Source organism: Bacillus sp. AY3-1 (genome assembly GCF_008368785.1).
Lineage (GTDB): Bacteria > Bacillota > Bacilli > Bacillales > Bacillaceae_G > Bacillus_A > Bacillus_A wiedmannii.
This window is the reverse complement of the sequence record NZ_QORZ01000017.1, coordinates 171,697-402,382: the sequence shown is the minus strand read 5'-3', so window position 1 is coordinate 402,382 and position 230,686 is coordinate 171,697. Positions and strand designations below refer to the sequence as shown.

Annotated in this window: 250 protein-coding genes, 1 tRNA gene, 3 pseudogenes, 2 riboswitches and 4 other annotated features (2 of these 260 running past the window's edge); of the genes and pseudogenes, 195 read left to right on the top strand and 59 right to left on the bottom strand. The window is 36.3% G+C overall.

Translation table 11 applies throughout. The features are described from left to right. The 7 genes from obgE to pheA form a co-directional block, all read left to right on the top strand. Positions 1 to 1,109, top strand: partial view of a GTPase ObgE gene (obgE, locus tag DN389_RS17625; RefSeq protein ID WP_046958810.1) — the 3' portion only. Its footprint begins 175 nt before the window's first position; the window shows 1,109 of its 1,284 coding nt (coding positions 176–1,284); the start codon falls outside the window, past its left edge; its stop codon occupies positions 1,107 to 1,109. A 137-nt stretch (positions 1,110 to 1,246) separates the two neighbouring features. Continuing rightward, positions 1,247 to 1,954, top strand: coding sequence for a response regulator transcription factor (locus tag DN389_RS17620; RefSeq protein WP_000276710.1), 708 nt, complete (start codon positions 1,247 to 1,249; stop codon positions 1,952 to 1,954). Beyond that, entirely contained in the window at positions 1,944 to 3,026 is a 1,083-nt protein-coding gene (locus DN389_RS17615) for a HAMP domain-containing histidine kinase (protein ID WP_060488214.1), read from the top strand. The genes DN389_RS17620 and DN389_RS17615 overlap by 11 nt, the downstream gene beginning before the upstream one ends. 93 nt (positions 3,027 to 3,119) lie before the next feature. Next, positions 3,120 to 3,896, top strand: a complete 777-nt coding sequence (locus tag DN389_RS17610) for an ABC transporter ATP-binding protein (RefSeq protein WP_000114530.1) — start codon at positions 3,120 to 3,122, stop codon at positions 3,894 to 3,896. After that, a complete protein-coding gene (locus DN389_RS17605; protein WP_149237416.1) occupies positions 3,871 to 5,793 on the top strand; it encodes an ABC transporter permease in 1,923 nt (640 codons plus the stop codon). The genes DN389_RS17610 and DN389_RS17605 overlap by 26 nt, the downstream gene beginning before the upstream one ends. A 49-nt stretch (positions 5,794 to 5,842) precedes the next feature. Beyond that, complete coding sequence (locus DN389_RS17600; RefSeq protein WP_149237415.1) at positions 5,843 to 7,756, top strand: ABC transporter permease; 1,914 nt, start codon at positions 5,843 to 5,845, stop codon at positions 7,754 to 7,756. Positions 7,757 to 7,852: 96 nt separating this feature from the next. Next, a complete protein-coding gene (gene pheA / locus DN389_RS17595) occupies positions 7,853 to 8,704 on the top strand; it encodes a prephenate dehydratase (RefSeq protein WP_149237414.1) in 852 nt (283 codons plus the stop codon). Positions 8,705 to 8,814: 110 nt separating this feature from the next. On the opposite strand, the gene DN389_RS17590 is transcribed toward pheA, so the two are convergent. The 3 genes from DN389_RS17590 to DN389_RS17580 all read right to left on the bottom strand — a co-directional run bounded on the left by DN389_RS17590 (position 8,815) and on the right by DN389_RS17580 (position 11,230). Next, positions 8,815 to 9,462, bottom strand: a complete 648-nt coding sequence (locus tag DN389_RS17590; RefSeq protein WP_149237413.1) for an MOSC domain-containing protein — start codon at positions 9,460 to 9,462, stop codon at positions 8,815 to 8,817. An 83-nt stretch (positions 9,463 to 9,545) separates the two neighbouring features. Beyond that, complete coding sequence (locus DN389_RS17585) at positions 9,546 to 10,088, bottom strand: transcription repressor NadR (protein ID WP_149237412.1); 543 nt, start codon at positions 10,086 to 10,088, stop codon at positions 9,546 to 9,548. Then, entirely contained in the window at positions 10,088 to 11,230 is a 1,143-nt protein-coding gene (locus tag DN389_RS17580) for an IscS subfamily cysteine desulfurase (protein ID WP_000973754.1), read from the bottom strand. The genes DN389_RS17585 and DN389_RS17580 overlap by 1 nt, the downstream gene beginning before the upstream one ends. A 152-nt stretch (positions 11,231 to 11,382) precedes the next feature. On the opposite strand from DN389_RS17580, the gene nadB reads away from it, so the two are divergent. From nadB to DN389_RS17555, 5 genes and pseudogenes are all read left to right on the top strand, one after another. Continuing rightward, on the top strand, positions 11,383 to 12,912 hold the full coding sequence (nadB, locus tag DN389_RS17575; protein WP_149237411.1) for an L-aspartate oxidase: 1,530 nt from the start codon (positions 11,383 to 11,385) through the stop codon (positions 12,910 to 12,912). A gap of 19 nt (positions 12,913 to 12,931) precedes the next feature. After that, complete coding sequence (nadC, locus tag DN389_RS17570; protein WP_060488221.1) at positions 12,932 to 13,765, top strand: carboxylating nicotinate-nucleotide diphosphorylase; 834 nt, start codon at positions 12,932 to 12,934, stop codon at positions 13,763 to 13,765. Positions 13,766 to 13,795: 30 nt separating this feature from the next. Then, on the top strand, positions 13,796 to 14,902 hold the full coding sequence (gene nadA, locus DN389_RS17565) for a quinolinate synthase NadA (protein ID WP_149237410.1): 1,107 nt from the start codon (positions 13,796 to 13,798) through the stop codon (positions 14,900 to 14,902). Positions 14,903 to 15,128: 226 nt separating this feature from the next. Beyond that, positions 15,129 to 16,974 (top strand): annotated as a pseudogene (exsA, locus tag DN389_RS17560) (spore coat assembly protein ExsA). A 179-nt stretch (positions 16,975 to 17,153) separates the two neighbouring features. Further along, positions 17,154 to 17,801, top strand: a complete 648-nt coding sequence (locus DN389_RS17555) for a YhcN/YlaJ family sporulation lipoprotein (protein WP_001093539.1) — start codon at positions 17,154 to 17,156, stop codon at positions 17,799 to 17,801. A gap of 34 nt (positions 17,802 to 17,835) precedes the next feature. Here the strand turns inward: DN389_RS17555 and DN389_RS17550 are convergent, their stop codons facing one another. After that, positions 17,836 to 18,279 carry a branched-chain amino acid ABC transporter substrate-binding protein gene (locus DN389_RS17550; RefSeq protein WP_080377683.1) on the bottom strand — a complete coding sequence of 148 codons (444 nt, stop codon included), beginning with the start codon at positions 18,277 to 18,279 and terminating at the stop codon, positions 17,836 to 17,838. Between the two features lie 433 nt (positions 18,280 to 18,712). On the opposite strand from DN389_RS17550, the gene DN389_RS17545 reads away from it, so the two are divergent. Further along, complete coding sequence (locus DN389_RS17545; RefSeq protein ID WP_088123447.1) at positions 18,713 to 19,243, top strand: BofC C-terminal domain-containing protein; 531 nt, start codon at positions 18,713 to 18,715, stop codon at positions 19,241 to 19,243. A 13-nt stretch (positions 19,244 to 19,256) separates the two neighbouring features. On the opposite strand, the gene DN389_RS17540 is transcribed toward DN389_RS17545, so the two are convergent. After that, positions 19,257 to 20,201 carry an iron-hydroxamate ABC transporter substrate-binding protein gene (locus tag DN389_RS17540; protein WP_149237408.1) on the bottom strand — a complete coding sequence of 315 codons (945 nt, stop codon included), beginning with the start codon at positions 20,199 to 20,201 and terminating at the stop codon, positions 19,257 to 19,259. Between the two features lie 188 nt (positions 20,202 to 20,389). Here DN389_RS17540 and ruvA point away from each other — a divergent pair, with 188 nt between their 5' ends. Genes ruvA through yajC form a run of 6 tightly spaced genes read left to right on the top strand, consistent with a single transcriptional unit; the run spans position 20,390 to position 24,723 of the window. Continuing rightward, positions 20,390 to 21,007, top strand: coding sequence for a Holliday junction DNA helicase RuvA (ruvA, locus tag DN389_RS17535; protein WP_000464511.1), 618 nt, complete (start codon positions 20,390 to 20,392; stop codon positions 21,005 to 21,007). Positions 21,008 to 21,012: 5 nt separating this feature from the next. Then, positions 21,013 to 22,014, top strand: coding sequence for a Holliday junction branch migration DNA helicase RuvB (gene ruvB, locus DN389_RS17530; RefSeq protein WP_000344465.1), 1,002 nt, complete (start codon positions 21,013 to 21,015; stop codon positions 22,012 to 22,014). Next, positions 22,011 to 22,211 carry a DUF2905 domain-containing protein gene (locus DN389_RS17525; RefSeq protein ID WP_149237406.1) on the top strand — a complete coding sequence of 67 codons (201 nt, stop codon included), beginning with the start codon at positions 22,011 to 22,013 and terminating at the stop codon, positions 22,209 to 22,211. Before ruvB ends, DN389_RS17525 begins: the two co-directional genes overlap by 4 nt. 19 nt (positions 22,212 to 22,230) lie before the next feature. Further along, the gene (gene queA / locus DN389_RS17520) at positions 22,231 to 23,283 is read left to right on the top strand and encodes a tRNA preQ1(34) S-adenosylmethionine ribosyltransferase-isomerase QueA (RefSeq protein WP_000354010.1); all 1,053 of its coding nucleotides are present in this window, start codon (positions 22,231 to 22,233) and stop codon (positions 23,281 to 23,283) included. A 12-nt stretch (positions 23,284 to 23,295) separates the two neighbouring features. Then, positions 23,296 to 24,435, top strand: coding sequence for a tRNA guanosine(34) transglycosylase Tgt (tgt, locus tag DN389_RS17515; protein WP_000125371.1), 1,140 nt, complete (start codon positions 23,296 to 23,298; stop codon positions 24,433 to 24,435). Between the two features lie 27 nt (positions 24,436 to 24,462). Then, positions 24,463 to 24,723, top strand: coding sequence for a preprotein translocase subunit YajC (gene yajC / locus DN389_RS17510; RefSeq protein ID WP_001068064.1), 261 nt, complete (start codon positions 24,463 to 24,465; stop codon positions 24,721 to 24,723). 36 nt (positions 24,724 to 24,759) lie between these two features. On the opposite strand, the gene DN389_RS17505 is transcribed toward yajC, so the two are convergent. Next, positions 24,760 to 25,143, bottom strand: a complete 384-nt coding sequence (locus tag DN389_RS17505; RefSeq protein ID WP_000349129.1) for a TIGR04086 family membrane protein — start codon at positions 25,141 to 25,143, stop codon at positions 24,760 to 24,762. Between the two features lie 103 nt (positions 25,144 to 25,246). On the opposite strand from DN389_RS17505, the gene DN389_RS17500 reads away from it, so the two are divergent. Beyond that, entirely contained in the window at positions 25,247 to 25,894 is a 648-nt protein-coding gene (locus tag DN389_RS17500) for a DUF421 domain-containing protein (protein ID WP_061672387.1), read from the top strand. A gap of 29 nt (positions 25,895 to 25,923) precedes the next feature. Here DN389_RS17500 and spoVB read toward each other — a convergent pair whose 3' ends face one another. After that, positions 25,924 to 27,483 carry a stage V sporulation protein B gene (gene spoVB, locus DN389_RS17495; RefSeq protein WP_000198304.1) on the bottom strand — a complete coding sequence of 520 codons (1,560 nt, stop codon included), beginning with the start codon at positions 27,481 to 27,483 and terminating at the stop codon, positions 25,924 to 25,926. 185 nt (positions 27,484 to 27,668) lie between these two features. Between spoVB and DN389_RS17490 the strand changes: the two genes are divergently transcribed. From DN389_RS17490 to DN389_RS17445, 11 genes are all read left to right on the top strand, one after another. Next, the gene (locus DN389_RS17490) at positions 27,669 to 27,953 is read left to right on the top strand and encodes a post-transcriptional regulator (protein WP_000890214.1); all 285 of its coding nucleotides are present in this window, start codon (positions 27,669 to 27,671) and stop codon (positions 27,951 to 27,953) included. Between the two features lie 270 nt (positions 27,954 to 28,223). Next, the gene (gene secDF, locus DN389_RS17485; RefSeq protein ID WP_001119085.1) at positions 28,224 to 30,488 is read left to right on the top strand and encodes a protein translocase subunit SecDF; all 2,265 of its coding nucleotides are present in this window, start codon (positions 28,224 to 28,226) and stop codon (positions 30,486 to 30,488) included. 156 nt (positions 30,489 to 30,644) lie between these two features. Further along, positions 30,645 to 31,538 carry a cation diffusion facilitator family transporter gene (locus DN389_RS17480; protein WP_149237404.1) on the top strand — a complete coding sequence of 298 codons (894 nt, stop codon included), beginning with the start codon at positions 30,645 to 30,647 and terminating at the stop codon, positions 31,536 to 31,538. 101 nt (positions 31,539 to 31,639) lie between these two features. After that, complete coding sequence (gene recJ / locus DN389_RS17475) at positions 31,640 to 33,979, top strand: single-stranded-DNA-specific exonuclease RecJ (RefSeq protein ID WP_149237403.1); 2,340 nt, start codon at positions 31,640 to 31,642, stop codon at positions 33,977 to 33,979. Between the two features lie 47 nt (positions 33,980 to 34,026). Next, entirely contained in the window at positions 34,027 to 34,539 is a 513-nt protein-coding gene (locus tag DN389_RS17470) for an adenine phosphoribosyltransferase (protein WP_000346221.1), read from the top strand. Positions 34,540 to 34,749: 210 nt separating this feature from the next. Next, complete coding sequence (gene relA, locus DN389_RS17465; protein ID WP_149237401.1) at positions 34,750 to 36,933, top strand: GTP diphosphokinase; 2,184 nt, start codon at positions 34,750 to 34,752, stop codon at positions 36,931 to 36,933. A 17-nt stretch (positions 36,934 to 36,950) separates the two neighbouring features. Beyond that, positions 36,951 to 37,391, top strand: coding sequence for a D-tyrosyl-tRNA(Tyr) deacylase (locus DN389_RS17460; protein WP_001266955.1), 441 nt, complete (start codon positions 36,951 to 36,953; stop codon positions 37,389 to 37,391). A 269-nt stretch (positions 37,392 to 37,660) separates the two neighbouring features. Beyond that, positions 37,661 to 37,837, top strand: coding sequence for a hypothetical protein (locus DN389_RS28465; RefSeq protein ID WP_001242605.1), 177 nt, complete (start codon positions 37,661 to 37,663; stop codon positions 37,835 to 37,837). Between the two features lie 54 nt (positions 37,838 to 37,891). Then, positions 37,892 to 38,122: a binding site (T-box leader), on the top strand. 69 nt (positions 38,123 to 38,191) lie between these two features. After that, positions 38,192 to 39,463 carry a histidine--tRNA ligase gene (gene hisS / locus DN389_RS17455; RefSeq protein ID WP_000027073.1) on the top strand — a complete coding sequence of 424 codons (1,272 nt, stop codon included), beginning with the start codon at positions 38,192 to 38,194 and terminating at the stop codon, positions 39,461 to 39,463. Positions 39,464 to 39,475: 12 nt separating this feature from the next. Further along, on the top strand, positions 39,476 to 41,251 hold the full coding sequence (gene aspS, locus DN389_RS17450; protein ID WP_088123443.1) for an aspartate--tRNA ligase: 1,776 nt from the start codon (positions 39,476 to 39,478) through the stop codon (positions 41,249 to 41,251). Between the two features lie 502 nt (positions 41,252 to 41,753). Next, on the top strand, positions 41,754 to 42,521 hold the full coding sequence (locus DN389_RS17445) for a tRNA threonylcarbamoyladenosine dehydratase (RefSeq protein ID WP_000903181.1): 768 nt from the start codon (positions 41,754 to 41,756) through the stop codon (positions 42,519 to 42,521). A 524-nt stretch (positions 42,522 to 43,045) separates the two neighbouring features. Here DN389_RS17445 and DN389_RS17435 read toward each other — a convergent pair. Continuing rightward, on the bottom strand, positions 43,046 to 43,687 hold the full coding sequence (locus tag DN389_RS17435; RefSeq protein WP_000857718.1) for an RsfA family transcriptional regulator: 642 nt from the start codon (positions 43,685 to 43,687) through the stop codon (positions 43,046 to 43,048). Positions 43,688 to 43,724: 37 nt separating this feature from the next. After that, positions 43,725 to 45,011, bottom strand: a complete 1,287-nt coding sequence (locus DN389_RS17430; protein WP_149237399.1) for a replication-associated recombination protein A — start codon at positions 45,009 to 45,011, stop codon at positions 43,725 to 43,727. A 292-nt stretch (positions 45,012 to 45,303) separates the two neighbouring features. On the opposite strand from DN389_RS17430, the gene cymR reads away from it, so the two are divergent. The 7 genes from cymR (at position 45,304) to DN389_RS17395 (ending at position 51,699) form a co-directional block, all read left to right on the top strand. Next, on the top strand, positions 45,304 to 45,720 hold the full coding sequence (cymR, locus tag DN389_RS17425) for a cysteine metabolism transcriptional regulator CymR (protein ID WP_000704116.1): 417 nt from the start codon (positions 45,304 to 45,306) through the stop codon (positions 45,718 to 45,720). A 35-nt stretch (positions 45,721 to 45,755) separates the two neighbouring features. Continuing rightward, positions 45,756 to 46,901: a cysteine desulfurase family protein gene (locus DN389_RS17420; RefSeq protein ID WP_098189875.1), complete on the top strand. Its 1,146-nt coding sequence runs from the start codon at positions 45,756 to 45,758 to the stop codon at positions 46,899 to 46,901. 16 nt (positions 46,902 to 46,917) lie between these two features. After that, complete coding sequence (mnmA, locus tag DN389_RS17415; RefSeq protein WP_001038022.1) at positions 46,918 to 48,033, top strand: tRNA 2-thiouridine(34) synthase MnmA; 1,116 nt, start codon at positions 46,918 to 46,920, stop codon at positions 48,031 to 48,033. A gap of 110 nt (positions 48,034 to 48,143) precedes the next feature. Next, the gene (locus DN389_RS17410) at positions 48,144 to 48,803 is read left to right on the top strand and encodes a tetratricopeptide repeat protein (RefSeq protein ID WP_088123441.1); all 660 of its coding nucleotides are present in this window, start codon (positions 48,144 to 48,146) and stop codon (positions 48,801 to 48,803) included. A 96-nt stretch (positions 48,804 to 48,899) separates the two neighbouring features. After that, positions 48,900 to 51,236 carry an SF1B family DNA helicase RecD2 gene (gene recD2, locus DN389_RS17405; protein WP_046958828.1) on the top strand — a complete coding sequence of 779 codons (2,337 nt, stop codon included), beginning with the start codon at positions 48,900 to 48,902 and terminating at the stop codon, positions 51,234 to 51,236. Between the two features lie 127 nt (positions 51,237 to 51,363). Further along, positions 51,364 to 51,552, top strand: a complete 189-nt coding sequence (locus DN389_RS17400) for a hypothetical protein (RefSeq protein WP_000469281.1) — start codon at positions 51,364 to 51,366, stop codon at positions 51,550 to 51,552. A gap of 18 nt (positions 51,553 to 51,570) precedes the next feature. Further along, a complete protein-coding gene (locus tag DN389_RS17395; protein WP_001053553.1) occupies positions 51,571 to 51,699 on the top strand; it encodes a YrzQ family protein in 129 nt (42 codons plus the stop codon). Positions 51,700 to 51,734: 35 nt separating this feature from the next. On the opposite strand, the gene DN389_RS17390 is transcribed toward DN389_RS17395, so the two are convergent. Beyond that, complete coding sequence (locus DN389_RS17390; protein ID WP_000242555.1) at positions 51,735 to 51,947, bottom strand: hypothetical protein; 213 nt, start codon at positions 51,945 to 51,947, stop codon at positions 51,735 to 51,737. 176 nt (positions 51,948 to 52,123) lie between these two features. On the opposite strand from DN389_RS17390, the gene DN389_RS17385 reads away from it, so the two are divergent. Then, positions 52,124 to 53,191, top strand: coding sequence for an AI-2E family transporter (locus DN389_RS17385; RefSeq protein ID WP_088093513.1), 1,068 nt, complete (start codon positions 52,124 to 52,126; stop codon positions 53,189 to 53,191). A 38-nt stretch (positions 53,192 to 53,229) separates the two neighbouring features. Here DN389_RS17385 and DN389_RS17380 read toward each other — a convergent pair whose 3' ends face one another. Next, positions 53,230 to 53,574 (bottom strand): PH domain-containing protein, encoded by a 345-nt coding sequence (locus tag DN389_RS17380; RefSeq protein ID WP_149237398.1) that lies wholly within the window; start codon positions 53,572 to 53,574, stop codon positions 53,230 to 53,232. Positions 53,575 to 53,785: 211 nt separating this feature from the next. Continuing rightward, positions 53,786 to 54,005 (top strand) — a binding site (T-box leader). 40 nt (positions 54,006 to 54,045) lie between these two features. Between DN389_RS17380 and alaS the strand changes: the two genes are divergently transcribed. The 12 genes from alaS (at position 54,046) to DN389_RS17320 (ending at position 66,134) form a co-directional block, all read left to right on the top strand. Further along, positions 54,046 to 56,688, top strand: a complete 2,643-nt coding sequence (gene alaS / locus DN389_RS17375; RefSeq protein ID WP_048541432.1) for an alanine--tRNA ligase — start codon at positions 54,046 to 54,048, stop codon at positions 56,686 to 56,688. Between the two features lie 76 nt (positions 56,689 to 56,764). Continuing rightward, positions 56,765 to 57,031, top strand: coding sequence for an IreB family regulatory phosphoprotein (locus tag DN389_RS17370; RefSeq protein ID WP_000348590.1), 267 nt, complete (start codon positions 56,765 to 56,767; stop codon positions 57,029 to 57,031). Between the two features lie 3 nt (positions 57,032 to 57,034). Next, complete coding sequence (ruvX, locus tag DN389_RS17365; protein ID WP_001221204.1) at positions 57,035 to 57,448, top strand: Holliday junction resolvase RuvX; 414 nt, start codon at positions 57,035 to 57,037, stop codon at positions 57,446 to 57,448. Positions 57,449 to 57,460: 12 nt separating this feature from the next. Next, the gene (locus tag DN389_RS17360; protein ID WP_000392245.1) at positions 57,461 to 57,739 is read left to right on the top strand and encodes a DUF1292 domain-containing protein; all 279 of its coding nucleotides are present in this window, start codon (positions 57,461 to 57,463) and stop codon (positions 57,737 to 57,739) included. Positions 57,740 to 57,959: 220 nt separating this feature from the next. Further along, the gene (gene mltG / locus DN389_RS17355) at positions 57,960 to 59,030 is read left to right on the top strand and encodes an endolytic transglycosylase MltG (RefSeq protein ID WP_000572148.1); all 1,071 of its coding nucleotides are present in this window, start codon (positions 57,960 to 57,962) and stop codon (positions 59,028 to 59,030) included. 202 nt (positions 59,031 to 59,232) lie between these two features. Next, on the top strand, positions 59,233 to 59,874 hold the full coding sequence (locus DN389_RS17350; protein ID WP_149237396.1) for an O-methyltransferase: 642 nt from the start codon (positions 59,233 to 59,235) through the stop codon (positions 59,872 to 59,874). 7 nt (positions 59,875 to 59,881) lie between these two features. Then, positions 59,882 to 60,811 (top strand): peptidase U32 family protein, encoded by a 930-nt coding sequence (locus DN389_RS17345; RefSeq protein ID WP_046957595.1) that lies wholly within the window; start codon positions 59,882 to 59,884, stop codon positions 60,809 to 60,811. Positions 60,812 to 60,829: 18 nt separating this feature from the next. After that, a complete protein-coding gene (locus tag DN389_RS17340; RefSeq protein ID WP_000217969.1) occupies positions 60,830 to 62,110 on the top strand; it encodes a peptidase U32 family protein in 1,281 nt (426 codons plus the stop codon). 18 nt (positions 62,111 to 62,128) lie between these two features. Continuing rightward, on the top strand, positions 62,129 to 62,767 hold the full coding sequence (gene udk, locus DN389_RS17335) for a uridine kinase (RefSeq protein WP_000537082.1): 639 nt from the start codon (positions 62,129 to 62,131) through the stop codon (positions 62,765 to 62,767). Between the two features lie 279 nt (positions 62,768 to 63,046). Next, positions 63,047 to 63,523 (top strand): transcription elongation factor GreA, encoded by a 477-nt coding sequence (gene greA / locus DN389_RS17330; RefSeq protein ID WP_000179964.1) that lies wholly within the window; start codon positions 63,047 to 63,049, stop codon positions 63,521 to 63,523. A 92-nt stretch (positions 63,524 to 63,615) separates the two neighbouring features. Continuing rightward, positions 63,616 to 65,370: a peptidoglycan D,D-transpeptidase FtsI family protein gene (locus DN389_RS17325; RefSeq protein WP_149237394.1), complete on the top strand. Its 1,755-nt coding sequence runs from the start codon at positions 63,616 to 63,618 to the stop codon at positions 65,368 to 65,370. A gap of 116 nt (positions 65,371 to 65,486) precedes the next feature. Continuing rightward, positions 65,487 to 66,134, top strand: a complete 648-nt coding sequence (locus DN389_RS17320) for a YrrS family protein (protein WP_088123436.1) — start codon at positions 65,487 to 65,489, stop codon at positions 66,132 to 66,134. Positions 66,135 to 66,259: 125 nt separating this feature from the next. Here DN389_RS17320 and DN389_RS17315 read toward each other — a convergent pair whose 3' ends face one another. Then, positions 66,260 to 66,475 (bottom strand): YrzA family protein, encoded by a 216-nt coding sequence (locus DN389_RS17315; protein ID WP_000010984.1) that lies wholly within the window; start codon positions 66,473 to 66,475, stop codon positions 66,260 to 66,262. A 136-nt stretch (positions 66,476 to 66,611) separates the two neighbouring features. Between DN389_RS17315 and DN389_RS17310 the strand changes: the two genes are divergently transcribed. From DN389_RS17310 to DN389_RS17245, 13 genes are all read left to right on the top strand, one after another. Continuing rightward, positions 66,612 to 67,250 (top strand): class I SAM-dependent DNA methyltransferase, encoded by a 639-nt coding sequence (locus DN389_RS17310; protein ID WP_149237393.1) that lies wholly within the window; start codon positions 66,612 to 66,614, stop codon positions 67,248 to 67,250. 14 nt (positions 67,251 to 67,264) lie between these two features. Then, positions 67,265 to 67,960, top strand: a complete 696-nt coding sequence (gene mtnN, locus DN389_RS17305; protein WP_001217038.1) for a 5'-methylthioadenosine/S-adenosylhomocysteine nucleosidase — start codon at positions 67,265 to 67,267, stop codon at positions 67,958 to 67,960. 82 nt (positions 67,961 to 68,042) lie between these two features. Then, positions 68,043 to 68,966 (top strand): O-acetylserine dependent cystathionine beta-synthase, encoded by a 924-nt coding sequence (locus DN389_RS17300; RefSeq protein WP_046956310.1) that lies wholly within the window; start codon positions 68,043 to 68,045, stop codon positions 68,964 to 68,966. Positions 68,967 to 68,969: 3 nt separating this feature from the next. After that, positions 68,970 to 70,103 carry a bifunctional cystathionine gamma-lyase/homocysteine desulfhydrase gene (locus DN389_RS17295; RefSeq protein WP_046956311.1) on the top strand — a complete coding sequence of 378 codons (1,134 nt, stop codon included), beginning with the start codon at positions 68,970 to 68,972 and terminating at the stop codon, positions 70,101 to 70,103. A 260-nt stretch (positions 70,104 to 70,363) separates the two neighbouring features. Beyond that, positions 70,364 to 72,967, top strand: coding sequence for a bifunctional acetaldehyde-CoA/alcohol dehydrogenase (adhE, locus tag DN389_RS17290; protein ID WP_098189880.1), 2,604 nt, complete (start codon positions 70,364 to 70,366; stop codon positions 72,965 to 72,967). 126 nt (positions 72,968 to 73,093) lie between these two features. After that, on the top strand, positions 73,094 to 73,321 hold the full coding sequence (locus tag DN389_RS17285; protein WP_000661457.1) for a YrhC family protein: 228 nt from the start codon (positions 73,094 to 73,096) through the stop codon (positions 73,319 to 73,321). 155 nt (positions 73,322 to 73,476) lie between these two features. Further along, positions 73,477 to 74,424, top strand: a complete 948-nt coding sequence (locus tag DN389_RS17275; RefSeq protein ID WP_098189881.1) for an ABC transporter substrate-binding protein — start codon at positions 73,477 to 73,479, stop codon at positions 74,422 to 74,424. Between the two features lie 5 nt (positions 74,425 to 74,429). Beyond that, positions 74,430 to 75,458: a FecCD family ABC transporter permease gene (locus tag DN389_RS17270; RefSeq protein ID WP_060488239.1), complete on the top strand. Its 1,029-nt coding sequence runs from the start codon at positions 74,430 to 74,432 to the stop codon at positions 75,456 to 75,458. Beyond that, positions 75,445 to 76,263 (top strand): ABC transporter ATP-binding protein, encoded by an 819-nt coding sequence (locus DN389_RS17265; RefSeq protein ID WP_098189882.1) that lies wholly within the window; start codon positions 75,445 to 75,447, stop codon positions 76,261 to 76,263. Before DN389_RS17270 ends, DN389_RS17265 begins: the two co-directional genes overlap by 14 nt. After that, positions 76,230 to 76,625, top strand: coding sequence for an ankyrin repeat domain-containing protein (locus tag DN389_RS17260; RefSeq protein ID WP_033662762.1), 396 nt, complete (start codon positions 76,230 to 76,232; stop codon positions 76,623 to 76,625). Before DN389_RS17265 ends, DN389_RS17260 begins: the two co-directional genes overlap by 34 nt. Positions 76,626 to 76,935: 310 nt before the next feature. Then, entirely contained in the window at positions 76,936 to 77,442 is a 507-nt protein-coding gene (locus DN389_RS17255; RefSeq protein ID WP_000469127.1) for a GNAT family N-acetyltransferase, read from the top strand. A 56-nt stretch (positions 77,443 to 77,498) separates the two neighbouring features. Then, positions 77,499 to 77,957, top strand: a complete 459-nt coding sequence (locus DN389_RS17250) for a GNAT family N-acetyltransferase (RefSeq protein WP_097857936.1) — start codon at positions 77,499 to 77,501, stop codon at positions 77,955 to 77,957. Positions 77,958 to 78,066: 109 nt separating this feature from the next. Continuing rightward, positions 78,067 to 78,444, top strand: a complete 378-nt coding sequence (locus DN389_RS17245) for a hotdog family protein (RefSeq protein ID WP_001101451.1) — start codon at positions 78,067 to 78,069, stop codon at positions 78,442 to 78,444. A gap of 33 nt (positions 78,445 to 78,477) precedes the next feature. Here DN389_RS17245 and DN389_RS17240 read toward each other — a convergent pair whose 3' ends face one another. Beyond that, on the bottom strand, positions 78,478 to 79,023 hold the full coding sequence (locus DN389_RS17240; protein WP_001020697.1) for a helix-turn-helix domain-containing protein: 546 nt from the start codon (positions 79,021 to 79,023) through the stop codon (positions 78,478 to 78,480). A gap of 156 nt (positions 79,024 to 79,179) precedes the next feature. Here DN389_RS17240 and DN389_RS17235 point away from each other — a divergent pair, with 156 nt between their 5' ends. Together DN389_RS17235 and DN389_RS17230 are read left to right on the top strand one after the other, a co-directional pair. Beyond that, positions 79,180 to 79,584: a DoxX family protein gene (locus tag DN389_RS17235; RefSeq protein WP_001071550.1), complete on the top strand. Its 405-nt coding sequence runs from the start codon at positions 79,180 to 79,182 to the stop codon at positions 79,582 to 79,584. 21 nt (positions 79,585 to 79,605) lie between these two features. Beyond that, positions 79,606 to 80,463, top strand: coding sequence for a VOC family protein (locus tag DN389_RS17230; protein WP_098189883.1), 858 nt, complete (start codon positions 79,606 to 79,608; stop codon positions 80,461 to 80,463). A gap of 17 nt (positions 80,464 to 80,480) precedes the next feature. Here DN389_RS17230 and DN389_RS17225 read toward each other — a convergent pair whose 3' ends face one another. The 3 genes from DN389_RS17225 to DN389_RS17215 all read right to left on the bottom strand — a co-directional run bounded on the left by DN389_RS17225 (position 80,481) and on the right by DN389_RS17215 (position 86,142). Then, complete coding sequence (locus DN389_RS17225; RefSeq protein WP_046957588.1) at positions 80,481 to 80,795, bottom strand: 4a-hydroxytetrahydrobiopterin dehydratase; 315 nt, start codon at positions 80,793 to 80,795, stop codon at positions 80,481 to 80,483. Next, a complete protein-coding gene (locus DN389_RS17220) occupies positions 80,776 to 82,530 on the bottom strand; it encodes an aromatic amino acid hydroxylase (RefSeq protein ID WP_149237391.1) in 1,755 nt (584 codons plus the stop codon). Before DN389_RS17220 ends, DN389_RS17225 begins: the two co-directional genes overlap by 20 nt. A 162-nt stretch (positions 82,531 to 82,692) precedes the next feature. Then, positions 82,693 to 82,920 (bottom strand) — a binding site (T-box leader). Positions 82,921 to 82,970: 50 nt separating this feature from the next. After that, positions 82,971 to 83,200 (bottom strand) — a binding site (T-box leader). A gap of 188 nt (positions 83,201 to 83,388) precedes the next feature. After that, entirely contained in the window at positions 83,389 to 86,142 is a 2,754-nt protein-coding gene (locus DN389_RS17215; protein WP_098189885.1) for a S8 family serine peptidase, read from the bottom strand. A gap of 306 nt (positions 86,143 to 86,448) precedes the next feature. On the opposite strand from DN389_RS17215, the gene DN389_RS17210 reads away from it, so the two are divergent. After that, entirely contained in the window at positions 86,449 to 87,687 is a 1,239-nt protein-coding gene (locus tag DN389_RS17210) for a TolB family protein (protein ID WP_098189886.1), read from the top strand. Positions 87,688 to 87,728: 41 nt separating this feature from the next. Here DN389_RS17210 and DN389_RS17205 read toward each other — a convergent pair whose 3' ends face one another. Both DN389_RS17205 and DN389_RS17200 read right to left on the bottom strand, forming a co-directional pair. Continuing rightward, positions 87,729 to 87,851 (bottom strand): DUF4023 domain-containing protein, encoded by a 123-nt coding sequence (locus tag DN389_RS17205; protein ID WP_098189887.1) that lies wholly within the window; start codon positions 87,849 to 87,851, stop codon positions 87,729 to 87,731. A gap of 69 nt (positions 87,852 to 87,920) precedes the next feature. Then, on the bottom strand, positions 87,921 to 88,259 hold the full coding sequence (locus DN389_RS17200) for a hypothetical protein (protein WP_000871130.1): 339 nt from the start codon (positions 88,257 to 88,259) through the stop codon (positions 87,921 to 87,923). A 171-nt stretch (positions 88,260 to 88,430) separates the two neighbouring features. Between DN389_RS17200 and DN389_RS17195 the strand changes: the two genes are divergently transcribed. From DN389_RS17195 to DN389_RS17185, 3 genes and pseudogenes are all read left to right on the top strand, one after another. Continuing rightward, positions 88,431 to 89,033, top strand: a complete 603-nt coding sequence (locus DN389_RS17195) for a histidine phosphatase family protein (protein ID WP_254979757.1) — start codon at positions 88,431 to 88,433, stop codon at positions 89,031 to 89,033. A gap of 14 nt (positions 89,034 to 89,047) precedes the next feature. Then, a pseudogene (locus tag DN389_RS17190) lies at positions 89,048 to 89,580 on the top strand (delta-aminolevulinic acid dehydratase). 259 nt (positions 89,581 to 89,839) lie between these two features. After that, positions 89,840 to 90,340, top strand: coding sequence for a DoxX family protein (locus DN389_RS17185; RefSeq protein ID WP_060488247.1), 501 nt, complete (start codon positions 89,840 to 89,842; stop codon positions 90,338 to 90,340). Positions 90,341 to 90,377: 37 nt separating this feature from the next. Here the strand turns inward: DN389_RS17185 and DN389_RS17180 are convergent, their stop codons facing one another. Next, a complete protein-coding gene (locus DN389_RS17180) occupies positions 90,378 to 91,262 on the bottom strand; it encodes an alpha/beta fold hydrolase (protein ID WP_098189889.1) in 885 nt (294 codons plus the stop codon). Positions 91,263 to 91,277: 15 nt separating this feature from the next. Further along, positions 91,278 to 92,111, bottom strand: coding sequence for a GNAT family N-acetyltransferase (locus DN389_RS17175; protein WP_098189890.1), 834 nt, complete (start codon positions 92,109 to 92,111; stop codon positions 91,278 to 91,280). A 261-nt stretch (positions 92,112 to 92,372) separates the two neighbouring features. Here DN389_RS17175 and DN389_RS17170 point away from each other — a divergent pair, with 261 nt between their 5' ends. Together DN389_RS17170 and DN389_RS17165 are read left to right on the top strand one after the other, a co-directional pair. Continuing rightward, positions 92,373 to 93,758 carry an alkaline phosphatase gene (locus tag DN389_RS17170; protein WP_000714921.1) on the top strand — a complete coding sequence of 462 codons (1,386 nt, stop codon included), beginning with the start codon at positions 92,373 to 92,375 and terminating at the stop codon, positions 93,756 to 93,758. A 55-nt stretch (positions 93,759 to 93,813) separates the two neighbouring features. Beyond that, positions 93,814 to 94,281: a hypothetical protein gene (locus DN389_RS17165; RefSeq protein ID WP_001201021.1), complete on the top strand. Its 468-nt coding sequence runs from the start codon at positions 93,814 to 93,816 to the stop codon at positions 94,279 to 94,281. 77 nt (positions 94,282 to 94,358) lie between these two features. On the opposite strand, the gene DN389_RS17160 is transcribed toward DN389_RS17165, so the two are convergent. Beyond that, positions 94,359 to 95,009 carry a GTP pyrophosphokinase gene (locus tag DN389_RS17160; RefSeq protein WP_000456212.1) on the bottom strand — a complete coding sequence of 217 codons (651 nt, stop codon included), beginning with the start codon at positions 95,007 to 95,009 and terminating at the stop codon, positions 94,359 to 94,361. 338 nt (positions 95,010 to 95,347) lie between these two features. On the opposite strand from DN389_RS17160, the gene rpmG (DN389_RS17155) reads away from it, so the two are divergent. Together rpmG (DN389_RS17155) and DN389_RS17150 are read left to right on the top strand one after the other, a co-directional pair. After that, positions 95,348 to 95,497 carry a 50S ribosomal protein L33 gene (rpmG, locus tag DN389_RS17155; protein WP_001265617.1) on the top strand — a complete coding sequence of 50 codons (150 nt, stop codon included), beginning with the start codon at positions 95,348 to 95,350 and terminating at the stop codon, positions 95,495 to 95,497. An 87-nt stretch (positions 95,498 to 95,584) separates the two neighbouring features. Next, positions 95,585 to 97,081: a YcdB/YcdC domain-containing protein gene (locus DN389_RS17150; RefSeq protein WP_149237389.1), complete on the top strand. Its 1,497-nt coding sequence runs from the start codon at positions 95,585 to 95,587 to the stop codon at positions 97,079 to 97,081. Between the two features lie 55 nt (positions 97,082 to 97,136). Here the strand turns inward: DN389_RS17150 and DN389_RS29340 are convergent, their stop codons facing one another. Both DN389_RS29340 and DN389_RS29335 read right to left on the bottom strand, forming a co-directional pair. Then, positions 97,137 to 97,346, bottom strand: a complete 210-nt coding sequence (locus DN389_RS29340) for a hypothetical protein (RefSeq protein WP_255450693.1) — start codon at positions 97,344 to 97,346, stop codon at positions 97,137 to 97,139. Positions 97,347 to 97,552: 206 nt separating this feature from the next. Beyond that, complete coding sequence (locus DN389_RS29335) at positions 97,553 to 98,002, bottom strand: hypothetical protein (RefSeq protein ID WP_255450692.1); 450 nt, start codon at positions 98,000 to 98,002, stop codon at positions 97,553 to 97,555. Positions 98,003 to 98,189: 187 nt separating this feature from the next. Here DN389_RS29335 and sigK point away from each other — a divergent pair, with 187 nt between their 5' ends. Both sigK and DN389_RS17135 read left to right on the top strand, forming a co-directional pair. After that, complete coding sequence (sigK, locus tag DN389_RS17140; protein WP_000051382.1) at positions 98,190 to 98,903, top strand: RNA polymerase sporulation sigma factor SigK; 714 nt, start codon at positions 98,190 to 98,192, stop codon at positions 98,901 to 98,903. Positions 98,904 to 99,193: 290 nt separating this feature from the next. Then, positions 99,194 to 99,982: a phosphatidylserine decarboxylase gene (locus tag DN389_RS17135; RefSeq protein WP_088123419.1), complete on the top strand. Its 789-nt coding sequence runs from the start codon at positions 99,194 to 99,196 to the stop codon at positions 99,980 to 99,982. A 148-nt stretch (positions 99,983 to 100,130) separates the two neighbouring features. On the opposite strand, the gene sda is transcribed toward DN389_RS17135, so the two are convergent. Continuing rightward, on the bottom strand, positions 100,131 to 100,286 hold the full coding sequence (gene sda / locus DN389_RS17130) for a sporulation histidine kinase inhibitor Sda (protein ID WP_000853283.1): 156 nt from the start codon (positions 100,284 to 100,286) through the stop codon (positions 100,131 to 100,133). Between the two features lie 247 nt (positions 100,287 to 100,533). Here sda and DN389_RS17125 point away from each other — a divergent pair, with 247 nt between their 5' ends. From DN389_RS17125 to DN389_RS17090, 8 genes are all read left to right on the top strand, one after another. Further along, positions 100,534 to 101,046 (top strand): YqeG family HAD IIIA-type phosphatase, encoded by a 513-nt coding sequence (locus tag DN389_RS17125; RefSeq protein WP_000765308.1) that lies wholly within the window; start codon positions 100,534 to 100,536, stop codon positions 101,044 to 101,046. Between the two features lie 3 nt (positions 101,047 to 101,049). After that, positions 101,050 to 102,156 (top strand): ribosome biogenesis GTPase YqeH, encoded by a 1,107-nt coding sequence (yqeH, locus tag DN389_RS17120; protein WP_000140797.1) that lies wholly within the window; start codon positions 101,050 to 101,052, stop codon positions 102,154 to 102,156. A gap of 15 nt (positions 102,157 to 102,171) precedes the next feature. Continuing rightward, complete coding sequence (aroE, locus tag DN389_RS17115) at positions 102,172 to 103,005, top strand: shikimate dehydrogenase (protein ID WP_000812092.1); 834 nt, start codon at positions 102,172 to 102,174, stop codon at positions 103,003 to 103,005. A gap of 5 nt (positions 103,006 to 103,010) precedes the next feature. Continuing rightward, a complete protein-coding gene (gene yhbY, locus DN389_RS17110; RefSeq protein WP_000955225.1) occupies positions 103,011 to 103,313 on the top strand; it encodes a ribosome assembly RNA-binding protein YhbY in 303 nt (100 codons plus the stop codon). A 130-nt stretch (positions 103,314 to 103,443) separates the two neighbouring features. Beyond that, positions 103,444 to 104,013 carry a nicotinate-nucleotide adenylyltransferase gene (gene nadD / locus DN389_RS17105; RefSeq protein WP_001226041.1) on the top strand — a complete coding sequence of 190 codons (570 nt, stop codon included), beginning with the start codon at positions 103,444 to 103,446 and terminating at the stop codon, positions 104,011 to 104,013. Further along, positions 104,003 to 104,572: a bis(5'-nucleosyl)-tetraphosphatase (symmetrical) YqeK gene (gene yqeK / locus DN389_RS17100; RefSeq protein ID WP_001078361.1), complete on the top strand. Its 570-nt coding sequence runs from the start codon at positions 104,003 to 104,005 to the stop codon at positions 104,570 to 104,572. The genes nadD and yqeK overlap by 11 nt, the downstream gene beginning before the upstream one ends. Continuing rightward, on the top strand, positions 104,569 to 104,925 hold the full coding sequence (gene rsfS / locus DN389_RS17095) for a ribosome silencing factor (RefSeq protein ID WP_000653202.1): 357 nt from the start codon (positions 104,569 to 104,571) through the stop codon (positions 104,923 to 104,925). Before yqeK ends, rsfS begins: the two co-directional genes overlap by 4 nt. Then, positions 104,922 to 105,671, top strand: a complete 750-nt coding sequence (locus DN389_RS17090; RefSeq protein ID WP_098189894.1) for a class I SAM-dependent methyltransferase — start codon at positions 104,922 to 104,924, stop codon at positions 105,669 to 105,671. Before rsfS ends, DN389_RS17090 begins: the two co-directional genes overlap by 4 nt. A gap of 171 nt (positions 105,672 to 105,842) precedes the next feature. Here the strand turns inward: DN389_RS17090 and comER are convergent, their stop codons facing one another. Further along, on the bottom strand, positions 105,843 to 106,670 hold the full coding sequence (comER, locus tag DN389_RS17085; RefSeq protein ID WP_001020561.1) for a late competence protein ComER: 828 nt from the start codon (positions 106,668 to 106,670) through the stop codon (positions 105,843 to 105,845). A gap of 77 nt (positions 106,671 to 106,747) precedes the next feature. On the opposite strand from comER, the gene DN389_RS17080 reads away from it, so the two are divergent. The 3 genes from DN389_RS17080 (at position 106,748) to DN389_RS17070 (ending at position 110,303) form a co-directional block, all read left to right on the top strand. Continuing rightward, complete coding sequence (locus DN389_RS17080; RefSeq protein ID WP_000989940.1) at positions 106,748 to 107,347, top strand: helix-hairpin-helix domain-containing protein; 600 nt, start codon at positions 106,748 to 106,750, stop codon at positions 107,345 to 107,347. Positions 107,348 to 107,410: 63 nt separating this feature from the next. Beyond that, positions 107,411 to 107,968 carry a ComE operon protein 2 gene (locus tag DN389_RS17075; RefSeq protein ID WP_000439780.1) on the top strand — a complete coding sequence of 186 codons (558 nt, stop codon included), beginning with the start codon at positions 107,411 to 107,413 and terminating at the stop codon, positions 107,966 to 107,968. A 13-nt stretch (positions 107,969 to 107,981) separates the two neighbouring features. Then, a complete protein-coding gene (locus tag DN389_RS17070) occupies positions 107,982 to 110,303 on the top strand; it encodes a DNA internalization-related competence protein ComEC/Rec2 (RefSeq protein ID WP_098189895.1) in 2,322 nt (773 codons plus the stop codon). 29 nt (positions 110,304 to 110,332) lie between these two features. On the opposite strand, the gene DN389_RS17065 is transcribed toward DN389_RS17070, so the two are convergent. Next, positions 110,333 to 110,467, bottom strand: a complete 135-nt coding sequence (locus DN389_RS17065; protein ID WP_000997609.1) for a YqzM family protein — start codon at positions 110,465 to 110,467, stop codon at positions 110,333 to 110,335. A gap of 345 nt (positions 110,468 to 110,812) precedes the next feature. On the opposite strand from DN389_RS17065, the gene holA reads away from it, so the two are divergent. Next, positions 110,813 to 111,823 carry a DNA polymerase III subunit delta gene (gene holA / locus DN389_RS17060; RefSeq protein WP_001279932.1) on the top strand — a complete coding sequence of 337 codons (1,011 nt, stop codon included), beginning with the start codon at positions 110,813 to 110,815 and terminating at the stop codon, positions 111,821 to 111,823. An 81-nt stretch (positions 111,824 to 111,904) separates the two neighbouring features. Here holA and rpsT read toward each other — a convergent pair whose 3' ends face one another. Continuing rightward, the gene (rpsT, locus tag DN389_RS17055) at positions 111,905 to 112,162 is read right to left on the bottom strand and encodes a 30S ribosomal protein S20 (RefSeq protein ID WP_001274014.1); all 258 of its coding nucleotides are present in this window, start codon (positions 112,160 to 112,162) and stop codon (positions 111,905 to 111,907) included. 181 nt (positions 112,163 to 112,343) lie between these two features. On the opposite strand from rpsT, the gene gpr reads away from it, so the two are divergent. The 31 genes from gpr to DN389_RS16900 all read left to right on the top strand — a co-directional run bounded on the left by gpr (position 112,344) and on the right by DN389_RS16900 (position 143,433). Then, positions 112,344 to 113,447, top strand: a complete 1,104-nt coding sequence (gene gpr / locus DN389_RS17050) for a GPR endopeptidase (RefSeq protein ID WP_000662625.1) — start codon at positions 112,344 to 112,346, stop codon at positions 113,445 to 113,447. Next, positions 113,444 to 113,809 (top strand): YqxA family protein, encoded by a 366-nt coding sequence (locus tag DN389_RS17045; RefSeq protein WP_002107663.1) that lies wholly within the window; start codon positions 113,444 to 113,446, stop codon positions 113,807 to 113,809. Before gpr ends, DN389_RS17045 begins: the two co-directional genes overlap by 4 nt. A 210-nt stretch (positions 113,810 to 114,019) precedes the next feature. After that, complete coding sequence (gene lepA / locus DN389_RS17040; protein WP_001030960.1) at positions 114,020 to 115,843, top strand: elongation factor 4; 1,824 nt, start codon at positions 114,020 to 114,022, stop codon at positions 115,841 to 115,843. A gap of 160 nt (positions 115,844 to 116,003) precedes the next feature. Further along, entirely contained in the window at positions 116,004 to 116,378 is a 375-nt protein-coding gene (locus tag DN389_RS17035) for a winged helix-turn-helix transcriptional regulator (RefSeq protein WP_001293536.1), read from the top strand. A gap of 51 nt (positions 116,379 to 116,429) precedes the next feature. Then, positions 116,430 to 117,569, top strand: coding sequence for a radical SAM family heme chaperone HemW (hemW, locus tag DN389_RS17030; RefSeq protein ID WP_000249446.1), 1,140 nt, complete (start codon positions 116,430 to 116,432; stop codon positions 117,567 to 117,569). A gap of 133 nt (positions 117,570 to 117,702) precedes the next feature. After that, entirely contained in the window at positions 117,703 to 118,719 is a 1,017-nt protein-coding gene (gene hrcA / locus DN389_RS17025; RefSeq protein ID WP_000954947.1) for a heat-inducible transcriptional repressor HrcA, read from the top strand. 114 nt (positions 118,720 to 118,833) lie between these two features. After that, complete coding sequence (grpE, locus tag DN389_RS17020) at positions 118,834 to 119,400, top strand: nucleotide exchange factor GrpE (RefSeq protein ID WP_149237387.1); 567 nt, start codon at positions 118,834 to 118,836, stop codon at positions 119,398 to 119,400. 26 nt (positions 119,401 to 119,426) lie between these two features. Beyond that, positions 119,427 to 121,262 carry a chaperone protein DnaK gene (gene dnaK, locus DN389_RS17015; RefSeq protein WP_000034697.1) on the top strand — a complete coding sequence of 612 codons (1,836 nt, stop codon included), beginning with the start codon at positions 119,427 to 119,429 and terminating at the stop codon, positions 121,260 to 121,262. Between the two features lie 193 nt (positions 121,263 to 121,455). Further along, the gene (gene dnaJ, locus DN389_RS17010; protein ID WP_000043954.1) at positions 121,456 to 122,571 is read left to right on the top strand and encodes a chaperone protein DnaJ; all 1,116 of its coding nucleotides are present in this window, start codon (positions 121,456 to 121,458) and stop codon (positions 122,569 to 122,571) included. A 28-nt stretch (positions 122,572 to 122,599) separates the two neighbouring features. After that, complete coding sequence (gene prmA, locus DN389_RS17005) at positions 122,600 to 123,538, top strand: 50S ribosomal protein L11 methyltransferase (protein WP_000872122.1); 939 nt, start codon at positions 122,600 to 122,602, stop codon at positions 123,536 to 123,538. 145 nt (positions 123,539 to 123,683) lie between these two features. Continuing rightward, positions 123,684 to 124,433 carry a 16S rRNA (uracil(1498)-N(3))-methyltransferase gene (locus tag DN389_RS17000; RefSeq protein ID WP_001190150.1) on the top strand — a complete coding sequence of 250 codons (750 nt, stop codon included), beginning with the start codon at positions 123,684 to 123,686 and terminating at the stop codon, positions 124,431 to 124,433. Positions 124,434 to 124,439: 6 nt separating this feature from the next. Continuing rightward, positions 124,440 to 125,792 carry a tRNA (N(6)-L-threonylcarbamoyladenosine(37)-C(2))-methylthiotransferase MtaB gene (mtaB, locus tag DN389_RS16995; RefSeq protein ID WP_000108688.1) on the top strand — a complete coding sequence of 451 codons (1,353 nt, stop codon included), beginning with the start codon at positions 124,440 to 124,442 and terminating at the stop codon, positions 125,790 to 125,792. A 464-nt stretch (positions 125,793 to 126,256) separates the two neighbouring features. Further along, positions 126,257 to 126,430, top strand: coding sequence for a 30S ribosomal protein S21 (gene rpsU / locus DN389_RS16990; RefSeq protein ID WP_000048061.1), 174 nt, complete (start codon positions 126,257 to 126,259; stop codon positions 126,428 to 126,430). A 15-nt stretch (positions 126,431 to 126,445) separates the two neighbouring features. Then, complete coding sequence (locus DN389_RS16985; protein ID WP_000054579.1) at positions 126,446 to 126,889, top strand: GatB/YqeY domain-containing protein; 444 nt, start codon at positions 126,446 to 126,448, stop codon at positions 126,887 to 126,889. 108 nt (positions 126,890 to 126,997) lie between these two features. After that, positions 126,998 to 127,291 carry a sporulation protein YqfC gene (yqfC, locus tag DN389_RS16980; RefSeq protein ID WP_000732264.1) on the top strand — a complete coding sequence of 98 codons (294 nt, stop codon included), beginning with the start codon at positions 126,998 to 127,000 and terminating at the stop codon, positions 127,289 to 127,291. Positions 127,292 to 127,469: 178 nt separating this feature from the next. Further along, positions 127,470 to 128,669, top strand: a complete 1,200-nt coding sequence (gene yqfD, locus DN389_RS16975; protein ID WP_149237386.1) for a sporulation protein YqfD — start codon at positions 127,470 to 127,472, stop codon at positions 128,667 to 128,669. A 3-nt stretch (positions 128,670 to 128,672) separates the two neighbouring features. Beyond that, positions 128,673 to 129,632, top strand: coding sequence for a PhoH family protein (locus tag DN389_RS16970; RefSeq protein ID WP_000840500.1), 960 nt, complete (start codon positions 128,673 to 128,675; stop codon positions 129,630 to 129,632). A 193-nt stretch (positions 129,633 to 129,825) separates the two neighbouring features. Next, positions 129,826 to 131,970, top strand: coding sequence for an HD family phosphohydrolase (locus DN389_RS16965; RefSeq protein ID WP_046956328.1), 2,145 nt, complete (start codon positions 129,826 to 129,828; stop codon positions 131,968 to 131,970). Next, a complete protein-coding gene (gene ybeY / locus DN389_RS16960; RefSeq protein ID WP_000054689.1) occupies positions 131,967 to 132,437 on the top strand; it encodes an rRNA maturation RNase YbeY in 471 nt (156 codons plus the stop codon). The genes DN389_RS16965 and ybeY overlap by 4 nt, the downstream gene beginning before the upstream one ends. Continuing rightward, complete coding sequence (locus DN389_RS16955; protein WP_000715485.1) at positions 132,434 to 132,787, top strand: diacylglycerol kinase family protein; 354 nt, start codon at positions 132,434 to 132,436, stop codon at positions 132,785 to 132,787. The genes ybeY and DN389_RS16955 overlap by 4 nt, the downstream gene beginning before the upstream one ends. A gap of 100 nt (positions 132,788 to 132,887) precedes the next feature. After that, on the top strand, positions 132,888 to 133,286 hold the full coding sequence (locus DN389_RS16950; protein WP_001086293.1) for a cytidine deaminase: 399 nt from the start codon (positions 132,888 to 132,890) through the stop codon (positions 133,284 to 133,286). Further along, the gene (gene era, locus DN389_RS16945) at positions 133,279 to 134,184 is read left to right on the top strand and encodes a GTPase Era (RefSeq protein ID WP_001080239.1); all 906 of its coding nucleotides are present in this window, start codon (positions 133,279 to 133,281) and stop codon (positions 134,182 to 134,184) included. The genes DN389_RS16950 and era overlap by 8 nt, the downstream gene beginning before the upstream one ends. 176 nt (positions 134,185 to 134,360) lie before the next feature. Then, the gene (locus DN389_RS16940) at positions 134,361 to 134,504 is read left to right on the top strand and encodes a YqzL family protein (RefSeq protein WP_000883924.1); all 144 of its coding nucleotides are present in this window, start codon (positions 134,361 to 134,363) and stop codon (positions 134,502 to 134,504) included. A 33-nt stretch (positions 134,505 to 134,537) separates the two neighbouring features. After that, positions 134,538 to 135,284: a DNA repair protein RecO gene (gene recO / locus DN389_RS16935; protein WP_000487012.1), complete on the top strand. Its 747-nt coding sequence runs from the start codon at positions 134,538 to 134,540 to the stop codon at positions 135,282 to 135,284. A 107-nt stretch (positions 135,285 to 135,391) separates the two neighbouring features. Next, positions 135,392 to 136,024: a transcriptional regulator CcpN gene (locus DN389_RS16930; RefSeq protein WP_000583754.1), complete on the top strand. Its 633-nt coding sequence runs from the start codon at positions 135,392 to 135,394 to the stop codon at positions 136,022 to 136,024. A 29-nt stretch (positions 136,025 to 136,053) separates the two neighbouring features. Continuing rightward, complete coding sequence (locus DN389_RS16925) at positions 136,054 to 136,866, top strand: pyruvate, water dikinase regulatory protein (RefSeq protein WP_000368941.1); 813 nt, start codon at positions 136,054 to 136,056, stop codon at positions 136,864 to 136,866. 850 nt (positions 136,867 to 137,716) lie between these two features. Beyond that, complete coding sequence (gene dnaG / locus DN389_RS16920) at positions 137,717 to 139,513, top strand: DNA primase (RefSeq protein WP_000528234.1); 1,797 nt, start codon at positions 137,717 to 137,719, stop codon at positions 139,511 to 139,513. A gap of 59 nt (positions 139,514 to 139,572) precedes the next feature. After that, complete coding sequence (rpoD, locus tag DN389_RS16915; RefSeq protein ID WP_000764061.1) at positions 139,573 to 140,700, top strand: RNA polymerase sigma factor RpoD; 1,128 nt, start codon at positions 139,573 to 139,575, stop codon at positions 140,698 to 140,700. Between the two features lie 385 nt (positions 140,701 to 141,085). Beyond that, a complete protein-coding gene (cccA, locus tag DN389_RS16910) occupies positions 141,086 to 141,442 on the top strand; it encodes a cytochrome c550 (protein WP_000828145.1) in 357 nt (118 codons plus the stop codon). A 165-nt stretch (positions 141,443 to 141,607) separates the two neighbouring features. After that, positions 141,608 to 142,315 carry a tRNA (adenine(22)-N(1))-methyltransferase gene (locus tag DN389_RS16905; protein ID WP_001006534.1) on the top strand — a complete coding sequence of 236 codons (708 nt, stop codon included), beginning with the start codon at positions 141,608 to 141,610 and terminating at the stop codon, positions 142,313 to 142,315. Continuing rightward, complete coding sequence (locus DN389_RS16900) at positions 142,312 to 143,433, top strand: Nif3-like dinuclear metal center hexameric protein (protein ID WP_149237384.1); 1,122 nt, start codon at positions 142,312 to 142,314, stop codon at positions 143,431 to 143,433. The genes DN389_RS16905 and DN389_RS16900 overlap by 4 nt, the downstream gene beginning before the upstream one ends. A 40-nt stretch (positions 143,434 to 143,473) precedes the next feature. On the opposite strand, the gene DN389_RS16895 is transcribed toward DN389_RS16900, so the two are convergent. Further along, the gene (locus DN389_RS16895; RefSeq protein WP_000706674.1) at positions 143,474 to 144,424 is read right to left on the bottom strand and encodes a 4-hydroxy-3-methylbut-2-enyl diphosphate reductase; all 951 of its coding nucleotides are present in this window, start codon (positions 144,422 to 144,424) and stop codon (positions 143,474 to 143,476) included. A gap of 89 nt (positions 144,425 to 144,513) precedes the next feature. After that, positions 144,514 to 145,248, bottom strand: a complete 735-nt coding sequence (vrrA, locus tag DN389_RS16890; RefSeq protein ID WP_149237383.1) for a VrrA/YqfQ family protein — start codon at positions 145,246 to 145,248, stop codon at positions 144,514 to 144,516. Positions 145,249 to 145,428: 180 nt separating this feature from the next. Here vrrA and DN389_RS16885 point away from each other — a divergent pair, with 180 nt between their 5' ends. Together DN389_RS16885 and DN389_RS16880 are read left to right on the top strand one after the other, a co-directional pair. Beyond that, positions 145,429 to 146,739 carry a DEAD/DEAH box helicase gene (locus DN389_RS16885; RefSeq protein WP_000194012.1) on the top strand — a complete coding sequence of 437 codons (1,311 nt, stop codon included), beginning with the start codon at positions 145,429 to 145,431 and terminating at the stop codon, positions 146,737 to 146,739. Between the two features lie 190 nt (positions 146,740 to 146,929). Then, positions 146,930 to 147,826 carry a deoxyribonuclease IV gene (locus DN389_RS16880; protein ID WP_000912444.1) on the top strand — a complete coding sequence of 299 codons (897 nt, stop codon included), beginning with the start codon at positions 146,930 to 146,932 and terminating at the stop codon, positions 147,824 to 147,826. A 26-nt stretch (positions 147,827 to 147,852) separates the two neighbouring features. On the opposite strand, the gene DN389_RS16875 is transcribed toward DN389_RS16880, so the two are convergent. Then, the gene (locus DN389_RS16875; protein ID WP_001048965.1) at positions 147,853 to 148,107 is read right to left on the bottom strand and encodes a DUF2624 domain-containing protein; all 255 of its coding nucleotides are present in this window, start codon (positions 148,105 to 148,107) and stop codon (positions 147,853 to 147,855) included. Positions 148,108 to 148,256: 149 nt separating this feature from the next. On the opposite strand from DN389_RS16875, the gene DN389_RS16870 reads away from it, so the two are divergent. The 4 genes from DN389_RS16870 (at position 148,257) to DN389_RS16855 (ending at position 151,407) form a co-directional block, all read left to right on the top strand. Beyond that, positions 148,257 to 149,135 carry a YitT family protein gene (locus tag DN389_RS16870; protein WP_000435955.1) on the top strand — a complete coding sequence of 293 codons (879 nt, stop codon included), beginning with the start codon at positions 148,257 to 148,259 and terminating at the stop codon, positions 149,133 to 149,135. Between the two features lie 241 nt (positions 149,136 to 149,376). After that, the gene (locus DN389_RS16865) at positions 149,377 to 150,147 is read left to right on the top strand and encodes a metal ABC transporter ATP-binding protein (RefSeq protein WP_001059648.1); all 771 of its coding nucleotides are present in this window, start codon (positions 149,377 to 149,379) and stop codon (positions 150,145 to 150,147) included. Then, the gene (locus DN389_RS16860; RefSeq protein WP_000613823.1) at positions 150,147 to 150,980 is read left to right on the top strand and encodes a metal ABC transporter permease; all 834 of its coding nucleotides are present in this window, start codon (positions 150,147 to 150,149) and stop codon (positions 150,978 to 150,980) included. Before DN389_RS16865 ends, DN389_RS16860 begins: the two co-directional genes overlap by 1 nt. Before the next feature lie 13 nt (positions 150,981 to 150,993). Further along, complete coding sequence (locus tag DN389_RS16855) at positions 150,994 to 151,407, top strand: Fur family transcriptional regulator (RefSeq protein WP_001054512.1); 414 nt, start codon at positions 150,994 to 150,996, stop codon at positions 151,405 to 151,407. Positions 151,408 to 151,486: 79 nt separating this feature from the next. Here DN389_RS16855 and ispG read toward each other — a convergent pair whose 3' ends face one another. From ispG to DN389_RS16840, 3 genes are all read right to left on the bottom strand, one after another. Then, positions 151,487 to 152,602: a flavodoxin-dependent (E)-4-hydroxy-3-methylbut-2-enyl-diphosphate synthase gene (gene ispG, locus DN389_RS16850; protein ID WP_131934101.1), complete on the bottom strand. Its 1,116-nt coding sequence runs from the start codon at positions 152,600 to 152,602 to the stop codon at positions 151,487 to 151,489. 164 nt (positions 152,603 to 152,766) lie between these two features. Further along, the gene (gene yqfZ / locus DN389_RS16845; protein WP_000825418.1) at positions 152,767 to 153,132 is read right to left on the bottom strand and encodes a protein YqfZ; all 366 of its coding nucleotides are present in this window, start codon (positions 153,130 to 153,132) and stop codon (positions 152,767 to 152,769) included. Positions 153,133 to 153,203: 71 nt separating this feature from the next. Further along, positions 153,204 to 153,962 carry a DUF1189 domain-containing protein gene (locus DN389_RS16840; RefSeq protein ID WP_088123410.1) on the bottom strand — a complete coding sequence of 253 codons (759 nt, stop codon included), beginning with the start codon at positions 153,960 to 153,962 and terminating at the stop codon, positions 153,204 to 153,206. Positions 153,963 to 154,204: 242 nt separating this feature from the next. On the opposite strand from DN389_RS16840, the gene DN389_RS16835 reads away from it, so the two are divergent. The 14 genes from DN389_RS16835 (at position 154,205) to glcK (ending at position 168,442) form a co-directional block, all read left to right on the top strand. Then, positions 154,205 to 154,278, top strand: a tRNA-Ile gene (locus DN389_RS16835). A 221-nt stretch (positions 154,279 to 154,499) separates the two neighbouring features. After that, positions 154,500 to 155,111 (top strand): superoxide dismutase [Mn], encoded by a 612-nt coding sequence (sodA, locus tag DN389_RS16830; RefSeq protein ID WP_001052034.1) that lies wholly within the window; start codon positions 154,500 to 154,502, stop codon positions 155,109 to 155,111. A gap of 116 nt (positions 155,112 to 155,227) precedes the next feature. Then, positions 155,228 to 156,505 (top strand): MFS transporter, encoded by a 1,278-nt coding sequence (locus DN389_RS16825; RefSeq protein WP_000871369.1) that lies wholly within the window; start codon positions 155,228 to 155,230, stop codon positions 156,503 to 156,505. A 109-nt stretch (positions 156,506 to 156,614) separates the two neighbouring features. After that, on the top strand, positions 156,615 to 158,741 hold the full coding sequence (locus DN389_RS16820) for a peptidoglycan D,D-transpeptidase FtsI family protein (RefSeq protein WP_149237381.1): 2,127 nt from the start codon (positions 156,615 to 156,617) through the stop codon (positions 158,739 to 158,741). Between the two features lie 330 nt (positions 158,742 to 159,071). Continuing rightward, entirely contained in the window at positions 159,072 to 159,989 is a 918-nt protein-coding gene (phoX, locus tag DN389_RS16815) for a phosphate ABC transporter substrate-binding protein PhoX (protein WP_000871256.1), read from the top strand. Between the two features lie 27 nt (positions 159,990 to 160,016). Further along, complete coding sequence (gene pstC, locus DN389_RS16810) at positions 160,017 to 160,967, top strand: phosphate ABC transporter permease subunit PstC (RefSeq protein ID WP_098189906.1); 951 nt, start codon at positions 160,017 to 160,019, stop codon at positions 160,965 to 160,967. A 1-nt stretch (position 160,968) separates the two neighbouring features. After that, entirely contained in the window at positions 160,969 to 161,835 is an 867-nt protein-coding gene (pstA, locus tag DN389_RS16805; protein WP_060488268.1) for a phosphate ABC transporter permease PstA, read from the top strand. 28 nt (positions 161,836 to 161,863) lie between these two features. Beyond that, positions 161,864 to 162,679 carry a phosphate ABC transporter ATP-binding protein gene (pstB, locus tag DN389_RS16800; RefSeq protein ID WP_088123406.1) on the top strand — a complete coding sequence of 272 codons (816 nt, stop codon included), beginning with the start codon at positions 161,864 to 161,866 and terminating at the stop codon, positions 162,677 to 162,679. 165 nt (positions 162,680 to 162,844) lie between these two features. After that, a complete protein-coding gene (gene phoU / locus DN389_RS16795) occupies positions 162,845 to 163,501 on the top strand; it encodes a phosphate signaling complex protein PhoU (RefSeq protein WP_088082409.1) in 657 nt (218 codons plus the stop codon). Positions 163,502 to 163,879: 378 nt separating this feature from the next. After that, the gene (locus DN389_RS16790; RefSeq protein ID WP_088608151.1) at positions 163,880 to 166,234 is read left to right on the top strand and encodes a sugar phosphate nucleotidyltransferase; all 2,355 of its coding nucleotides are present in this window, start codon (positions 163,880 to 163,882) and stop codon (positions 166,232 to 166,234) included. Between the two features lie 68 nt (positions 166,235 to 166,302). Further along, positions 166,303 to 166,452, top strand: a complete 150-nt coding sequence (rpmG, locus tag DN389_RS16785; protein WP_001265616.1) for a 50S ribosomal protein L33 — start codon at positions 166,303 to 166,305, stop codon at positions 166,450 to 166,452. 104 nt (positions 166,453 to 166,556) lie between these two features. Continuing rightward, on the top strand, positions 166,557 to 167,135 hold the full coding sequence (locus DN389_RS16780; RefSeq protein ID WP_088123404.1) for a 5-formyltetrahydrofolate cyclo-ligase: 579 nt from the start codon (positions 166,557 to 166,559) through the stop codon (positions 167,133 to 167,135). Positions 167,136 to 167,238: 103 nt separating this feature from the next. After that, positions 167,239 to 167,439 (top strand): YqgQ family protein, encoded by a 201-nt coding sequence (locus DN389_RS16775; RefSeq protein ID WP_149237379.1) that lies wholly within the window; start codon positions 167,239 to 167,241, stop codon positions 167,437 to 167,439. 19 nt (positions 167,440 to 167,458) lie between these two features. Beyond that, positions 167,459 to 168,442, top strand: a complete 984-nt coding sequence (gene glcK, locus DN389_RS16770) for a glucokinase (RefSeq protein ID WP_149237377.1) — start codon at positions 167,459 to 167,461, stop codon at positions 168,440 to 168,442. A gap of 80 nt (positions 168,443 to 168,522) precedes the next feature. Here the strand turns inward: glcK and DN389_RS16765 are convergent, their stop codons facing one another. After that, positions 168,523 to 168,696 carry a DUF2759 domain-containing protein gene (locus tag DN389_RS16765; protein WP_000524847.1) on the bottom strand — a complete coding sequence of 58 codons (174 nt, stop codon included), beginning with the start codon at positions 168,694 to 168,696 and terminating at the stop codon, positions 168,523 to 168,525. 170 nt (positions 168,697 to 168,866) lie between these two features. Between DN389_RS16765 and DN389_RS16760 the strand changes: the two genes are divergently transcribed. Together DN389_RS16760 and DN389_RS16755 are read left to right on the top strand one after the other, a co-directional pair. Continuing rightward, entirely contained in the window at positions 168,867 to 169,496 is a 630-nt protein-coding gene (locus DN389_RS16760; RefSeq protein ID WP_000871245.1) for an MBL fold metallo-hydrolase, read from the top strand. 9 nt (positions 169,497 to 169,505) lie between these two features. After that, positions 169,506 to 170,618: a class I SAM-dependent methyltransferase gene (locus tag DN389_RS16755; RefSeq protein WP_088123403.1), complete on the top strand. Its 1,113-nt coding sequence runs from the start codon at positions 169,506 to 169,508 to the stop codon at positions 170,616 to 170,618. Between the two features lie 152 nt (positions 170,619 to 170,770). Here DN389_RS16755 and DN389_RS16750 read toward each other — a convergent pair whose 3' ends face one another. The 4 genes from DN389_RS16750 to metI form a co-directional block, all read right to left on the bottom strand. After that, the gene (locus DN389_RS16750; RefSeq protein WP_000894375.1) at positions 170,771 to 171,061 is read right to left on the bottom strand and encodes an ArsR/SmtB family transcription factor; all 291 of its coding nucleotides are present in this window, start codon (positions 171,059 to 171,061) and stop codon (positions 170,771 to 170,773) included. Positions 171,062 to 171,494: 433 nt separating this feature from the next. After that, on the bottom strand, positions 171,495 to 172,007 hold the full coding sequence (locus DN389_RS16745) for a cysteine hydrolase family protein (RefSeq protein ID WP_000379163.1): 513 nt from the start codon (positions 172,005 to 172,007) through the stop codon (positions 171,495 to 171,497). A gap of 161 nt (positions 172,008 to 172,168) precedes the next feature. Beyond that, positions 172,169 to 173,332 carry a cystathionine beta-lyase gene (gene metC, locus DN389_RS16740; protein ID WP_098189909.1) on the bottom strand — a complete coding sequence of 388 codons (1,164 nt, stop codon included), beginning with the start codon at positions 173,330 to 173,332 and terminating at the stop codon, positions 172,169 to 172,171. Beyond that, positions 173,329 to 174,441 (bottom strand): cystathionine gamma-synthase/O-acetylhomoserine thiolyase, encoded by a 1,113-nt coding sequence (gene metI / locus DN389_RS16735; RefSeq protein WP_000103901.1) that lies wholly within the window; start codon positions 174,439 to 174,441, stop codon positions 173,329 to 173,331. The genes metC and metI overlap by 4 nt, the downstream gene beginning before the upstream one ends. Positions 174,442 to 174,684: 243 nt before the next feature. Continuing rightward, positions 174,685 to 174,794, bottom strand: a riboswitch (SAM riboswitch). Positions 174,795 to 174,998: 204 nt separating this feature from the next. After that, positions 174,999 to 175,108, top strand: a riboswitch (SAM riboswitch). Positions 175,109 to 175,178: 70 nt separating this feature from the next. Here metI and DN389_RS16730 point away from each other — a divergent pair. From DN389_RS16730 to DN389_RS16705, 6 genes are all read left to right on the top strand, one after another. Then, positions 175,179 to 177,011 carry a bifunctional homocysteine S-methyltransferase/methylenetetrahydrofolate reductase gene (locus tag DN389_RS16730; RefSeq protein ID WP_098189910.1) on the top strand — a complete coding sequence of 611 codons (1,833 nt, stop codon included), beginning with the start codon at positions 175,179 to 175,181 and terminating at the stop codon, positions 177,009 to 177,011. Next, positions 177,011 to 180,409, top strand: coding sequence for a methionine synthase (metH, locus tag DN389_RS16725; protein ID WP_088123400.1), 3,399 nt, complete (start codon positions 177,011 to 177,013; stop codon positions 180,407 to 180,409). Before DN389_RS16730 ends, metH begins: the two co-directional genes overlap by 1 nt. 18 nt (positions 180,410 to 180,427) lie before the next feature. Beyond that, positions 180,428 to 181,486 (top strand): undecaprenyldiphospho-muramoylpentapeptide beta-N-acetylglucosaminyltransferase, encoded by a 1,059-nt coding sequence (gene murG, locus DN389_RS16720; RefSeq protein WP_046956340.1) that lies wholly within the window; start codon positions 180,428 to 180,430, stop codon positions 181,484 to 181,486. A gap of 96 nt (positions 181,487 to 181,582) precedes the next feature. Further along, a complete protein-coding gene (locus DN389_RS16715) occupies positions 181,583 to 181,843 on the top strand; it encodes a DUF3966 domain-containing protein (RefSeq protein ID WP_000817963.1) in 261 nt (86 codons plus the stop codon). 102 nt (positions 181,844 to 181,945) lie between these two features. Next, positions 181,946 to 182,320, top strand: a complete 375-nt coding sequence (locus DN389_RS16710) for a nucleoside 2-deoxyribosyltransferase (protein WP_088123399.1) — start codon at positions 181,946 to 181,948, stop codon at positions 182,318 to 182,320. 79 nt (positions 182,321 to 182,399) lie between these two features. After that, on the top strand, positions 182,400 to 182,888 hold the full coding sequence (locus tag DN389_RS16705) for a hypothetical protein (RefSeq protein WP_000764277.1): 489 nt from the start codon (positions 182,400 to 182,402) through the stop codon (positions 182,886 to 182,888). A gap of 125 nt (positions 182,889 to 183,013) precedes the next feature. Here DN389_RS16705 and DN389_RS16700 read toward each other — a convergent pair whose 3' ends face one another. Next, entirely contained in the window at positions 183,014 to 183,325 is a 312-nt protein-coding gene (locus DN389_RS16700) for a hypothetical protein (protein WP_001093232.1), read from the bottom strand. Positions 183,326 to 183,579: 254 nt separating this feature from the next. Here DN389_RS16700 and DN389_RS16695 point away from each other — a divergent pair, with 254 nt between their 5' ends. Beyond that, positions 183,580 to 183,795: a DUF3912 family protein gene (locus DN389_RS16695; protein WP_001008334.1), complete on the top strand. Its 216-nt coding sequence runs from the start codon at positions 183,580 to 183,582 to the stop codon at positions 183,793 to 183,795. A gap of 215 nt (positions 183,796 to 184,010) precedes the next feature. On the opposite strand, the gene DN389_RS16690 is transcribed toward DN389_RS16695, so the two are convergent. From DN389_RS16690 to DN389_RS16680, 3 genes are all read right to left on the bottom strand, one after another. Next, positions 184,011 to 185,405, bottom strand: a complete 1,395-nt coding sequence (locus tag DN389_RS16690; protein ID WP_088123398.1) for an L-cystine transporter — start codon at positions 185,403 to 185,405, stop codon at positions 184,011 to 184,013. A gap of 106 nt (positions 185,406 to 185,511) precedes the next feature. Then, positions 185,512 to 185,754: a DUF2626 domain-containing protein gene (locus DN389_RS16685; RefSeq protein WP_000440719.1), complete on the bottom strand. Its 243-nt coding sequence runs from the start codon at positions 185,752 to 185,754 to the stop codon at positions 185,512 to 185,514. Between the two features lie 125 nt (positions 185,755 to 185,879). After that, a complete protein-coding gene (locus tag DN389_RS16680; protein WP_088123397.1) occupies positions 185,880 to 186,575 on the bottom strand; it encodes a helix-turn-helix transcriptional regulator in 696 nt (231 codons plus the stop codon). Positions 186,576 to 186,780: 205 nt separating this feature from the next. Between DN389_RS16680 and comGA the strand changes: the two are divergent. The 10 genes and pseudogenes from comGA (at position 186,781) to DN389_RS16630 (ending at position 192,394) form a co-directional block, all read left to right on the top strand. After that, positions 186,781 to 187,823, top strand: a pseudogene (comGA, locus tag DN389_RS16675) (competence protein ComGA). Continuing rightward, entirely contained in the window at positions 187,816 to 188,847 is a 1,032-nt protein-coding gene (comGB, locus tag DN389_RS16670; RefSeq protein ID WP_149237376.1) for a competence type IV pilus assembly protein ComGB, read from the top strand. Before comGA ends, comGB begins: the two are co-directional and overlap by 8 nt. A gap of 11 nt (positions 188,848 to 188,858) precedes the next feature. Continuing rightward, positions 188,859 to 189,158, top strand: coding sequence for a competence type IV pilus major pilin ComGC (gene comGC / locus DN389_RS16665; RefSeq protein ID WP_088064405.1), 300 nt, complete (start codon positions 188,859 to 188,861; stop codon positions 189,156 to 189,158). After that, the gene (comGD, locus tag DN389_RS16660) at positions 189,155 to 189,610 is read left to right on the top strand and encodes a comG operon protein ComGD (RefSeq protein WP_000810391.1); all 456 of its coding nucleotides are present in this window, start codon (positions 189,155 to 189,157) and stop codon (positions 189,608 to 189,610) included. The genes comGC and comGD overlap by 4 nt, the downstream gene beginning before the upstream one ends. After that, positions 189,603 to 189,905, top strand: coding sequence for a competence protein ComG (locus tag DN389_RS16655; RefSeq protein WP_097915827.1), 303 nt, complete (start codon positions 189,603 to 189,605; stop codon positions 189,903 to 189,905). Before comGD ends, DN389_RS16655 begins: the two co-directional genes overlap by 8 nt. Then, entirely contained in the window at positions 189,875 to 190,345 is a 471-nt protein-coding gene (gene comGF, locus DN389_RS16650) for a competence type IV pilus minor pilin ComGF (protein WP_149237374.1), read from the top strand. Before DN389_RS16655 ends, comGF begins: the two co-directional genes overlap by 31 nt. After that, complete coding sequence (comGG, locus tag DN389_RS16645) at positions 190,342 to 190,713, top strand: competence type IV pilus minor pilin ComGG (protein WP_088123395.1); 372 nt, start codon at positions 190,342 to 190,344, stop codon at positions 190,711 to 190,713. The genes comGF and comGG overlap by 4 nt, the downstream gene beginning before the upstream one ends. Before the next feature lie 175 nt (positions 190,714 to 190,888). Then, the gene (locus DN389_RS16640) at positions 190,889 to 191,539 is read left to right on the top strand and encodes a 2OG-Fe(II) oxygenase (protein ID WP_097915829.1); all 651 of its coding nucleotides are present in this window, start codon (positions 190,889 to 190,891) and stop codon (positions 191,537 to 191,539) included. A 118-nt stretch (positions 191,540 to 191,657) separates the two neighbouring features. After that, entirely contained in the window at positions 191,658 to 192,155 is a 498-nt protein-coding gene (locus DN389_RS16635) for a shikimate kinase (RefSeq protein ID WP_088123393.1), read from the top strand. Positions 192,156 to 192,193: 38 nt separating this feature from the next. After that, positions 192,194 to 192,394: a YqzE family protein gene (locus tag DN389_RS16630; RefSeq protein WP_000106081.1), complete on the top strand. Its 201-nt coding sequence runs from the start codon at positions 192,194 to 192,196 to the stop codon at positions 192,392 to 192,394. Positions 192,395 to 192,543: 149 nt separating this feature from the next. Here the strand turns inward: DN389_RS16630 and DN389_RS16625 are convergent, their stop codons facing one another. Both DN389_RS16625 and DN389_RS16620 read right to left on the bottom strand, forming a co-directional pair. Next, complete coding sequence (locus DN389_RS16625; protein WP_001073110.1) at positions 192,544 to 193,176, bottom strand: VC0807 family protein; 633 nt, start codon at positions 193,174 to 193,176, stop codon at positions 192,544 to 192,546. Between the two features lie 140 nt (positions 193,177 to 193,316). Continuing rightward, positions 193,317 to 193,433 (bottom strand): hypothetical protein, encoded by a 117-nt coding sequence (locus tag DN389_RS16620; RefSeq protein WP_003279814.1) that lies wholly within the window; start codon positions 193,431 to 193,433, stop codon positions 193,317 to 193,319. Between the two features lie 73 nt (positions 193,434 to 193,506). Between DN389_RS16620 and DN389_RS16615 the strand changes: the two genes are divergently transcribed. Together DN389_RS16615 and DN389_RS28840 are read left to right on the top strand one after the other, a co-directional pair. Continuing rightward, positions 193,507 to 193,734, top strand: a complete 228-nt coding sequence (locus tag DN389_RS16615) for a hypothetical protein (protein ID WP_000032702.1) — start codon at positions 193,507 to 193,509, stop codon at positions 193,732 to 193,734. Positions 193,735 to 193,831: 97 nt separating this feature from the next. Next, a complete protein-coding gene (locus DN389_RS28840) occupies positions 193,832 to 193,963 on the top strand; it encodes a hypothetical protein (protein WP_000064661.1) in 132 nt (43 codons plus the stop codon). A gap of 36 nt (positions 193,964 to 193,999) precedes the next feature. Here DN389_RS28840 and DN389_RS16610 read toward each other — a convergent pair whose 3' ends face one another. Next, positions 194,000 to 194,794 (bottom strand): YqhG family protein, encoded by a 795-nt coding sequence (locus DN389_RS16610; RefSeq protein ID WP_001183978.1) that lies wholly within the window; start codon positions 194,792 to 194,794, stop codon positions 194,000 to 194,002. After that, a complete protein-coding gene (locus DN389_RS16605) occupies positions 194,781 to 196,463 on the bottom strand; it encodes a DEAD/DEAH box helicase (protein ID WP_046956347.1) in 1,683 nt (560 codons plus the stop codon). Before DN389_RS16605 ends, DN389_RS16610 begins: the two co-directional genes overlap by 14 nt. 392 nt (positions 196,464 to 196,855) lie before the next feature. Here DN389_RS16605 and gcvT point away from each other — a divergent pair, with 392 nt between their 5' ends. From gcvT to DN389_RS16545, 12 genes are all read left to right on the top strand, one after another. Next, positions 196,856 to 197,956: a glycine cleavage system aminomethyltransferase GcvT gene (gene gcvT / locus DN389_RS16600; RefSeq protein ID WP_000631766.1), complete on the top strand. Its 1,101-nt coding sequence runs from the start codon at positions 196,856 to 196,858 to the stop codon at positions 197,954 to 197,956. Positions 197,957 to 197,976: 20 nt separating this feature from the next. After that, positions 197,977 to 199,320, top strand: a complete 1,344-nt coding sequence (gene gcvPA / locus DN389_RS16595; RefSeq protein WP_097857902.1) for an aminomethyl-transferring glycine dehydrogenase subunit 1 — start codon at positions 197,977 to 197,979, stop codon at positions 199,318 to 199,320. Beyond that, positions 199,317 to 200,792, top strand: coding sequence for an aminomethyl-transferring glycine dehydrogenase subunit 2 (gcvPB, locus tag DN389_RS16590; RefSeq protein WP_000795689.1), 1,476 nt, complete (start codon positions 199,317 to 199,319; stop codon positions 200,790 to 200,792). The genes gcvPA and gcvPB overlap by 4 nt, the downstream gene beginning before the upstream one ends. A gap of 362 nt (positions 200,793 to 201,154) precedes the next feature. Beyond that, positions 201,155 to 201,358: a DUF3929 family protein gene (locus DN389_RS16585; protein ID WP_000639158.1), complete on the top strand. Its 204-nt coding sequence runs from the start codon at positions 201,155 to 201,157 to the stop codon at positions 201,356 to 201,358. Positions 201,359 to 201,428: 70 nt separating this feature from the next. Continuing rightward, a complete protein-coding gene (locus DN389_RS16580; RefSeq protein WP_000535935.1) occupies positions 201,429 to 201,620 on the top strand; it encodes a hypothetical protein in 192 nt (63 codons plus the stop codon). A 116-nt stretch (positions 201,621 to 201,736) separates the two neighbouring features. Further along, positions 201,737 to 202,111 (top strand): GntR family transcriptional regulator, encoded by a 375-nt coding sequence (locus tag DN389_RS16575; protein ID WP_001021351.1) that lies wholly within the window; start codon positions 201,737 to 201,739, stop codon positions 202,109 to 202,111. A 3-nt stretch (positions 202,112 to 202,114) separates the two neighbouring features. Further along, on the top strand, positions 202,115 to 202,987 hold the full coding sequence (locus DN389_RS16570) for an ABC transporter ATP-binding protein (protein ID WP_088123391.1): 873 nt from the start codon (positions 202,115 to 202,117) through the stop codon (positions 202,985 to 202,987). Then, entirely contained in the window at positions 202,968 to 203,636 is a 669-nt protein-coding gene (locus tag DN389_RS16565; protein ID WP_001249437.1) for an ABC-2 transporter permease, read from the top strand. Before DN389_RS16570 ends, DN389_RS16565 begins: the two co-directional genes overlap by 20 nt. Positions 203,637 to 203,650: 14 nt before the next feature. Continuing rightward, the gene (locus tag DN389_RS16560) at positions 203,651 to 204,283 is read left to right on the top strand and encodes an ABC-2 transporter permease (protein ID WP_088123390.1); all 633 of its coding nucleotides are present in this window, start codon (positions 203,651 to 203,653) and stop codon (positions 204,281 to 204,283) included. Positions 204,284 to 204,315: 32 nt separating this feature from the next. Then, positions 204,316 to 204,939 (top strand): ABC-2 transporter permease, encoded by a 624-nt coding sequence (locus DN389_RS16555; RefSeq protein ID WP_149237372.1) that lies wholly within the window; start codon positions 204,316 to 204,318, stop codon positions 204,937 to 204,939. Between the two features lie 13 nt (positions 204,940 to 204,952). Then, positions 204,953 to 205,546: an ABC-2 transporter permease gene (locus tag DN389_RS16550; protein WP_088123388.1), complete on the top strand. Its 594-nt coding sequence runs from the start codon at positions 204,953 to 204,955 to the stop codon at positions 205,544 to 205,546. A 250-nt stretch (positions 205,547 to 205,796) separates the two neighbouring features. Next, complete coding sequence (locus DN389_RS16545) at positions 205,797 to 205,982, top strand: hypothetical protein (RefSeq protein WP_048531110.1); 186 nt, start codon at positions 205,797 to 205,799, stop codon at positions 205,980 to 205,982. Positions 205,983 to 205,998: 16 nt separating this feature from the next. Here the strand turns inward: DN389_RS16545 and DN389_RS16540 are convergent, their stop codons facing one another. From DN389_RS16540 to DN389_RS16515, 6 genes are all read right to left on the bottom strand, one after another. Beyond that, positions 205,999 to 206,256 (bottom strand): DUF3975 family protein, encoded by a 258-nt coding sequence (locus tag DN389_RS16540; protein WP_087985176.1) that lies wholly within the window; start codon positions 206,254 to 206,256, stop codon positions 205,999 to 206,001. 15 nt (positions 206,257 to 206,271) lie between these two features. Beyond that, positions 206,272 to 206,586 (bottom strand): DMT family transporter, encoded by a 315-nt coding sequence (locus tag DN389_RS16535; RefSeq protein WP_000312623.1) that lies wholly within the window; start codon positions 206,584 to 206,586, stop codon positions 206,272 to 206,274. A gap of 1 nt (position 206,587) precedes the next feature. Next, the gene (locus DN389_RS16530) at positions 206,588 to 206,920 is read right to left on the bottom strand and encodes a DMT family transporter (protein WP_000312344.1); all 333 of its coding nucleotides are present in this window, start codon (positions 206,918 to 206,920) and stop codon (positions 206,588 to 206,590) included. A 71-nt stretch (positions 206,921 to 206,991) separates the two neighbouring features. Next, entirely contained in the window at positions 206,992 to 207,573 is a 582-nt protein-coding gene (locus DN389_RS16525; protein WP_142343562.1) for a TetR/AcrR family transcriptional regulator, read from the bottom strand. Positions 207,574 to 207,671: 98 nt separating this feature from the next. After that, the gene (locus tag DN389_RS16520) at positions 207,672 to 208,649 is read right to left on the bottom strand and encodes a LacI family DNA-binding transcriptional regulator (RefSeq protein WP_098189923.1); all 978 of its coding nucleotides are present in this window, start codon (positions 208,647 to 208,649) and stop codon (positions 207,672 to 207,674) included. A gap of 248 nt (positions 208,650 to 208,897) precedes the next feature. Then, positions 208,898 to 209,281, bottom strand: a complete 384-nt coding sequence (locus DN389_RS16515; protein WP_000108656.1) for a rhodanese-like domain-containing protein — start codon at positions 209,279 to 209,281, stop codon at positions 208,898 to 208,900. Positions 209,282 to 209,451: 170 nt separating this feature from the next. Here DN389_RS16515 and DN389_RS16510 point away from each other — a divergent pair, with 170 nt between their 5' ends. Next, positions 209,452 to 210,288 carry a lipoate--protein ligase family protein gene (locus tag DN389_RS16510; RefSeq protein ID WP_000514072.1) on the top strand — a complete coding sequence of 279 codons (837 nt, stop codon included), beginning with the start codon at positions 209,452 to 209,454 and terminating at the stop codon, positions 210,286 to 210,288. Between the two features lie 28 nt (positions 210,289 to 210,316). On the opposite strand, the gene DN389_RS16505 is transcribed toward DN389_RS16510, so the two are convergent. The 3 genes from DN389_RS16505 to DN389_RS16495 all read right to left on the bottom strand — a co-directional run bounded on the left by DN389_RS16505 (position 210,317) and on the right by DN389_RS16495 (position 212,351). Next, positions 210,317 to 211,156, bottom strand: coding sequence for a hypothetical protein (locus tag DN389_RS16505; RefSeq protein ID WP_000111929.1), 840 nt, complete (start codon positions 211,154 to 211,156; stop codon positions 210,317 to 210,319). A gap of 200 nt (positions 211,157 to 211,356) precedes the next feature. Beyond that, the gene (locus DN389_RS16500) at positions 211,357 to 212,028 is read right to left on the bottom strand and encodes a DUF1129 domain-containing protein (protein ID WP_149237371.1); all 672 of its coding nucleotides are present in this window, start codon (positions 212,026 to 212,028) and stop codon (positions 211,357 to 211,359) included. A gap of 5 nt (positions 212,029 to 212,033) precedes the next feature. Then, positions 212,034 to 212,351 carry a PadR family transcriptional regulator gene (locus tag DN389_RS16495; protein ID WP_076540145.1) on the bottom strand — a complete coding sequence of 106 codons (318 nt, stop codon included), beginning with the start codon at positions 212,349 to 212,351 and terminating at the stop codon, positions 212,034 to 212,036. A 156-nt stretch (positions 212,352 to 212,507) separates the two neighbouring features. Here DN389_RS16495 and splB point away from each other — a divergent pair, with 156 nt between their 5' ends. From splB to DN389_RS16480, 3 genes are all read left to right on the top strand, one after another. Next, a complete protein-coding gene (gene splB, locus DN389_RS16490; protein ID WP_000802111.1) occupies positions 212,508 to 213,533 on the top strand; it encodes a spore photoproduct lyase in 1,026 nt (341 codons plus the stop codon). Between the two features lie 144 nt (positions 213,534 to 213,677). Continuing rightward, positions 213,678 to 214,106: a transcriptional regulator MntR gene (gene mntR / locus DN389_RS16485; protein ID WP_001143070.1), complete on the top strand. Its 429-nt coding sequence runs from the start codon at positions 213,678 to 213,680 to the stop codon at positions 214,104 to 214,106. Between the two features lie 54 nt (positions 214,107 to 214,160). Continuing rightward, entirely contained in the window at positions 214,161 to 214,823 is a 663-nt protein-coding gene (locus DN389_RS16480) for an HAD family hydrolase (protein ID WP_142343563.1), read from the top strand. Here DN389_RS16480 and DN389_RS16475 read toward each other — a convergent pair. Further along, a complete protein-coding gene (locus tag DN389_RS16475) occupies positions 214,820 to 215,221 on the bottom strand; it encodes an SA1362 family protein (RefSeq protein ID WP_001014467.1) in 402 nt (133 codons plus the stop codon). The genes DN389_RS16480 and DN389_RS16475 overlap by 4 nt on opposite strands. 79 nt (positions 215,222 to 215,300) lie before the next feature. Beyond that, a complete protein-coding gene (locus DN389_RS16470) occupies positions 215,301 to 216,221 on the bottom strand; it encodes a DUF1385 domain-containing protein (RefSeq protein WP_088123381.1) in 921 nt (306 codons plus the stop codon). 244 nt (positions 216,222 to 216,465) lie between these two features. Here DN389_RS16470 and DN389_RS16465 point away from each other — a divergent pair, with 244 nt between their 5' ends. Genes DN389_RS16465 through efp form a run of 4 tightly spaced genes read left to right on the top strand, consistent with a single transcriptional unit; the run spans position 216,466 to position 219,092 of the window. Next, the gene (locus DN389_RS16465; RefSeq protein ID WP_116892318.1) at positions 216,466 to 216,954 is read left to right on the top strand and encodes a YqhR family membrane protein; all 489 of its coding nucleotides are present in this window, start codon (positions 216,466 to 216,468) and stop codon (positions 216,952 to 216,954) included. Between the two features lie 52 nt (positions 216,955 to 217,006). Beyond that, on the top strand, positions 217,007 to 217,447 hold the full coding sequence (aroQ, locus tag DN389_RS16460) for a type II 3-dehydroquinate dehydratase (protein WP_000757087.1): 441 nt from the start codon (positions 217,007 to 217,009) through the stop codon (positions 217,445 to 217,447). Between the two features lie 4 nt (positions 217,448 to 217,451). Beyond that, entirely contained in the window at positions 217,452 to 218,513 is a 1,062-nt protein-coding gene (gene pepQ, locus DN389_RS16455; protein WP_098189932.1) for a Xaa-Pro dipeptidase, read from the top strand. A gap of 21 nt (positions 218,514 to 218,534) precedes the next feature. Further along, positions 218,535 to 219,092, top strand: coding sequence for an elongation factor P (efp, locus tag DN389_RS16450; protein ID WP_000626521.1), 558 nt, complete (start codon positions 218,535 to 218,537; stop codon positions 219,090 to 219,092). A 37-nt stretch (positions 219,093 to 219,129) separates the two neighbouring features. Here efp and DN389_RS16445 read toward each other — a convergent pair whose 3' ends face one another. Beyond that, on the bottom strand, positions 219,130 to 219,450 hold the full coding sequence (locus DN389_RS16445; RefSeq protein WP_060488302.1) for a hypothetical protein: 321 nt from the start codon (positions 219,448 to 219,450) through the stop codon (positions 219,130 to 219,132). Positions 219,451 to 219,743: 293 nt separating this feature from the next. Here DN389_RS16445 and DN389_RS16440 point away from each other — a divergent pair, with 293 nt between their 5' ends. From DN389_RS16440 to DN389_RS16400, 9 genes are read left to right on the top strand one after another with little or no spacing between them, the layout of a single operon-like run. Continuing rightward, on the top strand, positions 219,744 to 220,025 hold the full coding sequence (locus DN389_RS16440) for a YqhV family protein (RefSeq protein ID WP_000816054.1): 282 nt from the start codon (positions 219,744 to 219,746) through the stop codon (positions 220,023 to 220,025). A gap of 27 nt (positions 220,026 to 220,052) precedes the next feature. Continuing rightward, positions 220,053 to 220,979, top strand: a complete 927-nt coding sequence (gene spoIIIAA / locus DN389_RS16435) for a stage III sporulation protein AA (protein WP_060488303.1) — start codon at positions 220,053 to 220,055, stop codon at positions 220,977 to 220,979. Further along, complete coding sequence (gene spoIIIAB / locus DN389_RS16430; protein ID WP_000238693.1) at positions 220,973 to 221,488, top strand: stage III sporulation protein SpoIIIAB; 516 nt, start codon at positions 220,973 to 220,975, stop codon at positions 221,486 to 221,488. The genes spoIIIAA and spoIIIAB overlap by 7 nt, the downstream gene beginning before the upstream one ends. Before the next feature lie 14 nt (positions 221,489 to 221,502). Continuing rightward, on the top strand, positions 221,503 to 221,706 hold the full coding sequence (gene spoIIIAC / locus DN389_RS16425; RefSeq protein WP_000020914.1) for a stage III sporulation protein AC: 204 nt from the start codon (positions 221,503 to 221,505) through the stop codon (positions 221,704 to 221,706). Positions 221,707 to 221,729: 23 nt separating this feature from the next. Continuing rightward, positions 221,730 to 222,113 (top strand): stage III sporulation protein AD, encoded by a 384-nt coding sequence (spoIIIAD, locus tag DN389_RS16420; protein WP_079998460.1) that lies wholly within the window; start codon positions 221,730 to 221,732, stop codon positions 222,111 to 222,113. Between the two features lie 10 nt (positions 222,114 to 222,123). Beyond that, a complete protein-coding gene (gene spoIIIAE, locus DN389_RS16415; protein WP_000943696.1) occupies positions 222,124 to 223,296 on the top strand; it encodes a stage III sporulation protein AE in 1,173 nt (390 codons plus the stop codon). A 12-nt stretch (positions 223,297 to 223,308) separates the two neighbouring features. Next, positions 223,309 to 223,941, top strand: coding sequence for a stage III sporulation protein AF (gene spoIIIAF / locus DN389_RS16410; RefSeq protein WP_001161039.1), 633 nt, complete (start codon positions 223,309 to 223,311; stop codon positions 223,939 to 223,941). Continuing rightward, positions 223,931 to 224,593: a stage III sporulation protein AG gene (spoIIIAG, locus tag DN389_RS16405; protein WP_087985167.1), complete on the top strand. Its 663-nt coding sequence runs from the start codon at positions 223,931 to 223,933 to the stop codon at positions 224,591 to 224,593. The genes spoIIIAF and spoIIIAG overlap by 11 nt, the downstream gene beginning before the upstream one ends. A 15-nt stretch (positions 224,594 to 224,608) precedes the next feature. After that, a complete protein-coding gene (locus tag DN389_RS16400) occupies positions 224,609 to 225,265 on the top strand; it encodes a SpoIIIAH-like family protein (RefSeq protein WP_087985166.1) in 657 nt (218 codons plus the stop codon). A gap of 86 nt (positions 225,266 to 225,351) precedes the next feature. On the opposite strand, the gene DN389_RS16395 is transcribed toward DN389_RS16400, so the two are convergent. After that, complete coding sequence (locus DN389_RS16395) at positions 225,352 to 225,546, bottom strand: hypothetical protein (protein WP_002107729.1); 195 nt, start codon at positions 225,544 to 225,546, stop codon at positions 225,352 to 225,354. Between the two features lie 470 nt (positions 225,547 to 226,016). Between DN389_RS16395 and accB the strand changes: the two genes are divergently transcribed. The 6 genes from accB to xseA all read left to right on the top strand — a co-directional run. After that, positions 226,017 to 226,505 (top strand): acetyl-CoA carboxylase biotin carboxyl carrier protein, encoded by a 489-nt coding sequence (gene accB / locus DN389_RS16390; protein ID WP_000472875.1) that lies wholly within the window; start codon positions 226,017 to 226,019, stop codon positions 226,503 to 226,505. Between the two features lie 16 nt (positions 226,506 to 226,521). Next, positions 226,522 to 227,874, top strand: coding sequence for an acetyl-CoA carboxylase biotin carboxylase subunit (gene accC, locus DN389_RS16385; protein ID WP_000592872.1), 1,353 nt, complete (start codon positions 226,522 to 226,524; stop codon positions 227,872 to 227,874). 23 nt (positions 227,875 to 227,897) lie between these two features. Further along, positions 227,898 to 228,290, top strand: coding sequence for an Asp23/Gls24 family envelope stress response protein (locus tag DN389_RS16380; protein ID WP_000807630.1), 393 nt, complete (start codon positions 227,898 to 227,900; stop codon positions 228,288 to 228,290). A gap of 347 nt (positions 228,291 to 228,637) precedes the next feature. After that, a complete protein-coding gene (gene nusB / locus DN389_RS16375) occupies positions 228,638 to 229,030 on the top strand; it encodes a N utilization substance protein NusB (protein WP_000830244.1) in 393 nt (130 codons plus the stop codon). A 23-nt stretch (positions 229,031 to 229,053) separates the two neighbouring features. Next, on the top strand, positions 229,054 to 229,914 hold the full coding sequence (gene folD / locus DN389_RS16370) for a bifunctional methylenetetrahydrofolate dehydrogenase/methenyltetrahydrofolate cyclohydrolase FolD (RefSeq protein ID WP_088064388.1): 861 nt from the start codon (positions 229,054 to 229,056) through the stop codon (positions 229,912 to 229,914). A gap of 26 nt (positions 229,915 to 229,940) precedes the next feature. Further along, positions 229,941 to 230,686 carry the 5' portion of an exodeoxyribonuclease VII large subunit gene (gene xseA, locus DN389_RS16365; protein WP_000415269.1) on the top strand. It continues 613 nt past the right edge of the window, so only the first 746 of its 1,359 coding nucleotides appear in the window; it begins with the start codon at positions 229,941 to 229,943; its stop codon lies off the right edge, out of view.

Below are 230,686 nucleotides of genomic sequence, written 5' to 3'. Positions count from 1 at the left end.
GCTACCAACGTCATTTCAAAGCTGATCGTGGTCAGCACGGAATGAGTAAAGGTCAGCACGGTCGTAAATCTGAAGATTTAATCGTAAAGGTTCCACCGGGAACAATAGTAAAAGATGAAAAAACAGGTGAAATTCTTGCCGATTTAGTAACGCATGAACAAACAGCTGTAATCGCAAAAGGTGGCCGCGGTGGCCGTGGTAACTCACGTTTCGCAACACCGACGAACCCAGCGCCAGAAATCGCTGAGAACGGGGAACCAGGTCAAGAACGTGATGTCACGCTAGAACTTAAAGTGCTAGCAGATGTTGGACTTGTTGGATTCCCAAGTGTAGGTAAATCTACATTATTATCTGTTGTATCATCAGCGCGTCCGAAAATTGCAGAGTATCACTTTACAACAATCGTTCCAAATCTTGGTGTTGTTGAAACTGGTGATAGCCGCAGCTTCGTTATGGCTGACCTTCCTGGACTAATTGAAGGCGCACATGCCGGCGTCGGACTTGGACACCAATTCTTACGTCATATTGAGCGTACACGTGTAATCGTGCACGTTATCGATATGTCTGGTTTAGAAGGCCGTGAGCCATATGAAGATTATGTAACAATCAATAGTGAACTAAAAGAATACAATATGCGTTTAACTGAGCGTCCACAAGTTGTTGTTGCAAACAAAATGGATATGCCAGGTGCAGAAGAAAACTTACAAGCATTTAAAGAAAAATTGGGAGACGAAGTGAAAATTTTCCCAATCTCAGCTGTAACGAAGCAAGGTGTTCGTGACTTACTATTTGAAGTAGCGAACTTATTAGAAACAACACCAGAATTCCCAATGTATGATGATGTGGAAGAATCTGAAGCAAGTGTAATGTACAAATTTGAATCTGAATCTAATTTTGAAATTACACGCGAAAGTGATGGCACATTTGTTATTTCTGGTTACGATATTGAGAAAACATTCAAAATGACAGACTTCTCACGTGATGAATCTGTACGCCGATTTGCTCGTCAAATGCGTGGAATGGGTATTGATGAAGCCCTTCGTGCACGTGGTGCAGTAGACGGGGATATTGTAAAAATTCTTGAATATCAATTTGAATTTATCGATTAAGACTGCCGAAATATGGCAGTCTTTTTTTATTGTAAATGTCTGATTCATATAGGAAAAAATACCCACTAATTAAATTTTCAATTTATAATAGAACAAGGAGTGGCTTTGGAAGAATTTTTTATGGGGAGAAAACGAACATGTATAAAATATTAATTGTAGAAGACGATGAAAAAATAGCGGGAATATTAGAGGAGCATTTAGAAAGGTATGGCTATCAATCATTTAGAGCAAGTGATTTACGTCATATAAAAGATGAGTTCGTGAAAATAAATCCTCATCTCGTATTACTGGATATTAATTTACCATATTTTGATGGTTTTTATTGGTGTCGTCAAATTCGTACTGTATCGAATGCGCCAATTATTTTTGTTTCTGCAAGAACAGGGGAAATGGATCAAGTAATGGCGATCGAGAATGGCGGAGATGATTACATTACGAAGCCATTCCATTTAGATATTGTAATGGCTAAGGTGAAAAGTGCACTTCGCCGTGGCTATGGTGAGTATGCCTCTGTTGCTGAGAGTGATTGTTTAGGTGTAAATGGACTGTTGTTATTTCCGTCCCAGCACATTGTTGAGTGGCAGGGGCAACAAACGGAGCTGACAAAAAATGAATTTTACTTATTAGAATGTTTAATGAAACAAGCAAATCAATATGTAACGCGTGAAGAACTGTTAGAAGCCCTGTGGGACGAGGTAGCTTTTGTTGATGATAATACATTAACCGTAAATGTAAAACGCGTAAGGAAGAAACTAGAGGAGCTAGGCATTCAAAATGCAATTGTAACGAAACGCGGATATGGTTATGCGCTTCTTACAGAGTGGGGCGAAGGGCATGAAGGTTAAAAATTACCTCATGGACCGTTTTTCTTTACTTCTTTCTTATATTATTAGCCTTTGTTTATTTGGGCTCGTTTTGCAGTTGCAAAGTCTTTTAGAAAAAAGATCCATTGATTGGAGTACGTGGTTATATGGGCTTTTATTAGGGACAGTTGTATTTACTGTATACCTCATTTACGATTATCGAAAACGAAGTGTATTTTTAAAAAGAATCGAAAAATATGTTGCTAGCGGAAATACATTACACGACTCTTTACTTATTGATACTTCTTATACTTCAGAGCAAGAGATGGTTGTTGAATCGTTTACGCTATTAAGACAGCAATATATGAATGAAGTTCATAAACAACATGCGAAAGAACAACAGCAAATGATATTTATGAACCAATGGATTCATCAAATGAAAACACCAGTATCGGTTATAGAATTGCTATTACAAAAGTTTGGTAAAGAGCATCGTGAAGCAAGAGCAACAGTTGAAAGTATTCGTGAAGAAAATAATCGTATACTAAATGGTTTAGATTTAGCGTTACATATGGCAAGGTTAGATCAATTTGCGAAAGATTATAAAGTAGAAGTAGTAAATGTGATAGATATTATTAGAGGTATCATTAATGAAAATCGAAAATCCTTCATTCAATCGTCTGTATTTCCGAAAGTAATGTTTGAAGAAGATACTTGTATGGTTGCATCTGATAGAAAATGGCTAAGTATTGCTATTGGGCAAATTGTTGTAAATGCAATTAAGTATACGAAAATTTCAGAAGCAGAGAAAAAGGAAATTCAATTTCAAATTGAAGAGAAAGATCAAAAGGTGTTACTACATATTAAGGACAATGGAATTGGTATTCCAAAGCAAGATGTAAAGCGTATATTTGATCCATTCTTTACGGGAATAAATGGCCGTAAAACGAGAGAAGCGACTGGAATGGGTTTATATATTACGAAGGAAATTTGCGATAATTTACATCATGGAATGTATGTGCAATCGGCTGAAGGGGAAGGGACAACATTCACGTTCCAATTTGCAAAAGATGAAGAATATCATACATTAATGAGAAAAATGACAAAACTGTAAGATAACAAAACGTTTTGTAAGGGAAATCACTCGTTTCTTTTTCTTATTTTTCTTATAGTAAGTGTAAGAAGAAAACACATAGGGGGATTAGAAATGAGTGTTCTTGAAGTAAAAGGATTAACAAAAGTGTACCAATCAAAAGGTTCAGTAGCGACGACTGCTTTAAACGATATAAATTTTAAAATAGAAGAAGGCGAATTTGTAGGAATTATGGGGCCTTCAGGGAGCGGGAAAACAACGCTTTTAAATTTATTAGCAACAATTGATAAGCAAACTTCAGGTCATGTGCTTGTAAATGGTGAAGAAATTAATCAAATGCGTGCTGCAAAATTAGCGGAGTTTCGCCGTACACATTTAGGATTCATTTTCCAGGATTTTAACTTACTTGATACGTTATCGATTAAAGAAAATATCATTTTACCACTTGTAATGGCGAAGAAATCTGTAAATGAAATTGATGCGAAAGTGCTTGAGATTGCAAAATTTTTAAATATTGAAGAAATTTTAAATAAAAAAGTATATGAAGTGTCAGGCGGACAACAACAACGTGCAGCAGCAGCGAGAGCAATCATTCATGAACCTACGCTAATTTTAGCGGATGAGCCAACTGGAAACTTAGATTCGAAGTCAGCAAAATCATTAATGAGTGCATTGCAAGATTTACATGAACAAAAGAAAGTGACAATTGCAATGGTAACGCATGATCCAGTAGCGGCGAGTTATTGCGAACGTATTCTTTTCATTCGCGACGGAGAAATTTTCTCAGAAATACATAAAGGAAGAACGAAACAAGCCTTTTTCCAAGAAATTCTGGACGTACTTGCGATGCTAGGAGGAGAATATCATGAACTTTCGCCAGCTCGCGCTTAATAACGTAAAAGGAAATTGGCGTAATTATAAAGCTTTTCTTATTAGTAGCTGTTTATCGATTGTCGTATTTTTCATGTATGCTTCCTTTATTTATCATCCAGATGTCGTAAGTGGTAATATTAGTATGAGAGAGATGATCTCAAAAGGGCTAGAATCGATGAATTATATTGTAGTCATCTTCTCAGCACTCTTTATTTTATATGCAAATTCAACATTTTTACGAGCAAGAAAAAAAGAGTTTGGTCTATTAACATTAATAGGCGGAACAAAATCTCAACTTGGCCGAATGATTATATTAGAACAGCTTATGTTAGGTAGTATTGCAATTGTAGTAGGTATTGGGCTTGGCATGCTTTGTTCAAAATTATTTTTCCAAGCATTAAGCGTAATATTGAAAATAGATAAAACACTTCCACTCGTATGGAATAGTAAAGCAATTCTTATTACAGCAGGTGTATACTTTATTCTATTTTTAATCCTATCATTGTTTAGTGTTTGGACAGTAGGCCGCTTGCAAATTATTGATTTATTAAGAGAAGCAAGAAAACAAAAAGTAGAACCTTTTGCATTTACATCGTTATGTCTAGTTGGTATAGGATGTATTATTGTTGCATATGTACTTAGCTTCCAAGTAACATTTATGAATTTTATCATTCTGTTTTTACCAATTGTAGGGCTGACGATAGGCGGAACTTATTTGCTGTTTACACAAGGTAGTACAGTCGTATTAAAGGCGTTACAAAAACGAAAAAAATCTTTTTATACATATCCAAATATGTTCGTACTTAGCAATCTTATTTATAAAATGAAAGATAATGCTCGTTTTCTATTTGTAATTTCTATCATTACGGCGGTTGTATCTTCAGCAGTTGGTACGCTGTACGTATTTTTTGAGGATATGAGTTATAAGGCAGCAACTAGTACCCCGCATGCTATATCGTATGAGGAAAAGGGAATACATACGCATAATGTCATAAAAGAAGGAAAAACAAAAGAATTAATAAAAAAACACGGATTTGAAGAAGCGCGAGAAGTAACGTACGTAAAACTTCCTGGAACTCAAAAAATCACGATGTTTAACAGTGAACATGAGATGCCAATGGCGATTGTTTCAGAAAAAGAATATAACGCTGAAGTACGTAAACAAAAGAGAGAGCAAGTTAGAGAAGTTCATAATGCACCAGGTAGTGCAACGATGGTCATAATGGATATGGCGAACGATATGATGAAGATAGATCGTACGAAACCGTATGAAATTAAAATTAACGGACAAAAGCAATCTGTTCAATTAAATGAGCCAACTTCATTTTCTGTTTTTAATGATAGTGAATATCTCATTGTGAATGATCAAGATTTTGAGAAATACGCAAAACTTGTACCAGATGAAGAAAAGACGAAATATTACGGTTATTATATAGAAGACTGGAAAAGTACGGAAGACCTTGTGTTAGATTTGAAAAATGAAATTGCACCAGATAAGCAAATGGAACTAAACAACTCAGTGCTCGCTTATAAAAATATAAGGGAATCAGGAGCAATTACGATGTTTATCGGTTTCTTCGTAGCTGTGCTGTTCTTTTTCTTCGCTTGTAGTATGACATACTTTAAATGGTTTAACGATAAAGAACAAGATCGTATTCAATTTAAATCGTTAAAGAGAATCGGTATGACAGATAAAGAAATTCGCAAAATTGCAATTCGACAAATGGGCGTTATCTTCTTTATCCCAATTTTAATTGGTGCCATTCATAGTGGATTTGCTCTTCATACGTTAGGAAAAATGCTTTATCTCGATTTATGGAAATCAGGTGCGATTGTAATTGGGACGTACGTTGTAGCTTCTGCGATTTACTTTATGATTGCACAAAGAGGATATTTGAAACACGTGCAAAGCTAGAGAAACCTCTAGCTTTTTGCCTATGTAGTAAGTTATAGGGGGACGATAGATGAACATTCGGCAACTAGCGCTACAAAATATAAAAGGAAATTGGCGTAATTATAAAGTGTTTTTCTTAAGTAGTTGCTTTGCAATATTCGCGTCTTTTGCATACATGTCTGTCATTGTACATCCGTATATGCAAGAGACGATGTGGTATCAAAACGTACGCTGGGGACTTATCATATGTAATGTTATAATTATTTCTTTTTTTGTCATATTTATTTTGTACTCTACTTCTATTTTCATAGAGGCACGTAAGAAAGAATTAGGATTATACATGTTAATGGGAGCAACGAAATCTAACGTAATAGGAGTAATTATGACCGAGCAAATATTGATCGGGGTATTTGCTAATATTTTCGGTATTGGGCTTGGTATGATCTTTTTAAAGCTCTTCTTCATGGTGTTTAGTATGTTACTGGGGCTTCCGAAAGAACTCCCTGTCATATTTGACGTGAGAGCAATCGGGGGAACGTTTATTGTATATATGGTCGTATTTGTTGTCTTATCTTTTATAAGTGCTTTGCGTATATGGAATATAAAAATTATTCGGTTATTAAAAGAATTTCGCAAGGATAGAAAAGAGAAGAAAACATCAATGCGGCTTTGTATATTCGGATTTATTTGCTTAGGTATAGGATATGCGTTAGCGTTACAAGCGACTATACCAACGATAGCATTCTATTTTTTTCCTGTGTCTATACTTGTCTTTTTCGGAACGTATTTTTCTTTTACACACGGCACTGCTCAAATATTAGAAATAATAAAACGAAATAAAAAGATTATGTATACATATCCGTATTTATTTATAGTGAATCAATTGTCACATCGAATGAAGGAAAATGGTCGTTTTTTCTTTCTAATGTCAATGGCAACGACGTTTGTAGTTACGGCAACAGGTACGGTGTTCTTATATTTTTCTGGTATGCAAGATATGTGGCGGAGCGGGGGCGTACACTCATTTTCTTACATAGAAAAGGGTACTTCTTCTCATGAAGTCTTTGCGGAAGGCACGGTTGAACAATTATTGCACCAATATGGATATAATGACTTTCAATCTATGAGTTTTATTGGAGTGTATGCATCTTTTCAGTCTAATAAGGGAGAAATAGAAGTAGCGCCGCTCATTAAAGAAAGTGAATACAATCAAGAGGCAAGAAAACAAAAACAGAAAACGTATCATCCTAAAAAAGGAACAGTTACACTCGTTTATTATAATAAATACAATAATTCGAATGTATATAATCAAAAAGAGATTCAATTGCAAGTAACGAATCAACCATATCAATTCGTATTTAACGGTCAGAAAGAAGGGGTTCAATTTAACCATCATCCTTCGCACATTAATGGTCTGTTCTTCGTCATGCATGATGAAGACTTTGACAGTATAGCAAATAAGGTTCCTGATTCTGAAAAAATGATATATAGAGGCTATACATTACCAAATATCGAAAATACGAAAGAATTAAATGAAGATTTACGGAAACATATGAAACAAGATAAAGATAATACATTTCGAAGTAATATGGAGTTATATGTGAATATGAAATCGTTCGGTGATATTACTCTATTTATAGGATCATTCATTAGTATATTATTCTTTCTTACTTCATGTAGTATCGTATATTTTAAATGGTTTCATAATATTGCATCTGATCGAAAGCAGTACGGGGCACTTGCTAAGCTTGGAATGACGAAGGAAGAAGTGTGGAAAATTTCTCGTTGGCAATTATGTATGTTATTTTTTGCGCCAATTCTAGTTGGGAGTATGCATAGTGCAGTTGCGTTATATACGTTTCATAATACGCTTTTTATGGATGGTTCATTAAGAAAAGTAGGTTTGTTTATTCTGTATTATATCGCTGCATGCATCATGTATTTCTTTTTCGCTCAAAGAGAATATAGGAAACATTTAGACTAGCGAATGCTAGTCTTTTTTTAATATTCGAAATTTACATAGAAGAATATAAAAAAGTATGGTATAACAGTAAGAAAACGAAAAAGAGGGGAAAAGACGATGATTCGAGTAGGATATTTAGGACCAGAAGCAACATTTACAAATATGGCGGTGAGTCGTTTTTTTCCGGAAGCAGAGCATGTACCGTATCGAACGATTCCAGATTGTATGGATGCAGCTGCAAATGGAAATGTAGATTATGCAGTGGTACCACTAGAAAATGCGATAGAAGGTTCAGTGAATATAACAGTTGATTACCTCGTACATGAGCAACCACTTTCTATTGTAGGAGAAATTACAGTACCAATTCAGCAGCATTTACTTGTACATCCGCAGTATGCAGAAGTTTGGGAAGAAGTATATGCAGTGCACTCTCATCCACACGCTATTGCACAATGTCATAAGTTTTTAAATGAAGAGTTAAAAGGGATAACCGTCCGAGATATGACATCAACAAGTGCAGCTGCGCAATATGTGAAAGAACATCCTGAAGAAAAAATCGCTGCCATTGCAAATGAAGCGGCCGCAGAAAAATACGGTTTAACAATTGTAAGACGTGATATTCATACGCACAAAAACAATCATACACGCTTCCTAGTGCTCCATAAGAAAAAGAAAGCCGTACTCCCAAATAACGGAGAAAACCGCGGAGAGAAAACGACGCTTATGATAACGTTACCTGCTGATTATGCAGGGGCACTATATCAAGTGTTATCAGCTTTCGCATGGAGAAAATTAAATCTATCAAAAATCGAATCTCGTCCGATGAAAACAGGACTAGGAAATTACTTTTTCTTAATTGATGTCGATAAAGCATACGATGATGTATTATTGCCAGGCGTAACGATGGAACTTGAAGCGCTCGGTTTTTCTGTTACTGTGCTGGGGAGTTATTGTTCTTATTGGTTGTAAGAGAGGTGGATGAACTGTCGACATTTCCCTTCTAATTGCTGGTATAATTTCATCGGATAATACATTTTGTGATAGATAAATAAAATCCCACCTATAAATGGTGGGATTCTTTATTTTAATTTCGCAAGACGATCCTCTAACTGACCACGCCAAATATCGGCTAGTTCTGGAACAGCAAGAATCTTTTCAATGCCATCTTTACCTTTTCTATTATGAAAATAAATTTCGTTAGAGAACAAAACAGAAACGTTGCCCGGTTGACGTTCTAGTAATGTAATTTTAGAATCTTTACGTACAGTACCTTCCTGAAGAACGCGACATAGATAACCAGTAAATCCAGTTGCTACAATGCGCGGCAGTATGCCAGGAATACCGAGACGTTTTGAAATAGTGCTACAAGGTACTCTCGCTTGTGTGACCTGAATGATTGCTTCACCTAGTTGATATGTATCTCCAATGCAAACATCACGCTCTAACATATTTGTTACGGTAATGTTTTCGCCAAATGTGGAAGCTGGAAGCGTAGTTTGAAATTCTTCTTCCCATAGTGCGTAATGCTCATGTGGATACACACAAACTGCGCGATCAGGTCCCCCGTGGTGTTTTAAATCTGCTACGTCATCACCACGAAATCCATCTTTTGAGAGGAAAGCTTCTTCTGTAAGTTCTTTACATATACCAGTAATCATTTCTTTATCTTCGCTATATTTCATTTGTTTCGGTTTGCCAATGCTAAAGTGAACGAGTTCGATTCCCATGTTTGATCCCCTTTACAATTGATTACAATATTATAGCATTAAAAAAGCACAGAGAATGATAAAAACTCTGTGCTTTACATGAATTAATAAACGAGAAATCCTGCTTTATCTAGTGCCTCGCAAGCAGCGGCTAATTTCTCTTTTGAATCTGCCTCAATTGTATGTAAGTGAATACCATCTGTTAGCTGCGAAAGATAGGAAGCATTTGTGTTTTCGATTTTTTGTAAATATTGCTCTACATCAAATCGATTACTTACCATGATGGACGCTGTTAAGTCACCGTATACAGGATGCTCAACTTTTACATCTTTAATCGTAACGCCGTGATCAACAAGCATTGTAAGTTCCTGACGTACTTCCGCTGGTTTATGTTGGCATACAATTACGCGTTCGAAAGCTTGTTGTTTCTCTTGTGGTTTTAAATATAAATACCCTTGAGCAGTCGCGATAATCGGTTCGTTTCGTGCTTTAAGCAAGGAAATATCTTGCACGATCACTTGTCGACTTACATTTGTCTTTTTCGACAGTTCATTCCCAGATAACGGTTCATTTGCAGCGAGAAGCCACTGAAGGATAAGTTGTCGTCTTTCTTCACCTAAAATCTTTTTTTGGTCATTTTGTTTCATTATGATTTAACACCTCTATAAAATTGATTTCCAATTGTGTGTAGTGCATGAATAGTAGTATCAATTTGATCTTTCGTTGTTTGTTGTCCGAAAGAGAAGCGAACATATTGTTTTGCCTCTTCATACGTTTTTCCAATTGCAAGCATTGTTTTCGAAGGTTCTTGTTTACCGACTTGGCAAGCACTTCCAGTGGAAATGGCAATACCGTGGCGATTACATTCTAGCATTGTATATTGACCTTCTATTCCTTTTATTGTAACCCCAACAATATGTGGTAAACAAGAAGTAGAATGACCTTCTACTTGAATTTCTAGAGGAAGCGCTTGTAAATGTCTTAAAAAGTAGGATCGTAACTCTTTAAAACGTAAGCTCTCTTCTTGTTGATTTTTTAATATATTCTCAGCAGCTGTTAAAAAAGATGCGATGCCAGGAACGTTTACTGTACCTGGGCGAAATCCTTTTTCGTGAGAAGTTCCTGGAAATATTTGTGCCCAGCGAACTTGGGGATTTATATAGCAAGCGCCAACACCCTTTGGTCCATATATTTTATGTGCTGAAACAGAGAGACTATCAATTCCCATCTCAAAAACATTAATAGGAAGTTTACCAAATGTTTGCACACAATCTGAATGAAATAAAACGTTATATTTTTTTAAAAGTGCCCCGATCTCTGTGATGTTTTGAACGGTTCCGATTTCAGAGTTTCCGTGCTGTATGCTTGCTAGAACAGTATTTTCTGTAATAGCTGTTTCTAAATCTTCTAAATGAATTAGCCCGTCTTCATCAACAGGTATTTCAGTAATGGTATACCCTTCTGATTGTAAGGATTGAAAATAACTTCGAATGGATGCGTGTTCCATAGGTGTCGTAATAATGTGCTTCTTATTTCGAGCATTGAGAAGGGATTGAATCGCAAGGTAGTTGGATTCCGAGCCACCGCTTGTGAAGAATGCCCCTTGTTCCTTTCCACCAATCATTTCAGCAAATGTTTTTCGGCAAACTTGTAATAAAGAAGAGGCTGTTCCTCCAATATCATGTAAACTTTGTTCATTTCCGAAGTATTGCGATGCTGCTTTCATATATGTGTGTAATGCTTCTTCACTCATAGGTGTAGTAGCTGCATAGTCAAGATATATCATCATGTAAGTTCCTCTCCCTAGTAAGAGTTACATTTCTTGTATTTTTTAAATGGTAGTGAAAATAAGAATTATAAAAAAACTCTTGTCATTATTTTAAAACTATGTAAATATAGGTGTCAAGACAGTTGAAAAGTGTAAAGTAGGAGGCAACAATTATGCCAAGTGCAGATGTCTTAATTATTGGAAGTGGCGTTGCGGCACTTCGTGTTGCGAAAGAGATTTGTCACGAAAAGAATGTGATTATTGTCACAAAGGAAACAAATCGTAATAATAATACATATTTAGCGCAAGGTGGAATTGCCGCAGCGGTTGCAACATATGACAATCCAAATGATCATTTTGAAGATACGTTAGTAGCAGGATGTCATTATAACAATGAAGATGTGGTCCGTTATTTAGTCGAGGAAGGACCGAAAGAAATGAATAATCTCATTGAAAATGGAATGAAATTTGATGGAGATGAAACGGGTCCTCATCTTGGAAAAGAAGGCGCACATCGAAAGCGTCGTATTTTACATGCAGGTGGCGATGCAACAGGAAAGAATTTATTAGAGCATTTCATTCAAGAAGTAGCTCCGCACGTTACGGTAGTGGAACAGGAAATGGTGCTTGATTTTATTATAGAAAATGATAAATGTATTGGAGTTTTAACAAGAACTAGTGAAGGGAAGTTGAAGCGTTACGTTGCAGAGTATACGGTGTTAGCAACAGGCGGGATTGGCGGTTTATACGCCTTTACTTCTAACGATAAGACAATTACGGGTGATGGACTTGCGATGGTGTACCGCGCAGGCGGGGAGCTCGTAGATTTAGAGTTTGTACAATTTCATCCAACAATGTTATACACGAGCGGACGATGCTGCGGCCTCGTCTCTGAAGCTGTCCGTGGGGAAGGAGCTGTCCTTATGAATGGAAAAGGGCAGCGTTTTATGATGAATATACACCCTGATCACGATCTCGCACCACGTGATGTAGTAGCAAGAGCGATTCATGAGCAGCTTTTGGCGGGTGAACAAGTGTATGTAAATATCGAGTCTATTCAAAATTTCGAAGAACGTTTTCCGACGGTATCATCATTGTGTAAAAAGAATGGTGTCGATATAAATAAAAAACGCATTCCAGTCGTACCCGGTGCTCATTTTCATATGGGCGGCGTGAAAACGAACTGTGATGGGGAGACGTCCATTCCAAATTTATATGCGGTCGGTGAAGTAGCTTGTAATGGTGTTCATGGAGCAAATAGATTAGCAAGTAATTCATTATTAGAAGGTCTTGTGTTTGGAAAAAGAATAGGAAAACATATTTTAACTAAAGCGACAAAAGAAAGCTGGAACAACGTGGCTGAGAAGGAAAAGAAGTTTATCGTTCTGAATCATTTGCCGGCGAAAGAAGAAATACAAGAATGCATGATGAAATATGTTGGGATTGTGCGAACAGAGCAAAGTTTATCTTATGCAAAGAGATGGCTTAGTAAGTATGGTGTTCGAAATATGATATTACAACATGATGCTCTTACAAATGAAGAGATAACGCTTATTAATATGTTAACAGCCTGTGAGCTTATAGTCGTATCAGCTTTGCAAAGAGAAGAAAGTATTGGTGGCCATTATCGAAGTGATTATCCAGATAGAAATAGCGTAAAAAAAGAGATTGTTCGAGTGAAAAGAAAACTACAACTTGTGTGATGAAGGGAAGAGGGGCTCTATGAACACGATAAAAGTGAAAGAAGCATTAAATCGATTTTTTCTAGAAGATATAGGAGAAAGAGATGTAACATCTCAGCTTATTTTTCCAGACAATTTACTTTCAAAAGGAACGTTTCTTGCGAAGGATACAGGTATCTTTGCGGGGCGTTTAGTAATTGAAGAAGGATTTAAATTAATTGATGAAAGAATTGAAGTGGAGCTTCATAAAAAAGATGGAGATCTTGTAGAAAAGGGCGAAATAATAGCAACTGCGCAAGGTCCAATCGCATCGTTATTAACGGCAGAGCGCGTTATATTAAACGTTATCCAGCGTATGAGCGGGATAGCGACAATGACACATAAAGCTGTTCTTGCTTTAGATAGCAGCCATACACGCATTTGTGATACGCGAAAAACGATGCCAGGGCTACGTATGTTTGATAAGTATGCAGTCGTATGCGGAGGCGGATTTAATCACCGTTTCGGTTTATATGATGGTGTCATGATTAAAGACAATCATATTGCTTTTGCTGGTTCTATTACGAAAGCTGTTACATCGGTGAAAGAAAAATTAGGGCATATGGTGAAAGTAGAAGTGGAAACAGAAACGGAAGAACAAGTGAGAGAGGCTGTAGCTGCTGGTGCGGATATTATTATGTTTGATAACCGTACGCCAGATGAGATTCGAGAGTTTTCAAAGATTGTACCAAGTGCCATCGTTACAGAAGCTTCAGGAGGCATTACAATTGAAGATTTATCGAAATACGGAAAAACAGGGGTAGATTATATTTCACTTGGAGCGTTAACACATTCAGTGAAAGCACTTGATATTAGTTTCAATATTGAGGCGTAAGGAAAGTGGCTTAGAGGGGGAGAAAGAAATATGAGTATTTTAGAAAAAGTGCAACCGATTGAAACGATGTTACCGGAGCGTTATTACACGATGTCAACAGAAGATATGGAAAAGCGGGTTCGTGAAATTAAAGAAAAAATGGGGAAAACATTATTTATTCCAGGACATCATTACCAAAAGGATGAAGTGGTACAATTTTCTGATGCGGCAGGAGATTCACTTCAGCTTGCACAAGTTGCAGCGAGCAATAAAGAAGCGAAATATATTGTATTTTGCGGTGTACACTTTATGGCAGAAACAGCAGATATGTTAACGACAGATGATCAAATCGTTATTTTGCCAGATATGCGTGCAGGTTGTTCGATGGCAGATATGGCAGATATTGAACAAACAGAAAGGGCATGGAAAGAGCTCGCAAAATTATTTGGAGATACGATGATTCCGTTAACATATGTTAACTCTACAGCTGCAATTAAAGCGTTTTGTGGTCGTAATGGCGGAGCAACAGTAACTTCTTCTAATGCAAAACAAATGGTGTCTTGGGCGTTTACACAAAAAGAGCGTCTTGTCTTTTTACCGGATCAACATTTAGGAAGAAATACAGCTTACGATTTAGGTATCCCATTAGATAAAATGGCAGTATGGGACCCGCATACAGATTCATTAGAGTACGATGGAGATATAGAAGAAATTCAAGTGATTTTATGGAAAGGGCATTGTTCGGTTCATCAAAACTTTACAGTGAAAAACATTGAGAACGTACGGAAAAATCATCCGGATATGAATATTATTGTACATCCAGAATGTTGCTATGAGGTCGTTGATGCTTCGGATTACGCAGGATCAACGAAATATATTATTGATATGATTGAAGCAGCGCCACCTGGAAGTAAATGGGCAATTGGTACAGAGATGAATTTAGTGAACCGAATTATTCAGCAACATCCAGATAAAGAGATTGTTTCACTTAATCCATTTATGTGTCCGTGTTTAACGATGAATCGAATTGATCTGCCGCACTTATTATGGGTGCTTGAAACGGTAGAAAGAGGAGAAGAAATTAACGTTATTAGCGTAGATAAACAAGTGACTGAAGAAGCGGTTCTCGCATTAAATCGTATGTTAGAGCGTGTGTAAAGCAACGGTATTTCTGTTGCTTTTTTTCATGCATATAATCATAACGAGAACGAAATGGGCATACATTGTTTTGAAGAAATCATTGTGATTTTCTTATGCTTATTCCACTTCTAATCATATTGAAAATCGAAGAAGTGATACAAGTGAAAAGAAGTTAGCGTTATTTAGAAAGGGTTACTTCATGAGATTTGTTACTTATAGATAAGTTATACAGGAGGGGGAAAATTTGAAAATTCATATCGTGCAAAAAGGGGATACCCTTTGGAAAATTGCGAAAAAGTACGGAGTAGATTTTGATACGTTGAAAAATACAAATACACAACTTAGTAATCCAGATTTAATCATGCCAGGTATGAAAATTAAAGTACCATCAAACAGCGTTCACGTGAAACAACATGCTGGAGCAGGTTCATCACCTCCAAAACAATACGTAAAAGAAGTACAACAAAAAGAATTTGCAGCAACGCCAACTCCGCTTGGAATAGAGGATGAGGAAGAAGTTACGTATCAATCAGCGCCGATTACACAGCAACCTGCTATGCAACAAACACAAAAAGAAGTGCAAGTAAAACCACAGAAGGAAATGCAAGTGAAACCACAAAAAGAAGTACAGGTAAAACCGCAGAAGGAAATGCAAGTGAAACCACAAAAAGAAGTACAGGTAAAACCACAGAAGGAAATGCAAGTGAAACCGCAAAAAGAAGTACAAAAAGAAAAGCCAATTCAAATGGAAAAACCAGTTGAAAAACCGTCTGTTATTCAAAAACCACCTGTTATAGAAAAACAAAAACCAGCAGAAAAAGAAAATACGAAGTTTTCGATAAATGTATTACCACAGCCGCCGCAACCACCAATAAAAGCGAAAAAAGAATATAAAATTTCAGATGTCATTAAAAAAGGAAGCGAGTTAATTGCTCCTCAAATTACTAAAATGAAACCTAATAACATCATTTCTCCGCAAACGAAAAAAGATAATATCGTGTCACCGCAAGTAAAGAAAGAAAACGTAGGAAATATCGTGTCACCACAAGTAAAGAAAGAAAACGTAGGAAATATCGTGTCACCACAAGTAAAGAAAGAAAACGTAGGAAATATCGTGTCACCACAAGTAAAGAAAGAAAACGTAGGAAATATCGTATCACCGCAAGTGAAGAAAGAAAATGTAGGGAATATCGTGTCACCAAATGTATCGAAAGAGAATGTAGTCATTCCGCAAGTAATACCGCCAAATGTTCAAGTGCCAAACATCATGCCAATGTTGGATAACAATCAACCACCAAACATCATGCCAATAATGGATAACAATCAACCGCCAAATATAATGCCGATAATGGATAATAGCCCAATACCAAACATTATGCCAATGATGGATAATAACCCAATACCAAACATTATGCCGATGATGGATAACAACCAAATGCCAAATATGATGCCAATGATGGATAACAACCAAATGCCAAATATGATGCCAATGATGGATAACAACCAAATGACAAACATGATGCCAATAATGTATAATAACCATAATGGATAACAATCAAATGCCAAACATGATGCCAATAATGGATAACAATCAAATGCCAAATATGATGCCGATAATGGATAACAATCAAATGCCAAATATGATGCCAATAATGGATAACAATCAAATGCCGAATATGATGCTGATAATGGATAATAATCAACCACCGAATATGATGCCATATCAAATACCATACCAACAGCCTATGATGCCGCCAAATCCGTATTATCAACAACAAAATCCATATCAAATGCCATATCAGCAAGGGGCACCGTTTGGACCGCAATATACGTCTATGCCAAATCCAAATATGATGCCAATGGATAATAATATGCCACCGCTCGTGCAAGGAGAGGAAGATTGTGGATGCGGAGGAGAGAGTAGGCTATATAGTCCGCAACCTGGAGGACCACAATACGCGAATCCTTTATATTATCAACCAACTCAATCGGCATATGCGCCACAGCCAGGAACGATGTATTATCAACCAGATCCACCAAATGTATTTGGGGAGCCGGTTTCAGAAGAAGAGGACGAAGAGGAAGTTTAAAAAAGGCGGGATTATTCCCGCCTTTTTTGTATGTAGAGTCGTTCTGAAAATGGAAGATTTACATCAAATGTTAGAAAATCCCCAGTGAAATATTAACAGTGTAAAAACCTTCTCTGTTACTCATCATAAGAGGGAGCTTTTCAGAAGAGAAGTTCATTCTAACAGAGGGGGTTTTTGTATTGAATACGAAAGTAAAAGTGATTGCTGCTTCTTTGTTAGTTACCAGTGCATTAGCTGCATGTGGTACACCAAAAGATAACAATGCAATGGATGGACGTAACTACAACTATAAGCATACATCTTATAATGATACACACCAGTATCGTGATAATGTAGCGCGTAATGATCGCTATACAGATTATGTAACATATAGAAATGGTCGTAACGATACAGGATATAACAATTATTACCGCGATGTAAATTACAATGGACAAATTGCTAATCCGCATCCAACTCGTAATATTACAATGAATAATTCATACATTAACAATGATGGTAAAACAGCTGAAAGAATAACGAATCGTGTGAAACGTATGAATAACGTAGACCGCGTGTCTACAGTTGTATATGGAAACGATGTAGCGATTGCAGTAAAACCACGTAATACAGTGACAAATGAAACGGCGATGGCGAACGAAATTCGTCAAGCGGTTTCAAATGAAGTTGGAAACAGAAACGTATATGTTTCTGTAAGAAATGATATGTTTACTCGTGTCGATGCAATGAGCACACGTCTACGTAATGGTACTGTTACAAACGATTTTAATCGTGATATAGGAAATATGTTCCGAGACATTCGTTACGGTTTAACTGGTACTATGCGATAGCAAAACGAAAGAGGAAGGGATAGCCCTTCCTCTTTTATTCATCGTCATCTTTTAAACGACGTTTTTTAATAAAATAACTAACGGAATAAGAAACTAAAAAGCATATGAAGAAAATACTACCTGTTAAAATAGCTTCGAAAAAAGGTCTCTCTGGACTGAAAATGATATAAATAATAGCTATAATAATTCCAACAATAAGAGAGCGTAAGACAAGCTTGTAATAAGGAGTTAATTTTATTTCCTTTTCACCTTCTTCTACATCGATTGAAACACTTAACTGTAAATAAGCAAGTAAAATACTTGTAAGCATAAATAATAGCCACAATGGAGATTTCGTAATTTGATCCATTCCTTCAGTGAATCCGATATAGCCTAAAATACCAATTATACCAAGCGATTGAAAAAGAAAGGCAATACGTATGTTTTTTAATGTTTTCAGAATGAGACGTTCATCCTTTATTTTTTTCACAATATCCATCTCCTGTTTATTATGATTTCGCTATTATATTAATTGTAACATATATATTACAATTATCAATTTATAATTTACACAAAGTCCGTTTGGATAAAAGAGTAAATAAAATATTTTTATAAACATGTTGCACTTATACTTTATTAATGTTATATTAGCAAAGCGATGAGCTAATTTACGTAAGACGAGAGATATGCTTAAGTGCTAAACACGCGAATGTGGTCGCCTGGTCTCTCGCCGTAAACGCATCAAGACGCCTGCTTTGCAGGCGTCTTTCATTTTATATAAAAACAAATGCTAATGCAGATAAAGATAAAACTTTATCTGCATTTTTTTATTTTCGAGAGAAATGTAATATGGTTATTTATATGGATAAAACCTCCATTTCCGGAAAAACTACTAATGAAAGTTTGATCTTGCCTAAAAGAGGTGAACGGAAATGAAATGGATACTGATTGCGATGCAAGCTTTCGTTATGATGTTTTGTTTCGTTTATGAAACAAATGTGAAGGCGGAAGGGCCAGTACCAGAAGTAACAGAAAAAGAGCCTGAAGTTACAATTTTATTAGAGCGAATGTATGTTGATGGAGAAGTAAGTGAGGAAATCTTTACAGAAAAAGTAGCGGACTTAGAAAAGTTTTTACAGCGGTATAAAGAATGGCAGCTCGTTGATCGTGATGATGTACAAATTGTATTACAAAAGAAAGTTGATGATATTTCTCCGTTATTAAAGACGAGCGGTTATTTCGGTGTGTCAGAGGAAGGGATATTACAAATTTTCAAAGGTGTACCGAAAAGTGATAATGCGATTCATTCCTTCTTTCAAATTGATATGAAAAAGCTTGAGAGTTATGAGCGTGCGAAATTGAAGCGTGGTATTCGCATTAAATCAAAAGAAGGTTTTGTGAAGACGATTGAAAAAATGAAGCAATACGCAGTGCAAAGTAAGAAAAAAAGCAGCTCGTGGTGAGCTGCTTTTTTTCTTACTTGTTTTTATCTAAAATTTGTTTTGCGATTTCATCGATTAGCATATCTTTTCCGATTGGATTGAAAGCTTTTGTATTGAAGATTTCATTCGATACTTCATATACGCGATTGTTTTTAACTGCTTTATTGTCCTTCCAAACGGCACTATTTTTATAGTCTTCGTAAACTTTATCAGCTTCGCCGCCGAAGTTTACAATAAACATTTGGTCAGGCTGGAATGCAACAAGACCTTCTAACGATACTTGTGCCATCGTTTGTTTTAAATCTGTACCTTTTGTTGCTGGAAGTTTTAAGTCATTAAAGATGATGTCACCGTATCCGAAGCTACCGTATACACGGAAGTTTTGTGGTGTAACTGCGACGAACATAAAGTTCTCATCTTTTGTTTTTTCTTTAATTTTTTTAGATAAAGAGTCTGCTTTTTTATCGTAGTCTGCAATCCATTTGTCTGCTTTCTTTTCTTCGTCAAATAGTTTACCTACTTCTTTAAACTTACCGCGCCAGTCTTCTAAGTTTGTTTCTAAAACAACTGTTGGTGCAACCTTTTCTAATTGATCATAGATCTTCAATTGACGATTATTTAAAATAATTAAGTCTGGTTTTAATGCAGTAACAGCTTCTAAATCAACTTTAGGTGCCCAGTACCAACCTACTGCCTTTACTCCGTCTAATTTTTCTGTTAAATGATTTTGGATTTTATCTTTATATGTGTTTGCTGTACCAACAGGTTTGTGTCCAAGAAGTAATAATTCTTCTGTTGATCCAGATAGGTCAACAATTCTCTTTGGATTTACTGGAATTGTAGCTTCCCCCTTAGCGTGTTTTACAACTTTTGTTTTCGGTTGTTCTTTCGCTTTCGATTCTTCTTTTTGAGAAGAACAGCCAACGATAGAAAGAACAACTAGCATAATAGTAAATAAAATAAATAGCTTCTGTTTCATCCTGATGTAACCCCTTTAATTAGTATTGATAATCATTATCGACTTCTGTATATTAAGGTGCTTCATACTTTCTGTCAATGGAAAATAACAGAAGTTTCAAATGGAGAACATTTGTTGGGGTAGTCTCGCTTTTCTATCATTAAATATGTTAAAATGGAATACATGATTTAAGAGGGAGAGATCGTATTTTGTTTGAATATGTTACAGGTTACGTGGAGTATGTAGGACCGGAATATGTCGTAATTGACCATAATGGAATTGGTTATCAAATTTTCACGCCAAATCCGTATGTATTTCAAAGAAGTAAGCAAGAAATCCGTGTCTATACATATCATTATGTGAGAGAAGATATTATGGCACTTTACGGGTTTAAAACACGTGAAGAGCGTTTATTATTTACAAAATTGTTAGGTGTGTCTGGCATTGGACCAAAAGGTGCACTTGCAATTTTAGCTTCTGGTCAAACAGGACAGGTCGTTCAAGCGATTGAACATGAAGATGAGAAGTTTTTAGTGAAGTTCCCGGGCGTTGGAAAGAAAACAGCGCGCCAAATGATTTTAGATTTAAAAGGAAAACTAGCTGATGTCGTGCCAGATGCATTTGTTGATTTATTCTCAGACACAGAACGTTTTGATGAGAAGAAAGGTTCATCAGCTGAGCTTGATGAGGCGCTGGAAGCTCTGCGCGCACTTGGATACGCAGAACGAGAAGTTTCTCGCGTTGTACCAGAGTTATTAAAAGAATCATTAACGACGGATCAGTATATTAAAAAGGCACTTAGTCTTTTACTAAATGGTAAGAGGTGAGTATAATGGACGAACGTCTCCTTTCAGGGGAATCTGCATATGAAGATTCGGATTTAGAATATTCATTACGGCCACAGACGCTCCGTCAGTATATTGGCCAAGATAAAGCGAAACATAATTTAGAGGTATTTATTGAAGCGGCGAAAATGCGTGAAGAAACGTTAGATCATGTGCTTCTATATGGACCACCAGGACTTGGTAAAACGACGCTTGCCAATATTATTGCTAATGAAATGGGCGTAAATGTTAGAACAACTTCAGGTCCAGCAATTGAAAGGCCGGGAGATTTAGCAGCTGTATTAACAGCACTTCAGCCGGGTGATGTATTATTTATTGATGAAATTCATCGTTTGCATAGGTCAATTGAAGAAGTGTTATATCCTGCGATGGAAGATTTTTGCCTTGATATCGTAATTGGAAAAGGGCCATCAGCACGGTCTGTACGTTTAGATTTACCGCCATTTACATTAGTTGGAGCAACGACCCGTGCGGGGGCATTATCAGCGCCGCTTCGTGACCGTTTCGGTGTACTTTCAAGATTAGAGTATTACACAGTAGATCAGCTTTCTGAGATTGTTGAACGTACAGCAGAAGTATTCGAAGTTGAAATTGATTCGTTAGCCGCACTAGAAATTGCAAGACGTGCTCGTGGTACACCTCGTATTGCGAATCGTTTATTACGACGTGTACGAGATTTCGCACAAGTTCGTGGTAACGGAACGGTTACAATGGAAATTACACAAATGGCGTTAGAACTACTGCAAGTAGATAAATTAGGTCTAGATCATATTGATCATAAATTATTGCTTGGTATTATTGAGAAATTCCGTGGTGGTCCAGTTGGATTAGAAACAGTTTCGGCAACGATTGGAGAAGAATCCCATACGATTGAAGATGTATATGAGCCATATTTACTACAAATTGGCTTTTTACAACGAACGCCAAGGGGTCGAATTGTAACACCACTTGCTTATGAGCATTTCGGAATGGAGATACCAAAAGTATGACGGAGATGCAAAAATTGCTTATTACAGCAGGTATCTTACTTATCGTTGTTGGATTAGCTTGGAAGTTCATAGGAAGACTTCCAGGCGATATTTTTGTGAAAAAAGGAAACGTTACCTTTTATTTTCCTATCATCACATGTATTGTGTTAAGTATTGTATTATCTTTTATTATGTATATAATAAATCGATTTAAATAAGAAATAGGTGGATATAGTTATGGATATAAATCTGTTTGATTTTCATTTACCAGAAGAACTTATTGCACAAGTCCCATTAGAAGATCGTGAAACATCAAGATTAATGGTGTTAGACCGTGAAACAGGTGATATTGAGCATAAACATTTTACGGACATTCTTTCTTACTTACATGAGGGAGATTGCTTAGTTTTAAATGAAACAAAAGTAATGCCTGCTCGTTTGCACGGTGTGAAAGAAGATACAGGCGCACACATTGAAGTACTTCTTCTAAAGCAAGAAGAAGGCGATAAGTGGGAAACACTTGTTAAGCCAGCGAAACGTGTAAAAGAAGGAACTGTTATCTCTTTTGGCGAAGGGAAATTAAAAGCAACTTGCACAGGAACTGCAGATCAAGGTGGACGTCATCTTGAATTTTCATATGACGGCATCTTCTATGAAATTTTAGATGAACTTGGGGAAATGCCACTTCCTCCATATATTAAAGAGACGCTAGAAGATCGCGATCGCTATCAAACGGTATATGCGAAAGAAATTGGCTCAGCAGCAGCACCGACTGCAGGACTTCACTTTACAGAAGAGTTACTTGAGAAGTTAAAACAAAAAGGTGTTGGGTTAGCTTTCATTACCCTACATGTAGGACTTGGAACATTTAGACCAGTTTCTGCCGATACGATTGAAGAACACCATATGCACGCAGAATATTACCATATGTCTGAAGAGACAGCGGCATTATTAAACCGTGTAAAAGAGAATGGTGGACGTATTATTACTGTAGGTACGACATCAACTCGTACGTTAGAAACAATTGCGACAGATCATGACGGCAAGCTTTGTGCTGCTTCTGGCTGGACAGATATTTTTATGTACCCAGGTTATGAATTTAAAGCAATTGATGGTTTAATTACAAACTTCCATTTACCGAAATCAACATTAATTATGCTTGTAAGTGCATTTGCAAATAGGGATAATGTACTTCATGCTTATAATGAAGCAGTAAAAGAAAAATATCGTTTCTTTAGCTTCGGTGATGCAATGTTCGTTGCATCTCACGCTAAAATGGGAAACAAATAAAAGGAGTAAATTATGACAGCAATTCGTTATGAATTTATTAAAACTTGTAAACAAACGGGTGCCCGTTTAGGACGTGTACATACGCCGCACGGTTCATTTGATACACCAACATTTATGCCAGTTGGTACACTTGCAACAGTTAAGACAATGTCACCAGAAGAATTAAAAGCAATGGATTCTGGTATTATTTTAAGTAATACGTATCATTTATGGCTACGTCCAGGTCACGAAATTGTTCGTGAAGCAGGTGGTTTGCATAAATTTATGAACTGGGACCGTGCGATTTTAACTGATTCTGGTGGTTTCCAAGTATTTAGTTTAAGTGACTTCCGTCGCATTGAAGAGGAAGGCGTTCACTTCCGTAATCACTTAAATGGAGATAAATTATTCTTATCACCAGAAAAAGCGATGGAAATTCAAAATGCATTAGGTTCAGATATTATGATGGCATTTGATGAGTGTCCACCATTCCCAGCTACTTTTGAATATATGAAGAAATCTGTAGAACGTACAAGCCGCTGGGCAGAACGTTGCTTAAAAGCACATGAACGTCCACAAGATCAAGGTTTATTCGGTATCGTACAGGGTGGAGAGTTCGAAGAGCTTCGTCGTCAAAGTGCGAAAGACCTTGTTTCAATGGACTTCCCTGGTTATGCTATAGGTGGTTTATCTGTTGGGGAACCAAAAGATATTATGAACCGTGTACTTGAGTTTACAACACCACTTCTTCCAGATAATAAGCCACGTTACTTAATGGGAGTGGGTTCCCCTGACTCATTAATTGATGGTGCAATTCGCGGAGTTGATATGTTTGACTGCGTACTTCCAACTCGTATCGCTCGAAATGGTACATGTATGACAAGTGAAGGTCGTCTAGTTGTAAAAAATGCAAAATTCGCAAGAGACTTCGGTCCACTTGATCCAAACTGTGATTGCTATACATGTAAAAATTACTCTCGTGCGTACATTCGTCACTTAATGAAATGTGATGAAACGTTTGGAATTCGTTTAACGTCTTATCACAACCTTCATTTTCTGTTAAACTTAATGGAGCAGGTGAGACAAGCTATTCGTGAAGACCGTCTTGGCGATTTCCGCGAAGAATTCTTTGAACAGTATGGCTTTAATAAACCGAATGCTAAAAACTTCTAATACATAATTTAAAAGGAGGAACAAAAGATGAATCCAGGTATGATGAATATCGTTATGATCGTTGCGATGTTTGCGATTTTCTATTTCTTATTAATTCGCCCGCAACAAAAGCGTCAAAAAGCAGTTGCTCAAATGCAAAATGAGTTAGCAAAAGGTGATGCTATCGTAACAATCGGTGGTTTACACGGTACAATCGAATCAGTAGATGAGACGAAAATCGTTATTAAATCTGGTGGTTCACACTTAACTTTCGATCGTAATGCGATTCGTGAAGTTGTGAAAAACTAATGAGAAAGGCCCTGCATGAAATGTGCAGGGCCTTTTTTAGTTATTTTGTTTTGACATATTTACCCCGAAAATACCACCGAGTGTACTCGCGCCCATTAATGCTAATTGATAAAGTAACTGGGAGTTCGATAAAGTTTGAGAGAAGCCTAAATAGTTAACTAGAAAAACAAGTATAGCGAATGTAAGACCTGTTGTGAAACCTACTAGCCAACCTTTCCCTTGTGCTTTTTTGCCGGCAGTAAATCCGGATATAAGCATAGATAAAAGAGCTAGTATAAAAATAGTAACGGCTAATGTCTCTTCAGTCATATCTGTAAACTTTAATAAAAGAGCCATAACCATGCTAATAATTGATGCAAAAATTAATAAGGTAATGATACCAAAGCCGATTGCGGTTGATAATTTTTTCGTTCCATCCATTTATACATTCCCCCTTTTTAATACAAGCATATTTTCTTTTTGCCCAAGTTAGACTAGTTTATTTTTTATAGGGGAGTCTATACGTAAAAAAGGAGATGTAGAAATGGAATGGGTATCAATCATTGGCCGGACGATACTTTTGTATATCATCATATTAATTATTTTTCGTCTTATGGGTAAACGTGAAATTGGAGAGTTAAGTGTATTAGATTTAGTTGTATTCATTATGCTTGGGGAAATGGCTGTAGTCGCAATTGAAAATACCGATAAATCACTTTGGCACCAATTAGTTCCGATGACTTTTCTTATGTGTATACAGATTATTTTGTCAGTCATTTCATTAAAGTTTCAACGATTTCGGCATTTAATAGAAGGTGAGCCGGCTATTCTTGTAAATGCGGGGAAAATTGATGAAAAGAAGATGAGAAATCAGCGTTATAATATAGATGATTTATTGATGCAATTAAGGGAGCAAGGAGTTGGAGATATCCGAGATGTAGAATACGCTATTTTAGAACCATCTGGGAAGTTATCTGTCTTTCAAAAACAAAAAGGTAAACAGGATACATTGCAGTTTACTCTTCCTCTTATTATTGATGGAGAAATTCAATTGAATCATTTACAAATGATTGAACATACAGACGAATGGCTTATTGGCAAATTAAAAAACTTAGGTTATAACGATATCGCACAAATTTTATACTGCAGCTTTCAAAACGGACAATTTTTTGTTGATTTGAAAGAAAACTAGAGGCTTACTATATGAAATAGTAAGCCCGTTTACTTCAAAAATGAAAGTTTTCGAATGATTGGAAGTCGACTTAACTCTTCTTTTCGAATGAGTTTGAAAGTGAAGAGGAGGGTAATATAAACGATTGTTGTTAAAGTGATTTCCCATAATGTTTGTACGCCAAGTGAATGAGAGAAAATCATATATTTATGAAGGTAAAAACCGAAAGCACCTGCAATACCGATGGCAAGTCCGCCGAAAATGTAGTCTTTTGCATAAATGGTAAATGTAATTTTCTTTAAAACAGTAGCGTAATGAAGGAATGTTACCGTCACTATATTTGCAGCGATAGCGAGTGCAACCCCCATCATTTGAAAATCTGGCCTTGAAGCTAGTACAAAAATAACGATTAATTTCACGATGGCGCCAATAAATGTATTCATCATTGCAGCTCTTGCTAAGTTTAAAGCTTGTAAAACAGAGGTAAGTGGACTTTGAAAGTAATGAAATAAAAAGCAAGGTGCAAGAAGCTGGATAAATGCTGTTGCACTATCCGATCCATACATAAGAGTTAAAATAGGAGAAGCGAATACGTATAATATAACGACTGACCACCCACCAGTAATTAATGAGATTCGAAGAGCTTGTTGTAGGCGGTGTTCCACTAATTTATGCTGTCTTTTAGCCATCGCTTCACTAATAGATGGAACGAGTGCTGTAGAAAGAGCGTATGTAATAAAGGCTGGCAGTGATAGAAGTGGGAATGCATAACCGTTTAATATACCGTATTGCTGGGTTGCGACAGAGGCAGCAACTCCGGCAATCGCTAAGCTTTGCATAACAACGATAGGTTCAAAAAAATATGAAACGGAACCGATTAAACGACTTCCTGTAGTTGGAAGGGCAATATCCATAAGAGAATAAAATGTACCTTTGCTCTCCTTTACAGTAGTGAAAAATCCAGAGCGTATAGATAAATGTTTTTCGCGCTGGAATAAAGTGAGTAAAAATAATAACGATGCAACTTCACCGAGAACGGCTGATAACATAGCGCCAGCTGCAGCATATTCTACGCCGTAAGGTAAAAATAACTGAATGCATATAGCGATAATTGTAATGCGGACAACTTGTTCTATAACTTGAGCATAAGCGCTAGGTTTCATATTTTGTTTCCCTTGGAAATAACCGCGTAAAACAGAAGAAACAGCAATAACAGGAACGACAGGTAAAATGGCCATTAATGGATAGTACGTTCGTTCATCAGTTAATAATGTTTTTGCTAAAATAGGTGTGAGAAGCATAATTCCGATTGTTAAAATGATACTAATAACGGATGTAACAGCTAATGACACTGTTAATATTTTTTTAACCCTTTGTTTATCGTTCACAGCTTCTGCTTCTGCTACAAATTTTGCGATTGCGACAGGAAGGCCGATTTGTGTTAATGTAATTGCTAGAATGAATGTAGGAACGGCCATCATATAAAGGCCAACACCTTCTTCCCCTAAAATACGTGCCATTACAATCCGGTTAATAAATCCAAGGATTTTGGTAATAAAGCCGGCTATCATTAAAATAAATGCGCCTTTTAAAAAGCTTTGTCTCGTCATGGTCTTCTCCTACCTTCTCAAAATCAGTGGAATGATTTACAATAATTTATATGCACGTATGAGACAAGAATGACAAGCATTTAAGAGAGTGAAGTATGAGAGGCTCTTGAAAGTAGTTATTGCTGTCCATTAGAGCGGGATTAAAAGCGACTTTTCGTGCTGAAATAAGAAGGAGATGTTTATGTATGTTAGAAAAAGAGGCTTTGGTAGAATCATACCGCGGACAGTTACAAGTCGTTTTAGAAAGCAAAGTAGAAGAGTTTCACATGTTCGGTTATGACCGAGTAACAGATGATGATATTTGGAAGTTTCTCAAAGTGAAGAAGTGGAAAAAAATAAACGGTGATGTTAGATTATATGAATTAGTAAATGATGTATTAAGAGTAAGTACTAATGAATATATGAATTATTTAACTGTGGAAGCATATCAAGCACCACTTTGGTCATTTGATGAATATGAAAATAAATAACCGACTGCAATTGGTTTGTTCTTCCTTTTGCAGTATAATGATAGGTATTGATAATGAGGAAATAATTATGTCTAAGATTATATATAAAGGGGGTAGTGAAGAGAAAAAATAAATAATGAAAGTGTAGGTATTGTGAAAAACTTACCGACACAGCTAGTGATGAACTAGCAAAATTATAGAAAGGAAGTCTACTAACTAGGCGTATGCACACGTGTAAAAGTAAATCGTAAGAGATTTATTTAAAGTGTTAGTAGCAGAAAGAGGGTACATATGGCAAAGCGTGGTACGAGAATTGCCGCCTTTTTCCTCATCGTTTTATTAATCGGTGGAGTAATTGGTGCGGCAGGAAAAGACATAGCAAAAGGAATTAGTCTAGGACTAGACCTTCGCGGTGGTTTTGAAATTCTGTATGAAGTAAAACCAGCCAAAAAAGGTGATAAAATCGACCGAGAGGCACTTGTAAGTACAGTAGGTGCTCTTGAAAATCGTGTCAATGTTCTCGGTGTAAGTGAGCCGAACATTCAAATTGAAGGACAAGATCGAATTCGCGTACAGCTTGCTGGTGTACAAGATCAGCAAAAAGCACGTGAAATGTTATCAACACAAGCGAAATTAACATTCCGTGATGTAGATGACAACCTTCTTATGGACGGAACGGATTTAAAAGGCGGCGGAGCGAAACAAACATTTGATGAGCAAGGCCGTGCGAGCGTAGGTCTTACACTAAAAAGCGCTGATAGATTCCGTGAAGTAACTGAAAAAATTTCAAAAATGCCACCACCAACGAATTTAATGGTAATTTGGCTTGACTTTGAAGAAGGAAAAGATTCGTATAAAGCAGAGTCTGCAAAACCGAATCCGAAGTTCTTATCAGCAGCAACAGTAAGCCAAGTGTTTAATCAAGCTGAAGTATCTATCGTAGGTGGAAACTTCACAGTTGAAAGTGCGAAACAACTGTCATCTTTATTAAATGCAGGTGCACTTCCTGTTGATTTAAAAGAAATGTATTCAACATCAGTTGGAGCGAAATTTGGTCAACAAGCGTTAGAGCAAACGATTTTCGCTAGTGCGATTGGTATCGCTCTTATTTTCTTATTTATGCTTGTATACTACCGTTTACCAGGAATTGTAGCGGTTATTATGTTAGGTCTATACATTTTTGTTACGCTACTCGTATTTAACTGGATGCATGCGGTTCTGACATTACCAGGTATTGCGGCATTAGTGCTCGGGGTAGGTATCGCAGTTGATGCGAATATTATTACGTACGAGAGACTGAAAGAAGAGCTGAAAATTGGTAAGTCAATGATGTCAGCATTCCGTGCTGGTAATCATCGTTCATTAGCAACAATTTTAGATGCAAACGTTACGACTCTTGCAGCGGCTGGTGTATTATTCGTTTATGGTAATAGCTCTGTAAAAGGATTCGCAACAAGTTTAATCGTAAGTATTTTAGTTGGTTTCGTTACGAACGTATTCGGTACTCGTTTCTTACTAGGTTTACTTGTAAAGAGCCGTTACTTCGATAAAAAGCCAGGATACTTTGGTGTGAAACAAAAGGATATTATTCCATTAACAAAAGGTGTAGTACATCCACCGACAAGATTTGATCGTATTAACTTCGTAAATATCGGTCATAAATTCCTTGTTTTCTCGATTGTAGTTGTAATTGCAGGTGCAATTATACTACCGATTTTCAAATTGAATCTTGGTATTGATTTTGCGAGTGGTACACGTATCGACTTGCAATCAAAACAAGCACTTACTGTGTCTGATGTTCATAAAGATTTTAAAGAATTGAAAATTGATGTGAAGGAAGAAAATATTGTACCGACTGGAGATGACAATAAAGGATTCGCAGTTCGTACTTTAGGTGTTCTATCAAAAGATGAAATTGCGAAAACAAAAACATTCTTCCACGATAAATACGGTACAGATCCAAACGTAAGTACAGTTTCACCGACAATTGGTAAAGAAATTGCACGAAATGCATTTATCGCAGTATTAATTGCTTCTGCGGTTATCATTTTATACGTAAGTATTCGATTCAGATTTACGTACGCATTATCTGCAGTACTTGCATTATTACATGACGCATTCGTTATGGTTGTTATATTTAGTATTTTCCAATTAGAGGTAGATTTAACGTTTATCGCTGCGGTATTAACAATCATCGGTTATTCTATTAATGACTCGATTGTTACATTTGATAGAAACCGTGAATTATACAAACAGAAAAAACGAGTTCGCGATATAAAAGACTTAGAAGAAATCGTAAATGCAAGTATTCGCCAAACGCTTGGTCGTTCAATTAACACCGTATTAACAGTGTTATTCCCAGTAATTGCGTTACTTATCTTCGGTAGTGAGTCATTACGTAACTTCTCGTTTGCGTTACTTGTTGGATTAGTTGTAGGTACGTACTCTTCTGTTTTCGTTGCTTCTCAAATTTGGTTAATGCTTGAAAACCGTCGTTTGAAAAAGGGCAAAAACAAGAAAAAGGTTGAGAAAGTAGAATCTGAACCGCAAGTATAAAAAAGATGATGTCTCTTTATGAGGCATCTCTTTTTTCGTTTGTGGATACAATAAGATAGCAACTTTTTAACAGAAGTAAGATGGAAGAAGGTGGTGATGTTATCGCTGTTTTTGCTACAATAAAAAGATAGGTTAAGAAAAGAAGGGATTTTAATTATGGAAAAAGATGAACGTTTTAAACAGGCCGAGTTTGGTGCTATTGTCGGGATCGTTGGTAATATTATATTAGCGATTGTAAAGGCGGTAATTGGTTATATTGGGAACAGTAAAGCACTATTAGCGGATGCCGTACATTCTGCATCAGATGTAATTGGTTCGCTCGCTGTACTTTTTGGATTGCGAGCAGCAAAGCAACCGCCCGATGAAGATCACCCGTACGGTCATGGTAAAGCGGAATCGATTTCAGCGATTATTGTTGCAGTATTATTATTTATTGTGGGAATCGAGATAGCGATTTCGTCTATAAAAGCTTTTTCGCAGGAACTAGAACCACCGAAGGGAATTACGATTTTTGCTGTTGTTCTTTCAATTATCGTGAAAGAAGGAATGTTTCAATATAAATTCCGATTAGGGAAGAGGATAAATAGTGATGCAATTATTGCAAATGCATATGAACATCGTTCGGATGTATTTTCTTCAATTGCAGCTTTAATCGGTATTTGTGCAGCAATTATGGGTGGTAAGTTCGGGTTAGATTGGCTTGTATATGCCGATCCAATTGCAGGATTATTTGTTTCACTTCTTGTTGCAAAAATGGCATGGAGTATTGGAGCAGAAGCAATTCATGCAACGCTTGATCATGTTCTTCATGAGGAAGATGTTGTTCCGCTTAGAGAAGCAGTACTTCAAATAGACGGTGTGAAAAAAATCGGTTCTTTATATGCAAGGGAGCATGGTCATTACGTTATTGTCGATATTAAAGTTTCTGTAGATCCATACATTACTGTAGAAGAAGGGCACCGCATTGGAAAGCATGTGAAAGAAACGCTTATGGAACAAGATAACGTACAAAATGTGTTTGTACATATAAATCCGTATTCTCCAAATTAAACATTATTAACATTTTAGTATATAGATATTGCATCGTAGTTTGCATTATATTGTCACCCCTTAATCTGTCTTGTATAATGAACAGGTTAAGGGGTGATTTCGTGTTACAACCGAAGACGCGTTGGAAAGAAAAAGAATATAATGACGAGCGAGTGAGTGAATTAGCAAGTAAATTAAAATTATCACCACTTGTCGTTTCGTTATTCCTCGGTAGAGGACTAGATACAGAAGATAAGATTTTAGATTTTTTAAATACAGAAAATCAAGAATTTCATGATCCATTTTTATTAGAAGGAATGGATAGAACGGTAGAACGTGTAAATAAGGCGATTCAAAATGGAGAGCAAATATTAATATTTGGTGACTACGATGCGGACGGAGTAAGTAGTACGACTGTGTTATATCTTGCTTTGCAAGAATTAGGTGCAAATGTAGAATTTTATATCCCAAACCGTTTCACAGAAGGTTATGGACCAAACGAAGAAGCATTTCGTTGGGCGCATAGCGCGGGGTTCTCCCTAATTATTACTGTCGATACTGGTATCGCAGCAGTACATGAAGCGAAGGTAGCGAAGGAGCTTGGAATAGATCTTATTATTACAGATCACCATGAGCCACCACCAGAATTGCCAGAAGCACTTGCGATTATTCATCCGAAATTAGATGGCGGTGTATATCCGTTTCACTATTTAGCTGGTGTAGGTGTTGCATTTAAAGTTGCACATGCACTACTAGGCCGTGTACCAGAAAATTTATTAGAAATTGCAGTAATTGGTACAGTAGCCGATTTAGTGTCACTTCATGGTGAGAATAGATTACTAGTGAAGCGCGGTTTAAAGCATATGCGCATGACGAAAAATATCGGGCTAAAGGCGCTATTTAAAGTTGCTAACGTTTCGCAAAGTGAAATTACAGAAGAGAGCATTGGATTCTCACTCGCGCCGCGTATTAATGCAGTTGGCCGTTTAGAAGATGCTACGCCGGCTGTACATCTTTTATTATCAGATGATCCAGAAGAAGCGAAAGAGCTAGCTGAAGAAATTGATGAGCTGAACAAACTGCGAAAAGATATTGTAAAGCAAATTACAGAAGAAGCTATCGCTGAAGTGGAAAATAATTTCCCGCCAGAAGACAATAAAGTACTAGTACTGGCAAAAGAAGGCTGGAATCCAGGTGTAATTGGAATTGTCGCATCTAAATTAGTTGAACGTTTTTATCGTCCAACGATTGTATTATGCATTGATCCTGTAAAAGAAACAGCAAAAGGTTCAGCACGTAGTATTGCAGGATTTGATTTGTTTGCAAACTTGTCAGATTGTAGAGAGTTATTGCCACACTTCGGAGGGCATCCGATGGCAGCGGGAATGACGCTACATATGAATGATGTAGATGAATTGCGCTGCCGCTTAAATGAACAAGCAGAGGTAATTTTAACAGAAGAAGATTTTATTCCAATTACAGCTGTTGATGTCTTTTGTAAAGTGGAGGATGTAACACTGGCAGCAATTGAAGACATGCAAAAGTTAGCGCCATTTGGTGTTGGAAATCCAAAACCGCGTATTGCAGTGAAGGATGCAGAGTTAGAAAGTATTCGTGCAATCGGATCAGATGGCTCTCATTTGAAAATGGCTCTTCGCGATGGACAAGCGACACTGGATACAATCGGATTTGGATTTGGTGCGTATGCGAAAGAAATTTCTCCAGTTGCAAAGGTATCTGTAATAGGAGAAGCATCTATCAATGAATGGAATAATTTTAAGAAGCCGCAATTAATGGTACAAGATATTGCTGTAGAGGCGTGGCAATTATTTGATTGGCGTAGTATGCGTAACGTAGAAGCGAATGTAGCAGAACTTCCGAAAGAAAAAATAACGATGGTGTATTTTTCTGAAGAGGTATTGAATAAGTTTTCTTTAGAAGACTTTAAAGAGCATCTGATGCATGCATCAGAAGTAACTCATTTAGACGATCAATACATCGTGTTACTTGATTTGCCAAAAGGAACAGATGAATTACGAGATTTATTTAAAGTGGGGTTCCCGTCGCGAATTTATACGCTATTTTATCAAGAGAATAATCATTTATTTAGTACTGTTCCAACGAGGGAACATTTTAAATGGTACTATTCTTTCTTGAGCCAAAAAGCGCCATTTTCTTTAAGACAATATGGAGAACAACTATGTCGACATAAAGGTTGGTCAAAAGATACAGTAAATTTCATGACACAGGTGTTTTTTGAGTTAGAATTTGTTACAATAAAAGATGGCGTCATTTTTATGGCAGACAAAAAACAAAAGCGTGATTTAATTGAATCGAACACATATCGTGAGAAAATGAACCACTTACAATTAGAAAAAGAATTGGTTTATAGCACATATCAGCAACTATATACATGGTTTGAAACGATTCGTAATCATAAAGAAGTAGAACAGTTAGGGTAAAGGATTTGTATTTACAAACCTTTTAGATCTGAGGAGGATTCAGAAATATGGATTTCAAGCAACATATCGCAATTGTACCGGATTATCCAAAAGAAGGTATTGTATTTAAAGACATTACACCGTTAATGAACGACGGTAAAGCATACAAAGCAGCAACAGATGCAATCGTTGAGTATGCAAAGAAAAGAGACATTGACGTTGTAGTAGGGCCAGAAGCACGTGGCTTTATTATCGGTTGCCCAGTTTCTTATGCGTTAGAAGTAGGTTTTGCACCAGTTCGTAAATTAGGGAAATTACCACGTGAAGTAATTACAGTTGACTACGGTAAAGAATATGGTAAAGATGTTTTAACAATCCATAAAGATGCAATTAAGCCAGGTCAACGCGTATTGATTACAGATGATCTATTAGCTACAGGTGGAACAATTGAAGCGACAATTAAGCTAGTTGAAGAACTTGGCGGAGTTGTAGCAGGAATTGCATTCTTAGTAGAGCTTACTTACTTAGATGGTCGTAAAATGTTAGATGGTTACGATGTATTAGTATTAGAAAAATACTAATCACTATATAGGTAAAACTACGGTGATAAGAAGTACCCGTGAATCTCTTGGAGAGGAGCGGGTACTTTTGTATAATTGCACAAAAAAATAAGGTGAAATGTCAGTAAAATCTTTTCCTTTTCACAATTCACAATCATTAGGTTATAATGATAGAATATAATTTATTCTACTTAATTAAGATAAAGTCAATTTTCAATAAAAGGTGATTCGATGGCAAATGAGCAGGTACTAACAGCTGAACAGGTACTCGAGAAAGCAAGTCAATATTTAGCAGATGAAGATATTGAGCTAGTGGCACGTGCCTATGAATATGCACGTGATGCGCATAGCGAACAATACAGAAAATCGGGTGAACCGTACATTATTCATCCAATTCAAGTTGCAGGTATTTTAGTTGATTTACACATGGATCCAGCTACAGTATCAGCAGGTTTCTTACATGATGTAGTGGAAGATACTGAAATTACATTAGAAGATATTGAACGGGAATTTAATAAAGAAATTGCTATGCTTGTCGATGGTGTAACAAAGCTCGGAAAGATTAAATATAAATCTCATGAGCAACAACAAGCAGAAAATCATCGCAAAATGTTTATCGCAATGGCTCAAGATATTCGAGTTATTTTAATTAAACTAGCTGATCGTCTTCATAACATGCGTACATTGAAACATTTGCCTCAAGAGAAGCAGCGTCGCATTGCAAATGAAACGTTAGAAATCTTTGCACCTTTAGCACATAGACTCGGAATTAGTACTATTAAATGGGAGCTAGAGGATACGTCACTTCGCTATTTAAATCCACAGCAGTACTATCGTATTGTAAATTTAATGAAGCGTAAACGTGCAGAGCGTGAAGAATATTTAGACGAAGTAATGACTGGTATTCGTGAGAAATTAAAAGAAGTTGCAATTCAACCTGAGATTTCTGGAAGACCAAAGCATATTTACAGTATTTATCGTAAAATGGCACTGCAAAATAAACAGTTCAATGAAATTTACGATTTATTAGCTGTACGTGTCGTTGTAAATAGTATTAAAGATTGTTATGCAGTACTTGGAATTATTCATACGTGCTGGAAGCCGATGCCAGGTCGTTTTAAAGATTATATTGCAATGCCGAAAGCAAATCTATATCAATCTCTTCATACGACTGTAATTGGGCCGAAAGGTGATCCGCTTGAAGTGCAAATTCGTACGAAAGAAATGCATGAGATTGCAGAATTCGGGATCGCGGCGCACTGGGCGTATAAAGAAGGAAAAACAGCAGAAACAACAGGTACATTAGAGAAGAAACTTACATGGTTCCGTCAAATATTAGAATGGCAAAATGAAGCTTCTAATGCAGAAGAGTTTATGGAGTCATTAAAAATTGATTTATTCTCTGACATGGTATTCGTCTTTACACCGAAAGGCGACGTAATGGAATTGCCACTTGGATCTGTTCCGATTGACTTTTCGTATCGTGTCCATTCGGAGATTGGAAATAAAACAATTGGTGCAAAAGTAAACGGCAAAATGGTGACGATTGATTATAAATTAAAAACTGGTGACATCATTGAAATTTTAACATCGAAACATTCGTATGGGCCAAGTCAAGACTGGGTGAAACTTGCTCAAACATCTCATGCGAAAAACAAAATACGTCAATTCTTTAAGAAGCAACGTAGAGATGAAAATATTGAAAAAGGCCGTGAACTTGTTGAAAAAGAAGTGCGTAGCCTAGAGTATGAGATGAAAGAAGTGTTAGCTCCTGACAATTTAAAACGTGTTGCCGAGAAGTTCAATTTTGCAAATGAAGAAGATATGTTTGCAGCAGTTGGATATAGCGGGATTACAGCGTCGCAAATTGTTACGCGACTAACGGACAAATTCCGTAAGCAACGTGAAGAAGAAGAAATCGTTGAAGTTAAAGAAGTTCGTAAACCGATGAAAATTCGAAAATGGGATTCTGGCGTTAAAGTAAGTGGTGCAGATAATTTATTAATTCGTTTATCAAAATGCTGTAACCCAGTACCAGGTGATGATATCGTTGGGTATATTACGAAAGGCCGAGGTGTATCGATTCACCGCCGTGATTGTGTAAATGTTCATACAGAAGAAGCTATAGAACGTTTATTGGAAGTAGAGTGGGAAGGTAGTCCTGAAAAAGAAATTGAGTATAACGTTGATATTGAAATTTCAGGTTACGATCGCCGTGGCTTATTAAATGAAGTATTACAAGCTGTTACAGAGACGAAAACGTATATTTCGGCAGTTTCTGGTAGAAGTGACCGTAATAAGATGGCGACAATTAATATGTCAATCTCTATTCGTAACTTACAGCACTTGAAAAAAGTAGTAGAACGCATTAAACGTGTTCCAGAAATTTATGCAGTACGACGCATGATGCATTAATAGGGAGTGTAGAAAAGATGAGAGTTGTTTTACAACGATCAAAAGAAGCGTCTGTCACAGTAGACGGTGAGATCGTAGGACAAATTCCGTTCGGTTTAACATTACTAGTTGGCATTACGCATGAAGATACAGAAAAAGATGCAACTTACATTGCAGAAAAAATTGCGAACTTACGTATTTTTGAAGATGAGAGTGGAAAGATGAACCATTCTGTACTTGATGTAGAAGGACAAGTTCTATCAATTTCGCAATTCACATTATACGGAGATTGTCGCAAGGGAAGACGTCCAAACTTTATGGATGCTGCCAAACCTGATTATGCAGAGCGTTTATATGATTTCTTTAATGAGGAAGTTCGTAAGCAAGGATTGCATGTAGAAACAGGGAAGTTCGGAGCAATGATGGATGTTTCTTTAATCAATGATGGTCCGGTGACCTTAATTGTGGATAGTAAATAGTGTTGCTTAAAAAAGAGGGGATTATATAATCCCTTCTTTTTTATACATTGTTGTATGTTTTGTTCATTTATCTCGCTATTTGTGGGAGATCCACTGCCCGTCGAAGCTTGATTAGTGAGGGCTAATAATGAGTGGCGATGGACAAAACCCTTATTCATTAAAGTTTTACTTTATTTGGAATTAATAGCTGTTTCAGTTATGTATAACTCTTTCATCAATATGGAACAATAAAAAGTAAAACATCTATATTGAATGTGAGGGATATACGTATGCGTATGAACGAAAAAGGGCATTCTGTTACAAATGGTGCAAATCAACTGTTTAACGTAAATTTTCATGATTTTATTTCAAAAGAGCAAAACAATACTTCAATGGAACTTGCTTCTGAGTTTGGGATTTCTCTTCAAGATGTAAAGCGTCTAAAGAAGCAGATTGAACGCTCTTAGAGTACTTGACAATCCTACTCAACAAACGTATAGTAATTTTATATTTACATATGAATATAACCGTTGATAGAGAAGAGTAAATGAGACACACATGGAAAGAGAAGAAATGTCTTAGGCTGAAAACATTTCTGCATGATGACTGATTGAATGACACTCTAGAGGTTTCAACTTGCACGGCATATATGCTTAGTAGGGATGAACGCACATTTAAGCGTTATTAAAAAAGTGGAAGCATACGTGCTTCAATTAGGGTGGCACCACGGGTATAATACTCTCGTCCCTACTGTTCAAACAGTAGAGGCGGGAGTTTTTTTATTTTTATTAAGATTAAAACAATTTGAGGAGGAACTGAATATGTCTATTCAAATCCCACGCGGAACGCAAGATATTCTTCCAGGTAGCGTTGAGTTATGGCAGTATATCGAAGGGCAAGCACGCGAAATTTGCCGTCGTTACAACTATAAAGAAATTCGTACACCAATTTTTGAACACACTGAGCTATTTTTACGTGGTGTTGGTGATACGACAGATATCGTACAAAAAGAAATGTACTCATTCCAAGATCGTGGAGAGCGCAGTTTAACATTACGTCCAGAAGGTACAGCACCTGTTGTACGTTCTTACGTTGAAAACAAAATGTTCGGTGATGCAACACAGCCAACGAAATTATACTATATTGGTCAAATGTTCCGTTACGAAAGACCACAAGCAGGTCGCTATCGTCAATTCGTACAATTCGGTATTGAAGCAATCGGTAGTAACGATCCTGCGATTGATGCAGAAGTAATTGCACTTGCTGTAGAGTTTTACCGCGGCATGGGCTTAAAAAATATTAAAGTTGTATTAAACAGCTTAGGTGATGCGGCGAGCCGTCAAGCGCACCGTGATGCGTTAATCGCACACTTCGAGCCACGTATCGGTGAGTTCTGTTCTGACTGCCAATCTCGTTTAGAAAAGAATCCTCTTCGTATTTTAGATTGTAAGAAGGACCGTAACCATGAATTAATGGGAACAGCACCATCTATTACAGAATACTTAAACGAAGATTCAGCAGTATACTACGACAAAGTTCAAGAACTATTAACGATGATGGATGTTCCATTTGAAAAAGATCCGAACTTAGTACGTGGTTTAGACTACTACCAACACACTGTTTTTGAAATTATGAGTGAGGCAGAAGGTTTCGGTGCTATCACTACATTAAGCGGTGGTGGACGTTATAACGGGCTTGTACAAGAAATCGGTGGACCAGAAATGCCAGGTATCGGTTTTGCGATGAGTATCGAACGTTTAATTATGGCGCTAAAAGCTGAAAACATCGAATTACCAATTGAACATAGTATTGATTGCTACGTTGTAGCGCTTGGTGAAAAAGCGAAAGACCATGCTGCGAAAGTTGCGTTTGATCTTCGTAAAGCTGGATTATCAGTTGAAAAAGATTATTTAGACCGTAAAATGAAAGCACAATTTAAATCAGCAGATCGTCTAAAGGCGAAATTTGTAGCTGTATTAGGGGAAGATGAGCTAGATAAAGGCATCATTAACTTAAAAGATATGGCAACAGGGGAACAAGAAGAAGTAGCATTAGATGTATTTGCTTCATACGTAGCAGAGAAATTAATATAGGGGGAACTTACAGTGGCTGAAAGAACACATGCATGTGGAAAAGTAACAGTAGAAGCAGTTGGACAAACAGTTCAATTAAAAGGTTGGGTACAAAAACGCCGTGATTTAGGTGGATTAATCTTTATCGACTTACGTGACCGTACAGGTATCGTGCAAGTTGTATTTAACCCAGAAACATCAAAAGAAGCGTTAGAAATAGCAGAAACTATTCGTAGTGAATACGTATTGCACGTAGAAGGTACAGTTGTTGAGCGTGGTGAAGGCGCAATTAATGACAATATGGCAACGGGTCGTATTGAAGTGCAAGCAACGAAAGTAAACGTATTAAATGCAGCAAAAACAACGCCAATCATTATTGCTGATGATACAGATGCATCAGAAGATGTGCGTTTAAAATATCGTTATTTAGACTTACGTCGTCCTGCAATGTTTAACACATTCAAAATGCGTCACGACGTAACGAAAACAATTCGTAACTTCTTAGACACAGAAGAGTTCTTAGAAGTGGAAACACCAATTTTAACGAAGAGTACACCAGAAGGAGCTCGTGACTATTTAGTACCAAGTCGTGTACATGATGGTGAATTCTATGCGTTACCACAGTCTCCACAATTATTTAAACAGCTGCTTATGGTCGGCGGATTTGAGCGTTACTATCAAGTAGCACGTTGTTTCCGTGACGAAGATTTACGTGCAGACCGTCAACCAGAATTCACGCAAATCGATATCGAAGCTTCATTCTTAACACAAGATGAAATTTTAGATATGATGGAGCGCATGATGACGAAGGTTATGAAGGATGCAAAAGGTGTAGAAGTGAGTGCACCATTCCCTCGTATGAAATATGCTGATGCAATGGCTCGTTACGGTTCTGATAAGCCGGATACACGCTTTGAAATGGAACTAACAGACCTATCTGAATTTGCAGCGGATTGTGGTTTTAAAGTATTTACAAGTGCTGTAGAAAGCGGCGGACAAGTAAAAGCAATTAATGCAAAAGGTGCTGCGAGCAAATATTCTCGTAAAGATATCGATGCATTAACTGAATTCGTGAAAGTATACGGTGCAAAAGGTCTAGCTTGGCTTAAAGTGGAAGAGGACGGCTTAAAAGGACCGATTGCGAAATTCTTCGGTGAAGAAGAAGCAAACGCGTTAATGACTACATTAGAAGCTACTGCTGGCGACTTATTACTATTCGTAGCAGATAAGAAGAGCGTTGTTGCAGATAGCTTAGGTGCACTTCGTTTACGTCTAGGTAAAGAGCTTGAGTTAATTGACGAAAGTAAATTTAACTTCCTATGGGTAACGGATTGGCCACTTCTTGAGTACGATGAAGATGCAGATCGTTACTTCGCAGCTCACCACCCATTCACAATGCCATTCCGTGAAGACGTTGAGCTATTAGAAACGGCACCAGAAAAAGCACGTGCACAAGCATATGACCTTGTATTAAATGGTTATGAGCTTGGTGGTGGATCACTTCGTATTTACGAGCGTGACGTACAAGAAAAAATGTTCAAAGCACTTGGATTCTCACAAGAAGAAGCACAAGAGCAATTCGGATTCTTACTAGAAGCATTCGAATACGGTACTCCACCACACGGCGGTATCGCATTAGGTTTAGACCGTCTTGTTATGTTACTTGCAGGCCGTACGAACCTTCGTGATACAATTGCATTCCCGAAAACAGCAAGCGCAAGCTGCTTATTAACAGAAGCTCCAAGCCCAGTTGCAGAAGCACAGCTTGAAGAGTTAAACTTACAATTAAGCTTAAAAGAAGAGAAGTAAGAATAAAGTCTAGATGGTTATACTATAGCCGTCTAGACTTTTTTTGAGAGGAAGTTTAAAAAATCCGGTTCAGAGGGCAGTCGCATCTCGTCGTTGCTTCGCCAGTCCGGTGCTCGAGTAGTAAAGCTACACTGCGCTCCTCCTGGCTTCAGCGCCTCGATCTGCTCGGCCCTCTGAATCCTCCTTTTTAAACGTATATTGAAAGGGTTGTTTAAAAAGTCCGGTTTAGATAACTGTCGCATTTCATTGTTACGTATGCTAGTCCGGTGCTCGAGTAGTACTCCTACACTGCGCTCCTCCTAGCATACGTGCCTCGATTTGCTCGGTTCTCTAAATCCTCCTTTTTAAACGTATATTTAGGGGGGAATAAAAGCCGGTTTACACTATGTTTTTATTCTCGAAATATGTATTTTTAGGAATTCTATAACTTTTTCTATACAAATAGTCGGAAAAACGCTAGAATACATGATAGACCATTTTTGTAATAGGAGTGTAGAGCTGAATGTTACATCAATTTTCACGTAATGAATTAGCCTTCGGTAAAGAAGGACTTGAAATATTAAAAAATAGTACAGTCGGTATTTTAGGAATTGGCGGCGTAGGGTCATTTTCGGCAGAGGCGTTAGCACGTTCTGGTGTAGGACGTCTCGTATTAGTCGATAAAGACGTTGTAGATATTACAAACGTAAACCGTCAAATTCACGCGTTAGTATCTACTGTAGGACGTTCAAAAGTAGAATTAATGAAAGAGCGTATCGCAGACATTAATCCAGAGTGTGAAGTAATTGGACTAGAAATGTTTTATACTGATGAAACATATGAAGAGTTCTTCAAACATGGATTGGATTTCGTAGTAGATGCATCTGATACGATTACGTTCAAAATTCATTTAATTAAACAGTGCTTACGTCGAAAAATTAAAATTATCTCATGCATGGGTGCAGCAAATAAAATGGACCCAACTCGTTTCCGTATTGCGGACATCTCTAAAACACATACAGATCCAATTGCGAAAGTAATTCGTACGAAGCTTCGTAAAGATGGTATTAAAAAAGGTGTAAAAGTTGTCTTCTCTGACGAAAACCCAATCGTAATTCGTGAAGAAGTACGTAAAGAAATCGTACCAGACGAAAATGCAAAAATCCGTAAAGCGAAATTACCACCTTCATCAAATGCATTCGTACCATCTGTGGCAGGCCTAATTATGGCAAGTCACGTTGTACGTGAACGTATTAAAAATGTTGAAGTGAAGCGTGTAGGGCAAGAATAAGAAGAAAGCATATATCGTCTAGGATATATGCTTTTTCTATTATGTTTTAAAGAATTGCAGATATTTGCAATACTAATAATTCGAATGTAAGTAATCCTAATAAAGAATAATCGTATTTATCCGACTTATAGGCGGAAGTCTTTTTTAAACTTTGAATGGTAAAAAATCCTAATGTTAGGACGAGAACACCGAGTGTTATTTTGAAGACTATTAATGAAATAGTAACCATCTCCCTTCAAACGTATATGTTTATAGTAATATTTAAGTAAAAAATATCCAATTCGTTTCAGAAGTTTCCTTGTATGAAAGAGAGGGATATTTCGTCAATTTTTGTCGGTAAATCGATATTCCTTGTCGAATCGTCGATATATTAAAAAAATCGTTGATATATTTTGAGTTTCGATAGATATATTTGAAAAATCGTCGATATAATTTCATTTACCGGCACATATACGCACATATATACTCTCCGCCAAAGAAACAAAAAGGGATGTCACTTAGTCAAAAAAGTGACGTCCCTGTTTTTAATTCTCTGCAGAATAAATAATATCTAAATTTCCATTTTGATCTGTTTTGAAAATTGGAGCGATCTGTTCCTCTTGTTCTTCAACCGAAACGAGTTTTCGAGCACGGTCCATAATTCTAACAAGCATGGCGTAATCTTCTTCGATTGCTTGTTGTTTTTTTGAGAGGACCGCTAATTTTGCTTCAAGTTCATGATTTGTTTTTTGCAGGGAAGTGAGCTGAGCTTGTAATACGTCATTTTCAGTTTGTAATTTTGCGAGTGAAGGATTATTGTGCTCCAAGTTTTGTAAAAATGAAATGACACTTTGCATGGTAAGATCCTGTTTACTTGGCGTAATATCTTCTGAAAACTCGGCATCGATTACGAGTTGTTTCGTTTTCGTGAAATGCTCTTTTTCTATTTTAGCTTCAGAGCGTTTTAATTCTTTCCGTTGTTTTTTTGCAAGTTGCACCGCATCTTCGTAATTCGGTCTTACTTCAGCATTCCATCTAAATCCGCAAGCTGCGGAAGTGCGGTTCAATGTATCGCCGACTTCATCGAATGCTTTTATTTGTGTGCTACCGCTGCGAATATGTCGTAAAACAGTTTCTGCTAAAAGGAGATCGTCTTCTTTTGTCCATGCATCTTGACGTGTTTTCATAAGCGAAGCCTCCATAATGGTGACGTTTTCGCTTAGGTTACCCTTTATTTTTCGTTTTATTCGAACTTTGTAATCTTTCATATACAGTAGAAAGTACTTGCTCAAATTTCCCTGTCGTTTTCGGTTTATAATATTGTTTGTTTTTTATTTTATCAGGTAAGTATTGTTGTTGTACCCAGCCATTTGGATGGTCGTGTGGATATAAGTATCCAATGCCTCTTCCAAGTGATTCTGCGCCTTTGTAATGACTATCTTTTAAATGACTTGGAATGTCGCCTGTTTGACCGTTGCGTAAATCGTGTAATGCAGTATCAAGTGCTTTATAAGCTGAGTTTGATTTTGGTGATAAGCAAAGCTCGATAACAGCATTTGCAAGTGGTATGCGTGCCTCCGGGAATCCAACTCGTTCAGCGGATTCTATAGCTGCTAGTGTACGCGGTCCGGCTTGCGGGCTAGCAAGTCCGATATCTTCATATGCCATAATAAGAAGACGTCTACCAATGCTTTGTAAATCACCAGCTTCAATAAGACGTGCTAAATAGTGAAGTGCTGCATTTACATCACTTCCGCGTACCGATTTTTGAAATGCCGATAATACGTCATAATGAGCATCACCGCCTTTGTCGTGAACGAAGCTCTTTTTTTGCAAGCATTCTTCTGCAATTTCTAGCGTAATTACCGCAGCTTTTTCGTCCGTTGTAAAGCTAGATAAAACAGCTAGTTCAAGTGCATTATAAGCAGAACGCATGTCTCCACCAGATGCATTTGCAAAGTGATGTAATGCTTCCGGCGTAACCGTTACATCATATTCCCCAAGACCTTTTTCTTTATCTTCAAGTGCTCGTTTTAAGCCAATTAAAAGATCATCTTCTGTTAATGCGTGTAATTCGAAGATTTGACAACGACTTCGAATAGCAGAATTAATAGCATGGAACGGATTACTCGTTGTTGCACCGATTAAGGTAAGGAGTCCGCTTTCTAAATGAGGTAATAGAAAATCCTGTTTTGCTTTATCTAGACGGTGTACTTCATCTAAAATTAAAACGAGGTGTCGATGCATCTTTGCTTCTTGTACAACAACTTCCATATCTTTTTTATTATGAGTAACAGCGTTTAATAGGCGAAAAGGGGTTCCAGTACTTCCTGCAATTGCGCTCGCAATGGATGTTTTTCCTGTGCCTGGAGGGCCGTATAAAATCATAGATTGAAAATGATTTGCTTGGACCATTCGCCATAAAATTTTTCCTTCACCAACTAAATGTTGTTGTCCGATAATTTCTTGAATATTTGTAGGGCGCATTCGATGTGCGAGTGGCTGTTTCATTTTTACCGTCTCCCTTAATGTATAATCTCTTTCTATCGTATCATTTTTTTTAGTGGAATTTGAAATAGGATGCTGTTTTGTGGAAAAAATGAATATAAATATTTTCATTTTTCTTTCAATTGTAATAATTTCCGAGTTTTTCAATGTGATTTTATGTTATCATTTTGATACACAAGTTGAAATTTCTTATAATACTATATTATGCTATAATTTCATAGGATTTTAAATTGTGTTCTTTTATAAATAAGATATAACCAATAGAAGTGAAAATTTGAAAAGAGGTGCAAAATAGATGAAGATTTCAACGAAAGGCCGCTACGGCTTAACAATTATGATCGATCTTGCAAAAAAGTTTGGTGAAGGTCCAATTTCCTTAAAATCAATTGCGCAGGCACATGATTTATCGGAACATTACTTAGAGCAATTAATTTCACCACTTCGTAACGCTCGTCTAGTAAAGAGTACGCGCGGGGCATATGGCGGATATGTATTGTCTGATCAGCCAGCTAACATTACAGCTGGGGATGTAATCCGTGTATTAGAGGGTCCGATTAGTGTTGTAGAAATGATAGAAGAAGAGGAACCGGCACAACGCCAATTATGGATGCGTGTTCGTGATGCGGTGCAAGAAGTGTTAGATAGTACAACGTTAGAAGATTTAGTACGTTATGAGGAAGAAAATCACGGGGGCTATATGTTTTACATTTAATTCCTTGTGAAACGATTTGGAAAGAAGGAGATTTAATGGAACGCATTTACTTAGATCATGCTGCGACATCTCCGACTCACCCAGAAGTGGTCGAAAAGATGATTCCATATATGATAGAAACATTCGGGAACCCGTCTAGTATTCACTTTTATGGACGTCAAACGCGCCATGCAGTAGATGAGGCGAGACGCGCTGGAGCACGTAGCATTCATGCGAATCCGAATGAAATTATATTTACGAGCGGTGGTACAGAAGCTGATAATTTAGCGCTTATAGGTGTAGCACGTGCGAATCGTCATAAAGGTAACCATATTATAACGACGCGAATTGAACATCATGCAATTTTGCATACGTGTGAATTGTTAGAGCGCGAAGGGTTTGAAGTGACATATTTACCTGTTGATGAAACAGGACGCGTTCAAGTTTCTGACATACAAAATGCATTAACAGAAGAGACGATTCTCGTATCCGTTATGTTTGGGAATAATGAAGTCGGGACGATGCAACCAATCGCGGAAATAGGGAAGTTGCTAAAAGAGCATCAAGCTTATTTTCATACAGATGCGGTACAAGCTTACGGATTAGTAGAAATAGATGTGAAAGAGTTCGGCATTGATTTATTATCGATTTCAGCTCATAAAATTAATGGACCAAAAGGTGTAGGGTTCCTATACGCTGGTGCAAATGTGAAATTTGAACCGTTATTAATAGGCGGGGAGCAAGAAAGAAAACGCCGTGCTGGTACTGAAAATGTACCGAGTATCGTTGGTTTGCAACATGCAATTTTGCTAGCTGAAAAAACTCGTGAGCAAAAAAATGCCCAATATGAAGAGTTTAAAGATATAATGGTATCTGTCTTCAAAAATGAAGACATTACTTTCGAGGTAAACGGAAACTTAGAATATCGCTTACCACATGTGCTTAATATCAGTTTTACAGGAATGAACATTGAACCGTTCCTTGTGAACTTAGACTTAGCTGGCATTGCAGTGTCGAGTGGTTCGGCGTGTACAGCTGGTTCGATTGATCCATCACATGTATTAGTAGCGATGTTCGGAAAAGACTCCGATCAAATACGTTCATCCGTACGCTTTAGTTTCGGACTTGGAAATACGAAAGAGCAAATTGAGAAAGCGGCGTACGAAACAGTGAAAATCGTGAAGCGATTAACACAAAATTAGCATGGGAGGTGACATGATGAACAAACTACCTCAAGAAACACGCGTTGTCATCGGGATGTCCGGTGGCGTCGATTCATCTGTAGCAGCTCTTTTATTAAAAGAGCAAGGTTATGATGTAATCGGGATTTTTATGAAAAACTGGGATGATACAGATGAGAATGGTGTCTGCACAGCAACAGAAGATTACAATGATGTAATTGAAGTGTGTAACCAAATTGGCATTCCGTATTATGCAGTAAACTTTGAAAAACAATACTGGGATAAAGTATTTACGTACTTCTTAGATGAGTACCGAGCTGGTCGTACACCAAACCCAGATGTAATGTGTAATAAAGAAATTAAATTTAAAGCATTTTTAGAGCATGCAATTGCGCTTGGTGCTGATTATGTAGCGACAGGTCATTATGCACGCGTTGCTTATATGGACGGCGAATATAAAATGCTTCGCGGCGTTGATGATAATAAAGACCAAACGTATTTCTTGAATCAATTAAGCCAAGAGCAATTATCAAAAACAATGTTCCCATTAGGTGAATTAAAGAAACCGCAAATTCGTGAAATGGCGACAGAAGCTGGTTTAGCGACAGCGGCGAAGAAAGATAGTACTGGTATTTGCTTTATCGGTGAGCGTAACTTTAAAGATTTCTTAAGCAACTATTTACCAGCGCAACCAGGTGTGATGCAAACATTATCTGGTGAAGTGAAAGGAAAACATGACGGTTTAATGTACTATACAATTGGACAACGTCATGGTCTTGGTATTGGTGGTAACGGTGATCCGTGGTTTGCTGTTGGGAAAAACTTGAAAGAAAACATTTTATATGTTGATCAAGGATTCCATAACGAACTTCTATATGGTGATGAAGTTATTGCTACGAATATCGGCTGGGTAAGTAATGAAGCGAAAGAAAAAGAATTTAAGTGCACAGCGAAATTCCGTTATCGTCAAGAAGACAATAAAGTAACGGTTCAAATCGTTGATGAAAATACAGTTCGTATTCTTTGTGATGAGCCAATTCGTGCAATTACACCAGGACAAGCAGTTGTTTTCTATGATGGAGATGAGTGCTTAGGCGGTGCTACAATTGATGAAGTATATCGTAGTGGTAAGAAATTGGATTATTTAGGATAAAATGAGAAGCCTCTGCCGATTAGCGGTTAGAGGTTTCTTTTACATAAAGCGAATTTTCGTTCGCTTGGAAAATACATTCTTTGTTATAATTTGTTGTAGAGGTGAAGGACATGTCAAACAAACTTGAAACAGGTATTCAATATATGCAAGAAGGAAACTGGGAAGAAGCTGCTAAAAATTTCACAGAAGCAATCGAAGAAAATCCGAAAGATGCGCTTGGATACATTAATTTTGCGAACTTATTAGATGTACTAGGTGATAGTGAAAGAGCAATTTTATTTTATAAACGTGCATTAGAATTAGATGATAAATCTGCGGCTGCTTATTATGGATTAGGAAATATATATTACGGTCAAGAGCAATTTGCAGAGGCAAAGGCTGTATTTGAACAAGCGATGCAAGCGGGATTACAATCAGCTGATGTAACATTTATGTTAGGTATTACACATGTGCAACTTGGAAATGATCGTCTTGCACTGCCGTTTTTACAAAGAGCAACAGAATTAGATGAAAACGATGTAGAAGCTGTGTTCCAGTGCGGACTTTGCTTTGCACGTTTAGAACATATTCAAGAGGCGAAACCTTATTTTGAAAAGGTATTAGAAATGGATGAAGAGCATGCAGATGCGTATTATAATTTAGGTGTTGCGTACGTATTTGAAGAAAATAACGAGAAGGCTCTTACTTTATTTAAGAAAGCAACTGAAATTCAGCCAGATCACTTTTTAGCTGGTAATGGTGTTCGTTTATTGGAGCAAGAAGCTGAATAAGATGAAAAGATAGTTTAATGGGTAGTTATCCCTCATCTAAATAGGTGGGGGATGTACTGCTCATTAAAGTGAAATGAACCGGAAAGGAGAGGAAAGATGGGAAATCAACATGCAATGGATTTGTTTGAGGAAGATAAAAAGTTTATAAAAGCGCAAGTTCTTCATACCATTTTCCACAACGAAGAAAACCTCTATTCCGTTGTCAGTATGAAAGTCATTGAGACGAATGAAACGTACGACGAAAAAAAAGTGATGATAAACGGTCATTTTCCCCGCATGCATGAAGATGAAGTGTTTACATTGACAGGGCATTTTAAAGACCATCCGAAGTATGGGAAACAATATTTAGTTGAAACATTTAAGAAAGAATTGCCGCAAACAAAAGCTGGTATGGTGCAATATTTAGCGAGTGATTTATTTAAAGGGATAGGAAAGCGTACAGCTGAAAAAATTGTGGATCATCTTGGGGAACATGCCATCTCTAAAATTATGGATGATCCGGATGCGTTAAATGGTGTTGTCAATAAGCAAAAAGCTCAAGAAATATATGAGACAATTGTTGAACATCAAGGACTAGAGAAAGTAATGAGTTTTTTAAATGGTTACGGTTTTGGAACGAAGCTTTCTATTAAGATTTACCAGCAATATAAAGAGATGACATTAGAAGTGATTCGTAATAATCCGTATAAGCTTATTGAAGAAGTGGACGGGATTGGATTTGGAAGAGCGGATGATATAGGACGTGCGTTAGGTATATCGGGTAATCATGATGACCGTGTACGTGCGGGTTGTTTTTATACGTTAGAGAATGTTTCATTGCAACTTGGTCACGTTTATATGGGGAAAAATCAACTCGTAAGAGAAACGATGTCACTTTTAAATAATCAAGAAGGAAGAGTGACCGAGGAAGACATTGTAGCTTGCGTTGAAATGATGCAAAGTGAAGGGAAAGTTATCATAGAAGAAGAACGAGTGTATTTAGCATCGTTATTTTACTCAGAAAAAGGTGTTGTAAAGTCTATTCGCCGACTTATGAATCAAGAAGAAACACCCTCATTTCCTGAAGCAGAAGTGTTAAAGACGTTAGGTCAAATTGAAGAACAACTGAACGTACAGTATGCACCGTTTCAACAAGAAGCGATTCAAACGGCACTTCATAAACCGATGATGTTATTGACAGGTGGACCAGGAACAGGGAAAACAACAGTTATTAAAGGAATTGTTGAAATGTATGCGTCACTTCACGGCCTATCGTTAAATCCGAATGAATACAGTGACGATAATCCATTTCCGATATTATTAACGGCCCCAACAGGAAGAGCAGCGAAGCGAATGAGTGAATCAACAGGGCTTCCAGCTTGTACAATTCACCGTTTACTTGGCTGGACCCCAGAAGGGTCTTTCCAGCGTAATGAAACGGATCCGGTACAAGGGAAATTGCTTATTATTGATGAATTTTCAATGGTTGATATTTGGCTTGCAAATCAGCTGTTTAAATCATTGCCGACTAACATTCAAGTTATCGTTGTAGGTGATGAAGATCAATTACCATCTGTAGGACCTGGACAAGTGTTGAAAGATTTATTGAATGCAGGTGCAGTTCCAACAGTGAAGCTTACTGAAATTTATCGTCAAGCGGAAGGCTCATCTGTTATTCAACTCGCCCATGCGATAAAAAATGGAACGCTCCCACCAGATTTAGCGCAAAATCAAAAAGATCGTTCATTTATCGGCTGTACAGGAGCTCAAATTGTTGAGGTTGTTAAGAAGGTTTGTGAAAATGCTAAGACAAAAGGGTTTAGCGCAAGAGATGTACAAGTACTGGCCCCGATGTATCGTGGCCCTGCCGGTATTAATGTACTAAACGAAGCGTTGCAAGAAGTGTTTAATCCGAAAAGGGAAAAGAGTAAAGAAATTGCTTACGGTGATGTTGTATACCGAAGAGGCGATAAAGTACTGCAACTCGTTAATCAACCGGAGAGCCAAGTGTTTAATGGTGATATCGGAGAAATTGTTTCGGTGTTTTATGCGAAAGAGAACGTTGAACAACAAGATATGATTATCGTTTCATTTGATGGAATTGAGGTAACGTATACAAAGCCAGACTTAAATCAAATTACACATGCCTATTGCTGTTCGATTCATAAATCGCAAGGTAGTGAGTTTCCGATTGTGATTATGCCGATAGTGAAAAGTTACAATCGTATGTTACGTCGTAATTTAATTTACACTGGTATTACAAGAAGTAAAAAGTTCCTCATTATTTGCGGGGAGGAAGCAGCTTTCCAATCTGGTGTAAATCGCCTTGATGATGCAATGCGTCAAACGACTTTAGCGAATCGTTTGCAAGAATCACAAGGAGAAGTACAGATGGTAACAGTTAATGGCGAAGAAATGGACGTGGAAAACATTTCACCGTATGATTTCATGTAACAAGGTGAAATTATATAGTGAAACTTTCAAACGTATAACGTTGAAAGGCTCCAGCAATGTATAAATGAATGCGGTTTGGACATAATGGCGAATAGAATCTGGGAGACTGTAAGGAGATGAAAGCCATATGTTCATTTGTCCAAATTGCAAAGGGAAAGACATTGGAAAAATAGGTGTCAACCAATTTTATTGCTGGAATTGTTATATCGAATTATCGGTTTCAAAAGGGAAAATCCATACGCATCAAGTAGAGGAAGATGGTTCATTAAGCTCTCTTGATGATTTATTTGATGAGAACGAAAGAACGATCGGATGACGAAAAGGGGGATTTACTTTGAATCTACGCAATTCATTAATCGCATTAGGTGTTGGAGCGGCAGCATATCAATATGCTCGCAAGCAAGATGTATTTTCAAAACGCAATATGAAAAAAGCACGTAAGATGATTAAATCTTATTTATAAGCGCAAAAAACTCCCTTCATCATAAGGGAGTTTTTTTATGCACTTGTATGTAAATATAAAAGTCCAATTTCAGAGAAGAGATACGATAGGCCATAACATCCAACGCCAAGCATTCCGTAATGAAATAATTGCTTCGCCCTTTCTTTTCGCGAGGAACGAATAAAGAAACCTTTCCAAATCCCAAACCCGATACAAACCCATTCAAGAATCATAAAAAGTGCTGATAATACGAGCATAAATAAAACCATTATGAGCCCTCCTGATTATATTGTTTCATGCTGCATTCTCAGGGGTGGTTGTCCTTATTATGTTATGTATATGTACGTCTTTACAAAACAGTATGGTCTGTATAAAAAGATTTTAAAACTTTCGCACATAACCTACCCTATTTATTTTCAAAATAAAGGTGGAGGAGGTTTTTCGTGTGAAGAATCTTAAAATCATTTGGATATATCGTTTAGGGTTATTGTTACTTGTATTTCTTTGTTTGCTCGTCTTTTTAAAAATTAAGCCGCTATGGGCACCGATTATTTTTGTATTTAAAGTGGCAATTACACCGTTTCTTATTGCGTGTTTTATTGCGTATTTATTGCATCCTTTAATTGAAAAAATTCATAAAGAAGGGATGCCACGTACACTTGCTATTTTGCTTATTTACATCCTTTTCTTTGGCGGGATTGGTTATGGAATTTATAAAGGAACGCCAGTTGTTATTAAACAGTTACAAGAGATTAATGAACAATTTCCGCAGTTTACAAAAATGTATGATTCTTGGATGGATGGCGTCACAGAACAAACAGCAAATTTCCCATCATTTATTCATGAAAAGGTGAAACAAATTTTTGTTGGTGTAGAAACGAAGATACAATCACTTTTAAATAAAGTGATGAGTACGGCTCGTGGCGTACTGGATTCGTTGCTTATTATTTTCTTAATACCGTTCATTGTATTTTACATATTAAAAGATTACGGTGAATTTTATCACATCTTTTGGAAATTAGTCCCAAGTAAGTGGCGTAGTACAGGGCAAATGCTGGCGAAAGAAATTGATAAGTCACTCGGAAGTTATATTCGAGGACAGTTATTTGTTTGCTTAGTATTAGGGGGAGTATCTGTTCTTTCTTTTTGGTTTATCGGTATGAAATATCCATTATTACTCGGCATTATTATTGGGGTAACGGATATAATCCCGTACTTCGGTCCTATTTTAGGGGCGATTCCGACATTGATGATTGCGGCAACGGTATCAACAAGTTTACTCATTAAGGCGGGAATTACGATTGCTATTTTGCAATTTTTGGAAAGTAACATTTTATCACCTTACATCGTTGGTAAGTCACTTCGTATGCATCCTGTTATTATTATGCTTGCATTACTAGTTGGAGGAGAAGTGGCAGGGATTGTAGGGCTATTAATATCAGTTCCTGTTTTAGCGGTCATTCGTACGGTGATCGTTCATGTAAGACCTCTTTGGAAAAAAGAAGATGTGTAATATGAAAGCCCTCTACTTATAAAAGTAGAGGGCTTTCATTATTTAGAGAGTTGCTCGTGTATTTGTTGAACGAGAGAGCTTACATCATTTGTTTGAATATGCTTTATTTTTTTCCATTCATTATCGTACATAAATATAATTTGATTGCTGAAAAGCCGCTTTTGCTCTTTTAGATTAGAAATGTTTGCAAAAGAGTACTCTTCAAATATTGGGTTCTTACTTACATCTGGTCCATAAAAGAAGAGCCGTTTGTTCGTTAAAATTAACAGTCCTGGTCTTGCAACGGAACGATAAATAAGTATATCTAATGAACATGCAGTGTAAAATAATATCATTTCGTCAGTCGTTAATATGTTTTTAGCCTTGTTCAATAAAGTTGTCATTTTGCTCGCTCCTTTATTATTAATAATTTAATTATAACAAAAAAATAATATTCTGAAAAAAATATAGAGGTAGTACAATTTATTAATAAATGCATAATATATTGAAAGGCTGTTAAGAATGAATAGTAGAATAACTATGGTTAATGCAATATAAATGATTATCTACATTGACAAACTTAAGAGAATTCTATTATATTTAGTCATATAATACATTAAATCAATGACGGAAAAAGTACGTTACAGTCCATTTATAGAGAGAAGCTTCCATATGGCTGAAAGAAGCTTTAAATGAAGGGTAACAGAAAGCTAATCCTGAGAGCAGCTAATCACTGCCGTCTTGCCACGTTACGGCACCATGAGGTGATGAATTGATTGTTATAATAATCAATTCATAATTAGGGTGGTATCGCGAGTTAACTCTCGTCCCTTTTATAGGGGCGGGAGTTTTTTATATTTAAGGAGGAAAATACAATGAAACAACTAACAGGCGCACAAATTCGTCAAATGTTTTTAGACTTTTTCCAAGAAAAAGGACATGCAGTAGAACCTAGTGCATCACTAGTTCCGCATGAAGATCCATCTCTGTTATGGATTAACAGTGGTGTAGCGACATTAAAAAAATATTTTGATGGACGTGTAATCCCGCAAAATCCACGCATTACAAATGCCCAAAAATCAATTCGTACAAACGATATTGAAAACGTAGGGAAAACAGCTCGTCACCATACATTCTTTGAAATGTTAGGAAACTTCTCAATCGGTGATTACTTTAAAGAAGAAGCAATTACTTGGGCTTGGGAATTCTTAACGAGCGACAAATGGATCGGATTCGATAAAGAATTACTATCAGTTACAATCCATCCAGAAGATGAAGAAGCATTCACAATTTGGAATGAAAAAATGGGTGTTCCAAAAGAGCGCATCATCCGTTTAGAAGAAAACTTCTGGGATATCGGTGAAGGCCCAAGCGGACCGAATACAGAGATTTTCTATGACCGCGGAGAAGCTTATGGTAATGACTTTAGTGACCCAGAATTATATCCAGGCGGAGAAAACGAGCGTTACTTAGAAGTATGGAACCTTGTATTCTCTCAATTTAACCATAATCCAGACGGTTCATATACACCGCTTCCTAAGAAAAACATCGATACAGGGATGGGTCTAGAGCGTATGACATCTATCGTTCAAGATGTACCTACAAACTTTGATACAGACTTATTCATGCCGATGATTGGCGCAACAGAATCAATTTCTGGTGAGAAGTATCGTAATGGTGACTTAGAAAAAGATATGGCGTTTAAAGTAATTGCTGACCATATCCGTACAGTAACATTTGCTGTAGGTGATGGTGCTCTTCCATCTAACGAAGGCCGTGGTTATGTATTACGTCGTTTATTACGCCGCGCGGTTCGTTATTCGAAGAAATTAAACATCAACCGTCCATTCATGTTTGAATTAGTGCCGGTTGTTGGAGAAGTAATGAAAGACTTCTACCCAGAAGTACTTGAAAAGAAAGATTTCATAGCAAAAGTTGTGAAAAACGAAGAAGAGCGTTTCCATGAAACACTTCATGATGGGGAAGCAATTTTAGCTGAAGTTATCACAAAAGCAAAAGAAGAAAAAACAACTGTTATTTCTGGAGTAGATGCGTTCCGTCTATATGACACATATGGTTTCCCGATTGAATTAACAGAAGAATATGCAGAAGAAGCTGGTATGACAGTTGATCAGGAAGGCTTTGAAAGTGAAATGGAAAAACAACGTGAGCGCGCACGTGCTGCTCGTCAAGACGTTGATTCTATGCAAGTTCAAGGCGGAGTCCTTGGAGAAGTGAAAGTAGCGAGCGAGTTCGTTGGTTACGGTACAGTTGCAACAGAAAGTAACGTTGTTGCACTTGTGAAAAACGGCGAATACACAGATAGCTTACAAGCTGGTGAAGAAGGGCAATTAATGCTTGATGTAACACCATTCTATGCTGAGAGCGGTGGACAAATTGCAGACCGTGGTTACCTTCTTGCTGACGGCGTGAAAGTACTTGTAAAAGACGTACAAAAAGCACCAAATGGTCAAAACTTACACAAAGTTGTTGTTGAAGAAGGTACATTAACGAAAGATGCGGCTGTGAAAGCTATTATCGACACAAAAAACCGTAGTAGCGTTGTGAAAAATCATACAGCAACTCACTTACTACACCAAGCATTAAAAGACGTACTTGGAACGCATGTTAACCAAGCAGGTTCTCTTGTAACTTCTGAACGTTTACGTTTTGATTTCTCTCACTTCGGTCAAGTACAAGCTGACGAATTAGAAAAAATTGAGCGTATCGTAAACGAGAAAATTTGGGAAAGTATTGATGTTGAGATTTCTCAAAAAGCAATTGAAGAAGCGAAAGAAATGGGTGCAATGGCATTATTCGGTGAAAAATACGGTGATGTTGTACGCGTTGTACAAGTAGGCGATTATAGCTTAGAGCTTTGCGGTGGTTGTCACGTTGATAACACAGCTTCAATTGGTATTTTCAAAATCGTTGCTGAGTCTGGTATCGGTGCAGGAACGCGTCGTATTGAAGCAGTAACTGGTAAATCTGCATACGAATTAATGAACGATCAAGTAGGTTTATTAAAAGAAGCAGCAGGAAAAATGAAAACAAACCCGAAAGATATTTTAACAAGAGTGGATGGTTTATTTGCTGAAGTAAAACAACTTCAAAAAGAAAACGAATCTCTTGCTGCAAAATTAAGCAATATTGAAGCTGGAAACTTAACTGATTCAGTAATGACAGTTGATGGAGTAAACGTATTAGCAGCGAAAGTAAACGTTGCAGATATGAACAACTTACGTACGATGATGGATGACCTGAAAAATAAATTAGAGTCTGCAGTTGTCGTATTAGCGTCTGTAAATGATGATAAAGTAAACATCTTAGCTGGCGTAACGAAAGATTTAATTAGCCAAGGTTACCATGCTGGTAAACTTGTGAAAGAAGTAGCTTCTCGTTGTGGCGGCGGTGGTGGTGGCCGTCCTGACATGGCTCAAGCAGGCGGTAAAAACCCAGCGCAAGTTGAGGAAGCTTTAGCATTTGTACAAGAGTACGTTAAATCTGTTTCAAAATAAAGAGATAGTAGTGTACAATGGTAGGGAGAGGAGAAGTTCTTCTCCCTATACTTACTATATAAGTGAGGTGCTTGAAATGGACGGTTTTGATAAAACAATGAAGTTTAGCATTCAAGATGAAAAACAGAGTGTCCATGTAAATGATGTACTTTTAACTGTGTATGATGCACTTCAAGAAAAAGGCTATAATCCGATTAACCAAATCGTCGGTTATTTATTAAGTGGAGACCCAGCATACATACCTCGCCATAAAGATGCACGAAGCATCATTCGCAAGCTTGAACGTGATGAGTTAATTGAAGAGCTTGTGAAGTCGTACTTGAAACATCATCGTGAGGAGTAGTTTATGCGGATATTAGGTTTAGATGTAGGTACAAAAACAGTCGGAGTTGCAATGAGCGACGAAATGGGCTGGACAGCGCAAGGGCTGGAAACAATCAGGATTAACGAAGAACGAGGCCACTTTGGTTTTGATCGTATTTCTGAGTTAGTAAAGCAGTACAATGTGGACAAAATAGTAGTAGGTTTACCTAAAAATATGAATGGTACAATTGGCCCACGTGGTGAAGCGTGCCAGCAATTTGCAGAAAACCTGCGAAATCTGTTACAATTAGAAGTTGTAATGTGGGACGAGCGTTTGTCAACGATGGCAGCGGAACGTCTGCTCATTTCAGCTGATGTGAGTCGTAAGAAGCGAAAACAGGTAATCGATAAGATGGCTGCAGTCGTAATCTTACAAGGATTTTTAGATAGTAAATAAGAGGTGACCAAAATGGAAGAAAATCAAATTACAATTGTAGACGAAAAAGGTAACGAACATTTATGTGAAATTATTTTCACTTTTGATGCTGAAAAATTTGGCAAAAAATCATACGTAGTCTTCTCTCCAATCGGTGAAGTAGACGAAGATGGAGACCCAATTTATGATGCAATGGCTTATGAGCAAAATGAAGAAGAGGGCGGAAGTTTACTTCCAATCGAATCTGAAGAAGAGTGGGAAATGGTACAAGAAATGTTCAACACTCTAGCTGATGAGCAAGAAGCTGAATAATAAGTACTGAAAAGGTGGACGACATATAGTCCACCTTTTTTTATATGTAAAATGAAAGATTTTTTGTCGAAACCGTGTAATCCTTTGTAGTATAATGAGACGGATTGTAGAAAAATAAAATGTCTATCTAAAAAAAGATAAATAAATTTATTGTGTTTTTATATCGTGTTGTATAGAAAGATATACATACGGTCTACAATTTAATTAAGGAGGAAGAGTGTTGATAGAGAATCAAGTGAAAAAAAAGCGTAGACGTCTTTTTTTATTTTCGATTATTGCACTGCTTTTAGTTTGTGGTTCAGTCTATGCGTATATTTCATCCGCATTAGGACCAGTTGATAGCGGGAATAAAAAAGAGATTGAAGTAGAAATTCCAAAAGGATCATCTACTAGTAAAATTGGTGAGATTTTAGAAGAAAAAGGTGCTGTGAAAAACGGTACAGTTTTTAGTTTTTATACAAAGGCTAAATCTAAAAATTTACAAGCGGGTACATATTTATTAAATCCTTCAATGAGTGCCTCAGATGTTATTGAACAAATGTCATCTGGTAATGTACATCGTCCAGCTCTTTATAAAGTGACGATAAAAGAAGGTGCACAAGTAACTGAAATTGCAGAAACGGTTGCAAACGAATTAAAGTGGAATAAAGATGATGTCGTACGTCAATTAAACGATAAAGCATTTATTCAAAAAATGCAGCAAAAGTATCCGAAGTTGTTAACGGATAAAATCTTTGATAGCAATATTAAATATCCATTAGAAGGTTATTTATATCCTGCGACGTACTCTTTCTATAAAAAAGATACGACGTTAGAAGAAATTGTAATTCCAATGCTTGAGAAAACGAATGCAATCATTGTTCAAAACGAGGCAAAAATGAAAGCGAAAAACTGGGATGTTCATCAGCTTTTAACATTGTCTTCACTTATTGAAGAAGAGGCAACAGGCTTTACAGATCGTCAAAAAATCTCTAGTGTCTTTTATAATCGTTTGGAAAAAGGTATGCCCCTGCAAACTGATCCAACGGTATTATATGCACTTGGAAAGCATAAACAACGTGTATTATACGAAGATTTAAAGATAAACTCACCGTACAATACGTATGTTGTGAAAGGATTGCCGGTTGGTCCGATTGCAAACTCTGGTAAACATTCAGTGGAAGCGGCGTTAGAGCCTGCACAAACAGATTATTATTATTTCTTAGCTGCACCAACTGGTGAAGTGTACTATGCGAAAACATTGGAAGAGCATAATACATTAAAGCAAAAATATATTACGAAAAAACAGTGAAATGGGGAGGGATAGCGAAAAATGTCGCACATCCCTCTTTTTTGTGGTAAAATATATCGGGTTAAAAACTGGCAGAAGAATCGTTTTTAATATCAAAACGGGACGTACAAGCTAAGGATGAAGCTGGCTTGTATTTTTATTGCATTCTATGTGTGAAAAGACGTCATAGAGGCACTTCTCCATGTAAATAAGGAGGACCATTATGGAGGATGCAGTTAACGAGTACCTATTATCATTTATTGATCCGAAAGATAAATTAATTCTTGAAATGGAAGATTATGCGAAAGAAAATCATGTGCCGATTATGGATCGACTTGGAATGGAATTTATGTTGCAATTTTTACGTTTAATTGGACCAAAAAGCATTTTAGAGCTTGGTACAGCAATTGGTTATTCTAGTATTCGTATGATGCAAGCTATTCCAAATTCTCGCATTGTGACAGTTGAACGCAATCGTGAGCGATATGAAAAAGCACTTGAATATATAGAACGTTCATCAGTTAAAGAGCGTATTTCTGTTATTTACGGTGATGCGTTAGAAACAGGTGAGCAAGTAGAAGAACATGGAACGTTTGACGTTATTTTTATTGATGCAGCAAAAGGACAATATCGTCGCTTTTTTGACTTATATGAACCGTTATTAAACTCTGGTGGCGTAATTATTTCAGATAATGTTATGTACCATGGCCTTGTAACGACAAAAGAGAAAATTGAAAACAGACGTACACGTGGTTTAATCCGTCGTATTAAGACGTACAATGAATGGCTTATGAACCATGAAGGATATGATACAACGATTTTCCCAATTGGTGATGGAGTAGCTGTTAGTAAAAAGAGAGGGTGACCAAGGTATGAAGAAACCTGAATTGTTAGTAACGCCAAAAGCAGTAGTGGATATCGAACCTCTTGCGAAAGCAGGAGCAGATGCGGTAATGATCGGTGAGCAAAAGTTCGGTTTACGTTTAGCAGGGGAATTTTCACGTGAAGATGTGAAACAAGCTGTGAAGATTGCGCATGAAAATGGTGTAAAAGTATACGTAGCAATGAACGCTATGTTCCACAATGATAAAGTAGACGAATTAACAGATTATGTTGCATTTTTAAACGAAGTAAGTGTAGATGCAATTGTTTTCGGAGACCCAGCAGTATTAATGGCGGTCCGAGAAGTAGCGCCAAATATGCAATTGCACTGGAATACAGAAACAACAGCAACAAACTGGTTTACTTGTAACTACTGGGGAGAAAGAGGAGCAAAACGCGCTGTATTAGCTCGTGAGCTTAGCTTAGATGAAATTGTTGAATTAAAAGAAAATGCTGAAGTGGAACTTGAAGTACAAATTCACGGTATGACTTGTATGTTCCAATCGAAGCGTTCCTTAGTAGGGAACTACTTTGAGTATCAAGGACGTAATCTTGACATTGAAAAGAAAAAATATGAAGAGAATATGTTCTTATATGACCCAGAGCGTAACAATAAATATCCAATTTATGAAGATGAAAATGGTACTCACATTATGAGTCCAAACGATATTTGTTTCATCGATGAGTTAGAAGAACTAATTGACGCTGAAGTCGCTAGCTTAAAAGTTGATGGTGTACTAAAAAGCTCTGCATACATTATTGAGGTAACGAAGAAATATCGTAAAGCAATTGATTTATGTGTAGAAGATCGTGATGCGTATTATGACGTGAAAGACGATTTATATAAAGAGATAGAAGAAATGCAACCAGTAAATCGTCCGTTAGATACAGGATTCTTCTTTAAAGAGACGGTTTACTAAAAGAGGAGGGTGTAGGAAATGACTGTACAAGAAATTTCACGAGTAATCGATGGCAAACGCGTTATTGTGAAGAAACCTGAACTGTTAATCCCTGCGGGTAACTTAGAAAAATTAAAAGTAGCTATCCATTATGGGGCAGATGCTGTATATTTAGGTGGACAAGAATTTGGTCTTCGTTCGAATGCAGGTAACTTTACACTGGAAGAAATGGCAGAAGGTGTTGAATTTGCAAAGAAATATGGAGCGAAAATATATGTAACAACAAATATCTTTGCACATAATGAAAATATGGACGGGCTAGAGGAATATTTAAAAGGGATTGAAAAAGCTGGCGTAACGGGAATTATCGTTGCTGATCCGCTTATTATTGAGACTTGTAAACGTGTAGCGCCTTCTGTTGAAGTGCATTTAAGTACACAACAATCACTATCCAACTGGAAAGCAGCACAGTATTGGAAAGAAGAAGGTTTACATCGTCTTGTATTAGCTCGTGAAGCAAGCTATGAAGAAATGAAAGAAATTAAAGAAAAAGTGGATATTGAAATTGAAGCATTCGTCCATGGTGCAATGTGTATCGCATATTCAGGCAGATGTACGTTAAGTAACCATATGACAGCACGTGACTCTAACCGTGGTGGTTGTTGTCAATCTTGCCGTTGGGACTATGATTTAGTTCAAACAGTATCACAACATAAAGATGCAAAAGAGCTTCCTCTATTCCAAGAAGAAGATGCTCACTTTGCAATGAGTCCAAAAGACTTAAATTTAATTTTATCAATTCCGAAAATGATTGAAATTGGAATTGATAGCTTAAAAGTTGAAGGACGTATGAAATCAATCCATTACGTAGCAACTGTAGCAACGGTATACCGTAAAGTAATTGATGCGTATTGTGCGGATCCGGATAATTTTGAGTTTAAACAAGAATGGTTAGATGAGCTTGATAAATGTGCAAATCGTGATACAGCTCCCGCATTCTTTGAAGGGGTTCCAGGACATCAAGAGCAAATGTTTGGAAATCATAGTAAGAAAACAACGTATGATTTCGCTGGTTTAGTGTTAGATTATAATGAAGAAACAGGCATCGTAACGATTGAGCAACGTAATCATTTCAAACCAGGACATGAAGTGGAGTTCTTTGGGCCAGAAATAGAAAACTTTACGCAGACGGTGGAGAAAATTTGGGATGAGGATGGAAACGAATTAGATGCAGCGAGACATCCGCTGCAAATCGTGAAATTCAAAGTGGATCAACCAGTGTATGTGAATAATATGATGCGCAAAAGCATACTTCAATAAGAAAGAGTTGATAGTCGAATGGGGACGAATAAGCCTGTTGTAATTGGAATTGCTGGTGGTTCGGGATCAGGTAAAACGAGTGTAACGAAAGCGATTTTTGACCATTTTAAAGGTCATTCTATTTTAATCTTAGAGCAAGATTATTATTACAAAGATCAAAGCCATTTACCAATGGAAGAGCGTTTAAAAACAAATTATGATCATCCGCTTGCGTTTGATAATGATCTGTTAATTGAACATTTGCAGCAGCTACTTGCATATGAGCAAATTGATAAGCCTGTATATGACTATACATTGCATACGCGTTCAGAAGAAGTTATTCCAGTTGAGCCGAAAGATGTAATCATTTTAGAAGGAATTCTTATTTTAGAAGACCCACGTCTTTGTGAGTTAATGGACATTAAGCTATTCGTTGATACAGATGCAGATCTTCGTATTTTACGCCGCATGCAGCGTGATATTAAGGAACGCGGCCGTACGATGGATTCAGTTATTGATCAATACGTAAGTGTTGTACGTCCAATGCACAATCAATTTATTGAGCCTTCTAAGAAATTTGCGGATATTATTATCCCTGAAGGTGGACAAAACCATGTTGCAATTGATATTATGGTGACAAAAATTGCAACAATTCTTGAACAAAAAGTAAATTTGTAATAGCATAGTAAAAGATATACGATAGGAAGGGATTTTTTCCCTTCCTATCGAATACAATGAAACATGCAACCTCATCTATATATAGGTGAGGGCATATTTATATCAACTTTCCATACATATCTTCTTTATATAAAGAGGAATTGGGAATACGGGGTTGTATGTGACAACTCCGCTAGTACAGGCGTGCTAGAAACCTCCGCTATACATATAAGTGGGGGAGTTTTCATATGGAACTCCTCTTTTTTTTCGGGGGATTGGTATATAAAAGGAGTGGAAAATATGGCAACAGAAAAAACATACCCTATGACGCAAGAGGGTAAGCAAAAGCTAGAGAACGAACTTGAAGATTTAAAAACGGTAAAACGTAAAGAGGTTGTAGAGCGAATTAAGATTGCACGTAGCTTCGGAGATCTTTCCGAGAACTCTGAGTACGATGCAGCGAAAGATGAGCAAGCGTTCGTAGAAGGACGTATTACACAATTAGAAAACATGATTCGTAACGCAGTTATCATCACAGATAACGGCGAAGAGTCTACAGTTGTTACATTAGGTAAAACAGTAACATTTAAAGAGTTACCAGGTGGAGATGAAGAATCTTACACAATCGTAGGTAGCGCAGAAGCAGATCCATTTGAAGGAAGAATTTCTAACGATTCTCCAATTGCAAAAAGCTTATTAGGTAAGCAAATTGGTGAGAAGGTAGCAATCCAAACTCCAGGTGGAGAAATGCAAGTAGAGATTATCTCTGTAAAATAATAAAAAATCACTCGTGTAAAAGCGAGTGATTTTTTTATTTGTATAAAAGATGAAACACTCGGTCCAAACTATAATAGACGAGGTGTTTTTTTATGAAAATAAAACGGAGAATTACAATTGTTTTAATTTGTTTTATATGTATCATGTTTATTTTACTTTGTCGTTTAATTCAAATACAAATTATAGATACAGAATCATTTACAGATCGTAAGATAAATTTAATTGAAAAAAGTGTTACACAACGGACGCAGTCCATTACGGTAGATGATGGACGAGGCCATTTTATAGATCGGAACGGTAAGGAAATAGGTGAGAAAAAGTATCCTGTTTTAATTGTTTTTCCATTTCTACAAATAAAAAATGACATGTTAGAGAGAATTGCGCATATCATTGGTGTGTCGAGACAAGAGATTGAAAGTCAAATGAAAGACAAGAAAAGTGCATTTATCATGCAAAGGGGAAATGGTCCATTTCGCTTGGCACGAGAGCAGATGGAGAAGGTAAATCAATTAAATGTATTAGGTATTGTAGCAGCTGAAGTTCGTTTACGGCAAACTGGCAGGGTGAATCATTTAATTGGCGATGTGGGGGAGAATGAACGAGAATTTCAAAAACGATACGGAGAAGTAAGAAAAATTTCAAGACAAACGCCAATTGGTATTTCAGGATTGCAGCAATCATTTGATGAATTTCTTTTGACCGATGGAGAGGCAAAAGTATTGTATCAAGTGGACCGACAAGGGGAACCGATTTTTGGAAAACAAGCGAAATATACTGCGCCTGGAAATCCGTTTTATCCAGTGACGATTCAAACAACTTTACATAACAGGTTACAGCAAAAAGCAGAAGAAGTGGTTGAAGCAAGCGAAATAAAGAAGGGGGGATTAGTATTACTTGATGTAAAGACAAATGAAATTTTAGCGATGGTCAGTAAACCATCTGTGCAGGTGAAGGATGAGCGTTTATATAAAACTACACTTGAAAATCAAATGTTGACACCACATTTTCCCGGTTCTGTTTTTAAAACAATAGTTGCAGCGGCAGTGATTGATCAAAATGAAAATGTGTTTAATCGTACATTTAATTGTAATCAAGATTTATATGGTGAAGACCACCCACAAGTTATGATGGGTACACTTAGTTTTAAAGAGAGCTTTGCTAGAAGCTGTAACAGGACATTTTCAGAGTTAGGTAATGAGCTAATACAAAAGGATAAGATGGTGTTAGAAACTTACGTAGCAGCGTTAGGAGCCGCTGGTAAGGTTGGATGGAAAGGTTCTGTATTTCATACAACTCATTTTGAGCAAATGCCAGAGGAGAAGAGGGTTACGATTTGGGGTAGTGAAGGAAATAAGAATAGTAAAAAGGCGGTAGCGCAAACAGCAATTGGACAGAAAGATGTACGTATGTCACCTCTAGCGATTGCAAATATGATGGCGACGATTGCTAGAGGTGGAGAAAAGATGGAAGTGAAAGCTGTGGAAAAAATAATGTATAAAAATGGAACGGACTTCTATACATTTGAAGACCATACATTAGGTGGAAAACAGCTTTCCTATGAAACGGTGAAAACATTACAAGAGTTATTAAGGGGCGTTGTAACAACGGAGAAAGGAACAGGAGCAGCATTCAGGTCGTTACCACTAAGTGTTGCCGGAAAATCTGGGACAGCGCAAACAGGAAAAGGGATGAAAGAGAATCGTTGGTTTGCAGGTTATTTTCCATATGAAAATCCAAGATATGCTTTAGTTGTCGTGGATATAGAAACGAATAGTAATGTAAATAGAGTTACACCTATTTTCAAAGCTATCGTAGAATCAATCTATCGATTAGAGAATGAAAAGTAATCTTGCAATTCATAGTGAAATGTTTTCATTTCGTGAAAATATTATTGTAAATGTTCAACCTTTCTAGATTTAATGTTACAATAGCAAGTATGAAAAACTGCATGGAGGTTTGAAGAATGGCAGGAGGATCTAGATTCCAACAGAAACAACAAAAACGTCGTCAAAACGGTGTTTTAAATATTGCAATTGCAATTGTATTAATATTAGTAGCTATTGTATCATATCAATTGTTTGTTCCTGAAAGAAAAGAACAAGCGTCTTCTAGTGATAAAAAAGTAGCTCAGCAAACAACGAAAGAGAATAAGTCTGAGAAAGCTAAAGGCAAAGAAGAGACGAAGAAGAACGAGCAAGATAAGGCAGAGGCTAAGAAGAAGGAAGAAGAGAAGCAAAAGGCTGAAGAAGAACAGAAAAAAGCTGAAGAAGAAGCGAAAGCTAACGAGAAAGTACCAGCTGAAAAAACACAGCCAAAGGCAACTGACGCTTATACGAAGTCTTCTTGGAAGCCAGTAGGTACAGAGCAAGGTGCGACACCTGCGATGACGTTTAAAAAAGGTACAGCAGATTGGAATGAGATGAATCAAGCTATTTCAGCTGCAATTGACGTTCCAGTAGAGCAATTAGTTATTCATCGAATCGGAAATAACGGTAAAAATAAAGCTTACGGTAACGTACAAGATAAACAATCAGGCAAAAAATATTATGTGAATATTGATTGGGTAGACAACGAGGGCTGGAAACCAGTACTTGTTCAAGACCTAAACTAAAAAAGAGAAGCTCCTTAGGAGCTTCTCTTTTTTAGTTTAGCGTAATTTCTTTAATTTAAAATGAACAACCGCGCTATAATATAAACTAAAAAAGAGAAGCTCCTTAGGAGCTTCTCTTTTTTAGTTTAGCGTAATTTCTTTAATTTAAAATGAACAACCGCGCTATAATATGGCCTTTTGCTTTCGGGATCCATAACCATTTGATGCGAGATGTGATGAACTTCAAGCATAAGTGCTTTATTATTATCGATTTGTTCACTAATTTTTCGTTCCAAAGAAGCTAAGTCTCCTGCTTCGAAAAACTCTACTTTATCTTCTAACATTTCAAAGGTAAATGACACGAAGACGACCCCTCTCCTATGTAATCAACTATAGTGTAACAAAGAAAAGAAGGAAATACCATGTACATTTCAATTGACATTTTTAGAAAGAGGGCATATTATACTGATAAAACCGATGAGAAAAAGGGGGATTTTTATGGGTACAGAATTTAATGGTTTATTTGATGAGTGGGCTCATACGTACGACTCATTTGTACAAGGCGAAGATATACAATATAAAGAAGTTTTCGCCCATTATGAGGACATTCTAGAGGATGTAGTTAACAAGTCATTTGGTAATGTATTAGAATTTGGTGTTGGTACTGGCAATTTAACAAATAAATTATTGTTTGCTGGACGCACAGTTTACGGTATAGAACCGTCACGTGAAATGCGCATGATTGCAAAAGAGAAATTGCCAAAAGAATTTTCCATTACAGAAGGTGATTTTCTTTCGTTTGAAGTCCCAAATTCAATTGATACCATAGTAAGCACCTACGCATTTCATCATTTAACAGATGATGAAAAAAATGTAGCGATTGCGAAGTATAGTCAATTGCTAAACAAAAGTGGTAAAATAGTGTTTGCTGATACGATATTTGCAGATCAAGATGCATATGATAAAACTGTTGAAACAGCAAAACAAAGAGGTTTCCATCAGTTAGCAAACGATTTGCAAACGGAATACTATACACGTATTCCAGTCATGCAGTCTATTTTTGAAAACAATGGCTTCCATGTAACGTTTACGAGATTAAATCATTTCGTTTGGGTAATGGAGGCAACTAAGCAATAGAAAGAGGGATTAGATTGAGAATTGCTGTAATTGGAGCAATGGAAGAAGAAGTACGTATTTTACGTGACAAATTAGAACAAGCAGAAACAGAAACGGTTGCGGGTTGTGAATTTACGAAAGGACAATTAGCAGGACATGAAGTGATCTTGTTAAAGTCTGGTATTGGTAAAGTAAATGCAGCGATGTCAACGACAATTTTATTAGAAAGATATAAGCCTGAAAAAGTAATTAATACTGGTTCAGCTGGTGGCTTTCATCATTCTCTAAATGTTGGAGATGTAGTTATTTCAACAGAAGTTCGTCATCATGACGTAGATGTAACAGCATTTAACTATGAGTATGGTCAAGTACCAGGAATGCCGCCTGGATTCAAGGCTGATGAAGCATTAGTTGCATTAGCTGAGAAATGTATGCAGGCAGAAGAAAATATTCAAGTTGTAAAAGGTATGATTGCAACAGGTGATTCATTTATGAGTGATCCGAACCGCGTTGCAGCAATTCGTGATAAATTTGAAGACCTTTATGCAGTAGAAATGGAAGCAGCAGCTGTTGCACAAGTATGCCACCAATATGAAGTTCCGTTTGTTATTATTCGTGCACTTTCTGATATTGCTGGTAAAGAATCAAATGTTTCATTTGATCAATTTTTAGATCAAGCAGCTCTTCATTCTACAAACTTTATCGTAAAAGTACTAGAAGAGTTAAAGTAATGTAACAAAAAGGCAACTGTCTCATATAAAGAAAATACATACAGTTGCCTTTTCTTTATTGGCAAATAAGGGGGAGAACACGATGAATGTATATCGTGGAGTTCATGAGTTGATTGGTCATACGCCAGTTGTAGAAATTACTCGTTTTTCACTTCCGGAAGGGGTCCGTTTATTTGCAAAGCTTGAATTTTATAACCCAGGTGGAAGCGTTAAGGACCGTTTAGGAAGAGAATTAATTGAAGATGCGCTAGAAAAAGGGCTTGTTACCCAGGGTGGAACAATTATTGAACCGACTGCTGGAAATACTGGTATTGGACTGGCACTTGCAGCGTTACAACATGATTTACACGTTATCGTTTGTGTACCAGAGAAATTTAGTATTGAAAAGCAAGAACTAATGAAAGCACTGGGTGCAACGGTTGTGCATACACCAACTGAGCAAGGAATGACCGGCGCAATTGCAAAAGCAAAAGAATTAGTAAATGAAATACCGAATTCATACTCTCCAAGTCAGTTTGCGAATGAAGCAAACCCGCGTGCTTATTTCAAAACATTAGGACCTGAACTTTGGGATGCACTGAACGGAGAGATTAACATATTTGTTGCAGGAGCAGGAACTGGTGGTACATTCATGGGGACTGCATCTTATTTGAAAGAAAAAAATATAGATATAAAAACGGTTATTGTCGAACCAGAAGGATCTATTTTAAATGGTGGTAAAGCTGGTTCGCATGAAACAGAAGGGATTGGCCTTGAATTTATCCCGCCATTTTTGAAAACATCTTATTTTGATGAAATTCATACAATTTCTGATCGAAATGCATTTTTACGAGTGAAGGAATTAGCGCAAAAAGAAGGACTGCTCGTTGGGAGTTCTTCCGGAGCAGCATTTCATGCAAGTTTACTTGAAGCAGAGAAAGCGGCGCCAGGTACAAATATTGTAACGATTTTTCCTGATAGTAGTGAGCGCTATTTAAGTAAAGACATATACAAAGGATGGGAATAAAAAATGAGAGCAAAGACAAAGTTAATTCATGGTATTCGCATAGGAGAACCTTCAACTGGATCTGTAAATGTACCGATTTATCAAACAAGTACGTACAAACAAGAAGCAGTTGGTAAGCATCAAGGATATGAATATTCACGTACAGGCAACCCAACACGTGCAGCTTTAGAAGAAATGATTGCAGTATTAGAAAACGGTCATGCTGGTTTTGCATTTGGTTCAGGAATGGCTGCTATTACAGCTACAATTATGTTGTTCTCAAAAGGTGACCACGTTATTTTAACAGATGATGTGTATGGTGGAACGTACCGCGTTATCACGAAAGTATTAAATCGCTTCGGTATTGAGCATACATTTGTAGATACAACAAACCTAGAGGAAGTTGTAGAAGCGATTCGTCCAAATACGAAAGCGATTTATGTGGAAACACCAACGAACCCATTACTGAAAATTACTGATATTAAGAAAATATCTACTCTTGCTAAAGAGAAAGATTTATTAACAATTATCGATAACACATTCATGACGCCATATTGGCAGTCGCCGATTACTTTAGGAGCAGACATTGTACTTCATAGTGCAACGAAATATTTAGGAGGTCATAGTGACGTAGTTGCAGGCCTAGTAGTTGTAAATAGCCCGCAATTAGCAGAAGACCTTCACTTTGTACAAAACTCAACAGGAGGCATTCTTGGCCCACAAGATAGCTTCTTACTACTTCGTGGTTTAAAAACATTAGGAATTCGAATGGAAGAGCATGAAACGAATTCACGTGCAATTGCTGAGTTTTTAAATAACCATCCAAAAGTAAATAAAGTATATTACCCAGGTCTTGCATCACATCAAAACCATGAACTAGCGACAGAACAAGCAAATGGATTTGGTGCTATTATCTCATTTGATGTAGATAGTGAAGAAACATTAAATAAAGTACTAGAGAACTTACAATATTTTACACTTGCTGAAAGTTTAGGGGCAGTAGAAAGTTTAATTTCTATCCCATCTCAAATGACACATGCATCAATCCCAGCAGATCGTCGTAAAGAGCTAGGAATTACAGATACATTAATTCGTATTTCTGTCGGTATTGAAGACGGTGAAGATTTAATTGAAGATCTAGCACAAGCGTTAGCATAATAAAAATGCACTGCTCATATAGGCAGTGCATTTTTATTACATCTATTTTGTGAAAAACTTCACAAAATAGACATACACAAATGAAATCATTTCATGTATATTAAGTTCATGAAGTGTTACTCACGAACAAACTTGTGAAATATTTCACAAACAATTAGGTTCATGTAGGAAAGCAACTCTATTTTTTTTGCGCTAATCGGGACTCATTATGACCTATAGGGTCTTATTTAGTCCATGATAGCAGAATAGGAGGAATTTACATGGTAGTCAAAGAGAAAGTTGTAAATGAAATGCAGGAAGTAAAAGAGATGATTGATACGTTAGTGAATAACGGTCGAAAGGCTTTACAAGCATTAGAAAGTTTTACACAAGAGCAAATTGACAACATTGTTCATGAAATGGCATTAGCAGGTGTGGATCAACATATGCCACTTGCAAAGTTGGCTGTTGAAGAAACAGGTCGTGGTGTATATGAAGATAAATGCATTAAAAATATTTTTGCTACTGAATATATTTGGCATAGCATAAAGAAAGATAAAACAGTAGGGATTATTCACGAAGATCCTCATGAAGAAATAATAGAAATTGCGGAACCTGTCGGAGTAGTAGCTGGGGTAACGCCAGTAACGAATCCAACGTCGACAACAATGTTTAAAGCATTAATCGCGATGAAAACGAGAAATCCAATTATTTTCGCATTTCATCCTTCAGCACAAAACTGTTCCATTGCAGCGGCGAAAACAGTATATGATGCAGCGGTGAAGGCCGGGGCACCAAAACATTGTATTCAGTGGATTGAAAGACCTTCTGTCGAAGCAACGAAACAATTAATGAACCATGAAGGTGTTGCGCTTGTTTTGGCAACTGGAGGAGCAGGTATGGTGAAATCAGCTTATTCTACTGGAAAACCAGCGCTAGGTGTAGGTCCTGGTAATGTACCATGCTATATAGAGAAATCAGCGCATATAAAACGAGCTGTTAATGATTTAATTTTATCAAAAACATTTGATAACGGTATGATTTGTGCATCAGAACAAGCAATCATTGTAGACAAGGAAATTTATGATGATGTGAAAACAGAAATGATTGCAAACAATTGTTACTTTGTAACAGAAGAAGAGAGAAGAAAATTAGAAAAGCTTGTTATTAATGAAAATACATGTGCAGTAAATAGTGATATTGTAGGGAAATCAGCACAGTACATCGCCGCATTAGTTGGAATTACTGTGCCTGAAAATACAAAAATGCTTGTAGCTGAAATACAAGGTATCGGAGGAGCATATCCACTATCTCGTGAGAAACTGAGTCCAGTATTAGCTTGTGTAAAAGCAAATTCACTAGAAGAGGGACTTACATATTGCGAAGACATGTTAGACCTTGGTGGTTTAGGACATTCAGCAGTCATTCATTCTACAAATAAAGAAGTACAAAAACAATTTGGATTACGTATGAAAGCTTGCCGTCTTATTGTAAACGCCCCTTCATCACAAGGTGGAATCGGTGACATATATAATGGATTTATTCCATCACTTACGCTCGGTTGCGGCTCGTATGGGAAAAACTCAGTTTCTCAAAACGTAACAGCGACGCATTTATTAAATATAAAAAGGTTGGCAAATAGAAAAAAGAATATGCAGTGGTTCAAATTACCACCAAAAATTTATTTTGAAAAACATGCGACAGCATATTTAGCGAATATGCCTAACATTTCACGTGCATTTATTGTAACGGATCCAGGAATGGTTGAGCACGGATATGTAGATACGGTTACGCATTATTTACGTAAACATGCAAATGATGTAAAAGTCGAAGTTTTCTTTGAGGTCGAGCCAGATCCATCAGATGAAACTGTGTTTAAAGGTGCGGAAATGATGAGAAGTTTTAAGCCAGATGTAATTATCGCACTTGGTGGTGGTTCAGCTATGGATGCAGCGAAAGGGATGTGGCTTTTCTATGAGCACCCAGAAACAACATTCTATGGAATTAAACAGAAGTTTTTAGATATAAGAAAACGTACATGTGAATATCCGGAATTAGGAAGTAAGGCGCAGTTTGTTGCCATTCCAACAACATCAGGAACAGGATCAGAAGTGACACCATTTGCGGTTATTACAGATAAGAAAAATAATATAAAGTATCCGCTCGCGGATTATGAATTAACACCAGATGTAGCAATTGTTGATCCACAGTTTGTAATGACAGTACCACCACATGTAACAGCAGACACTGGTATGGACGTATTAACGCATGCAATCGAGGCGTATGTGTCTGTTCTAGCAAATGACTATACAGATGGATTAGCATTAAAGGCCATTGATCTCGTATTTAAATATTTACCAAGAGCATTTAAAGATGGAAATGACGAAGAAGCACGAGAAAAAATGCATAATGCTTCTGCAATTGCAGGGATGGCATTTGCAAATGCTTTCTTAGGTATTAATCACAGCTTAGCACATAAAATTGGACCGGAATTTCATATTCCGCATGGGCGTGCGAATGCAATTCTTATGCCGCACGTAGTTCGCTATAATGCTATTAAGCCAAGAAAACACGCATTGTTCCCAAAATATGAGCACTTTGTGGCTGATGAACGTTATGCACATATTGCGAGAATGCTCGGGCTTCCAGCAGGCTCGACAGCAGAAGGTGTGGAATCCCTCGTCCAAGCAATTATTGAGCTTGGAAAAAGCTTAAATATAAATATGAGTATTGCAGGACAAGGAGTTGCTAAAGACCAATTTGAAGAGGTTGTTGGATTATTAGCAGAAAGAGCTTTTGAAGATCAATGTACAACAGCTAATCCGAAATTACCTCTCATTTCAGAGTTGAAAGAAATTTATATGGAAGCATATAAAGGGGAGTAATGGGTATGAAAGAGTCGCAATAAAGCGGCTCTTTTTCATTTGGAAAACATCTCCCAGAATGGCTGTATTTACTGGTCTTTAAGTTTAATAGAATATGATACAGTGAAATAGAGGAGTGAGAATATAATGAAAGAATTACAAGGAAAAATAGAAGATTATACTCGGTTCGGACAAATCCTTCTCGCTGTAAGTACATTGTTAATGGTTGGCTTATTGATTCCGAATGGAGCAAAAGAAGCAATACAATCTTTTGTTATGATGGGGAGTACCGTTATATTTTTAAGTTTATCATTCTTTTTCTTTCAGCGTGTGAAAATGATGCGAGAACAGTTAGAGGGAAACGAATGTGAGTAATATTATGAAATAGAGCACTACGAAAAGAACGAATCTTTTTGTAGTGCTTTTTGTTTTTGTAAAAAATGTATGCGGTTTATATTGACAATGATAATCCTTATCAATTAAAGTAGAATAGTAGTTAATGATTATCATTATCAGTTAGAGGTGGAAGAATGAAAAAATCTATTACGCTATTCACAGCGTTTTTATCTATTTTTTTCTTGTTAATAGGTTGCAATGCAAAGGGAGACGAAAAAGCATCTGCAACAAAAACAGAAAAAGGAAAAGAGAAAATCGAAGTTACCGACCTATCAGGAAGAAAGGTAACATTCGATAAAGTGCCAGAGAGTTTTGCAACATTAAGTATGGGGGACATGAATATTATTCATGCTTTAGGCGGAAAAATAGTAGGTCGTCCGGATGCAAAAATAACTCTTCCAGAGGATTTAAAGAAAGTACAAGTAATCGGGAATGCACATCAACCGAATTTTGAGCAAATCGCTAGTTTAAAACCGGATGTACTTATTGCTAACAATGGGTTTCAAAAGAATGTTCCAACGGTTGAAGGACAAGGAACGAAAGTAATGATTTCTTCTGCGAATTCTGTACAAGATATTCAAAAGAATATTGAACTATATGGAACGATAATGAAGAAAGAAGATAAAGCAAAAGAACTTAATCAAAAAATTAATGATCAAATGAAGACATATGAGAAACAGAGTGATGTGAAAGCACTGTTAGTATACGGAGCACCAGGTACTTATTTAGCAGCATTACCAACATCTTTATCAGGTAATATTTTAGAAAAAACAGGCGGAAAAAATATTGCAGCTGATTTTCCGGAAATGAAGGAATATCCGCAATATGCGCAGCTAAGTGTAGAACGTATTATTGAGGTAAATCCAGATGTGATTTATTTAATTACACATGGAGATCCAAATAGCGTTAAAAAAGCATTTGAAGGCGAAATGATGAAAAATGAAGCGTGGAAAAATTTAGATGCAGTAAAACAAAATCGTGTAGTTATTTTGCCACCAGACTTATTTGGATCAAATCCTGGAACAAAAGTTACAGAAGCAATGGACTTTATGTATAAAAGTATACAAGATGTAAGGAAATGATACGTATGGAAAGTAGTGAAGTAGTAAGGGAAAAGGAACATCCTTTTGCGAAAAAAAGATGGATAATAGCAGTTACTTTAGTTGTATTAACGATTCTAGGTCTTTTTTACGGTCTTTTCGCAGGAAGCCTATCCTTTTCTTTACGAGAAATTCTAACAGGGATAGAAGATGAAGGTTCGACGGTTCATCGAATTGTATGGGACCTTCGTATACCGAGAGTGCTCGTTGGATTTATAGTAGGAACATGTTTAGCAGCATCTGGTGCACTGCTGCAAGGGGTTATGAGAAATCCTCTTGCAGACCCTGGTATTATCGGGGTTTCATCTGGAGCAGGCCTTGTAGCAATTGTAATTATGATTTTATTCCCTCAGCATATGGCATTTTTACCGCTCGGGGCGTTTATAGGAGCTTTCATAACGGCGATGGTCATTTATGCTTTATCATGGCAAAAAGGGGCGCCGCCTTCAAGGATTGTCTTAGTAGGTGTATCAATCAATGCATTAATTGGTGCAGCGACGTCAGCGTTAATGTTATTACATAGTGACAAAGTACAATCGGTGTTACCCTGGTTAGCAGGTGGCATTGGTGGTGTAAGTTGGGCACATTTAAACATGATTATTTATTATGCACTATTCGCTATTATATTAGCCTTCTTTGGTATAAAGCATATTCGAGTATTAATGCTTGGAGATGAAATGGCGAAATTATTAGGTCATAACGTGGAGAGAAGCCGGTTTTATTTAATAGTAGTAAGTACACTATTAGCTGGAATTGCAGTTAGTGTTTCTGGTCTTATTGGATTTGTCGGTCTTGTTGTACCACATATGTTACGTTTATTAGTTGGAAATGACTATAAATATTTACTGCCATTATCATGCCTTGGTGGAGGGATATTACTTGTTTTCGCGGATGCGATAGCTCGAAGTTGGTTCGATCCAATTGAATTGCCTGTCGGTATTTTATTATCCTTCTTAGGCGGTCCGTTCTTCTTATATTTAATTCATAGAGGGGGGAAACAGCGTGATTTCCGTTAATAAAGTGTTTTACGCACATTCTGAAAGATTTCAAATGCAAAATATGAATGTACATATTAAAGCTGGAGAGGTCGTTAGTTTAATTGGACCGAATGGGTCGGGGAAATCTACTTTGCTTCGTTTAATGGCAAGACTACTTAAACAAAGCGAAGGGGATATCATTTTAGATGGAAAAAGTATTCATACGATGAAAAGTGCCGATGTAGCGAAGCAATTAGCGATGTTACCACAAATGCATGATCATCAATTAGATTTAACAGTGAAAGAATTAATCGAATTTGGAAGGGGACCTCATAAATCATGGAGAGGTCGCTTAAATAAAGACGATGAAGAAATTGTTGATTGGGCATTGTCTGTTACAAATCTTGAAGGGTATGAATATCGTCTTTTACAATCTTTATCAGGAGGAGAAAGACAACGTGCCTGGATTGCAATGACGCTAGCACAACGTACAAATGTCTTATTATTAGATGAGCCAACAACCTTTTTAGATATCGTTCATCAGTTGGAAGTAATGGAACTTGTGAAACGGTTAAACGAGGAGTTTGGCATGACAATTGTAATGGTTTTACATGATATTAACCAAGCGGCTCAATATAGTGATCGTTTACTCGTATTAAAGCGAGGGCAGCTTCAGTATGACGGTATACCAGAAGAAGTGTTATGTTATGAAATGTTTCAACGTGTGTTCGGCATAGAGGTAGATATTTTTCAAGGAAGTGACAAGCCATTTTTCACACCAAAACGAATTTCTAAAAAAGGAGGAGCAAGATGCGAACAGAAGAATGTATTACCACTGAGTTAGTAAGAGAATTTGTTATGGCAGCTCACGGAGATTTAGAAAAAGTACAAGAACTGTTGGCTGAATCGCCAAGCTTACTTCATGCCTCTTACAATTGGGGCGGATCAGATTGGGAAAGTGCGTTAGGAGCGGCGGCACATGTAGGTCGTAAAGATATTGCTCTCTATTTATTAGAAAAGGGTGCTCGAATGGACATTTTCGCGGCCGCGATGCTTGGAGAATTAGAAGTTGTACAAGCTATTTTAGTAGCACAACCAGAGGCATTGTGTGCATCGGGTCCACATGGTATTTCTCTTCTTCAACATGCACGAATGGGTGGAGAAAAAGCACAGCGTGTATTGGAGTACTTAACGGCGCTCTCTTAATGACCGCAAAGGTTCTTATGTGCGGTAAACTTTTCACTTTCATATAATTGAAAAGTTTACCGCCCGTTAGAACGGGATAAGTATCTAGTATATTTGAAAATCCTACACCCCCCTCAATTGTAGTTTTCTTTATGCTAGTTATGATATGGATGCAGTAGACAATATTTGTCTACTGCCTTTTTTAGATTATTGAGGGATTGAATATTCTGTATTTTATTCTTGGTTCATTTATAATAGATAGTAACATTTTAGTATACATACAAAACATGATCGTGTAGTTAAGTACAAATTCGTGGGAAGGAGTGCAGAGATGTTTCATACAGATCGTTTACAAATTCGCAAATATACAATGGATGATTTGCAGTTCTATGCTTCGCTATGGGGAAATGAGAAGGTAATGCGCTATATTGGAAATGGGACGTTAAAAACATATATGCAATGTAAAAAAAGTTTGGAGGAGTGGGTGATTCCTAGCTATAAAAACGGTCTTGGTTTATTTGTATTGATTGAAAAGGAAACGGGAATACGAATTGGTCATGCAGGGTTAGTAAAGCAGCAGATAGATGGAAAAGAAGAAATTGAAATTGGTTATTGGTTATTACCTCAGTATTGGGGAAAAGGGTATGCGAAAGAAGCAGCGGCAGCATTTCGAGACTATGGTTTCCAAGCGTTACGAATGAATAAATTAATTTCTCTTATTAATCCGGATCACCCCGCCTCAATCTTTGTTGCTAGAAAAACAGGGCTTAGTTATGAGAAAACAACTTCATTTCATGGGATGGACGTTCTTGTTTATTCCATTAAACGCGTTGGATGAAAAAAGGTAAATTGCATCTTTTGAAGAATGGTATATAAAAATAAAGGGGGGATTACATGTATATTTATCATAATGGCCTTATTATTCGTGAGGGAACGAATGGTGTGCCAGCATATGCAATTAAAACTTTATTCGAAGATGCTGGTTGGAGTAATGATGATATCCCTTCTTGGCAAATTGAAAAATTCACGATAGCATTTGAAAATTCAACATGGGCATTCACAATTTGGGATGAAGAAGAGATGATTGCGATGGTTAGAGTCATTTCTGATGGAATCATGATCGCGAACATAGTAAATTTAGTTGTGAAATGTGAATATAGAGGGAAGGGATTAGGTAAGAAACTTGTCGCTCTTTGTTTGCAAAAGTTGCCACATGGAGACTGGTTTGCACATACATCTGCGAATAATTTTGATTTTTATAGAAGTTGTGGTTTTGAGGTGAGAGAGTTATCGAGAAATGGAACATGTGCGTACTACGGGTATCAAGTAGCAAAAAAAGATGGGCACCGATAAAAGTAAGATAGTGTAGAAAAAGGATCGCTATTTTAATAATATAAACTGAACTGAGACTCATTTTATGATAAAATAAAAGAAAATTCTGTTTATTAAACGGGGGATAAAAATGAATGTAAAAGTTGGGGATGTATTTAAATACGAAAGAAGATTTACTGAGGAAGAGGTTTTTGAATTTGCAAATATTACAGGAGATAAAGGTAGGCATCATATGGAATATGATGAAAAAGGACGTTTAATGGTTCATGGTTTATTAACTGCTAGTATTGGAACGAAAGTAGGAGAAGAATTACATTACATAGCAAGAGAATTAGTAAGTGAGTTTATTAGACCGGTTTTTACAGGAGATACGATCACTTGTGAATTAACTTTAACAAATATTGAACAGATGGAAGGATATAAAAAGGTTTCAATCGAGTCAGTTTATCGCAATCAACATGAAAAGACTGTACTAGTTGGGACAAGTTATGGCGTTATAAGGGGATAAAAAAGAAGCCTGATTTACAGGCTTCTTTTTTATTTAATAAACACGTTTTCGATTTTCTGCATGACTAGAGATGAGTAATAATGCAGTTTCTTCCCCTATATTACGAACGATATGAGGAACACATGCATTCCAGGAGAAAGAATCACCTTCTTCTACTATTGCAATATCTTCTCCATGTTGAACTTCTAGTTTTCCGCGTAATACAAGGTGACATTCTTCCCCTTCATGGGCATTTGGTATATTTTCTTTCGGAAACCCAGCAGGAATTTCCACGAGGTTTAGGCGGAGGCCACCTTGCTCTGCAACATGTTCAATTCTTTGTTCATCTTTTCCGTATACACTGTATTTACGCTCTACCTTTTTGACAACTTTCAACCGATCTTTTTGTTCTAATAATAAATAGGGAAGGGGAACGTTTAAAAAATTGGAGATTGTTTCTAAAGTTGAGATAGATGGTGATGTTTTATTATTTTCAACCTGACTCATAAATCCTTTAGAAAGACCTGTTCCCTCACAAATTTGTGCGATTGTTATGCCTCTACGTTGACGAATTTCACGTATTGCAGAACCAATATTCATAAAATCAAGCTCCTTTTTGTAAACAACTATTTGTATCATAGCAAAAAAAATATATTTTTTCCCAGTGAAAATGAATTGACGAATAAAAAAAATTAGTGTATGTTTTGTAATGTAAATAAAAGTTTTGTATAAGAAAACTATAAAGGAGAGAATGAAATGAATCAACATATCGGTAACTTAATTATTCGTATCGTGTTAGGGGTAACATTCTTTATGCACGGTTTAACAAAATTCCAATCGGGGATTGACAATATTGCAGGGTGGTTTACAAGCATTGGTTTACCAGGAGGTCTTGCATACGGTGTAGCAACAGCGGAAGTAGTTGGTGGTATATTGTTAATTCTAGGTTTAGGTGTTAGATATATTGGATTATTATTTGCACTTGTAATGGTTGGAGCAATTGTAAAAGTAAAATGGTCAGCTGGTTTATTAGGAGATGGAAAAAATCCTGGCTTCGAATTAGAACTTGCATTGTTAGCAATGGGTGCGTACTTATTTGTTGCGAAAGCAGACGGTTTTGTAGATAATTTCTTAAAAGAGAAAATGTCAAAGAAGAACTAAATTAAATGGGGGGCTAACAAGATGAGTTTTCAACTTCATCCCGATACAACACTTGATGTTGTTCATTTATATGTATCAAATATAAAGAAATCACTAGAGTTTTATACAGAAGTACTAAGTATGAAAGTACTAAAAGAAGATGAAATGGTCGTTACATTTGGGAATGAAAATAACGAACCACTCCTTATCATTGAAGAAAAGAAAGAAGCTTTACCAAAGCAAAGAGGGAGAACGGGGTTATATCATTACGCAATTTTACTACCAAGTAGACAGGATTTAGCGAGTATTCTTCGTCATCTTGTAGAAATGGTATATCCACTGCACGGCGGAGCCGACCATTACTTTAGTGAGGCCCTTTATTTAGCTGATCCAGATGGAAACGGGATTGAAATTTATCATGATCGCCAAAAAGAAGTTTGGCGTGATGAGAATGGAGAACTACCATTTGTTAGTAACCCGTTAGCTGGTGAAGAATTATTGCAGCAAGGAATTGCGTGGAATGGTTTTCCAGCTGGTACTGTGATGGGGCATATTCATTTCCATGTAGCTGACTTGGAAGAAGCGAAACGTTTCTATGTGGATGGTCTTGGTTTTGAAGTAACAATCCCAGCTCGTAATGGCGCGTTGTTCGTATCGGCAGGTGGCTATCATCACCATATCGGTTTAAATACGTGGCAAGGTGAAGGAATACCGCCGCAAATGCCAAATTCTGTTGGCTTGAAATATTTCACAATTGTACTAGCAGATGAAAAACAAAAAGAGCAAGTATGTGAAAGCTTAAAAAATATTGGCAAGATTGCTACGTACAAAGATGGAATATTACAAGCCCAGGATCCATTTGGACATTGTATCCATTTCAAAATTAAAGGAGAAGCCTAAAAAAGGCTTCTCTTTTTTTACTTTCTTATAATTGCTTTTTCGTTTTGTAAAAATAGTTCATCAAACTGCTTTGCAAGCTCAAAATCTAGTTTCGTTAAACCTTTTGCATTCCAAGATGACAAAGTAATAATGACTGCTTTATACTGGATAAGGATAAATGGGTGGTGATTACGTTCTTCTGATAGTTTGGCGGCTTCAGAGACAAATTCGACTCCTTTTAAGTAGTCGGAAAACATATATTTTCGTTCAATCCATTTTTCATCTTTTATCATCCATTTATCCACCTTTAATAATTCCCCTTGAACTTCTTCTTCAGTTAATCGTAGCATCATTTTTCACATCCTTTACATGCAGTAGTGCAAGACCATTGTTAATAAGGCGTGTTACAGCTTCGTCAGTTGTGAAAATAGAAAGTTGTTGTAATAATGCTGCTGATATTTCGTGTCCTTTGTTATGCTCTAAAAGTAATTCTAATATTTCAAGGCGAAGCAGCCATTCTTTCGGATAAAATTTATTTAATACCTCTTGAATTGCTACTAATTGATCGACATGTGCGTCGTGTAAAATACCTCCACCTCGAATATCACGAACTGTTTGATACATACGATCCAGCTCAGTTAATGTAAGAGGTGCTGGAGTTTCCTCTGTTTCTTCATCAATTGGGAAAAATGATGCTGCATCTGCTGCTCCTGGGAATACTGAAATGATTTGTGAGCCAACAGCCATATCAAATGCGCCCCATGAAGCATCAAATAATACGCGGGCGTTATAAGTAACTGTGCAATCGATAAAGGAAATAAGAGCAATTTTCTTATCATTTTTTATAATATCTGTTACTTTTCCTTTTACATGAATACCACTTGCAAAAGTAAACTCAGCAATATTTCCAATTGTAATTCCTAATGATTGTAGTTGTTCATCTGTACAATTTTCTAATGCAATATTTTCAGTGAGTAATCCAATTGGTGTTCCAAAGCCGTCACTGTGTATAGATGTAGAATGATTCGCTAGTTGTTTATTATGAATTGCTAATGCAGTTGGTGAATTTGTTCGCATGTAAATCACTTTACCTGCATCGTTTTCAATTGTCTCGCTGAATGTACCTGTAATCTGTAATCCACTAGTTAGTTCAGCAGTTGCATAGTTTTCAGAGCGAATCGCTTTTTCTAAACCTTCTTTTCCACCTGTTTTAAAGGCCATCGTTTCAGCAAATGTCTCAAGTGCTTCAGTCAGCTCTTCAAATGATTCACAAACAAATAGTTGTGGTTGCATTTTTGTTACGTCATAAGTTGTACCTGTACATGCCTCGATAGAGAATGGAACCTTTTCTACAGCGTCTGTTAAGCAATGTTTGCTTTCGCCAACAGAAGAAAGGAGACCAGCACCATATATTTTTGGAGCATCTATATTTCCGATTAACCCATATTCTACTGTCCACCAGAAAAGACGTGAAATTTGTTCAGCTTCTGATAAACCAGAAACTAATTTTTGTTTTTCAATTACAGTATTTTCAGCAGCGGCAACTTCGTCAGGAGTAGAAGTAGGGCTTTCTTTTACGATTGTTAATGTACGAACAGCTTCAAAAGCATCATGTTCTTCTTTTGTAGAGAAAGCTTTCGCACCAATTTGTCCAAAGCGTTTCACATACTTAGCATATGTAGGATCCAGTAAAATAGGTGCGTGTCCTGCTGCTTCGTGTACGATATCTGGAGCTGGTGTATACTCGATATTTTCTACTTTGCGAATATCTGTTGCGATTGGTAGTAATCCGTGTCCTTGGAAATCAAAGAATGCTACGCCGGGAATAAGTCCATCAATTGTTACAGCTCCCCATCCGCTTGGTGCTAAACAGTCATTCATTTCTTCTACCTTTGGAATTGCATCTATATTTATACCAGATGATTGTAGTCCGTTCACATAGGCTGGATGAGCAACGTCTTTTAAGAAACTATGATTTTGTCTCATAATGTAACGCCAAACAGCGTGATTCACCGGTGTATATTGATCATAATGCTGCGTGGATACGAATGGTTTTAAATGCGATGGAATTTCTGTTTTCTTTGTCATTTAGACATCCTCCTTGTTTTCTATAAAGTTGAATATTGGTTGGGTATAGCTGGAACCACCACCTTTCAAAATTGTAAGCGCTTATAAAATTTTATCATAAGATTCGGAATTATTTAACATTTGTTTCTGTGAGAAATAGAAAAAGCCCCTATCGGAAAATCCGATAGGGGCGAAAGAATCGCGGTACCACCCTATTTGTAAGTGAAAACATACTTACATCTCAATTAATGATAACGGAAAAACTCCGTCTTTTCCTTCATGCGTACAAGCACTACGAAAAAGAAGCTCCAGAATTGTAATTCATACTTATATATGTGCTAATTTCCACCGACCATTAGCTCTCTGTAACAGGGATATAAGATATTACTGCGATTCTTTCAACGCGTATATATGAAATTGTGCAAAGGGACGGACGCAAAAAAGCCCCTATCGGAAAATCCGATAGGGACGATAAAAATCGCGGTACCACCCTAATTGTAAACAGAAAAATTGTTTACCACTCACTTTAAGATAACGGAAAGATCCGTCTTTCTCTTCATGCATTATGTGCACTACGGGAAAGAAGCTCCAGAATTGTAATTCACGCTTGTATATGTACTGATTCGCACCAACCATCAGTTCTCTGAGACAGGGATATAAGTCGCTACTAGTATTCCTTCAAAGCCGATATATAATTTGTTCAACTAAACTATGTTTCGTATTATAAAACTATTTTTAAAAGATTGTCAACAATAATTTTATCCCGCTATTTGTGGGCAGTAAAACTTCTACCTCAAAATTCGGCCGGAGCAAAGAAGTTAGATGGAAGCTTTACTGTCCGTAAACGTCCGATTGGTGAGGGCTGATTAACGTTTTACTTTATTTCACTTCTAAGTCAACATTTAAATTAGATGTATTTCCAGCTGCATCAGTTGCTACAATATGAATAGTATTTTTTCCTTGTTGTAATTGGTTACGATCGAAATAAATATCATAACTTTTCTCCCAAGGATTCAGGAACGCACTTTCCCACATACCATTTCCATTAATTTCATATTGCATTCTCACTGGAATACCAGGTGCAACCCAACCAGATTCTGTCATCCAATCTAGTAGGATATCGTCAACTTTTCCTCTAATTACGAGATTTTCTTGATCAACTTCATGTGTTAATTTCGGTGCAGTTCGGTCAATAAATACAGCCGCTGTTTGTTTCGTTTCTCCGCCTGAATTAGAAGCAACAGCTTCAATTTGATATAGACCATCCGCTAGTGGTGATCCATCTGTTTTTGTACCATTCCATTTGAAAGGTTTATAACCTGCTGTTTCATTTTTTCCTTGATAAATCATTCCTTGGTATGTCACACGTTCTTTTGTAACTAAGTTAGCGTGTAACGTTACATCTTCGACTGGAGCAACTAAATAGTAGTTGATGAGATTATCATCTAATATGTTATCGCCGTTTGGACTAAAAGTAGAGTTAATAATTTCGAGACCGTCGATACGTTTATAATCTTTAGGGTCGATACTAAATGTAAATGGAATACGCATTTCTTCAGTTTTCCCTTGCTCTTTTACATACAGATTCCCAGTATACACACCTTGTGGTAATGAGCTATCGACAGTGATAGTCAATGGTTTTTCAGTATTACTATTCGGCTGTACGCTAATCGATGAAGGAACAGAAGTTTTTACTTTTGTTTTTGTGTTTGCATCTATTAATTCTACACGAGTTGAAAAGCTTTTCTTTTTACTAGAAAGATTTTGTAACGTAATATTTTGTGTTAGTTTCACTTTGCCGCTATTCGGTTTAATAAGACCGAAACTTACATTGTTCGGTTTCACTAACGCATCCGTTTGAGCTGCTTTCGGAATGTTAATTAAACCTGATCCTTGTGCTATAACAGGATATGTATTTTCATTAACATCTTTTAAGGTTTTTGCTGTATTGGCAAGGGATGCTTTTACTTGTTCCGTCGTCCAATCAGGATGCATCTGACGTAATAGAGCAACCGCTCCAGCTACTTGAGGCGCAGCCATACTTGTTCCATTATGAGATTCATAGCCGCCTCGTGGTACTGTACTAGTAATTTGTACTCCAGGTGCGACGATATCTGGTTTTATGAGCCAACTTCCTTGTGATGGTCCTCTGGAACTAAAGTTACCAATAAGTTCTGTTTTGTTCGGTTGTCCAATTTTTATATTTTTCTTTCTTTTTGTAATTAAATTTTTCAACTCTTCACCATTTGTATTTGATAGTTGCATAACTGGAAGAGCTATCTCTTCACGGCCAAAATATTCAGGCATAATATTAATTTCTTTTTCATTAGAAATTAGTAGCACCCCGATAGCTCCAGCTTGTTTCGCTTGTTCTGCCTTTACTAACGTGCTTGAAGTTCCTTGTAAAACAAGGGCGAACTTCCCTTTCACATCTTGTTTAGCGTAATCACTTGAATTACCGTAGCCAACATAGACAAGCTGAGCATCGTTTCCTACTTGGAAATCTGCTTTTGATAACGGTAATCCTTGGTAAGATTTATTAGAACCAGCTACTTGGAATGTTGGGAATGGAATAGAAACAGTCGATGCGCCAACAGAGATGACACTACTTGCGTTACCAGGAGCATCAACAGACCAAGGTTTTGGTCCATCATTTCCATTTGAAACAACTGCAGTAACACCAAGTTTTGCTGCGCGTTCTAACGTCATTGTTACAGGTTGATCAGGGACATTCAAATCTTGACCGAGAGATAAATTTAAAACGTCAGCACCATCTTGAATAGCGCGCTCAATACCTTGGATAATATCATCGGTCGTACCAGTTCCACCATCGTTCATGACACGGTAAGCGAGTATAGAAGCATTCGGAGCAACGCCTTTAATTTTTCCGTTACCAGCAATAATACCAGCTACATGAGTACCGTGTACGTTACCATCCATCGGATCGTTATCCTCATCGACTGTATCGTATCCACCGATATAGTTTGCTTGTAAGTCGGGGTGTGTATAGTCTACGCCAGAATCAATAATAGCGATTTTCATACCTTTTCCATCAAGCGGTTTGCCAGATGGATCTTTTAAATTCCATGCTTCAGGTGCACCGATTGTCGGTCCGCCAATATTTGGTGCTTCTTCTTTAGTAGCGCTTTTTGCTGTTTCATGCAATTTATATGTTAAGTTCGGATAAACAGCTCTTACTTCGGGTAAAGAAGCTAAAGCAGCAACTTGATCTCCTGGGATAGAAATAGAGAATCCAGAAAATAACGTGCTATACGTTTCTTTTATCTTTGCTTTTGGTGCTTTTTCTTTAATTTTCTTTGTTGTATCCTCTTGCGCCTTTTTTAGTTGTGCATGGTATGATTGCACATTTCCATTTTTTAAATCTGGAGCATGCTGAATGTTACTTTGTGAAGCGAGCGGAGCATGATGCAATTCTACAATGACTGAAATTTCTTTTGATGTTTTTATTTCAACATTTTGCGCGATTTTGTTTTCTCCCCATTGCTCAATATTCGCTTTTAACTGTGGACTAAATTGCTTCTCCTTTTGCAGCGATTCAGCATGCGCGCTTAAAGCTCCAAAACTAGAAAAGACAAGCGCCATACTTAATAGTGCAGATGTAGTTTTTTTCATTGAAACTCCCCCTAATAAAAAAGTGCCAATATTCCGAAAAGTTATCTTACATTTTTGTTCTGAAATATAAAATCGAATGTTGGCTAAACTATACTTTCGACATAATTCATACCAATCCTCTTTGAATTAAAAAAATTATGGGAAATTTTTGGGATTATGTCGAATGGCTCATACACAGTGGGGGAAGCCCATCCTCCACTGTGCATAAATCCACAACAATTGTGCAGTAACTGCCAATCAATGCGGAGTGAAATTCGCATATAGTAAGTGGAATATGAGGAATGCTATAAGAAAATGGAGGGACGTATGAAAAAAATTATCGTGAGTAGTAGTGTGGTTTTGTTTATTTTTTTATCTTCAATGTTTAGTACTCGTGCGGAACATAATGGGGTGAAGGTTGCTTTTATTCGTCATCATGATCTTTGGGTTAAAATTGATGGAAAAGAAAAACAAATAACAAAAGGCGAGTACATAACAGGGCCGAAATGGTCTCATGATGGAGAATGGATTTCTTATGCTAAAGGAAAGAAGCAAAACACCTTGGAGTTGTACCGACTGGAAGATGGAAAAAAAGTTAGGCCATTGCAATCTGAGGTATCGAATTATCAATGGTCACCGAAAGAGAATATAATTGCATTTGTATTTGCAAATACATTAAATACGTTTGATGTCAAAAATAAGAATACAGATTTTGAAAATGTGTCAGCTGGTGTAGGTGATTATGCATGGTACCCTGATGGAAAGAAGTTTCTTGTATCTTCTGAAGCACACTTACTTCCAACAGGATGGACAGGAGCTCAGCTATATGAAGTGCAAATAGATGCACATATGAATCCTCACAAAATGAAGCATTTGTATGCATTACCAAATGAACATGATGATTTTCTAGCGCTAGTTGCAAGTGGGTTTGAGTGGTCACCGGATCAAAGGTGGATTTCATTTTTAGCGGTACCGACAGCTTCGTGGTCAGCTGATAGTAATACGCTTTGCTTAGTTCGAGCAGATGGCAGTCGCTTTGAAAAGGTAGATCAAATGTTATTAAACACACAATGGTTCAAATGGGCGCCATCCAAGAATGTTTTAGCTTATATTGAAGGAAGCGGAAGAGTTGCGTTAGAGAATAAACATTTAAAAGTAAAAGAGCTGCCGGCACTTCAGCAGAACACCTTTACGCCGAAAGGATATGTCGATTGGGATTTTGTATGGAAGAACGATAAAGTAATGATCGTTTCACGAGCAAAAGAGGCAGGGATAGAAACTCCGCCAGAAAAAAGGCCACTGCCATCCTTATATGAGATCGATAGTACAAGCGACGAACAACATCAAATCACAAAGCCACCCCATAAGCAAGGTGACTATCATCCCATCTTTATGAAGAAGAACAATCAATTAATATGGATACGTTCAGACCGTAAGAAAGCCAATGTATGGATTTCCAGTAGTGATGGAAAACAGGAAAAGAAGTGGATTGAAAATATAGATGTACCAGAATGGTATTATGAGAAATGGAACTGGGAAAATGTCATCTCGGTAAAAGAAGAATAAAAAACCTGCCTAAAAGATAATTTTAGGCAGGTTTTTTATTGTTATTTATGTGTTTTATTTGGCTTTTTTTTCGCGGGGTTTCCGTTTCCCTGACGCTTTCTATTTTGTTCATCTTTTGCTTGTTTTTCATGTAGTATATCTAAAAAGTCATTCGAGTTACTCATTTTTATATCGCTCCTTTCATTTCGTCCTAATTACTATAACCATTTAGGAGGATAATCATGAGATAAAAGTTAAGCGCTTAATTTTCTTCGATAGTATACGTAAAATATGCCATACGTAATAAATAGCATAAGTAAAACTTGTAACTCTACATTTTCTTTTAAAATAGTTGCGACAGAAGATGGTAAGTAAGGTGATGTATTACTCGTTCCTAAACCTAACCATTTGTTTAAGAGGTTAATGATACAAAACATGAAAACACCAGACCAGCTTGCAATAATTGCTTTCTGTTTAATTTTTGTTTCACGTTCATCATCTGTAATCCAAGGATTAGCGGTTTTATCACTATTAAAAAATCCATTTATGTATCCCCATATGATCATTCCGATAAAGGCGATAATCCATTTCATATTTGTGATTCCCCTCTCTCTTGTAAAAAGTATTTTACATATTATAATTGTAATGTTTTTCAATTAATTGTGTCAAATGTTTTTTACATACCAGTTTTTCATATAGCAGGAATAAAGAATGAGGTAGGGAAGAAATATGTAAGAGGATTTCATAGAGAGAGGAGGCTGGATATGAAGCTTATCTTTGTTCGGCACGGAGAAGGTGAACATACAAAGGATTTGCCGTCAAGTTTACAAGTGCTTCATCCGCCATTAACGGATGAGGGAAAGAATCAGGCTAAATTACTTCAATGCAATGTGCCATTACAAGAAACGGATATATTAATTGTTAGTCCTACACGTAGAACTTTACAAACAGCGGCAATATGGAGTGCGAAAGTAGCTTGTCAAAAAATCGTCCACCCATATGTATCCCCACGTATTTTTCCTTATCGAGAAGGAGCGAAAACATTACCATGTGATGACATAGTAGATCAGGAAATGATAGCAAATTTATTTCCACATTTTTCGATAGAGAAAAGTACAAATAAGCAGTTATGGACGGAAGGTATAAATACTATTTCAGAGAATCGTTTTCAGCAAATAGTAGATGAATTTTTTCTTTGGTGCTATGAGCTAGGCGCTGAAAAAATTTGCATTGTATCTCACGACGGGACAATTACAGCGTATAGGCAATATGTACAGAAAGTCGTTTTAACTAGATCTGATTTTTTGCAAGAAACGGGTATATATGAAATGGATGTATCCCTTGAAAGTCTGATTGATGAGATCTAATTACAGGATGGAGGGTGTATGCTGAATTAGTAGTTGGCTTTAATTCTGTTTTAGAGGTGCAATCAATCCGAGCATCGCTTGAATATTTTAGGGCAAAAGTTGTAACATACTGGATCCGTAGACCGAGAGAGTTCATTAATATTCTTTCTGGAAAGGGTTTATATAATGATATCAATTATGTTATTTTTTGCTTTCATGGTGAGGAAGGAAAGTTTGTTATGGAAGAGTTAAGTGAAGATATATATGAACAAGATGACCGAGGGGATACTTTGGTGCAGCAGAAATTTATAAATATGCAAAATTGCATAATACACATATTGTAAATAGTGGGTGTACGTTAGGGGATCGAAAACTAGTAGAATCTTTTTTACGTAGTGGAGCGAAATCGTATATTGGATCGATAGATTATGTAGATGGGAATGCAGCACTTATGTTTACAATACGCTTATTTTATGGGCTTATTAGCCATGAAAAAACGTTAGAAGATGCTTTTCAAGAGGCAAAATTAATCGATGAGGAGACACGTACATTTCAATTCTATAAATAGTGAAAACACATTTATTCTATATTCGAATAAATGTGTTTCACACTTAACTCACATTTTTTTTACATTTTCTTCAATGAAAATGATTATCACCTATGGTATGATATGTTCAAGTTTTTACAGTTAATAGAAGTTACTATATATTAGTATTTAATGTTTTTTATGTATGTCACAAATTATTCATGATTAACATTTTAAAAATAAGTAACTAATGATATTATATTATCTGTAACTAACTTAATTACAACTTTAGGAGGAAGATATGGTTATTCAATTTTTAAGAGAAAACAAAGCAGTTTCTTTTTTGTTGGCAGTAATTCGAGTGTATCTTGGTTATACATGGTTAATGGCTGGAATCGGTAAACTACAAGGAAAAGGGTTCGATGCAACTGGTTATTTACAAGGTGCAATTGAAAAATCTAAAGGAGCACAACCGGCTGTTCAATCTTGGTGGGCATCATTTTTACAAGATTTCGCAATTCCAAACGTTGATCTATTTAATACACTTGTAACGTGGGGAGAAATTTTAGTCGGAATTGGTTTAATTGTAGGCTGTTTAACAAAAACAGCGGTCTTTTTCGGTCTTGTAATGAACTTTTCCTATATGTTTAGTGGGTCAATTGGTGTGAATCCTGAAATGGTTATTCTATCAATGTTCGTTCTAATTTCTGGTATGAATGCTGGTAAATTTGGAATAGATGGTTTCGTTATTCCAAAAGTATTAGGTTCAAAAACTCAAAAACGCCAAAAGCAAGCTGCTTAACATAAGCGGGTATCTCAAAATGAGATACCCGCTTATGTTATTTTTCAACTTTTATTGGATTGTTCTTAAAGAATTCTTTTACATAACCTACAAATTCTTGTGGTTCTTGACGAAATGGTGCATGATAACCTTTTTCGATAATATGGAAAGTACTATTTTTTAAGAATTGATGATACGTTTCTCCTTCTTTCCAAGAAACGCTACTATCATTTCTTCCCCATATAATTAAGGTTGGTTGTTTAATTTCATTTGCATTGATTTGAAGACGTCTAGGCCATAATTTCATTTTATTGTAATGCTCTTCATCATTACGCTTGGATTTAACTTTGTTTTCATCATAATCTGCAATAGTAGAAACAGTATTTAAATCAGTCGACAACTGTGGTTTTGGTGAACCTTGTTTATTAACGAATGTATGATGACCGCCTGTAGCATCAGTTAAAATAAGGTGGGTAACGGCTTCAGGATATAAATAGGTTAAATTAAGAGAAATTTCTCCGCCCATTGAGTGTCCTAGTATTGCAAACGAATCATAACCTAGTTTTTTCATTAATTTATAATACAAATTTGCATGGGTGGGGAAAGAATAATAAAAATCCATCGGCTTAGATGAGCGCCCGAATCCTAAAGCATCTACAGAAATAATTGTATGATCTTTTGCTAAGTCTGAGTAAATCTTTTGAAAACCATCTGACGATCCTCCAAATCCATGGATCATAAGTAAAGGTGGTTTTTCATTACCAATCTTTTTAAAGTAAATGGTTTGACCATCTATTTCTACCATTTTTTCCTCGGTAGCTAGTTTCGCTGTAAGTGTATTTTTCACTTGTTTTACTTGCTCTACTGGTTTTTCTGCTGCACTACATCCTACTAATAGTGTAAGAGTAAGACAACCTACCATAAAATAGCTAAATCGCTTCAATTAGGTGTCCCCTTTCTAACATAACGCTGTGTCTATCATAGCAAATAGCATATTACGATTTCCAGGAATTTGGCTACCATTTTTCATCATAAGAGGTGAAAGAAGCGTTTCTTGGAAATTTTCTGTTTGAAGAAATTTACGAAATGAAAATTGTGAATGTGGGACATCAATCCTTACTGTGCCACTCCAACACTCGCAGATTTTCTTGAATAATTGAATAGCATCCTTCTCTTGCTTTGCGATAAGTGGATTGACGCATAATATATTTCCTTTTTGTATACATAAGGAAAAAGCTTCTATACAGTTATTTCTCTCAATTTTAAAAGAGTGGCTAGTTCTTGGTAATAGCGATGAGTAAAGTAAGGAACGATTAGCACCAGTTGTAATTTGATCGAGAGAAATAAGTGAGGCAAGATCTTGTTCTTTCACTTGTTGCGTATGAGCAATATGTGTTTTAGTAGTTTGTTTTTCAAAACGATGAATCGTCGTTACTGTTTGAAATTCGCATGATGTATAAAGAGGCTCGCCAGCTTTTGTTGCAAGAAGTGCAATTGGTTGTTTTGGGAGAGTGTGTTCTAAGCAACGATTTAGCAAAATACGCCCGATGCCTCGGCCTTGAAAATTAGGATGAACGATTAACATGCCAATAGTAGAAAAACTATCTTTAAAAGGAAATACTCCTCCAGCTGCAATCAGTTTATTTTCATGCATATAACCAATAAGTGTGCCGAGAGAAAGATACATTTCGAATTGCTTTTTCATAAATGCTTTATCTTGTAACCATCCAATAGCTTTGCAAAGGTCGAGTAAATCAAAAATAAAAGATTCATCTAGCTTTATTGTTTTCATAAATACTCCCCACATTTCTATTAATTTTCATAAAAGTAGATTGAAAATGTTAAATAAGAGATTTACGTTAAATGAAATCCAACTTGTTTATATTTGGATTGTAAAGGCGAAGAATGTTGATACGAACAGACAAACTTATACAAATTATAACTGATATTTACATAAGTTAACAAAAAATTTACATATAACTAATTTTCTCTTAATAGTCTTCTATTAAATTTGATAGTGGGAAATGAATAACCTAATTAGGGGGACAATATAGTGAAAAAGTTTGTAAAAAAAGCATGGCCATTTGCAGTTGTGGCGTCGTTAGCTGTTACTTCGGTAGCAACATGGAATTTTACTCGTTCTAGTGAGGTTAATGCAGATGAGAGCGGAAGCAATGCAAAGATTAAAAATGTCATCGTATTAATTGGGGATGGTATGGGACCTTCATATATGACGGCTCACCGTTATATGAAAGATAATCCAAAAACTTTTGAGATGGAATCTACAGAATTTGATAAGCATCTTGTAGGAACGCAAAAGACATATCCGGAAGATGAGCATGAAAATATTACAGACTCTGCATCTGCAGCAACAGCTATGTCAGCAGGAATTAAAACATATAATGCAGCAATTGCAGTTGATAATGATAAAGCAGAAGTGAAAACTGTTCTTGAACAAGCGAAAGAAAAAGGGAAATCAACAGGATTAGTTGCTACTTCTGAAATTACACATGCAACACCAGCTGCTTTCGGTGCGCATGACATTAGTCGTAAAAATATGGATGCAATTGCAAATGATTATTTTGATGAAAAAATTAAAGGGAAGCATAAAGTAGACGTTATGCTTGGCGGCGGCGTAAAAAACTTTGTTCGAAAAGATCGTAATCTTACAGAAGAGTTTAAGAAATCTGGTTATAGCTACGTAACAGATCGAGATCAATTGTTAAATGATAAAAACGATCAAATTTTAGGTTTATTTGCACCAGGCGGTTTAGATAAAATGATTGACCGTAATGAGAAGACACCTTCATTAGAAGAAATGACAAATGCAGCAATTGAGCGTTTGAACAAAAATAAAAATGGTTTCTTCTTAATGGTTGAAGGAAGTCAAATCGACTGGGCTGGACACGATAATGATATCGTAGGTGCAATGAGTGAAATGGAAGACTTTGAAAAAGCATTTAAAGCAGCGATTGAGTTTGCGAAAAAAGATAAAAATACGTTAGTCGTTGCAACGGCAGACCACGCTACTGGCGGATTATCTTTAGGTGCGAATGGTGAGTATAACTTTAAAGTAGATCCAATTAAAGCTGCAAAACGCACACCAGACTTCATGGCAAATGAGATTGCAAAAGGTGCAAATGTAGAAGAGACATTGAAAAAATATATTGATTTACAATTAACACCAGAAGAAATTAAAGCGGTAAATGATATTGCTCCTTCAAAAGATGTAACAAAGATTGATAATGCGATTGAGGATATTTTCAATAAGCGTTCGGTTACAGGATGGACGACAGGTGGACATACGGGGGAAGATGTAAACGTATATGCATTTGGCCCTGGTAAATACTTGTTCTCTGGCGTTCAAGAGAATACAAATATCGCTAAACGTGTCTTTGATATTGTTGGCGGTGGCGATCCGAATAAAGGAAGACGCTAATTATCAAGAAAAGTGAGGCGAAATGCCTCACTTTTCTTTTTAGGAGATGGGAAAGATGAGGGCTTTTTTCAGAGGGATAGGATCCCTTCTAATAGGTGTAGTATTGCTAGTTGGATGTCAATCCAAGGAGAATCATATAGAACAAAAATCTACTACTAAAAAAATTGAGGAGAAGGTACAAATAACGAAAGAAGAAGAGAAATCGATTCAAGATGTTATGGAGAAATTTGTACGGACGACAAATGAAAAAAATCTTGCTGAACATATGGAGTTATTTTCAAAGAAGATGCCTAGTGCTGAAGATTTAAAAACACAAAAAGAAGCCGCTTTTCAAAAGGGAAATAAGAAAATTGAATTGGAACATATAGACATGAACGCTAGTAAAGCAGGGTATGTTGTAGTTGAAACAAAGGAAAAGGAAATAGAGGGAGAGGTCACTCTTCAGAAGAAAGTACAGTATGCACTTGGAAAAGAAGAGGATGGCTGGAAAATTGAAGAAGTTCGCACGATAGGGAAAAAATAACGTGAACCTTTAATCGGAGAGCCTTACTGCCCGTAAATAGCGAAATAAAAAAGGTTCTCATTGGAGAGAACCTTTTTTTATAGTGGTAACAGAATTTGATTCGAACATGCTTCGATATCATCAATATCTTGGCGAATTGTTGCCATTTTATTATCAAGATCTTCAGCTTTCATTGCTGCATCATGTAGTTCATCTTTTAAATACTCAGGTATTTTCCCCTCATATTTATAATAAAGTTTATGTTCTAAACTTGCCCAAAAGTCCATAGCAAGTGTGCGTAACTGGATTTCTGCAAATACATCTTTTGTACCAGAATTCAGTGATAAAGGATACTTAATGATCATGTGTAAACTTTTATATCCGTTTCCCTTTGGATTAGCGATATAATCTTTTACTTCTATGATTTCCATATCCTCACGCTTTTGAATGACTTCTTTTAAATGATAAATATCTTCTACGAAGCAACATGTAATACGAATGCCGATGATATCTTGTAAATGTGTTTGCGCATTCTCAACTGTCGGTAATAAATTTTTACGTTCAAGCTTTTTAATAATACTTTCAGGTTGTTTTAATCTTGTTTTTATATGTTCAAACGGGTTGTAATCCTCTAAAAATTGAGCTTCCCGGTTCATAATTTCAAATTTAGTTTTTAACTCTTCTAAAGCAAATGTATACGGTAGTACAAAAGCTTTCCAGTAGTTAACTGTTGATTGATTATATTCCATTTATATACACACCTTTTCCTATTTACAAGTGAGGTTGTTATTATACTAAATACCAAAGCATATAAGCGCAAGCAGCAAATGAGGAGATCATAAAACGATATTTAGTTTTCATACTTTCAACTCCTTTCGAGTAAGATTCTATATGAATAAACGTGATTGTTAATAAATTCACTATGTACAATTCTTATAGTAATAGATTCGTGTGAATTTCGTATGAACTAATTGTTTCAGATTTTTGTCTTTTTTTTGTAATTGACAAATAGAATAAACTTATATAACATATAAATCGTAATCATTACGTTTTAGTTTGCAATCTTTGAAAGAAAGGAGAATTACATATGCGTGTAAATATTACATTGGCTTGTACAGAGTGCGGTGATCGTAATTATATTTCTAAAAAAAATAAACGAAACAATCCAGAGCGCATCGAACTAAAAAAATATTGTCCACGATTAAAGCGAGTAACGCTACATCGTGAGACGAAGTAGAAGACTAGAGATATCTCTAGTCTTTTTTGTTTATAGTCATTTAGTTTTATTTGTTATAATTACCTTAAATTGTAATTAAGGAGAGGTATGATGAATCAAAAAGATAAAGAAAGAAAAGAGCAAGTGGCTCATATGATTGATATTCCAGATGATTATAGGCTTGTCGTAGATGATCAAGAAGGTGTGGATGACCCATATCATCTATTATGGTGGGAACATAAAGAGGATGAGGAGAGAACGATACAAATTACGCTGAATAGACATACTGGTAATGTAATCGAATTTAGTATAGATGATAAAAAATATTTTTCGAGTGGTAAGGAAGCGATAGGAGAGAATAAAGCAAGAGAGATTGCAAATGCATTCTTAAAAAAATATACAAAAGAAGGATATGAATTTTATACATATGTAACGGTTAAGGACGACAGGCGTGGTCGGAAAGAAGTAATTTATATGCAAGAAGTGAATGGTCATCCATTGCCGAATACAGGCTGTATTGTGCACGTTCATTCCTCAGGGGAAGTTGTCCACTTTTATTATAATGGACAAAAAGCTATACAAGAAAAACCACTATGGCCAAATGAAATTGTTGAGAAGAACATCGTTTTAGAGAATTTAAAAGCTAGACAAGATATGAGACTTGTATTTGTAGATTTGACATTCTCTTCATGTAAATATGAAAGTGGAGAAGAAGGAACCGGGTACCATCTTGTATATGAACCAGAACCTAGCCATGCGTTTATTGATGCCAGTACGGGAGAAGATTTATTTGAACCAGAACACTATAAATTAGCTCCTACAGTACCTGTTGAAAAAACGGTAAAAAGTAGGCAGAAAAAAGATGTTTTCGATTTATTAGATTGGGACGTAGAAAAGTTTATAAAAGTAGATGAAAAAGAAGATGAGTATGAAGTCCGAATGAAATTTGTATTGAAAGAAGCAGTGCAAAAAGAAATAGAAGTGAAGGATCCATATTCAATGAATGAGTTCTATAAAAAGAATTTTCCTATGTTGCAGTATGATAAATTCGTTGTAATTACTGTAGATAAAAAAACAAATCAATTGATCTCCTGTTTAATGTGGACGGACGAGAAGGACAGGAAATCAATATTATCAAGAGAGCAATGTTTAGAAAAAGCACTTCAATTTTTAGAGGTAATTATTCCAAATGTAACAAAGTATGTTCAGCTTTGGGATGATTATGAATCGGAAGAGGGGATAGAGAGATTTTCCTTTTCGATATATGTAAATGGCTTTTGTGTAGCGGGAAAGTATATCATGCTCAACATCAATACAGAAAATGGTGCTGTGATGCACTACTCTGGAGAGTCTAGCAACTTTATAAAAGAATTGCTTACATATGAAACAACACCAAAAGTAACAAAAGAAAAAGCATTACAAATATACAAAGAGGCCATCCGAGTTAATTTAGAATGGGACATAGATAATGATGCAGAAGAAACAGTATATAAATTATTGTATAAACAAACAACAGATGAAAATCATAAAGAACCCTCTGGCTGTAGTCGAGAAATTCGTTATATTGATGCGCATACCGGGGAGAAAATTTGGAGTGAGTATTAGTAAAAGCCAATCGATACGTATCGATTGGCTTTTACTATGTTCTTAGAATCATTTATTAATTGCCGTTAAGTGGCTGAAGAATACCATCTTGAGCTTTTGACCAATCATATAGGTTTCCATCAGATCCCACTGCAAAATTTAGCGCACGAGAGTTTTCAGGAGATTCGCGTCCGTATAATACGTCGTATAGCTTAATACCATTTATTGTGCCAATTAGTTTGTCTTCACTGGAGCTGTAACGAATTTCATTTGAGCGAGCTCCCATTCTTTTTTCTAGAACTTTTATAGCATCTTCACTTGTGAATGTATTAGTATTAGTTTGTTTATTTGGTTGCTTAGCTGGTTGTTGCTCTTTTTGTGTGTTTTTAGATTCTGCTTCAGGTTTCGTATTATTTTCAGTTGTTGTGTTGTTCTCAGTTTTTGCATTGTTTTTAGTTGTTGTGCTGTTCTCAGCTTTTGCGTTGTTTTTAGTTATTGTGTTGTTCTCAGCTTTTGTGTTGTTCTCAGCTTTTGTGTTGTTCTCAGCTTTTGTGTTGTTTTCAGTTTTTGCTTTTTTTTAGTTTTTGTGTTGTTCTCAGCTTTTGTGTTGTTCTCAGCTTTTGTGTTGTTCTCAGCTTTTGTGTTGTTCTCAGCTTTTGCGTTGTTTTCAGTTTTTGCATTGTTTTTAGTTGTTGTGCTGTTCTCAGCTTTTGCGTTGTTTTTAGTTGTTGTGTTGTTCTCAGCTTTTGCACTGTCTTCAGTTTTTTTGCTATCTTCCGTTTTTTTGCTATCTTCCGTTTTTGTACTGTCTTTTGATACGGCAGTATCTTGTTTAGTAGCCTCAGTTTTTGTAGGAGACGTTTGTTGTCCACAAGCTGAAAGTAAGAAAAATGATGATGTGAGTATTACAAGGTTTCTAATTTGTGATGTAGCGTATCGCATGAAAACACCTCTTTCAAAATTTTGGAATCTTACATATTGTAATACATTGGAAAAAATATTCAAGGTATGAAAGACTTATTTCGTTCGACAAAAAGCTAAGGATTCCATATTTATATCGTACAGACACAAATAACCTCACGCCCACATACACATAGTAAAGACCACTATTTTGGCGGAGGTGAAAGGTTTGAGTCTATTCGCCGCAATTGGATATATGGTTCGAGAAGTGTTTGTCTTTGTTTCTTATGTGAAGAATAATGCGTTTCCGCAGCCGTTATCATCAGACGATGAGAGAAAGTACTTAGAGTTAATGGAGCAAGGTGATGCTCAAGCGAGAAATCTGTTAATTGAACATAATTTACGGCTTGTAGCTCATATCGTTAAAAAATTTGAAAACACAGGGGAAGATGCAGAAGATTTAATTTCAATTGGTACAATTGGGCTCATTAAAGCGATCGAGAGCTATTCGGCAGGAAAAGGCACAAAACTTGCGACGTATGCAGCACGATGTATTGAAAATGAAATTTTAATGCATTTACGTGTACTGAAAAAAACGAAAAAAGACGTTTCACTTCATGATCCAATCGGGCAAGATAAAGAGGGGAATGAAATATCGCTTATCGATATATTAAAATCAGAGTCTGAAGATGTAATTGATATGATTCAGCTTAGTATGGAGTTAGAAAAGATTAAAGAGTATATCGATATTTTAGACGAACGAGAGAAAGAAGTAATCGTGAAGCGTTTTGGACTGGGGCTTGATAAGGAGAAAACGCAACGAGAGATTGCGAAGGCACTTGGTATTTCCAGAAGCTACGTATCAAGAATTGAAAAGCGCGCTTTAATGAAAATGTTCCATGAATTTGTAAGAGCTGAGAAAGAGAAAAAAGCGAAAGAATAATGTACATTGCAAGCAGCCATATTTTAAAATGGGCTGCTTTTCTTTTTGTAAATAAGGAAAGAAAAAGAGTTGTGTTCAGAAGAAATCTATGTTCACTGTTGAAAATGACGGATTCTATCTGTAATATTAGAGGGTGCTAAACAATTTAAGAATAATACCATACTTAGTTTTCCGCATGTATAATGAAACAGTTCTATATGATATGTGGGAATAAGAACCAATTTTACATATGATATAGAAGGAAAAGAAGGGGAAGCTAAAGTTATAGACTGATTAGGAGGTTTCGCAATTTGCGACGTACATTATATCGACTTATGATCGAACTTACAAATGGTCGTTTTACTTCTTATATATTACGTAAATTTGCACAATCTCGTTTGAGCTCTATCATTATTCCATCGTATGCGAAAGTTTTTCAAATTAACCAAGATGAGATGGAAAAGGGTTTGAAGGAATATAGAACATTGCATGAATTATTTACGCGTAAGCTAAAAGAAGGAAAGCGTAGTGTTGATACAGATGCATCGAGTATCGTTAGTCCTGTTGATGGTGTTTTTGCTGATCACGGTCCTATTGAGGACACAAAAACATTTGATATTAAAGGTAAGCGTTATTCAATCGTGGATATGCTAGGTAATGAAGAACGTGCAAAGCGATATGCAGGTGGTACATACATGGTTATTTATTTAAGCCCAAGTCATTATCATCGTATTCATAGTCCGCTTTCTGGTTCTGTGACTGAAAGGTTTGTACTTGGTAGAAAGTCATATCCGGTAAATGCAGCTGGTATGGAATATGGGAAAGAGCCATTGTCAAAAAATTATCGCTCTGTTACAGAAGTAAATAGTGACGGTGAACATATGGCACTTGTAAAAGTAGGGGCTATGTTTGTTAATAGTATTGAGCTGTTGCATGAAAGAGACACTGTTCAAAAAGGTGAAGAAATGGCATACTTTACATTTGGCTCAACAGTTGTGTTATTGTTTGAAAAAGATATGATAGAAGTAGTGCAGGAATTGAAGAGTGGACAAGAGCTTCGTCTTGGTAAAAAAATTGCTACTCGTTCGGCTCATAAGTAAAGAAAACATTTTATAACTGTAAGCAAGAGTTATGGACAAAGATGCTTAATGATGAAATTCCCTAGATGGGAGTACTTGTTTATTCGAGAGCCATCGCAGGATGGCTCTTTTTACAAGTTAGCTCATTAAAATTTCACTTTATATGTAATCAAGACGATTTGACAAGCTTGTCCTCTAATGAGCGTCTAATCATTTCTTGTTTTATAAGTAAAATGAAGTCGGGATTTAATTTTAGTTCTTTTGCTTTATAATAAGACTCAGTGAGTAACTCAGTAGACAACTGTTCCATATATTTTGTTTTCAAGGTGAGTCACCTCCTAATAATTTAAGGATTGATTCGTTGTTGCATTTAATGTACCAAAAAAATATGACAGTCACAAACGAGTGGTTATCCACATACCTAGGTGGATAAAATGTGTATAGATTGTTAGTAAATTCCAAATTAGCTGAAAAATTAATGTGGAAAATGTGTACAATTTTATCCACAGGTCATATATCGAAATATGTTGTCGAAAAATTTTTATGAAAACTCCTCAAAGAGGTGAAAGAAATTGAAGCTATTTTTACCAAATGAATATGTGAAAAATGTATATCATGTTCAACCAGAAGATTTGAAAAAACGTGGAATTAAAGGTGTCATTACTGATTTAGATAACACGTTAATTGAATGGGATCGTCCAAATGCAACGCCACAACTTGAAGAATGGTTTTTGAAAATGAAAGAGCAAGGTATTCAAGTAACGGTCGTTTCAAATAATAATGAGCAACGTGTGAAAGACTTTGCTGATCCATTAGGTATTCCATTTATTCATAGTGCGCGTAAACCATTTGTTCGCGCGTTTAAGCGTGCGATACAAGAGATGCACCTGCAACCAGATGAAGTTGTAGTAATTGGAGATCAGTTACTAACGGATGTTTTAGGTGGAAACCGAGTGGGACTTCATACAATTTTAGTTGTACCGGTAGCACAAACGGACGGATTAGTAACGCGCTTTAATCGAAAAATTGAACGAAGAATTATGAGAAATATGAAGAAAAAAGGTTTAATTAACTGGGAGGAATAAAGTTTGACTGAAACAATTAAATGTATTGGTTGCGGTGTAGAAATTCAAACAGAAGATAAAAACGAAGTGGGATATGCTCCTACCTCATCTTTAGAGAAAGAACAAGTAATTTGTCAACGCTGTTTTCGCTTAAAACATTATAACGAAATTCAAGATGTATCATTAACAGATGATGACTTCCTACGTATTCTAAATGGAATTGGAAAATCGGATGCGCTAGTAGTTAAAATTGTAGATATTTTTGATTTTAATGGTAGCTGGTTACCTGGCCTACATCGTTTCGTGGGAAATAATAAAGTATTACTTGTTGGAAATAAAGCTGATTTAATTCCTAAGTCAGTAAAACATGATAAAGTAAAGCATTGGATGCGCTATAGTGCAAAGCAGCTAGGATTAAAGCCAGAAGATGTCTTTTTAATTAGTGCAGCAAAGGGACAAGGGATTGCTGAGTTGGCAGATGCTATTGAGTATTACCGCGGCGGAAAAGATGTTTACGTTGTTGGATGTACGAATGTAGGAAAATCAACATTTATTAATCGTATGATTAAAGAATTTAGTGATGAGACTGAAAATGTAATTACAACATCTCATTTCCCAGGAACAACACTTGATTTAATTGATATTCCGTTAGACGAAGAATCTTCTTTATATGATACGCCAGGTATTATTAACCACCATCAAATGGCTCATTATGTTGGAAAAGAAAGCTTAAAGCTTATTACACCAACAAAAGAAATTAAGCCAATGGTGTTCCAATTAAATGAAGAACAAACACTATTCTTCAGTGGATTGGCACGTTTTGATTATGTAAGTGGTGGTCGTCGTGCATTTACTTGTCACTTCTCGAATCGTTTAACAATCCATCGTACAAAGCTTGAGAAAGCAGATGAATTGTATAAAAATCATGCTGGGGATTTACTAAGCCCGCCAACACCAGAAGAATTAGAAAATATGCCAGAGTTAGTGAAATACGAATTTAATATTCGTGAACCAAAAACGGATGTTGTATTCTCTGGATTAGGATGGGTTACGGTAAACGAATCGGGAGCAAAAATTGTTGCACACGTACCAAAAGGAGTAAGTGTTTCGCTACGTAAATCTTTAATTTAATATGGAGAGGGATTTATGAAACAATTATATGGTGTAATCGGAAATCCAATTGGACATTCATTATCGCCAGTTATGCATAACGATGCATTTGAACACTTGAATATGGATGCCCATTATCATGCATTTCTTGTTAAAGAGGAAGTGCTAGGGGAAGCAGTAAGAGGTTTAAAAGCATTAGGTATTTCAGGATTTAATGTAACAACGCCGCACAAAGTTGCTATTATGGATTATTTGGATGAGATTGACCCGCTAGCAAAACAAATTGGTGCAGTAAATACAGTGGTTCATAAGGATGGAAAATTGATTGGCTACAATACAGATGGAATTGGTTTTGTCCGAGCGCTGCAGTCAATTAGTAGTGAACCACTTCAGGAGAAACGTATTTTATTGCTTGGCGCAGGTGGTGCTAGTCGAGCTATTTATTTTTCTCTTGCTGATGTAGGTGTGAAAGAGATTGATGTAGCTAATCGTACAGCAGATAAGGCGAAAGAACTTATTGCTGCATGTACGGCTACTGTTAATTCTGTTGCTTTATCGCTAGAAAAAGCAACAGAAGAACAAGGAAATTATGATATTATCATTCAGACGACAACGATAGGTATGCATCCACGCGTCGAATATACGCCATTACAAATTTCTTCGTTAAAAAAAGGGACGATTGTATCAGATATAATTTATAATCCATTTGAAACGAAAATTTTATGTGAGGCAAAAGAGCAAGGTGCAATGATTCAAAATGGTATTGATATGTTTGTCTATCAAGGTGCACTTGCATTTGAAATGTGGACAGGGCGTGTACCGAATATCGATAGAATGAAACAATTAGTTATAAGAAAGCTTGGAGGCTAACATATATGTTAACAGGAAAACAAAAAAGATTTTTACGTGCACAAGCACATCATTTAACACCAATTTTTCAAGTAGGAAAAGGCGGAGTAAATGAAAATATGATTAAACAAATCGCAGATACTTTAGAAGTTCGTGAACTATTTAAAGTAAGTGTGCTACAAAACTGTGAATTCGATCGTCGTGAAGTTGCAGAAGAACTTGCAAAAGGCGCACGTGCTGAAATCGTTCAAGTAATTGGAAGTACAATCGTTTTATACAAAGAATCTAGAGAAAATAAACAAATTAAACTTCCGCGATCAAAAGAATAGCATATGCTATTTTTTATCGTTAGTGCGTAATGATGTAGAGAGCGAAACCAATTGAACTTTTATTAACAGTGAACTCTCTTCGGATAGGAATGAAGAGAGTTACTGTAGGTAAAAGGAAGGGGCGTTTCTTTTGAGAAAAATTGGCATCATTGGCGGTACATTTGATCCGCCACATTATGGGCATTTGCTAATTGCAAATGAAGTATATCACGCTTTGAATTTAGAAGAAGTATGGTTCTTACCGAACCAAATTCCACCACATAAACAAGGACGGAATATTACAAGTGTAGAAAATCGCTTACAAATGTTAGAGCTTGCGACTGAGGCGGAGGAACATTTTTCTATTTGTTTAGAAGAGCTAAGCAGAAAGGGCCCATCTTATACGTATGACACTATGTTACAATTGACGAAGAAGTATCCGGATGTGCAGTTTCACTTTATTATTGGTGGAGATATGGTTGAGTATTTACCGAAGTGGTATAACATTGAAGCGTTACTCGATCTTGTGACGTTTGTTGGGGTTGCAAGACCTGGTTATACATTGCGTACGCCTTATCCTATCACCACTGTGGAAATTCCGGAGTTTGCAGTTTCTTCATCTTTATTGCGTGAGAGATATAAAGAGAAGAGAACATGTAAATATTTACTTCCCGAAAAAGTACAGGTGTATATCGAGAGGAATGGGTTGTATGAATCGTGAGAAAGCACTTCATATTGTCAAACAACAAATGCATGAAAAACGTTATATACACACAATAGGTGTAATGGAGACAGCAATTGAACTTGCTAAGTTATACGGTGTGGATGAAAAAAAGGCTGAAGTTGCAGCTATATTCCATGATTATGCGAAGTGTAGAGCGATTTCTGAGATGGAAGAGATTATTAAAAGTGAAGATTTGCCGAAAGATTTACTTTGTTATAACAAAGAGTTATGGCATGCACCTGTTGGGGCATACTTAGTAGAAAAAGAAGTAGGCATTACGGATCCTGAAATCCTGCAAGCTATTACATATCATACAAGTGGTCATGAGAAAATGACGATGTTAGATAAAGTAATTTATGTAGCTGATTACATTGAGCCTGGGCGAAAGTTTCCAGGGGTGGAGGAAGCTCGTAAACTCGCATATAAGGATATAAATCAAGCTTTATTATTTGCGTTAAAGCGAACAATTCAATTTTTAATGGAAAAAAATCAAACGATTTATCCATTAACATTCCAAACATACAATGCAGTTATCAAGGAGGAAATTAGTAAATGAAAGATAAAGATTTATTAGTATTAGCAGCAAAAGCGGCTGATGATAAGAGAGCAGAAGATATGGTTGTCCTAAATATGCAAGGTATTTCACCAATTGCAGATTATTTCATTATTTGTCACGGTAACTCAGATAAGCAAGTGCAAGCAATTGCGCGTGAAATTAAATCAAAAGCACATGAGTTTGAAATCGACGTACAACGTATGGAAGGTTTTGACGAAGCACGCTGGGTACTAGTTGACCTTGGAGATGTAGTTGCTCATGTATTCCATAAAGATGAGCGTAATCACTATAATTTAGAGCGTCTTTGGGGCGATGTGCCACGTGAGGATATTACAGACGAGCTAGACCAATGAAATACGAACAATTTGCATTGTTGTACGACGAACTAATGAATGATGTTCCTTATGATAAATGGGTGGAATTCACAGAGGAAAGTTTACAGCAAGCGGATATGAAAGAGGCGAAGATTCTTGATGTAGCATGCGGTACTGGTAATGTAACACTTCCGCTTGTACAAAAGGGTTACGATTTAATCGGTGTCGATCTTTCAGAAGAGATGTTAACGGTCGCTCAGCAAAAACTAGGCGGAGAAGGATACTTTATTCCTTTTTACCAACAAGACATGCGAGAGCTTGATGTTCCAGGTGAGTTTGACTGTGTAACGATCTTTTGTGATTCATTAAACTATGTATTGCAAGAAGATGGAGTGCAAGAAACATTTCGAAGAGTGTTTCACCATTTACGTCAAGATGGTTTGTTTTTATTTGATGTACATTCTTTATATAAAATACATCATGTATTTCAAAATGAAACATACACAGTGAATGGAGAAGAAATATCTCTTATTTGGAATTGCTTCCCTGGTGAAGGATCAAATAGTGTAGAACATGATTTAACATTCTTTGTTCAAGACCCAGAAGAAGATGTGTACCATCGTTTTGACGAATGTCACGTGCAACGTGCATATCAGGTCGAAGAGTTAACGACATGGCTTGAAGAAGCTGGTTTTACCGTGCTTCGCGTCACTGGTGATTTTGAGCGACTTGAAGTTACAGAACAAACAGAGCGTATTTTCTTCATGGCGAAGAAAAACGGATAAAACAAAAGCAACCGAGAAGGTTGCTTTTGTTTTGTAAAGAAGTTGTAATTTTAGTTCTAGCATAATAAGAAGATGATATACGTGAAGTGTGAAAATACTAGTTTAGGTGAAAATGTAATGTAAAAAAGTAAGTATTTATAAAAAGGATTTGGAATGACGATGACGTATTTATTATGTGTGTTTATTGAATTGCTGATCGACGCATTTTAAATCTTCATCAAATTTCTCGTGTGTCCGCTCAATTAATTTATGAAACATATCCCCAACATGTTCTTCTAAAACACGAATGCCTTCTCCTGTAACGCCGCCTTTAACACATACTTTTTCTTGTAAAGTAGGCAATGTGAAAATCTCTTTTTCAAGTAGTTTCCCCATTCCAACGACCATTTCACTTACTAAAGTAGTGGCTTCTTCATGTGTAATATTTGTTTTATCTACAGCAGCGTTAATGAAACATTGTAATAAATAACTAAAGAATGCAGGGCCGCAGCTTGCTATATCAGATGAAACGCGCGTTATATCTTCTTCTATCATAAGAGGAGTAGAAATGTTTTTGAATAGGCGAAATAGCTTTTGTTGCCACTCTTCAGAGCATTTACTTCCAAATGTAAATAGTGATGCGCCAGACAGGGCGCGGTTTGTAATGCTCGGAATGATACGTGCAATGTGGCAAGGTACAAGCGTCTCTAATTGTGACGGAGATATTGGACTTGTGATAGAAACTAAGCACTTTTCATCAGAAAAATGTTCAGCGTATTTTTGTAGGATCGGGTATATATCTATCGGCTTTACGCAAATAAAAATAAGATGTGATCGTTCGATTACCTCATCGATAGTTTTGGCGATATGAACAGAAGGGTGTTTTTCCTTTATATGATATGCTTTGGCGGGCGTTCGATTAATCATTGTAAGGCACGAAGGTTTGACAGCACGGGTTTCTAAAAATGCGTCGATTAGTATATTCCCCATGTTCCCTGTCCCTATAATTCCTATGTTCAATGTTTCATCCCTCCTTCGTAACAGCTTTCTCCTAAACAATATGAATGATGTTATAAATTTATGATTAGAGGTGTAAAATGATGTGGGATTTTCCAAAGAAATGGTTAGGATTAGTAGCTATTATTGGAACTGTACTTTTTCTTCTTTTTTGGAAAACGAACCAGCATACAGAGCGAACGGTCATTGCAACGGATGTTCAAGCGAAAGAGCTAGAGAAGAAAAGTAAACCGAAAATATCGGATACAAAGCAGCAGAAAAAAATAATTGTAATTGATATGAAAGGGGCTGTTGTTAAAGAGGGGGTGTATGAAATGAAAGAAGGGGACCGGGTCAAGGATGCTATTGAAAAGGCAGGTGGTTTTTTACCTGAGGCAGATAGGAAGAAGGTAAATTTAGCACAAATGGTACAAGACCAAATGATCCTTTATGTACCGAATGAAAACGAACAAGTGCAAGAGGTAGCTGCTATTGCAAAGGGGGAGGGGAAAGTTCAAATAAATGCAGCTTCTAAAGAACAACTTGAAAAAATTACAGGCATTGGTTCTCGGAAAGCAGAAAGTATTTTGAAATATCGAGAAGAACATGGTCCTTTTCAGAAAATAGAAGATTTGTTGGAGATTGATGGGATCGGTGTGAAGTCATTGGAAAGAATAAAAGATCAAATTATTATTCCGTAAAAGATTGACGAAGTTTTTCTTCATTCGCTACACTACAAGTAGACAAAAAAGTAGGTGAAAAATATGGAACGAATTTCATGGGATCAATATTTTATGACGCAAAGCCATCTGCTATCTTTACGTAGTACATGTACAAGGCTTGCAGTAGGAGCGACAATCGTTCGTGATAAACGAATTATTGCTGGTGGATATAATGGTTCAATTAAAGGTGGCGTACATTGTATAGATGATGGATGTTACGTTATTGATAATCATTGTGTTCGTACAATTCACGCAGAAATGAATGCTTTATTACAGTGTGCAAAATTCGGTGTGAAAACGGAGGAAGCGGAAATTTATGTTACGCATTTCCCTTGTTTACAATGCTGTAAGGCGATTATTCAAAGTGGTATTACAGCAGTTTATTATGCGCAGGATTATAAAAATCATCCATATGCCGTAGAGTTATTTGAAAAAGCGGATGTAACAGTGAAACACGTTCCGCTAGAATATAATATTGCAGCATTAGAGGATCAAAAGCGTCATATGGAGTTAAAAGAACTATTTGCATCTTTAGAAAAAGAAAACTTATCAATGGAAGAATTACAGCATGTATTCACGAAAGCAAAAATGATGCTATAAGGAGTGAGTATAGTTGTATGGACAATGGGGTTATGTTGCAATCTCATTTATCATAGGGATTGCAATTGCCTTTTCCACTTCAGTTTTATTGCTGACTTGTTGTCTCGTTTTGTATGTTTTCTATTGTTTATACCGTACTTCGCGTAAAACCTTCTTTTTTTGTATGTTAGCGTGTTTTAGTGGCGCTATGTACACTACGTATATTCAAGGGCAAAACAAGCCTCTAGGAGAGTCTTACGAAGTTACAAGGGGGCTAATACAAAATACACCTCTTATTAACGGGGATCGCCTAACATTTCAAGTTGAAGATCAGAATAAAAATATAGTGCAGTTAAGTTACAAAATTAAATCGGCCTTGGAAAAGAAACAACTGCGACAATTACATGCAGGAGTATCATGTGTATTCGAAGGTGAGAGGAAAGAACCACCAATAGCTCGGAACTTTCATGGTTTTAATTATCGTGATTATTTGTATAGGCAAAATATTCATTTCATATTGGAGGCTATACATATTTCTGAATGCCAAAAAACATCGTTGTCACTCGTGCAATGGATTCTTCTTTTGAGACAGCAAGCAATCTCGGGCGTTACAGAAATGTTTCCGGAGCAATCAGGTGCTTTTATGAATGCATTAGTATTTGGTGATAGACAACAAATGACATTTGAAGTTGAAGAGCAATATCAGCAATTTGGTCTTGTACATTTGTTGGCGATTTCAGGATCGCATATCGTATTGTTAATGGTAATTGTGTATTTTATTTTGCTAAGAAGTGGTGTGACGAGGGAGATAGCGACAGTATGTCTTATCTTTTGCATTCCTCTATATATGATTTTAGCAGGAGCATCACCGTCTGTTATAAGAGCTTCTATAACAGGAGTTTTGATGTTGATTGCTTTCATATGTTCTATTCGTTTATCTAGCTTAGATGCTTTAAGCGTTACAGCTATATGTATGCTTATATTTGATCCGTATCTTGTTTTTAATATTGGCTTTCAGTTTTCGTTCGTTGGTAGTTTCGCCTTGCTTTTGTCAGCCCCGCTTTTACTAGATAGTAGCAATGGAGTAATCCGAAATTCCATTTATATTTCTTTTATCTCACAACTCGTTAGTACTCCGATTTTGTTATATCACTTCGGTTATTTTTCTCCATATAGTATTTTTCTTAATATCCTATACGTTCCGTTTTTATCTCTTATTGTATTGCCGTGTAGTATTATCGTTTTGGTATGTATACCGATCGTCCCGTTTCTTGCAAAAGGACTTGCGAATGTACTATCAATAGGTTTGAATCTTTCTAATGATTTTCTAAGTTATTGTGAAAATTTACCGTTTATCCGCCTTGTTTTCGGGCAAACACCTATACTTCTTGTAGCTCTATATTACGCGAGTATTGTTAGTATATTGATGGTTTGGGAAAGGCGGGTGTCGAAGAAAATTATGTTCGTAGCTTCGGGTATATTTTTTTTCGTTTGTACATGTCATTATGTATATCCGTATTTTCGAGAAAGTGGGAGTGTTACATTTCTTGATGTTGGACAGGGAGACGCAATTTTAATTCGCCTCCCGTACGATAAAGAGATTTACCTCATTGATACTGGTGGCACAATGCGTGCAAATAAGGAAGAATGGCAACGGAAAAAGCATGAATTTTCTGTTGGAAATGATATTTTAATCCCTTATTTACAAAAGGAAGGGATTAAAACAATTGATAAATTAATCGTAACGCATGGAGATGCGGATCATATAGGTGCTGCGCAAGAGTTATTATCAAATATAACCGTAAAAGAAGTTGTATTTGGCCGAAAAGAACAAGATGCGGTATTAGAAAAAGTATTAAAGAAACAGGCATTAGAAAAGGAAGTGAAAATAAGTGAAGTGGGGGAAGGAGCGAGTTGGAGCGTAAATGAAGCGGAATTTTTTGTGTTAGCTCCAACAGGAAAAGCAAGAAGTGAAAATAATGCTTCAATTGTAATATGGGCAAAATTAGGAGGGGCAACGTGGCTGTTTACAGGTGATTTAGAAGAAGAAGGAGAGAAATTTTTAATAGCTACGTATCTAGATTTACGGGCGGATGTTTTAAAGGTTGCTCATCATGGGAGTAATACGTCATCTATAGTGCCTTTTTTGAGCGCTGTACAGCCTGATGTAGCAATTATTTCTGTCGGTGAGCGTAATAGGTATGGGCATCCTCATAAGGAAGTGATAGAGCGTTTGGAGAAGATGGGGATTGAAATATGGCGTACGGATAAGCAAGGCGCTATTTCCTATGTTTTTAAAGTGGAACACGGAACCTTTCGTAGCAAAATCACATATGATGAAACACATAATAGATAAAAAAGAAGACTGCCAGTAAGCAGCAGTCTTTAAGAACCGATAAATTTAATAACAGTTGCAATGATGAAAAGTGTTGCGAAAAAACCAAATGAGACGATAAATCCTACCCCTGAATCAATAGCGTCATTGCGTTTACTTTGAACGTTCTGTTCAAAATCATTCATTTAGAATCCCTCCCCAACATTCCACTTTAGTATAAAATATTGTCAGAAAAAAATCTACAATTTCCATATGAAGAGAAATCGAGCGTTTTTACTACTTTAGATCGTTAAGGAACGTGAGTGTTTTGTTTCCAAGCATGTTAACAGTTGGCACTTATACTCGAATTTTTATTGTGAATAATAAAGGGAAGGTGATTACCGCACACCAATAAGAAACCCGGGGCTTATTGCGTGGCGTTTAATATAAATAAAGGAACGGGTCATAAAGCCTGTTCCTTTGTACTTGTAAAACGAAAGCTAGGGCAGTAGTATAAATATATATTGCCAAGTTAGGGAGTAGGAAAAAGTATGAGTGATATACATAAAAAGATTAAAAAGAAGCAGTTTGCTCCAGTGTATTTACTGTATGGAACGGAAGCGTTTTTTATAAATGAAACGATAAAGCTTATTACAACAGAAGCGCTTGAAGAGGAAGATCGCGAGTTTAATGTTGTGACATATGATTTAGAAGAAGCGTATTTAGAAGATGTGGTTGAGGATGCACGTACACTTCCTTTTTTCGGGGAACGTAAAGTGATATTAATAAAATCACCACTATTTTTAACTTCACAAAAAGAAAAATTAGAGCAAAATATAAAAATTTTAGAAGAATATATTGGAGAGCCTTCTCCATTTTCTATTCTTGTTTTTGTTGCGCCTTACGAAAAACTTGATGAACGAAAAAAAATTACAAAACTATTAAAGAAAACAGCGGACGTAGTAGAAGCGAATGCGATGCAAGTGCAGGATGTTCAGAAGTGGATTGTTGCTCGTGCAGATGAAGTGCATGTGCATATAGATAATGCAGCTGTTAGTTTGTTGTTAGAGCTTGTGGGAAGTAATGTAACGATGTTGGCGAAGGAAATGGACAAGTTAACGTTATACGTCGGTATGGGCGGAGAGATTACACCGAAACTTGTTGGGGAGCTTGTGCCAAAATCGGTTGAACAAAATGTGTTTGCTTTGACAGAAAAAGTGGTAAAAAAAGATATCGCGGGTGCGATGCAAATTTTGGATGGATTATTTACGCAGCAAGAGGAACCAATTAAACTGCTTGCGTTATTAGTAAGTCAATTCCGCTTGCTCTATCAAGTGAAAGAGTTACAGCAGCGTGGTTATGGACAAAATCAAATTGCGTCTCATATTGGTGTGCATCCATATCGTGTAAAGTTAGCGATGAATCAAACGAAGTTTTTCTCTTTTGAAGAATTAAAAAAAGTGATTATAGAATTAGCGGAAGCTGATTATAGTATGAAGACTGGAAAAATGGATAAGAAACTTGTGCTTGAGTTTTTCTTAATGCGGTTAAATCATATGTGATGAAACAAAAAGTTCACGTGCTTAGCACGTGAACTTTTTGTATATAAAAAAACGATCCAAATGGATCGTTTTTTAAACGCCTTACGCGTTTACTTGTTTCGCTAAGCGAGATTTTTGACGAGCTGCAGCGTTTTGGTGGATAAGACCTTTACGAGCTGCTTTGTCAAGTTTTTTAGAAGCAGTTTTGAAAGCTTCTTTAGCATTTTCAAGATCGTTATTAGTAACTAAAGCTTCTACAGTTTTAACAGCAGAACGCATGTCAGACTTGATAGAAGCGTTATGTGAACGACGCTCTTCGCTAAGTTTAGCGCGTTTGATAGCAGATTTGATGTTTGCCATACTTTTCACCTCCCTGGTGCAATCGAATGACTCGATTCTTAACATAGAACAAGTGATATTCTATCAAACGGTGAAGAGAATTGCAATAGTATATCAATGAAATTTCACGTAAAGGAAAGAATGACCTTATATAACTTTGGGAAATCTAACGATATTTACTATGAATTACGGAGGAGATACGATGAAAGAACCATTAGATTTAAGTAAATATAGTGTTAGAACGGACCTTGCTGTAGAGGCACATGAAATGCTGCAAGAGAGTCAAGAAGAGCAAAAAGGGATACAAGGAGTTATTGTCAAAGAGAGGGAAGAAGAAGGTATTACCATTACAAAAGTAACGATTGATGAAATTGCCTCTGAATCGATGGGTAAAAAACCTGGGAGTTATTTAACGCTTGAAGTACAAGGTATACGTCAACAAGATACGGAACTGCAACAAAAAGTAGAGCGCATTTTTGCAAAAGAATTTTCTTATTTCTTAGAAGAGGTTGGCGTTACGAAAGAAGCGAGTTGTTTAATTGTTGGCCTTGGGAATTGGAATGTAACGCCAGATGCGCTTGGACCAATCGTTGTAGAAAATGTATTGGTAACGAGACATTTGTTTCAATTGCAGCCTGAAAGTGTAGAAGAAGGGTTTAGGCCTGTTAGTGCAATTCGGCCGGGGGTAATGGGAATTACAGGAATCGAAACGAGCGATGTCATTTATGGAATCATTGAGAAGACGAAGCCAGACTTTGTCATTGCAATTGATGCATTAGCTGCCCGCTCTATTGAACGAGTAAATAGTACGATACAAATTTCTGATACGGGAATTCATCCTGGATCGGGTGTTGGGAATAAGCGTAAGGAACTTAGTAAAGAAACATTGGGTATTCCTGTTATCGCGATTGGTGTTCCGACTGTGGTTGATGCAGTTTCGATTACAAGCGATACAATTGATTTTATTTTGAAACATTTTGGACGGGAGATGAAAGAAGGAAACAAACCTTCCCGTTCTTTGTTGCCAGCCGGTTTTACATTTGGAGAAAAGAAAAAATTAACAGAAGAAGATATGCCGGATGAAAAGAGTCGGAATATGTTTTTAGGTGCTGTAGGTACACTGGAAGATGAAGAGAAGAGAAAATTAATTTATGAAGTGTTATCTCCTCTTGGTCATAATTTAATGGTGACTCCGAAAGAAGTGGATGCTTTCATAGAGGATATGGCGAATGTAATAGCGAGTGGTTTAAATGCAGCCTTGCATCATCAAATTGACCAAGATAATACAGGAGCATATACACATTGATGGGAAGAGACGATAATCGTTTAAGCCGTTTTTCGCTTTTATGTATATGTAGTGCGGCCTTATGTTTACTTATGATAATAGCAGGGGTGGCACTTGCTAATCATGGTTTGAAAAGTATGAAAGGTTATCAGCAAATGTCGTATGAACAAATCGCTCATATGACAGGAACAGAGGGTGCGGGTGCTGAATCAGAAATTTTGGGAAGTTCGTTTTCCGTTGCTGAAAAACAAAAACAATTAGAAAGCTTGAAAAGCTTTAATGTTGTAGAAGGAATTGGTATGGCAATAGCAAGTGCTACTTATGAAGTAACAAAGTTCGGAACGGATATAGTTGTTGGGAAAGTGAGAGAGATTTTTAGTTAAGGGTAGCAGGAAGAACGGTTGTCTTACCATTTTGTACGACAGCCGTTTTTAAATTTGAAAAAGGTTTGTCTCTTATGGTTTGTTCGCATAAGATATAAATAGAATGATTTGTATTGTAAGCAGCACGAGTTTTCATTGAATCTTTGCTGCTCTATTGATATAATCAGTGCTAGTGTATATTGGCGAGACTATTAGGAGTTGAGAACATAGATGAACAAAGAAGAAAGAGCAAAAAGACAGTCCAAAATCCGTAATTTCTCTATCATTGCTCATATTGACCACGGAAAATCAACGTTAGCAGACCGTATTTTAGAGAAAACAAACGCGTTAACACAACGTGAAATGAAAGCTCAATTGCTTGACTCTATGGATTTAGAGCGTGAGCGCGGTATTACAATTAAATTAAATGCAGTACAACTAACGTATAAAGCGAAAGACGGTGAAGAGTATATTCTTCACTTAATCGATACTCCAGGACACGTCGACTTTACGTACGAAGTATCTCGTAGTTTAGCGGCTTGTGAAGGTGCGATTCTTGTTGTGGATGCAGCACAAGGGATTGAGGCGCAAACATTAGCGAACGTATATTTAGCGCTTGATAATAACTTAGAAATATTACCAGTTATTAATAAGATTGACTTACCAAGTGCGGACCCAGAACGTGTACGTCAAGAGGTAGAAGATGTAATTGGTTTAGATGCATCGGAAGCTGTACTTGCTTCAGCGAAAGCTGGTATTGGTATTGAAGATATTTTAGAACAAATCGTTGAAAAGGTACCAGCTCCAACAGGGGATTCAGAAGAGCCTTTACAATGTATGATTTTCGATTCTTTATATGACCCGTACCGCGGTGTAATTGCATATATCCGTGTTGTAAATGGAACGGTAAAAGTTGGCGATAAAGTACGTATGATGGCAACTGGAAAAGAATTTGAAGTAACAGAAGTAGGTGTGTTTACACCGAAAACAACGCAACGTGACGAGTTAACAGTAGGTGATGTAGGTTTCTTAGCAGCATCTATTAAAAACGTAGGTGATACACGCGTAGGTGATACGATCACACATGCAAAACGTCCGGCTGCAGAGGCGTTAGCAGGTTATCGTAAATTAAACCCGATGGTATTCTGTGGTTTATATCCAATCGATTCTGCACGTTACAACGACTTACGTGATGCGTTAGAAAAATTAGAGTTAAACGATTCTGCTCTTGAGTTTGAACCAGAAACATCTCAAGCGCTAGGATTTGGTTTCCGTTGTGGTTTCTTAGGACTTCTTCACATGGAAATCATTCAAGAACGTATTGAACGTGAATTTAAAATCGATTTAATTACAACAGCACCAAGCGTTATTTATAAAGTTTATTTAACGAACGGTGAAGATGTTATTGTTGATAATCCATCTAATATGCCAGATCCACAGTCTATTGATCGTGTAGAAGAGCCGTTTGTGAAGGCTTCAATTATGGTTCCGAATGACTATGTTGGAGCTGTAATGGAAATTTGCCAAGGTAAACGTGGAACGTTTATTGATATGCAATATTTAGATGAAACACGTGTTACACTAACATACGAAATCCCGTTATCAGAAATCGTATATGACTTCTTCGATCAGTTGAAATCAAATACGAAAGGATATGCATCGTTTGACTACGAGTTAATTGGTTACAAACCATCGAAACTTGTGAAAATGGATATTCTTTTAAATAACGAACAAGTCGATGCTCTATCATTTATCGTACACCGTGATTCAGCGTATGATCGTGGTAAAGTAATCGTAGAGAAATTAAAAGAATTAATTCCAAGACAACAGTTCGAAGTACCAATTCAGGCGACTATCGGAAACAAGGTTGTAGCACGTTCTACAATTAAGGCAATGCGTAAAAACGTACTTGCGAAATGTTACGGTGGTGACATTTCTCGTAAACGTAAACTTCTTGATAAGCAAAAAGAAGGTAAAAAACGTATGAAGTCTGTTGGTTCTGTAGAAGTACCGCAAGAAGCATTCATGGCTGTACTGAAAATGGATGACAACTAATAATTGATTGTTATTTCATGCGGATTGAGATAAAAAAAGAAGTCGTTTATACGGCTTCTTTTTTATGTATAATTACTTTTTAGACAACGTAGCTTCTCTCATTTACAATAGTGAGGTGGCTATATTTATGAATGATTGATATAGAGTTAGGAGACTATTAATGTCCGAAAATATTCGAAAAGATATTCACGAAAAAATACAAAATGGCAATTTTAATTGTGAAAAGGAATTGACGCTTTCTATTATTAGCGGGAAGTGGAAAGTTGTGATACTGTGGCATCTTGGTGTGGAAGGGCCTCATCGTTTTAGTGAATTACAACGATTATTCCCAAGCATTTCTCATAAAGTTTTGTCGAACCAATTAAAAGAGTTAATGGAAGATGGGATTGTTGACCGAACAGTATACCCAGAAATTCCTCCGCGAGTAGAGTATTATATGACGGAATTAGGCATGTCGCTTTTACCGATCGTTGAAATGATGTATGATTGGGGAAAAATGCGAATGGAACAAATTCGTAATACGTTAGAGAAGTGAAGATTCCTCCGGAGTGCGGAGGTTTTCTTTTTAGAAAGGTAGGAGTTATATTTGGTTCAAGCTGCATATATTCATATTCCATTTTGTCAGCATATTTGTCACTATTGTGATTTTAATAAAGTGTTTATTGAACGCCAACCGGTCGATCAATATTTAGAGTATTTAGAGAAAGAAATAATAAATACAGTTCAAAAAGTACCGTTTGATAGTATGAAAACGATTTTTGTTGGTGGAGGAACTCCGACAGCGTTAAATATGGAACAGACAAAAAAGTTACTAGATATTATAAACCGTCGCTTACGTCCATTTGCTCCAAATTGTGAATTAACATTTGAAGCGAATCCAGGTGATTTACCGAAAGAGAAGTTAAATGTATTGCTAGAAGGTGGAGTGAACCGAATTAGTTTTGGTGTGCAAACATTTCGGGATGAGTTGCTTGAGAAAATTGGGCGTAAGCATACGAGGGAAGATGCATTTGTAGCAATTAGAGAAGCGCAGGAAGTGGGCTTTAAAAATATAAATGTAGATATTATTTATGCTCTGCCAGGGCAGACGATAGAAGATGTAAAAGAAACATTAGACATTGCTTTTACGCTTGGTGTACAACATTTCTCAGCATATTCATTAATTGTGGAACCGAAAACTGTGTTTTATAACTTAATGAATAAAGGGAAATTAAGACTTCCAGGTGAAGATCATGAAGCGAAAATGTATGAAATGGTAATGGATGAAATGGAGAAACACGGCTATAGCCAGTATGAAATTAGCAATTTCTCAAAAGGTGATAATGAAAGTAGACACAATCTCACATACTGGAATAATGAGGAGTATTATGGATTTGGAGCTGGAGCGCATAGTTATGTAAATGGAGAACGTATCCAAAATGTAGGGCCGCTCAAGCAATATTTCAATAAAATCGATGAAACTGGATTTCCATATTTAGATGTTCACGCGGTGACGGAGAAAGAAAGAATGGAAGAAGAGTTGTTCTTAGGACTTCGAAAAACACAAGGTGTATCTAAAATATTGTTTCAAAAGAAATTTAATATGGAGATGAATCAAGTTTTCGCGAAGCAGTTGCAAAAAAATCAAGAACAAGGATTGCTTGAAGAGAAAGATGGATATGTTCGTTTAACGCGAAAAGGAAAATTATTAGGGAATGAAGTATTCCAATCATTTTTGATTGACTAATTAAATGTTCCATAAACGTGAAAAAGTTTCATTATTTCGTGACGTTTCCGTTGACAATTGAATGTCAATTTTGGTAAGTTATTAATAGATTTAGCACTCGAAGACAAAGAGTGCTAACAGAGGTGATGATGAGATGCTTACGGAACGTCAGCTCTTAATTTTACAAACAATTATTGATGACTTTATTGGATCAGCGCAACCTGTTGGGTCGAGGACGTTGGCTAAGAAAGATGAAATTACGTTTAGTTCAGCTACTATTCGAAATGAAATGGCTGATTTAGAGGAACTAGGATTTATTGAGAAAACGCATAGTTCTTCAGGACGTGTTCCTTCTGAAAAAGGATATCGTTTTTATGTAGACCATCTTTTAGCGCCGCAAAACTTACCGAACGATGAAATTGTACAAATTAAAGATTTATTTGCTGAAAGAATTTTTGAAGCGGAAAAGATTGCACAGCAATCTGCTCAAATTTTATCAGAGCTTACGAATTATACGGCCATTGTTCTTGGACCGAAGTTAAGCACAAATAAACTTAAAAACGTACAAATTGTACCGCTTGATCGTCAAACTGCAGTCGCTATTATTGTAACTGATACAGGGCATGTACAAAGCAAAACGATTACCGTTCCGGAATCTGTTGATTTATCAGATTTAGAAAAAATGGTTAATATTTTAAATGAAAAGCTGTCGGGTGTACCAATGGCAGAACTGCATAACAAAATCTTTAAAGAGATTGTTACAGTTTTACGTGGATATGTTCATAATTACGATAGTGCAATAAAAATGTTAGATGGTACATTTCAAGTTCCTTTATCGGAAAAGATATACTTTGGAGGCAAAGCAAATATGCTTTCGCAACCAGAGTTCCATGACATTCACAAAGTAAGATCCTTGCTGACGATGATTGATAATGAAGCCGAGTTTTATGACATTTTGCGTCATAAACAAGTAGGTATTCAAGTGAACATTGGTAGGGAAAACTCTGCGACGGCCATGGAAGATTGCAGTTTAATTTCTGCAACATATTCGATTGGAGAAGAACAGCTTGGAACAATTGCTATTTTAGGTCCGACAAGAATGCAATACTCTCGGGTAATTAGTTTGTTACAGTTATTTACGAGACAATTTACTGATGGACTTAAAAAGTAAATGAGAGTAATACATTCACTCAAGTAATGAAATTTTCATTGCTGTGTGTAATATATAATGCTTAAGGAATTGTGTTCAGCATAATACCTAATACCTTTTAAGGAGGTGAATATTGTGGAAGAGCGTAACGAACAAGTGGTAGAAGAAGTAAAAGAAGCGCAAGTTGAAGAAGCTGTCACGACAGAAAACAGTGAAAAAACTGTAGAAGAAAAAAGTGAGGCTGCTCTTTTACAAGAAAAAGTAGATGAGTTACAAGCGAAGCTAATGGAAACGGAAAGTCGCACATTACGTCTACAAGCTGATTTTGAAAATTATAAGCGTCGTGTCCAAATGGATAAACAGGCTGCTGAAAAATATAGAGCACAAAGTCTAGTTTCAGATATTTTGCCAGCTCTTGATAATTTTGAAAGAGCGATGCAAGTGGAAGCAACTGATGAGCAAACGAAATCCTTGTTACAAGGTATGGAAATGGTGCATCGTCAATTGCTAGAAGCGTTGACTAAAGAAGGCGTTGAAGCGATTGAAGCTGTTGGTAAACAGTTTGATCCTAATGAACACCAAGCTATTATGCAAGTGGAAGATAGTGAATTTGAATCAAACGCGGTAGTTGAAGAATTCCAAAAAGGTTATAAACTAAAAGACCGTGTGATTCGCCCATCAATGGTAAAAGTAAATCAATAATTTACATAAAAGTAGGAGGATTCGCCATGAGTAAAATTATCGGTATTGACTTAGGTACAACAAACTCTTGTGTAGCTGTTATGGAAGGTGGAGAACCAAAGGTTATCCCAAATCCAGAAGGAAACCGTACAACACCTTCTGTTGTAGCTTTCAAAAATGAAGAGCGTCAAGTTGGGGAAGTTGCAAAGCGTCAAGCAATTACAAACCCAAATACAATCATGTCTGTTAAACGTCATATGGGTACAGACTACAAAGTAGAAGTTGAAGGTAAAGATTATACACCTCAAGAAATTTCTGCAATCATTTTACAAAACTTAAAAGCTTCTGCTGAAGCATACTTAGGTGAAACAGTAACGAAAGCTGTTATTACAGTACCTGCATACTTCAACGATGCAGAACGTCAAGCAACAAAAGATGCTGGTCGTATCGCTGGTTTAGAAGTTGAGCGTATCATTAACGAACCAACAGCAGCAGCGCTTGCTTACGGTTTAGAAAAACAAGATGAAGAGCAAAAAATCTTAGTATATGACTTAGGTGGCGGTACATTTGACGTATCTATCCTTGAGTTAGCAGATGGAACATTCGAAGTTATTTCAACTGCTGGTGACAACCGTCTTGGTGGAGATGACTTTGACCAAGTTATTATTGACCACTTAGTAGCTGAGTTCAAAAAAGAAAATAACATTGATTTAAGCCAAGATAAAATGGCACTTCAACGTTTGAAAGATGCAGCTGAAAAAGCGAAAAAAGATCTTTCTGGCGTAACACAAACACAAATCTCATTACCATTCATTAGTGCTGGAGCTGCTGGTCCATTACACTTAGAATTAACGTTAACAAGAGCGAAATTTGAAGAGATTTCAGCAGGTCTTGTTGAAAGAACGTTAGAGCCAACTCGTCGTGCATTAAAAGACGCTGGTTTTGCTCCAAGTGAATTAGATAAAGTTATCCTTGTTGGTGGATCTACTCGTATCCCAGCTGTACAAGAAGCTATTAAACGTGAAACTGGTAAAGAACCATATAAAGGTGTAAACCCTGATGAAGTTGTAGCATTAGGTGCTGCAGTTCAAGGTGGCGTACTTACTGGTGATGTAGAAGGCGTACTATTATTAGACGTAACTCCACTTTCTTTAGGTATTGAAACTATGGGTGGTGTGTTCACGAAATTAATCGAGCGTAACACTACAATTCCAACAAGTAAGTCACAAGTATTCTCAACAGCTGCTGATAACCAACCGGCAGTAGATATTCACGTATTACAAGGTGAGCGTCCAATGTCAGCTGACAACAAAACATTAGGTCGTTTCCAATTAACAGACCTTCCACCAGCACCACGTGGTATTCCACAAATCGAAGTAACATTCGATATTGATGCGAACGGTATCGTTAACGTACGTGCAAAAGACTTAGGAACAAGCAAAGAGCAAACTATCACAATCCAATCTTCTTCAGGTCTTTCTGATGAAGAAGTAGATCGTATGGTACAAGAAGCAGAAGCAAATGCTGACGCTGACCAAAAACGTAAGGAAGAAGTTGAACTTCGTAACGAAGCTGACCAACTTGTATTCCAAACAGATAAAGTTGTAAAAGATTTAGAAGGTAAAGTGGATGCGGCTGAAGTTGCAAAAGCAACAGAAGCGAAAGAAGCATTACAAGCTGCGATCGAGAAGAACGAGCTTGAGGAAATCCGTGCGAAAAAAGACGCTTTACAAGAAATCGTACAACAATTAACTGTTAAATTATACGAGCAAGCTCAAGCAGCTGCAGGGCAAGCAGAAGGTGCACAAGGAGCACAAGATGCTGGCGCGAAGAAAGACAATGTAGTAGACGCTGAGTTCGAAGAAGTAAAAGAAGATAAGTAATATAAATAAGTAAGATGACAAAAAGTCAAAGTCAAGCGTGCCTTGACTTTGGCTTTTTTCACGAATGAAAAGAAAAGTGTGAGGTTCTTAAGTTTTTTACTTTGCATACTGTAAGTGAGGAAACTTTGTTGCAAAGCACTTTCTTTCGGTGTTAAAATTACGTTTATGTGAAAGATTCGGGGGTTGTAAATTTATGAGTAAACGAGACTATTATGAGGTCCTTGGACTTAGCCAGGGTGCTTCAAAAGATGAAATAAAAAAAGCGTATCGTCGTTTGGCTAAAAAATACCATCCAGACGTAAGTAAAGAAGAAAATGCAATTGAAAAGTTTAAAGAAGTACAAGAAGCATACGAAGTATTAAGCGACGATCAAAAGCGCGCGCAATATGATCAATTTGGTCATGCTGGTGCAAATCAAGGTTTCGGTGGCTTTGGCGGCGGAGGAGACTTCGGCGGTGGCTTCGGTTTCGAAGATATCTTTAGTTCGTTCTTTGGCGGCGGTGGCGGTAGACGTCGTGATCCAAATGCTCCGCGTCAAGGTGCTGACTTACAATATCAAGTTACTTTAGAGTTTGAGGAAGCTATTTTTGGTAAAGAATTAAATGTTGAGATTCCAGTAGAAGATCCATGTGATACTTGTAAAGGTAGCGGAGCGAAACCAGGAACTTCAAAAGAAACATGTAAACATTGTTCAGGATCAGGGCAAGTAAGTGTAGAACAAAATACACCATTTGGTCGTATCGTAAACCGTCAAGCTTGTGGTCATTGTTCAGGAACTGGTCAAATGATTAAAGAAAAATGTACGACATGTCACGGTTCTGGTAAAGTACGTAAACGTAAAAAAATCAATGTTAAAATTCCAGCAGGTATTGATAATGGTCAACAAATTCGTGTATCTGGAAAAGGTGAAGCGGGCGTAAATGGCGGACCGGCAGGAGATTTATATGTTGTTGTTCATGTGAGAAATCATGAATTCTTTGAGCGTGAAGGAGATCACATTATTTGTGAAATGCCATTAACATTTGCGCAAATGGCACTTGGTGCTGAAGTGGAAGTTCCTACTGTTCATGGGAAAGTGAAGCTGAAAATTCCAGCAGGAACACAAACAGGAACAGAATTCCGCTTAAAAGGAAAAGGTGCTCCGAACGTACGTGGATACGGTCAAGGAGATCAATATGTAGTCGTTCGTGTTGTTGTACCGACGAAATTAACTTCACATCAAAAAGAGTTATTACGTGAATTTGCGGGACAAGAAGAGCAGGATGATAGTTTATTTGGAAAGCTTAAACGTGCTTTCAAAGGGGAATAATGGAAATGAAAAATGGAGTTGGTAAATTGTGAAATGGTCAGAAGTTAGTATTCATACAACAGAAGAAGCAGTAGAAGCTGTCTCTCATATTTTACATGAAGCTGGTGCTAGTGGAGTTGCGATTGAGGATCCAGCGGAGTTGACGAAAGAGCGCGAGCAACAATATGGTGAAATTTATGCATTGAACCCAGATGAATATCCGGCGGAAGGTGTATTAATAAAAGCATATTTCCCACAAACGGATTCTTTACAGGAAACGATTGCGGGTGTAAAATCATCTATTGATATGCTTCCATCTTACGACATCGAAATTGGTACTGGAAATATTACCGTTAACGAAGTCAATGAAGAAGATTGGGCTACTGCTTGGAAAAAATATTACCATCCAGTACAAATTTCTGATACATTCACAATTGTGCCGACGTGGGAAGAATATACACCAGCTTCTCCGGAAGAAAAAATTATTGAATTAGATCCAGGTATGGCGTTTGGAACAGGAACTCATCCGACAACAACGATGTGTATTCGTGCTTTAGAAAAAACAGTTCAGCCAGGTGATACTGTCATTGATGTAGGAACAGGTTCTGGTGTACTTAGTATTGCAGCGGCAAAATTAGGTGCGTCTTCTGTTCAAGCGTATGATTTAGATCCGGTTGCAGTGGAAAGTGCAGAAATGAATGTACGTTTAAATAAAACAGATGATATCGTGTCTGTTGGGCAAAATAGTCTTTTAGAAGGTATTGAAGGTCCTGTTGATTTAATCGTAGCTAACTTATTAGCAGAAATTATTCTTTTATTCCCTGAGGATGCAGCAAGAGTTGTGAAGTCGGGCGGATTATTTATTACATCGGGCATTATTGCAGCGAAGGAAAAGATAATTTCTGAAGCGCTAGAAAAAGCTGGATTTACAATTGAAGAAGTATTACGAATGGAAGATTGGGTAGCAATTATTGCACGAAATGCGTAATATAGATTTTAGTTTATAATGAAAAGGGGAGTCTCTCACTATAAGGTGAGGGACTTGCCGTTTGTTATATGAAAAAATGATAACGTTTCGTTCTTTTCGTAAGTGTTGACTTACGAAAGGAACGAAACTCTACTAAGGTGATTATATGCAACGTTATTTTGTAGAAGAGAAATATGTAAATGAGACAAGTATTCGCATTGTAGGTGATGACGTACATCATATCGCAAGAGTGATGCGTATGTCAGCTGGTGATCACATTTATTGCTGTGTAAACGGAAAAACAGCAATATGTTCAATTGATGAAATTACCAGTGAATTTATTAATACGGCTATTGTAGAATGGGTAGAGGCGTCAAGTGAACTTCCTGTTTTCGTGACGATTGCAAGTGGACTGCCAAAAGGAGACAAGCTAGAGTTAATTTTCCAAAAAGGAACTGAGCTTGGGGCGGCCGCATTTTTACCATTTCAAGCATCTCGCTCTATTGTAAAATGGGATGCGAAAAAAGCTGATAAAAAAGTTGAGCGTTTAAGAAAAATTGTGAAAGAAGCTGCGGAACAATCGCATAGAAGCGAAATTCCAGAAGTGCATGCTCCGGCATCATTTAAGCAATTGCTTTCAATGAGTAATGAGTATGATGTATGTCTTGTTGCGTACGAAGAGGAAGCAAAACAAGGTGAGAAATCCAATTTTGCTAAAGCTTTAACGACGATGAAACCAGGCCAAAAACTATTGATTGTATTTGGACCAGAAGGTGGTTTAGCGGAGGAAGAGATTACTACGCTTCGTGAACATAAATTTGTACCATGTAGTTTAGGACCAAGAATTTTAAGAACAGAAACGGCGCCGTTATACGCGTTAAGTGCTGCTTCGTATCATTTTGAATTGATGGGGTGATGATCAATGTCAACTGTTGCGTTCCATACGTTAGGTTGTAAAGTAAACCACTATGAAACAGAGGCCATTTGGCAATTGTTTAAACAAGGTGGATATGAAAGAACTGAATATGAAAAGAAAGCTGATGTATATGTTATTAATACGTGTACAGTAACGAATACGGGAGATAAGAAAAGCCGTCAAGTTATTAGACGTGCTGTTCGTCAAAATCCGGATGCGGTTATTTGTGTAACGGGATGTTATGCACAAACATCTCCAGCGGAAATTATGGCGATTCCAGGCGTAGATATTGTAGTTGGTACACAGGATCGTGAAAAGATGTTAGGATACATCGAAGAATTCCGCAAAGAGCGTCAACCAATTAATGCTGTCCGCAACATTATGAAAACACGTGTATACGAAGAACTGGATGTACCTTATTTCACGGATCGTACACGTGCATCTTTAAAAATACAAGAAGGTTGTAATAATTTCTGTACATTCTGTATCATTCCTTGGGCACGTGGTTTAATGCGTTCTCGTGATGGAAAAGAAGTTATTAAACAAGCGCAGCAATTAGTAGATGCAGGTTATAAAGAAATCGTATTAACAGGTATTCATACAGGTGGGTACGGTGAAGATATTAAAGATTATAACTTAGCTGGATTACTTCGTGATATGGAAGCGGAAGTAGGCGGATTAAAACGTCTACGTATTTCTTCTATTGAAGCGAGTCAGATTTCAGATGAAGTAATTGAAGTGTTAGATAAGTCTGAAGTAGTTGTACGTCACTTGCACATTCCATTGCAATCTGGATCTAATACTGTATTAAAGCGTATGCGTCGTAAGTATACGATGGAATTTTTCCAAGAGCGTTTAGATCGATTGAAAGAAGCGTTACCAGGCCTTGCGATTACATCGGATGTAATTGTTGGTTTCCCAGGTGAAACAGAAGAAGAATTCATGGAAACATACAATTTCATTAAAGAGAATCGCTTCTCTGAGTTACACGTATTCCCTTACTCAAAGCGTACAGGAACACCTGCAGCGCGTATGGAAGATCAAGTTCCTGAAGATGTGAAGAATGATCGTGTTCATCGTTTAATTGAACTATCTAACCAATTAGCGAAAGAGTATGCATCACAGTTTGAAGGGGAAGTGCTTGAAATCATTCCGGAAGAGCAATTTAAAGAGGGCGACCGTAAAGGGTTATATGTAGGCTATACGGATAACTACTTAAAAATTGTATTTGAAGGATCAGAAGAGTTAATTGGTAAGCTAGTGAAAGTGAAAATTACGAAAGCTGGTTATCCATATAACGAAGCGCAATTTGTTCGTGTTCTTGAAGATGATGTAAAAAAAGAATCAGCAAGCGCATAAAATGAAACTTTAATGAGTGGGGTTTTTGTTCCTTCCCACTAATTATCAGACGGATTCCTACCTAAGTTCTTTGCTTTTGCTGAATTTTGAGGTGGGGGTCTTACTGCCCGGCAAATAGCGGGATAAAAAAAGCATGCAAACGGAAACGATTTGCATGCTTTCTTTTTTTCGTGGAGAAGTTAAGTACTGAAAAGACAGGTACGTCGAATGAGTAGTTGTTTCGTACATTCCTGCATTAAAAAAGATGTAATGATAAAAATATAGTTGTTTTCAGGGGAAAAGGATAATAGCTATCTACATAGCTTTTGAACAGGAAAGGGCATCTATTCTTCTTTTATTCTGCCAAATAGTTGACCGGAAGTGATAAAATGTATTATAATCGTAAAAGACATGCTGAAGAAGGGTTTCTTTTTGCATGCTGAAATTAGTATGTAAGTGTGATGTTTCGGAGGGAGGGAAAGAGAATGTCAAAAACAGTCGTTCGTAAAAACGAGTCTTTGGAGGATGCACTTCGCCGTTTTAAAAGATCGGTTTCTAAAACTGGTACACTTGCTGAAGCAAGAAAGCGCGAGTTTTATGAAAAACCAAGTGTAAAACGTAAGAAGAAATCTGAAGCGGCAAGAAAGCGTAAATTCTAAGAGAGGGTGTAAGTGATGAGTCTTCTCGGTCGTTTAAACGATGATATGAAACAAGCGATGAAGAATAAACAAAAAGAAAAATTAACCGTTATTCGTATGGTTAAGGCTGCTTTACAAAATGAAGGTATTAAACTGCAACATACTCTTACTGAAGAAGAGGAATTAACAGTTTTAGCTCGTGAAGTAAAACAGTATAAGGACTCCCTCCTTGAATTTAAAAAAGCTGGTCGTGAAGACCTTGTTAATAAACTGCAAAGTGAAATTCAGATTTTAAGCGCATATTTGCCGGAGCAATTAACAGAAGAAGAACTAGCGAATGTAATTAAGCAAGTTATTTCTGAAGTTGGTGCAACTTCTAAAGCAGATATGGGTAAGGTGATGACTGCTGTTATGCCGAAAGTAAAAGGTAAAACAGACGGATCACTTGTGAATAAGTTGGTTATCCAGCTATTAGCATAAAAAAACGTCTCATTTCGTATGAGACGTTTTTTTATGCTTTTTTTCAGTTTGGACGTGATATTACAAGCTCTTTTTTCATACATATGGGATGAGAGGGGGTCTTTTGAGATGAAAAAATTAGAACAAATGAAGAATTGGTTAACAAAGCAAATAGACCTGCCAGTGGATGTGCTAATGGATCTACCTCGGATCACGCTTGTTGGGCAAGTGCATATCTATATAGAAAATCATCGGGGTTTATTAGTGTTTTCAGATAAAGAAGTAAGATTGTTATTAAAGCACGGTCAATTATTAATTAAAGGGCAATCCTTTATTATTAAAACAATCCTTCCAGAAGAACTTTTGCTTGAAGGAATAATTGAGCAAGTGACATTTTTAGAAAACGAAAAAAAAGAGGAGTGAGGGAAACTTCCATATGTGAAGTTTTTCTTCGTTATTTTCGTGATTCGACCTTACTATTCAGTTTATCTCGCTATTTATGGGTGGTAGAACTCTTTATTTCATTTTCGTACGAGCTATTTTGCTAATTAAAGTGAAAAAAGTAGTGTGTATACTTTTGGAAAGGTAGTGGAGATAGTAGATGAAAAATAAATGGTTTATAAAGTGGCTTGGATATGTAAAAGTACGAATTGAAGGTAGAGGTGCAGAACGGTTCGTTAACGAATGTGTACGTAGAAAATTATTAGTTTGGGATGTTAAGAAAATTGCTGATGAAACGTTAGTTTTTTGTATGTTATTACGAGATGTGAAGAAAATAAAACCAATTTATAGAAAAAATGAATGTAAACTATATTTTATTGGGCGTTACGGTTTTCCTTTTTTGAATAAGCGTTTAATTAAAAATAGTGGATTCTTAATTGGTTTTTTAATTTTCTTTTTTGGCATGATTGCATTATCCAATATGGTTTGGAAAATTGAAATTACAGGAGCGAAACCTGAAACAGAATATATATTGATGAAAGAATTGGACAAAATGGGTATTAAAAAAGGAAAATTACAATTCCAAATGCCTAATGTAGAAGATGTACAACGTCATTTGACAGACAATATTAATGCGATTACTTGGGCGGGATTAGAAATAAGAGGAACGACGTACCATTTTAAAATTGTTGAAAAAAACGAGCCGAAAAAAGAAAAGGAACAAAGACCGCAAAATTTAGTTGCAAAAAAAGAAGCGATTGTGACAAAAACATTTGTTGAAGTAGGAAAACCAGTTGTCTTGAAAAATGACCATGTCGAAAAAGGACAGCTTCTCGTATCAGGGATATACGGTAATGAGGAGAGTCCGACGATTGTTTCGGCGAAAGGTATTGTATATGGAGAAACGTGGTACACATCTGAGGTGAGTGTACCACTAAAGACGCAATTTCAAGTATATACTGGCAATGCGTATAATGAGCATTACCTTACATTTGGGAGTGCGAAAATAAAAATATGGGGATTTCAACATGATAAGTATAAACGCTCTCGTACTGAAAGTGTAAAACACGATGTGAAACTATTTGGTTTTACACTGCCGATCGCGTATGAAAAAGATATTGTACGAGAAGAGGAAGAAGTGAATCGGGAATATACAGAAAAACAGGCAATGAAAGTAGCGAAAGAGATGGCTGAAAAAGAACTAAAGAAAAAATTGGATGAACATGCTATGATTGTAAGTGATAAGATTTTGAGTAAAGAGGTTGAGGCGGATCAACTAAAAGTCACATTGCATTATACTGTGATCGAAAATATTGCAGAGCCACAACCAATATCCGAATCCGATATTCAAGGAGACTGAGTAATGGCAGAACAATTAGTAGAAATGAACCAACAATTGGAAAATGCTAACGAAGCAATCGCTCTTTTTGGAGTCAATGATGCTCATTTGAAAGTAATTGAACGGGAATTGAATGTATCGATTGTAACTAGAGGTGAAACTGTTCATGCATCTGGAGCAGTTGAAACTGTGACACTCGTAGAAAAAATCTTACAGCAATTACTTGTTGTTATTCGAAAAGGTATATCAATTACTGAAAGAGATGTTGCGTATGCAATTCAGCTCGCACAACAAGGGAAAATTGCTCAATTTGAAGAGTTATATGAAGAAGAAATCTTTAAAACGGCAAAAGGTAAATCCATTCGTGTAAAAACAATGGGGCAAAGAAGATATATTCATGCAATGAAGAAGAATGATATTGTATTTGGAATGGGACCTGCTGGGACTGGGAAAACATACTTAGCTGTAGTAATGGCTGTGAGAGCTTTAAAGCAAGGGTATGTAAAGAAAATTATTTTAACGAGACCGGCTGTAGAAGCTGGAGAAAGTTTAGGTTTTTTACCAGGAGATTTGAAAGAGAAGGTAGATCCGTATTTACGTCCATTGTATGATGCTTTGCACGATATTCTTGGACAAGAATATACGCAACGTATGATGGAGCGAGGGGTAATTGAAATTGCACCTCTTGCTTATATGAGAGGGCGTACGCTCGATGATTCATTTGTTATTTTAGATGAAGCGCAAAATACAACGGGTGCACAAATAAAAATGTTTTTAACTAGATTAGGTTTTAGTTCTAAAATGGTTATTACGGGGGACCCTTCACAAGTAGACTTACCAAAAGGGGTAAAATCAGGGCTTTCGCTAGCTTCTAACATTTTATCTGGTGTATCAGGTCTTTCATTCATTACATTAGAACAAACGGACGTTGTGAGGCATCCGCTGGTGCAACGTATTATTGAGGCATATGATAAAATGGAATGATCCTATTTGTCAGGATCATTTCTTTTTGTATTAAGGTTGGCGAACGGCATATTTTTTACTATCATAAAAGATAAGAGAAATAAACTATAGGTGCTGGTGTATCAAAATGTTACTTAAAAGTATTGTTGGCTAGAAGAAATGAAAGCTATAAATAGTTTCACTTTATTTCTGGAGAGGAGAAGGTATTGAAATCATGTTAAGATCTGAAGAAATTTCTAAGTGGTTTCGTAATTTACAACATTCGAAAAAACTAAGTTGGATTTCTTACGTTTTATTAGGAGCAGTGCTGTTTTTTGCACTTATGAATAATGTAAAACCAGAGCAATTAGATGTTGATATGTATTCTATTGCAAAAAAAACAATTCATTCTCCTATTAAAATTGAAGATAAGGTTATAACGGACAGAAAAAAACAAGAGGCCGCTCAAAAAGTTGGAGATCAATATACATATAGAAGTGAATATAAACAAAATAGAGTAGATATTGTAAATGATGTTTTTGCTAAGGTAAATGAAGCAATTCAAGAGATGAAAGCTGCTGGACCTGAAGAGCAAAAAAAGATGACCGATGCAAATAAATTAGAAAAATTGAAGAAGAAGTTGCCATCTAATTTAACAAAGGAATTATCGGATGAGAATTTATTATATTTTATTAATGCAGAACCGGATCAATTAGAATTAGCAAAGAACGCGGCTCTAACGTCTATTAGTGTTATTATGGGTGGAAATATTAAAATGTCCGAAGAAATAGCAGCAAAAGAGCGATTTGTTAATGAAATGAAAAGCCTCAATGTGAATAGTGGATTGAAGGAAGCTGTGAACGCGCTAGGATCATATGCGATTACAGCAAATTATTTTTATGATCCGGTTGTAACGAAAGAGAAGAAGAAAGCGGAAGAAGATTTAATTCCACCTGTTTATATTCTTCAAGGACAAGTTATTGTTAGAGAAGGTGAAACAATTTCAAGTGATATGTATAATCAGTTGAAATTAGTCGGTTTATTAGAGAAAGGTAATAGTTTTCAGCCTTATGTTGGATTAGCAGTGCTCATTGGTGTGTTACTGTACTTTATGCATAAGCAGTTTGAAGTATTTTTACAGCGTAAAAGAGAAGATAGACCGTATATTTTAGCGTATATTACAATTTTATCTATCACGATTGTTTTAATGAAAACGATTAGTTTGTTTCAAAAGCTTGAATATGCAGGAATTGCGTATGTTGTTCCGGTTGCGATGGGAACAATACTTGTAAAACTAATGATTGGCGATCGGTTTGTATTTTTAACAAGTATGATTTTTTCTGTGTGCGGAAGTATTATGTTTAATGAAGGGGTAACAAGTACACTGAATTATAGTGTAGGTATTTATGTGTTGTTAAGTTCATTATCAGTAAGCATTTTCTTAAGAGAAAAAAATCGTCGTACGATGATTTTGCAAGCTGGTATACTCGTTTCTATCTTAAATGTGGTCGTCTTAGCGGCGTTATTATTATTACGTAATGGGAATTTTTCACCTCTTGAAATTGGAACGCAATTATTGATGGCTTCCGTTTCAGGAATTATCTCATCCGTTTTGGCTATGGGGATATTACCGTATTTAGAGAGTGGACTTGGAATTGTATCAAGCATGAAGCTTATGGAACTATCAAGTCCGAATCATCCGCTTTTACGTAGAATTTTGTTAGAAGCGCCAGGAACGTATCACCACAGTGTAATGGTAGCGAATCTTTCTGAGGCAGCGTGTGAAGCGGTTGGAGCAAATGGTGTATTAGCACGTGTAGGGGCGTATTATCATGATGTAGGAAAAACAGTACAACCGCAATTCTTTATTGAAAACCAGATGGGAATTGAAAATCCACATGATAAATTAGATCCTGTGACGAGTAAAGATATTATCATTGCTCATGTAACAGATGGAGTCAGAATGCTCGAAGAATACCATATTCCGCAAGAAATTATCGATATTGCTGGACAACACCATGGTACAACATTACTTAAATATTTTTATTATAAGGCGATTAAAGAAGATAAAGAAAAATATACAGAAGAGATGTTTCGCTATCCGGGATCAAAAGCAACTTCTAAAGAGTCGGCAATTGTTGGTATTGCTGATAGTGTTGAGGCGGCGGTACGTTCTATGAATCACCCAACGCCAGATCAAATTAATAATTTAGTACAAAGTATTATTAAAGATCGCCTGCAAGATGGGCAATTTAGTGAATGTGATTTGACGTTTAAGGAACTACAAATCGTTGGAAAAACGTTATGTGAAACGTTAAATGGTATTTTCCATTCGCGTATTACATATCCGGAACCACCGGAAGAGAAGGAGAAAGAATGAGTTTATTAATTGATTTCATTGATGAAACAGAAGAAGTGAAAGAAGAATATGTGAATTTAATTCGTGAGATATTAGAAAAAGCAGCTCAAATGGAAAAAATAGAGGATGGTGCGGAGTTATCAGTGACATTTGTAGATAACGAACGCATTCGCGAGATTAATCGTGATTACCGAGATAAGGATCAGCCTACTGATGTCATTTCCTTTGCTATGGAAGAAATGGGAGAAGGAGAAATGGAAATTGTAGGTGCAGAGATGCCTCGTATGTTAGGTGACCTTATTATTTCTATTCCGAGAGCGAAAGAACAAGCTGAAGAGTATGGACATTCTTTTGATCGTGAACTTGGCTTTTTAGCGTTACATGGCTTTTTACATTTACTTGGTTATGACCACATGACAGAAGAGGATGAAAAAGAAATGTTTGGAAGACAAAAAGAAATTTTAGAGGCATTTGGATTAGGTCGATGAAAAAAGGAAAACTTATAAATAGTTTTGGATATGCTATAGCAGGTATATTCTTTTGTCTTCGTCATGAACGAAATATGAAAATTCATTATGTAGCCGCAGTCATTGTTATATGCTGCGGCTTTTATTTCCATATTACGAAAGTAGAGTGGATGGTATTACTTATTGTAATAGGAATTGTAATGAGTTTAGAGATGGTAAATACGGCTGTGGAGAAAACAGTAGATTTAGCGACTACCGATATACATCCGTTTGCGAAAATTGCAAAGGATGTCGCAGCCGGATCGGTTTTATTGTTTGCGATAATAGCCGTTATAATTGGTGCTATTATCTTTTTGCCGTATGTGGTATAGTTGCATTCCAAAGCTTTTATGAAGCTTTGAAAGTGCTGTAAAGGCCTTTAATAAGAGAGTGTATCTTATTCACAGCTGTGGACAGGAAGGATGCGGGAATATGAATAGTAAACAATTAATTCAAGAAGCAATCGAAGCGCGTAAACAAGCGTACGTACCATATTCTAAATTTCAAGTAGGTGCAGCATTATTAACACAGGATGGAAAAGTATATCGTGGATGTAATGTTGAAAATGCATCATATGGTTTATGTAACTGTGCAGAAAGAACAGCTTTATTTAAGGCGATTTCTGAAGGAGATAAAGAGTTTGTAGCTATTGCAGTTGTAGCGGATACAAAGCGTCCGGTACCTCCTTGTGGAGCATGCCGACAAGTTATGGTAGAATTATGTAAACAGGATACGAAAGTATACCTATCAAATTTACATGGTGACGTTCAAGAGACTACAGTTGGAGAATTGTTACCAGGAGCATTTTTAGCGGAGGATTTACATGAATAGAAAAGGTTATAAATCAGGTTTTGTCTCTATTATTGGCAGACCGAATGTTGGAAAATCTACATTTTTAAATCGTATTATCGGCCAGAAAATTGCCATTATGAGTGACAAGCCACAAACAACTCGTAATAAAATTCAAGGCGTATATACAGAAAATGATTCACAAGTAATTTTCATTGATACACCAGGAATACATAAACCTAAACATAAATTAGGCGACTTCATGGTGAAGATGGCTCAAACGACATTAAAAGAAGTTGATATTGTTCTGTTTATGGTCAATGCAGTTGAAGGATTTGGTCGTGGTGAGGAATTCATTATTGAGAAATTAAAAGAAACGAAACAACCAGTATTTTTAGTAATTAATAAAATTGACCAACTTCATCCAGAGCAATTATTAGAGTTAATTGATCAATACCGTAAACTATATGAATTTGCAGAGATTGTACCAATTTCTGCATTAGATGGCAATAATGTGGATGCTTTAATTGGAACAATTAAAAAGTATTTACCAGAAGGACCGCAATACTACCCAGATAATCAAGTAACGGATCATCCAGAGCGATTTATTATTTCAGAGCTTATTCGTGAAAAAGTATTACATTTAACACGTGAAGAAGTGCCGCACTCTGTAGCGGTTGTTATTGATGCAATTCAAAAACGTGAGGGCGGAGCGGTTTATATAAACGCAACGATTGTTGTTGAACGTGCATCACAAAAAGGAATTATTATAGGTAAGCAAGGAAAGATGTTAAAAGAAGTCGGTAAGCGAGCTCGTTTTGACATTGAAGCATTACTTGGTTCTAAAGTATTTTTAGAAGTATGGGTAAAAGTACAAAAAGATTGGCGTAATAAAATGTCTCAGCTTCGTGACCTTGGTTTCCGCGAAGACGAGTACTAAAATAGAGTAAAGCTGTAATCAGCGGATGTTTTATTCATCCGCTGATTATTGGTTTTTATGAGTTTTGATAAATTAGGAAAAATTTTTCTCACATGAAAATGGACAAAATGGGTCAATTTAATAACAACAAAGGAAATTGGTTTATAGGCTACGCTTATTGAGAAAGGTGGATTCTTATGCTAGATTTTACCTGGAAGTTTTTCTCCAAAACAGGAAGCATTGAAACGTACTTGCTTTTGAAAGAAATGGAAAAAGACGTAAACGATGAGATGGATCAACATGAAGAGGAGCTAGCGCATCTAGACTCTCCAATTTCTTGACCCGTTTTGTTCAAACCTTGGATGGTGACGAACATGTTTCAAAAAGTTGAGGGCATCGTTATCCGTACGACAGATTACGGAGAAACGAACAAGATTGTTACAATATTCTCAAGAGAATTGGGTAAGGTAAGTGCAATGGCAAGAGGAGCGAAAAAACCGAAAAGCCGGTTAGCATCTGTTTCGCAACTTATGACCCATGGTAATTTTCTTATTCAAATGGGATCTGGACTTGGAACTTTGCAACAAGGCGAGATTATTTCAACTATGAAAGAAATTCGCGAGGATATATTTTTAACTGCTTATGCATCATTTATTGTTGAGTTAACTGATAAAGCAACAGAAGATAAAAAACATAATCCATATTTATTTGAAATGTTATATCAAACGTTGCATTATATGTGTGAGGGTGTTGATTCAGAAGTATTATCATTAATTTATCAAACGAAAATGCTTCCGGTATTAGGGATGCGCCCGTACTTTGATACATGTGCGATTTGTCATCAAGAAACAGATTTTGTCGCCTTCTCTGTCCGGGAAGGCGGTTTTCTGTGCTCGCGTCATGCTGAGCAAGACCAGTATCGTATACCAGTGGGAGAAGCTGTTCATAAATTATTACGTCTTTTCTACCACTTCGATTTACATAGACTTGGCAATGTATCGGTGAAGGATAGCACAAAAAAACAAATGCGTTTAGTATTGAATACATATTATGATGAATATTGCGGGATTTATTTGAAGTCAAGACGTTTCTTAGAACAACTTGATAAGTTTCAAATATAATTTAGGGCCGTATACGGTCCTTTTTACATCCTATCTTTTTCAAATAGCATATTTAGTATATAATATTTAAGAGATAGTATAACTTTTTTCGTTGTGCATTAAAGGTGGTGATTATCATAGAGCTGAATAAACGGCAAGAACATATCATTCAGATTGTAAAAGATCACGGTCCTATTACAGGGGAGTCAATTGCTGCGCAATTAGGATTAACACGTGCAACGCTAAGACCAGACTTAGCAATTTTAACGATGGCTGGTTATTTAGAAGCGCGTCCACGCGTAGGTTATTTTTATACGGGTAAAACCGGGGGGCAGCTATTATCTGAGGCTGTTAAGAAAATTAAAGTACAAGATTATCAATCTAGACCAGCTGTAATTGATAAAAATGTATCAGTATACGATGCGATTTGTACAATGTTTTTAGAGGACGTAGGTACCTTATTTGTTGTAGATCAGGCGATTCTATTAGTTGGTGTTGTGTCTCGTAAAGATTTATTAAGAGCTAGCCTTGGAAAGCAGGATTTAACCTCTCTTCCGGTTAATATTATCATGACAAGGATGCCAAACATTACGATGTGTCGTAGAGAGGATTCTTTATATGATATTGCGATGGAATTAATAGAAAGACAGATTGATGCGATGCCGGTTGTGAAAGATACGAAGCAAGGTTTAGAAGTGATTGGACGAATTACAAAAACAAATATTACACGTGCGTTTGTAAACTTAGTAAATAACGAATAAGTGTAATTTGTTTAAAGTGAGGTAATATAATGGATAATAAAATCGTATATGTCGTATCTGACTCTGTTGGAGAAACGGCTGATTTGGTTGTTCGAGCAGCGATGGGGCAATTCCCATTTGCTCCTGATATTAGACGTGTACCGTATGTAGAAGATACAGGGACATTAAAAGAAGTGATTTCGATTGCTAAGAGCAATCAAGCGCTTATTTGTTTTACGTTAGTAAAGCCTGACATGCGTCAGTATTTAGTGACAGAGGCTGCGAAAGAAGGCGTAGAGGCATATGATATTATCGGGCCTCTTATCGATCAAATTGAAGAAATTACAGGGCAAGTACCAAGATATGAGCCGGGTGTTGTTCGTAGATTAGATGAAGAATACTTTAAAAAGATTGAAGCGATTGAGTTTGCTGTAAAGTATGATGATGGTAGAGACGCGCGTGGTATTTTAAAAGCAGATATCGTGTTGATTGGGATTTCGCGCACATCAAAAACACCACTTTCTCAATATTTAGCTCATAACAAACGTTTGAAAGTTGCTAATGTACCGCTCGTACCAGAAGTAGATCCGCCTGAAGAGTTATATCAAGTGGCTAAAGAAAAATGCTTCGGTTTGAAAATTACGCCAGAGAAGTTGAATCATATTCGAAAAGAGCGATTGAAATCACTTGGACTAAGTGATGGTGCAACATATGCCAATATTAATCGTATTAAAGAAGAAATTGATCACTTTGAGAATGTAGTTGGTAAAATAAATTGTCAAGTAATTGATGTATCGAATAAAGCGATTGAAGAAACAGCCAACATTATTGTGAATGCAGTGCAAAACCAAAAATTGTTTTAGCACATTTACCAAAGGTGAATGTGCTTTTTTCGCTCGTGAGAAACATAATACCTGTTGATTTCGTAATAGATTATAGCGGAGTGGTTATACTTATATTCTTCTGTCTTTTTATTATGCTAAAGGCAGGGTTTCGTTATCCTGAAATAGAAGATGAAAAAATAAAGGGATATGTAGCGTAGTTGAAGAAAATATATTATAATAAAAAATTGTGATAAAAACCTATATTTTACGTTTAGACTTTAATTTTTCAGAATAAACTAGGGATAGGATTTACGAAAAGACATGTAATTACGTTAAATCGACAAAATCTATACAAGAAAACGCACATTATGGAAGGATTCGCAGAAGGGATGTAGAATACAGAAATATGCAAAACATCAATATCGTATTAGTTGATGCAGATGCATAGCCTGTGAATGCTGAAAACTGTGCAAGTTGGAACGAAAGTTCATGTCGAAATTTTTTTTGTCACATCGTATGCTCATCGTTTAAGGAAGAAGCAAGGGAAATTGGATCTATGTAGATACTGAATAAGCTAAAGTTGATTTTTTATATGTATCAACATGCAAAAAACAGATCTCGTGATCACATAGGATATGGTGCTTGCTAGTCTTCTTGTAAAAAAGTGTATATGTATTGTCTCCAGGAGGTACATTTGTAACAGGTGAGCAAATGGATACAATTTTATATAGTAGGTACGTATCTGCGAAATTACGCAGAAAAGGGCCTACAAAATCGTTTGATAACGTGATCGACAACACTTTCTAATAAGTTTAGAAAAAATATTGTCGAATTATAAAGGAATTTTTTAATTTTTATCGAATACAAAATACGACACGGAGATGGATTTATGGGGAACAGAATTCCCGAAGAAGTTGTTGAACAGATTCGGACGTCATCGGATATTGTAGAAGTGATTGGTGAATACGTTCAACTTAGAAAACAGGGGCGTAACTATTTCGGCCTTTGTCCATTTCATGGTGAGAATTCTCCTTCATTCTCTGTTTCATCTGATAAGCAAATTTTTCATTGCTTCGGATGTGGAGAAGGTGGAAATGTATTTTCCTTTCTAATGAAAATGGAAGGATTGGCTTTTACCGAGGCTGTTCAAAAGCTAGGTGAAAGAAATGGAATGGCGGTTGCAGAGTATACATCAGGGCAAGGACAACAAGAAGACATATCTGATGACACTGTCATCATGCAACAGGCTCATGAACTTTTGAAAAAGTATTATCATCATTTATTAGTAAATACAGAAGAAGGAAATGAAGCACTTTCGTATTTGTTAAAACGTGGTATTACGAAAGAGATGATTGAGAAGTTTGAAATTGGTTATGCGTCACCTGCTTGGGATGCAGCAACGAAAATTTTACAAAAAAGAGGTTTATCGCTGTCTAGTATGGAACAAGCTGGTCTTCTCATAAGAAGCGAGAAGGATGGTAGTCATTATGATCGCTTCCGTGGAAGAGTTATGTTTCCAATCTATACGTTACAAGGTAAAGTGATAGCGTTTAGTGGAAGGGCATTAGGAGATGACACTCCGAAATATTTAAATAGCCCTGAAACACCGATTTTTCATAAAAGTAAATTGTTGTATAACTTCCACCAAGCGAGACCGTTTATTAGAAAACGTGGGCAAGTGGTCCTTTTTGAAGGGTATGCCGACGTAATGGCTGCGGTAAAAAGTGGTGTGGAAGAAGCTGTCGCGACAATGGGAACAGCTTTAACTGAAGAACAAGCAAAACTTCTGCGACGTAACGTTGAAACTGTTGTTCTTTGCTATGATGGTGATAAAGCAGGGCGAGAAGCAACGATGAAAGCAGGGCAATTATTGCTAAAAGTTGGTTGCCAAGTGAAAGTTACATCCTTGCCAGATAAGCTTGATCCTGATGAATATGTGCAACAATATGGGACAACTGCTTTTGAAAATCTTGTGAAATCAAGTATAAGTTTTGTTGGTTTTAAAATAAATTATTTGCGTTTAGGGAAAAATTTGCAAGATGAGTCTGGCAAAGAAGAATATGTGAAAAGTGTTTTAAAAGAGTTATCGTTGCTACAGGATGCGATGCAGGCAGAATCATATTTGAAGTCATTATCGCAAGAATTTTCGTATTCAATGGAAACTCTTTTGAATCAATTGCACCAATATCGCAAAGAACAAAAGGTACAGCAAAAACAAGTAAAGCAGGTTTCTAAGCCGTCTCAAATTGTTCAAACAAAACCGAAGTTAACAGGTTTTGAAAGGGCAGAAAGAGAAATTATTTATCATATGTTGCAAAGTCCAGAAGTGGCTGTTCGTATGGAATCCCACATAGAAGATTTTCATACAGAAGAACATAAAGGGATTTTATATGAACTATACGCATATTATGAAAAGGGAAATGAACCTTCAGTCGGAACATTTTTAAGTTGGCTCTCTGATGAGAAGTTGAAAAATATTATCACTGATATTTCGACGGATGAATTTATTAATCCAGAATACACAGAAGAAGTGTTACAAGGCCATTTAGAGACGCTCAGCCGTCATCAAGAAAAACTTGAAAAGATGGAAATCATCTTTAAGGTAAAACAAATGGAAAAAACAGATCCTGTAGAGGCTGCTAAATATTATGTAGCATATTTACAAAATCAAAAAGCGAGAAAATAGCTTTTTTGATAAATTTTTAGTATAATGAATGTTTGTATCTCGCGTAAGGAGGGGAACAGATGGCTGACAAACCAGCTCGTTCTAAACAAATTGAAACTGAAATGACCCTTGAGCAAGTGAAAGAACAACTCACTGAGCTCGGAAAAAAACGTGGCGTTCTTACATATGAAGAGATTGCAGAACGCATGAATGGATTTGAAATTGAATCCGATCAAATGGATGAATACTATGAATATTTAGGTGAACAAGGGATTGACTTAGTTGGTGACAATGATAACGACGAAGGTCCTAATAATCGCCAAATTACAAAAGCGGAAGAAGAATTCGACCTTAATGATTTAAGTGTACCACCTGGGGTTAAAATCAATGATCCTGTTCGTATGTATTTAAAAGAAATTGGTCGTGTAGATTTACTATCTGCAGAAGAAGAAATTCGACTTGCAACGCGTATTGAAGAAGGCGATGAAGAAGCGAAACGTCGTCTTGCAGAAGCAAACTTACGTCTTGTAGTAAGTATTGCAAAGCGCTACGTAGGCCGTGGTATGCTTTTCTTAGACTTAATCCAAGAAGGGAATATGGGTCTAATTAAAGCGGTTGAAAAGTTCGATTATCGTAAAGGTTTCAAATTTAGTACGTATGCAACTTGGTGGATTCGCCAAGCGATTACACGTGCGATTGCAGACCAAGCACGAACAATTCGTATTCCAGTTCATATGGTTGAAACGATTAATAAGTTAATTCGTGTACAACGTCAATTACTACAAGATTTAGGACGCGAACCATCTCCTGAAGAGATTGGTGAAGAAATGGATCTTGCTCCAGAAAAAGTACGCGAAATTTTAAAAATTGCACAGGAGCCAGTTTCTCTTGAAACACCGATTGGTGAAGAAGATGACTCCCATTTAGGTGATTTTATTGAAGACCAAGAAGCAACATCGCCTGCGGACCATGCAGCGTATGAATTGCTAAAAGAACAATTAGAAGATGTGTTAGATACACTAACAGATCGTGAAGAAAATGTTCTACGTCTTCGTTTTGGTTTAGATGATGGACGAACTCGTACGCTTGAAGAAGTTGGGAAAGTATTCGGCGTAACGAGAGAACGTATCCGTCAAATTGAAGCAAAAGCACTTCGTAAATTAAGACATCCAAGCCGTAGTAAGCGTCTTAAGGATTTCTTAGAATAGGCTACTTTTAAGTTTACTTCACCTTTGTGAAGTAAACTTTTTTATTTTGTTAACTTTTGTTAAACTTTAGCTATCGGCAACGATTACAATTTCTTGTAATTTATTTTACAGAATTGTCTTTTGATTTGCAAATGCTCATTTTTCGATTTTTCGATTAATTTTGTGTATTCTATACAAAAATATATGTAGAAAAGTGAAAAATATGATGAGAAACGTTAATAATTATCGAAATAATAAGCGATATAACAATAAAAAACAATAAACTGAATTTATGGAATATTTTTAACGATTAGTAGTTTACTCTTTTCTGATAGAACGTTTTCAAGTACAATGGAAATGACTGAATCATCTAACTATTTAGGGGTATAGAGGGGGGAGAAGAGATATGAAACGTAATCCGCTGATTCCGTTCGCTCTTATTGCAGCATTAGGTATTATCGTTATGTTTGTATTTTCATTTCAGGGGCTAAATAAATCTAAAGAGTTAGCTGATGCAAAAAATGGTGGGAAGCCAGCACAAACAGCATCAAAGCCAGAGGATATTGTGAAGCAAAGCTGTACGAGCTGCCACGGTGACCAGTTACAAGGGGCAGTAGGACCTAATTTACAAAAAATTGGTGGGAAACTTTCAAAAGATGAAATTAAAGAAATTCTTTCGAAAGGAAAAGGAAATATGCCACCAAATATAGTTCCAGCTGATCAAGCCGCTAAAGTAGCTGATTGGTTATCGAAGAAAAAATAAAGTTCCGTATGACAAGTCTTTTGCTTATGCAAAGGGCTTGTTTTTCTATATTTTCTAAAATACGATGAGTGATAGAGAAGTGAATTGTTTTTATAGGCTTGCAACAACTACTATAAATTCATTATCATGGAGACAGACTGACAAGAGAAGGAGTAATGGAAATACATGAATGAAGTAAAGCTTTCAAAACGATTAGAAGAAGTAGTGCGTGAAATACCAGTAGGATCTACAGTAGCTGATATTGGATCGGATCATGCGTATTTACCGTGTTATACAATTATAAATAATATTGCTACAAAAGCAGTTGCTGGAGAGGTTGTAGATGGACCATTTCGCTCTGCACAAGCAACTGTAGCTGAAAGTGGCTTACAAGATAAAATAGATGTGCGTAAAGGGAATGGATTAGCTGTTATCGCGCCAGGAGAAGTAGATGTAATTACGGTTGCTGGAATGGGCGGAGCGTTAATTCGTGACATTTTAGAAAGTGGTAAAGAAAAATTAGAAGGGGTAACTCGTTTAATTTTACAGCCGAATATTGCAGCGCATCACATTCGTGAATGGTTTATTGAGAATGGATGGGAGCTTATCCATGAAAAAATCGTAAAAGAAGATGGGAAAATTTATGAGATTTTAGTAGGCGAGCGAGGAAACATCGCGGTGCCTTATTCTGAGAATAAACAAGCGGAATTATTTATGGGGCCATTTTTAATAAAAGAAAAAGGTGAAGCTTTCGTTGAAAAATGGGAAGGAGAATTAAAAAACTTCCAAAATATTTTAAAGCAGTTAGAACGTGCGGCTGATTCTGAAGAAACAAAAGCGAAGCGTGCGGAAGTAGAAGCGAAAATGAAAATGATACGGGAGGTTTTATCATGAGTAAAATTCCAAATGGCCATGAAATTATTTCTTTATTTGAAAGTATGTATCCGAAGCATTTGGCGATGGAAGGAGATAAGATTGGCCTGCAAATTGGAGCGCTTAATAAACCCGTACAACACGTATTGATTGCGTTAGATGTAACGGAGGAAGTTGTGGATGAAGCAATTCAATTAGGGGCGAATGTCATTATTGCGCATCACCCTTTAATTTTTAATCCGTTAAAAGCGATTCATACAGATAAAGCGTACGGAAGAATTATTGAAACGTGTATTAAAAATGATATTGCCATTTATGCAGCACATACAAATGTGGATGTTGCTAAGGGCGGGGTAAATGATTTACTTGCTGAGGCGTTAGGATTGCAAAATACAGAAGTTTTGGCACCGACATATGCAGAAGAAATGAAAAAAGTTGTTGTGTTTGTGCCAGTAACTCATGCAGAAGAAGTACGAAAAGCATTAGGAGACGCAGGTGCTGGTCATATCGGCAATTATAGCCACTGTACGTTTAATAGCGAGGGTATAGGCACGTTTGTACCTCAAGAGGGAACAAATCCTTATATCGGGGAAACTGGGCAGTTAGAACGCGTAGAAGAAGTGCGAATCGAAACGATAATTCCAGCTTCACTACAGCGAAAAGTGATTAAAGCAATGGTAACGGCACATCCATATGAAGAAGTAGCATATGATGTGTATCCACTTGATAACAAAGGTGAAACATTAGGGCTTGGAAAAATAGGATATTTACAAGAAGAAATGACACTTGGACAGTTTGCGGAACATGTAAAGCAATCATTAGATGTGAAGGGCGCAAGAGTTGTTGGGAAATTAGATGATAAAGTGCGTAAAGTGGCTGTACTTGGTGGCGATGGTAACAAATACATCAATCAAGCTAAATTTAAAGGAGCGGATGTATATGTAACAGGTGACATGTATTATCATGTTGCTCATGATGCGATGATGCTCGGTTTAAATATAGTTGACCCAGGACATAACGTTGAAAAAGTAATGAAGCAAGGTGTACAAAAGCAATTACAAGAAAAAGTGGATGCAAAGAAATTCAATGTACACATTCATGCTTCGCAATTACATACAGATCCATTTACATTTGTATAAGAAAAATAAAAACCGTTGCTCGTATAGGCAACGGTTTTTATTATTGTTCTTTTTTCACTTTTACACGAGGTAATATTTTTTGTAACGGTACTTTTCGAACTCTCTCCCATGTAGCGGGATTCATTGGATCATATTGATCTAAGAAAGCGATAACTTCTTTTGTAATTGGAGTTGGAGTAGAAGCACCTGCTGTAACAGCTACGTTTTCTACACCTTGTAGCCACTCTAATTTAATCTCACTTACGTCTGCAACGCGGTATGCTTTCGTACCAGCGATTTCTTGTGATACTTGTGCTAAACGGTTTGAGTTGTTACTTTTCGGATCACCGACAACAATTGTTAAGTCTGCAACATCAGCTTGTTTAGCGACAGCTTCTTGGCGAACTTGAGTTGCTAAACAAATTTCCTTATGGAATTCTGCTGTTGGGAATTTTTTCTGAATGTCCTCCATTAAATGTTGAACATCCCATTGGCTCATCGTTGTTTGATTTGTAACTAAAATTTTATCTGTTGGAATTTCTAATGTTTTTAAATCATCAGCTCTTTCGATAAGGTGAACGATGTCCGGTGCAATACCAACTGCACCTTCTGGTTCTGGATGATTTTTTTTGCCGATATAAATGACATGGTAACCTTCAGCTTTCTTTGCTTCAATAAGATCATGTGTTTTTGTAACATCTGGACAAGTGGCATCGATTGTCGTTAAACCTTTTTCTTTTGCACGTTGTTTAACTTCTGGAGAAACACCGTGTGCTGTGAAAATAACAGTACCAGATTCGATTTTATCTAAAATTTCTAATCGACTTGGACCGTCTAACGTAATGATGCCATCTTCTTCGAATGCATCTGTTACATGTTTGTTGTGAACAATCATACCTAAAATATAAATAGGTCTTGGTAATGATGTATCTAATGCGGCGTTACGTGCAATAACCATCGCGTCCACAACACCGTAGCAATAACCACGAGGGGAAATTTTAACAATTTTCATATGAGTAATCCTCTCCTTCTAAACAAGGGATACTTTTGTGCATAGTCTTTTACATTATAAAGGAGGAATGGATAGAAAACAAAGGATTGTTACACATATAGTTTTGGTTTTGTTGCTATTTTATGAACAGGCTCCTCTCGTAATTCTTTTTCTATGACAGGCCCAATCACTAATTTTTTTCTTTTTCTTTTTTTTTGTGGAGGAGGCGGAGTTGCTACCTCAACCTTTTCTGTTATGTCTTCAGTTGGATTTTCAGTTGGATCTTCTTCCGTACTTTTTCCAGAGGTGAGGATTTTAACAATGCTTGGTAGGTTACGCATAATAGGACCGTACTGTTCGACGACAGGGCTTACAGATTGAACGACTTGGGATACTTTTTCAATATTGTTTATCATATTAGTTGGATTCGAAATTAAATTTGCAAAAAAACTGCCGATGCCGCTACTTGATGCTGCTGTAGTTGCTGCACCGCCGCGCGTTTCATTTGATTCATACATTTGAGGGGGGATCATTTGCTCTGGATGTTGCTGCATGTATGGTTGATATTGTTGTGAGTACTGCTGCGGGTATTGCTGTTGGTATCGGTATTGTTGTTGATATTGGGGCGGCGGTTGTTGGTGCATCATTGGCGGCGGTCCATCCATTTGTCGATAAGGTGGAACCATTTGCATGAAAGGCTCGGTTGGATCGTGTTTTTTAAAGAGTTTAGCAAGGAAACCTTTCTTTTTTTGCGCCATCGGTGGTAGTTGTGGAATTGGATATGGTGTATAAGGTTGCTGTCCTTGATTCGGATACATTTGCCTTGTATGGGATTTTGGAAACATGTGAGAACTCCTCCTTTCTTCAGTTAGGTATATACACATACAATATGCAATAAGAGGGAAGAAGGTTAGTTTTTGAAGTAAAAACCTAAACTAAAGATGGATTTTACTTGTAGATTTCGATATAATGTAGACTTGGCTGATTTGTGCGCGCAGTAGAAATTTAGAAAGAAGGTGTAACTTATGACACAACAAACTTTTACACAGTATGATTTTAAACCATTTTTAATAGATGCAGTTCGTGAACTACGCTTTACAGAGCCGACAGGAATTCAAAAGAAAATTTTCCCGGTCGTGAAAAAAGGTGTAAGTGTAATTGGACAATCCCAAACAGGTTCTGGGAAAACACATGCATACTTACTTCCTACATTGAACAGAATTAATGCAAGTCGTGAAGAAGTACAACTTGTTATTACAGCGCCTACTCGTGAGTTAGCACAACAAATTTACGAAGAAATCGTGAAATTAACAAAGTTTTGTGCGGAAGATCAAATGATTACAGCACGTTGTTTAATTGGTGGAACTGATAAACAACGATCAATTGAAAAGTTGAAAAAACAACCTCATATTGTAGTTGGAACACCAGGACGTATTAAAGATTTAGTAGAAGCACAAGCATTATTTGTTCATAAAGCAAATACTATTATTGTCGATGAAGCAGACTTAATGCTTGATATGGGATTCATTCATGATGTAGACAAAATTGCATCACGCATGCCTAGAAACTTGCAAATGCTAGTTTTCTCTGCAACAATTCCTCAAAAACTAAAACCGTTTCTGAAGAAATATATGGAGAATCCAGAGCATATTCATATCAATCCAAAACAAGTTGCGGCTGGGAATATTGAGCATTATTTAGTACCTTCTAAACATCGTAACAAAATCGATTTAGTGAACAAAATGTTGCTACAATTTAAACCGTATTTAGCAGTTGTTTTCACGAATACGAAGAAGATGGCGGATCAGGTTGCTGACGGATTAATGGAACGTGGCTTAAAAGTTGGACGAATTCACGGAGATTTATCACCGCGTGATCGTAAAAAAATGATGAAACAAATTCGTGATCTTGAATTCCAATATATTGTTGCAACTGATTTAGCAGCACGTGGTATTGATATTGAAGGAATTAGTCATGTTATTAACTACGAACTTCCATCAGATTTAGATTTCTTCGTTCACCGCGTTGGAAGAACAGCACGTGCGGGGCATTCAGGTATTGCAGTGACAATTTATGATCCAGCAAACGAAGAAGCGTTAGATAGTTTAGAAAAACAACGTCATATTGAGTTCAAGCATGTAGAGTTACGCGGAGATGAGTGGGCGGATTTAGGTGAACGTCGTCGTCGTAAGAGCCGTAAAAAACCAAATGACGAACTTGATGTTATGGCAACGAAAGTTATTAAAAAGCCGAAAAAAGTAAAACCAAACTATAAACGTAAACTTGCAACAGAACGTGATAAAGTGAAGAAAAAATATAGCAATAAAAAAAGATAAGGGGAGCCCCCTTATCTTTTTTTATCCGGATATTTGCGGGATAATAATCGGTGGGGAATGGAAAAACACTGATTAAAGTTTCGGTGTAGCTAGTTACAATTTGCGTAGTGTTTTAGGAACAAACAATTCGCTACATATTTCTACAAATTATGCTATCATTATATCTATTGTATATTGAAGAGGTGATTGTATGTTAAAGATTGGATCTCATGTTTCTATGAGTGGTAAGAAAATGTTATTAGCAGCAAGTGAAGAGGCTGTTTCATACGGTGCAACGACGTTTATGATTTATACAGGTGCACCGCAAAATACACGAAGAAAACCAATTGAAGAATTGAACATAGAAGCAGGAAGAAAACATATGGAACTAAACGGTATTGAGGAAATTATCGTACATGCGCCATATATTATTAATCTTGGGAATACGACGAAGCCAGAAACATTCCAATTAGGTGTAGACTTCCTTCGCATGGAAATTGAAAGAACATCGGCATTAGGTGTAGCGAAACAAATCGTTCTTCACCCAGGTGCGCACGTTGGTGCAGGAGCGGATGCTGGTATTCAACAAATTATTAAAGGGCTTAATGAAGTATTAACGCCAGAGCAGACGGTTAACATTGCGTTAGAAACGATGGCAGGAAAAGGAACAGAATGCGGTCGTAGCTTTGAAGAAATTGCAAAGATTATTGATGGTGTAAAATATAATGAAAAATTATCAGTATGCTTTGATACGTGTCATACGCACGATGCAGGATATGATATTGTAAATGATTTTGACGGCGTATTAAATGAATTTGATAAGATTGTTGGTATGGATCGTTTGCAAGTACTTCATATTAATGATAGTAAAAATGTATGCGGCGCAGGAAAGGACCGTCATGAAAATATCGGCTTCGGTCATATCGGTTATAAAGCGTTACATCATATTGTGCATCATCCGCAGTTAATGCACGTACCAAAAATCCTTGAAACGCCATATGTAGGTGAAGATAAAAAAGATAAGAAGCCGCCATATAAATTAGAAATCGAAATGCTGAAAAATGGTACTTTTGATGAAGGGATTCTTGAGAAAATTAAAGCGCAATAAGCAATAAGGAGGGGATTTTCCCCTCCTTATTTTAGTAGTTGCTGAAATAAAGTATTTACTTGTTGGGCAGTAGCAGGGGAGGTTACTTTTGCTATTTGTTTTAAGAGCTCTAGCCGTTCGTCATTATCGTAAATGTTAATATTCTTTCCTTTCATAAGTAAAACAATTTGATCCGCTTGTGCAGTCGTAATAGAAACTTCATACTCTTTACTATATTTCAATAACTCTTTTGTAGAAATATGATTTAATTTTTTATTTACAAGTTGTTTAATGAGGTTCATTGAGTTATCCTCCTTCACACGTTCTTCTATCGAAATATATGAGTACGTAGCTTGTACATATTCGTATAGAGTTTCTTTTTTCATGAGAAAAAGAAGCGTATGTTATAATATAAGGACAAAACTATAGAAAAAGAGTATAAGGAGGACTTATGGAACAAAAGCAACACCGAAAAGAAAGTGTTATCCATCTTATTTATCGTTTAGTTATGATTATTTTTGGGGCAGCATGCGCAGCGGTAGCGATTGAACTATTTTTAATGCCAAATAAAATTATTGATGGTGGAATTATTGGTATTTCTCTTATATTAGATTATCTTACTCCTAATATTTGGTGGTTAAGTTTCTCTACTTTAGTCGTTATTCTCAATATCCCATTTATGTATTCAGGTTATAAGCAAATCGGAAAAACGTTCATGTTATCTTCGGCGTTCGGTATTGTTGCTTTAGCGTTTATTGAATCAACGTTACATGCGGTTCCGCCATTTACAACAGAGCCGATTTTAGCAACAGTGTTTGGTGGTCTTATTTTAGGTATTGGTGTAGGGCTCGTTATTCGCCATGGTGGATCAATGGACGGAACAGAAATTATGGGTATTTTATTAACGAAGAAATTACCTTTCTCTGTTGGCGAATTTGTAATGTTTGTGAACTTATTCATTTTTGCATGGGCAGCATTTGTATTTGGTGTTGAACAAGCTATGTATTCTGTTATGACGTACTATATCGCATTCAAAACAATTGATACAGTCATTCAAGGGTTAGATGAAACGAAAGCAGTTTTAATTGTATCAGATCAATATGAGGAAGTATCAAATGCGATTTTGCATCGTCTTGGTCGTGGAACTACAAAGCTTGTAGCGAAAGGCGGTTACACGGATAAAGAAAAAGAAGTTATTTATGCAGTTGTAACGCGTCTGGAAGTGACGAAGTTAAAATCAATTGTGTATGAAATTGATGCGAATGCGTTTGTTACGATTATGAATACACAAGAGACAAATGGTGGCAAGTTTAAATCGGCTATCCACTAGAAAATTTATCCAGTAAAAGCCCTCGCCAATCGTTAGGGGATGGCCTCATCTGATTAAGGTTTCATTTTATAGGAATATTTTTCGGAAGCAGAGAATTTTTCTCTGCTTTTTGTTATAATAGTAAGGTTTCTTAAAAAAATTGATATATTTTAGGCAGATTGGTTTACAACTATAATAAGCTGTACTATAATTCAAATAGATATAAATCGGAATCATTCTGAATTAAAATAGGTGAGATGCTATGAATAATATATTAGAAATAGAAGGATTGTCATTTCGATATGAAGATCGAAATGTGTTAGAAGATATTAATTTGCAAGTTCCGAAGGGAGCTTTTTTAGGTTTAGTTGGGCCAAATGGTTCTGGGAAATCAACTTTGCTAAAATGTTTATTAGGCGTTTTAAAGCCAAAACAGGGAAGTATTCGTTTGTTTGGTGTTGACAGTAAGAAGTTTAAAGAATGGAACAAAGTTGGTTATGTGTCGCAAAAGGCAAATAGCTTTAATTCTGGTTTTCCGGCCACTGTTTTTGAAGTTGTATCAATGGGACTCGTTTCGAAAAAAGGGCTGTTTCGCTTTTTCACGAAAAACGATAAGGAAAAGGTAGAAAAAGCGATTGCTGATGTAGGGATGAGTGCGTTTCAAGGGCGCAATATCGGAGAACTTTCTGGTGGACAACAACAGCGTGTATTTATTGCTCGTGCGCTCGTTAGTGATCCTGAATTACTTATTTTGGACGAGCCTACTGTTGGAATCGATGTGAAGAATGTAGAAAGTTTTTATGAGATATTAGAGGATTTAAACAAAAGGTTAGGAATCACATTAATTCTCGTTACTCATGATATGGGAGCTGTTACTGAGAAGGTAACACATGTTGCATGCTTAAACCAACATCTACATTTCCATGGAAATGTAGAGAAGTTCCGAGAGTTAGAAGATGCAGAAATGTCCGTCTTATATGGACATCATGTTCATCGTTTAGAACACGAGCATGAGCATCACGGGAGGATATAATGATACAAGATTTTTTACAATATGACTTTTTACGGAACTCTTTATATGCAGGGATTTTAATAGGACTTGTTGCGCCACTTATCGGTGTATTTGTTGTCATTCGCCGAATGTCGCTTATTGCGGATGCTTTAAGTCACGTGACATTATCGGGTATTGCTGCAAGTTTACTACTAGAAAAAACAATTTTCACAGGAGGATTTTTAAATCCGTTATATATGGGAATGATTTTTTCTATTGGTGGGGCGTTACTAATTGAAAAATTACGTACTGTATATAAACATTATCAAGAATTAGCAATTCCGATTATTCTTTCAGCAGGAATGGGGATTGGGGTTATTTTTATATCACTTGCAAATGGATTTAACACTGATTTATTTAGTTATTTATTTGGGAGTGTAAGTGCTGTAACAAGTACGGATTTAATAATCATCGGCATTGTAGCAATTGTTGTTATTGTAACGATTACTTTATTATACAAAGAGTTATTTTTACTATCGTTTGATGAGGAATATGCTGTATCAACCGGTTTGAGTGCAAAGTGGATTCACTTTATTTTCATTATATTGGTTGCTCTTGTTATTGCAGTATCAATGCGTGTAGTAGGGGTTCTTCTCGTATCATCATTAATGACGTTACCAGTTGCAGCAAGTATTCGTATTGCAAATGGATTTAAACAAACAATTTTCTTTTCCATTTTATTTGGTGAAATTGCAGTAATTGGTGGAATGTTTGCTTCATATCAACTTGATCTAGCACCAGGTGGTACAATTGTTATGATAGCAGTTCTTATTTTAATTGGTGCGATTTTATGGAAAAAGAAAAAAACTGCATAAAGTAGGGATAGATATGAATCTAACAGAAGCTTTACGCCTAATGAAAGATAAAGGATACAAACATACTGGGAAAAGGGAAGAAATGCTCAGGTTATTTGCAGCTCACAATCGTTATTTAACGGCGAAAGACGTTTTAGAGCATATGAAGGATGATTATCCAGGTCTTAGCTTTGATACGATTTATCGTAACTTAACGGTGTTTGCTGAAATCGGTGTTTTAGAACAAACGGAATTAAATGGTGAAAAACATTTTCGTTTTACATGTTCTATTATGGAACATCATCATCATTTTATTTGTTTAGATTGCGGGGGGACGAAAGAGATTACTTCCTGCCCGATGGATTTTATGAATAAAGATTTTAACGGTTATGAAGTAACCGGGCATAAGTTTGAAATATACGGCCGTTGTCCAAAATGTGCAAAATAAGAACTCGTCGGTTACATAACTGACGAGCTTTTTTACGTAAAAAAGAAGGTTGCCCACAAATATTGTGGCAACCTTCTTTTTATTGTTCTTGTGTTTCTTTTTCTTTTTCTTTTTCTTTTTCTCGTTCAGCAGCCATTTCAGCAGCAATTACATCGATTTCTTTTTTCAGTTCTTCTACCATTATTTCTTCTGGTACTTTACGAACAACTTGCCCTTTACGGAATAATAATCCTTCTCCACGTGCACCGGCAATACCGATATCAGCTTCACGAGCTTCACCAGGACCGTTTACAGCGCAACCAAGTACTGCAACTTTAATTGGTACTTTTAGTGTAGAGATGTATTCTTCCACCTCGTTAGCGATGCTAATTAAATCAATTTCAATACGACCACAAGTTGGACAAGAAATAAGTGTTGCTGCATTAGATGCAAGACCGAATGACTTTAATAGTTCACGCGCAACTTTTACTTCTTCAACTGGGTCAGCACTTAATGAAATACGTAGTGTATTTCCGATGCCTTTATTTAAGATTGCGCCAAGACCAGCGGCACTTTTTACAGTTCCGGCAAATAATGTTCCGGATTCTGTAATACCTAAATGTAATGGGTAATCAAAAGCACGAGCAGCTTTTTCGTATGCTTCAATTGCTAAGTTAACATCAGAGGCTTTCATAGATACGATAATATCGTGGAAATCTAAGTCCTCTAAAATTTTAATATGATGTAGGGCACTCTCAACCATACCATCTGCAGTTGGGTATCCGTACTTTTCTAAAATGTGACGTTCTAATGAACCTGCGTTTACACCGATACGAATTGGAATACCGCGTTCTTTTGCCGCATTTACAACAGCTTCTACTTTATGGCGACGACCAATGTTACCTGGATTGATACGTACTTTATCAATGCCGCCTTCAATTGCTTTTAAAGCAAGACGATAATCAAAATGAATATCAGCAACAAGTGGAATGTTGATTTGTTTTTTAATATCAGCAATAGCATTTGCTGCGCGTTCGTCTGGAACAGCAACACGGACAACTTGACAGCCAGCTTCTTCTAAACGTTTAATTTCAGCAACTGTTGCTTCAACATCATGTGTTTTTGTTGTTGTCATACTTTGTATAATTAATTCATTATTACCGCCAATTGTTAAATTACCGACTTTAACTGGACGTGTTTTTGTACGATGAGTCATTTCATTCACGAATAGATCGCTCTCCTTATAAAAGAAGTTTCTTATTTAGTCCCTCATATCAATGAAAGTATACGTGATACAGGGCTATAGAAACCGAAGTGCTCGGTTTCACTTTTACTATTGTATCAGCGCCTTTATGTAATTGACAAGGATTAAGTGATTGCTCATTGATATAACGGGAATTTATAAGACTTTCCAATTTGTATTTTTGTAGCAGATGTACTTTTGTTTAGTTGTTTAAAGTCATCAATTACCTTTTCAATGGAAGGGATTTTTTTCTTATTAATTTGTTCGGTAATAGAAAGAACTGTCTCACCTGTCTTGACTTCAATTGTTTTATAAGTTACATCTGTTTCTTTTTCTGCTTTGTTCTCTTTATTTTGTTTTGTATCTGTATTTTCTTGCTTTATCGTTTGGGCCGCGGTTGTTTTTTTATATGAACTTAACATCGGTAAAGTGCCGATTTTTATATCGTAATAAAATATATAACCAAGAACAAGCACGAATAAGAATATACCTAATCTTTTCATATTCTTCACTCCTTTGCTAGGAATATATGCTTGTCCAAAAAAAAAATGCCTATTTAGGCATTTTTTCGTTTTTATTTTTCTTTCGGTTTTGGAACTTCTTTAATCGTTAAGTAAAGAACAATTAAAACAACTGCGATATAAATAAATGTTGAACCAGGTACAACGATTTTGAATAGATCCATAATCATAAAGAAGATTGTTGGGATTGTGTAGCTGTATGCAGTTAACGTCCATACTTGCTTATAAGATAATTTACGTTGACCACTCATAGCAGAACCTATAAACGCAAGTAAAGTAATTCCTAAGAAAGTAATAAACAATTGGAATAGGTATACTAACACGCCGATAACGGCTAGTAAAATTGGATAAATACTATCGAATACAGAAATGAAATCTTGTAAATCTTTCTTCTCAAGAGATGTCCCTAATAAATCATTATAGGAGTATGTTTGTGTTTGACCATTTCCTATAGAAACTACTTTATCTTTTAAAATAAATAAACCAGTTTTGTTTTTATATGTTTCTATATCTGTTGTATTGGGATCAAATACGAAAAGAGCATCTCCTTCTTCCTTTTGAATAGGTTGTTCAATAGCTGCTTTTAGTTCACCGTTTTCGATTTTAAAATCAGGTAAATCTTTTTCAATCGCTTGATTTACCATGCTGACACTATCTTGGATAAAGCTGCCGTAAAAGAATGTTCTTGGAATAGTAGTGATTAGACAAAGTAGCATAATATACAAAATGGTTTTTCCGATTTTTTGAAAACGGAATAGCGCCATATCTTTAGGCGAATATACGCTTTTTGCTAATTGGGTAAATATGGACATAGATTCACTTCCTTTATGTATGTATAAAATCATTGTAACGTAGGAATCTAGAGAATCTCAAGATATATTATATTTACATATAGTGGAGATAACTAAATTTCTTTTTATTAATTTTCTTCTTTTATATGAGAAAAATACAATTGACACTTTTCTTTGCCATATGGTAAATTTATCTTACATTTCTTAAAGGATATATCCGATAGGAATTCCTTTATTTGATATGTTGTTACACACACAATTGTGGACCCTTAGCTCAGCTGGTTAGAGCAGACGGCTCATAACCGTCCGGTCGTAGGTTCGAGTCCTACAGGGTCCATATCCATTTCGCATGTTTATTATGTCAGTGGGAAGCTTCCTTGTAGAAGGGAGCTTTTTTTACGGAATATATGAGCATTTTAATTGAAAAGAAGTGGGATTTTTGCTACGTTAATGATAGCAAGACAATGTGATTTATTTGTTTGCACCCTATGGCAATTAGGGTAGAATGAAGTTGTATGTCACTTAAGTGGCAATACATAAACTGGGAGGAATATAACAATGGCAAAACACGAATTACCAAATTTACCTTATGCGTATGATGCTTTAGAGCCTCACTTTGACAAAGAAACAATGAACATCCATCATACAAAACATCATAACACTTACATTACAAACTTAAACGCTGCTTTAGAAGGTCATGCAGAATTAGCTGACAAAAGCGTAGAAGAATTAGTTGCAAACTTAAACGAAGTACCAGAAGCAATCCGTACAGCAGTACGTAACAATGGTGGCGGACATGCTAACCATACATTCTTCTGGACAATCTTATCTCCAAACGGCGGCGGACAACCAGTAGGCGAACTTGCAACTGCAATTGAAGCGAAATTCGGTAGCTTCGATGCATTCAAAGAAGAATTCGCAAAAGCTGGCGCAACTCGTTTCGGTTCTGGTTGGGCTTGGTTAGTAGTAAACAATGGTGAGTTAGAAGTAACAAGCACGCCAAACCAAGATTCTCCTCTAACTGAAGGTAAAACTCCAGTTGTAGGTTTAGATGTTTGGGAACATGCTTACTACTTAAATTACCAAAACCGTCGTCCTGACTACATCGGTGCATTCTGGAACGTTGTAGATTGGAACGCTGCTGAAAAACGTTACCAAGAAGCAAAATAATTGTAATAACGATAGAAAAAGCTAGGAGAATACTCCTAGCTTTTTTCTATGCTTTCCTTTTACATAATTGGGCTTGTCTTTGGAAGACTAGAACATGAAGTAAAGGAGAGTTGTGTATGAAGTGGAAACATATAATTGGTGACGTTGAAGTGAATCGGGATTTAGTGTTGTTGCTCCTTATTGGAGGTTTATACACGCTCGCAATTTCTTTATCGAATACGTTTGTTAACATTTATTTATGGAAACAGACACAAAATTATGTGAATCTTGGCTTGTATAATTTGGCCAGCGTTGTATTGCAGCCTCTCACATTTCTTATAGGTGGGAAATTAGCGAAGCGTATTGATCGCTCAATCTTGTTACGAATAGGCGTAGGCACGTTAGCTATTTTTTTTATCGTTGTTTTAGTAGCGGGAAAAAGCGCTTCTCACTATATTTTATTAATGGGGGCTCTTTTAGGAGTCGGATATGGTTTTTACTGGCTCGCGTTTAACTTATTAACATTTGAGATTACAGAACCAGAAACAAGAGATTTCTTTAATGGGTTTCTTGGACTTCTTACATCCTTCTCTGGCATGATTGGACCGATAGCAGCTGGATACACAATTTCACGTATGGAAAAATGGAGTGGCTATACGGTCATATTCTTTCTTTCGTTAGTGTTATTTGCAATTGCTGTTATTTTAAGCTTTTTTGTATCTAAGAGAGAATGTGAAGGACGGTATGAAATTGTACAAGTATTGAAAGAGCGGCAGATTGATAAAAATTGGGGAAGAATTACACGTGCTCATTTTTTCCAAGGGTTGAGAGAGGGAACGTTTATTTTTGTGATTTCCGTGTACGTGTATTTAGCGACGGATAGCGAACTCGCCTTAGGAAAATATAGCTTAGTAAATTCTGCTGTATCATTTGTATGTTACTACTTAGTCACTCGTATGTTAAAGAAAGAGTGGCGGAAAAAAGCAATTTTACTTGGAGGCATTATTTTATATGCTGTCGTATTTTTAGTTATATTCAACGTTACATACGCAAAATTACTTATTTATGCAGCGTGTATTGCAGTTGCATACCCTATTTTGCTTGTTCCGTACGGGTCCATGACATATGATGTAATTGGCAGAGCGAAAAATGCGAGAGAGTGGCGTGTAGAGTATGTAGTTGTCCGAGAATTATGGTTAAATGCAGGAAGAATTTGCTCGATTTTAAGTTTTTTATGCGCTGTACTATTCTTTCCGCCCGAAAAAAGTTTACCTTACTTATTATGTATTTTAGGTGCAGGACATTTTCTTATTTATTTTGCAGTTAAAAATGTCAAATATGATGAGGGAAATGCAAGTAAAACAAGTGTTGTAACGCAAGCAAATGCGCAGAATCAAACAGAACCAGAAGGTTAACTTCTCGGTTGTTTTATGCTAGAATAGAAAAAGATGTAAGACAGCAGTGAGGACACCTGTATGAAGGTGTCCCTTTCACATTACATAGCTGTTGGTAGAGGGGGTTTGTATGAGCAAGAAGCAGAAACAACAAAAGAAAAAGACTCACGTTCCTTTTCGGTTAAACGTGCTGTTTTTCTGCGTGTTTTTAATGTTCTCCGCGGTTATTGTAAGGCTAGGATATGTACAAATTGTTCGCGGTGAGGAATATAAGAATGAAGTGGAGAGGAAAGAGAACTCGACGATAAGTAATCCTGTACCACGTGGGAAAATATTTGACCGTTATGGGCGAGCTGTAGTAGATAATGCAGCTGTACGTACGATTACATTTACAAAAATGAAAGGATCAACTGCAGAGGCTCGCTTAGAAACAGCGAAAAAGCTAGCAGATTTGATTGAAGTACCGACAGATAAATTAACAGATCGTGATAAAAAAGATTATTGGCTTGCTATGCATAAAGAGGAAGCGAAAGAAAAAATTACGAATAAAGATCGTCAAGAGTTAAAAGATAAAAAAATTGACGATAAAGAATTAGATGAGCGTCAACGAAACCGCGTGACAGAAGAAGAAGTGAATCAATTATCTGCAAAAGATTTAGAAATACTAGCAATTAAAAGCAAAATGGACGGCGGATATGCAATGACACCACAAGTCATTAAGAAGGATGCCACAGAAAAAGAATATGCGATTATTAGTGAAACATTAGCGGAATTGCCAGGAGTAGATACGAGTGTCGATTGGGAACGAAAATATGCATATGATGGTGATTTATTCCGAAGTGTACTTGGTGGGGTGTCAACGTCTGATGAAGGTTTACCGAGAGAAAGACTAGATTACTATCTTGTTCGTGATTATAATCGAAATGAACGAGTAGGAAAAAGTTATCTTGAACAGCAATATGAAGATAGTTTGCACGGTACGAAAGCGGAAGTGAAAAATATTACAGATAAAAATGGTAATATTTTAGAAACGATTAATGTATCAAAAGGGCAAAGTGGTAATGATCTGAATTTAACAATTGATATGGAATTACAAAAGCGTGTAGAAGAAATTATCACTAAAAGTTTATTGAAATATAAAGGTGGGCAACCACTTTTAGATCGTGCATTCGTTGTAATGATGAATCCGAAAAATGGTGAAGTTTTATCTATGGCAGGGAAACAGTTAGTGAATGAAAATGGTGAAACGAAAGTACAAGATTTCGCATTAGGAACGATGACAAGCTCTTATCCAATGGGATCGACTGTAAAAGGCGCGACAATACTTACTGGATATCAAACAGGCGCTATTCAACCAGGTTCGGTTCAACTTGATGAACCAATTGTATTAAAAGGACCGCTAAAAAAATCGTCTTGGAAGACGATGGGATATATTAATGACCTTACAGCGTTAAAAATGTCTTCAAACGTTTATATGTTTAAAACAGCGATGAATATTGCTGGTGTTCCCTATGTACGAGGCGGTACGTTAGATATAAAACAAAAATCATATGATACGATGCGTTACTATTTCGGTCAATTTGGACTTGGTGTAAAAACTGGCATTGATTTACCGAATGAAACGGCTGGACAAAGAGGTAGAACAGATCATATGCCAGGTTTCTTATTGGATTTATCAATTGGACAGTATGATACGTATACACCACTTCAATTAGCACAATATGTTTCAACAATTGCAAATGGTGGTTACCGTATGCAGCCGCAAGTTGTAAAAGAAATTCGTCAACCGGCAGTGAAACCAGATGAAGTTGGAAAAGTGGTTCATTCAATGGAACCGAAAGTACTAAACCGTGTAGATATGCCTGAATCACAAATTAAACGTGTTCAGGAAGGATTTAAGCAAGTGTTTAACAGTCCGGGTGGTACGGCTTTAAGCTATTTTTCGACTGCAAAATATACAGCTGCTGGTAAAACAGGTACAGCTCAAACTGTGTATGGCGGAGATAAAGAGATTGGTAGAAATGCAAAAGGTGAGCGCAAAGAGACATATAACTTAACGTTAGTAGGTTATGCGCCATTTGAAGACCCTGAAGTAGCATTTTCTGTTGTTGTACCTTGGGTAGATGATAAATCAGGTATTAATGGATATATTAGCCGTGACATTATGGACGCGTACTTTGATTTGAAAAAGGTAGAAAATGGCGAAGCTACAAAAGATGAAATAGATAAGAAAAATAAAGAGCAAGATGATGAATAAAAAAGTTGTAAAAAAAGCACACTATCTGAAAAGATAGTGTGCTTTTTTTTATGGTTCATGCATACGTTTTAATAAAATGGACAAGCGTATCATAGCGGAAAATTAAGGGGCCTCATAAATGATACTTATGCATCTTTCTGGAGGATAACGGTTTTATGGACCAATCATCAGTGAAGATGAACAATGGCTACGGATTAGAATTTCACCTAATGTTGATTCTTGTGGAACTTTACAAAACTTTTACAAACAATTAAAACCGAATTAATAGTTTAGCAGTATTCTTATATCTGTAATCCTGTTATTTCCGGTTACTTCTAGGAGGAAGAACACGTGAAATGGATAAGTGCATCGATTAAAGTTTTCATATTGTCGACATGTTTCTTTTATGTTGGCACGTCTACTGCATTTGCTGTGAATGAAATGGGAGAAGTGAGAGTTGATGGATCCTCAACAGTTTTTCCTATTATAGAAGCGGTAGCGGAGGAATATACAAAGGTGCATCCAAACGTGAAAATTTCCATCAGTGTTTCTGGAACAGGAGGAGGATTTAATCGTTTCAGTAAAGGAGAAGTAGATATAAATAATGCTTCGAGAGCAATGAAACAAGTGGAAGAAAATGAGATGAAAAAAAACTCCATTCAGTTTACACCGTTTGAAGTCGCTTACGATGGCCTTACGATCGTTGTGAGTCGCCAAAATACTTGGGTAGACAATATGACGGTAGACGAGTTACGTCTATTATGGAGTGAAGATGGAAGCGAAAAGCGATGGTCACAAATTCATTCATCATGGCCACGTGAACAGGTGAAGTTTTATGCGCCAGGTGTAGACTCTGGTACGTATGATTATTTTCAAAATGTCATCTTACAAAATAGTCGCATTGTAAAAAAAGTCTCTTTGTCTGAAGATGATCAAGTTATTATGCAAGGGGTAATGAATGATAAAAATGCCATTGCTTTTGTAGGATATGCTTATTATATGGCCAATCGAGATAAGGTGAGAGCAATAAAAGTGAATGGTGTACTTCCGACAAAAGATACCATTCAATCAGGTAAGTATAAGCCATTATCTAGGCCGTTATTTGCTTATGTAAATGATGCATCTATCCGAAATAAAATGAATGTAGCAAATTATATTGAGTTTATGATTCAGCATGTAGGTAATCTTGCTGAAGAGGTTGGATATGTAAAATTACCAAAAGAAAAATACAATGAACAGCTGCGGATGTTAACAGAAATAAAAAGGTAATGTCAGGGTGGAAAGGGGTTTTCATCTTTGGCTCATAATGACAAAAGTCAAATTACATTTTCTGTACAACATTTGATTGAAAGAAATACAAAACAAAGAAAAAAAACGCAGCGAATCAATCGAATCGTTCCATTATTACTAAAAATAATTGCTAGCGTGTCTATTGTAACGACACTTGGAATTATTTTTACATTGGCAAATGAAACATTGATGTTTTTTCAAAAAATACCATTACTCTCCTTTTTGACGGGAAAAGAATGGTTACCTTTTTTTGAAGATCCTAAATTCGGTATATTACCACTTATATGTGGAACGTTCCTTGTAACAGCAATTGCCATGTTCGTAGCAATTCCTATCGGTTTAGCGTGTGCCGTATTTTTAAGCGAATATGCTTCAAACGGTGCAAGGAAAGTGTTAAAACCGATGTTAGAACTATTAGCAGGTATTCCGACAATTGTATATGGTTTTTTTGCATTAACAGTTGTCACACCGCTTTTACAACGGATTATACCAGATTTACAGTTTTTTAATGCGATCAGTCCAGGTATTGTTATTGGTTTTATGATGATACCTACAATTGCGTCTCTATCTGAAGACGCGATGAGAGCTTTAGCGAAAGGGACGAAAGAAGCTTCGTTAGCACTTGGAGCAACTCGGTTTGAGATGGTAAAACAAGTCGTGTTTCCTTCGGCTTTTACAGGGATTATGGCAGCGATCATATTAGCTGCTTCCAGAGCAATTGGTGAAACGATGATCGTTGTAATTGCAGCGGGATCTACACCGAATGTATCGCTCGATCCGACACACTCTATTCAAACGCTAACAGCCTATATTGTGCAAGTGAGCTTAGGTGATGCTCCGCATGGAACAATTACGTATTACAGCATGTACGCTGTAGGCGCAACGTTATTCTTTTTTACTCTTATAATGAACATCATTTCACACTCTATTATGCGCCGCTTTAGGAGGGTGACATAATATGCGAATGTTGAATCATAAAAAAATACAAGAAAATATGGCATCACGCTTTTTAAAAGACCGAGTTTACAAATTGTTATTTTATATAGCAATTTTGTTTTCAATAGTAATACTGCTTATTTTACTTTTTCAAATTTTTGAAAAAGGTATAAGTTACCTTTCGTTAGATTTCTTTACAAACTTCGCTTCGCGTAATCCGAAAGAAGCTGGGATTGCTGCAGCTTTGTCAGGAACAATATTATTTATGAGTATTGTTATACCGGTCTCCTTTATATTTGGAGTCGGAACTGCTCTTTATTTAGAGCAATATGCGAAGGAATCTATATTTAAAAAGGTAATAGAAATTAATAATCAAACGTTAGCAGGAGTACCTTCCGTTGTATTTGGATTACTCGGCTTAACTATTTTTGTATATGCTCTTCATTTAGGTGAGAGTATTATTGCGGCGGCACTGACGATGAGTTTACTCGTTTTACCGACAGTTGTTGTAGCGAGTCAAGAAGCGATACGATCTGTATCAAGTTCATTATTAGAAGCCTCTTACGGATTAGGTGCTACGAAGTGGCAAACGATGTATCAAATTGTATTGCCATCTGCTTTCCCAGGAATTATAACGGGTTGTACGTTAGCGATATCAAGGGCGATCGGAGAAGCGGCACCGCTATTAGTTATCGGGGCACTTGCATTTGCAAATTATGTTCCATTTAGTATGTTTGATAGATTTACAGTTTTACCAATTCAAATTTTTAATTGGATGAGTAGACCGCAAGAAGAATTTCAGTACGTAGCAGCTGCTGGGATGATTGTTTTGTTAGGTTTATTACTCTTTATCAATATATTTGTCCTATGGTTACGAAATCGAAAATAAGTTGGAAATGGATGAAAGGGGAATTCAAATGGTAGCAACAGTAGTAAATGTACAGGTGAAAAACGAGGAGAAAATCGAGACTGCACTAAAGAAAGTAGTATTTGATACGAAAAACTTAAATTTATGGTACGGAGAAGACCATGCTTTAAAAGATATTAACTTAAGCATTCATGAGAATGAAGTTACAGCAATTATCGGGCCAAGTGGTTGTGGTAAATCAACGTACTTAAAAACATTAAATCGTATGGTAGAGTTAGTACCAATCGTGCGAACTACAGGTGTAATTGAATACAGAGAGCGCAATATATTTGAAAAATCATACCCAGTTGAAGAATTAAGAACTCATGTGGGAATGGTGTTCCAAAAGCCAAACCCATTTCCGAAATCTATTTATGAAAATGTAGCATATGGCCCGAAAATTCATGGTATTCGTGATAAAAAAACATTGGATGAAATTGTTGAAAAAAGTTTACGTGGAGCAGCGATTTGGGATGAGTTAAAAGATCGTTTGCATGATAATGCATACGGTTTATCTGGTGGACAGCAACAGCGTCTATGTATCGCACGTTGTTTAGCAATTGAACCAGACGTTATTTTAATGGATGAGCCAACATCGGCACTAGATCCAATTTCAACATTAAAAGTAGAAGAATTAATTCAAGAGTTAAAGAAAGACTTTAGTATTGTGATCGTAACGCATAACATGCAACAAGCAGCACGTATTTCAGACAAAACTGCTTTCTTCTTAAGTGGAGAAGTTGTGGAATATACAGATACAAATAAATTATTTACGACACCTTCAGATAAGCGTACAGAAGACTATATTACAGGCCGATTCGGTTGATATCGTTGCAAGGCTAAGAGCAAATACCCTCTTAACAGAGGGTATTTCTTATTTTTACCTCATTTAATTAGAGAAGTAATACTTCTCCTATCTTAAGGCTTATTACAAGTAGGCTAGGTAGGAGATCTATATATAATGGCACATAATATTGAGGGGGAAGAAACAATGGTAAGAGAACAGTTTCAATGTGATTTAAAAATGTTACAGCTAAAGGTGATTGAGCTTGGAGAGCTAGCGAGGGAAGCATTATTGCTTGCTATGGAAGGTCTTCATAAAAGGGATGTAGAGAAAGCGTTAGAGGTAATAGATGGTGATTATCGTATGGATAATTTAGAAGAGGAAATAAATGATCTTGCGCTTATGCTTATTACGAAGCAGCAACCTGTAGCAAGTGATTTAAGAAGGATTTTCATTTCAATTAAAACAGCGACAGATTTAGAGCGTATTGCAGATCATGCTGTTAATATTGCGAAATCAACAATTCGTCTTGGGGAAAAAGAGGTGGTTGTGAGTTTGCACAATCTTGATGAAATGTTTGCAATTGCAAATAAGATGCTACAGTTAGCGCTAGAAGCATATGAGCAAGAAAATTTAACTTTTGCGAAACAAATTGCCGAAATGGATGATTCAGTTGATGAAATATATGGGAAAGCGATTCGTGAATTTATATCTTCAGTTCCAGAACAACCAGAAGCAATTACACAAATTACACAATTATCCTTTGTGGCGAGATATATCGAGCGTGTAGCAGATCATATTACAAATATTGCTGAAAATGTTTTTTATTTAGTAAAAGGAAAGCATTACTTATTAAATGAATAAAGAAAAAGGCAGGTGAAACATCACCTGCTTTTTTTAGTCAAAACATGACAAAAAAAGCTCGTTGTTTCCTTTAGTTTATGATGATAAGATGTATCATAATATAATGGAAAAAATAGGACATATATGTTTTTCACTTATTAAGGGATATTTTACTAAGTTAATGGTAAGCGCTTTCTTTTGTGGTGTTGAAAAGGTACATGTATATAGACAGTTTTACCGCCTGTAAAAGCCCGAGTGGCCAGGGCTAATAATCAGTGGGAGATGCACAAAATCCCTACTAATTAAAGTTTCATTTTATACTGCTAGTTAATGCGGGGTAGATAATATACATATCGTATATGAAGTTACTGATCATTATATAAGTGGAGGCTGAAGTATATGAAGGGGGTTATTTTAGCTGGAGGAAAAGGACGACGCCTTAGACCATTAACATGTAATACTCCAAAGCCGATGTTACCGTTATTAGAAAAGCCAGTTTTGGAATACAATATTGAATTATTACGTCAGCATGGGATTCGTGAAATTGCAATTACTGTTCAGTATATGAGTACGGCCATTAAGCAATATTTTGGAGACGGTAGCAAATGGGGAGTTAACTTGTACTACTTTGAAGATTCTCCCCCGCTTGGAACCGCAGGGAGTATTAAACAAGCGGAAACATTTTTAGATGAAACGTTTGTTGTGATAAGCGGGGATGCGTTAACTGATTTTCAATTATCAGAAGGAATTACGTTTCATGAACAAAAGAAAAGAATGGTAACTATGTTTGTAAAGGAAGTAGAAAACCCACTCTCATTCGGTTTAGTTGTAATGAACAAAGAACAAGAGGTTACACGATATATAGAAAAACCGAGCTGGAATGAAGTAGTCTCTAATATTGTGAATACAGGTATATATATTATGGAGCCAGAAATTTTTTCTTACATACCGCCCCGAGAGTTTTTTGATTTCAGTCAAGATGTGTTTCCGCTCTTGGCAAATAAGAACGCGTTATTTGCATATTTGTCAGAAGGTTATTGGTTAGATATCGGTACATTTGATCAATATCGACAAGCACAATTTGATTTGTTAACGAAAAAATTGCAAGTACCTATTCCTTACACGGAAGTATTGCCGATGGTATGGATGGGGGAAGGTGTGACGATTGGAAAAGGAACGAAAATTCACGGTCCTTCTTTTATTGGAGAAGGAGCAAAGATTGGTGTTGGAGCTGTAATTGAGCCATACTCTATTATCGGGAAAAATAGTGTTGTTTCAAGTTATTCTCATCTTCAAAAAAGTATTGTTTTTGCAAATGCGCACATTGGTCAGTATTGCGAGCTATTAGAAACGACCATAGGAGAGCATACAATGGTGGAAGATGACGTTACACTGTTTCAAAAAAGCATTGTAGCGGATCATTGTCATATAGGGAAAAGTACGGTAATTAAGCAAAAGGGAAAACTATGGCCATATAAGGCGATTGACAGCTATTCAGTAGTAGGATCGGCTGGTGTTCAAGAAAGTGAAAAGAGTGCAGGATGGTTGCAAAAAAGCCGCATTGTAGGAAGAGGTAATGTTGAAATCACTCCTCAATTTATTGTGAAGGTTGCGATGGCGTATGGATCTCTTTTTGCCAAAGGAGAAAGTATATTAATTGGGAGTCAAGAACATATAGAAACGACTTCTTATAAAAATCTCTTTCTTCATGCGATTCATGGTATCGGGATTCATACGATGGAATGCAAAGAAATAAACGAGTCACTTTTTCAGTATAGCATTCAGGATTTACAATGTGCAGGTGGGGTTTTCATTCAAGTGGAAAACGAAAAAGAGGTTGTTATAAAGTTATATGGTAAGGAGGGGGTACAATTAACGTATAAGCAGCAAAAAGCGATAGAACAAGTATATATGTCTGAGTCGTTTTATTACGTATGTGAGAAAGAAATGGGGCGGAATAAGCTAGTCCACGTTTCTTTACATGATTATATAGAGGCTGTATTAGAGCGCGTTGATATTGAGAAAATACAAAAACAAAAGTTTCATCTTCTTATTAATAAGAGGAATGATATGTTACAACATTTATTGATGCTCTTTTTACAAAGGCTCGGATGCACAGTTACATGGATTTATGCGGGCGAACAAAAGGATCATGTGAAAGCTTTGATGAAATCAAGCAAAGCAAATATGGCACTTATGTTTTCAGAGCAAGGAAATTATTTCGAGTTATATGATAATCATAGTAATATTTACCAAGGAACAGATTTTGAAGAGGTAGATATTCCAGATTTATTACTTGAATCAGCAGGAAATATTTACCCGATGTCTTTGAAATTAGGCGAATGTTACCTTCTATTTTATACGCAGGATGAAAAAAAGTCGTTTCAAGCGAGATGGAAGCGAGATATTTTATATCGAATTGGAAAATTATTCGAGTTAATAGCATTGCAGGGGAAAACATTTCTCAGCATAGTAGAGCAATCACCGCCGCTTTATCTACTTTGTGATGAAGTTGTATGTTCATGGAATGAAAAAGGAAAAGTAATGAGGAAATTATTGGCTGATATGGAAAGAAAGGAAGAAGGTATATTTGAAGGAGTACAGTTCAGATATACCGAAAAAGAGTGGTCTTATATCGTTTCTGACACAAAACAACCGAAATTTTTAGTGTATTCGCATGCCAGAAACCCAGTAATAGCAAGGGAAAACATGAAAAATCTTATAGAAAAAATTAGACAATATCAAAAGGTGTAGAATTTTTATTTTAAAAGTGGTATTATAGTATAGTCTGATTTAAGTTATTAGTACTGGAGGGAATAAGAATGCGTGTGAATATTACTCTAGCATGTACAGAATGCGGAGATCGTAACTATATCTCAAAGAAAAACAAACGTAACAACGCTGAGCGTATCGAGCTTAAAAAGTATTGCAAGCGTGACAAGAAGTCTACGTTACACCGTGAAACAAAGTAAGCAGTAGGAATATTTTCCTACTGTTTCTTTTTTTATTCGATTCCTCTGTTAAAAGTGATACACTATCATCGTAGAGAAAAGTATCACTGTGAGGGGGAAAGTGTGTGAGAGAAGAGAAAGTACGTTTACGTAAACAAATAATAGAGCACATGAATTCTTTATCAGAAGAACGGTATACAACTTTATCAGAGCAAATTGCATTTTCGTTGTATGCGCAAAAAGAGTGGGTTGAAGCTAAAACAGTTGGAATCACTCTCTCAATGGAAAATGAAGTGAATACATATGCTATTATCGAAAAAGCTTGGGAAGAAGGAAAGAAAGTTGTTGTTCCAAAGTGTAATAAAGAAACACGAACAATGTCTTTCCGGCAAATTAGTAATTTTGATCAATTAGAAATAGTGTATATGAATTTACGTGAACCAATTCCAGCGCGTACGGAAGAAGTGAATGCAGATGACATTGATCTTCAAATCGTGCCAGGTGTAGCTTATACAGAGCGAGGAGAACGGATTGGATATGGCGGTGGGTATTATGATCGTTATCTCTTGCATTATAAAGGGAAAACGCTATCATTAGCTTATAGTTTTCAAATAGTAGAACATATTCCAGTAGAGCCGTTTGATAAAAACGTAGAAAAAATTATTACAGAAAAAGGAACAATGGTTAAAAATGGGCTTGTATAGACAAATAAAAATTGACGAGACTTTTTCTTCTTGATTATAATAAAATATGTGAACGTTTTCTTATTATAATTTTTTATAGTAAGTGAGCATAGAGGGTGATAAAATGGTATCTATTTATGATATTCAGCAATTGCTAAAGAAATTTGGTACGATTATTTATACGGGTGATCGAATTGCAGATTTACAATTAATGCAAGATGAATTGCGTGAATTAAATCAATCACGGTTAATCGATCCACAAGACTATCAAACAGCTTTATTTTTATTGAAGCAAGAAATTCAAAAAGAGCTAAATAAGAATTAGATAAAGGTAGGTAAGCAACATGGAAGAGAAATGGTTAGTTGGGGTTGACCTTGGTGGTACAACAATTAAATTAGCATTTATTAATATGTACGGTGAAATTTTACATAAGTGGGAAATCCCTACGAATACAAATGAGCAAGGAAAACATATTACGCTTGATGTAGCGAAAGCTATTGATAAAAAGTTAGAAGAGTTAGGTGAATTGAAAAGCAAGTTAATCGGTATTGGTATGGGAGCTCCTGGTCCTGTACACGTGGCGTCTGGAATGATTTATGAAGCGGTCAATTTAGGATGGAAAAACTATCCGTTAAAAGATTTATTAGAAGTAGAAACAGGATTACCTGTTGTTATTGATAATGATGCAAACTTAGCGGCGCTTGGTGAAATGTGGAAAGGTGCTGGTGAAGGAGCAAAAGATTTAATCTGTATGACACTTGGCACTGGTGTTGGTGGTGGTGTAATCGCCAATGGTGAGATTGTACACGGCGTAAGCGGAGCTGCTGGTGAGATTGGACATATTACAGTAGTTACAGAGAATGCTTTCCCATGTAATTGCGGGAAGTCTGGTTGCTTAGAAACTGTAGCATCTGCAACGGGTATTGTGCGTGTTGCTATGCAAAAAATACAAGAGACTAATAAAGAGAGTGTTCTACGTTCTATGTTAGCAGAAGAAGGGCGTATTACATCAAAAGATGTGTTTGAAGCACTTGGACAAGGTGACGAGCTAGCAGGCGAAGTAGTAGAAAAAGTAGCTTCTTATTTAGGGTTAGCTGTAGCGAACCTTGCTAGTACGTTGAACCCAGAGAAAATTGTTATTGGCGGGGGCGTGTCTAAAGCTGGAGATGCACTATTAGACCCAATTCAACGTTATTTCGAGCAATATGCTTTCTCACGTGCTGTAAAGAGCACAAAGTTAGCGATTGCAATACTTGGTAATGATGCAGGTGTTATCGGAGGAGCTTGGCTTGTAAAAAAGCACAAATACGAAGCGAAGATGGTATAAGTTGTGAAATATGAAAAGAGGAAGGGGAAACCCTTCCTCTTTTTGTGTGAAATCTTGATGAAGAATAACATGTAAATGAATTAAGCTGCTGGTGGGTACCCGTTATATAGAACAGTCATGATCGTAAACCATCCGAAAACGAGTACAGTTGCAATTGCAAAGCCGCCCGCGAATAAGTTTTTTTCGCGAAGAGTTCTAAGCGTAGCGAATACAGCTAACAGAGTGACTAGCGCAAAAATAATAACAAGGCCCATACAATATCCTCCTCTGTCTACCCATTCCTCAATATGAGTTTTTAGAATATTAACTCTTTTATATTGTACATGTTTTAAAAATGATTGTCGAGATAGCATCCTTTCTTTTCCTAAGAGAAAAAAATGTTGTATCATTGAAAGTAAGTTTAATAATTGGAGGAGATTTTCATATGAAATGGATACAAATGCCGTTAGGCCCATTACAAACGAATGCTTATATTTTAACGAATGATCAAAATGAGTGTATTATCTTTGATCCTGGTCACGAAGGAGAGAAGCTCGTTACATATTTACAAGAAGAACAATTAAAGCCACTTGCTGTTTTATTAACACATGCTCATTTTGATCATATTGGTGCTGTTGACGCGGTAAGAGACGCTTTTCATATTCCTGTGTACGTACATAAAGAAGAAGCAGATTGGTTAGGCGATGCAACTGTAAATGGCTCTCAAATTTTTATGATGAATCGCAGTATTACAGCAAAACCAGCAGATCATATTATTAATGCAGAAGGTGCATTAGCAATTGGTTCATTTAATTTTGAGATTTTTGAGACGCCAGGACATTCTCCAGGCAGTATTTCTTATTATTGTAAAGAGGCGAATGCTGTATTTTCTGGTGATGTATTGTTCCAAATGAGCATCGGAAGAACAGATTTACCCGGTGGAAGTTTTGCTGAATTGATTGGAAGTATTGAAGAAAAATTATTTGTATTACCAGATGAAACAGCGGTGCTATGTGGACATGGTCCAGAAACAAGCATTGGTTTTGAAAAAGAAAATAATCCATTTTTACAGTAAGGAGCTAGTATGGAGATGGAGCTCATTTTAAAAGAATGGATGGAGAAAGAGAAGGATTATTCAATTTCATATAGTACGTATATGAACCTCGTATTGTACACAGAGGGACATGGCTATTATATGAAGGAACGTGAAAAAATTGGAAGACAAGGGGATTTTTTTACAAGTAGCAACGTATCCTCTGTTTTTGCAAAAACATTTGCTAAGTTTTTTATTCGTCTTGTTGAAAATGGTGAAGTTGCTCCGAATATTTGTGAGATTGGTGGGGGAACAGGAAGGTTTGCCTATGATGTTTTACAAGAGTGGAAGCAAGTATCTCCAAAAACCTTTATTGATTTAAACTATTCAATGATTGAAATGAGCCCTTTTCATAGAAACTTACAGCAGAAAAATCTTTGTTCGTTTTCTAATGTGTCGTATTATACGTCGCATAGTGAAATGGGAGAATCATTCGAAGGGATTCTTTTTTCGAATGAGTTATTTGATGCATTTCCTGTTGAAGTAATTGAGAAGAGAAATGGAATATTGTATGAAGTACGCGTTACGTACACAGAGGAAGGGAAACTCGCAGAAGTATGTAGACCGCTACAGAAAAATATTGGTCGATACTTATTGAAATATAATATTCATCTTGCTGAAGGTCAGCGTTTTGAAGTGCCACTTGCGATGGAAGAATATATAGTAGAAATTGCGAAATGGTTTCAACGAGGTGTATGTATTACCGTTGATTATGGATACACAAAAGAAGAATGGATGCATCCTGCACATCAAGAAGGAAGTTTACGAGGATATTACGAGCATAAGTTAATCCGTAATCCTTTAGAGCATCCAGGTGAAATGGATCTTACTACTCATATTCATTGGGACGAACTGAAAGAGATGTTTAGCCTGCAAGGCATGAATATAGTATGGCATAAGAAGCAATCTGAGTTTTTGTTAGCAGCAGGAATATTAGATCAGCTTACGGGTCACCAAGATCGAAATCCTTTTTCTGAAACTCAAAAACAAAATCGTGCAGTTCGTTCTATGATTTTGAGCGGAGGATTAGGGAGTGCATTTGATGTTGTGATACATACGAAACATATGCAACAGTTACACTTGGATCAGTATTTGAAAATATAAAAAAAACAAGACACAGCATATTTCTGTGTCTTGTTTTTTAATACGACTTTTTAATTATGTAGCATCATATATTTCCTCTCATGATATATATTTATATTAAAGATATGAGATAAAAAATATAAAATACGCCCTTTTTCTCTGTTTATGAGCTCTTAACCTAATAATACGCGAACGAGTTGAATAATTGTCTCGTTTTCCACTTTGTAATAAATTTCCAATCCTTTTCTTTCACTTGAAACGATTTTAGCACTTTTTAATTTTGCTAAATGCTGTGAAATTGTAGATTGTGGCATGTTTAAGCCAGTGTACATTGTAGAAACGTTGCTTGGACCACGTTCAATTAATCCTTTTACAATACATAAGCGAACAGGATGAGCAAGTACTTTCAATAATTCTGCATTGCTTTCATATAGTTCTATTTCTTTTTGAAAGGTTTCTAACATGTTCTTTTCCACCTCCGTGTGAGCTGTTATACCATACTATACATACCAAAAAATTAAAGAAAAGGAAACAGTTGTTGCAGAAAAAAAGTCCTAAAGTAAAGAAATTGTAAGAAAAGAGACCCTGATGTAAATAAAGTAGATAAATTTGCATGGTTTTGTAAAATGACATTTTTGGGCGAAAATTTCGATGCGTTTTAAAAATTGAAAGATATAGATATATTTGTAACACAATTTTATCATGATTTTCTTATTCTTTCAAATGAATATACAAAATTTTAAAAATAATAAGAAAAAGGAATTATAATGTTATATATAGAATATAAAACAGGTTAAAAGAAAGGAAGCTGAATATAGTCAGCTTCTTTATGGTGATAACAAAATATTTGAGTATAGCTGATAAATTTTAGAATTACCAAGACATTAGTTATATATTCTAGAGTTCATCTTTTATCAGCTTTAAAAATCTGCGGTTCCATATGTTCTCATAAAAATCAATTGTCTCTTTTGCGGACATAAATGGATTATTTAACGTAGAGGTTGCTTTCTGTACCATGAAGTTTTCGTATTCTAGTCCATGGGAAAATTTAATCGTAGCATCCATACAGTACTCTGTTTGGGCACCACAAAATTCAATACGGTGTACAGATAATTGTTCTAAAATCTCTTTCAAGTTTGTTTTATAAAATGAATTGGCATGTGTTTTTCTTACAAAAAAATCTTGTTCCTGAACATCTAGATCAGCATGAATAGCCCAAAGTTCTTTTTCGGGTACTAAATCATCGTCACAATGTTGAATAAAAATGATTGGTTTATTTGATTTTCTGTATGAAGAAATTCTTTTATTTACTTTTGTAAGTAAATTTTGTAAATCGAATAAATGCTCTTCGCTATAACATACTCCATTTTGTAAATCGATAACGATTAAAACATCTGCACAAGTATCCATTATTTTTGCCCTCTTTTTTACTTCTTAATATATCAATTAATTCATTATTTAGAAATAGATGGTGCTCTTTTGTTTTTTATGGACTATACGAAAAGTAAAAAATATACTTAACGGTATAAAAAAGAAGATATGAAAACTTAATTTCATATCTTCTGTTCGTTCTATGCATTTACAGGTTCTTCTACATAAGAAAGGGCATTTTCAAAATCGGATATTAAATCGTCAACATTTTCAAGGCCGACGGATAACCGAAGTAATGAATTAGAAATCCCTCTTTCATCACGAGCTTCTTGCGACAGTGCTGCATGTGACATTTTAGCTGGGTAGGAAAGAATCGATTCGACAGCTCCTAAACTAACTGCAAAGACAGGTAATTTTACTTTTGATAAAAATTGGCGGAGTGCGTCTTCTGATTGTAAAGTGAAAGATAGGACAGCTCCGGCTGATGTAGCTTGAGATTGTTGAATATCAAATCCAAGATGTGTTTGTAAGCCAGGATAATAGACATTTTTAACTTTAGCGTGCTCTTGTAAATAATGTGCAATTTTATTGGCGTTTGCAGCTGAATGCTCAAGACGTACATGCAATGTTTTTAGACCGCGAAGTACGAGAGAACAATCTTGAGGACCTAAAATAGCGCCGAATGCATTTTGTAAAAATCCAAGTTTTTGAGCGAGTTCGGCATCTTTTACAACCGCTAATCCGGCAGTAACATCACTATGACCGGCAATGAATTTTGTGGCACTATGAAGAACGACATCGGCGCCAAGATCAAGTGGTTTCTGGAATAGTGGTGTCAAAAATGTATTATCAACAAAAGTAAGGGCGTCAATAGATTTTGCAAGTTTAGAAACAGCACGAATATCTGTCACTTTTAAAAGTGGATTAGAGGGTGTTTCCACATAAAAGAGTTTTGTGTTTGGCTTAATGTTTTGCTTTATTTCTTCTATATTTGTCATATCAACAAATGTATGTGACACACCGTAACGGGAGAGCACTTCAGTTATAATTCGGTAAGTTCCTCCGTATACGTCTTCTGAAATGAGTACGTGATCGCCTTGTGAAAGAAGGAGGAATGCAGTAGAAATCGCTGCAATTCCTGATGCGAAGGCAAATCCCTTTGTTCCTCCTTCTAATAAAGCAATGATATCTTCAAGAGCTTCACGAGTTGGATTACCAGAGCGACTATAGTCATATTTTCCGAACGTATCTACATCAAACTGGTGGAATGTTGATGTATTATAGATGGGAACGTTAACAGCTCCTGTTTGCGAGTCATGTTTATATTGGTTGTGCAGTAAGAGTGTATCTATAGAATAACTCATATTCTTACACCTTCTTTTACAAGTTTAATGGCTTGCTTTAAGTCTTGAATTAAATCGTTACTATTTTCAATGCCAACGGAAAATCGCAGAAGACGATTACATACACCGTTTGCTGTTCTGATTTCTTCAGGAATATCAGCGTGTGTTTGCGTTGCTGGATACGTCATTAAACTTTCAACACCACCAAGACTTTCAGCAAATGTAATTAAGGATAAAGATTGTAAGAATGGATTAATCCATGTTTCATCTTTCAGACGAAATGAGATCATGCCGCCTCTTCCAGGATAAAATACATCTGTCACCCCGTCTTCATCATTTAAATAAGCAACAACTGCTTTTGCATTTTCTTCATGTTGTCTCATGCGAAGCGCTAACGTTTTCATACCACGAATTAATAGCCATGAGTCAAATGGACTTAAGACCGCACCAGAGGCATTATGATAATGAGCGATTTCCTCACAAAGTTCCTTTCCTTTTGCAACGACAAGTCCGCTTAGGACATCGTTATGTCCCCCTAAATATTTCGTTGCGCTATGAAGTACAATGTCGGCACCTTCTGTTAATGGCTGCTGTATATAAGGCGTATAGAATGTGTTGTCTACAATAAGAAGGAGTCCGTGTCTTTTCGCTACAGTTGCGACAGCGGCAATATCAGTAACTTGCATTAACGGATTAGTTGGAGTTTCTATGAAAATAGCTTTCGTTTCAGTTGTGATAGCTTGCTCAATTTGTTTAATAGATTGTGTATTTACGTATCTACATCGAACATTCCACTTTTTTTCGTGCTCAGAAAATAATCGATAAGTGCCCCCGTATAAATCTTCAGATACAATAAGTTCGTCTCCGGAACGGAATAGGGAAAGGACGAGGAGAACAGCTGCCATCCCTGAACTACAGGCATAACCTTGTTCACCGTACTCTAAATCTGCGATTGCCTGCTCTAAAAGACCGCGAGTTGGATTGCCAGTTCGTGAATAGTCAAAGCCAGTAGAGTTACCAATTCCTTCGTGACGATAAGCAGTTGAAAAATAAACAGGTGGGTTAACAGTTCCTGTTGTAGTTTCGCTCCGGTTTCCGATTTGTGCTAGTTTTGTTTCAATAGTTGACATGTGAAAATTCCTCCTTTTTAAATTAACAATTAAGTGAATGTAAAGTGAAACTTTAATCAGTGAAGGGGGCATCCCCCACTGATTATTAGCTCTCACCAATCGGGCTTTTACGGGCAGTCGATTCCCACCTAACTTCTTTGTTCTAGCTGAATTTTGAGTTGGGAATCTTACTGCCCTCAAATAGCGGGGTAAAATAAAAAAAGCCTTCTAAAGAAGAAGGCTTTCGGTTTGAATAGAGTCTTCTTCTCATCTGTCAAATCTTTCACAATTTGCTGGAATTAGCACCTTATTAACAAATGTTAATGGTTGCTGAGGCGTCATAGGGCCAGTCCCTCTACCTCTCTAGATAAGAATGTTCGTATGAAATTTTTATTATGTTTTTAACTTTACAACAAAAGATAATTGAATTGCAACTTTATTTTAAATAATTTTTATTTTTCCGCAAGTGTCATTGACTTTTGCATTTGTGCATGCTAAATTTATTAAAAAATTAACAAACATTGTTAAAAGGGGAACGTATTTCCTTTTAGCTACATAAATAAAATAATAAAGACAAACTCTTATTGAGAGCGGTGGAGGGAAAGGCCCTGTGAAACCCAGCAACCTTCAAACGAAATGTTTGAAACGGTGCTAATACCTGCAAAACGAATGTTTTGCATAATAAGAGGAGGAACAATTATGTCCCCCTCTTCAAAGTGAAGAGGGGGTTTTTATATTGATAGAAATGAGGGAGATTTGTGAAATTACTAGATTTATTATCAAAAGGAATTGTAATAGGTGATGGTGCGGTTGGGACGTTATTACATTCACATGGTTTGCAAAGTAGTTTTGAAGAATTGAATATATCTGATCCAGATTTAATTATATCGATTCATAAGCAATATGTAGCTGCTGGGGCTGATGTGATTCAAACAAATACGTACGGAGCAAATGAAGCGAAATTACGTATGTATGGTTTAGAAAATCAAGTTACTGAAATTAATAGAGCCGCAGTAAAACTGGCGAAAGCATCTGTTATAGACAGAAATGCAATTTTAGGAACAATTGGTGGTATGAAACATATCGGAGCTGTTACGACAACTGATATGGAAAGAGAATTTATGTTACTGGAACAGGCAAGTGCATTACTAGAAGAACAGGTTGATGGACTGCTATTAGAAACTTTCTATGATGAGTTTGAATTACTTCATGCTGTTCAGGTGTTACGAAAACAAACGAATATTCCAATTGTAGCTCAATTAGCATTGCATGAGGCAGGTACAACTCAAAATGGAAATGATGTAAATGAAATATTAAAACAGCTTTTAGATTACGGTGCAAATGTCGTTGGATTGAACTGTCAACTAGGGCCACTTCACATGACGGAAGCTTTTAAAATGATATCGATTCCGCAAAATGGCTACTTGTCAGCATATCCGAATGCAGGTCTCCCAAATTATGTGGAGGGACGTTACGTATATGAGGGAAGTCCAGCTTATTTCGAAGCGATGACACCGAAATTTATTGAGCAAGGTATTCGGTTATTAGGTGGTTGTTGTGGCACGACTCCAGAACATATTGAAAGTATGAAACGTGCAATTGCAAATGTTACACCTGTAATAGAAAAGGATACGATTCAAAGACCGAAAGTAGTTCATACACACGAGAAACGTTCAAAAGCTCATGTCACATTAGCAGAGAAAGCAAAAAAACAAACGACAGTAGTAGTGGAATTAGATCCACCGAAAACGTTAGATACGCAGCGATTTTTTGAAGGCGCAAGAGCATTGAAAAGAGCTGGTGCAGATGCTATTACTCTAGCAGATAATTCATTAGCATCGCCTCGCATCTCGAATATGGCAATGGGGGCATTATTAACGAAGCACGATATTCCGGTATTGACGCATTTAACGTGTAGAGATCATAACGTCATTGGACTACAGTCTCATTTATTAGGCTTATCGGCGTTAGGTATGGAAGAAGTGTTAGCTTTAACTGGTGATCCAGCACGCGTTGGTGATTTTCCAGGTGCTACTTCTGTATATGATTTGTCCTCTATTGAGCTCATTAAAATGATTAAAGAAATGAACGACGGGCGCTCGATTTTAGGGAAATCAATTGGTCCAGCAACAAGGTTTTCAGTGGGAGGTGCGTTTAATCCGCATGTAAGACATTTAAAAGCAGCGGTTAAGCGAATGGAACGGAAAATAGATGCTGGAGCGGAATATTTCTTAACGCAGCCAATTTATGATATCGCGTTAATTGAAGAAGTGTATGAAGCGACAAAGCATTTGGAACAACCTATTTTTATTGGGATTATGCCATTAATAAGTAAAAGGAATGCAGATTTCCTTCATTTTGAGGTGCCGGGTATTACTCTACCTGAAGAAATAAGGGAGAGAATGGATGGACATGAAACGAAAGAGGCAGCAATTGAGGAAGGGATTCGCATTTCACAAGAATTGATCGATGCGGCGATGAAATATTTTAACGGCATTTATCTTATTACACCATTTCTAAAATATGAAATTACAGAACATCTTGTTAAATATGTGAGAGAAAAGCAAGAAGTGAAAGAAGGTATTAACTGATGAAATGTATAGAAGAAAAATTAAAAAATGACATCTTAATATTAGATGGTGCAATGGGAACAATGATCCAGCAAGAGGACTTAACTGCGGAAGATTTCGGAGGAGAAGAGTACGAAGGCTGTAATGAATATTTAGTAGAAACAAGGCCTGATGTCATTTTAAAGATTCATAAAGCTTATATTGAAGCTGGAGCGGATATTATTGAAACAAATACATTTGGGGCGACGAATATTGTATTAAGTGATTATGAGTTGTCTCATTTAGATGAGGAATTAAATGAGAAGGCAGCACGTTTAGCGAAGCAAGCGGTCAAAGCAAGCGGGAAGGAAGTATATGTTGCGGGAGCAATGGGACCAACAACGAAAGCGATTAGTGTTACAGGTGGTGTGACGTTTGAAGAATTAATTGAAGCCTATACACGGCAGGCTAGAGGCTTATTGAATGGCGACGTAGATGTATTACTCGTTGAGACGAGTCAAGATATGCGTAACGTGAAGGCTGCTTATATTGGAATTCAAGCAGCTTTTGATGAGCTAAATAAAATTGTACCTATTATGATTTCAGGAACGATTGAACCGATGGGAACGACTCTGGCCGGGCAAACAATTGAGGCTTTTTACTTATCAGTAGAACATATGAAGCCATTATCTGTTGGATTAAACTGTGCGACCGGTCCGGAGTTTATGAGAGACCATATTCGTTCACTATCTGATTTGTCGGAGTGTTACATTTCTTGTTATCCAAATGCAGGTCTTCCTGATGAAGATGGACATTATCATGAATCTCCATCTTCTCTCGCTGAAAAAGTGAAGCGATTTGCTGAAGAAGGATGGGTTAATATTATCGGTGGTTGTTGTGGCACAACACCAGAACATATAAAAGCAATAAAATCCGCGTTAGCTTCTCTTAATCCACGTGAACACCACGAAAGAGCTGGACACGGGGTTAGTGGATTAGAGGCACTTCAATATGATGACTCTATGAGACCATTATTTGTTGGTGAAAGAACAAACGTTATTGGGTCACGTAAATTTAAACGATTAGTAGCAGAAGGGAAATTTGAAGAGGCTGCTGAAGTCGCAAGAGCGCAAGTGAAGAAAAATGCTCATATTATTGATATTTGTATGGCAGATCCTGATCGCGATGAAATAGAAGATATGGAAAACTTCTTGGCAGAAGTTACGAAAGTGTTAAAAGTACCAATTATGATTGATTCAACAGATGAAAATGTGATGGAGCGAGCTCTTACTTATATTCAAGGAAAAGCTGTTATTAATTCAATTAATTTAGAAGATGGAGAAGAACGATTTAAAAAAGTGACGCCGCTTCTTCGGAAATATGGTGCTGCTATTGTTGTAGGAACAATTGATGAAGATGGTATGGCGGTTAGTGCAGAACGAAAACTCGAAATCGCGAAAAGAAGTTATGAGTTATTGACGACGAAATATGGTATACGCCCGTCAGATATTATTTTTGATGCACTTGTATTTCCTGTAGGTACAGGTGATGAAGAATATATTGGTTCAGCGGCAGCGACGATAGAAGGAATTCGCCTTATTAAAGAAGCCTTGCCAGAGTGTTTAACGATTTTAGGTGTAAGTAACATATCTTTTGGTTTACCACCAGCTGGCCGAGAAGTATTAAATTCCGTCTTTTTATACCATGCAACGAAAGCAGGATTAGATTACGCAATTGTGAATACGGAAAAATTAGAACGGTATGCGTCAATTCCAGAGGAAGAAAAACGTCTTGCAGATGCATTACTTTTTGAAACGACGCAAGAGACGTTAGAAGAATTTACAAATTTCTATCGCGCGGCAAAAAAGAAAGATGTCGTTACCCAAGAAACATTAACTCTTGATGAAAGGCTGGCAAATTACATTGTAGAAGGTACGAAACAAGGACTACAAGAAGATTTAAGCCTTGCACTTACAGAAGGAAGAAAACCTTTGGATATTATTAATGGCCCACTTATGACAGGAATGGATGAGGTGGGACGATTATTTAATAATAATGAGCTTATCGTTGCCGAAGTATTGCAAAGTGCTGAAAGTATGAAAGCTGCCGTAAGCTATTTAGAGCCACATATGGAATCTAGCGAGAGTGCGAAAAAGGGGAAAGTATTATTAGCAACTGTTAAAGGTGACGTACATGATATTGGGAAAAACCTCGTTGAAATTATTTTATCCAATAACGGATATGAGATTATTAATTTAGGAATCAATGTTCGTTCGGATCGAATTGTTCAAGAAGTACAAGAAAAGAAGCCTGACATTATTGGTCTTTCTGGTTTATTAGTAAAATCAGCGCAACAAATGGTAACGACTGCTGAAGATTTAAAAGCGGCAAATATTGATATTCCAATCGTTGTAGGCGGGGCAGCGTTAACGAGAAAGTTTACAGATAACCGTATATCCCCATCATATACAGGGCTCGTATGCTATGCGAGTGATGCGATGACCGGGCTTGATATTATTAATAAGCTTCAAAAAGAAGAAGAGCGCGAGAAGATGAAACAAGATAAAAAAGAGCGTCATCTTCATATCGTAAAAAAAGAGGAGAAGAAAGTAGAAATTCCAGCAGTAATCGAACCATTACCGAAGGCTGAGGTTATGATACCTGATTCAACAAAGCGAATTGTATTACGAGATATTCCAGTTGCACATCTCGCTCCATTTTTAAATAGACAAATGCTACTTGGACATCACCTTGGATTAAAAGGAAATGTGAAGAAGCTTTTGCGAGAGGGAGATAAGAGAGCACACGAATTAAATGATTTAATAGATGAATTATTGCAGGAAGGACGATCTTGGTTAAAACCGAAAGCGGTGTATCAATTTTTCCCAGCGCAAAGTGACGGACAAAACATTGTAATATATGATCCAGAAGATCATACACGTGTTATAGAGCGTTTCACATTCCCAAGGCAAGGAAAAGCACCATATCGTACTTTAGGTGATTATTTACGACCAGTTGGAGATGAGATGGACTATGTTGCTTTCCTATCTGTTACGGTTGGAGAAGGCGTTCGGGACATTGCTGAAGAGTGGAAGGCGAAGGGGGATTATTTACGCAGTCATGCGATCCAATCGTTAGCGCTTGAACTAGCAGAAGGTCTTGCTGAAAAAACACATATGCTCATTCGTGATCGCTGGGGTATTCCAGATTCACCAGAACTGACGATGGAAGAACGTTTCCGTACGAAATATAGAGGGATACGAGTGTCTTTCGGTTATCCAGCATGTCCAGAACTTGCGGATCAAGAAAAGTTATTTCGCCTTATTCATCCAGAAGAAATAGGTATTTCATTAACAGAAGGATTTATGATGGAGCCAGAAGCATCTGTAACGGCTATGGTATTTTCTCACCCTGAGGCAAGATATTTTAGTGTATTATAGTGTAGAAGGGGGAGACGTATGAAGAAAATAGTCTTTACAGGTGGCGGTTCGGCAGGGCATGTAACACCTAATTTAGCCATCATTCCACATTTACAAGAACAGAATTGGGATATCTCGTATATTGGTTCTCATCAAGGGATTGAGAAAACGATTATAGAAAAGGAAGGCATTCCGTACTATAGTATTTCAAGTGGAAAGCTACGTCGTTATTTTGATTTAAAAAATATAAAAGATCCTTTTCTTGTAATGAAGGGTGTTATGGATGCGTATGTAAGGATTCGAAAACTAAAACCGGATGTGATTTTTTCAAAAGGTGGTTTCGTATCTGTACCAGTCGTAATTGGAGGCTGGCTAAATAGAGTCCCTGTTTTATTACATGAATCTGATATGACGCCAGGACTAGCAAACAAAATTGCGCTCCGTTTTGCTTCGAAAATATTTGTTACATTTGAAGAAGCTGCGAAACATTTACCGAAAGAAAAAGTAATCTATACAGGATCTCCTGTACGTGAAGAAGTGCTAAAGGGAAATCGTGAAAAAGGTTTAGCGTTTTTAGGTTTTTCACGTAAAAAGCCAGTTATTACAATTATGGGAGGAAGTTTGGGCGCAAAGAAAATTAATGAAACGGTTCGAGAAGCGTTACCAGAACTTTTGAAAAAATATCAAATTGTTCATCTTTGCGGAAAAGGTAATCTTGATGAAAGCTTACAAAATAAAGAAGGATATAAACAATTTGAATATATACATGGAGAACTGCCAGACATATTAGCGATAACAGATTTTGTTATTTCACGTGCGGGCTCTAATGCAATTTTTGAGTTTTTAACATTGCAAAAGCCGATGGTTTTAATTCCGCTATCGAAATTTGCAAGTCGTGGAGATCAAATACTAAATGCAGAGTCTTTTGAAAGACAAGGATATGCTTCCGTATTGTATGAAGAAGATGTGACTGTGAAATCACTTATAAAGCATGTCGAAGAATTAAATCAAAATAATGAGATGTATAAAACAGCACTAAAAAAATATAATGGAAAAGAAGCAATTCAAACAATCATTCAACATATTTCAGAGGCATGATGAAACAATCATGTCTTTTTTAGTAGGATGAAAGATTCCAAGGATTGATATTTTTATGTTACAATAACAAATGGATTAGTAGGGAAATTCCAATTAATGAAGCGTGAAAATACGAATGGATTAGGAGTGACTGTGTTGGAGCTAAGTCTCTATGAAAATACTGCACTTATTATATGCTTTGTGTTGTACGTTGGTAGTGTTATTGTTTATATTTCAAGGAAATTTTCGCAAGAAAGAGAGCTTGAAAAATCAGAAATAACAGCTGAACTAGAAATGTTAGCTGATGAAAGTTATAAAAAGAAGAAAATAAAAGAAGAGCATGAAGAATCCCATCATTTAAACGCAAATAAGTTTTAAAGATGGGGATTTTTTTTTGAAGTCGTTCTTTAGTTCTTTATTATGTTTATAGCAAGTAACGCTAAAAGGAGTTTCCCGTACATAATGAAGGAGTGTATATAAATGAATTTTTATGTCGCCTCAGGATTCCAAAATAAACATCTTGTACGTTCTATAGCAAATGAACTGAAACATGCAGGATGGCACCATACATATGATTGGACAAGAAATGAAAGAGCAGTGAATCAAGATCAATTAAGAGAAATTGGTCAGGCAGAAAAGAATGCTATTAAAGAAGCGGATGTCTTTTTACTTATATTAGATGGCGGAAACGGGAGCCATACAGAGTTTGGAATGGCGATTGCGCTAGAGAAAAAGATATATGTATATCATGAAAGAAACCCGCTTCAAACAACGTTCTATCATTTGCCAGAAATAAATATTTTTGAAGGAGATGCAACTGAATATGCATCTTATGTTATGAATCATGTGAAATAATAGTAACGACCTAAAAGGTTATAAAAGTGATCTTTTGGGAACAGTGATGATAAGAAACGTATATAAAGGAGTATATAATATGAAATTAGAAAATGGATGGGAAACGAGCTTTTTAGAAGTTGTACAAAATAGCGAATTTAAGAAAGGGGCCGTTCTTAGTCAATTGCTTTGTGAGGACAGTGAAGAAGTAGAAGAGCTTGTGGATGATTACGGATATGAAGAGATTATTGAACGCGAACATGATGATGAATTAGCAGAAGTTTTAGGTGAAGAACTTTTCGATGAGATGGAACGACATGTATTCTTATCTTCACAGCCAGAAGAAAAACTTATTTCATTCGTAAATGGATTAGGTTTTCATGTGTTAGATTGGATCGTTCTTCTTGAAACAGAATTTGGCATTGATAGTGTACACTTTACGTCGGACGCCGTGAAAATGTTAGAAAAGCGCTTTAGACAATTTCCATACATAGAGGATAAGACGATATTTGATATGACATTTGGAGAAGCAATGGATGTATTACAATCCATTACAGGATTACAACTGAAGGAAAAGATGAACGTATAATGTAAAAAAAGAACGTGATATCCTCACGTTCTTTTTTTACATTATAATAATTTTGTCATCTAGTTTTGTTTGAACGGATGAACGTATAATGTAAAAAAAGAACGTGATATCCTCACGTTCTTTTTTTACATTATAATAATTTTGTCATCTAGTTTTGTTTGTCCGCTAAGAAGTGCGTTTAAATATTCCACTTTCCTTATACAGGCCTGTATATGTCTTTCAACCTCTTGTAACTCTGCTTGGTGATGTGTTTCAATCGGATGAATTTGTACGTTGAATTTTTCAAACTGACTACTATATGTTATTTCTGCATAGCCGCTCATAATATCCATTTCGTTATGAAATAAAAATTGTTTCGTTTTGTCACAGAATGATACATTCTGAAAGCCATATACTTTTAATGCGTCAATTACTTTTTTAATCATTTTTGTATTCATTTTTTTTAACCCTCTTTGCGAAGTTCTACTTATATATTATAACATAAAAAATTACATAGAAAGCGCTTCCAAATGTATTTTATTATAAACTTTACGTTTCAATCACAAAAATGAAACAAAGAAAAAATAATTGTAAAGAAGGGAGGACTCTTTTATTGTTTCGTCATATATATAGAGAAATAGTGCAAGGAAAGGAAAATTTCCGAATTTGAGTTCGTATTTCAAATTTAAGCGCAATAAAAGAGGTGAGAGACTTGAACTTTGATATTGTAGGACAAAAAGCATATATAAAAGATGGACCGCATCGGAACCGAATTGGAATTGTAAAGAACAGCGAGACAAAATTAGAATCGCAGTTTGCTATTGTAATTGGAGAACAAATCATTGATGTAGAGCTAAAGGATATCGTGTTAGTTGGAGTAGACGTAGGACAATTTCATAAATGGTGCGAACAAAATGGTTATTTGTGAAAAGGACGGGCTGTGAGATAATGAAATATATTTGAGAAAAGAGAATATATTATTGTATTCTCTTTTTCTATGTGTAAGGAGACGGAAATGAAGTATAAAGAACGAGATTTTACATAGTGTTTGAGACAATATGTTATGCCTTATGTATAAAAGAAAAAGAGGAAGATGGAAAGAACTAAAAAAGGACGCTAACATTTTTGTTAGCGTCCTTTTTATTAAGAAGCAATTTTACCAGTTTTTGTATCATCTTGATTGTACGTATCTTGATCTAATTCACCAAGCCATTTACTAGAAATAAGGCCTGCTGTCATAGAACCACTTACGTTAAGAGCTGTACGACCCATATCAATTAATGGTTCAACTGAGATAACAAGAGCGACAATGCCGATCGGTAAGTTCATTGTAGATAGTACGATTAACGCTGCGAATGTTGCACCACCACCAACACCGGCAACACCGAATGAACTAATCGCAACGACAGCGATTAAAGTTAAAATAAATTGTGGTTGTAATGGATCGATTCCTACAGTTGGAGCGACCATCATTGCAAGCATTGCTGGATAAATACCTGCGCAACCGTTTTGTCCGATGGATACTCCGAATGATGCCGCAAAGTTTGCAATCCCTTCGGAAATACCAAGCTTTTCTTTTTGCGCTTCAATATTTAATGGCATTGCACCAGCACTAGAGCGAGATGTGAATGCAAATGTTAATACAGGGAACACCTTTTTTAAATATTGAATTGGATTTAAACCAGATAGAGCAATTAATAATAAGTGGATAACGAACATTACGATAAGTGCCACGTAAGACGCTAACACGAAGTTACCAAGTTTTAAAATAGCATTTATATCGCTACCAGCAACTGTTTTTGCCATAAGAGCTAATACGCCGTATGGAGTAAGGCGTAAAATTAGTGTTACCATACGCATTACAATTGCATATACAGCATCAAGCATTTTCTTAAATAGCTCTGCTTGTTCTGGATATTTTCGTTTTACACCTATAAAGGCGATACCGATAAAGGCTGCAAATATTACAACAGAAATTGTTGATGTTGGACGAGCTCCTGTTAAATCAAGAAACGGATTTGTAGGTAACAGCTCTAATAATTTATCTGGAATTGTTGTTTTTTCAATAGAAGTAAATCTTTCTTCAACTAGCTTCAGACGAGCAGATTCTGCATCACCTTGTTGCAAGCCTGTTGCTGATACATCAAATCCTGCACTTGCAGCAATACCGACAGCTGCAGCGATTCCTGTAGTAAGAATTAAAATTCCGATAATAAGACCACTAATTTTACCAAGGTTTTTCGTTAACTGTAATTTTGTAAATGCGGAAATAATAGATACTAAAATAAGTGGCATAACGATCATTTGAAGTAATTTCACATAACCGTTACCGATCAAGCTAAACCAAGTATTTGATTCAATAATTACTTTAGAAGTTGGCTCATAAATAAATTGTAATATAAGACCGAATATAATTCCGACTCCTAAAGCAGTAAATACACGTTTATTAAAAGATACATGCTTACGTTGCATATAATATAATACGCCAACTAAGATGAGCATGACTGCAACGTTAATTCCGACAAGCAGTGTATTCATGTTGATTCCCCCTAATTCCAATCTGTTATATAGAATATAAGGTAATAAAACCTATAAGTCAACTAGGGAATTGCGGAATTAAAAAAAAGATGGCAAAATGCCATCTTTAATGTCCAGCTCCAGGGACAAGTAAAAACGTCGTGTAGTATGTAAATCCTATGAAGAAAACAGTTAAATATGCCCCGAATACGTATATATACATACGCTCTGTTAAATTTAAATAGCTTAAAAGTACGAAGAAACCTGTTTGTCCTAAAAATAGTAGTGCGGCCTGTTGCATATCCCCTACGTAAAACATAACCGAGAAAATTCCAGTCCAAAAGCCGAGAACGCGAAACATGCGCTCCATGCCATCTCCCTCCTTTTCTAAAAAAAGTAAACCTCTCCTCATTATAGTTTATTTTTCTTACTATTGTAAATATTCATTCATATAAAAAGAAGCCAATTATAATTGGCTTCTTTTTATATGAGAAATTAAATTGTTAGTTTATAATTACAAGATTTACATCCATCTAGTAGACTATCGTTTCGAGTTAATTCCGTGTTAGGGAATAGGATTTCAAAAATTCCTTTCATCATATCTCCGTGCATATTACAAATTTCAGTTGGGTGATGAACAGCAACTTCTTTAAATGGACAATTGTGTACATCATAGAAAATTTTCGTTCCATCTGCACTTAATTCAAATGCAGGTGATAAACCAGCTGTTGAGAAAGCTTCTTTTGCAATTTGGACTTTTTGCTCTACTGTTAAAGCATTTTCGTTCACATGTAAACGCTGCATATGTTGTTGCATTAACTCGGACCCGAATTGTTTTCCTGTTTCGTATAGCGCTTTTTCACCAGCGGCGCCAAGGCTAAGTAAAGAATTAAATGCTATTCTTGCTAACAATTGATAATCGCGGAATGGAAATTGTAATTGAATCACATCTTCAGATAATACATATAATCTGCTTGGTCTTCCGCCTTTTCCAGTTTTTTTCGTTTCCGATTTCAGCATATGAACATCTTCTAATTTAGATAAATGTAAACGTGCTACGTTTGGATGAATCTCAAACTCATCTGCAATTTCTTGTACAGTTACGTAACTATGTTTTTGAGAAATATATTTATAAATGTAATAACGAGTTGGGTCAGATAATACGCCTGTAATTTTTAAAGCTTGTTCCATGAGGATCTCCACCTTTATCACTTTATCCAAGATAATAACATTATAATACAGATAAACTTCCATATAGGTAATTTCAGACAATAATTCGGAAATTGTTCATAATTTCACAAACATATTTTTCCTTTTCTCTCTAGTGAAAATGTAAAAATACCGATTTTTCAGATGGATTTTTTCATGCTATATACATAGTGGGGAGGGAAAAATGATGAATGGAATTGAAAGCTTTGCGAATATGATTTTGAAAGAGGCGTGTAGGGTACAAGCTTCGGATTTACATATTGTGCCCAGGAAGAAGGATGTAGTGGTTCAACTGCGTATAGGAAAAGATTTAATGACGAAACGCTGTATCGAAAAGGAATTTGGAGAAAAACTTGTTTCACACTTTAAATTTTTAGCATCCATGGATATAGGGGAGAGACGGAAGCCACAAAATGGTTCACTGTATTTACAAATGGATGGACAAGAAGTGTATTTACGCCTTTCCACGCTTCCAACCGTATACCAAGAAAGTCTCGTTATTCGTCTTCATTTACAAGCATCTATTCAGCCGTTATCTCATCTTTCGTTATTTCCAAGTACAGCGAAGAAACTACTTTCTTTTTGCATTATTCACATGGGTTACTCGTATTTACTGGACCGACTGGTTCGGGGAAGACAACAACAATGTATGCATTATTAGAGGTAATTAAAAAAAAGAAAACACGTCGCATCGTTACACTTGAAGATCCAGTTGAAAAAAGAAATGACGATGTATTACAAATTCAAATAAATGAAAAAGCAGGTATCACATATGAGGCGGGACTAAAGGCCATTTTACGTCATGATCCAGATATTATTTTAGTCGGTGAAATTCGTGATGAAGAAACAGCGAAAATCGCTATAAGAGCAAGTTTGACTGGACATTTAGTAATGACGACACTGCATACTAGTGATGCGAAAGGGGCGATACTCCGATTTATGGATTTCGGTATAACGAGGCAAGAGATTGAACAATCTTTATTGGCTATAGCTGCACAGCGACTTGTCGAATTGAAGTGTCCGTTTTGTCAAAGAAAGTGCTCAACTTTATGTAAATCAATGAGGCAGGTAAGACAAGCGAGTATTTATGAGTTGTTATATGGATATGAGTTAAAACAAGCAATTAAAGAAGCAAACGGGGAATGTGTCACGTACAAGCACGAAACATTAGAATCTTCGATACGAAAAGGATACGCTTTAGGATTTTTAGAAGAGGATGTGTATGTTTAAGAAAATATGGAGTTTAAGTGATCAAGTAGTATTGCTGAAACGATTAGGAGAACTATTAGAAAAAGGATACTCCCTTTTGCAGGCATTAGAATTTTTACGGTTTCAATTACCTTTAGAAAAGAAAGTACAATTGCAGTGCATGATTGATGGATTAAAAGATGGAAAAAGTCTACACGATTCTTTTCATCAATTAATGTTTCATCAGGAGGTGTTAAGTTATTTATTTTATGCTGAGCAACATGGTGATATTTCTTTTGCGTTGCAACAAGGGAGCGCACTTCTTTATAAAAAGGATAAGTATAGGAAAGATATGATGAAAATAATGCAGTATCCTATGTTTTTGGCGTTCTTTTTAATAATCATGATTTTTGTTTTTAACCGCATTTTATTACCGCAAGTTGACATGGTATATAGTTCATTCGGTTCTACAGCACCGTTACTTACAGAACAAATATTAAGTGCAATTAAGCTGCTACCCAGCCTTATTTTTAGCACTATTTTTATCATTATGATTGGATGTAGTGTATATATGTTTTACTTTCGGAAACTCCCGCATATGAAGCAGGTAAAAATTATGCTTCGTATCCCCCTCGTAAAAACATTTCTTATTTTAAAGCATTCACATTATTTCGCCACTCAATTGAGCAGTTTATTACAAGGTGGACTATCAGTACTTGAGGCCCTAACAATAATGATGGAGCAAAATTATCATCCGTTCTTTCGATATGAAGCGGGTCGAATTGAACGCCAATTAATTGCAGGAGAACCGTTGCAATCTATTATTGCTAAAAGCGGATATTATGAGGAAGAACTTTCTTATATTATTACGCATGGACAAGCAAACGGTAATTTGGCGCTTGAATTAGGTGACTATAGCGATCTTATTATGGAAAAGATGGAGCAAAAAGTTAAACGTATGTTAGTGATCATTCAACCAATTTTATTTACGTGTATTGGAGGAATAGTCGTTCTTATGTATTTAGCGATGATTATGCCAATGTTTCAAATGATGAATTCTATTTAGGAGGCATTTACATGCAGAATGAAGAAGGGTTTACCCTTTTAGAAATGTTATTAGTTATGGTCGTCATAACTGTACTATTACTATTAATTATTCCCAATGTAGTTACACAGCGTTCATCCGTCGAAGGAAAAGGATGTAAAGCCTATGTGAAATCTATAGAAGCTCAAATACAAGCATACCATTTACAACATAATAAAATTCCCTCGCTAAAAGAGCTAAGGGATGAAAAATATATTACAGCTGATGAGTGTCCGAATGGTGAAGCCATTCATATTTCAAATGATGGCACAGTAACAACTGGGAAACTGTGAAACAAAAAGGTTTTACTCTGTTAGAAATGCTACTCGTTCTATTTGCAATTTCTGTACTAAGTATGGTCACGTATTTTAACGTACATTCATTACATGAAAAACAAAAAGTGGAACAATTTTTAAGACAGTTTTCAAACGATATTTTGTATATGCAACAATTAGCGATAAACCGTCAAAAACACTATACATTACGATGGTATAAAGATAGACATACGTATTATATAGGGGAGCTAAGTGAGAATCTTACTATCATTAAAAGAGAATATGATAGCGATATACAAATTGATTTGAATACTTTTCCAAATCCGATGACATATAATCCGAGTGGAAATATTAATAGAGGTGGCACTATTTTACTTTCGTATCGAAGTTATAAATATGAGATTGTATTTCAGCTTGGGAGAGGGAGATTTACGTATCGTGAAATGTCAAAAAGGGTCAGTGATGGCTGAGATGCTTGTAGCATTAAGTATAGTAATGATGGCAGTATCTTTACTACTTCCGCAAACAGTATTGGTTATGCAAGAACGAAAAAACATACAAATTCGTTATAAAGCATTTGTATTATTAAAAAGGGAAGCAGCTTTATATATGTATGAGAATGGGGCGAAACGACCGCAAGAAAAAGTCGTAAACGGAAATGTATATTACACATATTGGGGAGGAAATGAAGTTTGTGCTACGTGGAAAGATGTGAAAGGAAGAATGATGGAACAATGCTTTTATGCAGGAGAAAAAATAAATTAGAAGTTGGGTTTACATTAATAGAAATGATCGTATGTTTTTTTCTGTTATCACTGTTCTTTTTACTTTTACCACGTTTGAATTTTATTGGAATAGAAAACAACCAATCAAAAGGATTAAATAATTGGGAATGGGATGTGTTTATAGGACAAGTACAGTTAGAGTTTCGTGAAGTATCTTTTGTAGAAAAAATAGTCCCTGAAAATAAAGATAATCTTTTGCGCTTCCGTCTTCGCACTGGAGATGAAGTGACGTATGAAAAATTGAATAATCATCTTATAAGAAAAGTGAATATGCGCGGAAGAGAAGTTATATTACAAAATGTTGAAATGGTTTGGTACGAAGTAACACCTCATCTGCTCTTTATAAATGTGAAAGATAGGAGTGGGAAAATATATGAAGGTGTAGCTGTAAGATATAGCGAAATGGAAATAAATATATGAGAAAACAAGATGGATTTACGATGCCAGGAACAATCATTTTTCTTGTATTATTAACTTCGTTCTTTGTATACGAAACGAATATGTTGCTTATAGATAAAAAATTTTATATTGAAATAAAGCAAAAGTTTGTACTGGAGGAACTACTAAATCGATCTATTACAAATATAAAAAAAGACTTACAGCAAAAAGAAAAGGAAGATACTTTTTTCTTTCAATATGAAAAAGGCGAAGCAAGTGGGAATTACGTCTTTGAAAACGATGTTATACTCGTTTCGTTGCAGTGTAAAATAAAACAAGAAGTTTTCTACAAGGTTAGTTTCCGGTATAGAAAAAAGGATGAGAAAATATTTGATTGGATAGAAGGATAGCATGTAAAATATACGGATGAAAACCATAATTTCTTATTTTAAAATAGGTTATTTTTTTATAGGAAATGGATAAATAAAACAATTGAAAGTTTAAATTTTCTCAAAAAAGAGAAAGGTAGAAAGAATATGATATATTCAAGCTATCCAAACATATTTTTTTAGGGAGAATAGGGAAATGACAAATAACAATCAAATAGGTGAAAATAAGGAACAAACTATTTTTGATCATAAAGGAAATGCAATTATGACGGAAGATAGGGAAATACACATTATTTCAAAATTCGAAGAACCTCTTATTGTCGTGTTAGGAAATGTATTAAGTGATGAAGAATGCGACGAATTGATTGAATTGTCTAAAAGTAAAATGGAACGTTCTAAAGTTGGTTCATCACGTGATGTAAATGATATTCGAACGAGTAGCGGTGCATTTTTGGAAGACAATGAGCTTACTGTAAAGATTGAAAAACGAATTTCATCTATCATGAATGTTCCTGTAGCACATGGAGAAGGATTGCACATTTTAAATTATGAAGTGGATCAACAATATAAAGCGCATTATGATTATTTTGCGGAACATAGTAGATCAGCTGCTAATAATCGTATTAGTACGCTTATCATGTACTTAAATGATGTAGAAGAAGGCGGAGAAACGTTCTTCCCGAAATTAAATCTTTCTGTGCACCCTAGAAAGGGAATGGCAGTATACTTTGAGTATTTTTATCAAGATCAATCACTAAATGAGCTTACGTTACATGGAGGGGCACCTGTAACGAAAGGTGAGAAATGGATTGCAACGCAGTGGGTGAGAAGAGGCACTTATAAGTAAAAACGTGTATGTGACGTTTTGTTCTTCATTGTACAAGGAGAACAAAACGTTTTTTTATTAAATAATGTAATCTTTCGTTATAATAACAAATAATAACGGATGATTGAGAGGAACGAACATGAAATCTATATATATAACCGGTTATATGGGAGCTGGGAAAACAACAATTGGAAAAGAATTAAGTAAAGAACTTCATATGGATGTTGTAGATACAGACCAAAAGATTGAAGAGAAGCAAGAGAAGGCAATTCGTGATATTTTTGCCGAAGAAGGGGAAATCGCTTTTCGGGAATATGAAAGTGAAATGTTACGTTCACTACCCAGTTGTAATGTAATTATTACAACTGGTGGTGGAATCATTGAGCGAGAGGAAAACCGAAAGTGGATGAAGGAAAATGGAACTGTCGTGTATTTATATTGTGATCCACATGTAATTGCAGAAAGGCTTCGTGAAGATACGACACGTCCACTATTTCAGAAGAAAGATATAGAGGCATTTGTGGCAAAATTTGAATCGCGCCGAGCTCATTATGAAGAGGCTCATATTCATATCGATACGACGAATAAATCGGTAAAACAAATCATGAATGAATTAAAAGAAAAGATTAATGAATAAAAAAGTGGACATACTAATCAAGTAGAGGTGATGATAATATGTCTACTAATGATTATGTTCGCTTTGTGACACAGCAGTTTGTGTCGTATATGGATGCTCCAAAAGAAGATCGTAAACAAAAGAAAGAACAACGCCGTGCTGAAAAAGAGCCATTTATGAATAAGTGGTTTGGTGTTATGCCGCTTAGTGCTGCTTTGTTTTATCGAAACGTAAAAAATAAAAGAAAAAAATCAAGTTAACGATTTCGTAATATGTGTAGTAAATGAAAATCCCCTAGTAGTATGATGCTACTAGGGGATTTTCATTTACTGTACAGATTCTTTTTCTTCTGTAACAGCGTATATTATGAAGATCCCCTAGTAGTATGATGCTACTAGGGGATTTTCATTTACTGTACAGATTCTTTTTCTTCTGTAACAGCATGTATTTTGTTGTTTACCCAAACAAATCCAATTCCGATACAAATGGAAATGCCCCATCCAACAGCGGTCATAATCGCTCTCATTTCACCATAGCCATCTACACCGAAAACAGAGATGAAATAAATTTTTAAGAAGCTTTTTAATATGAATTGTAGCCCGAAAAATAGCGTTAAATATTGTAGTGCTGGATAGATACGACTATCACGATACAGTTCACGACTTTTATCACGGTCATGGCCTTGCAATGCGGCAATATCTGCTGCGAAATATAACATAAGTGGTTTTTTTATAAAAATGGTACATATAACGATAATACCGAGCACGATGTGATAATACGCATCGTTCCATAACATTCGTTCAGCTGATCCAGATAATAGGTCTACCGTTGTATTAGAAATGAGTGTAATTAAAATAAAGAATCCTGTTACGTTAAACTGTTTTTCTTTTTTAAAGGTATACAGTGTATAAATAATCCCCGGAACAGAGGAAAGTAACATCGCGTAATAAGGATCGATATAAGGTTTTGCAAATTTCCAAATGAGGAATGGGATAACGAGATAAAAGACAAGATCTAATATAGCTTTTTTATTTTGATTCATATAAATCCTCCTTAAGTCATACATATATTTTATAATATAATTTCTGAAAATTGTATAATGTTTAATGGGAAAAGAAAAAATATATCACTTTTTGAGGGATTAGTAGATTGAAAAAATTGCCCCTAGCGTAGTAAGTTTTTTTAGTATATAATAAAGGAAACGCTTTCATTCTTGGTTTGTTCACAAAATGGACGGAAAATCACATATTTACTATCGATATGTTGCTTTATAATGAAACTAATTAAATATACATGCATACAATATTGTGAAATAAATAACATAAATAATCTATATAAATGTAAACGTTATCAAAATAGAGAGGTGGAGACAATGAGTAAATTTTTCTTCAATCATAATCCAGCAACAGTAGAGGATGGAAGGCTTGTTAAGTATGCTGAAATTATTTATGGAGAAGGTGGCCGTTCTGTATTAGAAAATTTAATGGTGAAGGCATCTATCAGATTGCGTGATCGTTATCCGAATAAATCTGACGAGCAGATCTCGAACCTCGTAAATAAAGGCATCCATGATATGTTTCAAAAATATGTGAGTGAGTAAGAGTAGCCAATGGCTGCTCTTATTTTTTTGTATAAGGATTGTATCTCTAGCTGAAAATAAGGGAGTATTTTGAAAGATATAAAAAGGAGTGATAAAGATGAGCAATGGAATTGGTCGTTCAAAAGAAAATCTTCCAACTGATGCTAATCATGTGAGCGCAAAGGATCGTGCGCATCAAAAACGTATGGCAAAGCAAAAACAACAAGAGCGTAATGGCGATAGAGGATAACTCAAAAAAAGCTCCTTCTAAAACAGAAGGGGCTTTTTAAGAAAGAAAATGATTCGCGGTAACATAAAAGAGTCCGCCGTTAATAATTTGTACTGTAATGCGTGGTTCATATTGCTCTTGCAAGGCTTGTTTTTCAATTTCATAGCTTTCGGGGAGTTCATCACTTTCTTCATAAAAACGATTTAAAAGATCTAAATCGTGATTCCAGCGCACTCTTGCTTCTTTCGCCCACGTATGGTCATCTTCTGCAATAATATTTTTTAAAGCATCCTCTATACGTTGTAAACCGCTTTGCGGTTTAATGATAGGCGAGAGCGTAAAGCAAAAGTCAGGTATTTTCGGTGTAAGTTTAATTTTAGCTAATGTTTCATGAAAGTTTGCAATCATTGTGCCAGAAATGAGATGAATCCCAATGGAGTGAAGGATGTCTTTTTTTCGATCACATTGATAGGAAACTTTAATATTTACACCGAGCCAAGGATGGAGTGGTGTATGTGTCGCTCCGCTATGCCGTACTTCCTCATATAAACGTATGTAAGAGCCTAATTCTTTTGTCGTTTGGAAAATTTGATGAAGACGTGGTGAACCGTAGTGAATAAGCTCACCATCGCTTTCTTCACTTTCTGGATTTGTAAGAAGAGTAAGGCGCATCGGATTCGGTACGCCTCCTGTTTTCTCAAGATAGTGCCAATAAAAAGGACGGTTCATTAATAATTTATCCATCTCAATTGTTAACTGTACATCTAATAGATGAGGGGAGCGCTTTAAAATTTCGCAGTTATTCGCCTCAAAAAAATTGTATAAGTAATTATGAATTTCATGTTGCTGCATAGCCTTGCACCTCAGCTTCATTTCGTTTCGCGAAGTCGATAATAGATGTTAAGTTTTCCATCTTAATTCGGATTTCTCCTTCGCTTTTTGATTGCGCAAATATTTCTTGAATATGTGCGTCGATGTTTTTCATATTAATTCTCGTTAAAATTTCATCAAGTTCACCGATAACACGCTCAAATAAATTGATTTTTTCATATAACAGTTTCAAAATATGTTCTTCAACAGTATGTTTTGTAGCTAAGTTATAAATATGAACATCATTCTTTTGACCAAGACGGTGAATACGTCCGATTCTTTGTTCAAGACGCATTGGATTCCACGGTAAGTCATAATTAATCATATGGCTACAAAACTGTAAGTTAATCCCTTCACCACCAGCTTCGGTTGCAATTAATACTTGTGCGTGGTTTTGGAAAAGCTCCTTCATCCAATCTTTCTTCCCACGTTTAAACCCGCCGCGGAATGGAACGGAAGAAATACCGTGTTGTTGTAAAAACCATTGTAAATACATTTGTGAAGCTCTATATTCAGTGAAAATAATGACTTTATCGTCAATTTCTTTTATAAGTTCTAGTGCTTTATTCGCTTTTGAGTTGAAAGGAATATGATTAATTTTGTCCATTAGCACATCAATATGCGGGTCTTTTATGTAATGCTCATTTTCTTTCTGCCTTTTTTCCACATGTTTTTTTAATGAATAGTAAACAGCTTCACGACTACTACACGCTTCCCGTTTTAAAGTTAACGATGAGAAAGCAGATGTGAAGGCATCTTGTCCTCGCCAATTTTCAATACCATTATACAAAGCTTGCTCTTCTTCATTAAACTCAACAAAAATTGTACGTACATGTCTCTTCGGCCAATCAATTCCGGTATTATGACGTCGATTTCGGACCATCACTTTGTTAATAAGAGATTTTAAATCTTCATCAGATTCGGCGGAACGATTTTTTGAAGCGTAATATTCTTCAAAGTTGGATTGATTGCCTAAATGTCCTGGCTTTAATAAAGAAACGAGGTTGAAAATTTCGTCAATCTTATTTTGAACAGGCGTAGCGGTTAATAATAAGCAAAATTTCTTTTTTAATCGTTGTGCAAATTCATAGTTTTTTGTTTTATTATTTTTAAGTTTATGTGCTTCATCGATAATAATAAGGTCATATTCTAAATTCAAAACGATATCGCGATGCGGTGAACGTTTTGCAGTATCAATTGATGATACAATCACATCGGCTTGTTCCCACGAGTAGCTTTTCTTTTGGGCTACAGCTGGAATAAAAAACTTTGTATTTAATTCGTATGCCCATTGTGATACGAGAGAGGCAGGGACGAGTATAAGTACTTTTTTCACAAGGCCGCGGACCATATATTCTTTTAAAATAAGTCCAGCTTCAATTGTTTTCCCAAGTCCCACTTCATCTGCTAGTATCGCTTTACCATTCATTTGTTCAATGACATTTTGAGCGACTTCTAATTGATGAGGAAGTGGTGTGAAATGAGATAAATGCTTCGGTGCTTGTAATCCATCGAAAGTAGGAACAAGTAACGATTTTTCTGTTTTATAAGCTAAATGATATAAATCCCAATTTGTCCAAGGACCATCTTCATTAATTCTATTTAAAAAATTGTTTTGCCACGTTCGATCTACGGAAATATCGACATTCATTACGACGCTCCCACCTTTTATAAACTAAAGTAATTATTAAAAAAATCTTTATTATATAAACCTTGTAATAAGGCGCTATTACACATACTGAAAGTTAAAGAATAGGCAAAGATAAAGGGCTGAATTTTGAAAGTTGTATTTAATAAGATTAAGAATGAAAAATTCTAAATTATTTTTTATGCTAGAATATTGATGAAATATAGCGAATGATGTTAGGATAATGGTGTGAAATGTGTGGAATCTTTCGTATTTTATCCAAGAAAGTGATTTTTTATTTACGCTTTCATAAAAAAATATAATGAGATTCCGTATATCCTATCTTTTCAGAGTGAAAATGTTTAGATATGGCGAGCAACTTTTATTGATTTGTCAAAGCATAAGGGGGAGAGAGCATGATTACATTACAACGTACACCGTTATTTGATGTATACGCGAAGTATGGTGGGAAAACAATCGACTTCGGTGGTTGGGAATTACCAGTTCAATTTTCAAGCATTAAAGAAGAACATGAAGCTGTACGTACGGCTGCAGGTTTGTTCGATGTGTCTCATATGGGAGAAGTTGAGGTAAAAGGTGTAGATAGTTTAGCATTTTTACAACGTGTTGTTACAAATGACGTTTCTACTTTAAAGGTAGGAGGCGCACAATATACAGCTATGTGCTACGAAAATGGTGGTACAGTAGATGATTTATTAATCTACAAACGTGGTGAAGAAGACTATTTATTAGTAATCAATGCATCAAATATCGAGAAAGATTACGAATGGTTAGCTAGCCATGTAATTGGCGATGCGACAGTAGTCAATGTTTCTAGTGAAGTTGCACAGCTTGCAATTCAAGGTCCAAAAGCAGAAGGCATTTTACAAAAAGTTGTGTCAGAAGATTTGAAAGAAATTAAGTTCTTTAAATTTAAAAACGATATTCTTGTAGATGGAATTCCAGCACTTGTATCTCGTACAGGTTACACAGGTGAAGATGGATTTGAAATTTACTGTAAGAGTGAAGATGCTGCAAAACTTTGGGAGAAACTTCTTGAAGTTGGAGCAGAAGAAGGCTTAAAAGCATGTGGTTTAGGTGCTCGTGATACACTTCGCTTCGAAGCAACATTACCACTTTATGGTCAAGAATTATCAAAAGATATTACACCGATTGAAGCTGGCATTGGCTTTGCGGTAAAACCAAATAAAGAAGCAGACTTCTTTGGAAAAGAAACGTTAAAAGAGCAAAAAGAAAACGGTGCGCCTCGTAAGTTAGTCGGCATCGAAGTAATCGAACGTGGAATTCCTCGTACACATTACCCTGTATTTATTGGAGAAGAAAAAATCGGGGAAGTAACGAGTGGTACACAATCTCCAACGTTAAAGAAAAGCATTGGTTTAGCACTAATTGATGTAAAATACGCAGCAGTTGATACAGAAGTAGAAATTGAAATTCGTAATAAACGCGTCAAAGCAGTAGTTGTTCCAACACCATTTTATAAACGTTCAAAGTAACGGGGAGAGGGGTAGATTTCATGTTGCATCGTTATCTTCCAATGACAGAAGAAGACAAAAAAGAAATGTTACAAACGATCGGCGTTCAAACGATCGATGAGTTATTCTCTGATATTCCAGAGAGTGTTCGTTTTAAAGGGGATTTAAAAATTAAAGAAGCAAAATCAGAGCCAGAGCTTTTAAAAGAGTTAACTCAAATGGCTAGTAAAAATGCTAACTTAAAAGAATACGCTTCTTTCTTAGGAGCAGGTGTATACGATCATTACGCTCCAGTAATTGTAGATCACGTTATCTCTCGCTCAGAATTTTATACAGCTTACACGCCATACCAACCAGAAATTTCACAAGGGGAATTACAAGCGATCTTTGAATTCCAAACAATGATTTGTGAATTAACAGGAATGGATGTAGCAAACTCTTCTATGTACGACGGAGGTACAGCTTTAGCTGAAGCGGCAATGCTAGCAGCTGGCCATACTCGCAAAAAGAAAATTCTTGTATCTAGTGCAGTTCATCCAGAATCAAGAGCAGTACTTGAAACGTATGCAAAAGGTCAACATCTTGAAGTTGTTGAAATTAATCATAAAGATGGTGTAACAGATTTAGACGTATTACAAAGTGAAGTAGATGATACAGTTGCTTGTGTAATCGTTCAATATCCAAACTTCTTCGGACAAGTTGAAAAATTAGCTGATATTGAAAAAATCGTTCATCAACAAAAATCATTATTTATCGTTTCTTCAAATCCATTATCATTAGGCGCATTAACACCACCAGGAAAATTTGGTGCTGATGTTGTAATCGGTGATGCACAACCATTTGGTATTCCAACGCAGTTTGGTGGACCACACTGTGGTTACTTTGCAACAACGAAAGCATTTATGCGTAAAATTCCAGGACGTCTTGTTGGACAAACTGTAGATTCAGATGGTAAACGTGGATTTGTATTAACGTTACAAGCACGTGAACAGCATATTCGCCGTGATAAAGCGACGTCTAACATTTGTTCAAACCAAGCGTTAAATGCATTAGCAGCATCAGTTGCAATGACGGCACTTGGTAAACAAGGTGTGAAAGAAATGGCACGTCAAAACATTTCTAAAGCACAATATGCAAAACGTCAATTTGAAGCGAAAGGCTTCACTGTAACATTTGCTGGACCATTCTTCAATGAGTTTGTTGTAGATTGCAAGCGTCCAGTGAAGGAAGTAAGCGATGCATTATTACAAAAGAATATTATCGGCGGTTACGACCTAGGCCGTGATTATAAAGAGCATGAGAACCATATGCTTGTAGCAGTAACTGAGCTTCGTACAAAAGAGGAAATTGACACACTTGTAAACGAAATGGGGGCTATCCAATGAAGAATCAAGACCAAGCACTTATCTTTGAAGTGAGTAAAGAAGGACGCATAGGATATAGCCTACCAAAATTAGATGTAGAAGAAGTGAAACTAGAAGATGTGTTTGAGAGCGATTATATTCGAGTAGAAGATGCAGAGCTACCAGAAGTATCTGAACTTGACATTATGCGCCACTATACAGCACTTTCAAACCGTAATCACGGTGTAGATTCTGGATTCTATCCACTTGGATCTTGTACGATGAAATATAATCCGAAAATTAATGAGAATGTAGCTCGTTTCGCAGGATTTGCAAATATTCATCCATTACAAGATGAAAAGACAGTACAAGGTGCAATGGAATTAATGTACGACTTACAAGAGCACTTAATTGAGATTACAGGTATGGATACTGTTACATTGCAACCAGCAGCTGGTGCACACGGAGAATGGACAGGCTTAATGTTAATTCGTGCATACCATGAAGCAAATGGTGACTTTAACCGTACGAAAGTAATTGTTCCTGACTCTGCTCACGGAACGAATCCAGCATCTGCAACTGTAGCTGGCTTTGAAACAATTACAGTAAAATCAAATGAACATGGTCTTGTTGACTTAGAAGATTTAAAACGTGTTGTAAACGAAGAAACAGCAGCACTTATGTTAACAAATCCTAATACATTAGGTCTATTCGAAGAAAATATTTTAGAAATGGCAGAAATCGTCCATAACGCAGGCGGTAAATTATACTATGATGGTGCAAACTTAAATGCGGTATTAAGCCAAGCGCGCCCAGGAGATATGGGATTTGACGTTGTGCATTTAAACCTTCATAAAACATTTACAGGTCCTCACGGCGGCGGTGGCCCAGGTTCGGGTCCAGTAGGTGTGAAAGCTGATTTAATTCCGTACTTACCAAAACCAATTTTAGAGAAAACGGAAAATGGCTATCACTTTAACTATGATCGTCCAGAAGCAATTGGACGCGTAAAACCATTCTATGGTAACTTCGGAATTAACGTTCGTGCATACACATACATTCGTTCTATGGGTCCAGATGGACTACGTGCAGTAACGGAGTATGCGGTATTAAATGCGAACTATATGATGAGAAGATTAGCACCATTCTATGATCTTCCGTTCGATAGACATTGTAAGCATGAGTTTGTATTATCAGGTCGTCGCCAAAAGAAACTTGGCGTACGTACATTAGATATCGCAAAACGCCTGCTTGATTTCGGTTACCATCCACCGACAATTTACTTCCCATTAAATGTGGAAGAATGTATTATGATTGAGCCGACAGAAACAGAATCAAAAGAAACATTAGATGGTTTCATTGATAAGATGATTCAAATTGCTAAAGAAGTAGAAGAAAATCCAGAAGTTGTACAAGAAGCGCCACATACAACGGTAATTAAACGTTTGGATGAAACATTGGCCGCTCGTAAACCAGTTTTACGTTATGAAAAGCTAGCTCCTGTACAAGTTTAATTAGAATAACAAAGGAAGAACTCGCTATATGCGGGTTCTTTTTTTGTATGGAGAATTTGTCCCGCGATTTGTGGGCTGATAATCAATGGGGATGAACAAAAATCCCCCGCTGATTAAAGTTTCACTTTATGCAGAACTAGTGAAGAAAATGTTAAAATTTTATATTTTTTGTTTCATAATGGTGTAAAGAAGTAGTTTCATAGGTGATTTTGTTGAAAAAGTCAGTTTGATAAAAGTATTTATTTTTGTTAGAATTTTATTGAAATTAAGAAGATGCAATGAGATAGGAATGACTCATTTTTATGTATATGTGAAAAAACGAGCAAGTTGGGGGTGAAAATGTGGGATATCGGTGTTATAGAATGATATACCATTTAGAAAACGGAAAAACGATTAAAGATGTAAAAGAATTTTGTTATCGAGATCAAGGAAAAGTATTAGAAAGAGTAGCACATCGTGTAATGGATAATAGAGAAGTGACGGCAATTGATAAGAAAGGAACAATCATTTCAATAGCATGTGAGGACATTGTAAAGGTGGAACTTGATTACATAACAGAAAGTTAACCTTGAGTCATATCGAATTATTCGATACAATATACTGTTGAATGGTGACGAGAGAAGAGAGGAGTTTATTATGGGTAGTACAAGACACTTTTATATGTTTATCTTAGCGTTTGTTCTTGTTGTAGCATTAACGATTTATTTAATTGTTGATAGCACTTGGTACAACACAGTTCATCCGGCGTTCCTTCTGTTTATGTATGTAGGAATTGCGGTAGTGAGTTTCGGAATGAGAGATGAGATGTTAGATCGCTTTGAAAAGTGATACATATACGAAAGACCAACAGGAAAATGTTGGTCTTTTTTTCTTGCCAAAAATAGGATGGTGTGTATATACTGTATATATAAGGTATATACAGTATATACACACTGGAGGAAAACATGAATATTATTATTTCGAATTCTTCCCAAGACCCTATTTATGTACAAATAAGAAAACAATTAAGCCAGCTTATTTTAAATGGTGGTTTAAAGGGTGGAGACCAATTACCGTCTATTCGTAGCTTAGCGAAGGAATTACAAATTAGTGTAATTACAACGAAGCGTGCGTACGAGGAGCTTGAAAAAGAAGGATATATAGAAACTGTTGCTGGGAAGGGGACTTATGTTTCACGTAAAAATAATGAACTACTAAAAGAACAAAGGCTTCGTCTATTGGAAAGTAAAGCGGAAGAGATTGTAAATGAAAGTAAAGCGTTGCAGCTTTCACTTGAAGATTTACAGCAGATGATTGCGTGTTTATATGAGGGGGAATAAGAGATGTTAGAGCTAAAAAATGTTTGTAAAAGTTATCAAGATTTTGTAGTGAAAAATATAAGTTTTACGTTACCACGCGGATATATTATGGGATTTGTCGGACCGAATGGCGCAGGGAAAAGTACGACAATCAAAATGATTATGAATTTAATTCGAAAAGATAGCGGTGATATAAAAATTTTTGGCAAAGACAATAAGAAAGCTGAAAAGGAAATAAAACAAAATATTGGTTTTGTATATGATGAAAATCATTACTACGAAGATTTAACGTGTGAACAAATGAAACGTATTATTGCACCGTTATATAAAAAGTGGGACGAAGAGCAGTATCAATCGTATATGCACAGATTACAAGTTCCGAAGTATAAAAAAATTAAAGAACTATCAAAAGGGATGAAAATGAAATTTGCGATTGCTATCGCACTTTCACATCACGCAGAGTTTATCATTATGGATGAACCGACAGCAGGATTAGATCCAGTTGTTCGAAGTGAATTACTTGATATTTTGCAAGAAATTGTAATGGAGGATGAAGTATCTGTATTATTCTCAACGCACATTACAACAGATTTAGAGCGCATCGCAGATTATATTACGTTCATCAATGATGGAGAAATTATATTTACTGGTGAGAAAGATGAACTAATGGAGAACTACGTAATCGTAAAAGGAAGTAATGATTTATTAGACCGAGAAGGAAAAGAATTATTTGTTGGATTACGAAAAAATAAATTTGGTTTCGAAGGTTTAGCGAAGGATAAACAAGCAATTATCGATTGGTTTGGAAATGAGGTTGTACTAGAAAAGCCTACATTAGATGATATTATCGTTTACACCGCAAAAGGGAGAGGTGCTTATGCGTCAGCTCATCTATAAAGATTTGTTCTTTTTTCGGGTAACGTGGTTAGTGAATCTAATTATGCCTCTTGTATTATTTATGTTAGATCCAAGTGGTGAATTGTTATTTTCGATGAGTTGTCTATTTATAACCCTTTCTTCCGTTATGACGTTAACTTTTATGGATGAAAGGAATAACAGTGACATTATTATAAATAGTTTACCGGTAAGCCGAAAGGATATCATAATTGCTAGATATGTTTCCAGTGCAATATTTATTGTTGGTGGCATACTCTCTACGATGTTAGTTGTTTTTCTTGTAAGAGGCATTGTGGTCATTGGTGATATCGGTGCCTATCATCCGAATCTATACATTGAAATTCCATGGTATGAAGTAATAAATGGAGCTGTTTACGCCGTATTTTTGGTTGTCACTTTTTTCCCTAGTTATTATGGTACAAAATCGAAGGTAGCAAGAAGTCTAGTATCAGCAGCATCAATAGGAGTGGGGGGTATACTTTGGATATTTATTAGTGATGGGCTGAATGAAACAACACCTTCATTCCTTGAGTGGATTATGAATCCTATGCATATTGGTGTATTTATAGTTGGAGGAATTATATTAGCTAGTGTCTATATCGTTTCTATGTTTCTTACAATTAAAATGTATGAAACGCGTGATTTATAGAGAGGGGAATTCATATGCAACAGTTGATTTTGAAGGAGTTTTTCTTACAGAAGAAGATGTTTCCTTTATATTTTTTAATACCTATTTTATCTGTTTTTAGAAATTCCGTAGAACCGATGGGGATTGCAATAGGATTATTTATAACATGTAGTACGATTATATATATTTCTTTTTATTATGAAGAAAAAAGTAAAACAGAAAAAGTATTAGTGAGTTTGCCTATAATGAGAAAAGAGATAGTTATAGCTAAATATATTTCAAGCACATTATTTATTATAGTCGGTTTGAGTATAACTTCTATAGTCGTAATATTAGGAAATATTTTGTTGAACAGAGATATAGTTATTCCTGGATATGCAATATTTTCAGCAATAGTAGCAACTTTGATTTATTGTGTAGTAACGATACCTGCTAATTACATTGGGGGATATAAAGCTATTACTGTCTTGAATGTGATTATGCTATTTCCTTTAATGGGTATGATTGGTCTTATGTGCAATATTTTTGGGGATAAAACAATTATGTTAAAAGTACTCCACTCTCAAGAGGCTACACTAGCAATGAGTGTTCTTGGTATCGGAGTGTTAGTAAGTATAGTCATATCAATGTTTCTCTCAATGAAAATGTTTCAGGAGGCAGAGTTATAGAAGGGACATTTTCATATTAGGGGGTGTAATACATGATCAAGCAATTAGTTTTAAAAGATATGATGATGCAAAGAAAGTTAGGGTTTGTTTATCTTATATGTTTCTTGTTCCTGCTCATTGTTGATTTTTGTAGTGATAGTTTTTTGATGACATTTAGCATGTTTGTACCTACTCTTGGTATGATACTGTCAATGAGTTATGAGGGGAAAAATAAAAGCGAACTGATAGTAAATAGTTTACCGTTTGACCGTAAAGATATTGTCATAGGGAGATACGTATTTGTAAGTATTTTAGTTGCTTTAGGTGGATGTTTCTCACTAGTGGTTGGTTTACTACAGCTACAAAATGAATATATGACTGGATTTATGCTGTGGGGAGAAATTCTCGGAGGTATAACAGGTGGGGTTGTTTGTAGCATAATTGTACTTCCGATTGAATTCTCAGTAGGATATAGCAGTGTAAAACAAATTGCTCCGTTCGCCGGACTTGCATTGGGGTATTTAAGTGGACTGATTGTAAGTAACGTCTGGTTAGATGTAGAAAATGCTTGGAACACGAGTTTAGTCGTAAATATTTGTTTTATAGCAGGGCTGCTTCTTTTATATGTTATGTCCATGTTTTTCTCAATTCATTTGTATAATGAGCGTGATTTATAAGGAGGGAGTGATTGTGAAGCAACTTATAATTAAAGACTTTATCGTGCAATGGAAGTATTTAATATGGCACTTAATATACCCTCTTTTCTTGTATATGACATTAATAGACATGAAAAGTTTTTACATAATTATGTCAGCCATAATTCCAGTAATAGCAATTTTAAAAACATTTAATGACGATAAAAAATATAATAGTGAAGTAATAGTAAATAGTTTGCCGCTAGCGAGAAAGCAAATTGTGTTAGCTAAATACATAATGGCACTTATTATTTTTATTATAAGTATGATAGTGTCTAGTCCTGTAGTAATCAATCGATTTGAAGATGGAACTTTTGAATTTATAACGACAACAGTAATTACGATTTCTGGCTTTGTTTTTATATATTTAAGCATTGTTTTACCAATATTGTTTTGGTTTGGCTATAAAAAAGCTTCTTTTATTACGCTTTTCATACTAATAGCACCGACAGCAATTGGTACTATGTTCTTTGAAATCAGCATGGAACAAATTCAACTATATAACAGCTTGTTATTCAGTAGTTCAATATGCATGTTCATAGTATCTATCTTCGTTTCAGTGAAATTGTATGAGAAGAGAGAATTTTAAAAGGTGCCTTATAGAAGGCACCTTATTCAATAACGACAATATGAAAGTAAGAGTTTATAAACAGAGAGGCTATTCGGTACAACATCTTTTGGAGTATGTAATATAAAGCTGAAAACGATAACGAGAATGAGAAAGAGGAAAAATAAAAATAGGATCTGCTTATGTATAGAATTTTGCATAGTATTCACTCCTTTTTTAGGTAGTATGTCCAAAAGAAAGGAGTGTATGAAAAATTTTAGGGGGGAGAATGATGAACAAAAGAAAATGGTTATATAGAATAGGGATATTTTTATTTTCAATCGGTCTCATTTTAGCAAATTTTTACTCAGATATACCATCACCATTTCCTAATTTACATAAAGGAATTGGTATAAGTATTGTCATAGTTGGTCTTCTTTGTCTTATCACATCAAACTTCTATAGAAAGTCTGAATGAATGTAAAAAAGGACAGTTACTCTTTTTCAGAAGTACTGTCCTTTTTAAATAATTTATTCCATAGTTTGGCGATACTCCATATAATGACGATTGCAATGGAGGCAATAACTGACCAAGCAATAGATGCAATTTCAAGTGCCATGCTAGGAAGGAAGGTAAGAATGGATACTATTTTATGAAACAACCATTCTATTATATGAAAACTGATTTGCAATAGAATGACACTCCCGAGTGTAATCCATGCTAACATTTGTTTTCCTTTTTCTTTCCACATGACATTCACCTCACGTTAGCTTAATAGTTTTAAGCCAACAGCGCCGCATAGAATGCAGCTTAAGAAGGCAAGACGACGCCAATCCGCTGATTCGCGGAAAATAAGAATACCTAGAAGTGCACTTCCCGCAGTTCCGATTCCAGTCCAAATCGCGTAAGCAGTTCCCATCGGTAACGTGTTCATCGCAAGGGATAAGAAGAAGAAACTTACGCCGAAGTTAGCGATTAAAATAACTTTTGGTGCCCAGCCTTTCTTTTCAGTGGCTACTTTCATAAAGAGTACACCAATAATTTCACAAATACCAGCTAGAATTAAAAATACCCAAGCCATTTTATGCGGCCTCCTTCGCTTCTTTTTCTTCTGTTACTCGTTTTAGCCCAATTACTCCGAAGAAGATTAAACCGATTAATAAAACTTTTACAATAGAGAAAGGTTCTCCGAAGACGAAAATCTCTGTAAGAACGATCCCACCAGCTCCAATTCCTGTAAAGACTGCGTATACAGTGCCGACAGGTAAATCTTTATAAGCTCTAAATAATAAGACGAAACTAATTGTAATTAATAACGCAACACCAGCCCATTCAAGTGGTGCCTCCGCTTTTTTTAGTCCAATCACCCAAAAGATTTCAATAATACCAGCTATGATTACATAAATCCATGCCATATGTCATTTCTCCTTCCTACCAGTCGTTAGGTAAAGGGCTTAAAAACGACGCATTGCAAAGGAGCAATCCGTCAGTTTGAAAGACCTCGCCAAAATACTTGCCAAGAGGCGTTTAAACGAGTCTCAAAGCGATTTAAACCTGCAAATAGTAGTTCAACCATAAGTCCGTCCAGTAAGCATAGAAAAGCTTCTAGAGCGTCTTTTACTTCAATGTTATGCAGTTCACTTTGCTCGTTTGCCTGTTTAAATATAGGGAATAAAAGTTTTCCGACGTTTTCAATGTGTGCATTCGCTTTTTCGATAATTTGTACGCGAAATGCATCAGGCGGAAAATAAGAAGTTCGTAACCAAAACATTGATTCTTCACTTTCACCAAATCGTTGTGCGTAGCCCTTTAGTAACTGTAAGAGCAATTCTTCAGTAGACGAATTTGAAAATTTTTCGATATCGTCTGTGAAGCTCTGTAAATCTTTTTGAAGAGCAGATTCTAAACATATAAAATATAGCTCTTCTTTTCCTTTAAAGTGTGCGTAAATCGATGGTTTTTTAATCCCAACTTCTTGAGCAATATTTGCCAATGAAGTTCCTTCATAGCCGTAGCGTGCGAAATGAGAAAGTGCTACAGCTTTAATGCGGTTTGCTGTCATTTTCATCCCCTACCTACCGTTCGTTAGGTTCATTATATGAGATGGAAAATATAAAGTCAATAGGTGAAGAGCTGAAAAAGAGCGCTACAGGTAACACTCTTTTTTTAGACAGTATCTCGCTCAATTAAATGGAATGAAAGCTCTTCTGCCTTCCCGGCAATTTGCTCGCTTTGGATTTGTTTATGGAATAAAGAAAAAGCATGTGAGCCCATTGCGAGACCGGGGTGTTCAATTGTGGAAATTTCTAACGCCTTTGAAATTTCATGATTATCAAATCCAAGGATAGCAAGTTCTTCAGGGACTCGAATGCCATGTTTTCGCGCCTCTGTTAATAAACCAGCTGCAACTTGATCGTTCGCTGTAAAAATAGCGGTTGGGCGATTTTTCATGTTTAAAATGCGATGAAGTATTTTTGCACCATCCTGCATCGTATAGCATTGATGAAAAATCCAATCTGGATGTACCGTTTTACCTTCGTTATGCAGCGTATCAGCAAATGCTTTTTCGCGCTCCATAGAATTTGCACTCGTTTTTCTTGCTAAACAGATTCCGATTTTTTCATGGCCTTTACTGAGTAAATAGGCAGTGCCGAGACGGAAGCCTTCATAGTGATCTACGTAGACGGATGAAATGAGGGGATGCTTTATCTTTTCACATGAAATAATAGGGGCAAATTTTGCGAAAGGTTCAATTTGTTCCCAAGAACTCGTTCGAGAGCAAATAATCATTCCGTCGAATTGTTTCATTTTCATCATTTCAAGAACACGAATCTCTTCGAGGCTATCGTAATTTGTTTGACATAAATTAATGTGATATCCAGCTGCTAACGCTTCGTTTCCGATTCCTTCAATAATGGTACTAAAGTATGGAAGATTAATGAAGGGGAGCATAACCCCGATTGTATATGTTTTTCCCTTTATTAAATGAATAGCATTTATATTTTTTGCATAGTTCAATTCTTCAACAGCATCTAGAACACGCTTACGTTTTTCTTCTTTTACGTAAGGGTGATTATTAAGGACGCGGGAAACAGTTGATATGGATACACCAGCGGTTTTTGCAATTTGTTTTATATTGGCCATATGTATCACCTCTTTCCCTTATTATAAAGGGAAAATAACAAGAATGAAAAAATCTTGACCTGAAAAGCTTTTCACAAACTATGGTATGAATAAGGCTTCTTTTTATTCGCGTAACCTTTTCACTTGGGCGTAAGAATGATAGGGGTCTTTTTGTTTGCAAAATAGTTTTGTCAAAATGTGTGAGAATAACGTGGAAAGTTTTCAAATGAAAAAACTAGCTGAATCATTCAGCTAGTTTTTGTATGTTATTATTTCTTTTTAATTTTTCCAGTCCACGTTTTGAATCCACCTTGTAATTGGTAGAAATCTTTGTAGCCTTGTTTTTTTAAGTATTGAGCTGCACGACCAGTACGGAATCCGCTTTGGCAGTATAAGTAAACTGGTTGATCTTTGCGAAGTTCTTTATGACGAAGGCGAATTTGTGATAACGGAATGTTACGTGCGCCTAAAATATGTCCTGCAGTATATTCGTCTGCTTCGCGAATATCGATAAGCTGTGCTTTACGGTAGCCAGCGCGAAACTCTTCTTCTGAAAGTGTTTTAATTAATTTTCTCTGATAGAAATACATCCATACAGTGTAGCCGATGAACGCTACGATTACGGCTAATAAAATAATCCAAGTTGTTGACACGGTTCTATCGCTCCCTTTTTTCTTATCCTACTTTCAATATTATAATGCCCGTATGTATTTATGCAACAGATTCATTTGCATATAAGAAGAAATTTCGTATTCTTTCACAAATTTTGTCGAATTTGGTAGACTAGAGAATGTGAAAAATAATTGGTTATATGAGGTGCAGGATGGGAAAAGAAAAATGGTGTTATATTAACTCTGGTCAATGTTCACCGGCATTTAATATGGCGTTAGATGAATGTTTATTAAATTGGCAAAGTGAAAAGAAAATGCCACCAACCATTCGTTTTTATGAATGGGAAGTACCAACATTAACAGTTGGGTATTTCCAGCGTGTTGAAAAAGATATTAATATGGATGTAGTTAACGAAAAGAAATATGGATTCGTTCGTCGTCAAACAGGCGGCAGGGGTGTACTACATGATAAAGAATTAACGTACAGTGTTATTGTGTCTGAAGATCATCCAAATATGCCAAAAACAGTTACAGAAGCGTATCGTATTATTTCGCAAGGTTTATTAGACGGTTTTAAGGCATTAGGATTAGAAGCGTATTATGCAGTTCCAAAAACAGAAGCAGACCGTGAAAATTTAAAAAATCCACGTTCAGGCGTATGCTTTGATGCACCGTCTTGGTATGAAATTGTAGTAGAAGGAAGAAAAATCGCAGGTAGTGCTCAAACACGTCAAAAAGGTGTGATTTTACAGCACGGATCGATTCCGTTAGAAATAGATTTAGATGAATTATACGATCTGTTTTTATTCCCGAGTGAACGTGTAAAAGAGCGTATGAAGAGTATGTTCTCTTCTAAAGCGGTAGCCATTAATGAATTAACAGACCGTACGTTTACAATCGAGCAGTTAATTAAAGCGTTTGAGGTTGGGTTTGAAAAAGGATTAGATGTAGAGCTTGTTCCGTATGAATTAACAGAAGAACAGTTACATGAAGTCCAAACATTAGCAAAAGAGAAGTATGAAAGTAAGGAATGGAATTATAAAAAATAAGAGGTGGCAATTGCCACCTCTTATTTTTTTATAGTAAATTAAGTACTTTTTCTACTTTGATTCCTTTATCTTGTAAAGAACGAAGGCGATTTACAACGTCCATAATTTCTTTGTCAAATGTAACGCTAATACCTTGGCTTTGTAGTTCTTTTTTTAAGCTTTCAATAGAATCATCTATGTCGATGCCAAGCTCGTAATCTTGACAAACTTCAATTGTCTTTTTCACAAGTTTAACATAATTTTCTTGTAGTTTTGTATTTGTTTCAGTCAAAGCAGGTTGCTTCGGTTTTGCAGGAGCGACCGGTGCTGTCTCTTGCTTTGTAACTGGAGTTGGTGCTGCCTTTTTCACAGGTGCTGGAGTAGATAGTTCCACGGCTGCTTCTACACTTACTGGCTTCGGTGTCGGTACCGGAGTAGGTTTAGGTGCTGCAGGTGTTTCTACTCGCGTAACAGGTTTTGGAGCAGGTGTAACTGCTTTTGGAGCTTCTACAAATACTTCTTTTTTCGGAGTAGCTTCTACAACAGTTTCTTCTTGCTCAGCAGCTTCTTTATTTTCTTTGCTCCACATAACGCGTTCAACTTCTAGAGAAACATTATTTTTGTTCATCGCTGTTAATGTAACTTTACCAACTTCAGCGTTCCCAGTGAAATCAACAATTTTATAAATAACACTCTTGTTCCAATCCACGTTTCCGCTCAAAAATAATTCTTCGTTACATTTCGGCGTTAAGCCCTCGATTTTAATTTCTGCGTTTACACCGTTTTCACTATATACCATAATTAGCGAAGCATTTACATCTTCGTCTGCTAACATTAGTTCACGTACCATTTTGCCGGTGCGTACTTGCGTTTTCTTCTTAACTGACATTTAATTTCTCCTCTCAAAAATTCAGTAATAATAAAAAAATCGTATAACGAAAAATAATTGCTCACGAAGATTTATGATACCGATAATAAAAGCATCACGTCAACAATTAACTTTAATTATTTTGCATTTTTCTTATTTTCTTTATGAAATTTTTCAATTTGTAAAATTAGACAGAAGAAAAACAGCCTTTTGAAAGGCTGTTAAAAATTTGATTTTTTATATAGTAATTTATATAAAACAAAAAATAAGATAGCGATTAAGGCGTTTTGCCAAAAGGTTAGATGATAAATGAGATAAGGTTGTTTTTTAAAATAAATATTTAAGAATATAGCGGAACAAAATGGGATAGCAAATGCGAATCCAAATAGAATTCTTCTTTTCCAATTCATTTTCTGATCAAAGGAGTACCGCTTTAATAAATATAAAATGAATAGTATACCTAGTATAATTATTGAAACCGACAAAGTAGTTCCAAGGATACTAAAAGGTGGACTTATTATTTCGGTGTTCTTTTCAAAAAAGAAAATGAAAAGAGAAGCAATGGTGTCCATTCCAAACTGTATAGCGAGAAGTAAGCTAATAACAAAGCCGATTAAAGAAGTTTTTTCTAACATTGTTTGAACCGGCAAAGCCGATATGAGTTCATCACAATAAGATTGTAAGTCATCACCAAAAATGTCATAAGCATTTTTATTTTCTGTTTGTGCTTCGATGAGATGGTCTAATATTTCTAGTAATAGTTCTTCTACTTGTTGTTCTGGCACGTTAGATAAACGAAGATAAACTAATATATCGCTATAAACAACTTCATTTTCAGGTGTTAGAAGTTCGCGTTTTTTGTTGTTCAATTTAATCATGTCTTGCGCATTCATCCTCATCACTCTCCCTGTAATAAATTGTTCACCGTTGTTGAAACCATTCCCCAGCTTTGTTTAAATTCTTCAAGCTGTTCTAATCCTTTAGCGGTTACGTGATAATATTTACGTTTTGGACCGAGTGAGGAGGCTTTTAATGTTCCTTCAATCAATTTTTCTTTTTGCATACGTAACAATAACGGATATATGCTTCCTTCGCTTACGAATGTAAATCCGTGTTTATTTAATTTTGTACTCAGTTCATATCCGTACACTTCTTCTTGTGAAATGATGTATAGGATGCAACCTTCGAGCACACCTTTTAACATTTGGCTGTGCATGATTTCACCACCTTTTACTCAGGTAACTTGCGTTGCAAGGTAGCTGTTATCCAAATTATAACATTCAGTAACTTGCAACGCAAGTTACTGAAGTGGAAAACTTTAATGAGTGTTAATTTTTCATCGTTTCCCATACTAACGAGAGGAGGGAAGTATATGAAACCATTTATGCCAAAACTCGTTTACTTTGAACCGAAGGCACTCGAATATCCGCTTGGAAAAGAGCTGTATGAGAAGTTTACGAAGATGGGATTAGAAATTCGTGAAACGACATCCCATAATCAAATTAGAAATTTGCCAGGTGAAAATGACTTGCAAAAGTATCGTAATGCAAAGGCAACACTTGTCGTTGGGGTGAGGAAAACATTAAAGTTTGATACGTCAAAACCGTCAGCTGAATATGCAATCCCGCTCGCAACGGGGTGTATGGGACATTGTCATTATTGCTATTTGCAAACAACACTTGGGAGTAAGCCTTACGTTCGCGTGTATGTCAATCTTGATGAAATATTTGAGAAGGCAAAGCAGTATATGGATGAAAGAGCACCAGAAATAACAAGGTTTGAAGCGGCTTGTACATCAGATATTGTTGGAATTGATCATTTAACACATGCATTAAAGCGGACGATTGAATTCATTGGAGAAAGTGAGCATGGGCGTTTACGTTTCGTTACGAAATATTCGCACGTTGATCATTTATTAGATGCAAAACATAATGGGAAAACTCGTTTTCGATTTAGTATTAATTCACGGTATGTAATCAAAAATTTTGAGCCGGGGACATCACCTTTTGAAGAACGAATTGAAGCAGCTCGTAAAGTAGCAGGTGCGGGTTATCCACTTGGGTTTATAGTTGCGCCACTTTATATGCATGAAGGATGGGAAGAAGGATACCGTGAACTATTTGAGCGACTGTACAATGCGCTAAAAGATTTGTCGATACCGAATTTAACATTTGAATTAATTCAACATCGCTTTACAAAACCAGCAAAAAAGGTCATTCAAGAGCGTTATCCGAATACGAAGCTTGAAATGGATGAAGAGAAGCGCAAATATAAATGGGGACGATATGGCATCGGGAAATACGTATATAAAAAAGATGATGCAGAAGTATTGGAAGAAACGATTAGAGGATATATTCATCACTTTTTTCCTAACGCAGAAATTCAATATTTTACATGAAAAGAACTTGTATTGGAATGCAAGTTCTTTTTTCTTTTAAATATTTAGGCTTGTTTTCAACTTGTCACGTTATTCTTTCTGGTGTATCATTTTATTGATTGCTTCGTACGGAATGAGCAAAATGAAATTGGATGGAGGAAACCGATGCCTACCCCTAGTATGGAAGATTATATTGAACAAATTTATTTGTTGATTGATGAAAAGGGTTATGCCCGCGTATCTGATATTGCTGAAGCGCTGAGTGTACATCCATCCTCTGTAACAAAAATGGTGCAAAAATTAGACAAAGATGAATATCTAATTTATGAAAAATATAGAGGGCTTGTATTAACATCAAAAGGTAAAAAAATCGGAGAGCGTCTCGTATACCGTCATGACTTGCTAGAGCAATTTATGCGTATTATCGGTTTGGATGAAAGTAAAATTTACAATGATGTAGAAGGAATTGAACATCATTTAAGTTGGGAAGCAATTGACCGCATTGGTGATCTAGTGCAATATTTTGAACAAGATGAGATTCGAGTGGAAACACTTCGTGGCGTTCAAAAAGCAAATGAAGAGAAAAGTAATTAAGGGGGAACGTATGTCGTTTCCTTTTTTATTTCAACCGAAAAGGATGGGGAAATTATGAAAGCAATTATTTTTGATTTTGATGGATTAATTGTGGACACAGAAACAATATGGTTTCACTCTTTCAGAGACGCCGTTCGTGAGTACGGTGGGGAGTTACCTTTAGAGGAATTTGCAAAATGTATTGGAACGACAGATGATGTACTATATGCATATTTAAATGAGCAATTAGAAGAGAAGTTTAACAAGGATGCATTAAAAGAAAAAGTGAAAACTTTACATAAAGAGAAAATGAAAATACCAGAAGCTCGTGACGGGGTAAAAGAATATTTAGAGGAAGCGAAAGAAATGGGATTGAAAATCGCATTAGCTTCCAGTTCATCTAGAGAATGGGTTACTTCTTTTTTGAAAGAGCTACAAATTCGAGATTATTTTGAAGTCATTAAAACAAGGGAAGATGTTGAGAAGGTAAAACCGGATCCAGCACTTTATCGAATTGCGATAGAAGATTTAGGGATTGATCCGTCTGAAGCTGTTGTATTTGAAGACTCGTTAAACGGATTAAAAGCAGCGATTGCAGCAGGATTAAAGTGCGTTGTTGTACCTAATGATGTGACACGGAATTTACCATTTGAAAATCATCATCTTCGAATTGAAAGTATGAAAGATAAAAGTTTGAAAGAAGTACTACAAAATATAAAAAAAGACCGTATTTCCTAAAAGGAAGCACGGTCTTTCTTTTTGTTTTTTTTGCCTTCAATGACAGTTAAATGAGATTGTTTTCTTTTTCGCTTCAAAGTGGAAGGAGCGCCTTTCTTACCTTTGTCATTAGAAGCGTTTGATTTCAAGAAAGAATTGCTTAGGGGTGCTACATTTTGTTTCCCATGTTTGCGGTTCGATTGTTTCGCTGCACGCTTATAAGAGCTTTGCGAATTTGCAGAACCACTAGAATTTGTAAACATCTTGTATAGCAAATAAAAGATACCGACAACAAGTAACATGTACCCGATATTTCTTAATACACCCATTGGATTTGTAATGACAGATGAGACAAGGCCGAATATTGCTAATCCGATAATAAGCATAACTATAGCGAATGTAAACGAACGACCGTTCATAAGGGACACCTCCTAAAAACATATATTAAAATTAGTATATTAACGATGAGGAAAGGAGTTGAACACCAATTTCAAATAATTATTGTTTGTTTTCTAAACGTAATAATTCTTCAAACGATGCAATGGCTACTTCCACTTGATCATCTGTTGGTTCTTTCGTTGTTAATAGTTGCAGCCATAATCCGGGATATCCAAGTATGCGTAATACTGGAATATCGCGTAATCGATTTGTAAATTGTAACACTTCAAAAGAAATGCCGAGAACGACTGGAATTAATAAAATTCGGTTTACGACTCTGGCCCAAAGTGGATCTGTAGGGACAAGGAAATAAACAAACATTCCAATAATGACTGTAAATATAATAAAGCTACTGCCACAGCGATAATGAAGGCGAGTTTGTTTTTGAACATTTTCTACAGTCATTGGAAGATTATTCTCATAGGCATTAATTACTTTATGCTCCGCACCATGGTACTGAAATACCCGTTTAATAAGTGGGGTTAAAGAAATAAAGTATATATAGCTCAATAATAGCATGAGCTTAATGACACTTTCGACAATGATTTGCCCTGTATGAGAAGGGCAAATCGGTCTCGTTAATTCAGCTAGTAGTGCAGGAACTGCTGTGAAAATGACTTTACCGAATATGAAAGATAAAACGCCAACTGCTGCAACTCCTAATACCATCGTTAATTTCGATTGTTCTTCTTTGTTATTTGCAATTTGTTCGTCTTCTTCTGGGTGGACATCAAATCGTTCTGAAGCAAAGTTTAAATGTTTTGCTCCATTCGCACTTGCATCCACAATAGCGGCAATCCCTCGTAAAAATGGAATTTTTTTCAGGATAGATAATGCTTTATTACGAACGCGTGGTAATCGATAAAATTCAATCGATTTATCTTTACGACGAACCGCTGTAACAGTATATTCTCTACCGCCAAACATAACTCCTTCTATGACTGCTTGCCCGCCATATATTTGTTTTGACTCTTCTGCCATGTTAACACCAACCTGTATTTGTTTCTCTCTTATGTAGAAAAAGAGGCAATTGTCATACTGGGTTCTGTCATTTTGAAATAAGACAATCACCGAGTTTCCTTTATTTTATCGACAAATACAAGTATATGACAAGGAAAAATGTTACGAGAGTCGGACATTTCTTATTCTTTTTATAGACAAATTTCGCAGTATTTAAACATGGTTCAAAATAGTTTCGGGCATACTATTGAGCGGAGGTGTCGATGTGAGTCAAGAACAATTAGGAACAAGGAATTATGTGCAAATTGGTTTGTTTGGTGGAATTTTTTGGGGGGGGATATGGTATTTCCTTCATATATTTTCATTCACGGAAGCGGGACCGAACTATTTACTATTACCATTTGCCTTTGGAAGCTGGAAAGAAGGGGTATGGGGCAATGTATCAGGAATTATTTGTATGGGATTACTCTCAATTTTGATTGCCTTTTTGTATAAAGCGTTTTTGGCGAAGTTTGAAGGAATTATTCCAGGAATGATTTATGGGCTATTTTGGTGGGCGTTACTATTTTTCGGAATGGGATTAATAGCGCCTGCCATTAAAAGTGCACTCCATTTACCGAAAGAAACAATTGTGACGACGATATGTATTTTTATATTGTATGGTGTGTTTATAGCATACTCTGTTTCCTACGCAGTAAATACGAATAAAGCTGAGCGAGAAGGGGAAGAGAAGACAAACTATTCAAATAAGTGACTCCTATGTTAAAATGTTGTATAGATATTTAATATTAAGGAGTTTTAAACATATGAAAAAGGTACTCCTCGTAAACGGTCCTAACCTAAATCGCCTCGGTGTCAGGGAGGTAAATGTATATGGAAAGGGCACGCTAGCGACACTTGAAGCAGATATGAAGCAAGAAGCAGAAACAATGGGAGTGGAGTTAGAATGTTTCCAATCGAATCATGAAGGTGCGATTATCGATCGTATTCATGAGGCGGAAGATATATATGAAGGGATCATTTTAAATCCTGGAGCATTTACGCATTATAGCTATGCGATTCGAGATGCAATTGCGAGCATTTCGATTCCTGTTATTGAAGTACATATTTCTAACATTCACCAGCGTGAGTCGTTCCGTCACGAATCTGTGACGGCAGCTGTTTGTGCGGGACAAATTGTTGGATTTGGTTTTTATGGCTATAAGTTAGCGTTATTTGCATTAATGGAGAAATTGAGGGAGGCATAAAGTAATGGAGAAAATCGAAAGAGTAAGAAGTGCATTTGATGAGGCTGGTATTGACGGTATTTTGTTAACAAATGAACATAGTCGTAGATATATGGCTAACTTCACAGGAACAGCTGGTGTTGTACTGATTTCGAAAAATCGTGCTCAATTTATTACAGATTTCCGATATGTAGAGCAGGCTAGTAAACAAGCGGTTGGATACGAGATTATACAGCATGCAGGATTAATCATTGATGAAGTTGCAAAGCAAGTGAAGGAACTGGGAATTCAAAAGCTTGGCTTTGAGCAAGATACTCTTACATATAGTTCTTATTCAGCGCATAAAGAAGTAATCGATGCTGAATTTATCCCAACTTCTGGGCTTGTAGAAAAGTTACGCTTGATAAAGACTGATTCAGAGATTAAGATATTAAAGGAAGCTGCACAGATTGCAGATGCTGCCTTTGAACATATTCTATCATTCATTCGCCCGGGAGTATCTGAAATTGAAGTGTCAAATGAACTTGAATTTTTCATGAGAAAACAAGGAGCAACATCTTCTTCGTTTGATATTATCGTTGCTTCAGGTCTTCGTTCGGCATTACCGCACGGCGTGGCATCTGAAAAAGTGATAGAAACAGGAGATTTCGTTACATTAGACTTCGGCGCTTATTACAAAGGATATTGTTCTGATATTACTCGTACGATTGCAGTTGGTGAACCATCTGATAAATTGAAAGAAATTTATAATATCGTTTTAGAAGCACAATTACGTGGTGTGAACGGTATTAAAGCTGGTTTAACAGGCCGTGAAGCGGATGCGTTAACGCGCGATTACATAACGGAAAAAGGATATGGTGAATACTTTGGACACTCTACTGGTCATGGAATTGGTCTTGAAATCCATGAAGCACCAGGTTTAGCGTTCCGTTCTGATACAGTACTTGAACCAGGAATGGCTGTAACAGTAGAACCAGGTATTTATATTCCAGGTATTGGCGGCGTACGTATTGAAGATGATATCATTGTAACAAGTGAAGGTAATGAAGTAATTACGAAATCACCAAAAGAACTTATTATTTTGTAATATACAGGAGGATTTTTTTACATGATTTCAGTAAACGATTTTCGTACAGGTTTAACAATTTCAGTGGACAATGCCCTTTGGCAAGTAATGGATTTCCAACACGTAAAGCCAGGTAAAGGTGCTGCATTCGTTCGCTCTAAACTACGTAACCTTCGCACAGGATCTGTTCAAGAGAAAACATTCCGTGCAGGTGAAAAAGTAGAAAAAGCACACATCGAAAACCGTCGTATGCAATACTTATACGCGAGCGGTGAGTCTCACGTATTTATGGATAACGGAACTTACGAGCAAATCGAACTTGGTGAAAACCAAATCGAGCGCGAACTTAAATTCCTAAAAGAAAACATGGAAGTATCTATTATGACATACCAAGATGAAGTACTTGGTGTTGAACTTCCGAACACAGTTGAATTAAAAGTGTCAGAAACAGAGCCAGGTATTAAAGGCGATACAGCTTCTAACGTAACAAAACCAGCTACATTAGAAACTGGTCTTGTTGTACAAGTACCAATCTTCATTAACGAAGGCGAAATGCTTATCATCAACACTGGTGAAGGTAAATACGTTTCTCGTGCATAGTAGAAAAGCACTCGTGATCATCACGAGTGCTTTTTTTTTATAGGAAATAGGGTAGATAGTAAATAGCAGTGATAATAAAACTAACTAAAACAAGTGAAAGAGTACCCGCCATATATGGAGTGAAAACGATTTGAAATGGTTTTATTTCGCCAGTCTCAACGCCAGTCAGTGTTTTACTGATTGCGTGATCCGTAATGTTGTTTCTATGAGTATTCATAATAATTAACCACATAATTGCAAATATCGCTAAACTTCCAAGGAAAAAGGTCTCCATAAATGACCAACTGACCAATTTTGAAAAAAGATAAATAAGAGCTAATTCTATTACAATTGTTAAACTAATTTTCAATACCTTCATACTTTCCCCCCTCATTTTGCACATATAGTCAATTTTTAAAAAATGGCGCGATACGATATGTAGTACACGAGATGACTTTAGTTCTATCTCTCATGCTGCATCGTCTATACTCCCCATCACTACTGAATATACCATAATATCCCATTGGACAATACGAATATTCGGACTACGGATAGACGATAGAGAAATATTATGTTTTTACTTCTGAAATAGACAACCCCTGCATATGGTTGTACAAATATATTCTTTTTTGGAATGTAGCAATAGTAACCGTTATGGGAGAAGGTGGGAGAATGAAACAGTGGCTAGCGGCAATGGAAACATCCGTGCTTGTAATGGGGTTACTTCGGTTGTTTTCAGGTAGCGCGGAAATATTCGCCGCTTTGCTTATGCTTTATGTGAATGATGCGAAGAAAGCATTGTTTATAAATGGTATGTTGGCGTTTGTTGGACCGACCGTATTAATTTTAACAATGACAATAGGCATAGCGAGTGTGGCAAGTGAGATTTCTTTCTTGAAACTCTTTTTTCTAGCGCTTGGAATTGGCTGCATTTTTATCGCGTTGTTGAAATAGTAAGTCGAGTATAGTGGGGAGAAGCTGATGAAAGAAGTATTAGAAGTTTTACCGAAAACGATGAAGCAGCTAGTGGAAAGTTGTAAGCAATACGATGCTCTAGAGGAAATTCGTGTTCGAATTGGAAGACCGCTAGAGTGTATTGCTCATGGCGAAGTGTTTTTTTATGACTATATCGTTACAGCAGAGGATGCCATTTACTTATTGAATAAGTTAAGTCAATTCTCAATTTATACGATGGAAGAGGAATTAAAACGTGGGTATGTGACACTTCGAGGAGGACATAGAATCGGCTTAGCTGGAAAAGTCATTACAGAAAAAAGCGCAGTGAAAATGATTCGAGATGTCTCTTCCTTTAATATTCGTATCGCTCGTCAAAAAATAGGAATTGCTGAACCACTTTTGCCGTATTTGTATGAATCACGATGGTTAAACACGATGGTAATTGGCCCACCGCAAACGGGGAAAACAACACTTTTAAGAGATGTAGCACGTTGCATGAGTCAAGGTGTAAGTGCTTCGAAAATTCCTTCTTGTAAAGTGGGGATTGTTGATGAGCGGTCAGAAATTGCAGGCTGCGTGAAAGGTATTCCGCAATATGACTTCGGCACACGAGTAGATGTGTTAGACGCATGTCCAAAAGCTGAAGGAATGATGATGATGATTCGTTCTATGAGTCCAGATGTTTTGATTGTAGATGAAATTGGACGTAAAGAAGATAGTGAAGCAATTATGGAGGCGGTGCATGCTGGGGTTCAGCTTTTTATAAGCGCACATGGATTTTCTTATGATGATGTTGTGAAACGTCCATCACTAAAAGCGGTGCTGGAGCTCGGTGTATTTGATAGGTTTGTGGAGCTATCAAAAGCAAGAGGGCCAGGAACAGTTATGCAAGTAAAAGATAAATATGGAAAATCGGTATTACCTCATAGAAAGGCTGAGGGCGTATGGTAAAAATATTTGGTGCAGTGTTAATCGTTGCGGTCAGCACCTTTTTCGGATTTTCATACGCTAAAAGATACAGTGAGAGACCAAGGCAACTTAGATTATTAAAAGCGGCACTTCAATCATTAGAGGCAGAAATTATGTATGGGCACACACCTTTGTCTGAAGCTGCCGAGCGATTAGTGAAACAAATGCCTAAGCCGTTAAATTGGATATTTCAAAGTTTTGCTAGAAGGCTAGAAGGCGGAGAACAAACAGTAAGAGAAGCTTGGATAGATAGTTTGAAAGAAAATTGGAAGCTAACAGCATTTCAACAAACTGAGTACGAAATTTTGCAGCAATTTGGCGAAACGCTCGGACAACATGATCGAGAATCACAACAAAAACATATTCGCTTATGTATTACACATTTAGAGAGAGAAGAAGAGGAAGCGAAAGCATTACAACTGCAATACGAAAAAATGATCAAGAGCTTAGGGGTACTAGCGGGTCTACTTATCGTAATTTTACTGCTATAGGAGGGAGAAAGGCGATGTCCATTGATGTTGGATTAATATTTCAAATCGCCGGAATCGGCATTGTTTTAGCTTTTATTCATACCGTACTAAAAGAATTAAAGCGAGAGGATATTGCAAATTGGGTTATCCTTGTCGGTTTTGTCGTTATTTTATTTCATGTGGCATTTTTAATTAATACGCTATTCGACAAGATTAAGAGTGTCTTTCTCTTCCAGTAAAGGAGGCGGTTCGAATCGAAATTATACAAATTGTCGGATTAGGCCTCGTTGCTACGTTTTTAGCAGCTGTATTGAATCAGCATAAATCTAGCATTACGTCGTTATTTATTGTGTTCGTAGGTAGCGTGATGTTTCTTCTTTTAATTGATCAAATTCACTCTATTTTACAAATGATTGAGAGAGTAGCGAGTGAAGCAAAAGTTAGCAACGTATATGTAGAAACGTTGCTAAAAATTATTGGAATTGCTTATATTGCTGAGTTTGGAGCACAAATTACAAAAGATGCAGGGCAGGGGGCAATCGCTTCGAAAATTGAATTAGCTGGAAAAATCTTGATTTTAGTAATGGCGATTCCTATTTTGACGGTTGTCATTGAAACTATTCTCGGATTTTTACCGACGGGATAAGGGGGAGTGAATGTTGAGGGGGTTTGGAGCTAAGCTGCTATTTGCTTGCTTCCTTTTCTTTTCTTTACCGGTTGTTGTACAAGCTTCTCCTGTAGAAACAAACGTCGTTGATCAACAATTGGATAAGCTCGGAATTGAAGATGTGAAGCAATTTTGGGACGGGCTTGTTACAAAATATGGAGGTTATTTACCAGAGAGTCAAAAAGGTAGTTTTATGGAGTTTGTAAAGGGAGAAAAAGAAATTTCTATAAAAGAGTGGATGCTAGGTTTATTAAAGTATTTATTTCACGAGCTTGTTGCAAATGGGAAGCTGCTGGGAACGCTCATTATGCTTACAATTTTTAGTGCATTGTTGCAATCACTGCAATCTGCATTTTCAAAGAGTAGTGTAAGTAAAATTGCGGATGCAGTTGTATATATGGTACTTATTATTTTCGCTTTAAATAGTTTTTATGTCGTCATGACATATGCAAGAGAAACGATACAAACAATGGTAGATTTCATATTAGCGCTATTGCCAATCTTGCTTGCACTCATAGCAACTGGAGGTGGTGTTGTATCTGTATCGTTTTTTCATCCGATTATCATCTTTTTAATGAACACGAGCGGGCTTTTGATGAATTATATCGTTCTACCACTTTTATTACTTGCAACGATATTAAGTATTGTAAGTACGATGAGTGATCAATATAAAGTTACGAAATTGTCCAAGCTTCTGCAAAACGTTAGCGTTGGGATTATCGGTATTTTTTTAACGATTTTTTTAGGGGTATTATCTGTACAAGGAACAGCGACAGCTGTTGCTGATGGAATAGCTGTGAAAACTGCTAAATTTGTAACAGGGAACTTTATTCCCGTAGTAGGAAGAATGTTTACAGAGGCGGCGGATACTGTTATTAGTGCATCGGGATTATTAAAAAACACAGTCGGAATTATCGGGCTCGTCATTCTATGCTTAATTGTTGCTTTTCCAGCGATTCAAATTTTTTGTATCGCGTTTATTTATAAATTCGCAGCAGCAGTATTACAGCCAGTTGGCAGCGGAGCAATTATTCAATGTTTAGATATTATCGGGCGAAGCATCATTTATGTATTTGCTTGCTTAGCTATCGTATCATTTATGTTCTTTTTAAGTATCACAATTATTATTGCTGCGGGGAACATTACACTTATGATGCGGTAGGAGGTGAAGGGTATGCAATTTGTTACAGAGTGGATTAGAAATATTATCGTTTTTTTACTCTTAGCGACAATGCTTCATCTTATTCTTCCAAATTCAAATTTGCAAAAGTACGTTAAATTCGTTGTAAGTCTATTATTAGTTGTTTTAATCTTAACGCCTCTTTTTAAACTACTGCAAACAGATGTGAATGAAGTAATCGCAAATTTTAATGAAGAGAAGTACGTAGCAGAAGGATCTGTAAAAAATTCAATAGATTCGAAGAAAAAAGAAATACAAGCTCTAACACGTGCATATAGTTTAGAAGAGATGGCTACCAAAATGAAAAAAGAAGTAGGAAAAGAATTCGAGAAAAAGTATGGTATGACAGTCTCTGAAATACAAATAGTCGCAGCGGAAAGTACAGCGGAAGTAAAGTCAGCAAAAGATATTCAAACTGTTGTTGTGACGTTGAAAGAAAAAGAACGTAGTAAAAATGATGCAATCGAAACAGTAAAACCAGTTGAAATTAACACGAAGGAACCTCCGAAAAAAGTAGAAGAAACGAATGTGGAAATGAAAGATTTCTTTTCAAGCAGATGGCAACTAGAGAATAAACAAATCCAAGTTCAAATGGAAGGGAGGACAGGTAGAGTAAATGGACAATAAAGATAAAAATTCGAAGTTCTCATTTTTTCGAAACTTATTGAATGGGGATGAAAAAGAGAGCAATGAGAAGGGAAAAAAGATAACACCTAAGTTTTTACTTGTCCTACTCATACTTGGGATTTTGCTTATGTTTTCTAGTAGTCTTTTTTCAAGTAAAAAAGAAGAAGTACCTGTATTTAAAGAACAAAAAACGCAAAACCAAGAAAAAGACGTACCAACTTTTGGACAAAAAAATAATGATAGTATGTCAAATGTAGAAAAGTATGAAAAAGCGTATGAACAAGAATTAAAAGCAGCTTTAGAAGAAATAGCGGGAGTAAAAAATGTAACGATTAAAGTAAATTTAGATTCATCTGAAGAAAAAATATTAGAAAAAAATACAGTGAAACGTTCACAAACAACAGGTGAAACAGATAAAACAGGCGGTCAGAGGAAAGTAGAAGATGAGTCCCTTGATGAAAAGACCGTCATTATACGTGAAGGGGATAAAGAAACTCCCGTTGTTTTACGAACAGAGAAACCGAAAGTGCGAGGTGTTCTTGTCGTAGCAAAGGGAGTGGATAATATACAAGTTAAAGCGATGGTAAAAGAAGCTGTCATACGGCTGCTAGATGTACCAGCCCATCGCGTTTCAGTTTCACCGAAAAATTGATAGGGAGGAAATAAAGTGTTAAAAAAACAAACGGTTTGGCTATTAACGATGTTAAGTTTAGTTGTTGTACTATCTGTTTATTACGTAACAACTCCTGACAAAATGAATACAGCATCGCCGGCAACAGGTGAAAAGATTGGACAAGAAAAACAAGGTACTGACAAAGCAGTAACAAATGAAGCACCTAAAGAAACGCCAAAAAAAGAAAATACAAGCAAGGAAACATCAAATAAAGAAACAAATAAAGAAACAGACAAAAAAGAGAGTGCTAACAAAGAAACAAGTAAAAAAGATGCTAACGTAACAGTTCAATCAAGTGATGAAAATTTCACAGCGTTACGTATGCAAATGGAAGATCAGCTAAGTGAACAAAAATCAAGATTACAAGAAGTCATGAATTCAGCAAAATCTTCAGCAACAGAAAAGAGTAAAGCGAAAGATAATTTTGATGCAATTACTACAATGGAAACGAAGCAAGAATTACTTGAGACAGTGATTAAGTCTCAAGGAGGATATAAAGATGCCCTTGTAAGAGCTGATGGAACTGACATTAAAGTAACTGTGAAAGCAGCAAAGCATTCACAAAAAGAAGCGAATAAAATTATACAGCTTGTAAGAAGTGAAGGCGGATCAAAAGATGTAGGTGTGAAATTTGATCCACCAACAAAATAAAAACTAATAATCCGCGGGGGGATCCCTCGCGGATTATTAGTTTTTACGAATCGGATTGTTTGAAAATAGTTATAGAAAAAAAGCTATCATTTTCGATAGCTTTTTTCTGTTTCGTCTTTGTAGTTGTTTTTATTATGTTCAACTCGGAACGGAGAAATACGCTGTGAGTAAAAGATTAGCGGTTCATGGTAATGATGATTACTTTTTCCGGATTTGACGTGGATGAAGAGAACGAATGCCCAGACCATTACGGCAGGTAAGAAGAGAATGAGCCATATCATATGTCCACACCTCGATACGATATATTTTCTACACTTTGAACATACTATTCTTATATGAAGGAATGATGAACGGTGTGTAAACAAAAAAATAATATTTGGTAAAAATATGTTGTTGACTATAGATGAGGTGAAGAGTGGAGCGGTAATGATTTGTTTATTGTGTAGCATTGTGAAAAAAGTAAGGAATGTTTTTTTAGAAGTGGTCTTGCCAATTTTGTATGAAACTTGGTATTATTACTAGGTAATAAATTTTTATTGGAATAATATTTTTACAGGAGTTTCGATTTATTATAAAGAAATATAAATTGGAATGTTTAAAAAATTTATCGTAAGATGGAAATAGCAATTATTTCTATTAGTAAATGAAATGCATTTTCTAATAGAGTACATCGTATTTTTACAGTCAATCTAGTTTTAGTGACGATAATCTGTAAAAACGGGACAAACAAGAGTATGGGAGTGGATTTTACATGTTTAAAATTCAAGAAGTTCGTGAATTAATTAAATTAATTGATAGCTCTAATATTGATGAATTTGAATACAAAAAAGATGGTACGACAATCAAAATGAAAAAGCGTGGTAATGAAGTTGTTGCGGTGCAAGCACCTGTAGCAAAACAAGTCGTGCAACCAGTAGCACCTGTTGAAGTTGAAACAACAGTAGCGGCAGCACAAGTGGAAGTACCAAAACAAGAAGAGCAAAAAGTGGTTCAAAATGAAAACCTACATAAAATTACATCACCGATGGTAGGTACATTCTATTCTTCATCTTCGCCTGATACACCTGCATATGTAAGTGTAGGAGACAGAGTATCGAAAGATTCTATCGTATGCATTGTCGAGGCTATGAAGTTATTTAACGAAATCGATGCAGATGTAGATGGTGAAATTGTTGAGATTCTTGTTAATAATGGACAGCTTGTTGAGTATGGACAACCGCTATTTCTTGTAAAAGCGTAATAAGGGAGTCTTTGTGATGATAAAAAAAGTATTAATAGCCAATCGTGGGGAAATTGCTGTACGAATTATTCGTGCTTGTAAAGAAATGGATATTGAAACAGTCGCAATTTATTCAGAAGCAGATAAAGAGTCACTTCACGTACAAATTGCTGATGAGGCGTATTGTGTAGGACCAACGATTTCGAAAGAAAGCTATTTAAATTTGACGAACATTATTAGTGTTGCGAAGTTAACAGGCTGCGATGCTATTCATCCAGGATACGGATTTTTAGCAGAGAATGCAGATTTTGCAGAGCTATGCCGTGAATGTAACTTGATTTTTATCGGTCCAAGTCCAGAAGCTATTTCAAAGATGGGCACAAAAGACGTTGCTCGTGATACAATGAAAGAAGCAGGGGTTCCGATTGTACCAGGTTCACAAGGGATTATTAAAAATACCGAAGAAGCGATCGAGCTTGCTAATCAAATTGGATATCCAGTTATTATTAAAGCGACTGCAGGTGGCGGCGGAAAAGGTATTCGTGTTGCACGCCATGAAGAAGAGCTTGTAAAAGGAATTCAAATTACACAGCAAGAAGCTAGTACCGCTTTTGGGAACCCTGGTGTATACTTAGAAAAGTACGTTGAAGATTTCCGCCATGTTGAGATTCAAATAATGGCAGATACACATGGAAATGCCATTCATTTAGGAGAGCGTGATTGTACAATTCAGCGCCGCTTGCAAAAACTACTAGAAGAAAGTCCATCACCTGCACTTGATGAAAATGTTCGCAAGCAGATGGGTGATGCGGCAGTTAAAGCGGCGGTAGCGGTTGATTATACAGGTGCTGGTACGGTTGAGTTTATTTATGAATATAGAACGAAAAGCTTTTATTTCATGGAGATGAATACGAGAATTCAAGTTGAGCATCCAGTTACTGAAATGGTAACAGGGATGGATTTAATTAAAGAACAAATTCGTGTTGCTTCTGGAGAAAAGTTATCGTTACAGCAAGAAGAAGTACAATTTAATGGTTGGGCAATTGAATGCCGAATTAATGCGGAAAACCCTGCCAAAAAATTTATGCCATCCCCAGGTAAAGTAGAAATGTACTTGCCACCAGGCGGATTTGGTATTCGCGTCGATTCAGCTGTATATCCGGGATATTCAATCCCACCTTTCTATGATTCGATGGTTGCTAAATTAATTGTTCACGGAAAAACACGTGAAGAGGCAATTGCAAAAATGAAGCGTGCACTCAGTGAGTTTGTCATTGAAGGCGTACATACAACAATCCCGTTCCATTTGCAATTGCTAGATCATCCTGATTTTGTAAAAGGTGAGTTTAATACGAAGTTTTTGGAAGAGCATGAACTTGTGACGCAGTGATACATTAAAGGAGGTTTTTTTTCATGGCTGAACATATGTTAGATATGGGTCAAGATACAACTCTTGGTAAAGTAGAAATTGCACCAGAAGTAATTGAAGTAATCGCAGGTATTGCAGCTGCTGAAGTAGAAGGTGTAGCGGCAATGCGTGGTAATTTTGCTACAGATGTTGTTGAGAAGTTAGGTAAGAAAAATCATGGTAAAGGTGTAAAGGTTGAATTAGCAAACGAAGATATTATCGTTGACCTTTATGTTGTAATGTATTTTGGCGTAGCAATTCCAGTTGTTGCACAAAAGATTCAAGACAACATTCGCCAGGCACTCTTTACAATGACAGGGCTTGAGCCAAAAGAAGTGAATGTTCACATCGTTGGCGTAACATTCGAAACACAAAAAACAGAAATTGAACCAGTGTAAGAATGAAAAAGGTGCCTAGTAACATAGGCATCTTTTTTATCGTTTCATTTCTTCACAAATTAAAACCCTCTAATTATTATACTATTTCAAAAAATAAGAAATCAAAAAGAAGATGTTTCGTTTTTCCAAAAAACGTACATTGTGATAAGATATGGAACTTGAAGTTAATCTTTTTATTATTTTTCAGCCTTGTAACCCGTGTGTGAAACGATAAATTGTGTTATTATCATTGTATTATAAGGTTGGAAAATCAATGAAAACTGTAAGAGTAAGTGAATTGACGGCTTATAAATTATAATAATATAACAAAGCATAAGGAAAGACTTGAAGCATAAAGGAGAGTTACAATGAAACGTAGGACGGCTAGAGAAAGAGCTATGCAAGCATTATACCAAATGGATATTACAGGTGAATTAGAACCGAAAGTAGCGGTGGAAAACACGCTAGATGAAGGTGAAGAAACAAATGATTTTCTAGAATCACTTGTAGTAGGTTTTGTAGAAAATAAAGAAGTAATTGATGAAGCGATTCGTCAAAACTTAAAAAAATGGAAGCTGGAGCGTATTAGTATTGTTGATCGCAGTATTTTACGTGTAGCTGTGTATGAAATGAAATACATGGAAGAAATTCCACACAACGTAACAATTAACGAAGCGATTGAAATTGCTAAAACATTTGGGGATGAGGAATCTCGTCGTTTTATTAACGGCGTTTTATCTAATATAAAAGATACACTGTAATTTCTTTAAGGGGGAATCTTAAAATGGTAGCAGTAATCATCAAAGGAAATGAAGTTGCGGAGAAAAAACGAGCACAATTAACAGAAGAAGTTGTGAAGTTGAAAGAGCAAGGGATTGAACCAGGATTAGCAGTTATTCTAGTTGGAGAAGATCCAGCATCTCGTTCTTATGTAAAAGGAAAAGAAAAGGGCTGTGAACAAGTAGGAATCTATTCAGAGCTAATTGAACTTCCTGAAACAATTACTGAGGAGCGTTTGCTTGCTGAAATCGATCGCTTAAATGGCGATGACCGTATTAATGGCATTTTAGTGCAATTACCTTTACCAAAACATATTGAAGAAAAAGCTATCATTGAAAGAATTTCACCAGAAAAAGATGTAGATGGATTTCACCCAATCAGCGTGGGACGTATGATGACGGGACAAGATACATTCCTTCCATGTACACCGCACGGTATCGTAGAATTAGTAAAAGAAACAAATCTTGATATCTCAGGAAAACATGTTGTAGTAATTGGAAGAAGTAATATTGTCGGCAAGCCAGTGGGGCAATTGTTCTTAAATGAAAATGCAACTGTCACATATTGTCATTCTAAAACGCAAAATATGAAAGAGTTAACGAAGTTAGCTGATATTTTAATCGTAGCTGTTGGACGACCTAAAATGGTAACAGCTGATTATATTAAAGAAGGAGCGGTTGTAATCGACGTTGGTGTGAACCGTTTAGAAACAGGTAAACTTTGTGGTGATGTTGACTTTGACAACGTGTTAGATGTTGCAGGGTATATTACACCTGTGCCAAAGGGTGTTGGTCCAATGACGATCACAATGCTTCTTCATAATACTGTTGAATCTGCTAAGCGTGCAGGTGTCGTTTGTAAATAATTTGAGTCGGCTATGAGGAGAGAGAAATGGAAAAACAATATTTAACCGTTACAGCGTTAACACGCTATATAAAAACAAAAATAGAATATGATCCGCATTTGCAGTCTGTTTGGTTAAAAGGTGAAATTTCCAACTTTAAAAATCATAGTCGTGGCCACATGTACTTTACATTGAAAGATGAAAATGCAAGAATCGCAGCGGTTATGTTTGCGGGTCATAATCGTAATATTAAATTCAGACCTGAAAATGGGATGAAGGTACTTGTGAAAGGGAAAATTTCCGTTTACGAGGCGAGTGGTTCTTATCAAATTTATATTCAAGACATGCAGCCTGACGGAGTCGGAAACCTGCATTTAGCTTACGAACAATTAAAGGTTCGTTTAGAGGAAGAAGGTTTGTTTTCTCAAGTTTATAAAAAAACAATTCCTCCTTATGCTAAAACAATAGGTGTGATTACGTCGCCAACAGGGGCAGCGATTCGTGATGTTATAACAACGATTAAACGTCGTTATCCAATTGGAAATGTTATTGTGTTTCCGGTACTTGTACAGGGGGAGTCAGCAGCTCCCTCAATTGTACAAGCGATTCGTACAGCGAATGAAATGGGAGAGATAGATGTCCTAATCGTTGGGCGAGGGGGAGGCTCTATTGAAGAGTTATGGGCTTTCAATGAAGAAATGGTAGCAAGGGCAATCTTTAAGAGTGAGATCCCTATTATTTCGGCAGTAGGCCATGAAACGGACTTTACAATTGCGGATTTTGTTGCCGATTT

Bases quoted from the DNA above. Each gene is read 5' to 3' on its own strand.
- DN389_RS17210 (WP_098189886.1), top strand. From the start codon at position 86,449: ATGAAAAAAATTATCGTGAGTAGTAGTGTGGTTTTGTTTATTTTTTTA.
- DN389_RS17615 (WP_060488214.1), top strand. From the start codon at position 1,944: ATGAAGGTTAAAAATTACCTCATGGACCGTTTTTCTTTACTTCTTTCT.
- DN389_RS16445 (WP_060488302.1), bottom strand. From the start codon at position 219,450: ATGAAGGTATTGAAAATTAGTTTAACAATTGTAATAGAATTAGCTCTT.
- murG (WP_046956340.1), top strand. From the start codon at position 180,428: ATGAAGAAAATAGTCTTTACAGGTGGCGGTTCGGCAGGGCATGTAACA.
- DN389_RS17600 (WP_149237415.1), top strand. From the start codon at position 5,843: ATGAACATTCGGCAACTAGCGCTACAAAATATAAAAGGAAATTGGCGT.
- DN389_RS17435 (WP_000857718.1), bottom strand. From the start codon at position 43,687: ATGAAAACACGTCAAGATGCATGGACAAAAGAAGACGATCTCCTTTTA.
- DN389_RS16955 (WP_000715485.1), top strand. From the start codon at position 132,434: ATGAAAAAAGGAAAACTTATAAATAGTTTTGGATATGCTATAGCAGGT.
- ruvX (WP_001221204.1), top strand. From the start codon at position 57,035: ATGCGGATATTAGGTTTAGATGTAGGTACAAAAACAGTCGGAGTTGCA.
- sodA (WP_001052034.1), top strand. From the start codon at position 154,500: ATGGCAAAACACGAATTACCAAATTTACCTTATGCGTATGATGCTTTA.
- DN389_RS16860 (WP_000613823.1), top strand. From the start codon at position 150,147: ATGATACAAGATTTTTTACAATATGACTTTTTACGGAACTCTTTATAT.
- DN389_RS17445 (WP_000903181.1), top strand. From the start codon at position 41,754: ATGTTACATCAATTTTCACGTAATGAATTAGCCTTCGGTAAAGAAGGA.
- pepQ (WP_098189932.1), top strand. From the start codon at position 217,452: ATGGAGAAAATCGAAAGAGTAAGAAGTGCATTTGATGAGGCTGGTATT.
- DN389_RS16715 (WP_000817963.1), top strand. From the start codon at position 181,583: ATGAAGCGTGAAAATACGAATGGATTAGGAGTGACTGTGTTGGAGCTA.
- accC (WP_000592872.1), top strand. From the start codon at position 226,522: ATGATAAAAAAAGTATTAATAGCCAATCGTGGGGAAATTGCTGTACGA.
- DN389_RS17255 (WP_000469127.1), top strand. From the start codon at position 76,936: ATGTTTCATACAGATCGTTTACAAATTCGCAAATATACAATGGATGAT.
- DN389_RS17420 (WP_098189875.1), top strand. From the start codon at position 45,756: ATGGAACGCATTTACTTAGATCATGCTGCGACATCTCCGACTCACCCA.
- DN389_RS17275 (WP_098189881.1), top strand. From the start codon at position 73,477: ATGAAAAAATCTATTACGCTATTCACAGCGTTTTTATCTATTTTTTTC.
- DN389_RS16685 (WP_000440719.1), bottom strand. From the start codon at position 185,754: ATGGAGCGCATGTTTCGCGTTCTCGGCTTTTGGACTGGAATTTTCTCG.
- DN389_RS16855 (WP_001054512.1), top strand. From the start codon at position 150,994: ATGAATCTAACAGAAGCTTTACGCCTAATGAAAGATAAAGGATACAAA.
- DN389_RS16950 (WP_001086293.1), top strand. From the start codon at position 132,888: ATGAATAGTAAACAATTAATTCAAGAAGCAATCGAAGCGCGTAAACAA.
- DN389_RS17490 (WP_000890214.1), top strand. From the start codon at position 27,669: ATGTTAGAAAAAGAGGCTTTGGTAGAATCATACCGCGGACAGTTACAA.
- DN389_RS16940 (WP_000883924.1), top strand. From the start codon at position 134,361: ATGCTAGATTTTACCTGGAAGTTTTTCTCCAAAACAGGAAGCATTGAA.
- DN389_RS17185 (WP_060488247.1), top strand. From the start codon at position 89,840: ATGGTTATTCAATTTTTAAGAGAAAACAAAGCAGTTTCTTTTTTGTTG.
- ispG (WP_131934101.1), bottom strand. From the start codon at position 152,602: ATGACTCATCGTACAAAAACACGTCCAGTTAAAGTCGGTAATTTAACA.
- secDF (WP_001119085.1), top strand. From the start codon at position 28,224: ATGGCAAAGCGTGGTACGAGAATTGCCGCCTTTTTCCTCATCGTTTTA.
- DN389_RS17325 (WP_149237394.1), top strand. From the start codon at position 63,616: ATGAAAATAAAACGGAGAATTACAATTGTTTTAATTTGTTTTATATGT.
- DN389_RS17620 (WP_000276710.1), top strand. From the start codon at position 1,247: ATGTATAAAATATTAATTGTAGAAGACGATGAAAAAATAGCGGGAATA.
- spoIIIAF (WP_001161039.1), top strand. From the start codon at position 223,309: ATGCAATTTGTTACAGAGTGGATTAGAAATATTATCGTTTTTTTACTC.
- cymR (WP_000704116.1), top strand. From the start codon at position 45,304: ATGAAGATTTCAACGAAAGGCCGCTACGGCTTAACAATTATGATCGAT.
- DN389_RS17080 (WP_000989940.1), top strand. From the start codon at position 106,748: ATGATGTGGGATTTTCCAAAGAAATGGTTAGGATTAGTAGCTATTATT.
- DN389_RS16495 (WP_076540145.1), bottom strand. From the start codon at position 212,351: ATGCACAGCCAAATGTTAAAAGGTGTGCTCGAAGGTTGCATCCTATAC.
- DN389_RS17610 (WP_000114530.1), top strand. From the start codon at position 3,120: ATGAGTGTTCTTGAAGTAAAAGGATTAACAAAAGTGTACCAATCAAAA.
- DN389_RS16655 (WP_097915827.1), top strand. From the start codon at position 189,603: ATGGCTGAGATGCTTGTAGCATTAAGTATAGTAATGATGGCAGTATCT.
- DN389_RS16680 (WP_088123397.1), bottom strand. From the start codon at position 186,575: ATGGAACAAGCTTTAAAAATTACAGGCGTATTATCTGACCCAACTCGT.
- DN389_RS16970 (WP_000840500.1), top strand. From the start codon at position 128,673: ATGGCAGAACAATTAGTAGAAATGAACCAACAATTGGAAAATGCTAAC.
- DN389_RS28465 (WP_001242605.1), top strand. From the start codon at position 37,661: ATGCGTATGAACGAAAAAGGGCATTCTGTTACAAATGGTGCAAATCAA.
- DN389_RS16470 (WP_088123381.1), bottom strand. From the start codon at position 216,221: ATGGCAGAAGAGTCAAAACAAATATATGGCGGGCAAGCAGTCATAGAA.
- DN389_RS28840 (WP_000064661.1), top strand. From the start codon at position 193,832: ATGAGCAATGGAATTGGTCGTTCAAAAGAAAATCTTCCAACTGATGCT.
- DN389_RS29335 (WP_255450692.1), bottom strand. From the start codon at position 98,002: ATGCGATACGCTACATCACAAATTAGAAACCTTGTAATACTCACATCA.
- ruvB (WP_000344465.1), top strand. From the start codon at position 21,013: ATGGACGAACGTCTCCTTTCAGGGGAATCTGCATATGAAGATTCGGAT.
- DN389_RS17605 (WP_149237416.1), top strand. From the start codon at position 3,871: ATGAACTTTCGCCAGCTCGCGCTTAATAACGTAAAAGGAAATTGGCGT.
- accB (WP_000472875.1), top strand. From the start codon at position 226,017: ATGTTTAAAATTCAAGAAGTTCGTGAATTAATTAAATTAATTGATAGC.
- metC (WP_098189909.1), bottom strand. From the start codon at position 173,332: ATGAGTTATTCTATAGATACACTCTTACTGCACAACCAATATAAACAT.
- DN389_RS17370 (WP_000348590.1), top strand. From the start codon at position 56,765: ATGGACGGTTTTGATAAAACAATGAAGTTTAGCATTCAAGATGAAAAA.
- DN389_RS16380 (WP_000807630.1), top strand. From the start codon at position 227,898: ATGGCTGAACATATGTTAGATATGGGTCAAGATACAACTCTTGGTAAA.
- DN389_RS16630 (WP_000106081.1), top strand. From the start codon at position 192,194: ATGTCTACTAATGATTATGTTCGCTTTGTGACACAGCAGTTTGTGTCG.
- DN389_RS16705 (WP_000764277.1), top strand. From the start codon at position 182,400: ATGAAATTAGAAAATGGATGGGAAACGAGCTTTTTAGAAGTTGTACAA.
- DN389_RS16750 (WP_000894375.1), bottom strand. From the start codon at position 171,061: ATGTTAGAAACCTTTCAAAAAGAAATAGAACTATATGAAAGCAATGCA.
- DN389_RS17195 (WP_254979757.1), top strand. From the start codon at position 88,431: ATGAAGCTTATCTTTGTTCGGCACGGAGAAGGTGAACATACAAAGGAT.
- recD2 (WP_046958828.1), top strand. From the start codon at position 48,900: ATGGGAAATCAACATGCAATGGATTTGTTTGAGGAAGATAAAAAGTTT.
- rsfS (WP_000653202.1), top strand. From the start codon at position 104,569: ATGAAAGATAAAGATTTATTAGTATTAGCAGCAAAAGCGGCTGATGAT.
- relA (WP_149237401.1), top strand. From the start codon at position 34,750: ATGGCAAATGAGCAGGTACTAACAGCTGAACAGGTACTCGAGAAAGCA.
- DN389_RS17400 (WP_000469281.1), top strand. From the start codon at position 51,364: ATGTTCATTTGTCCAAATTGCAAAGGGAAAGACATTGGAAAAATAGGT.
- DN389_RS16880 (WP_000912444.1), top strand. From the start codon at position 146,930: ATGTTAAAGATTGGATCTCATGTTTCTATGAGTGGTAAGAAAATGTTA.
- DN389_RS17550 (WP_080377683.1), bottom strand. From the start codon at position 18,279: ATGGATATTGTGAAAAAAATAAAGGATGAACGTCTCATTCTGAAAACA.
- yqfC (WP_000732264.1), top strand. From the start codon at position 126,998: ATGAAAAAATTAGAACAAATGAAGAATTGGTTAACAAAGCAAATAGAC.
- spoIIIAA (WP_060488303.1), top strand. From the start codon at position 220,053: ATGAAAGAAGTATTAGAAGTTTTACCGAAAACGATGAAGCAGCTAGTG.
- gcvPB (WP_000795689.1), top strand. From the start codon at position 199,317: ATGAAGAATCAAGACCAAGCACTTATCTTTGAAGTGAGTAAAGAAGGA.
- nusB (WP_000830244.1), top strand. From the start codon at position 228,638: ATGAAACGTAGGACGGCTAGAGAAAGAGCTATGCAAGCATTATACCAA.
- pstA (WP_060488268.1), top strand. From the start codon at position 160,969: ATGCGAATGTTGAATCATAAAAAAATACAAGAAAATATGGCATCACGC.
- DN389_RS16500 (WP_149237371.1), bottom strand. From the start codon at position 212,028: ATGAATGCGCAAGACATGATTAAATTGAACAACAAAAAACGCGAACTT.
- dnaJ (WP_000043954.1), top strand. From the start codon at position 121,456: ATGAGTAAACGAGACTATTATGAGGTCCTTGGACTTAGCCAGGGTGCT.
- phoU (WP_088082409.1), top strand. From the start codon at position 162,845: ATGGTAAGAGAACAGTTTCAATGTGATTTAAAAATGTTACAGCTAAAG.
- DN389_RS17590 (WP_149237413.1), bottom strand. From the start codon at position 9,462: ATGGGAATCGAACTCGTTCACTTTAGCATTGGCAAACCGAAACAAATG.
- DN389_RS16505 (WP_000111929.1), bottom strand. From the start codon at position 211,156: ATGTCAGTTAAGAAGAAAACGCAAGTACGCACCGGCAAAATGGTACGT.
- DN389_RS17360 (WP_000392245.1), top strand. From the start codon at position 57,461: ATGGAAGAAAATCAAATTACAATTGTAGACGAAAAAGGTAACGAACAT.
- DN389_RS17285 (WP_000661457.1), top strand. From the start codon at position 73,094: ATGAAAGAATTACAAGGAAAAATAGAAGATTATACTCGGTTCGGACAA.
- DN389_RS16475 (WP_001014467.1), bottom strand. From the start codon at position 215,221: ATGAACGGTCGTTCGTTTACATTCGCTATAGTTATGCTTATTATCGGA.
- DN389_RS17350 (WP_149237396.1), top strand. From the start codon at position 59,233: ATGGAGGATGCAGTTAACGAGTACCTATTATCATTTATTGATCCGAAA.
- DN389_RS16985 (WP_000054579.1), top strand. From the start codon at position 126,446: ATGAGTCTTCTCGGTCGTTTAAACGATGATATGAAACAAGCGATGAAG.
- DN389_RS17245 (WP_001101451.1), top strand. From the start codon at position 78,067: ATGAATGTAAAAGTTGGGGATGTATTTAAATACGAAAGAAGATTTACT.
- DN389_RS16710 (WP_088123399.1), top strand. From the start codon at position 181,946: ATGAATTTTTATGTCGCCTCAGGATTCCAAAATAAACATCTTGTACGT.
- DN389_RS16625 (WP_001073110.1), bottom strand. From the start codon at position 193,176: ATGAATCAAAATAAAAAAGCTATATTAGATCTTGTCTTTTATCTCGTT.
- DN389_RS17345 (WP_046957595.1), top strand. From the start codon at position 59,882: ATGAAGAAACCTGAATTGTTAGTAACGCCAAAAGCAGTAGTGGATATC.
- folD (WP_088064388.1), top strand. From the start codon at position 229,054: ATGGTAGCAGTAATCATCAAAGGAAATGAAGTTGCGGAGAAAAAACGA.
- DN389_RS16760 (WP_000871245.1), top strand. From the start codon at position 168,867: ATGAAATGGATACAAATGCCGTTAGGCCCATTACAAACGAATGCTTAT.
- gcvT (WP_000631766.1), top strand. From the start codon at position 196,856: ATGATTACATTACAACGTACACCGTTATTTGATGTATACGCGAAGTAT.
- DN389_RS16615 (WP_000032702.1), top strand. From the start codon at position 193,507: ATGAGTAAATTTTTCTTCAATCATAATCCAGCAACAGTAGAGGATGGA.
- DN389_RS29340 (WP_255450693.1), bottom strand. From the start codon at position 97,346: ATGGGAGCTCGCTCAAATGAAATTCGTTACAGCTCCAGTGAAGACAAA.
- DN389_RS16510 (WP_000514072.1), top strand. From the start codon at position 209,452: ATGGGAAAAGAAAAATGGTGTTATATTAACTCTGGTCAATGTTCACCG.
- efp (WP_000626521.1), top strand. From the start codon at position 218,535: ATGATTTCAGTAAACGATTTTCGTACAGGTTTAACAATTTCAGTGGAC.
- DN389_RS17540 (WP_149237408.1), bottom strand. From the start codon at position 20,201: ATGAAACAGAAGCTATTTATTTTATTTACTATTATGCTAGTTGTTCTT.
- DN389_RS17035 (WP_001293536.1), top strand. From the start codon at position 116,004: ATGTCCGAAAATATTCGAAAAGATATTCACGAAAAAATACAAAATGGC.
- DN389_RS16545 (WP_048531110.1), top strand. From the start codon at position 205,797: ATGAACAAAAGAAAATGGTTATATAGAATAGGGATATTTTTATTTTCA.
- DN389_RS16570 (WP_088123391.1), top strand. From the start codon at position 202,115: ATGTTAGAGCTAAAAAATGTTTGTAAAAGTTATCAAGATTTTGTAGTG.
- hisS (WP_000027073.1), top strand. From the start codon at position 38,192: ATGTCTATTCAAATCCCACGCGGAACGCAAGATATTCTTCCAGGTAGC.
- DN389_RS17235 (WP_001071550.1), top strand. From the start codon at position 79,180: ATGAATCAACATATCGGTAACTTAATTATTCGTATCGTGTTAGGGGTA.
- yqeK (WP_001078361.1), top strand. From the start codon at position 104,003: ATGAATCGTGAGAAAGCACTTCATATTGTCAAACAACAAATGCATGAA.
- DN389_RS17295 (WP_046956311.1), top strand. From the start codon at position 68,970: ATGAGAGCAAAGACAAAGTTAATTCATGGTATTCGCATAGGAGAACCT.
- DN389_RS17585 (WP_149237412.1), bottom strand. From the start codon at position 10,088: ATGAAACAAAATGACCAAAAAAAGATTTTAGGTGAAGAAAGACGACAA.
- pheA (WP_149237414.1), top strand. From the start codon at position 7,853: ATGATTCGAGTAGGATATTTAGGACCAGAAGCAACATTTACAAATATG.
- alaS (WP_048541432.1), top strand. From the start codon at position 54,046: ATGAAACAACTAACAGGCGCACAAATTCGTCAAATGTTTTTAGACTTT.
- DN389_RS17320 (WP_088123436.1), top strand. From the start codon at position 65,487: ATGGCAGGAGGATCTAGATTCCAACAGAAACAACAAAAACGTCGTCAA.
- metI (WP_000103901.1), bottom strand. From the start codon at position 174,441: ATGTCAACTATTGAAACAAAACTAGCACAAATCGGAAACCGGAGCGAA.
- rpsT (WP_001274014.1), bottom strand. From the start codon at position 112,162: ATGGCAAACATCAAATCTGCTATCAAACGCGCTAAACTTAGCGAAGAG.
- DN389_RS16395 (WP_002107729.1), bottom strand. From the start codon at position 225,546: ATGATATGGCTCATTCTCTTCTTACCTGCCGTAATGGTCTGGGCATTC.
- rpmG (WP_001265616.1), top strand. From the start codon at position 166,303: ATGCGTGTGAATATTACTCTAGCATGTACAGAATGCGGAGATCGTAAC.
- DN389_RS17390 (WP_000242555.1), bottom strand. From the start codon at position 51,947: ATGGTTTTATTTATGCTCGTATTATCAGCACTTTTTATGATTCTTGAA.
- DN389_RS17165 (WP_001201021.1), top strand. From the start codon at position 93,814: ATGAGGGCTTTTTTCAGAGGGATAGGATCCCTTCTAATAGGTGTAGTA.
- DN389_RS17205 (WP_098189887.1), bottom strand. From the start codon at position 87,851: ATGAGTAACTCGAATGACTTTTTAGATATACTACATGAAAAACAAGCA.
- lepA (WP_001030960.1), top strand. From the start codon at position 114,020: ATGAACAAAGAAGAAAGAGCAAAAAGACAGTCCAAAATCCGTAATTTC.
- pstB (WP_088123406.1), top strand. From the start codon at position 161,864: ATGGTAGCAACAGTAGTAAATGTACAGGTGAAAAACGAGGAGAAAATC.
- DN389_RS16745 (WP_000379163.1), bottom strand. From the start codon at position 172,007: ATGGATACTTGTGCAGATGTTTTAATCGTTATCGATTTACAAAATGGA.
- greA (WP_000179964.1), top strand. From the start codon at position 63,047: ATGGCAACAGAAAAAACATACCCTATGACGCAAGAGGGTAAGCAAAAG.
- DN389_RS17340 (WP_000217969.1), top strand. From the start codon at position 60,830: ATGACTGTACAAGAAATTTCACGAGTAATCGATGGCAAACGCGTTATT.
- gpr (WP_000662625.1), top strand. From the start codon at position 112,344: ATGAAAGAACCATTAGATTTAAGTAAATATAGTGTTAGAACGGACCTT.
- cccA (WP_000828145.1), top strand. From the start codon at position 141,086: ATGAAACGTAATCCGCTGATTCCGTTCGCTCTTATTGCAGCATTAGGT.
- DN389_RS17480 (WP_149237404.1), top strand. From the start codon at position 30,645: ATGGAAAAAGATGAACGTTTTAAACAGGCCGAGTTTGGTGCTATTGTC.
- yhbY (WP_000955225.1), top strand. From the start codon at position 103,011: ATGTTAACAGGAAAACAAAAAAGATTTTTACGTGCACAAGCACATCAT.
- DN389_RS16585 (WP_000639158.1), top strand. From the start codon at position 201,155: ATGATATACCATTTAGAAAACGGAAAAACGATTAAAGATGTAAAAGAA.
- DN389_RS16895 (WP_000706674.1), bottom strand. From the start codon at position 144,424: ATGAAAATTGTTAAAATTTCCCCTCGTGGTTATTGCTACGGTGTTGTG.
- glcK (WP_149237377.1), top strand. From the start codon at position 167,459: ATGGAAGAGAAATGGTTAGTTGGGGTTGACCTTGGTGGTACAACAATT.
- DN389_RS16840 (WP_088123410.1), bottom strand. From the start codon at position 153,962: ATGTCCATATTTACCCAATTAGCAAAAAGCGTATATTCGCCTAAAGAT.
- DN389_RS17230 (WP_098189883.1), top strand. From the start codon at position 79,606: ATGAGTTTTCAACTTCATCCCGATACAACACTTGATGTTGTTCATTTA.
- comGC (WP_088064405.1), top strand. From the start codon at position 188,859: ATGCAGAATGAAGAAGGGTTTACCCTTTTAGAAATGTTATTAGTTATG.
- rpmG (WP_001265617.1), top strand. From the start codon at position 95,348: ATGCGTGTAAATATTACATTGGCTTGTACAGAGTGCGGTGATCGTAAT.
- DN389_RS17460 (WP_001266955.1), top strand. From the start codon at position 36,951: ATGAGAGTTGTTTTACAACGATCAAAAGAAGCGTCTGTCACAGTAGAC.
- DN389_RS16870 (WP_000435955.1), top strand. From the start codon at position 148,257: ATGGAACAAAAGCAACACCGAAAAGAAAGTGTTATCCATCTTATTTAT.
- udk (WP_000537082.1), top strand. From the start codon at position 62,129: ATGGGGACGAATAAGCCTGTTGTAATTGGAATTGCTGGTGGTTCGGGA.
- queA (WP_000354010.1), top strand. From the start codon at position 22,231: ATGGATATAAATCTGTTTGATTTTCATTTACCAGAAGAACTTATTGCA.
- spoVB (WP_000198304.1), bottom strand. From the start codon at position 27,483: ATGACGAGACAAAGCTTTTTAAAAGGCGCATTTATTTTAATGATAGCC.
- mnmA (WP_001038022.1), top strand. From the start codon at position 46,918: ATGAACAAACTACCTCAAGAAACACGCGTTGTCATCGGGATGTCCGGT.
- DN389_RS16790 (WP_088608151.1), top strand. From the start codon at position 163,880: ATGAAGGGGGTTATTTTAGCTGGAGGAAAAGGACGACGCCTTAGACCA.
- DN389_RS17470 (WP_000346221.1), top strand. From the start codon at position 34,027: ATGGATTTCAAGCAACATATCGCAATTGTACCGGATTATCCAAAAGAA.
- DN389_RS16520 (WP_098189923.1), bottom strand. From the start codon at position 208,649: ATGGCCAATATAAAACAAATTGCAAAAACCGCTGGTGTATCCATATCA.
- DN389_RS16865 (WP_001059648.1), top strand. From the start codon at position 149,377: ATGAATAATATATTAGAAATAGAAGGATTGTCATTTCGATATGAAGAT.
- DN389_RS17075 (WP_000439780.1), top strand. From the start codon at position 107,411: ATGGAACGAATTTCATGGGATCAATATTTTATGACGCAAAGCCATCTG.
- DN389_RS17500 (WP_061672387.1), top strand. From the start codon at position 25,247: ATGGAATGGGTATCAATCATTGGCCGGACGATACTTTTGTATATCATC.
- DN389_RS16640 (WP_097915829.1), top strand. From the start codon at position 190,889: ATGACAAATAACAATCAAATAGGTGAAAATAAGGAACAAACTATTTTT.
- nadB (WP_149237411.1), top strand. From the start codon at position 11,383: ATGCCAAGTGCAGATGTCTTAATTATTGGAAGTGGCGTTGCGGCACTT.
- yqfD (WP_149237386.1), top strand. From the start codon at position 127,470: ATGAAAAATAAATGGTTTATAAAGTGGCTTGGATATGTAAAAGTACGA.
- mntR (WP_001143070.1), top strand. From the start codon at position 213,678: ATGCCTACCCCTAGTATGGAAGATTATATTGAACAAATTTATTTGTTG.
- rpoD (WP_000764061.1), top strand. From the start codon at position 139,573: ATGGCTGACAAACCAGCTCGTTCTAAACAAATTGAAACTGAAATGACC.
- DN389_RS16885 (WP_000194012.1), top strand. From the start codon at position 145,429: ATGACACAACAAACTTTTACACAGTATGATTTTAAACCATTTTTAATA.
- comGF (WP_149237374.1), top strand. From the start codon at position 189,875: ATGCTTTTATGCAGGAGAAAAAATAAATTAGAAGTTGGGTTTACATTA.
- DN389_RS16555 (WP_149237372.1), top strand. From the start codon at position 204,316: ATGATCAAGCAATTAGTTTTAAAAGATATGATGATGCAAAGAAAGTTA.
- spoIIIAE (WP_000943696.1), top strand. From the start codon at position 222,124: ATGTTGAGGGGGTTTGGAGCTAAGCTGCTATTTGCTTGCTTCCTTTTC.
- vrrA (WP_149237383.1), bottom strand. From the start codon at position 145,248: ATGTTTCCAAAATCCCATACAAGGCAAATGTATCCGAATCAAGGACAG.
- DN389_RS17505 (WP_000349129.1), bottom strand. From the start codon at position 25,143: ATGGATGGAACGAAAAAATTATCAACCGCAATCGGCTTTGGTATCATT.
- DN389_RS17580 (WP_000973754.1), bottom strand. From the start codon at position 11,230: ATGATGATATATCTTGACTATGCAGCTACTACACCTATGAGTGAAGAA.
- rpsU (WP_000048061.1), top strand. From the start codon at position 126,257: ATGTCAAAAACAGTCGTTCGTAAAAACGAGTCTTTGGAGGATGCACTT.
- era (WP_001080239.1), top strand. From the start codon at position 133,279: ATGAATAGAAAAGGTTATAAATCAGGTTTTGTCTCTATTATTGGCAGA.
- DN389_RS17270 (WP_060488239.1), top strand. From the start codon at position 74,430: ATGGAAAGTAGTGAAGTAGTAAGGGAAAAGGAACATCCTTTTGCGAAA.
- aroQ (WP_000757087.1), top strand. From the start codon at position 217,007: ATGAAAAAGGTACTCCTCGTAAACGGTCCTAACCTAAATCGCCTCGGT.
- adhE (WP_098189880.1), top strand. From the start codon at position 70,364: ATGGTAGTCAAAGAGAAAGTTGTAAATGAAATGCAGGAAGTAAAAGAG.
- DN389_RS16440 (WP_000816054.1), top strand. From the start codon at position 219,744: ATGAAACAGTGGCTAGCGGCAATGGAAACATCCGTGCTTGTAATGGGG.
- DN389_RS16535 (WP_000312623.1), bottom strand. From the start codon at position 206,586: ATGGCTTGGGTATTTTTAATTCTAGCTGGTATTTGTGAAATTATTGGT.
- mtaB (WP_000108688.1), top strand. From the start codon at position 124,440: ATGTCAACTGTTGCGTTCCATACGTTAGGTTGTAAAGTAAACCACTAT.
- DN389_RS17525 (WP_149237406.1), top strand. From the start codon at position 22,011: ATGACGGAGATGCAAAAATTGCTTATTACAGCAGGTATCTTACTTATC.
- DN389_RS16820 (WP_149237381.1), top strand. From the start codon at position 156,615: ATGAGCAAGAAGCAGAAACAACAAAAGAAAAAGACTCACGTTCCTTTT.
- DN389_RS16620 (WP_003279814.1), bottom strand. From the start codon at position 193,433: ATGCATGTATATTTAATTAGTTTCATTATAAAGCAACATATCGATAGT.
- holA (WP_001279932.1), top strand. From the start codon at position 110,813: ATGAGTGATATACATAAAAAGATTAAAAAGAAGCAGTTTGCTCCAGTG.
- DN389_RS16905 (WP_001006534.1), top strand. From the start codon at position 141,608: ATGAATGAAGTAAAGCTTTCAAAACGATTAGAAGAAGTAGTGCGTGAA.
- nadA (WP_149237410.1), top strand. From the start codon at position 13,796: ATGAGTATTTTAGAAAAAGTGCAACCGATTGAAACGATGTTACCGGAG.
- DN389_RS17310 (WP_149237393.1), top strand. From the start codon at position 66,612: ATGGGTACAGAATTTAATGGTTTATTTGATGAGTGGGCTCATACGTAC.
- DN389_RS16560 (WP_088123390.1), top strand. From the start codon at position 203,651: ATGCAACAGTTGATTTTGAAGGAGTTTTTCTTACAGAAGAAGATGTTT.
- gcvPA (WP_097857902.1), top strand. From the start codon at position 197,977: ATGTTGCATCGTTATCTTCCAATGACAGAAGAAGACAAAAAAGAAATG.
- yajC (WP_001068064.1), top strand. From the start codon at position 24,463: ATGAATCCAGGTATGATGAATATCGTTATGATCGTTGCGATGTTTGCG.
- dnaK (WP_000034697.1), top strand. From the start codon at position 119,427: ATGAGTAAAATTATCGGTATTGACTTAGGTACAACAAACTCTTGTGTA.
- DN389_RS17545 (WP_088123447.1), top strand. From the start codon at position 18,713: ATGAAATGGATACTGATTGCGATGCAAGCTTTCGTTATGATGTTTTGT.
- yqfZ (WP_000825418.1), bottom strand. From the start codon at position 153,132: ATGAAAAGATTAGGTATATTCTTATTCGTGCTTGTTCTTGGTTATATA.
- DN389_RS16765 (WP_000524847.1), bottom strand. From the start codon at position 168,696: ATGGGCCTTGTTATTATTTTTGCGCTAGTCACTCTGTTAGCTGTATTC.
- DN389_RS17410 (WP_088123441.1), top strand. From the start codon at position 48,144: ATGTCAAACAAACTTGAAACAGGTATTCAATATATGCAAGAAGGAAAC.
- DN389_RS16540 (WP_087985176.1), bottom strand. From the start codon at position 206,256: ATGTGGAAAGAAAAAGGAAAACAAATGTTAGCATGGATTACACTCGGG.
- DN389_RS16605 (WP_046956347.1), bottom strand. From the start codon at position 196,463: ATGAATGTCGATATTTCCGTAGATCGAACGTGGCAAAACAATTTTTTA.
- comGG (WP_088123395.1), top strand. From the start codon at position 190,342: ATGAGAAAACAAGATGGATTTACGATGCCAGGAACAATCATTTTTCTT.
- tgt (WP_000125371.1), top strand. From the start codon at position 23,296: ATGACAGCAATTCGTTATGAATTTATTAAAACTTGTAAACAAACGGGT.
- DN389_RS17160 (WP_000456212.1), bottom strand. From the start codon at position 95,009: ATGGAATATAATCAATCAACAGTTAACTACTGGAAAGCTTTTGTACTA.
- DN389_RS16900 (WP_149237384.1), top strand. From the start codon at position 142,312: ATGAGTAAAATTCCAAATGGCCATGAAATTATTTCTTTATTTGAAAGT.
- DN389_RS16580 (WP_000535935.1), top strand. From the start codon at position 201,429: ATGGGTAGTACAAGACACTTTTATATGTTTATCTTAGCGTTTGTTCTT.
- ybeY (WP_000054689.1), top strand. From the start codon at position 131,967: ATGAGTTTATTAATTGATTTCATTGATGAAACAGAAGAAGTGAAAGAA.
- DN389_RS17260 (WP_033662762.1), top strand. From the start codon at position 76,230: ATGCGAACAGAAGAATGTATTACCACTGAGTTAGTAAGAGAATTTGTT.
- DN389_RS17380 (WP_149237398.1), bottom strand. From the start codon at position 53,574: ATGACAACTTTATTGAACAAGGCTAAAAACATATTAACGACTGACGAA.
- splB (WP_000802111.1), top strand. From the start codon at position 212,508: ATGAAACCATTTATGCCAAAACTCGTTTACTTTGAACCGAAGGCACTC.
- DN389_RS16700 (WP_001093232.1), bottom strand. From the start codon at position 183,325: ATGAATACAAAAATGATTAAAAAAGTAATTGACGCATTAAAAGTATAT.
- DN389_RS17250 (WP_097857936.1), top strand. From the start codon at position 77,499: ATGTATATTTATCATAATGGCCTTATTATTCGTGAGGGAACGAATGGT.
- DN389_RS16575 (WP_001021351.1), top strand. From the start codon at position 201,737: ATGAATATTATTATTTCGAATTCTTCCCAAGACCCTATTTATGTACAA.
- dnaG (WP_000528234.1), top strand. From the start codon at position 137,717: ATGGGGAACAGAATTCCCGAAGAAGTTGTTGAACAGATTCGGACGTCA.
- recO (WP_000487012.1), top strand. From the start codon at position 134,538: ATGTTTCAAAAAGTTGAGGGCATCGTTATCCGTACGACAGATTACGGA.
- DN389_RS16775 (WP_149237379.1), top strand. From the start codon at position 167,239: ATGGTATCTATTTATGATATTCAGCAATTGCTAAAGAAATTTGGTACG.
- DN389_RS17175 (WP_098189890.1), bottom strand. From the start codon at position 92,111: ATGAAAACAATAAAGCTAGATGAATCTTTTATTTTTGATTTACTCGAC.
- comGB (WP_149237376.1), top strand. From the start codon at position 187,816: ATGTTTAAGAAAATATGGAGTTTAAGTGATCAAGTAGTATTGCTGAAA.
- DN389_RS16875 (WP_001048965.1), bottom strand. From the start codon at position 148,107: ATGAACCTCATTAAACAACTTGTAAATAAAAAATTAAATCATATTTCT.
- spoIIIAG (WP_087985167.1), top strand. From the start codon at position 223,931: ATGGACAATAAAGATAAAAATTCGAAGTTCTCATTTTTTCGAAACTTA.
- DN389_RS17150 (WP_149237389.1), top strand. From the start codon at position 95,585: ATGATGAATCAAAAAGATAAAGAAAGAAAAGAGCAAGTGGCTCATATG.
- DN389_RS16925 (WP_000368941.1), top strand. From the start codon at position 136,054: ATGGATAATAAAATCGTATATGTCGTATCTGACTCTGTTGGAGAAACG.
- DN389_RS16635 (WP_088123393.1), top strand. From the start codon at position 191,658: ATGAAATCTATATATATAACCGGTTATATGGGAGCTGGGAAAACAACA.
- DN389_RS16565 (WP_001249437.1), top strand. From the start codon at position 202,968: ATGCGTCAGCTCATCTATAAAGATTTGTTCTTTTTTCGGGTAACGTGG.
- DN389_RS16965 (WP_046956328.1), top strand. From the start codon at position 129,826: ATGTTAAGATCTGAAGAAATTTCTAAGTGGTTTCGTAATTTACAACAT.
- DN389_RS17000 (WP_001190150.1), top strand. From the start codon at position 123,684: ATGCAACGTTATTTTGTAGAAGAGAAATATGTAAATGAGACAAGTATT.
- spoIIIAB (WP_000238693.1), top strand. From the start codon at position 220,973: ATGGTAAAAATATTTGGTGCAGTGTTAATCGTTGCGGTCAGCACCTTT.
- metH (WP_088123400.1), top strand. From the start codon at position 177,011: ATGAAATGTATAGAAGAAAAATTAAAAAATGACATCTTAATATTAGAT.
- DN389_RS17300 (WP_046956310.1), top strand. From the start codon at position 68,043: ATGAATGTATATCGTGGAGTTCATGAGTTGATTGGTCATACGCCAGTT.
- DN389_RS16610 (WP_001183978.1), bottom strand. From the start codon at position 194,794: ATGCAGCAACATGAAATTCATAATTACTTATACAATTTTTTTGAGGCG.
- DN389_RS17200 (WP_000871130.1), bottom strand. From the start codon at position 88,259: ATGAAATGGATTATCGCCTTTATCGGAATGATCATATGGGGATACATA.
- DN389_RS17430 (WP_149237399.1), bottom strand. From the start codon at position 45,011: ATGAAACAGCCACTCGCACATCGAATGCGCCCTACAAATATTCAAGAA.
- DN389_RS16755 (WP_088123403.1), top strand. From the start codon at position 169,506: ATGGAGATGGAGCTCATTTTAAAAGAATGGATGGAGAAAGAGAAGGAT.
- DN389_RS16480 (WP_142343563.1), top strand. From the start codon at position 214,161: ATGAAAGCAATTATTTTTGATTTTGATGGATTAATTGTGGACACAGAA.
- DN389_RS16530 (WP_000312344.1), bottom strand. From the start codon at position 206,920: ATGGCATGGATTTATGTAATCATAGCTGGTATTATTGAAATCTTTTGG.
- DN389_RS17220 (WP_149237391.1), bottom strand. From the start codon at position 82,530: ATGACAAAGAAAACAGAAATTCCATCGCATTTAAAACCATTCGTATCC.
- aroE (WP_000812092.1), top strand. From the start codon at position 102,172: ATGAAACAATTATATGGTGTAATCGGAAATCCAATTGGACATTCATTA.
- spoIIIAC (WP_000020914.1), top strand. From the start codon at position 221,503: ATGTCCATTGATGTTGGATTAATATTTCAAATCGCCGGAATCGGCATT.
- DN389_RS17215 (WP_098189885.1), bottom strand. From the start codon at position 86,142: ATGAAAAAAACTACATCTGCACTATTAAGTATGGCGCTTGTCTTTTCT.
- DN389_RS17090 (WP_098189894.1), top strand. From the start codon at position 104,922: ATGAAATACGAACAATTTGCATTGTTGTACGACGAACTAATGAATGAT.
- hrcA (WP_000954947.1), top strand. From the start codon at position 117,703: ATGCTTACGGAACGTCAGCTCTTAATTTTACAAACAATTATTGATGAC.
- DN389_RS17240 (WP_001020697.1), bottom strand. From the start codon at position 79,023: ATGAATATTGGTTCTGCAATACGTGAAATTCGTCAACGTAGAGGCATA.
- nadC (WP_060488221.1), top strand. From the start codon at position 12,932: ATGAACACGATAAAAGTGAAAGAAGCATTAAATCGATTTTTTCTAGAA.
- DN389_RS17225 (WP_046957588.1), bottom strand. From the start codon at position 80,795: ATGATGCTACGATTAACTGAAGAAGAAGTTCAAGGGGAATTATTAAAG.
- DN389_RS16825 (WP_000871369.1), top strand. From the start codon at position 155,228: ATGAAGTGGAAACATATAATTGGTGACGTTGAAGTGAATCGGGATTTA.
- DN389_RS17065 (WP_000997609.1), bottom strand. From the start codon at position 110,467: ATGAATGATTTTGAACAGAACGTTCAAAGTAAACGCAATGACGCTATT.
- DN389_RS16690 (WP_088123398.1), bottom strand. From the start codon at position 185,405: ATGAATACACTGCTTGTCGGAATTAACGTTGCAGTCATGCTCATCTTA.
- DN389_RS16525 (WP_142343562.1), bottom strand. From the start codon at position 207,573: ATGAAAATGACAGCAAACCGCATTAAAGCTGTAGCACTTTCTCATTTC.